Raw genomic sequence first — 230,686 nt, forward strand, 5'->3', positions numbered from 1 at the left:
ATTGTCCGTCCCACCCATACATTACCTTCGAATAGTAAAAGCTTCGTAAGTACACCTACATATGGGCGACTTTACACATTAAGGTAATCCAAAAATCTGCTCCAATGATACCCCTAGAGTGAGGGCGGCAGTGCTGCGGGCGGGGCGAGCTAGGACCTCTGTAGGTTGTCGTGGGCGCTTATTGGGATTACGAAGGGGCTTAGGGACATTGGGTCTTCGATGACTACGCTGTCGATGCCGTATATTTGCTTGACGGAATCGGTGGTGATGATTTCGTTTGGGGTGCCTTCGGCTAAAAGCTTTCCGTTTTTCATTGCAAAAATGTAGTCGGCATATTTTGAGGATAGGTTTATGTCATGGAGAACCATTACGATGGTGGTTTTCTTTGTGCGGTTAAGCTCCTTTAGGAGGTCCAGGATTTCTATTTGGTAGGCGATGTCTAGGTATGTGGTAGGTTCGTCTAGAAATAGAATGTCGGTTTGCTGGGCTAGGGCAAGGGCGATAAATACGCGTTGGCGTTGGCCACCGGATAGTTCATCTACAGTTCTGTCTGCAAGCTCTGTGATTTTCATTGCTGCCATGGCTTCGTCGATTGCTTCGTAGTCCTGGCAAGTAAGTGGCGCCATGAACTTGCGATGAGGATAGCGGCCTCTTGATACAAGTTCTGCAACCTTAATGCCTTCAGGGGCTATAAGAGACTGAGGTAGAAGACCGATGGTTTTGGCTATATCTTTGGTTTTTATGCCCAGAAGAGAGGTATCGTTTAATGTGACACTTCCACTGTTTGGTATTAAGAGTCTGCAGAAAGTCTTTAAAAGAGTTGATTTTCCGCTTCCGTTTGATCCGAGGATAACGCTTATTTTGTTTTCTGGAATATGGATGCTTACATCGTTGAGGATGTTGCCATTTCCATATCCAACCTTTATTTTGTTGGCTTTTAAAGTGTTGTGTTCCATTAAATGTTTCCTTTCTTATTCTGAGAAATAAGCAAATATATTAGATATGGTGCACCTAGAATGCCAGTGATTACACCTACGGGATATCGTGTGCTTAGCAGGTTTTGTCCTATGAAATCTCCCCCAAGTACAAGTATTGCTCCCACAAGTCCAGAGGAGATGATGTTGGATTGATTTCTGCCACATATTTTTGCAGCGATGGGACCTGATAAAAATGCAATTGATGCTATTGGTCCAGAAATAGATGTAGCAAAGGCAATTAATAGCACAGAGCAGATTATTAATGTTGTGCGCACTAAATTGATACGTACTCCAAGGATAATTGCTACCTGGTCACCTAACGCCAGTGACTGCATGCCGTGGCGAAGAGCTATTATTGATAGAAGGCAAACTACAACTACTATAAATAATAGTGGAAGAGAGTCCGTTACTATTCCGTTGAGATTTCCTGTCATCCATCTCATTGCTGTTGGTACATCGTATTCGGCAGCTTTCATTACCATCCAATTAACTATGGCTGTAAAAAAGGCCTGAAATCCAATTCCAACAAGAACAAGTCTGCTAGTTGAAAAGCTTCCTACATAAGAGATTCTGTAAATCAATATGGCCACCAATATTCCCGCAAATACTGAAATGATAGAAACGATATTTCTATTTAAATTAAGGAAAAGAATGCAGTATACTGCGGCGGCTGTGGAACCTGATGAAACTCCGATGATATCTGGGCTTGCCAATGGATTGTTTAATAGAGTTTGGAATATATTGCCTGCAACGCCAAAAGCAATTCCGCAAAGTATTGCGGTAATTGTTCTAGGTAATCTCAGTTTTGCAATAATATATGAACCTTCATCACTGAGTCCAAGGATAGTTTTTATTACCTGATCTAGAGAATAATTCTTTTCACCAATGGATAGATTACAAAAGGCTAGTACCAATGTAATGGCAAATAGAATACAAAGGATAAATATGTATTTTCTTCGTCGCTTTATCATAGACTTTGTACCTTGGCCTTTCTGATAATAAATATGAAAACGGGTGCACCGATTAATGCAGTCATAATTCCAGATTCCAGTTCTCCTGGACGACCAAGAATTCTTCCAAGCACGTCTGAAATGATGAGAACAGAACTACCGTAAATGCCACTGCATATAATAAGTGGAATATGATTACTTCCTACAATCATGCGGATAAAATGGGGAACCATTAAACCTATAAAGCTTATTGGACCTGCCAATGCTGTGGTAGTTGCACATAAAAGAACACCACAAATAGCGGCAATTGCACGGGTTCTATTAACATTTAGACCAAGGGCGATAGCCGTTTCCTCGGACAATAGTAGAGTATTTAAATTGCCGGAAAAGCATAAACTTACTATTATTGCAAGGATGGTGATAGGAAGAATAAGTTTGATGTCATCGTAATTAGTTCCACCGATACTGCCAATTTGCCAAAATCTGTATGTAGTCATTACGCTGGAATCAGGCATAACTATAAGGCTGATAATGGAAGATAATGCGATGCTTGTTGCTGAGCCTGAGATTGCAAGCTTTATAGGGGTTGGTCCACCATAGCCTACAGATGCAAGCTTGTACACTATTAGGGCTGTAAGCATTGCACCAGCAAAGGAAAGTCCAATGTAGGAAATCTTTGACTGGATGTTAAAAAATGCGATGCCTGCAACTATAAATAAAGACGCACCTGCATTTACGCCTAAAATACTAGGGTCTGCTATAGGATTTCTTGTAATAGACTGCATTAATACTCCGGAAATGCTTAAAGAAGCTCCAGCAATTATTCCAAATAGAGTTCTAGGAATTCGCGTTTGAACAATATTTACTTCGTACACATCGGTATTGCGTCCTAAAACTGCATCCCAAACATGGGATAAACCTACGGACTTTGTGCCGTAGGTTATAGAAAGTGCTATCGCAATAAATAGGATTACAATACCTAAAACAGTTATTGATATAGCTTTATTTTTATTCATTAATATTATTTGCTGCCTCACTTAATAATGAAAGATAATCGTCGATTGCATATGGTATAGAAAGAATTGATGGAGTAGTTGCTGCTGCAAGAGCACTGTTTGAATCAAGTAAAACTACAGCACCATTTTTTACTGCTGGAATCTGACTCATAAGAGCGTCAGCCTGCATTGCCTCAAGAAGACCTTCATCTCCATAAACAATCATAATATCTACATCGTTCAATAGATCGCTGTTCTCACGTGAGATAGTTACAGAAAAGTCTTCACTTGTCTCGGCAAGAGAAAGGATACTTTCAGGTGTTTCTAAGCCTAAGTCGTTAAGATATGCTGCTCTAGGATCATTTGGAAGATAAGCATAGAATGTACTCATATCATCCTGTGAAATCCAGAAGAAGCCTGCTGTTTTTCCTTCAAGCTCTGGATACTGCTCAAGCTTTTCTGAAATTAAAGCATCTGTTTCTTCAACAAGCTTTTCACCCTCAGCCTTCATGCCGATAGCTGTTGCATTTACAATAGTTTGATCTCTCCAGTTTGTTTTCCATGCAGTTTCGATGTAAGGAACTACAGGGGCAATCTCTGAAAGGAGATTATATTCTTCCTCAGTAAAGCCTGAGTAAGAAGCAATGATAATGTCTGGCTCAGCTGCTGCAATAGCTTCATAATCCCAGCCTGTTTCATCGTCAAATACATTAGGATTTGTTTCACCTAATTCAGCAAAGGCCTCATCTGTCCAAAGGTGAAGTTTGTTGTCTGTCATAAGACCATAGTTTGCTGCAGAAACACCAACTGGAACGACACCGAGAGCTAAGATTGCATCCTGATTGGCCCAAGAAAGTGTAACGACTCTTTCTGGCTTTGATTCAATAGTTGTTTCACCGAATGCATGCTCAATTGTGATTGGGAAAGCTGAATCATCCCCAGTTACTTCAGTGTTTGCTGAGTCAGCAGAACTTGTATCTGAAGTTGTAGCTGTATCAGTGCTGCCACATCCTACAAGAGCAGTGCTAAATACAGAAACAGCTGCTATAAGTGATAATAATTTTTTTCTCATAATAAAAAATCCTCCTGTTGTAAATTGAGAAAAGTTAGCAAGAACTAACTGCGTGCTACTATATCATGTACAAATTAGTTTTGTCAAACTAAAATTCGATTATGATAATATTTATCAGTACAGACTAATTTTTCACCCAATTGTATGCATAAATAGTTTGTGGTATAATTGAACACCGCAAGATTAAGATTATATACGGAGGACGAGATGAAAGAGATTCTTGGACAAATAAAAGAAGTCGTCATCGCCGGTTTTAAAGCAGCTGGTTACGATGAAAAATATGCAATGGTAACACTTTCAAACAGACCTGACCTTTGCCAGTTTCAGTGTAATGGAGCAATGGCAGCAGCAAAGGAGTACAAAAAGGCTCCTATTGCAATCGCTAACGAGGTAGTTGAAAAGTTAGCTGATAATGCAATGTTTTCTAAGTGCGAGGCATGTCCTCCAGGATTTATAAATATGAACCTTTCTGATGAGTTTATTGCTGCATTTGTTAGTGGTATGGCATCAGATACAGAGCGTTTTGGTGTTGATAAGGTAGCTACACCAAAGAAGGTTATGATTGATTACGGCGGACCAAACGTTGCTAAGCCACTTCACGTTGGTCATCTTCGTTCAGCGATCATTGGTGAGTCAATTAAGCGTACAGCTCGTTTTATGGGTGATGAAGTTTACGGTGACGTTCATCTTGGAGACTGGGGTCTTCAGATGGGACTTATCATCACAGAATTAAAACTTCGCAAGCCAGAGCTTGTATATTTTGATGAAAGCTTCGAGGGAGAGTATCCTACAGAAGCACCTTTCACTATTTCAGAGCTTGAGGAGATTTATCCATGTGCATCTGGAAAGTCAAAGGAAGATCCAGCATACAAAGAGGCTGCTATGACAGCTACATATGAGCTTCAGCATGGCAGAAGAGGATATCAGGCACTTCTTTCTCACATTCTTAATGTTTCAGTTACAGACCTTAAGAGAAACTATGAAAAGCTTGATGTTACATTTGACCTTTGGAAGGGCGAAAGTGATGCTCAGCCTTACATCCCTGATATGGTTCAGAAGATGAAGGATGATGGCTTTGCTTACATTTCAGAGGGCGCTTTAGTAGTAGACGTTAAAGAAGAAACAGATACAAAAGAAGTTCCACCATGTATGATTCTTAAATCAGATGGTGCATCTCTTTACAATACAACAGACCTTGCAACAATGGTATGGCGTATGAAGGACTACAATCCAGATTCAATCATCTATGTTGTAGATAAGCGTCAGGAGCTTTACTTCACACAGGTATTCCGTTGCGCAAAGAAGACAGGTATTGTCCCAGCAGATAAAAACCTTTATTTCGTAGGTTTTGGTACAATGAACGGCAAGGATGGCAAGCCATTCAAGACACGTCAGGGTGGTGTTATGAGACTTGAGTATCTTCTTCAGGAAGTAGAAGAGAAGATGCTTGAGAAGATTAAAGAGAATGGTACAATGGATGATGAACAGGCAGCAAAGACAGCATCAGTTGTAGCTCTTTCTGCTGTTAAATATGGTGACCTTTCAAACCAGGCTTCAAAGGATTACATCTTTGATATAGACAGATTCACATCTGCTGAGGGTAACACAGGCCCATATATCCTTTACACAATCGTTCGTTGCAAGTCTATTCTTGCTAAGGCTGGAGTAGACAGTGTTGATGGCGATATCTTGCCAGCTCACTCAGAGTCAGAGAGAGGCTTACAGCTTGAGCTTACAAAGTTCATGGCAGCCCTTACATCTGCTTACGAGGACATGGCACCACACAAGATTTGTGCATACATCTATGATTTAGCTAATGCATTCAATAGATTCTATCACGATACAAAGATTTTAGCTGAGGAGGATGCAGCTGTTAAGGCTAGCTATCTCAAGCTTCTCATGCTTACAAGAGGAGTTCTTGAGAAGTCAATCGATCTTCTTGGCTTTAAAGCACCGGAGCGTATGTAATGTCTGATCAAACATTTTTACCAATTGATTTCGTTAATCGCATGGAGCAGGACTTAGGTCCTGACTTCCATGCGTTTTTACGTTCTTATGATGAGAACAAAATATCGGCCCTTAGATTTAATCCAATAAAGGCAGACGATGCAGCAAAGGCTACCATTAGTCATATGCTGACAGGCTCAGTAGATTGGAGTCCGAATGGATACTATTATGATGAGGACCAAAGACCAGGTCTTCATCCTTATCATAGTGCTGGAGTTTACTATATTCAGGATGCTTCTGCACAGCTTCCAGTAGAGATGCTTTCGCCAAATCCAGGGGATTTCTGCCTGGATTTGTGTGCTGCGCCTGGTGGTAAATCTACCCAGATTGCAGGATATCTCGACGGACAGGGGATTCTTGTTTCCAACGAGCCTATGAAAAATCGTGCAAAGATTCTTTCAGAAAATGTTGAGCGTCTCGGCATCAAAAACTGCATTGTTACATCTGAATATCCAGACAAGCTGGCAGAGCGTTTTGTGGAATACTTCGACAAGATTATGGTGGATGCACCTTGTTCCGGAGAGGGCATGTTTAGAAAGAATCATGATGCTTGTAGCGAATGGTCGCTGGAGTCTGTTGAAATGTGTGCTGCAAGACAGGCAGAGATTCTAGATAGAGCGTACGAGATGCTTATTCTTGGTGGAAGAATGTGCTATAGCACATGTACTTTTGCCAGATTAGAGGATGAAGAAGCTGTTGCGGCTTTCATTTCAAGACATCCAGACATGAAGCTAATCAAGGAACAGCGTTTATGGCCACATCAGGTAAAGGGAGAGGGGCATTATGCAGCCTTACTTGAAAAGGCAGATGCTGATAATCGATATGAAGAATGTAAAGATAATAGAGAAACCTATTCCTTAAAGAAAATTAATGATAAAATATTAAATGACTATTTAATATTCATTAAAGAGACTATGACAAATCCAAAGGAGTGGAGAGGCAACCTGCTATTACTTAACGATTTGCTTTATATGTTGCCAGAGGACTGTCCGGATTTTGATGGTCTTCATGTATTAAGAGGAGGCTTGTTCTTAGGTACATTAAAAAAGAACCGCTTTGAGCCAAGCCATGCTCTGGCTTTGGCACTTAAGCCATCAGAGGTGACTAACAGTCATAACTTATCATCAGATAGTGCCGAAATCGATGCATATCTTACAGGTCAATCTATCAGATGCGATGTAAAGGATGGATGGACTCTTATTACAGTTGATGGATATTCAATTGGGTGGGGAAAGGCTGTAAAAGGCCAAATCAAAAATCATTATCCGAAAGGACTTCGTAGGTATGATACATAAAATATACATGCACAAACAGGATATTTATGAGTATGTAATGTTTACAATAGCAGCTGCTGTTATGGTTATTGGAATTTACTTTTTTAAATTCCCAAATCATTTTTCATTTGGTGGTGTCAGCGGTATTTCTATTGTGCTGGCTGCACTATTGCCACATACTCCAGGAAATATCAACCTGGTTATTAATATCTTTTTGTTAGTGCTTGGATTCTTTGTTTTCGGAAAAGAATTTGGAATCAAAACAACATACATCACTTTGCTTGTTTCTATAGGACCAAGCCTTCTTGAAAAGATTCATCCAATGGATGGCCCACTTACTGACGAGCCAGTATTGGAGCTTATGTTTGCAATTGCTTTGCCTGCCTTTGCATCTGCAATTTTCTTTAATTTAGGTGCATCTTCTGGTGGAACAGATATAGTTGCAATGATTCTTAAAAAATATACAAGCATAAATATTGGAACGGCATTGTTCTTATCAGATGTATTTATTGTTATTTGTGCTTGTTTCGTATTTAATATTCAAACAGGTTTATTTTCATGTGTAGGCTTATTAGCTAAGTCTTTAGTTGTTGATGAGACAATCGAAAATATTAACCTGGTAAAATACTTTACAATCATTTGTTCAAATCCAGAACCAATTGTAAAATATATTACAGAGGAGCTAGGAAAGGGCGCTACCATCTACAAGGCAGAGGGCGCTTATGGTCATCAGGAAAAGACTATCATTCTAACTATTCTTAAAAGACAGCAGGCTGTAGATCTTAAGAACTACATTAGAAGAAATCATCCTGGTGCATTTATTGCAATTACAAATAGTAGCGAGATTATAGGTAAAGGCTTTAGAGGGTATAACTAATGAATACAACATGGGGAATACTTGCACATGTTGATGCAGGTAAGACAACATTATCGGAGGCGGTTCTTTACAACGCAGGAGTTTTGGCGTCCACCGGTCGAGTAGACAAGGGGGACGCCTTTTTAGATACTGATCAGCAGGAGAAGAATAGAGGGATAACTATCTTTTCGAAGCCTGCTGTTTTTGACGTGGAAGGGGGAAGTATTACACTTCTTGATACTCCAGGTCACGTGGATTTTGCAACTGAAACTGAGCGTGCTATTTGGGCGCTGGATTTTGCAATTCTTCTTGTAAGCGGCACCGATGGTGTTCAGGCACATACAAAGACTCTCTTTGATTTACTTTCTAAAAACAAAGTTCCAACGATTATTTTTATTAACAAGGTGGATATGCCTTCTGTGGAGGCAGATTCTCTACTTCCTAATCTCAAAGAAAAGCTTAGTGGCAACTGCGTTCTTCTTTCAAATCACGAGGATATTGCTGCAGAAGATGAAGGGGCAATGGAAGAGTTTTTTGAGACAGGTGAGCTTTCTGATTATCGTATTTACGATATGATTATATCAAGGAAAATCTTCCCTGTTTTAACTGGTTCAGCCCTTAAGGATTCAGGCGTAAAAGAGCTTCTGGATTTTATGAAAAAGCTAAGTGAGTATTCAGGAGAGAAAAAGGAAAAGGGAACTGAATTTGGTGCAAGAATATATAAAATCGAAAGTCTCGCACGAGATACAAGACTTACCTTTGCCAAGATTACTTCTGGAAGCTTAAAGGTTAAGAACACACTTCCAAATGGTGAGAAGGTTGACCAGATAAGGCTTTATTCCGGGGCTAAGTACACTCAGATAGATGAGGCAAAGGCCGGTGATGTGGTTGCATTAATCGGCCCTAAGGCTACATTTGCCGGCGAAGGAATGGGAGTGGAGGATAATAGGCCGGAGCTGACCTTAAATCCAGTATTGAAATATACACTTAATTTCACAGATGATACTGTGCCTCGTCTTGCATATCCAAAGCTTAGTGCATTTAACGATGAGGACCCATCTCTTAATGTTAGCTGGAATGATAAGCTGGAGGAGATAACCTTCAATTTGATGGGGGAAGTTCAAACAGAAATCATTCTCACTAGAATAGAAAATGAGCTTGGCATCAAGGGCGAGTTTGTTGAATCAGGCGTGTTATACAAGGAGACTGTTGCAGATAAAGTGGAAGGTGTAGGACATTTTGAGCCACTTCGTCATTATGCAGAGGCCCATATTTTGATGGAACCTTTAGAGCCAGGCAGTGGTATTCAGGTGGATGCAGATGTTTCTACTGATGATCTAGCGCTCAATTGGCAAAGACTTATAACTACCCATATTCTTGAAAAGGATCATTTGGGTGTATCAATTGGGGCGCCGCTTACAGATGTAAAGTTTACAGTTGTTGGCGGCAGAGCCCATATCAAACATACCGAAGGTGGAGACTTTAGAGAGGCTACCTATCGAGCTATTAGACAGGGCCTTATGGAGGTTGGAACAACTATCCTGGAGCCATATTTTAATTTTGAAATCAGTGTTCCGTCAGAACAAATCGGAAGAGTAATGACCGATGTGGAAAATATGAAGGGCTCTTTTGAGGTGCCAGAGGATAATGGTGGCCTTAGCATTATCAGAGGAAATGCACCAGCATCTCAGATTAGAAACTATCAGTCTGTTCTTGTGACATTTACAAAAGGACAAGGCCACATCAACCTTACATTTGCCGGATATTCAGAATGCAAAAATCCAGATGAGGTAATGGAAGCCTACGGATATGATCCAGAAGCAGATATAGATAATCCGGCTTCTTCTGTATTTTGCTCCCACGGGGCAGCTGAAGTTGTTCCATGGTATGAGGTGAAGGATAGATGCCATGTACCTTGCAGACAGGAAAAAAACAACTCAGCCCAGGATGATGAAATTCCTATTAATTCTAAGCGAATGAATCACAGCGAAGACGAATGGCTTGATCCAGATGAAATAGACAAAATACTTCAGCTCGCTACCCACAGTAATCAGGGTAAAAATCCTAAAAAGGGGTGGCATTATGGAGAAAGCACAAGACCAAGAAGAGTTGATTCAGATTACGTATACAAAGCGCCAAAGGAGATAAAGGCCAGGGACAAGTATCTGCTTGTAGATGGATACAATCTTATCTACGCTTGGCCGGAATTAAAGGAAGTGCTTGATGTCAATTTGGACGGAGCACGAGGAAAGCTACTTGATATCCTTAGCAATTACAAAGCGATGACAGACTACAATGTAATTGCAGTTTTTGATGCCTACAGAGTGAAAGGACATGAGGTGACAGCATCTGATTATTTGAACATTCATCAGGTGTTTACAGCAGAGGCTCAGACCGCCGATGCATACATAGAGAGATTCACCCATGAGCATGGTAAAAAATACGATATCACAGTTGTAACCTCTGATGGCTTAGAGCAGGTAATTATCAGAGGCGCAGGGGCAAGGTTGATATCTTCTCGAGAGTTTATAGAAGAGGTGGAAAGAAAGGCCAGAGAGCTTCGAGAAAACTACGACATAAAATAATAGTTTACAAGAGGAATAAGTATCATTTTTAACAATTAATTCATAATCTTTATTTATAATCGTTGTATTGATGAGGCATAAGTATCTAGACTATCAGTTGAAGGGGGTAAAAATGACTAGATATCAGTTTCAGGATAGAGAGAGAAAGGCACTTGAGAAACTTAATATTCCTCTTGTAATCTACCAGCTTATAGATAAAAGAGTTGTGACAATCCTTGTAACAGATGGAATGTGTAAGCTTATGGGAGATTCCCGAGAAAATATTACCAAGTTATTCGACGAAGATATGTATCGGGATACACATCCAGATGATAAGGCAAGGGTTGCAGATGCCGCATTGAAATTTGCTTTAGGCGGAGATAAATTCGATTGTGTTTACAGAACACTTTCACATATCATTAATGACTATGTAATTATACATTCTCATGGTGAACATTTCTTTACAGAGGATGGGACTATGCTTTCCAGTACCATATATATGGTGGAAGGCATGGGCGAAGATTTTGAAAATCCCCTTACAGAAAAACTGGCTTCTAATTTCAGAGACATGATGTCAAAGGAAAGTCTGATAAGAGATAATTTTTATGATACTCTTACAGGCTTACCAAACATGTCATATTTTCTTGCTTTGGCAGATGCAGGCAAGCAGGCAATAATAGATGAGGGCAAAACTCCTGGTATAGTTTTCTTTGACTTTACCGGTATGAAATATTTCAACGAGAAGTTTGGACTCAAGGAGGGGGACAACCTACTAAGTGCATTTGGTGATATTTTAAGAAAGTATTTCTCAAATGAAAATTGTGGAAGAATGGGTTCTGACCATTTTGCTGTGTTTACACAGATGGAAGAAATTGAAGCTACACTTCAGAACATTTTCAAAGATATGAAGCGGGCAAATGATGGCAAAACTTTGCCAGTACATGTAGGTATTTACTCCATGGCATTTGAGGATGTTCCAGCAAGCAGCGCTTGTGACAGAGCAAAGATTGTTAGTGATAAGGAAAAAGGGGCTTACCTTTCAAAGTACGCTTTTTACGATGAGAACACACATGTTGTTGCTTCTCACTATGAATATGTAATTAATACCTTTGAAAAGGCTATAAGAGAAGGATGGATTCAGCCTTATTATCAGCAGATTATGAGATCTGTAAATGGCAGAGTTTGTGACGAGGAAGCGTTGGCGCGCTGGATTGATCCAGCTAGAGGAATTATTCCACCTAATCATTTTATTTATGTTCTGGAAGATGCAAAGCTTATTCATAAACTTGATTTATACATATTGGAATGTGTATTAAGAGATTTGGAAGATGTTGTTAAGAAGGGCTTCCAGATAGTTCCTGTTTCTATCAATCTCTCTAAGTATGATTTTGAATTATGCGATATTGTAGATGAAATAAAAAAGAGAGTAGAAGCTTCAACTATTTCATCAGAGATGATTACCATAGAAATTACAGAGAGCGTCTCTACATTGGACGAGGAATTCGTTTCTGATCAGATTAGAAGATTCCACGATGCAGGTTTCAAGGTTTGGATGGATGATTTCGGTAGCGGATATTCATCCTTAAATATGTTGCAAAAATTTGATTTTGATTTAATCAAGCTAGATATGCGTTTTATGCGTGAGTTTGGTATGTCCAAGAAAAATCATGTCATAGTAAAAGAGCTTATCCAAATGATTACAAAGCTTGGTATCGATACAATTGTAGAAGGTGTCGAGACAATAGAGCAGGTTAAATTTTTGCGAGAAGTGGGATGCAGCAAGATGCAGGGATTTTACTTTGCAAAGCCAATTCCGCTTGATGAATGGTATACGATTTATGGCGCCAGAGTGGGCAATGTCATAGAAGTATTTGAGGAAAGCGATTACTATGCAACAGTTGGTAAAGTCAATATTATAGAACCAGTTGTCAATGACGATTACAACTGGGATAGTAATGAGTTTTTTGGTCAGATTCCTACCGGTGTAGTAGAAATAAGAGAGGATAGCACTTATATTCTTAGATACAACCGCAACTTTGCAAAGTTCCTTATGAAGACAGGATATCTTGATGAAGTGGATTTAGGAAATGCTATGATTCAGCAGAAAAAGGAACCAACAAAGGATTTTATGGATGCAGTTAAAAAGTGTAATAATGTAGATAAATGGGTGCATGTAGAAAATATGCAGGATGAGGATTATTACTCTAGCTTCTTTATCAGAAAAATAGCAGTCAACCCAATACACGGTTATAAGGCTTATGAAGTGGCTATTTTATCAATCGCAAAGGACTGATGGAGGTTTGACACTCCAATATAAATGTGGTATTTTCTTTAAGAAATTTATATCGTTCATAGGATTTAGGTGCCCATAGTATTTAGGTACGTATGGGTGAAAAGGGAATCTGGTGAGAATCCAGAGCGAAGCCGTCACTGTGTTAGGGAGTTCGCTTTCATATCACTGAGTATTCTTGGGAAGAGAAAGCGTGCGATGATCGAAGTCAGGAGACCTGCCTATTTCTTGTAATTATGATTTGCGGGACTCGAATCATTATTCGCATGAATCCGAGAGGCTAATTGCCTCATGTTTTTGTGTTTTGATTGATTAGAGACTGCCGTTGGCAGTCTTTTTATTTTCGTGAGTTTCCTTGCAGGTTATTAATTGGAACGGTTTTATAGGAGGAAATCATGAAAAAGAGAAGTTTACAGATTTTAGCACTTTTCATGTCAGCAGCATTTGTATTTGCAGCTTGTGGTAAGACTGCTGATGTAGCTGAAACTACAGAAGAAAGTGCAGAGACAGAGGAGGTTGATGATCAGGCTGCAGCAGATAACGTAGCAGCACTTATTGACGCAATCTATGTCCAGGAAAGAACAGATGAGACAGATGCACAGTGTGCAGCTGCAAAGGAAGCTTGGGATGCTCTTACAGATGCTCAGAAGGAGCTTGTAGAGGGTGAGTATGCAGACCCTGATTACTTCGGAAGAGATACAGGTGATGCTTCTAAGGATGATCCTTTAAATCAGGATGATATTGGTGAGAATGAAATTCTTGTTGTAAGCTTTGGTACTTCATTTAATGATAGCCGTGTTGCTGATATTGGTGGAGTTGAAAAGGCTATCGCAGCAGCATATCCTGACTGGTCAGTAAGACGTGCATTTACAGCACAGATCATTATCAACCACATTCAGGCTCGCGATAATGAAAAGATAGATAATGTAGAGCAGGCTCTTGAAAGAGCAGTTGCAAATGGTGTTAAGAACCTTGTTGTTCAACCAACACATTTGATGCACGGCGCTGAGTATGATGAATTAACAGCAGCAGTTGAAGAATATGCTGATAAGTTTGAATCTGTAAAGATTGCTGAGCCACTTCTTGGTGAAGTAGGAGCAGATGCTACAGAAGTAAATGCAGATAAGGAAACAGTTGCAAAGGCTATTACAGCTGAGGCAGTTGCTGATGGTGGTTTCGAAAGCAGAGAAGCAGCAGCTGAAGATGGTGTTGCATTTGTATTCATGGGACACGGTACAAGCCACACTGCAAAGGTTACATACAGCCAGATGCAGACACAGATGGACAAGCTTGGCTATGAAAACGTATTTATCGGTACTGTAGAGGGTGAGCCAGAAGAGACTTCTTGCGAGAACATTATTGCTGCAGTTAAGGAAGCTGGTTACACAAAGGTTGTTCTTCGTCCACTTATGGTTGTTGCTGGTGATCATGCAAACAACGATATGGCTGGTGACGATGAGGATTCATGGAAGTCAATGTTTGAGGCAGATGGTTCATTTGAATCTGTAGAGTGCCAGATTGCAGGCCTTGGCGAAATTGCAGATGTTCAGGCTATCTACGTTCAGCACACATCTGATGCAACAGGTGTTGAGCCAGTAGAGTCTGCACATACAGATGAGCTTAAGGAAGGCGAGACATATCTTGCTGACTTTACAACAGACAGCAGCATGTTTCATGTAAATGAAGCAGAAAATGGTAAGGGTGAGCTTACAGTTAAGAATGGTAAGATGTCTATCCATATTTCATTAGTTTCAAAGAAGATTGTTAACCTTTATCTTGGTACAGCTGCAGATGCAGAAAATGATGAAGCTAACTGGCTTCAGCCAACAGAGGATGAGGTAACATATTCAGATGGAACAACAGAGACTGTTTACGGTTTCGATATTCCTGTAGAAGCATTAGATAAGGAATTTGATTTAGCTATTTTAGGAGAAAAGGGAACATGGTATGACCACAAGGTTTCAGTTTCAAACCCTGAATTAGCAGAATAATAATTTATGAAAAAGAAATTCATTTTTGCTGCAGTGCTGGCTATTAATTTAACAGCCTGCAGCTTTTTTAATAGTAACGAAATAGAAAATACAACAAATGAGATTACAGATGGTGAGTATAGCTGTAATGTTACTCTTACCGGCGGAAGCGGAAAAGCTACTGTAGAATCTCCTGCCACAGTTTTAGTGGAGGGAGAGGAAAAGACTGTTCAGCTTGTATGGTCAAGCTCTCACTATGACTACATGCTGGTTGATGATGTCAAATACGATAATGAAGCAGCAGTAGATGAGAATTCCGTATTTACGATACCATTTTCGGAGTTTGATGAGCCTTTTATTGTAATCGGTGACACTACAGCTATGAGCACTCCTCATGAGATAGAGTATGAACTGACCGTTTATGCTCCTGGTGAAGAGGTGGAAAGTGGAACAAAAGAATCTACAGCTACAAAAGCAGATTTGGATGATTCCTACAGCTTAGGCAATCTTAAATTTAAAGAATCACTTGAGCTGGATTACGCTAAGGATTTTACTGTTGATTATTATACCGACGACAGCAATGGAGAGTACGCATTTATAACAATAACAGGTGCAAGTGTTAATCAGTATTTCTTGAGACCATTACAGGATTCTGATGCAGAGATTTATGGATTATCAGATAACATCCATGTCCTTTCAAATATTGATAAAACATATCTTGTTTCCACATCAGTAATGGATTTGATAGTTAATACAGACAGCCTTGATAGCATTAAGTTTTCTGGCACTGATTCAAAGGATTGGTACATAGATGAGGCTGCGTCTGCTATTAAAGCAGGTGATATTTTATATGCAGGAAAGTATTCTGCTCCTGATTATGAGTTACTTGTATCAGATGGTTGCAATTTTGCTATAGAAAACACCATGATATACCACAATCCAGAAGTGAAGGAAAAGCTTGAAAGTCTGGGAATCCCAGTGATGGTCGAGACTTCAAGCTACGAGACATCACCTTTAGGAAGACTTGAGTGGATAAAGCTTTATGGAGTGTTGTATGGCAAGCTTGATGCTGCAACAGAGGTATTCGATGCTCAGGTTGCCCGTACAAAGGCTGTTATGGATATGGAGGAGACTGGACTTACAGTTGCATTCTTTTCTGTAAATTCCAATGGTCAGATTACAGTTAGAAAAAATGGTGACTATATTTCTTCCATGATAGATATGGCAGGTGGCACCTATGTGCCAGAGAATCTTTCTAATTCTGAAGATGCTCTATCAACTATGAAGATATCAATGGAGGATTTTTATATTGGGGCAGTAGATGCTGATATTCTTATTTATAACAGCACAATAGAGGGAGAGCTTGAAAGTGTAGATGATTTAATTGCATCTGCACCATCCTTAGCAGATTTTAAAGCCGTTAAGAATAAAAATGTTTACTGTTTAAGGGAAGGCTATTTCCAAAAGACCACAAGTGTGGCAGAATTTATAGAGGAGCTGCATTTAATACTTACAGATTCCTACAAATCGGGAGAATGTTTTTACAAACTGAAGGAGTAGCTATGAACTCAGAAAAAAAGAGATTCACATGCCTTTTTATTTCAATGGCATTACTATTATTAATTTGCTTTATTTTTAGTCTTGGAGTTGGCAGTGCGGATATTACCGTTAGTGAGATTATCAAATCCCTGATATCTCCAGGCGATGTTCAGTTTGGAAAAATTATCATATCAATAAGACTTCCTAGAATTATTGCTGCAGTAATTCTAGGGGGTGCACTTTCAGTATCTGGATATTTACTTCAGATTTTCTTTGGCAATCCTATTGCCGGTCCATATGTACTTGGAATTTCATCAGGAGCAAAGTTATTTGTTGCCATTTGCATGGTTGTTTTGGTTGGACAGGGAGTTTATATAAGCTCCCTTATTATGGTGGTTGCTGCATTCGTAGGCTCTATCATTGCAATGGGAATAGTAATGCTGTTGGCAGGCAAGGTTAGAAACATGTCACTGTTAGTGGTATGTGGAGTAATGATTGGATATATTTGCTCTGCGGTAACAGAGTTTATTATTACATTTGCAAATGATTCAAATATCGTCAATCTGCATAACTGGTCACTTGGTAGCTTTTCAGGTATAAGCTGGGAGCATGTAATTATATCTGCAATCATTGTTACAGTGACTTTAGTGCTTTCATTTGTTATGTCAAAGCCAATTGGGGCATATCAGCTTGGTGAAGCCTACGCCAGAAATATGGGCGTTAATATCAAATACCTTAGAGTTGTATTGATTTTACTTTCTAGTATTTTATCGGCAACCGTAACAGCATTTGCTGGACCAATTTCATTTGTTGGTATTGCAGTACCTCATATTATGAGAGGTGCAATGAAGACAGCAAAGCCTTTAATTATGATTCCTGCATGCTTTATGGGAGGAGCCATAATTACTTTACTTTGCGATTGTATAGCACGTACTGCATTTGCACCTACTGAGGTAAGTATCAGTGCAGTGACTGCTGTATTTCTTGCTCCAGTTGTTATTTATATGTTGGTTGCTAGGAGGGCTCTAAGCCGTGGATAAAAAACTTAGTACGATAGCCCTTGATGTGGGATATAAAAAAGGACAGCCTGTTGTAAAGCAGGTTTCTTTTGATGTAAAGGCTGGGGAGATAATAGCGGTAGTTGGAGCAAACGGAGCAGGCAAATCAACAATATTAAAAACAATTACAAGACAGCTTAATAAGCTTGATGGAAATATTCGCATTTGCGATATGGATGATTCTGAGATTAACGAGGAAGCTATGGCAAAAAAGGTTTCTATGGTTACTACAGAACGAATTCATCCAGAGCTTATGTCCTGCTACGATGTGGTGGCCACTGGCCGTTATCCATATACAGGTAGACTGGGAATTCTCAGTGATGATGACAGAGAAGCTATCGCATATGCCATAAAGCTAGTTGGCGCAGAAGCCATAGTAAATGTAGATTTTTCCAAAGTCAGTGATGGCCAACGACAGCGAGTAATGCTTGCGAGAGCAATATGTCAGGATACGGATATTATGATTTTGGACGAGCCTACTTCCTTTTTGGATATTCAGTTTAAGCTAGATATTCTATCTATTATTAGAAGGCTTGCCAAGGAGCAGAACAAAGCAGTGGTAATGTCCATCCATGAACTGGAATTTGTACCGGCAATAGCAGATGCGGTAATTGGTATATACGATAATAGTGTTTATAAAATAGGTTCGCCTAAGGAGATTCTCACGGGAGAAAATCTTGAAGTTATGTATGGCATGGCACCAGGCGAAGGAAAGATTATGGCAGACGGCTTGTGGCAGTATGCCCAGGCTCTTGAGAGGTTGATATGTCAAAAGTAATAATGGTCCAGGGGACTATGTCAAATGTAGGTAAAAGCTTGCTTGTAGGGGGACTATGTAGAGTCTTTGCACAGGACGGATTAAAAGTTGCACCTTTTAAATCTCAGAACATGGCTCTAAACTCTTTTGTTACAGCTGATGGGTTGGAGCTTGGCAGAGCCCAGGCTATGCAGGCAGAATGTGCAGGGGTTGCTCCTAGCGTATATATGAACCCTATACTGCTCAAACCAACAAATGATGTAGGCTCACAGGTCATCGTAAATGGTGAGGTAGTTGGCAACATGAGTGCCAGAGACTACTTTGCATACAAAAAGCAGTTAGTGCCAGATATTATGACTGCCTACAATAAGCTTCAAGAGTGGGCAGATGTAATTGTAATAGAAGGGGCAGGCAGCCCAGCAGAAATCAATCTGAAATCAGATGATATTGTGAATATGGGCATGGCAAAGCTTGTGGATGCACCAGTTATCCTTGTTGGCGATATAGATAGAGGTGGTGTATTTGCGCAGCTCCTTGGCACACTAGAGCTTTTGGAAAAGGATGAAAGGGCCAGAGTAAAGGGCCTTGTAATAAATAAGTTTAGAGGGGACAAGAGCTTACTAGATTCAGGAATCACTATGATAGAGGATATGGGAAAGGTGCCGGTAGTAGGTACAGTTCCATATGTTCATCTTATGATAGATGATGAGGATAGCCTTAGCGAGAGGCTTGATAATAAATGGGATAGCAGCTCGGAGTCTTTAATAGATATAGCGGTTATTCGACTTCCTAGAATTTCAAATTTCACAGATGTTGCTCCATTTGAAAGCATTAATGGAGTAAAGGTTAGGTTTGTAAATAATCCTAGAGAGATAGAAGGGGCGGATTTAGTTATTATCCCTGGTAGCAAGAATACCATTTCTGATATGAAGTGGATGAGAGAATCGGGAATGGAAGCTGCAATTAATCGTTTCTCTGTAAATGGTCCAGTTGTTGGAATATGCGGTGGCTTCCAAATGATGGGAAATACCATATTGGATCCAGATGGTGTGGAGAATGAATCAGAGGATGGGCTTGCATTATCTTCAATCAGAGGCTTAGGATTGCTTCCTCTAATAACCACATTACAGTCAGCTAAGCATCGCTCTCAGACAGAAGATTGCTTTGATGACCTTACAGGTATCTATGAATCATTATCAGGTGAAGAGTTCATAGGCTATGAGATTCACAATGGTATAACAAACATAGATTATGATGCTATAGAAGATACTTTTTCTAAGGAAGAGTCTCCTGATTTGGTAGAGCGAGATGATGAGGGGAATATCATCCTTGTACAAAATGGCAACATCCTTGGAACCTACGTACATGGTATTTTCGATAATGGAGATTTGGCATACAGGCTGGTAGAGGCGCTTGCGTCAAAAAAAGGAGTTGTGCTCCAGGCTCAGGATTATGATTTTAATGCAATAAAGGAAGCTGAGTACGATAAGCTTGCAGATGTTGTAAGAAATAATTTGGACATGGATTTTATATATAGTCTTATTAAGTAAAGCAGGTAAATATATGGAGATAGAATACGTTTTACCAACGGAAATAGAAAAACGCAGTTTTGAAATAATAGGTAAAGAGTTACAGGATATGGGTATCACTTTAGATAAGGAGCAGGAACCTATCACAAAAAGAGTGATACATACTAGTGCAGACTTTGATTATGCCAACACTATGCGCTACTCAGATGGTGCAATAGAAAAAGCAAAAGAGCTAATACGAAATGGTGCTCATATAGTTACAGACACCAATATGGCTTTGTCAGGTATTAATAAAAAACGTCTAGCAGAATATGGCGGGCTGGTTCATTGCTTTATGGCAGATGAGGATGTGGCTAAGGAAGCAAAGGAACGTCAGGTTACCCGTGCCACTGTATCTATGGAACGAGCTGCCAGTTTAAATGTACCGGTAATATTTGCAATAGGCAATGCACCTACAGCATTAATATCCTTGTATGAGCAAATGACAGAAGGCAAATTCACTCCAGAGTTTGTAATAGGAGTGCCAGTAGGGTTCGTTAATGTGGTTGCAGCCAAAGAACTATTCTTAAATTCAGATGTGCCATACATTATTAACGAAGGCAGAAAGGGCGGCAGTAACATAGCGGCGGCTATCGTAAATGCCATACTGTATAATATAGATAAATAATAAATTGAGGTGAAGAATGAAAAAAGGCTTTACCACAGGAAGCTGTGCAGCTGCAGCAGCAAAGGCAGCTACATATATGCTTTTAACAGGAACTAAAAAAGAAAAAATAAGTATAGAGACTCCTGCAAAGATAATGTTTGATGCAGATATAGTAGACATTGCTTTAAATGAGAATCAGGTGAGCTGCAGTGTTGTAAAGGATGGTGGAGATGATCCAGATGTTACAACAGGTAGTCATGTGGTTGCAGCAGTATCTATTGAGGATAAGGGAACGGAATGCAGTACTGATTCCAGCCTCTCTATCATTATTGATGGAGGCGTGGGGGTAGGAAGAGTTACCTTGCCAGGGCTGGACCAACCGGTAGGCAATGCAGCAATCAACCATGTCCCAAGGGAAATGATAATAAAAGAAGTATCAGAGGTATGTAAGCTTCTAGACTTCAATGGATGTTTAAAGATAATAATATCGGTGCCAGAAGGAGAAGAGCTGGCAAACAAGACCTTCAACCCAAGGCTTGGTATTGTTGGAGGAATATCCATACTTGGTACAACAGGAATAGTAGAGCCTATGAGTTCAAAGGCATTGATAGATACTATTAAGGTAGAGCTCAATCAAAAGAAGGCTCTTGGTATGAAAGATGCAATTGTAACCCCAGGCAACTATGGTCTAAAGTTTATGGCCGATAATTATGGGTATGATCTTGATAAAAGTGTAAAGTGTTCCAATTTTATTGGTGAGACTGTTGATATGGTTTGTGACCTGGGATTTGAAACAATGCTTATTACAGGACACATAGGTAAGCTTGTAAAGGTTGCCGGCGGAATAATGAATACCCATTCACATGAGGCAGATTCACGAATGGAGATTCTTGCCAGCTGTGCTATACGAGCAGGCGCGGATGCAGCAGTAGCTATCAAGATATTAGATTGCCTTAATACAGAAGAGGCATTACACGTAATAGAGAATGCAGGTCTTTTGAAGGAGACCATGGATATTGTACTTGAGAAGATTTTGTTCTATCTGAACTTTAGAGCACAAGGTCGTATAAAAATCCAATGTATTTTATATTCAAATGAGTTTGGCTTATTGGCAGAATCAGAAAGGGCCAAAGCTATATTAGAGGAGATTAGATGATTTATTTTGTTGGAGCAGGATGCGGTGCAGCAGACTTAATTACTGTAAGAGGTATGAATCTTTTAAAGAGTGCTGATGTTATCGTATATGCGGGATCACTTGTTAATCCACAGTTACTGGATTACGCTAGTGAGGACTGCCAAATATTTAATAGTGCCACCATGACATTGGATGAAGTTATGGATGTGATGGTAAAGGCCACAGAGGAAGGTAAAAACGTAGTTCGACTTCACACTGGAGAGCCAAGCATCTATGGTGCCGTTCAGGAGCAGATGCATGTGCTGGATGAAAAGGGGCTTTCCTATGAAAGCTGCCCAGGTGTTAGTGCATGCTTTGGTGCAGCAGCTAGTTTGAATCTTGAATATACACTTCCAGAGATTAGTCAGTCTCTTATTATTACAAGAATGGAAGGTAGGACTCCAGTTCCTAAAAAGGAATCAATCGAAAGCTTTGCGGCACATGGCGCATCAATGGCCATATATCTTAGCAGTGGAATGATGGATGAGCTTTCAAAGCGTCTTATTGAGGGAGGGTACTCAAAGGATACACCTGCTGCCATAGTGTACAAGGCATCTTGGCCAGATGAAAAGAAATTCATTTGTACAGTAGGTACTTTAGCTGAAACAGCAGATGCAAATGGTATCAAAAATTTAGCAGTAGTTTTAGTAGGGGATGTTATTTCTAAATCCGGATATGCGTTATCAAAATTGTATTCAGCAGACTTCGAGACAGGGTTTAGAAAAGCAAGGAGTTAGGATGAGTATTAAGCTTATTGTTGGGGTTACCTATTTTACAAAAAACGGAAAATGTACTTTTGAAAAGCTTAAGGCTGGCTGCAAGGATTTAATCATTGAAGAAAAGCCTGAAGATATGGATTTGTCCATATGGACAAGAGAAGCCTTTGAAGGGCATATTCCGCTTGTTTTTATATGCGCAACAGGCATAGCAGTTAGAACAATTGCTCCATATGTTACAAACAAGCTTTCCGACAGTCCGGTAATTGTTATTGATGAGCTTGGAAGAAATGTTATTCCTATTTTGTCGGGCCATTTTGGCATGGCAAATGATTTAGCAGCTACCATTGCAGCAGCACTTGATGCTGGGCTTATTATTACAACGGCTACAGATATCAACAATCTGTTTGCAGTAGATGTATTTGCTAGAGACAATGGATTAAAGATAATAAATAAAGATGGAATAAAGGATATCTCCAAAAAGGTTTTAAACGGTGGAAAGATATCAATCAAAACAAAGATAGACAACAATATTGTAGGCCAGGTTCCTAAAGAGGTGGAGTTGGTAGAAAAGGGAAAGGCTGATGTGGTTATCTCAGATGAGGCAACTGCTGGCTTTACACTGATACCAAAGCGATTAGTACTTGGCATGGGATGCAAAAAGGGAAAGAGCTTTAAAGAGCTTCTGACATATGTTACCTGCGAGTATTCCATCGAATATCTCAGGAAAAATCTCTACGCAATTGCCACCATCGATGTAAAGGAAAATGAAATCGGTTTGATAAAGCTTGCTCAGTTTTTTGGAGCTAAGTTTTTAACATACACATCAAAGGAGCTTGAACAGATAAATGGAGATTTCCCAGACTCAGAATTTGTAAAAGATACTGTTGGGGTTTCAAATGTTTGTGAGCGTGCAGCAGTGCTTGGGGCAGGACTGACAAGTAGAGACTTAGTACTTGAAAAGAAATCTGACAATGGTATTACTCTTGCAGCAGCAACTAGAAAGACAATAGACTTAAAGTTTTAATCAGGAGGATTAATGACAGGACATATTTATATCATTGGCATGGGGCCAGGATACAAAGAAATGATGACAGACGAAGCATATCAGGCTATGAAAAATGCTGATGTGATTGTTGGATATACAGTATATATTGATTTGGTAAAGGAACATTTCCCTGATAAGGAGTTTTTCACTACACCTATGAGACAGGAAGTTGAAAGATGTAAAGCCTGCTATGATTTTGCAAAGGACGGGAAGATAGTTGCTTTTATTTGCAGTGGAGATGCAGGAGTCTACGGTATGGCGGCGCCAATGTACGAGCTATTACCTGAATATGAGTCTCAGAATATCACTGCAGATGACATTACTGTTATTCCTGGAGTGACAGCTGCAATCTCAGGTGCAGCCCAGCTTGGGGCACCAATTAATCATGATTTTTGCGTAATTAGTCTCAGCGATTTACTTACACCATGGGAGACCATTGAACGCAGACTTATAGCTGCAATTCAGGGGGATTTTGCAATTGCAATTTATAATCCTTCAAGCAAAAAGCGACATGACTATTTAGAAAAGGCATGTCAAATCATGCTGGATGCGGGAGCAGATAAAAACAGAGCCTGTGGCTATGTTGAAAATATTGGTAGAGATGGCACAAAAACTGTTGTCTGCACTCTTGAGGAGCTTAAGAATGCTCAGGTGAATATGTTCACTACTGTGTTTGTTGGAAACAGTAAAAGTGAAATTATTCAGGGGAAGTTAGTTACAAAAAGAGGGTATGAAATCTAATGAAAAAGGTAATCATTTTTGGTGGAACAACAGAGGGAAGAATTCTTGCTGAATCATTAGCTCATGAGCAAATTGGTTCGGTTTATTGCGTTGCCACTGAATATGGCAAGCAACAGCTTGAGTCTTCTGAATACATCCAGGTTAGATGCGGAAGAATGGATTTCAAGGAAATGGCAAAGCTGTTTTCTGAGGTAAATCCTGATGCCATTATAGATGCCACACATCCCTTTGCAGAGGTAGTCAAGCAGGAAATCGAATCGGCGATTTTCGCATACAAGGATGTACCTTTTTTCAGAGTTGTTAGGGATGAAGAAAATGTAGATTACAGCAACTGCACATTTTTTGATACCACAGAAGAATGCGCCGCTGCTTTAGAAAAAATAAATGGAAAAATTTTCCTTACAACAGGTAGCAAGGAGCTGGCTGTATTTTGCAAAAATGAATCAATAAGAGAACGAATCATAGCAAGAGTGATTCCTAGTGAAGAGAGTATTCGCATCTGCAGTGAAAATGGGCTGAAGGGAAGTCAGATCATTGCAATGCAGGGGCCATTTTCGGCAGGAATGAATCTTTCATTTCTGCGTGAAAGCGAAGCAAAAGTACTTGTAATGAAAGAGGGGGGGAAGGCAAGCGGAGAGGCTGCTCGTATTGTTGCTGCAAACAAAGCTCAGATTCCTACCTACATCATCAGAAGGCCAGAAGAAAAGGTGAAAGGGTATTCACTTTTTGAGACGAGAGATAAAGTACTTCAGCTTTTTGGAATCAAATCAACTGAATATGGCGTAGTAGAGGGAGTTGATACCAAAATCTATGTTACCTTAGCAGGCTTTGGCATGGGATTTGGTTCAATTACAGCAGAAGTAGAACAGGCTATCCTTGAAGCAGATTATATTTTTGGCGCTCCAAGAATGCTTGTAGGTATAGAAACCGATAGCAAGAAATTCCCATATTATCTAGCCAAAGATATTGTACCTAAGTTAAGTGAGCTAGCTGCTGATATAAAGTTTGGTACGAAGAAAGCAGTTGTATTATTTTCAGGAGACACAGGCTTCTATAGCGGAGCTAAAAAGCTAAAGGAGGCACTTGATAAAGAGCCACTTCTCAAAGCAAACATTCGACCTGGAATATCATCAATTAGTGCCTTGGCTGCCAGAATTGGTGAGTCGTGGCAGGATGCAAAGCTTCTAAGCACCCATGGTGTTGAAGAAGAATTGTGGATGCCTTTACTTACTGAGCAAATAAAACACAATGAAAAAGTGTTTGTCATAACATCAGGCAGTAAGGATGTTAGGGCAATAGGTGAAATCCTAAAGAATCTGGATACAGCTGGAACCCCAAGATTTTCAATACTTGTTGGAACAAACCTTTATGCTGATGAAAAGGTTCAAAGACTTTCAATAGACAAGTGTGGCAACTTCAATGAAGATGGACTTTCCACTGTATTTATTAAAAATAACAAACCAGAAGCAAAGGTCCTTACTCCAGGACTTTTGGATGTAGCTTTTGATAGAGATAAAGTTCCTATGTCCAAGGAAGAGATTAGAGCTCTTTCAATTTGCAAATTGCAGATTACAAAAAATGCTGTTTGCTACGACATTGGAAGTGGAAGCGGTTCTGTTGCTGTTGAAATGGGATTATTAGATCCATCGGTTCAGGTTTACGCAGTAGAATTCAAGCCAGAAGCATGCCAGCTTATACAAAAGAATATTGATAAGTTCGGTTTGAAAAATGTTCATTTGATTTCTGGTATCGCACCAGATTCACTTCATGATTTGCCAGCACCAACCCATGTTTTTATTGGCGGAAGTGGAGGCAGACTTGAGGATATTTTGCAGGTATTGATGAAGTATGAAAAGCCAATTAAGGTAGTCATCAATTCCGTTACAATCGAGACTATTGCAGAGATTAATTCTGTGATTAAGAAGTATAATTTTAATGATGTTGATGTAGTACAGATTGCAGTAAGTAAAGCTAAAAAAGCAGGAGACTACAACATATTACAGGGACAGAATCCTGTTTACATTGCTACATTTACACTATAGATATTGGAGACGAAATGACAATTCCAAGAATAATGATTGCTGCGCCAAATAGCGGGTCCGGCAAAACTACAATTACATGTGGATTGCTACAAGCTCTGAAAAATGCAGGGAAGAATCCCTGCTCATTTAAGTGCGGTCCTGACTACATTGATCCTATGTATCACAGGCAGGTACTTGGCATTTCGGCTGGCAATTTAGACACCTTCTTTACGGATAAGCATAAGACGGTTTCTATTTTTGCTGAGGAGGCCGAAGGCGACATCGCTGTTATTGAAGGAGTAATGGGGTTATTCGACGGAGTTGGTGGCATACAGGAAATGGGCTCTAGCTACGATGTTGCTCATGCCCTGGAATGTCCAATTGTTCTTGTGGTTGATGCCCGAGGAGCAGGCAGGTCAGTGCTGGCTCAGATAAAGGGTTTTTTAGATTACGATAAATATAGTCTTATAAAGGCAGTAATCCTGAATAAAACATCGCTAGGTTTTGGAAATATTTTAAAGCCTCTCATAGAGGAGGAGCTTGGAATAATATGTCTTGGAGTGATGCCTAATGACAGTCAGATTCTTGTTTCAAGCAGGCATTTAGGATTAGTTCTTCCAGAAGAAATTCCAGGCTTAAAAGAACAGCAAAACAAAGTGGCTGAGCTTTTGGCGGAAAACATTTCTATGGATGAGCTTTTGAAAATAGCTGGTGATGCTATTGAATTGGTTGAAAAGGGCAGCCATGGTGAAATAGAATATAACGTAAATACGAATCCTATTAGACTGGCTGTGGCAAGAGATGAAGCTTTTTGTTTTTACTACAGAGAAAACCTCAGGATGCTTCAAAAAAATGGCGTTGAATTGGTAGAGTTTTCACCTTTAAAAGACAAGTCTCTTCCAGAGAATATATCAGGCTTGTTGCTAGGAGGCGGATATCCGGAAAACTATCTCGAACAGCTTTCGGCAAATGCTCAAATGAAGGCTGCTATTAAAGAAGCCCTGGAATCTGGAATACCTACACTGGCAGAGTGCGGCGGATTCATGTATTTGTTAGATGAAATACAGGATAAGGAAGGCGCAAGCTTTCAAATGGTTGGCGCATTAAAGGGGAAGGCTTATTGGACTGGCAGGCTGGTTCGATTTGGCTATGTTACAATTGATGATAATAGTGGTATGGAAATAAAGGGGCATGAATTTCACTATTATGATACAGATAATAATGGTGAGGATTGCGTTGCTACAAAGCCTACCGGAAGCAGGTCTTGGGCATGCATTCATCATAAAAATGGAAGTTACATGGGCTTTGCTCATTTGTACTATCCATCAAATCCTAAGTTCGTATCAAATTTTGTGGAGGCTATGAAAAATTATGGGAGAAACTAGATTTTTAATTGACGACATTCTTGAAAACAAAATTAAGCTAGAACCAGTCAACAAAGATGCTTTTGCAAAAATGAAAAAGGAATGGGACAGAGTTTCAAAGCCAATTGATAGCTTTGGAGCTTTTGAAAATATCCATTCAAAAATTGCTGCAATTCAAGGTTTTGAAAGTCCAGATTTATATCATATGCGTCTTGTGGTGTTCTGCGGAGATCATGGTGTTGTTGAGGAAGGCGTTAGCCAGACAAGCCAGGATGTTACACGTATCTGTGCCACTAATATAGGCAAAGGTCTTACAACTGCTGGCACAATGGCAAAATCTCTTGGTATAGATGTTGTATCTGTTGATGTGGGAATAAATAGTCCAAAGGAAGTTCCCTACACATTAAACAGACGAGTAAAATATGGAACATGTAATTTCCTGAAGCATCCAGCTATGTCAGTGGAAGAATTCTGCAGAGCTGTTCAGGTTGGTATGGACCTTGCCAAGGAAAGCAAGGAACAAGGATTCACATGTCTTCTTGTGGGAGAAATGGGGATTGGCAATACCACATCGGCTGCTGTAATGGCAGGGTATTTGCTTGATTTAAATGCAGAGGCTGTTACCGGTCGCGGGGCTGGTCTTGATGATGAAGCCTTCAGTAAGAAGCGCGCAGTAGTTTCTATGGCGCTTTCAATGTACAGTGGATTATCACCAGTAGAAATCTGCAGTAACTTCGGCGGATTGGAGCTGGCTGCAATGACAGGTATGATTTTAGGCGGTGCCCTCTACAAAATCCCGGTTATTTTGGATGGAATGCTTAGCATGGTTTCTGCTTTAGTGGCAGACAGACTTCTTGATAACACAAAGGATTACATGATTCCTTCTCATATCAGCAAAGAGCCAGTGGCAATGAAGCTTGCATCTAAGCTTTCTTTGGAGCCAGTCATCGATGCAAAGATGGCAGTTGGCGAAGGGGCAGGTGCAGTGATGGTAGTACCAAGTCTTCGTCTAGCAGATGTAGCTTTTCATGATGCACTTAAATTCGGTGATTCCGGAGTTGATCAATACGAAAACTTTTCAGAGGCAAAATGATTACATTAGTTTATGGTGGAAGCAGTAGTGGTAAATCTGAATATGCAGAGAACCTTGTTTGCTCCACAGGATATAAAAATAAATATTACCTTGCGACTATGAAGCACAGTGATGATGCTAAGGATAGAATCATGCGTCACAGAAATCTCAGGCAAGGCAAAGGCTTTGTAACTTTAGAGCATGATGTGGATATCGTAAATGCCATATCTGAAATCGAAAATATAGACTCAGGAGATTTCTCTACAAACAAGGCTGACTTAGATGGAGAAATAGTTCTACTGGAATGTATGTCTAATCTGGTGGCCAATGAAATGTTTAGAGATGGCGAGATTAATTCAGCAGATGCTTGCGTCGCCAAGATTCTTTCGGATGTGAAGGAGCTTGAAGAATGCGTTTCTTCTCTTGTGATTGTTACAAACAATGTATTTGAAGATGGCATATCCTATGACGTTGGTACAAAAGAGTACTTAAGAGCGTTAGGTGCTATCAATCGAAAGCTTGCTGCAGTTGCAGAAGAAGTATACGAAGTAGTTGTAGGAATAGGAATAAGATTATGAAAATTATAAAAGCATTTATTGTGGCTTTTTCCATGTATTCGAGAATACCAATGCCAAAGTTCAATTGGGAATCAGAGGATATGAAATATCATCTGATATTTTTCCCATGGGTAGGAGCTGTAATTGGTGGGCTTGAATATTTACTATATATTTTCTGTGAATCACATCAGATTCCAAGCCTTGTGATGGCATTGCTTGCAATCGCCATTCCGTTGGGGGTAACAGGTGGCTTTCATCTGGACGGATTCATGGATATGGAAGATGCCATGAGTTCATGGCAAACCAAGGAGAAGCGATTAGAGATTTTAAAGGACCCACATATTGGAGCTTTTTCTGTAATTAACGTAATTACGGTAGGGATACTTTTTTTGGCAATGATTTTATTGATGTCAAAAGAAGCATTTACAATTTGGTGTTTTAGTTTTTTTGTTTCAAGAGCATTAAGTGGCATCTGTGTTGTTCGCTGCAAAAAGGCAAAGGAAGATGGATTGCTACATACAGAAGCAAAAACTGCAAGTGATAAGGTTGTTTTTGTAGCATTACTTATCCAGCTTATCTTAGTTATTTTGTTTAGCATATATTTAAATCCTTTATATGGCATTTTTATGGCAATAATGGGAATTGAAATAGCAATTATAGATATGAGAAAAGCTAAAAGACTGCTAGGCGGCATAACCGGAGATGTCATGGGATGGTTTGTTGTAAATGCAGAAGTGTTAATAGCTGTTATTCTTGGCATAACAAGTGTTAATTGGTGATTATATGGTTTTAATAGTAGGCGGAAGCTATCAAGGGAAAACAGAATATGCCACATCTAATTTTGCTGGTTATAAATTCTTCAATCAGCTTCATCTTTTTATAAAAAAAAGAATGGATGAAGGCATGGGACAGGAAGCTATTTTAAAAGAAATCCATGAAGCCATTTCAGAAGGCGACTGGGTTCTTATAGCAGATGAACTGGGAAACGGCGTTGTTCCAATGGATGAAAAGGATAATGAATGGCGCGAGGTTTCCGGACGCATTCTAATCGAGCTTGCAAAGGAAGCCGAGGAAGTCCACAGGGTAGTGCTTGGTATTGGTCAAAGGATTAAATGATGGATAGAACAATTACTCTTATAAGACATGGCAAAACATCAGGAAATCGTGAGAAAAGATATGTGGGTATTACTGATGAGGCTCTTAGTTCAGAAGGGGAACTTGAAATAAAAACAAGAGCTTATCCCAGGGCAGATATTGTTTTCTCAAGCCCTATGATTCGATGCATCCAAACAGCAAGGATTATTTATCCAGATATGGAACCAGTCGTAATTCCGGATCTTAGAGAAACGGATTTTGGCAGATTTGAGGGAAAGAACTATCAGGAGCTTTCAGGAGATAAGGAATATCAATCCTGGATTGAATCTAATGGAGAAGCTCCTTTTCCTGGTGGAGAAAGTAGAAGCCAGGCTTCACTTAGAGCTATGAAGGGCTTTGAAAAGCTTTTGGAACAAAGCCAGGATTATGCAAACATTTCGGTTGTTGCTCATGGTGGCACAATCATGGCCATTTTAAGCAATATATTTGGGGGAGATTATTATTCATATCACGTAGAAAACGGCGAGGGATACACATTTGATTTATCACATGACGGCCTTTATAGTGGGCTTTGTACTAGACCTTTTAATAGGTGATCCTTATTGCTTGCCACATCCTGTAAGATGGATTGGAAAGCTGATTGATTACCTTACAAACAAACTCCTTAAGCAGGAGTACACATCTAAAAAGAAAAATAGAAATGGTTTGATTCTGGTTATTCTTGTAATTCTTGCTACGGTATTGATATCAGCTGCTATTTTAGTGGTTTCTTACACGATTAATTCATATTTTGGAATTATAATAGAATCTGTAATGAGCTATCAGTGTCTTGCTTCCCAGAGCCTCTATACTGAGAGTATGAAAGTATATCATGCTTTAAAGGAGAGAGGGCTTGAAGCTGGAAGAGAGGCAGTGTCTATGATAGTCGGACGCGATACAGCTTCTTTGGATGAAACTGGTGTGACAAAGGCTGCAGTGGAAACTGTGGCAGAGAACACATCAGATGGTGTGATTGCTCCGATGGTTTATTTAGCTATTGGTGGACCTGTTTTGGGTATGGCTTACAAAGCTATCAACACCATGGATTCCATGATAGGCTACAAAAATGACAGATTCTACGACTTTGGAAAATACGCTGCAAAGCTGGATGACATTGTAAATTATATTCCTGCTAGAATCAGTGCACTTTTGATGATTTTATCCTGCCTGTTTTTGGGGCCAGACTATAGCATGTCAAATGCATTTAGGATTTTCAAAAGGGACAGATATAATCATGCCAGTCCAAATTCCGCACAAACTGAAAGTGCTTGTGCAGGAGCTCTTGGGATTAAGCTAGCTGGCCCAGCAAGCTATTTTGGAAAAATTGTAGAGAAGCCATTTATTGGAGATGGACTCAGAGCTGTAGAGCTTGAAGATATTAAAAGAGCGAATAAGCTGATGCTTGCTACATCGGTGGTTTGCGAATTATTATGTGTTTTTATTTTAGTTTTATTGTTGTAAGGAGATTTTGACATGCATGGAGGAGACATCTACAGAAACAACATACACTTCGACTTTTCAGTTAATATAAACCCTCTTGGAGTTCCTTCGGAGGTGCAATGGGTATTAACTGAAGCGGCATTACATGCTAATAAATACCCTGATATTTATCACGAGCAGTTAGCAAGGGATACAGCTGCTATATTTGATTTATTAGAAACCGAAGTTGTTTTTGGAAATGGTGCATCCGAATTGATAATGGCTATATGCCATACATTTACACCTAAAAAGGCTATGTTTTTAGCACCTAGCTTTTCAGGATACGAACATTGTATTACAGGAGCAGCACCGGATTGTAATATTATTTATCATTACCTCAGAGAAGAGGATGATTTTGCATTAAAGGAAGATTTACTAGATAAAATCAAGGATGAAAAGCCAAACATCCTATTTCTGACCACACCGAATAATCCTAATGGCTTGCTTATAGAAAAGACATTGCTGGATGAAATCATTTCCCTATGTGAAAAGCAGGGGACAGTAGTTGTAGTGGATGAATGTTTCTTGACACTTACAGGAAAAGAAAAGGAATTGTCATTGGCTTACAATATACGAAATTATAAAAATGTTATTGTGCTTAGAGCCTTCACAAAAACCTTTGCTATCCCAGGTGTAAGAATAGGATATGCAATTTGCAGACAATCATTAGCTGATGCTATTAAGATGCATTTGCCTGAGTGGAATTTATCTATATTCGCCCAGATGGCTGGGGCCGAGTGTTTGAAGCATCAGGATTACATTTCAGAATCAGTTAGAATTATTAATGATGGAAGAACGTATTTATCTGCAGGACTAAGGGATTTAGGATTTAAAGTTTATCCATCAGATTCCAATTACATTCTATTTAAGTGTGATATATCAGATTTAAAAGAAAAGCTTTTAGAATTCAATATTTTGATCAGAGATTGCTCTGATTTTAAGGGACTTACTAAGGGCTTTTACAGAGTTGCTATAAAGCAGCACAACGAAAACGAAGGGCTGCTTTCAGCAATAGAAAGTATAGTTAAGGGTTAACTATCAAGTTCCTTAATGTATTTTCTCATAGTGTTCATTACAAGCTTCTTATTGCCACTCCAAAGGGGTGCGATAAGGAGCTTTTTTGGTCCATCTCCAGTGAGTCTGTGAATAACTGTCTCCTTTGGAAGAACCTTGAGACATTCACCTACAACCTGGCAGTACTCCTCAAGTGTGAAAACATGAAAAGGATTCTCATTATAGATATCAGCAAGCTTGGTTCCAGTCAAAATATGAAGAAGCTGTAGCTTTATTCCAAATAAAGCAGGAGAGAGCTGGCTCAAGTATTTTACAGATTCAATCATGTCATTTGTGGATTCTCCTGGAAGGCCCAAAATCACATGGACTACAACTTTAAGTCCTGCATCAGTAAGTCGTTTGTATGCATCTTCGAATACATTTAACTGGTAGCCTCTGTTAATGAATCTAGCCGTATCTTCGTGGATAGTCTGTAATCCCAGCTCTACCCAAACTTCCTTTTTCTGATTTAGCTTACCTAAAAAGGCTATCATTTCATCAGAAAGACAGTCGGGACGAGTTCCAATAGATATGCCAACGATATATGGAAAGCTGATTGTTTCTTCAAAAAGCTTCATTAAGCGTTTTTCATCACCATAAGTATTAGTGAAGGATTGAAAATAGGCTATATATTTTCGCTCAGACTCTGGGATTTTATTTGATATTTTTTGATCTACCCTGGATTTGGCTTGGATAATCTGTTGCTCTATGTCAGTATTATAAGAGCTGGCAAAATCACCTGAGCCTCCTTCAGAACAGAAGATACATCCACCGGTGCTTATTTTTCCGTCTCTGTTAGGGCAGGAGCAGCCAGATGAAAGTGACAGCTTGTAGACCTTTGTATTGTATTTTTCCTTTAGATAATCAGATAAACTTGTATATTCCATACTCTGATTTTATAAAGTTAAGTGGATTCTTTCAATAAAAATAGACAAGTAAGCGAAAAAATAGGAACTTAAACGTTTACGAAACTTTTACGAAACTATTGACAGCGAATCAATTGCATGCTATCTTACTGTCTTGTAGTGTGTAACTTGTAACCAATCAAGGCACGAACTATGCATAAACTTATTGTATTTATGTGGGTTCGTGCCTTTTTCTATGCCCATAAATCCTCAAATGTTGCCAAAATGGTGATTTGAGATTCATTAAAAGGCTCATTCACATAGATACGGGAAAATGTATAGTGAAAAGGAGTACTTTAAATGAAAGACAAAATTTTTGCAGTATTGCAGCGTGTTGGTAGATCATTCATGTTGCCAATCGCAATCCTTCCAGTAGCAGGTTTGTTACTTGGAATCGGTGGTTCATTCACAAACGAGACAATGCTTGAGACTTACCACCTTACAAAGGCATTAGGCCCTGGAACAGTTGGAAACGCTATTCTTACAGTTATGTCTGATGCAGGTAATATCGTATTTGCTAACTTACCAATCATCTTTGCTATCGGTGTTGCAATCGGTATGGCAAAGAAGGAGAAGGAAGTAGCAGCTTTAGCAGCAGCAATTGCATTCCTTATCATGCATGCTTCAATCGGCGCTATGATTACAATTCACGGTGGCCCAGAGGCACTTCTTGAGGGTGCAACAACTTCAGTTTGTGGTATCACTTCATTACAGATGGGTGTATTCGGTGGTATGATCGTAGGACTTGGTGTTGCTTCACTTCACAACAAGTACTATAAGATTCAGCTTCCACAGGTATTATCATTCTTCGGTGGTACAAGATTCGTACCTATCGTTTCAGGTTTGGTATACACATTAGTTGGTATCGTAATGTTCTTCGTATGGCCATTCGTACAGCAGGGTATCTACGCAGTAGGCGCTGTTGTTCTTGATTCAGGTTATTTTGGAACATGGGTATACGGTCTCATGGAGAGACTTCTCATCCCATTTGGTCTTCACCACGTATTCTACCTTCCATTCTGGCAGACAGCTGTTGGTGGAACATTAGAAGTTGGTGGACAGGTAATTGAAGGTGCACAGAACATCTTCTTTGCGCAGCTTGCTGATCCTACAGTTGATCACTTCGCAGTATCTGCAACAAGATTTATGTCAGGAAAGTTCCCACTTATGATTTTTGGTCTTCCTGGAGCAGCTCTTGCTATGTATCGTACAGCTCTTCCAGAGAAGAGAAAGGAAGTTGGTGGACTTCTTCTTTCAGCAGCACTTACATCTATGCTTACAGGTATCACTGAGCCAATCGAGTTTACATTCTTATTTGTAGCTCCAGCTCTTTACGGTATCCACTGTGTATTTGCAGGTGCAGCATACATGCTTATGCATATGTGCGGTGTTGGTGTTGGTATGACATTCTCAGGTGGTCTTATCGACTTAACACTTTTCGGTATTCTTCCAGGCAATGCTAGAACAAGCTGGATTTGGGTACCTATTGTCGGAGTAGGTTATTTTGTAGTATATTATTTCTTATTTAGCTTCCTTATTAAGAAGTTTGATCTTAAGACACCAGGTAGAGACGCAGAAGAGGAAGTTAAGCTTTACAGACGTAGTGATTACAATGCAAAGAAAGAGTCAGTTTCTGATGAGACTTCTGCAAAGATCACAAACGGTCTCGGCGGCAAGAAGAACATCTCTGATGTTGACTGCTGCGCTACAAGACTTCGTTGTACAGTTTTCAAGCCAGAGCTTGTAAACGATGCTTTACTTAAGAGCACAGGTGCTTCAGGTGTAGTTCACAAGGGTAACGGCGTTCAGATTATTTATGGACCACACGTTACAGTTATCAAGTCAAATCTTGAAGATTATCTTGAGACTGCTCCAAATGAAGAATATAATGGGGCTAACGAGGCAGTAGCTGAAGAGGCTAAGGCAGAAGAGACAGCTGAGCCAACAGGAAAGCTTGTTAAGACAGTAGTTCTTGGCAGCCCACTTACTGGTACAGCAGCTGATTTATCGGAGACTCCAGATGAGGTTTTTGCACAGAAGATGATGGGTGATGGCGCTGTTATCACACCAGCAGATGGAAAGGTTTACGCTCCAGCTGATGGTACAGTTGTATTCGTATTCGATACAAATCACGCAATCGGATTCAAGACAGATGATGATGTAGCTATGCTACTTCACTTTGGTATTGATACAGTTAAGCTTAAGGGCGAAGGCTTTAACGTACTTGTTAAGGCTGGACAGCAGGTTAAGAAGGGTGATGTATTGATGGAAGCTGATTTAGATTTCATCTCAAAGAACGCACCTTCAATCGCTACTCCAGTTCTTTGCACAGAGCTTAAGAGTAATCAGAAGCTTCGTCGTATCGGCGATGGTTCAATTAAAGCAGGAGAGGATTTACTCGCAGTAGACTTTTATGAGTAAATGTATTTAGGAGATCAGATGTATAGAGTTGAAAAAGTTCTAAATCACAATGCGCTGATTGGCATCTTGGATAATACGACCCAAGAGTACCTTATTATGGGCAAGGGAATTGGCTTCGGCAAGCATGTTAGTGAAACGATAGAAGTATCAGAAGAACATAAAGTTTATTCCTTGAAAGAATCTACCGAACGTGGTGGAAAAAAGGAATTAGCAACTAGTATTGACCCTGTATATCTTGAAATCGCAAATGAGATTCTGGACAGAGCAGAGGCAGCATTTAAGACAATCGACAGAGACGTTATGTTGCCTTTGGCTGACCACATTGAATTTGCCGTTAAACGTAGCAAAAACAATGAGCAACTTAGAAACCCCTTAACGGACGACATTAGAGTTTTGTTCCACGCTGAATTTAAAGTGGCAGAAAACGCTAAAGGTCTTTTGAAGGAGCGTCTTGACGTAGAGCTTACCGACGACGAAATCGGCTATATAGCTTTGCATATACATTCATCTATTATGGATCAGGCAGTTTCATCTGCTATGCAAATGGCGGAGGCTGTCCGTGAATGTGTCACCATGGTAGAGAAAGAAACGGGAAAAAAGATAGACACAACTTCATTGTCCTATAATAGGTTGTTGAATCATATAAGATACATGATTGCCCGAACTATGAATGGCGAGGTGATTAAACTTGATATGAACGATTATATCAACGCCTCTGCTGCTAATTCATTTAAGATGTCTCAGAAGATATGTAAAGAGCTAGGAAAGAGCTTGGGAAAAGAAATTCACCAGGCGGAAATTGGGTACTTAGCAATGCATATCGAAAGAGTCGCTCTTGATGAAATGAACTAGATACTTTAGGTTGCCTAGAAATAGGCAACCTTTTTTTTGTATCCATTTTCCAAAGAATATATAAATAATTGCACACAATTAATACAATGATAACTATAGAACTTTTCACAATTCTGTGCTATCATATTTCGTTAGTGGGTTTATAATATATTCTTTGGAAAAGAGAGGTTTTTAATATGACAAAGATTGATATAATTTCAGGATTTTTAGGTGCAGGAAAGACTACTTACATCAAGAAAATGCTTGAAGAGGCATACAAGGGTGAGAAAGTAGTTCTTATTGAAAATGAGTTTGGTGAGGTAGGTATCGATGGTGGCTTCCTTAAGGATGCTGGTATCACTATTTCAGAGATGAACTCAGGATGTATTTGCTGTTCATTGGTTGGTGACTTTGATAAGAACTTACACGAGGTTCTTGAGAAGTTCTCTCCAGACAGAATCCTTATCGAGCCATCAGGCGTAGGTAAGCTTTCAGATGTTATGACATCTGTTATCAAGCTTGAGGAGACAGCAGACGTTAAGCTTACAGGTCTTGTTACAGTTGTTAACGCTCTCAAGGCTTCAAAGCAGATGAAGGCTTTTGGTGAGTTCTTCAACAATCAGATTGAGTTCGCTACAACAGTTGTACTTTCACGTTCACAGACAGCTACAGAAGATCAGCTTGAGTTCTGTGTAAAACAGATTCAGAAGCTTAATTCAAAGGCTGCTATCATTACAACTCCATGGGATGAAATCTCAGGAGAAAAGCTTCTTTCAGTTATGGAAGGACAGGACAATCTTGCTTCAGAGATGAAGCATCTTGCAGAGGAAGCTCACGAGCATGATGAGGAAGAGCATGAGCACGAGCATCATCACGATCACGACCATGATCACGAGGAGCACGAGCATCATCACGACCATGACCATGATCACGAGGAGCATGAGCATCACCATCATCATGAGCATGATGAGAACTGCACATGCGGTTGCCACGATCACGATCACCATCATCACCATGCTGATGAAGTATTCGATACATGGGGAATTGAGACTCCTCACAAGTTCGAAAAGTCTACAATCGAAAAGGCTATGAAGGCATTTGCTGAGACAACAGACTACGGTACAATCATCCGTTCAAAGGGTATGGTTGAGGATGTTAACGGTGGTTGGATTTACTTCGACTTCGTTGACGGTGAATACGAGCTTAGAGCTGGCGAGCCAGACTACACAGGACGTCTTGTTGTTATCGGTGCAGATGTTGATGAGCACAAGGTTGAGGAGCTTTTCGGTCTTTAATCAGTAGTTCGTTAGATTTAGTTAATAGAGGTTAATATGGCAAAAGATATACCAGTTTATGTCTTTACTGGATTTATGGATAGTGGAAAAACTACCCTTATCCAGGAGACATTGTTTGAAAATGACTTCACTCAAGGTGGAGACGATAAAATCCTCATTTTGTCTTGTGAGGATGGCGATGTTGAATACGACATCGAAAAGCTTAAGACTATCAATGCAAAGGTTGCTACAATCGAGTCAGAGGATGAGTTCAATCTTGAAAATCTTACAAAGATTTCAAAGGAATATGATCCAGATGTAGTTTTCCTTGAGTACAACGGTACATGGGGCGTGGATCACATTTATGATGAGCCACTTCCAGAAGGATGGGTACCAGCGCAGTCACTTGCTACTGTAGATGCAACTACATTTGAAAACTACCTTAATAACATGCGTACCATGATGATGGAGCAGCTTTTTAAGGCAGAAGTAGTTATCTTCAACAGATGTACTGATGCTACACCAAAGTCTAAGTTCCGTGGTCAGATCAAATCAATGAACAGACCAGCACAAATCGTTTATGAGCGTGCAGATGGATCAATTGATGATTCACCAGAGGAGCTTCCATTTGATTTAAATGCAGATGTAATCGAGATTTCAGATGCTGATTATGCTTTGTGGTTTATGGATTGTATGGATGCGCCAAAGAAATACGATGGCAAGACAATCCACTTCACTGGTTTAGTTTACAATCCAAATGATGGCAAGCTTAGAAGAGATGTATTTATTCCAGGTAGATTTGCAATGACATGCTGTGTTGAGGATATTCAGTTCCTTGGCATGAAGTGTAAGTGGGATAAGGCATCTACTTTAGGCCACAGAAGCTGGATTGATATTACAGCTACAATCAAAGTAGAATTCGCAAAAGAATACAAAGGAAAAGGCCCTGTTCTCTATCCAGTATCGGTAGAGCCTACAGAAAAGCCAGAAGACGAATTGGTTTATTTTAGTTAAATAAAGTTACAGTCAATGTAACCCCACACAACATTCATAATAAAGGCAATTATCAATGATGTGTGGGGTAAACTTTTGCATAATAATAATTTTAAATATTTAAACTTTTATAAACGTAAATTTGCTTTAGCACTTTACAAAGCTAAAGAAATGATATACATTATATAGAAATGTGAAAAGGGAAGGAGTCTATTTTATGTATCAAATCTTAAAGAAGGAAATGCTTTCAGATAAGATTTACCTTATGGTAGTAAAAGCCCCTAGAGTTGCTTCAGGATGTCTACCAGGTCAGTTTATCATTGTTAAAATTGATGAAGAAGGAGAAAGAATTCCTCTTACAATATGTGATTACGATAGAAACGAAGGCACAGTTACTATTGTATTCCAGACAGTTGGTGCTTCAACTGAGCGCATGGCTTTACTTAACGAAGGAGATGCATTTGATGATTTCGTTGGTCCTTTAGGTCAGCCTTCAGAGCTTTGCATCGAGGCAAACCTTGAAGAGACAAAAAAGAAGAAAATTGTATTCATCGCAGGTGGTGTTGGAACTGCACCAGTATATCCACAGGTTAAGTGGCTCAAGGAGCACGGTGTTGATTCAACAGTTATTATCGGCGCTCGTACAAAGGATATCCTTTTCTACGAGGATGAGATGAGAGCAGTAGCTACAGAGCTTTATCTTGCTACAGATGATGGAAGCTATGGATTCCACGGCAATGGTTGCCAGCAGCTTCAGGCTCTTGTTGATGCAGGTAAGAGCTTCGACCACTGTGTTGCAATCGGTCCTATGATTATGATGAAATTTGTTTGCCTCCTTACAAAGGAGCTTGGCATCCCTACAGTTGTATCTATGAACCCAATCATGGTTGATGGTACAGGTATGTGTGGTGCTTGTCGACTTGTAGTTGGTGATGAAGTTAAGTTTGCATGTGTAGACGGTCCTGAGTTTGATGGTCATTTAGTTGATTTTGATCAGGCTATGGCTCGTGCTAAGCAGTACAAGACTGAAGAAGGAAGAGCTCTTCTTAAGCTTCAGGAAGGCGACACTCATCACGGTGGATGTGGAAATTGCGGAGGTGACAAATAATGGCAGATATGATGGTTAGAGTACCTATTTCTGAGCAGGATCCTAAGGTTCGTGCTACAAACTTTGATGAGGTATGTCTTGGATATACAGAGGAAGAGGCAGTTGCTGAAGCAAGCCGTTGCTTAAACTGCAAGAATCCTAAATGCGTAGGCGGATGTCCTGTTTCTATCAATATTCCTGCATTTATCGAGCAGGTTAAGAATCGTAACTTTGAGAGAGCATACGAAATTATTTCTGAGTCTTCAGCACTTCCTGCAGTATGTGGCCGTGTATGTCCTCAGGAATCACAGTGCGAAGGTCAGTGTGTTCGCGGAATCAAGGGTGAAGCCGTAGCAATCGGTAAGCTTGAGCGTTTCGTTGCTGACTGGGCTAGAGAAAACGGCATCAAGCCAAAGAACACATCTACTCCAAATGGTCACAAGGTTGCAGTTATTGGTTCAGGCCCTTCAGGTCTTACAGCAGCTGGCGATCTTGCAAAGGCTGGATACGATGTTACTGTATTTGAAGCACTTCACGAAATGGGTGGTGTATTAGTATACGGTATTCCTGAGTTCCGTCTTCCAAAGGACAAGGTTGTTAAAGCTGAAGTTGAGAACGTAAAGGCTCTCGGCGTTAAATTCGAAAAGAACGTAATCATTGGTCGTTCTATTACAATTGATGAGCTTATTGAACAGGAAGGCTTTGAAGCTGTATTTATCGGTTCAGGAGCAGGTCTTCCAATGTTTATGCATATTCCTGGCGAGCAGGCAAACGGAGTATTCTCTGCAAACGAATTCCTTACAAGAAACAATCTTATGAAGGCATTCAAGGAAGGATACGACACACCAATCGCTCGCGGAAAGAAAGTAGTAGTTGTTGGTGGTGGTAACGTAGCAATGGATGCAGCTCGTACAGCACTTCGTCTTGGAGCTGAGGTACACGTTGTATACCGTCGTAGCGAAGCAGAGCTTCCAGCAAGAGCAGAAGAAGTACATCATGCAAAGGAAGAAGGTGTAATCTTTGATCTTCTTCAGAATCCTGTAGAAATCCTTGTTAACGAGGAAGGTGCAGTTCGCGGATGTAAGATTATCAAGATGGAACTTGGTGAGCCAGACGCTTCAGGTCGTCGTAGACCAGTAGAAATCCCTGGCAGTGAGTACGAAATCGAATGTGACACAGTTATCATGTCACTTGGTACTTCACCAAACCCACTTATCTCCAGCACAACAGCTGGACTCGACACAAACAAGAAAGGGTGCTTAATTGCAACAGAAGATGGCGCAACCACAAAGACTGGCGTTTACGCCGGTGGTGATGCCGTAACTGGTGCCGCAACCGTAATCCTTGCTATGGGAGCCGGCAAAACAGCCGCAGCTGCCATCGACAAGTACTTCCAGTCAAAATAAACTCAAATTCCCATGCCCCTGGTAACCCCAGGGGCATTTTTGCACCCCGCCATAGTATATTTATCACCAGCCCCGGCCCCTAAGGCGGTCCCTACCACCAAATCCCTGCACATTGCATTCAGATTATGATTTTCTAAGTGGGCAGTGTCGCTTTCTTTATATGCAGGTGTTCTTTCAATTCTTTGCACTGCTAACGCCGATGTATGTAGCTAGGCAGACACTCTCTATTTTTAGAATTTATCTCCACAACAAACTTAGGAATAATTGCAGCGGCATTTGAAGTGAGCCTAGAAAATTAGAAAGGGATATTTTGAGATGATTATGCGCGAGGCGCCATGGACGGCGCCGAAAGCCCGACAACGAAATGGACTGAGTTAAAGGGCGGCGCATAAACATCCAAAATCCCCTTTCTAAATTTTCTTGGCAAACGGAGTATGAGCGCAATTATCCTAAATTTGTGTGGAGATAATAATAAGCCCAAAGGTGTCTGCCCTCTACATACATTGGCTTCGCATTGCAAAACCAATGAAAGGACACCTGCTAAAAGCTCCCTTTGCCCACTAAGAAAATCAATAATCTTCGCAAAATCGTGCAGGGATTTCGGTGGCAGGTACCTTCTTAGGGGCCGGGGCTGGCGTAGTTTTTTGGTGGCGGGGTGCAAAATGCCCGGAAGATGAGCGAGGGGCATGGGAGTTTTGGGCAGACAATAAGAAAGGGACTCCCGATTGGGAGTCCCTGTTGTTTTTGTAGTGAAAACAGTTCTTAGTCGAACTGTCCAAAGGCGTACTTGAAAAATGAAACTGGTTCAACGCCTTCCTGCTTCTTTCTTGCGCAGTATTTTTCGTAATCAGCATACACGCTGTACATTTGGAATGATACTTCTTCGAACATTCTAATTTCCTCCTAAAATCTCTCTTTATCTTTGTTACAGCAGATATATTAAACCCATATTTGTCATTTGTCAACAAAAACAATTTGAAGATATTGTGAAAATTGTATAAACGGAATTGTATTGAGATAGTTTCCAGACTTTAGTATAATTTAGCTATAGGAAACTGAATATATAAATTATAGTTTTTGGGAGTTTATGATGAACGAACGAATATTAGAGGGAGCCTTAAAGGTTTTCAGAGAAAAAGGTCCGAAATTCACAATGGATGATATTGCTTCAGAAATGAAAATGAGCAAGAAAACCATTTATACGATTTTCACAGATAAGAATGAGCTTATGTGTGAGATGATGAATTTTGCTTTTGACCTTATTAAAGAATCAGAGGATAAGATTTATTACGACAATAGTCTTACTAGAATAGAGAAGATTCGTAGCATTTTGTCTGTTTTGCCTGAGTCGTATTATGGCTTCGAGTATACAGCGATGCATCAGCTGGCTACAAAGTATCCTAAGGCATATGAGATTATGCAGGAGAGACTGGATAGCGGCTGGGACAAGACACTGGATCTTTTGAGGGGCGGCATTGCTGAAGGCGAAATTAGAGAAATCGACTTAAATATCTTCAAGCTTATGTATGAAGCCTGTGTAGAGCAGCTTTTAATGGGGGATTTCCTTCAGGGAAGTACAAAAGATTATCCAACAGCTTTGGCAGAAGTTGTTGATGTAATGGTAGACGGTATAATTGTAAAGGGATAATAATAAATGGCACAAAGAGTTTATTTAGACAGAAAGTGGAGATTTAATGAAAAATTTGATGAGGAAATGATAAGCCAGCCTATGAAGGAAAGCACACTTATCAATATTCCTCATACTGTAAAAGAGACACCTTTTTCATATTTTGATGAAGGTATCTATCAAATGGTTTCAGCTTACCAAAAGAGCATTTTTGCTCCTGCTCAGTGGGCTGACAAACTTCTTATTCTTACATTTGAAGCAGTTGGACATTGCTGTGACGTCTATATCAATGGCCGTCATATGAAGCATCATGAGTGCGGCTATACAGCATTTTCAATTGATGTATCAGATGTTCTTAATTTTGGTGAAGAGAACCTTATCACAGTAAAGGTCGATTCCAGAGAAAGTCTTAACCAGCCTCCATTTGGTTATGTAGTTGATTATATGACTTATGGCGGCATCTATAGAGATGTTTATTTCGAAGTCAAAGAACAAACCCATTTTAAGAGCCTGTTTGTTCAGCCTTCATTGTTAGAGCGAGTTTCTACAAGCAAGAGAACTCCAAAGCAAATCAAAATGATGAAGGTTCAGGGTATACTTAAAACTGAATGTATTCTTTCTGAAAACATTTACGAGCTTGCTGTTGATGAGCATGTTTTTATTAGGCAGTATTTAGACGAGGATTTGTTGATATCTCAGCCTGTTGGTGGCCTTGAAAAAGTAGAGGATGGATATCTACTGAATCTTACAACAGCGCCTACCACTGTTAAGCTTTGGGATGTTGAAAGCCCACATCTATATCAGATTAAGACACAGCTTGTTATTGATGACAATGTTGTAGATGAGCATGTTGAAACTATCGGTTTCAGAAGCTCAGAATTCAGAAAGAATGGCTATTACCTAAACGGTAGAAAGCTAAAGCTTAGAGGATTAAACAGACATCAGTCATATCCTTATGTTGGATATGCAATGCCAGAGTCTATGCAGCGTTTGGATGCCAAGATTCTAAAAGAAGAATTGGCACTTAATGCTGTTCGTACTTCACATTATCCTCAGTCACATTATTTTATTGATGAATGTGACAAATTAGGATTGCTTGTATTTACAGAGATTCCTGGATGGCAGCACATTGGTGATGCTGATTGGAAAAACATCGCTGTAGAAAATACAAAGGATATGGTTATTCAGTATCGCCATCATCCTTCAATCATCCTTTGGGGTGTACGTATAAACGAATCTCAGGATGATGATGAGTTCTACACTAGAACAAACGAGGTGGCTCACAAATATGACCCTACACGCCCTACAGGCGGCGTTAGAGCCCATGCAAAGAGCTCGTTGCTAGAAGATGTCTATACATACAATGATTTCGTTCATTCAGGCGCTAACAAGGGCTGCTCGAAGAAATCAGATATCACATCCAACGATGAAAAACCTTATTTGGTTAGTGAGTACAATGGTCATATGTACCCAACAAAGACTTTCGATGCTGAGGAGCACAGACAGGAACATGCAATGAGACATGCAAATGTTCTTGATGCCATTGCTGGAGAGCCTGATATAGCAGGTTCATTTGGATGGTGCATGTTTGACTACAACACACATAAGGACTTCGGTTCCGGCGATAGAATCTGTTATCACGGCGTAATGGATATGTTTAGAAATCCAAAGCTTGCAGCTTCAGTCTATTCTGCTTTTTCAGAGATGGACACTGTGCTTGATATCACTACAAGCTTTGATATCGGTGAGCATCCAGCCTGCAACAGAGGAAAGTCATACATCATTACAAATGCAGATTCTGTAAAGATGTACAAGAACGATGTGCTTATTAAAGAATACTTCCCATCAGATAGCAAATACGAAAACCTCAAGCATGGTCCAATTCTCATTGATGACTTTGTTGGTGATGCAGTAGAGCAGGATGGAGAATTCACAAAGGGTCAGGCCAAGCTTATTAAAAAGGCTTTAAATGATGTTACACTTGGGGGATTCAAGATTACACCATCACTTGCTTGGACAGCATTTAGACTAGTTGTTTTCCATCATGTGAGCCCAAGCAAAGCGGTTCCAATTTACAACAAGTTTATTGGTGACTGGGGTGGAGAATCTAGAGAATACAAATTCGAAGCTATCAAGGATGGTAAGGTAGTTAAGACTGTTAAAAAGGCAGCTGTTACAAAGGCTCATATCAATGCCAAAATCAGCCATACACTTTTGACAGAGCTTCACACATATGATGTGGCTCAGGTTCGCATCACAATAGCTGATCAAAATGACAATCAGCTGTATTTCTTTGGTCAGCCGGTTTCTTTTGAGGTTGAGGGGCCTTTTGAAATTATCGGACCAAAGGTGGTATCACCAATGGGTGGTTCCACAGGAGTATATATCAAATCTATAGGTGAAGATGGAGACGGAAAGCTTACAATTTCATGTGATGGATTGGAACCAGTTGAAATCGGTATATCTGCAGAATGTTTAATTAATTAAGGGGTAAAAAGATGCAAGACAAAAGTAAAGTAATTTTTGGAAACGTAATCTCAGATAAGGATTACAAAAAAGCATGTAAAACAAAAGAAAAGAACATCAAGAAATATGGTGATGATTCAAACGTGGATTACAATATCGTAATTGCGAAGAATGATCACATTGGAGATTCTCTTGGCGTATATGACGTTCTCTTAAAGGACGGCGAATCAAAGGAAGCTTTTGATACTGAGAAGGGTGTTATCGTTGGTAATATCCGTATGGGATTTGGTCATTATCGTATTTCCATGGCTATGGCATCAGCTGCAAAGTCTATGGGCTACACACCATATTGGATGGATTTAAATGGCTATCCACAGACTACCTGCACAAAGGTTATCAGCGCTCAGAATGATTTGTATTCACTTGGTTCAAGACTTTCAAAGAACAAGCTTTTCAACAAGTTTATTTGGGAGCCAGCAAACTATGAGTGGTTTAGAAAGCTTTCTTACAACTCTTCAGACCAGAAGAATGCTGAGCTTATGGCTACAGTTTACAAGAATGTTCCAAAGGAGATTCCTGTTATCGGAACACATGCATGGCCAGCTCAGGCTGCTGTACATGCAGGGATGAAGTATGTTGTAAATGCTATTCCAGACAACTGGCCAATGGCTCTTCATTTTGCTGAGGGCGCAGTTCATGCTATTCAGTGTAAGAATGCATATATGGGATACAGAATCTGCAACGGTATGGCAGGAGATGCAGTTTGCAAGCCAATGCCAAATGATTCTTTAGTATACACAGGTCACTACATTGACCACGAGCTTGTTTCAAATATCGAAACAGATTGCCAGGCTCGTCTTGATAGAAAGAAGAATGGCAAGCCAATGCGTTTCCTTCTTACAATCGGTGGCGCTGGTGCACAGAAAGAAATCTTTGCTGCAATCATCAAGTATTTATTGCCAGAGATTAAATCACATCGTGCAGCTTTATATGTAAATGTTGGCGATTACAAGAATGTATGGGATGATTTGATGGCAGAAATCCCTCAGATGAAGGATGTAGTTACAGAGCACTTCAATGAGTTTGATGCTACAACAAAGTTCGCTGAGGAAGCTTTGACAGGTGATGTTGAGGGCATCCACGGATTCTATCACGAAAACATTTTTGAAGCAGTTTACTGCACAAACTTACTTATGCGTAGCTGCGATGTACTTGTTACAAAGCCATCAGAGCTTGCGTTCTATCCAGTGCCTAAGCTTTTCATTAAGCGAGTTGGAAAGCACGAGATGTGGGGCGCTATTCACTCAGCAGAAATGGGTGATGGAACACTTGAGTGTAGAGACATTCCTCATACACTTCAGATGATAGATTTATTTATGCAGGACGACAGACTTCTTACAGATATGTGTGAGAGCATCAAAGTTAATAAGACTATTGGGGTTTATGATGGTGCTTATAAGGTTGTTGAGCTTGCCATGGGGCTTAAGAATAAGAACTAGTTAGGAGGAGAGTATAATGGCAGAAAAAAGAAGTTTATCGGGAGTTGAAAAATTTGCCTATGGTATAGGAGCTGTTGGAAAAGACATGGTTTACATGCTTTCAGCTTCATACGTACTTTACTATTTCCAGGACATCATGGGAGTCAATGCAATTGCGATGGGTATTATCCTTTTGGTTGCCCGTGTATTCGATGCATTCAATGATCCAATCATGGGTGTAATTGTTGCAAAGACAAAGACTCGTTGGGGAAAGTTCCGTCCTTGGCTTTTAATTGGAACTATTACAAATACAGTTCTTTTGATTTTAATGTTTTCTGCACCACCAGCAGCTACAGCTAAGGGGCTTGTTGCTTACGCAGCTGTTACTTACATCATGTGGGGCGTTACATACACTATGATGGATATCCCTTACTGGTCAATGGTTCCAGCATTTACAGATAGCGGTAAGGAGCGTGAGGGCTTATCAGCACTTGCTCGTTCATGCGCTGGTGTTGGTTCTGCACTTGTTACAATTGTTACAGTTATGGCTGTTGCAGCTCTTGGTTCAAAAGCAGCAGCAAACAGCACAGATAATATTTTAAAGACATTTGATTCTAGCAATACTAACTTCAGTGTGTATGTTGTAGAGCGTGATGCAGACGGAAATCCTACATCAAACACAAGCACAGTTATGGGAAATGATATTGTTCTTAATGTAACAGGTATCCAGAAGGTATTTGACGGTGTTGTAGATGAAGAAAACGGCTACAATGGCGTTGTATCTTTCAATGGAGACAACACAAACTACAGCTTTACATATGGTGATACTACTTATGTAGAGGGAGATGATTGTGATATTAACGTAGCTATGGATAGCGTCGACTCAGGAGCTGTTGCAGTTGCAATTTATGTTCCTAGTGATGCATTCAACCAGCTTATGAATGGTGAAGTTGATCTTAGCAAAATGACAATTGATATGACTTCTACAATGGAAGTTGAGCGTCTTGGTTTCAAGTATTTCTCAATCATCATCGGTGCATTATTTATTCTCTTTATTGGCATCACATGTGCATGCATAAAGGAAAAGTCTACAGTAGATATGCAGACAGCATCAATTGGTCAGATGTTTAAGGCTCTTATCCAGAATGATCAGGCTATGACAATTGTTATAACAATCGTTCTTGTAAACACTGCACTTTACATTACATCAAACCTTTTGATTTACTTCTTCAAATACGATTTAGCAGGAAGCAATTGGCAGGGAAATTACACATTATTCAACACATTTGCAGGTGGTATGCAGATTCTTGCAATGATGATTTTATTCCCTCTTCTTAGAAAAGCCTTTACAACACTTCGTATTTTCTATATTTGCGTAGCAGCAGAAATAGTAGGATACATCGTTCTTCTTGTAATGGCACTTAGCGGAGTTACAAACGTATTTATTTTCTTCTTACCAGGCTTCCTTATCATGTCTGGCGCAGGAATTCTTAACGTTGTAGTCACAGTATTCCTTGCAAATACAGTAGATTACGGTGAGCTTAAGAACTATCGTAGAGACGAATCAGTTATTTTCTCTATGCAGACATTCGTTGTTAAGCTTGCATCTGGTATTGCAGCTCTTGTTGCATCAGTTTGTCTTGCTATTTTCAATATCCAGAAGGATAGTGCAGCAACACTTGATGTGGCTGGTCTTCAGGCAAAGGTTGCAAACAGTGGACTTCTTGAGTCTATTGATGCAAATTCAGTAATCGGACTTAGAATGATTATGACAGTCGGACCAACAATCGTTCTTGTTATTGCATTCTTGTTCTTTAGAGCAAAATACATTTTGACTGATGAAAAGCTTGCTGAGATTTCAGACGAATTAAAAGCTCGTAAATAAAATATATGTTAAGATTAATCTTGTAATTTTTACAGGAGTTGGAGGTTTTTAGATGATTAAAGCTGATGGAAAGGTATTTTTCTTAAATACCAAGTCAACAACATACGCATTTCGCGTAATGGAAACAGGTCAGCTGGAACATATGTATTACGGAAGGCTCATCAATTGCGATGAGCCATCTGTGCTTAAAGAAAAGCGTGCATTTGCTCCAGGCAATACTATTACATACGATGATGCACACCAGGATTTAACATTAGAGGATGTTAGACTTGAGCTTTCTGCAATTGGTAAGGGCGATTTAAGAGAGCCTATGCTAGAAGTAGTTTGTGCTGACGGAAGCACATCATTGGACTTCGTTTATGATTCATATGAGGTTATTTCAGGAAAGCCTGAGTTCAAGACTTTGCCAAGCTCATACGACGAATCAGGCAAGGTAGAAACTCTCAACATTACAATGAAGGATAAGAATCACGGATTCACATTGATTCTTTCATATTCAGTGTTTGAAGAGTGCGATGTGATTACTCGCTCTGCCAAGTTTATAAATACTTCAGATGAAAGCGTTCGCCTTACACGTATGCTTTCAATGCTTATGGATTACGATCATCCAGGCATGAAAATCACATCATTCCACGGTGGCTGGACACGTGAGATGAACAAGAGTGATATTGTTCTTCCAGCTGGTAAGTTTGTTAATGCATCATTTACAGGCACTAGCTCAAACAGATGCAATCCTTTATTTATGATTTCTGAGCCAGATTCCGGGGAGGAGTCTGGAGATGTTTGGGGATTTAACTTACTTTACTCTGGTAATCATTACTCAGCTACAGAAGTTTCTTCATTTAAGAAGACAAGAGTTGTATATGGAATCAATCCTCAGAACTTTGCATGGGATTTAGCAGCAGGAGAGGAATTTGAGGCACCGGAAGCAGTTCTTACATATTCAGCAGCTGGTTTCAGACAGATGAGCCTTAATATGCATGATTTCGTTCGTGAGCATATTACACGTGGCCCATGGAAAAAGAAGGAACGCCCAGTCCTTATCAATAGCTGGGAGGCTTCTTATTTCGATTTCACTGAGGGGTCACTTCTTAAGCTTGCAAAGACAGCTAAGAATGCTGGCGCAGAATTGTTCGTTATGGATGATGGCTGGTTCGGCGATAGAAACGACGATCACAGAGCCCTTGGCGATTGGGATATTGTTAATAAAAAGAAGCTTCCAGGTGGCTTGGAAGGTCTTTCAAAGAAGGTAAATGACCTTGGTCTTATGTTTGGTCTTTGGGTTGAGCCAGAGATGATTAACGTTGATAGTGAGCTTTACAGAAAGCATCCAGATTGGGCTATCGATATTCCAAACATGGATCATTCAGAGGGACGTTTCCAGCGATTGCTTGACCTTTGCAACCCAGAGGTTGTAGATTACATGATTGACAGAATGAGCGAAGTATTCTCTACACCTGGTCTTTCATACATCAAGTGGGATATGAATAGAAACTTCTCGGATTACTATTCAAAGTATCTCCCAGCTGATAAGCAGCTTGAGGTTAGCCATAGGTATGTTCTTGGCTTCTACAGACTGTTAAAGACATTGGCTGAACGCTTCCCAGAGATTCTGATGGAAGGCTGCGCTTCAGGTGGAAACAGATTCGACCTTGGTGTACTTTGCTACTATCCACAGATTTGGGCAAGTGATAATACAGATGCTGTCAGCAGACTTGCAATCCAGGACGGATACTCATATGGATATCCACAGTCTACATACACAGCACATGTTTCTGCATGTCCAAACCATCAGACACTTCGTGTTACACCACTCGAATCACGCTTTGCCGTAGCAAGCTTTGGTGTACTTGGATATGAGCTCAATCTTAACGATATGAAGTCGGAAGATATAGCAGCTGTTAAGGCACAAATCGAGCTTTACAAGCAGTATCGTAAGACATTGCAGTTTGGCGATTTCTATCGCCACAGAGCGGACAACATTTATCAGTGGAGCATCGTTGATAAGGACAAATCTACATCTGTTTCAATGCTTATGCAGCGAGAAATCGTAGCAGGAGACCAGTACTTGAAGCTTGAGATGGCTGGCCTTGATCCACAGACAAAGTACCACTTCTTTGGACGCAAGCTTGAATATAACGTAAAGGGATTTGGAGATTTGGTAAATACAGTTTCTCCAATTCATATTAAGCAGGATTCACTTGTACATAATTTTGTTGCAAAGTTTGTAAAGATGCCTGGTGAAATAGAAGATTACGTGGCTTATGGAAACACACTTAATTCTAACGGAGTTAAGCTTGTACAAAGCTTCGTAGGTACCGGCTTCAATGAAGAAGTTCGCTACTTCCCAGACTTCGGGGCTCGCCTCTACTTCGTGGAGAAAGCAGAATAGCTATATATAAAAAGAACCAGTAACTATCAAGCTCTATATGTTACTCAAGGAGAACTTTCCATGTTCGACGGAGTAATATATAGGCTTGAGAGTGTAACTGGTTCTTTTTAATTTTACTCTGTTACAGTACTTTCGATACTGAAGTAGTTCATCTTATCGTTTAGGCTTACGGCAAGGTCCTTGAGCTCGGCTGCGGCCTCATTTATCATAGCGAATGTTGTGTTGAGCTCTTCCATAGAAGCAGTTGTCTCCTGTGAAGATGCTGCATTCTGTTGAGAAATAGCAGAGAGCTCTGAAATAATATCATTGAAGCTTGCCTTAAGGTTGTTAAGAAGTTCAACCTTATCAGCAATTGTCTTTGTACTAATATCAACGCTGTTTACGTTGCTAACAACACCGTCCATATCTGTCTTTGTGCTGTTAAGCTGAGCGTTTTGCTTGTTGAATGCTACGTTAAGCTTTTCAATTGTATCAACACTCATCTGTGATTCTTCTACAAGCTTATCTACGATTCCATTAATTGAAACAGCTGCATCCTTTGACTGGATAGCCAGGGAACCAATTTCAGAAGCAACAACGGCAAATCCTCTACCGTATTCTCCAGCTCTAGCAGCCTCGATAGAAGCGTTAAGAGAGAGAAGATTAGTCTGCTCTGAAATAGATGTGATAGCACTTGAAGCATCAGCGATATTTTTAACAGCATCGTTTGTAGCCTGAATCTGGCTGTGAATCTCTGTCATGGCTACCATAACCTGTTCGTTCTGAAGCATAAGCTCGTTGATTGCATCAACAGTGTGGTTTGCATCTTCAAGCATTTCTGTTGCAGCCTTTGAAAGCTCCTTAACACTTGAAGTGATATCATCAATGCTTTCGCCCATTTCTGTAGTGTTTGATAATGAGTTTTCAACGTTTTCAGCCTGAGCAACGGCGCCCTTGCTGATATCTTCTACAGCGTTAGCAACCTGATCTGCTACATGAAGAGCAGTATCAGCTGATGTTGCAAGGTTTTCTCCAGACTTTGTAACTTCTTCTGAAAGATCAAGAGTTGTCTGGATGACATCTGTAAGCTTATCACGAAGCTCAGCAGAACTTTCTGCGATTACACCAATTTCATCAGTTCTGTCAAATGTCTGGTTATCTATGTAGAATGAAAGCTCACCGTCTTCAAGCTTCTTTAAACCATCAACGATATCCTGGATAGCCTTTGTAGATCTATGAACTAACCATTTTCCAATTGAAAGGTTAAGGAAGAAGAAGAAGACATAAACTCCCATGATGATTAAGCGAGCATGCCACAAAGCAGCTTCTACTGAAGTTGTATCTCTACCTGCAAATACCATACCTACAATTGAACCGTCGGAATTAGTAAGAGGTATGTAGTATGCGTACCATTTTCCTTCGATGCCATCTATAGAAAAGTTTGTTGCAAGATATTCTTCTCCGTTTGTGAGAACTTTTTCCACTACAACATCTGAGGCTTTTGTTCCTTCCATACGCTCACCAGTCTCAGAATCAACAAGAGAAGTGATGTAACGGGTATCTCCGTAGAAGACTGTAAAATCCATTCCGGTCTTCTCGTGCAAGCTATCAAGCTGTGCCTGGAAATCATCGTGTACAGCAAAATTTGCTTTAAGAATAGTTCCATTTGAAGCAACTGACCAATCACCGTTCCATTCGTGGTCCATTGCATCCATAAGGAATACTGCAGATGCATGAAGCTCTTCCTCGAAAGAGTCATAATATGCTTTCTTGACGAAAGTGATACCAATAATGGCGATTGTTGTGGCCATAAGTAATGCTAACGCAGAAGCTAATAATAATATCTGGCGCACTAATTTCTTGTTCTTTTTCATGTTAAACCTTTCCGATTGCAATACAATCAAACTCGACAATAAAATAAGCATGGGACATATAATATGACACCATGCTTAGAATTCGAGTGTATATTTTAAGTAGTTGCAACTGGCTGACATTTTAAAGTCCCTATAGTTTTGCGTCGCAAGCTTTCGCTTGTTTTGCCCATATAAAGTGTTTGTTCACAAATATTTCACAATTTGCTTGAAAACAGTCACAATTATATATGCTGATTTTTAGATTGGCAACTACTTTTGTTAATTGTTTATCATTTTTGACAGTTTTGCATAATTGAATTGGTTTATAGAATAATTTTATTGTACATGCTTATCAATATAATTGCTTCTGTACTTGCTGTATACAATCTTCTGAGATTTGTAAAGGCCTGTATAGCCTGATACCCAATAGCTGAATGCTACGGCCAATAAGAAGTAAGGCATTGGCTCGTAACCAAAGAGCTCGAAGCAAATCAAAAGGCTGGAGATAGGGCAGTTGGTAACACCACAAAACAGAGCGCCCATTCCTACAGCAGCCATTAGAGCTGGAGGGAATCCTATTAAACCACCGATTGCTGCTCCAAGTGTAGCACCGATGAAAAGAGTAGGAACAATTTCACCACCTTTATAGCCACAAGACAATGTGAGAGTGGTAAACACCATTTTTAGAAGGAATGCACCTAGTCCAATTGATGCACCTGTGAAGCAGGACATTATTATAGAAGAACCTGTGCTGTTGTAGGTTTGATTTCCAACCAATAATGTAAGAACCAAAACTGAAGTACCACCGACAACAGCTTTAATATAAGGATTAATGATTTTGCCGCTAAGGAATTCTTCGTATTTGTGGAGCATAGTGCAGAATAATATAGAAGCAAATCCACATATTATTGCAAATATACAGATGATAATAGCTGTTTTTATTGTAAACTTTGGAATAACCTCAATTGGGTAAATTTCAGCGCCAAGTCCAAAGTATGCAGCAATGTATCTTGCTACAAGGGAAGAAATAACGCATGGAACAAGTGCAGCGTAGTGCATGATTCCAACTGAAATAACCTCCATGGAGAAAATAGCAGCTGCCATTGGTGTGCCGAATAAAGCAGAAAATGCTGCGCTCATGCCGCACATAATCATTGTCTTTTTGTTGGTATCACTAAGGTGAAGGACACGTCCAATACCATTTCCGATGGCACCGCCCATCTGTAAAGCGGCTCCCTCACGACCTGCAGAACCACCTACCAAGTGAGTAATTAATGTAGCTATAAAAATAAGTGGAGCAAGTCTAAATGGAAGACGCTCATCTGACTGAATAGCAGCAATAACAGTGTTTGTTCCGCTGTCTTTTACCTTAAGAATCTTCTTATATATAAATGTGATTATAACTGCGCCAACTGGCAAAAAATATATAAGCCATGGATTGGATTCACGGACAGATATGACTTTTCGCATGCTAAGTCCAAAGGCGGTAGCAAATAATCCTACTAGAACACCTATTACGATGGATGCGATTGTCCAGCTGAAAACAGACATTGCTCGATGACCATTGTGATCGATTTTGTGAAATAACGTTTCTTTAAATTCTCTATTATCCATATTTTCCCTCTTTGAATTTTATATATTGTATGCTAACACAAATACATTGACTTTGCCTGATAAAATATACAAAATTATTGTAGAAACATTATTTGGGAGACAATATGGAAAACGTATTTATTGTAAACAAAGCGAGTAGAACAGGAAAAGCTGAAGGTGTTTGGAATAAGATAGAAGAATATCTTATAAGTGAAGGCGTAGATTACGAGGTTCACTTTACAGCCAAGGCTTATGATGCAACTGAATTTGCAAAGAATGCTACATCTTCAGGAGAGGATGTTCATTTATTTGTTATGGGTGGAGATGGCACTTTAAATGAAGCTCTTAATGGAATAGTAGATTTTGAACATACCTTATATACACCGCTACCATCAGGCTCTGCCAATGATTTTGTTAAGGGCATCGGATTGGAAGGAAGCACCCTTGATATTTTAAAACGAGCCCTTAAGGATGATGGTTTCAAAAGCATTGATATAGGAAAGGTTACTTATAATAAAGATGGAGAAGAGCAAAGCAGACTCTTTGGGGTTAGCTCTGGTATAGGGGTAGATGCCTATGTTTGTTTGCAGGCGCTCACTAGTAAGCTTAAGACTTTCTTAAACAAATTTGGCCTTGGCTCAGCTACATACGGCCTTCTTACTGTTGGTGACATTTTTACAATGCCATTTTCAGATGCAGTTGTTACTACCTATTTTGATGGAGAAAAAGAGGAGCGAAATATTAAAAGTACCATCTTTGCGGCAGCTATGAATTGCCCGGCGGAGGGCGGTGGCATTCCTATGGCTCCAAAGGCCACAGTTGACTCCGGATATCTTACAGCTTTTATTGCTCATGACATAAGCAGAATAAAATGCTTCGGTTTGCTACCATTTTTGGTTGCAGGTAAGCATGAGGGGAAGAAGGGATTTGATTTATTAAAATTTAATAAATTGGAGATATCTATGAATGACCAAATGTGTGTACACGCAGATGGAGAACATGTTGGATTTTATAAAAAAATCACCTTTGAATGTTTGCCCTCAAAGTTGAAAATTAGGGGTTTTTAAGGAATACAAATTCTTAAAAATGTATTAAATTTTTATTAAGTAAATCATTGTTATTTTCTTGACGACCAAGTATAATAGAAACCGAGGGAAAGAGAAGAAGTTTCTCTTTTAATTTCTAATAATTATTAAGGAGGATGGATATGTTTTTCCAAATCACTAATCTTTGGCAGATCCTTGGCTGGTGCCTTGTATTTGCAGGATTAATTCTCATGAACGAACTCGGCCGTCGTACAAAGGTCGGCGGAATGATTATCTTTGTAATCATCCCATGTATTCTTACAGTATATTTCATTCTTGCACACGTTGGTTTATTCGGCGGTGCAGCAAACCCAACTGTTGCTTATATGGATGGTTGGTTCCACTACTTCAAGCTCTACGCAGCAGATATCGGATGCGTCGGCTTCATGATGATTAAGTATAAGTGGGGCATTGGTAAAGAAAAATGGTTTGCTTGGTGGCCATGGTTCATCGTAGCAGCAAACATCATGATTGCTAATGTTTCAGATATGGAGTCTGCTCTTGCAGCATACTCAATCACAGGTGACCTTTCAGGTGCTTGGTGGTGCTCAAACGAAGGTGTATTCATCTACGGTGGATGGTGGAACGTTGTTAACGCTCTCGCAGGTATGATCAACATCTTCTGTATGACAGGTTGTGTAAAGCTTTACACATCAAACGACAAGAATCAGGCAGATATGATTTGGCCAGATATGACAATCTGGTTCATCATCGCATATGATGTATGGAACTTTGAGTACACATATCTTAACCTTCCTACACATACATGGTACTGTGGTGTTGCACTTCTTCTTGCTCCTACATTTGCTAACGCACTTTGGAACAAGGGTGCATGGATCCAGAACCGTGCTAACACACTTGCAATCTGGTGTATGTGGGCTCAGGTAGTACCTCTCTTCCAGTTAAAGGGTACATTCGCAGCTGTACTTCCACGTGTATACGGTGGCGCTACAGAAGCTGGTGTTACAACAATGGATCTTTATGAGAAGGCTATCGCTCTTTACAACGCAGGCCAGGGCAAGACAGCAGCAGCAAACGAAGCTATCGCAGCAATGGGTATCACAGCTGATCCTTCAATGCAGGGATTCGTAGCTATGATGGCACTTGCAATTAACGTTGTATGTATCTCTGTTATCATCAGAAACGCAATCAGAATCGGTGGAAACCCATATTCAAACTGCGTATTCGAAGGGACAAAGGACTTCGACGAGGCTATGGCTCGTGCAGCAAAATAATTCATGAGACTTTAAGGCATCCGCTTAGGCGGGTGCCTTTTTTGTGTTCATCAATATTTAGTGAATGGTATTTTAAATTCATCTAAATATAGGTATAATATTCACAAGAATATGAAAGACTGCGAGTGAGCAGCCTGTTGGGAGAGAATAATGTATAAAGTTTACTATATAATGCATAGCAGCTTCTTGGTGGAGCTTGATGATAGATATTTGTTATTTGATTATTTTGATAAGTCGGTGGTGGCAGATACTGTTCAGTTTCATGGTTGCCTGCCTGAGCTTAATCCTAATAAATATCTCTATGTTTTTGCGAGTCATAGTCATAAGGATCATTGGTGGCTTGAAAATCTTCGTCTTGCTGATTCAAGAGATAATATCAAGTTTATTTTGTCGAAGGACATTAGATTAGGCCGCAACTATCTTATTAGAAATGGCTTTGATTTATCCATAAAAGATAAGATTCAGTTTGTAACATCTATGAAGAAGTATCAGGTGGATGATATGACCATAGAAACCCTTCGTTCTACAGATGCGGGAGTGGCATTCGTAATCAGCGTAAAGGGCATGAACATTTACCATGCAGGGGATTTAAACTGGTGGAATGCTGAAGGTCGAGGGGAGCTATACGGAGAAGTATACGGTCGCGAGTACAAGCGTGCTTTGAAATCTATTTTAAACAAGCATTTTGATATAGGATTTGTCCCATTGGATTCTCGAATGGGTGAGGATGGATATTTCCTTGGCTTGGATTACTTCATCAAAAACATCGATTGCGACAACATCTTCCCTATGCATATGTGGGGAGATTACAAATGGATTGAAAGATTTAAAAGTCGTCCAGATATTGCAAATCTTAGGGAGAGAGTTGTGGATATAGACAGAGAAAATATGATTTTTGAGATAGAGGACTAGAATGGTTTTTAGCAAGAGTCTTACAGCGGAAGAATTTAATCCAGAGATTATCATGAATTCTGGCCAGGTTTTTAGAATGAAGAAAGAGACTGCCGGTGCTGATGGCATGCCTGATACCTACAGTGCCTGTTCAGGAGACAATGATGTTTACTTTTATTTAAATAAAGAGAAGGACACATGGGATTTTGCCTGCGAAGAAAGCCAGTGGGATTTCTGGTGCAGATATTTTGATTTCGACACAGATTACACTTCTTACAACAATATCATCCGCAAAAGCGATGATAAGTTTTTAAAGGATTCATTGAAGGATGCTTTCGGAATGCGTATCCTCAGGCAGGATTTGTGGGAGGTTTTCATATCTTATGTGATTTCTCAGAATAACAACATTCCTAAGATAAAGAAATCCATCCAGATTCTGTGTGATAGATATTCAGATGGAATTCATTTTCCAAAGGCTGATGTGCTGGCGTTTATTCCAGAAGCGGAGCTGATGGATGGCACAGCCCTGGGCTATCGCGCAGATTACATAAAAGGAATATCGGAAAGAGTAGCAGCGGGAATGCTTGATATTGAAGCTATTAGCAAGCTACCTTACCAGGAGGCTATGGATGCCCTGCTTAAAATCAAGGGCGTAGGGCCTAAGGTGGCAAATTGCATTATGCTTTACGGATTCCATTTTATGGAAAGCTATCCAATTGATACATGGATGAAGAAGATTATCTCGGAAGATTACAGTGATTACACAAAAGATGCTTATCTTGATTATATAAATAAAGAGTATCCTGGCTTTCAGGGGTATGTTCAACAATTACAGTTTTATCATAAGAGAAAAGGCTGAGTAATGTTTAAATATCATATTATTGCACTTTTATTAGGAACCATATTGGATTATGTATTTGGAAATATATATTGTATGTGGAATCCTTTCGACACAATTAAAGATTGGGTAAAGTTTTTGGATAGAGCCTTGCTGGGTGATGAGATTATCCTTCTGGAGAAGTCAAAGCAGCGCAGCCTTGGGGCTTGGTTGATTATTCTTGTTGTATTTCCAGTATTTGCCGGCATTACCTTTTTTACAATGCTTACATATGAAATTCACCCATGGTTTGGTGTGCTTTTTGAGGCTTTGGCCACCTACTATTGCTTGAATTTCAATAGATTATACTATGGTGGACTTGGCGTAGTTGCAGATTATTATGGAAACGGTGCAGCTGCAATGAAGCACACTGCTAGCCTTTTGATTGGACGCCAGGTGGAAGTTGATACAGAAGAAGGCATAACATCCGATACTATCACCTACATTGCAAACGAAGCGTCGGATAGTGTGCTGTCACCATTGTTTGTAATGTTTTTGTTTGGCCCTGTTGGCGGATTTATCTACAGAGCCCTTGATATTATAGAAGGGCAGATTGGCACCTTCGAAACAGGCACATACAATGCTAGATACGATTATTTCGGTCAGCCTATTGTAAAGCTTAATTCAATAATTGATTATTTGCCATCAAGATTTAGCGGTGCTCTTGTAGTGTTTTGCGCAAGACATACTTTCGGCGGATTCAACGGCAAAAACGCCAGATTCATTCATCTGCGAGATAGAAAAAAAGCTATTTCTGCATTTGCAGGAGCCTTGGAAATCGGGTTGGATGATGGCAAGATAGGAGATTTTGATAAGCCAATTCAGGCATCAGATATAAATAAAGCAGTAAATCTACTGAAAAATAGTTTTATGGTATGCCAGGCATTTTTCGTGATTTTATTGTTATTTTTCTGAATTACGGGTGGAATTTAAAAATACTTTGGATTATAATTTAACCAAGTATGTAATATAGGTTTAATTGGCTATAAATATTGTGATTAGGAGGAATTGCTATGTCTGCATTTTTATCTAGTTTTGCAAGTTATCTGATTAAAATGATCATACTAGTTGCTATAGGTGTTTGTGGCGGTTTTATTGGAATTAAGCTCCGCCAGTCTAGCGACAGGAAGAAGGGTGTTTCTGAGCAAGTAACAGAGGCTTCTTCCGAAGAATAATATTTGGAGGACTATTGTTTTGAATACCGGTGTTAATGATTTACGACGCGCCTACTTGGAGTTTTTTGAGAGCAAGGGTCACCTTTGCCTCAATAGTTTTTCTCTTGTACCACATAATGATAACAGCTTATTGCTTATCAATGCTGGTATGGCACCACTTAAGCCATACTTTACTGGACAGGAGATTCCACCTCGTAGACGCGTTACAACATGTCAGAAATGTGTTAGAACAGGAGACATTGACAATGTAGGTAAGACGGCTCGCCATCTTACTTTTTTTGAGATGCTTGGTAATTTCTCATTTGGTGATTATTTCAAGCATGAGGCAATTGCCTGGTCATGGGAATTCCTTACAGAGGTTCTCAAACTAGACAAAGACAGACTTTATCCTTCTATCTACGGAGAGGATGAAGAAGCCTTCGAAATCTGGACAAAGGAAATCGGTGTAGCTCCAGAGCGCATCACTCGTTTCTATCGTGATCCAGAGACAGGCGAATGCGACAATTTCTGGGAGCATGGTGCTGGCCCTTGCGGTCCTTGCTCAGAGATTTACTATGATCGTGGAGAAAAATACGGATGCGGCAAGCCAGATTGTAAGGTTGGTTGCGATTGCGACCGCTACATGGAGGTATGGAACAACGTATTTACTCAGTTTAATGGCGATGGCCATGGCGGCTACGAAGAATTGGAGCAGAAGAACATCGATACAGGTATGGGTCTTGAGAGACTTGCTGTAGTTATGCAGGATGTTGATTCTGTTTTCGATATCGATACTATGAAGGCAATCCGTGACAAGATTTGCGAGATGTCAGGAAAGAAGTATCAGGTAGATGCTCTTGACGATGTTTCAATCCGTCTTATCACAGATCATATCCGTTCATCTACATTCCTTGTATCTGATGGTGTTACACCTTCAAACGAGGGTAGAGGATACGTACTTCGTCGTCTTATCCGTCGTGCAGCAAAGCATGGTCGTGCACTTGGAATCCAGGGCACATTCATGGCTAAGCTTGCAGAGACAGTTATCAATGAATGTAAGGATGGTTATCCAGAGCTTTGGGAGAAGAGAGAGTACATCTTCAAGACTCTTACAGCTGAGGAAGACCAGTTCAATAAAACTATCGACAAGGGTCTTGAGATTCTTGCTGGTATGGAAGAGAAGCTTGTTGCTTCTGGTTCAAAGGAGCTTTCAGGAGAGGATACATTCAAGCTTTACGATACTTACGGATTCCCTGTAGATCTTACAGCAGAAATCCTTGAGGAAAAGGGATTCAGCTACGATGCTGCTGGATTCGAAGCTTGCATGGAAGAGCAGAGACAGAAGGCTCGTGCTGCTCGTAAAGAGACAAACTACATGGGTGCTGACGCATCTGTTTACGATGATATCGATTTAAATGTTACTTCTGAGTTTGTAGGCTACGACAAGACTACATCAGAATCTACAGTTACTGTTCTTACAACAGAGACAGAAATCGTTGATACTATCGCAGAAGGAACTGTTGGAACAATTATCGTTCCAGAGACACCATTCTACGCTACAATGGGTGGTCAGATTGGTGATACAGGTATCATCAGCACACCAAACGGTGAGTTTGAAGTAAAGGATACTATCAAGCTTAAGGGTGGCAAGATCGGCCACGTAGGTCAGATGGTTTCTGGTATGATCAAGGTTGGCAATAAGGTTACTCTTAAGGTAGACGATGCTCGCCGTGCTCGTATTTGCAAGAACCACTCAGCTACTCACCTTCTTCAGAAGGCACTTCGTGAGGTACTTGGTACACACGTAGAGCAGAAGGGTTCTTACCAGGATGCTGACAGAACACGTTTCGATTTCTCTCACTTCTCAGCAATGACAGATGAGGAAATTGCAAAGGTTGAAAAGATGGTAAATGACAAGATTGCTGAAGGACTTGAAGTTACAACAGCTATCATGTCAATTGACGAAGCAAAGAAGAGCGGTGCTATGGCTCTCTTTGGTGAGAAATATGGCGACGAAGTTCGCGTAGTAAAGATGGGAGATTTCTCTACAGAGCTTTGCGGTGGTACACACGTTGCAAACACATCAGAAATCTCAGCATTCAAGATTCTTTCAGAGTCAGGTGTTGCTTCAGGTACACGTCGTATCGAGGCTATCACAGGTGCTGCTGTATTCGAATACTATGCAGATATCGAAGCTAAGCTTAACGCTGCAGCTGCTGCTCTCAAGTGTCAGCCAGCAGATGTTGAGGAAAAGATTGCACATCTTCAGAAGCAGCTCAAGGAGGCAAACTCAGAGCTTGAGTCCATGAAGGCAAAGGCTGCACAGGCTGCTGTTGGTGATGTTATGGATTCAGTTGAAGAGGTTAATGGAGTTAAGCTTCTTGCTACTTCAGTTGCTGGAGTAGATATGAACGGACTTCGCGACCTTGGCGACGACCTTAAGACAAAGCTTGGCGAGGGCGTTATCGTTCTTGCATCTGATTGCGATGGCAAGGTAAACCTTGTTGTTATGGCTACAGATGAAGCTCAGTCAAAGGGCGCACACGCTGGAAACCTTGTAAAGGCTATTGCACCTAAGGTTGGCGGTGGCGGCGGTGGTCGTCCAAACATGGCTCAGGCTGGTGGAAAGAACCCAGCAGGCATTCCAGATGCCCTTGCCGAAGCCAAAGCCGTATTAGCAAGTATGGTCTAAGAGTTGTATAAATTGCGTCTTCAAAATCTAGGCAAGCGCGAGGAGGAAGGCTCCATATGAGCTAGGAAGGAACCCCGAAGGGGGAGGTTGCCTAGCGAAGTATGGAAGGTGGCCTCCGGGAGCATGTAAGAGTAGGTTGACGCAATAATATAAAAATATAGTTGACAAATACTTGATTTATGCTAAAATGCTTGTTAGTGCTTTAGAGTATTAAGTACAAGTCCCCAGATGGAGGGAGGTTAGGAATAGACTATGTCATATGTTACAGTTAAAGAAAACGAATCATTAGACAGCGCTCTTCGTAGATTTAAGAGAAACTGTGCTAAGGCTGGTATCCAGCAGGAGATTCGTAAGCGTGAGCACTATGAGAAGCCTTCAGTAAAGCGTAAGAAGAAGTCTGAGGCTGCTAGAAAGCGTAAATTTTAATTAAAATTTATGTTTAAGAATTTATGAAATCATGGCCTGTACCAGTTTTGGGTACAGGCTATTTTTCGGTTTACGTAAAGTATATTATTTTGGAGGTTATATGGCACGTTCAGTTGAAGAAGAGATTAAGAGACGTCGTACTTTTGCAATTATTTCCCATCCCGATGCAGGTAAGACTACCCTTACAGAAAAATTCCTTCTATACGGAGGACAGATTAATTTAGCTGGTTCAGTAAAGGGAAAAGCTACAGCAAGACATGCAGTATCTGACTGGATGGAAATCGAGAAGGAGAGAGGTATTTCCGTTACTTCTTCTGTTTTGCAGTTCGAGTACGATGGCTATTGCATAAATATCCTTGATACACCTGGACACCAGGATTTCTCCGAGGATACATATAGAACACTTATGGCTGCTGATTCTGCAGTCATGGTTATCGATGCATCAAAGGGTGTTGAGGCACAGACTAGAAAGCTTTTCAAGGTTTGTGTTATGAGACATATCCCTATTTTCACATTCATCAACAAGATGGACCGTGATGCAAACGATACTTTCGAGCTTCTTGACGATATTGAAAATGAGCTTGGAATCGCCACAGTTCCTGTTAACTGGCCAATCGGCTCAGGTAAGGGATTCAAGGGTGTATATGATAGAAACGAGCGCACTGTGCGTATGTTCTCTGATACACAAAAGGGTACAAAGCAGGGTGAGGAGCGTATTCTTTCTATAGATGATCCTGCTCTCAAGGATGAAATCGGACAGGAAAAATACGATCAGCTTATGGAAGAGCTTGAGCTTATCGATGGAGCTGGTGCTGAGTTTGATCAGGAGCTTGTTACAAAGGGTGAGCTTTCACCAGTATTCTTTGGATCTGCTCTTACAAACTTTGGTGTTGAGACATTCCTTGAGCACTTCCTTCAGATGACATACAGCCCACTTCCTAGAAAGAGTGATGCTGGTGAGATTAGCCCATTCTCTGAGGATTTCTCAGCTTTCGTATTTAAGATTCAGGCTAATATGAACAAGGCTCATCGTGATAGAGTAGCATTCCTTCGTGTTTGCTCAGGTACATTCGATGCCACAAAGGAATATCTCCATGTGCAGGGTGGTAGAAAGGCTAAGCTTTCTGCACCTCAGCAGATGATGGCTGATGAGCGTAAAATCGTTGATAAGGCATATGCTGGCGATATTATTGGTGTGTTCGATCCAGGTCTTTACAGCATTGGTGATACATTCACATCTGCTAAAAAGCCATTTAAGTTCGAGGGTATTCCTACTTTCGCTCCAGAGCATTTTGCCCGCGTACGTCAGATTGATACAATGAAGCGTAAGCAGTTCATGAAGGGAATCACACAGATTGCCCAGGAAGGTGCAATCCAGATTTTCCAGGAGTTTAATACAGGTATGGAGGAAATCATCGTAGGTGTAGTTGGTGTTCTTCAGTTTGATGTATTAAAATATAGATTGAACAACGAATACAACGTTGAGATTGCTCTTGAAAACTTACCTTATGAGCATATAAGATGGATTGAAGGAGACTACGATTTAGATAAGATTTCTGGTACATCTGATATGAAGAAAATCAAGGACTTAAAGGAGAGACCACTTCTTTTATTTGTAAATTCTTGGTCTGTTGGAATGGTTCAGGATAGAAATGAAGGATTAGTTTTATCTGAATTCGGTACAAATTAATGACTATAAACGAAGCTGCTATTGATAGAAAAAATAACCTTAACATAATTCGACTTATTGCCAGTCTTATGGTTGTGTATATGCATGCCTTTGCGATTTGCATTGCTGATCAGTCAAAGGATGTGTTTTACACACTTACCAACCACAAGGCTTTGGCTGGTGGAATTGCGGTGTACATTTTTTTCATCATTAGTGGCTTTTTAATTTGCAGAAGTTTCGACAGAACGAAGAGCGTAGTGAAGTATTTCAAGGCTCGTTTTCTTCGTATTTGGCCACTACTTTTTGTGGTTGTGATGATTATGGCTTTTGTGCTTGGGCCAATTCTATCGGAATATAGCTTTGAGCAGTATATGCAGGGTGATATTCTTGGCTTCCTAAAGAACATTTTCTTTATTCACGACACCACCACTTTGCCAGGTGTATACAATTACCACTATAATCACAGCTTAAACGGCTCTTTATGGACTTTGATGTATGAAGTTATGTGGTATGTCATTGTGGCCGTCATTTCGCCTCTATGGAAGCGATTCAAGGCATCTGGAATACTTATGGTTGTGGCTTTAGGTGGTATCTATATTCTTTACACATACAACAGCCCTGGGGACATCGGTCCACTTACAGCAAGCTTCATGCTGAATTTTTCTAAGCTTGGTATGTTCTTTGCAATGGGAATGTGCTACTACCTGTTCGGGGATTATATCAAGATTTCCTGGAAGATAGCACTGATTGCTATTGCAGGGCTTGTTCTTGGAATTTTCTTTGCAGATTTCATTATCACATTTTGCATTTTTGGATCTTACATTATTTTTTATCTTGCATTCCAAAAGCGTTTTGTGGCCACCTGGTACGATAAAGTAGGAGATTTATCCTACGGAATATACATCATGGCGTTCCCAATCCAGCAGACATTAGTGGAGTGCATCGGCACACCTACCGAGATATATAACACCATGTCTATGGATCCTTATTTAAATATGTTGTACACACTATTAATCGTTATACCGCTGGCTTGGATAAGCTGGCATTGCATCGAAAAGCCTTGTTTGAGGCTAAAATAAAGCTTGACGATGCTTTTCATACCGTGTATATTATTGGGCAGTGACTTATGTCACTGTCTTTTATTTTTTCGAATTTTTTTATCCCATTTTTTGTTGACATTTATAAACAGGTTCACTATTATTATATTAAAGAAACGAACAGTTGTTCCGAACGGAGGTTTTATAAAATGGCAAACGAAGATAAGCTTAAAGCATTAGATGCTGCGATTTCGCAGATAGAAAAGCAATACGGAAAGGGCTCAGTTATGAAGCTGGGTGAGGGAGCTAACATCCAGGTAGAAACAGTTCCTACTGGCTCAGTCAGCCTTGATATTGCACTTGGACAGGGTGGTTTTCCTAAGGGACGTATCATCGAAATCTACGGTCCAGAATCATCTGGTAAGACTACACTTGCACTTCACGCAGTTGCTGAGGTTCAGAAGCAGGGTGGTATCGCAGGCTTCATCGATGCAGAGCATGCTCTCGATCCTAAATACGCAAAAGCAATCGGTGTAAACATCGATGATTTATATATTTCACAGCCTGATAACGGTGAGCAGGCACTTGAAATCACAGAGACTATGGTTCGTTCAGGAGCTATGGACATTATCGTTGTGGATTCAGTTGCAGCCCTTGTACCAAAGGCAGAAATCGACGGAGATATGGGTGATTCTCACGTAGGTCTTCACGCACGTCTTATGTCACAGGCTATGAGAAAGCTCACAGGTATTGTTGCAAAGACAAACTGTGTAGTTATCTTTATCAACCAGCTTCGTGAAAAGGTTGGTGTTATGTTCGGTAACCCAGAGACTACTACTGGTGGTCGTGCTCTTAAGTTCTATGCATCAGTTCGTATTGATGTACGTCGTATCGAAGCATTAAAGCAGAACGGCGAGGTAATCGGAAACAGAACACGTGCCAAAATCGTTAAGAACAAGGTAGCACCTCCATTCCGTGAGGCAGAGTTCGATATCATGTTTGGCGAGGGAATCTCTCGCGAGGGTGATATCCTTGATGTTGGTACAAACCTTGACATCATCCAGAAGTCTGGTGCTTGGTATGCATACCTTGGCGAAAAGATTGGCCAGGGCCGTGAGAATGCCAAGATGTACTTAAAGCAGAATCCAGAGGTTCGCGAGGAGATTGCAGAGGCAATTCGCGAGCACTATGCAGAAACTGACGAGAGCGAAGTTGGTCTTGTTGGTGGTGAAAAAGAATCTGATATTCCTACAGAGGTTATTGAATAATCATGGAAGTTTTATCTCTTGTTAAATTAACAAAGGGAAGAGCAAAAATCTGTCTCGCTGGCGGGGCAGATTTTGTTCTATATAAAAAAGAATACGAAAGCTACGGTATCGAAGAAGGGGCTGATTTACCGGAGGATAAATACCAGGAAATCATTACCGAAATCATCATTCCTCGTTGCAAGAAGCGTGCCCTTCACCTTCTGGAAAAGCAGGACCGCTCCGAGAAAAATCTCAGGGATAAGCTTCGTGAAGGTGGATACTCTTCGGATGTAATTGATATCGCTATCGACTACATCAACGAATACGGCTATCTGGACGACGCCAGGATGGCAGCTAGCCACATTCGTTTCTATCAGGATTCCCGCAGCAAGCAAAGGCTCAAGCAGGACTTAATTGGCAAGGGGATATCTAGCGATGTTATCGACAGAGTTTTGGAAGAGGAGTACACCGGGGATGAGTCAGCTCTTATAGAGCGTCTCCTTGAGAAAAAGCATTATGATAAGGAAAATGCCACCTACGAAGACAGGGCCAAAATCTATCGCTTTTTAATGGGCAGAGGCTTCTCGTCAGATGCTATCAACAGGGTACTAAAATAGTCCCTAGGCTCCACTATATATGGTATACACATGCTTGACATAGACCATTTATACAGTTAAACTAAATGTGTTGATGTTTATAAATGAGGGCATTATAGCTTTTATTTTATATTCCAATTAGAAAATTAAATAAGGAGGTGCTCCTGTGAACGCAGTAACGATGATTATTGTTGCACTTGTCGTTGCCGTTGTTGCAGTTGTTATCACTCTTGCTGTTTCAAACAAGATTCATGAGACACAGGGCAGAAACAAGATTGGTTCTGCAGAGGAGAAGGCTCGTGAAATCATTGATGAGGCAGTTAAGAATGCGGAGGCTAAAAAGAGAGAGGCTATGCTCGAGGCAAAGGAAGATGCCATGAGACAGAAGAACGATCTCGACAAAGAAATCCGTGAGCGCCGAGCAGAAATTCAGAGAAGTGAGCACAGATTATCTCAGAAAGAAGATAACCTTGATAAAAAGCTCGATGCAGTTGAAAAACGTGAGGCTGAATTCGCTCGTCAGGAACAACAGCTTAACAAGCAGCGTGAGGAAGTTGCAAAGCTTAATCAGCAGCGTGTGCAGGAACTAGAGAGAATCTCAGGACTTACCTCCGAACAAGCAAAAGAACAACTTTTAAAATCTGTAGAAGAAGATGTCAAATTAGACGCAGCAAAACTTATTAAGGAAAGCTTAGCTCAGGCAAAGGATGAGGCTGATAAAAAGGCACGTGAGATAGTAGTTAGTGCTATTCAGAAGTGCTCAGCAGATCATGTTGCAGAGACTACTATTTCAGTAGTACAGCTTCCTAATGATGAGATGAAGGGAAGAATCATTGGTAGAGAGGGTCGTAACATTCGTACTCTTGAAACTATGACTGGCGTAGAATTAATTATTGATGATACACCAGAAGCAGTTATCTTATCTGCATTTGATCCAGTAAGACGTGAGATTGCACGTATTGCTTTGGAGAAGCTCATTGTAGACGGACGTATTCATCCAGCTAGAATTGAGGAGACAGTAGAAAAGGCTAAGAAAGAAGTAGAACAGCAAATCCGTGAGGAAGGCGATGCAGCTGCACTTGAGGTTGGTGTTCAGGGTATTCACCCAGAGCTTCTTAGACTTCTTGGAAAGATGAAATTTAGAACCAGCTACGGTCAGAATGTATTAAAGCATTCAATTGAGGTTGCTCAGTTATCAGGATTACTTGCTGCAGAGCTTGGTCTTGATGTTAGAGTAGCAAAGCGTGCAGGTTTGTTGCATGATATTGGAAAGGCAGTAGATAGAGAGCAGGAGGGTACTCACGTACAGCTCGGTGCAGATCTTTGCCGCAAGTACAAAGAGTCTCAGACAGTTATCAATGCTGTTGAGGCACATCATGGCGATGTAGAGCCAGAAACTCTTATAGCTTGTATTGTACAGGCAGCTGATACAATTAGTGCAGCTCGTCCAGGTGCAAGACGCGAGGCTATGGAGACATACACAAACAGATTAAAAGAACTTGAAGAAATTTCTAACAGCTTTAAGGGTGTAGAAAAGTCTTTTGCTATTCAAGCAGGTAGAGAGATTCGTATCATGGTGGTTCCTGAACAGGTTACAGATGCCGATATGGTCATCATGGCGAGGGATATTTCAAAGCAGATTGAATCACAGCTCGAATATCCTGGACAGATTAAGGTTAACGTAATTCGTGAATCACGAGTTACAGACTACGCAAAGTAAAAAACTTAGCGGGTGGATATCCACCCGCTTTTTTTGAACCCATTTTTAGGAAAAAATATTAAATTAGGGGTTGATTTAATTAATATAAAGTATTAGAATACTACCATAATGAAAAGCAACAGGGAGAATATGAATGAGTACTAGATGGTGAATCACACACTAGGTTTGAAGAATATGATTAATATTAGAATATAAGGAGAATGATTATGGAGAAAATTGAAAGAGTAAAGAGAGAGCTAGTACATAAGGGGGCAATCCTGGATATTTACGAGGATACTGTTAGGCTTCCTAATGGAAAGGAAGAAAAGTGGGATTTTGTCAGCCACAGAATGGGAGCAGCTTGCGTATTGGCTGTTCATCCTAGCGGCAAAATCATCATGGTGCGTCAGTACAGAAACGCACTTGATAGATTCACACTTGAGGTGCCAGCTGGAAAGCGTGATTCAGTAGATGAAGATACCAGCATTTGCGCAGCCAGAGAGCTTGAGGAGGAGACGGGATTCAGAGCAGGAAAGCTAGAAAAGCTTTTATCACTTAAATCTACAGTAGCATTCTGCGACGAATTTATTGATGTTTATTTGGCTACAGATTTGAAAGAAATCGGTGAGCAGCATTTGGATGAAGCAGAAGATATTGAAATAGAGCTTTATGATTTGGAAGACCTTCTTGTTATGTGCTATTCAGGCAAGCTCCAGGATGCCAAAACAGTTGCAGCTATCATGGCCTACGCAGCAAAAATGAACTAGATATCTTCTTTAAGGAAGCGCTTTTGCTTCCTTAAGTTTTAATATGGGAGAAACTATATGGATGAAAGAGATGAGAATAAAGCTGGAGTTCACCGAGTTTTTATATTTTTAGTAGGATTGCTTGGAGTGGGAATTGTTTTATTCGGAGCTTACAATACTGTGCTGACTTATTTATATCTAAAATGGGGGCTTTGGAATAACAATTACTTCGCATTTACGATAGGCATTTATAGCGTAATATCAGTCATAGGATTGATCACAATATGGAGTGCAGTCAAGCTTCGTCATAAGCTACTTCCTAATGAAATTGATATTGAAAGAAATTTGGAAAAATCAGAAAAGATTGCAGACATTAGAGAAGCTAGGGAGAAAAAAGCAGCGGCAAAGCAAGCAGAAATCGATGCCAAGAATCGTGAGAAAAGAGCAATTCTTGCAGAAGAACGTGCTGCTAAGTATCAGGAAAATCTTCGCAAGGAAGCAGAAATCGAAAAGAAGAATGCTGAGCGTGGCAAGAAGCCTGAGTTTACAAATTATGTGGCTCGTCACTACTGCGATAAGATGGAGCTGATCTCTACAAGTAAAATGTATCTTTGGTATTATCTTAGGATTGTTGTTGGATTGGCGCTTATGGTTGGAACAGTGGTGTTTGGTGTTAAATACACCAGCTCTGTTGGCTCAACATACAATTGCATGTTCTACTTTATGCTATTTCTAATGGTTGTTTTCTTTTGGACAGGGCTTCTTATGTTTTTTGGAGCAATAGGAACTTTGTCTCGTCTAAAGACTAGTTATATTGTTAGCTATAAGGACAAGCTTTATGTCTTTAGATTGAAGTGGATCAGAATAGAAGAGGCTGCGTCAATTGAAGGCGTACTTGCTCATTCTGTGTTTGGAAAGATTATAAATTCATTTGCAGTTTATGCAGCTATAGGCGAATACAGCAATAAGTTTAGACAAGTTATCGATTCAGAAGATATTAATGATAAGGTGATGGGCATGATGGGCGGCTATGAGTTTGATAGCTTGGTAGAGCTGCTACCAATTAACAGTAAGGCCATGCCTGTAAGTGTAAGAAAGCTTTATTATAAAGCATATGTGAAAGCTGTAGGATAGCTTCTTAGGGGAGATGCTTATATAAAAAAACTGGCGCATACCTAAGTGGGCAAGCAAATAGGTATACGCCATTTTCATTTCTGAAGTGGGCAAGCAAATCAGAATATGAAAAAATGGTGCCAAAATAGAATCCCCGCTTAGGGACTCTATTCTGACACCATTGTCTGAAAAAATATTACTATATCAGATAATTAAATGCAAGAATAAAATGCCTATACACTTTGTAGAGATGACATCATGAATATAGGTTGAAAAATAGTGAAATAATTTTAGATATCTTATATAATTGGGTAATATGGCAATAAAGTGTTGCAATTGGGGCACAAATAGACTGTGGAGTTTGTAAATATGAGAAATAAAACAATAATAGTATCTTTGATAAGCATAATAATGTTAACCTCCTGTGGAAAACTAGAGAGTGTTCATAAAGAGGCAGAAGATAATAATTTTAAAGAGAACGTAGTAACAGAAAATAATCAGCAAGAAGACGTTCAGGAAGAAGTTGTAGAGGATAATGCTACAAAGTCATTTAAGGATTATTTTTATGCAGATGAGGATAATGAGTACACATATAAAGTTATAGAATTCTTAGATGAGGATGTTTCCGAGGTTTCAGTTGAAGTTAAGAAATTAGATGAATATGACAATGGAAATGTATACGCAGTAAATATTGAGTATGTTGACTGTCCAGGCAGATATTATTGGGGAACAAGCGATAGATTTAATATTGGTACTTTTTATGTAACAGATGAGAGTATCTATGTGTTGTTTGATAGAACAGATACACCAACTGAAGAGGATTTTATTGAAAGTGGAAATATTATCTGTTCACAAGATATGGAACAAAACGTAGATGGTCAGTTAACAAGAATTACAAATGATGGTGATACATGTACGTGCTTATTAAGTAATACATTAACCGAAAGCGGATTTTATTCTGAATATGAATGGACCAAGGGAAAAGGTTTGACATATTTCAGGTCAGGATATGGTGCAGAGGGTGAACCGATTGAGATTAAGATGCAAAATGAATAAAAACCAAAAAACAATTTAAATTTATAAAGAAGGAGCAAAATGGAAGATTTACAAAGAATTCAGGAACTGGAGGACAGAGTCCAGAGGCTTGAAGCTGAAGTGAAGGAGCTGAAGAGTGCTCAACCTCAGCCAATCATGCGGGACAGCCACCCGGGACAGTACTACAATCAGTACATTCCACCAGTGCAGCCAGCGCCACAGCCAACACAGCAGTACTATCAGCCACAGCCGGCCCCACAGCCAGCGCAGCAGTACTATCAGCCACAGCCGGCAAGGACACAGGCCAGCAAGCAGAGCATGGAGTCATTTATTGGAAAATATGGCATGGCCATTGGCGCATCGCTGCTTATATTCATAGCCATAGTTATGTTTGCTGTTTGGATTATTCCAGTGCTGGGAGATGCTGTAAAAATCGCGGCAATGTTTATTTTCAGCGGAGCCTTTATTGTAGCGGGAGAGCTGAATGCTAAAAAGAAGGGCATAAACAAGTGGAATACATCACTGACAGGATGTGGAACAGGTGCTGTTTTCGTTTCGCTGTTTGTGACCTATGGTTACTTTGAAGCAATCAACATAATTGCACTTTACGTACTGCTTGTATTATGGGCGGCAGCGTTGTGTTTCCTAGGCAGAAAGAAGTCATTCGTTTTTACCATAATCGGCCAGACAGGAATATTTGTAGCTGCAGTATTTAGTGCTATTCAAATGCATACCTTGGATGAATGCCTGGTAGTGCTAGTGATGCTTGTTCTTGCGGAGGTATCATTTTTTATAAATGACCTGTTGGTAAAGAACTACTGGAGTTCATTCTCTACATGGTGCGGAACGATTATCGCATTTACGTTAGTTACAATTAAATACCTGGCAGGTGTCTATGGATTTGGTGGCAATGAAGTAAATCCAGTGGACATAATAATACTAGTCTTCACACTTGTGGTAATCATGTATTCATCACTGGTGCAGATTTTATTTTTGGAAAACGAAAAGCATACCATTACCTTTGTAGTTCAGACAATCCTAACACTATTTCCAATGGAATTTTTGCTGATTTATTCATTGAATGGATATATTGGAAATCTGGAATCAGAGAGAATAGGAGATTTGCTAATACTTACAATTGCACTAATCGATTTCTTTGTTGTTGAAAGATTCGTTAAGCTTGAAGCTGCAAAGATTGCTGCATACACAGCGGAAATTATTTTTGCATTATTTATTTTCATTGCAAACTTTAATCTCGTAGTTGCGGATCAGGAATACTTAGCAATTGCAGGCGGAATTCTTGCGGTATTGATAGAGATAGGAGCATGTGTATATTCAAGATTCAAGCGCAATTTGGTTGCCAGATTCTACAGCCTAACAATGATTATATTGATTATTGCAGCTGATTTTGATAATTCGATATTTGGACTGATATTGGTTGTTACCATGCTTGCGTTTGCAGTAGCAGAGAGAATTACCGAGAAAGAAGAGCATGTCAATGTGGTCTATGATAATGTGTTTTACTTGTGGATTATAGGAATGTTTGCATATACAGTTCATTTAATTAATGAAATCCATAGAATTTCTGGATCATTTGAATTGTTCTGTATTATCATGGCAGCGTTGCAGATATTTGCTTACAAAAAGAAATTTGCAGCTATTAAAGTGTCATATGAAAAGACTTGCAATATCATGTTCTATATTGTTAACGTCTTCCTGGTTTTATTATACACAACCGAAATGATGATATTTACAAAATCGCCATTTGCAATTCTTTACGGACTATTGATTGCTGCGCTCATATCAATCAATGTTAAAGATTTGCTGGAAAAATATTCATGGGCAGGAGCATATGTTGCAGCTAAGTACACCTATGTATGCCTGATGTTCTTGTTAGCATATGAATCATATGGCATCATGCTAAGCGTGGCATTCCTTGTGATAGCGCTGGCATCGATTATCCTGGGATTCATGATGAAGTACAAGTCTATGAGACTGTACGGCCTTGTGCTTTCCATTGCAAGTATTGTGAAGCTGATATTGATAGATGTTAACTATGAGGATTTGCTGCTTAGAGCAGTAGGATTCTTGATTTGCGGATTCCTTTGCTTCGGAATCAGTTATATTTACAACAGACTTGATAAACAGGAGATTCAATAAAGAAAATCTCAAGTCGGAGATAATCTGACTTGAGATTTTTTATTTTAGTTTCGTTCTGCAATTGTATAAAGAAGATGACGTGTGTCTTCCCAACCAAGGCATGGGTCTGTGATGGACTGGCCGTATGTCTGGTGGTCGGAGATAGGCTGGCATCCTTCGATAAGGTAGCTTTCTATCATGACACCCTTAACAAGATTCTTGATATCTTCTGAATGATTTCGATTGTGCATTACTTCCTTCACGATACGAATTTGCTCTTTGTACTGCTTGTTTGAGTTTGAGTGGTTGGCATCGATGATGCAAGCAGGATTAACAAGATCCATTTTTTCGTACATGTTGTGAAGTCTGATTAGGTCTTCGTAGTGGTAGTTTTGCACGCTGTTGCCGTGCTTTGATACGGCACCTCGCAGGATTGTGTGGGCCAAAGGATTTCCTGTGGTGGTCACTTCGTATCCTGAGAATGTGAAGTGATGTGGATGCTGGGCCGCATATACGGAATTAAGCATTACAGAGAAATCGCCAGATGTAGGATTCTTCATACCTGATGCTACGTCGAAGCCTGAAACAGTGAGACGATGATGCTGGTCCTCAACTGAGCGGGCGCCGATTGCTACGTAGGAAAGAAGATCATCAACGTATCCCCAGTTTTCAGGGTAGAGCATCTCATCAGCTGGAGTAAGCTCTGATTCTGTCATGGCACGGATGTGCATCTTTCTCATGGCGATAAGGCCGGCCACCATATCAGGAGCTTCGTTTGGATCTGGCTGGGAAGCGATTCCCTTGTAGCCACTGCCGGTGGTACGTGGCTTGTTGGTGTAGATTCTAGGAACTACCAAAACTCTGTCTTTTATATCCTCAGCAACTCGTGCAAGCTTTTCGATGTATTCGCAAACTGCGTCCTCGTTATCAGCAGAGCATGGACCAATTATGCAAAGAAAACGGTCGTCTTTTCCAGTGATGATGTCGGCCACTTCTTTGTCACGCTGCTTCTTGATTTCCTGAACCTTTGGTGGAACAGGAAGCATCTCCTTGATTTCCTCTGGAGTAGGCATTTTCTTAAGATAATTGAAACTCATTATATTCCCTCACTTCTATTGATTTTAGTCAAAACATGTCTCTTTAATTAAGTCGATTGGCATATCCTTGCCAGTCCAAAGCTTAAAGGCAGCAGCCCCTTGATATAGAAGCATGTATTTGCCGTTCATTGTCTTGCAGCCGCAGGCTTTTGCATCCTTTAAAAGTCTGGTTTCAGCAGGATGATAAATAACATCGCAAACTGTAAGGCCAGGATGTAAAAATTCCTTTGGAACAAGGGAACGGTCGTCATCGCCCATACCAACATTTGTACTATTAATAAGGATATCACTTTCTTGAAGAGAAAAATTCAGAATATCCATGTCTTCCATGTCGTAAACAAAAAGATCACAGTTGGTAGATTTTGTAAGTCGGTCTGCAAAATCTACAACCTTCTGGAAGGATCCGTTCCTTCTTTTGAAGATATTAATTTTTTCAACGCCTTCAATGGCAGCCTGTGTGATGATAGAAGATGCGGCGCCACCAGCACCGAGAATAGTGATAGTAGTACCAGCGTATTTGATTCCGCAGTCCTTCATAGATTGAAGAAAGCCTATGCCGTCTGTAGTGTAGCCCACCAATTTGCCATCCTGACAAACGCAGGTGTTTACTGATTGAGCAAGCTCGGCTGCTTCATCGATTTCATCCAGAAGTGGGATTATAGCGGTTTTTAAAGGCATTGTCAGATTGAAATTACAGCAGTTGATTTTTTTCAAACCCTCAACAGCTGTAGGCAAATCTTCCTTACTTACATCAAAGGCCATATATGAAAAATCAAGCCCTAAAGCATCAAAGGCTGTATTATGCATCGCCGGTGAGATGCTGTGTGAAACTGGACTGCCGAGTAAACAAATTAAATTAGTTGAACCTGTAGGATTCATATACAGTTACCTCCTTGTGTAAGATTTTTCATATACTTTATCACTTTTATCAACTAAAGTACATAAATTTTTGACGAAAGGTGTATTTAGTTTGTAAGTTGTGTTAAAATAAATCGGCAAGTAAATACGTAGGCGTAGCGTAGCTGGATAACGCATCGGACTCCGACTCCGAAGACCGCCGGTTCGAATCCGGCCGTCTACAGTTGTTCGGCAAACTATTTGCAGCATGGAGGGCACATGAACTTACAAGATTTAAAAACAAAACTTAAAAATATAATCGAGATTTCAAAGGATTTTATCATTAATTATAAAAGATACTTTTTAGCAGGTGGAATTTTCATCGTGATGGCGCTGGTTCTTTTCCTTGGAACAAGCAACAGCGGTGGCGATAGTAAGTCCACATCAGGAGTTTACAAGAGCTTCAAAAAGAATAACAATTCAGAGCTGACTACTCTTATCAATAACTACTACACAGCTTATGCAGAGGGCGATACAGACACAATCGCCACTCTTGCAACACCTATTAGTGATCAGGAAATCAGCTACATTGCTTTCTACAGCCAGTACATCGAGAGCTTCAACGATGTTCAGATTTACACAAAGCCAGGCCTCACAGATAATTCTTATCTTGTAACTACAGAGGTTGAGCTTAAGTATAACGATATCGATACAGCAGCTCCTGGCCTCGATTTCTTCTATGTTGAAACAAACGAAGATGGAAATCTTTACATCAACAACATTTACGGTTCATTCAACCAGAACAACAACATCTACGAGATGGATACAGAAATCTCTGATCTTATCGCTGTTTACATTCGTCAGCAGGATTTGCTTGATTTAAAGGCAGAGGTTGACGAGGCATACGAGTCAGCACTTGAAAGTGATGCAAATCTTTCAGCACTTATGTCAGATACATTGCCAGCAGCTATCATTCAGTGGAACACAGATTACACTGCTGAGGTAGAGGCAGCAGCTGAGGAAGCTGCAAAGGCTGAGGAAGAAGCGGCAGCAGCGGCAGAGGCTGAGGCACAGGCAGCAGCAGATGCCGAGGAGGAAGCAAACTCTTACACAGGCACTACAAATGCAAAGGCAAATGTTCGCTCAGCAGCAGATGCTAGCAGCGACAAGCTTGGTTCTCTTGAAAGTGGCACTGAAATCACTATCTACGGTGAAGAGGGAGACTTCTACAAGTTTGATTACAACGGAACAAAGGCATACATCACAAAGGATGCAGTTAATGTAGGTGACACTGAGGAAGAGACTACAGAAGACACAGAAGAGGAAGAGACAACTACAACAGCTGCAGCACTTACAGCTGGTGATAAAATCACACTTACATCTACAGTAAATATTCGTTCAGCAATGGATTCATCTGCATCAAAGGTTGCAGTTGCTTACGCAGGCGAAGAGGTAGAGGTAGTTATGAGCTATGCCGAGGGCTGGACAAAGGTCAAGTACGGCAAGAAGGAAGGCTACATCAGAACAGACCTTTTGCAAGAGTAATTTAGATTAACGATTAATGATTAATTTTAATGGAGACCAAGTTTTTTTGGTCTCCATTGTATTATGGAGGCATACTTGGAAGAGAGTATTAGATTAAATAAATATTTAAGCGATGCCGGAGTTTGTAGCAGGCGAGCGGCGGACAAGGCTATAGAGGAGGGGCGAGTTCTTGTAAATGGCAAGCCAGCAGAAATGGGCATGCGAATAAGCTCAGCGGATGAGGTGCTTTTTGATGGCAAGCCTGTTTCAAACGCAGATAAAAAGCCGGTGCTTATCGCATACAACAAGCCTGTTGGAATTGTTTGCACTGCGGAAAAGCGTGAAAAGAACAATATCATCGACCATATCAATTATCCAGAGCGCATTTATCCTATTGGTCGCTTGGACAAGGATAGCAATGGCCTGATTCTTCTTACAAATCAGGGGGATTTGGTTAACAAAATCATGCGTGCTGCAAATGCTCACGAAAAAGAATACATTGTCACTGTTGATAAGGATATTGATAGTGATTTTATAAAGCAAATGTCTGCTGGCGTATATTTGGATGAGCTGGAAGTGACCACCAGAAAGTGTCAGGTTGAAAAGCTTTCCAAAAGGACATTTAAAATCATTCTGACTCAGGGATTGAATCGACAGATTCGTCGCATGTGTCAGATGCTTGGCTACAGGGTTCGCAGCCTAAAGCGTGTGCGTATTATGAATATCCAGCTAAATGACCTGCAGGAGGACACCTACAGGGATGTGACTGAAGGGGAGCTGGCCACTCTCTATAAAATGCTTGAGGGCTCAAGAAACTAGGTAAAAGGGGTAGAATAATGGAACTTAATGAATACAAGAAGCTAATCGATGAAATCGATTATCACATGGATAGATACTACAATCAAAACGAGCCGGAAATCAGCGACTATGAGTACGATCAGCTGATGCAAAAGCTAAAGGCGGCAGAAGCAGAGCATCCAGAATGGGTGACACCTGATTCTCCTTCTCAGAAGATTGGTGGCGTTGCCATGCGTGAGGCAGGCGTAAAGGTTACTCACGACGTGCCAATGCTTTCTATCGAGGATGTGTTTGATAAGGCTGATGTTACTGCCTGGATTGCAAAGGTAAAGGCGGTTCATCCTGATGCTATGTTTAGTGTTGAGGCCAAAATCGATGGTCTTAGCATGACACTTCGCTATGAAAAGGATTCAAAGGGCAAGCTAAAGCTTAAGATGGGAGAGACTCGTGGTGATGGACTTATCGGCGAGGATGTTACCGCAAATGCGTTAGTTATTCCAGATGTTAATCAGTACCTTGATTTGCCATACGACAGCCTCCAGCTTCGCGGCGAGGTGTATATGTCACACGAGGATTTCGACAGATACAATGAGACTCAGGAGCTTAACGGCGGGAAGCTTGCAGCTAACCCACGTAACCTGGCTGCCGGTACACTTCGTCAGCTGGATGCCAACATCACCAAAGAACGTGGATTAAAGATGTTTGTATTCAACGTACAGCAGGGCCCAGAGGAGCTTACAAAGAGCCACTGCGACGGCATGGATATGCTTGAAAAGGCAGGGGTTGCCACTGTATTCCACAAGAAGTGCGAAACAGCTGAGGAGGTCCTTGCAGTTATCGATGAAATCGGTGATTTAAGAGGACAGTTCCCATTTGATATTGATGGCGCAGTTGTAAAGATTGATCAGGTTTCTTACCGCAACGATTTCTCTACCAGCGCTAAATACACAAACGGCCACATCGCCTACAAGTACCCACCAGAGGAAAAGGAGACAAAGCTTCTTGATGTGGAGCTTTCTGTTGGTAGAACAGGCCGTGTTAATCCTACAGCTATCTTTGAACCAATTCGTTTATGCGGTACTACAGTTAGCCGTGCCACACTTCACAATCAGGACTTTATCGATGATTTGGATATCGGTATCGGAGATACGATAGTAGTTTACAAATCTGGTGAAATCATTCCAAAGATCAAAGAGGTGGTTCACGCAAAGCGTCCAGAAGGCACAGTCACATACAAGATTCCAAATGTGTGCCCTGTATGTGGTGGCCCTGTTTCCAGGGATGCGGACACAGCAGATATGAAGTGCCTGAACCCAAGCTGTCCAGCACAGTTGGTTCGTCACATCATCAATTTCGTATCAAGAGATGCCATGGATATTAAGGGCTTCGGCGAGGTTTATATTGAGGACCTTGTGAGCCAAGAATATATAAAGGATATTGCGGATGTATTTGCTCTCAAGGACAAGAGAGATGAGCTTATTGAAAAGGGAATCATCGGCAAGGAAAAGAACACAGACAAGCTTCTTGGAGCGATTGAGGCTGCAAAGCAAAACGATGCCTACAGATTGTTTACAGGCTTTGGTATTCCGAATGTTGGAAAGGCAGCTGCAAAGGCTCTTCTTTCCCAGTTTAAGGACATTGAAAAGATTATGAGCCTTACTGTAGAGGAGCTTATCCAGGTCAACGATATCGGCGAAATTAGCGCCAATTCCATCTATGATTATCTTCACGACGAGGTGAATATCGATATTATCAATCGTCTGAAGGCAGCTGGCGTAAACATGGTAGAAGAGGAAAAGGAAGGTGCAAGTGATAAGTTTGCAGGACTTACATTTGTTATAACCGGTACTTTGCCTACTATGGGTAGAAAAGAAGCTCAGGAGCTTATCGAGCTCAACGGCGGTAAGTGCTCTGGTTCTGTTTCTAAAAAGACTAATTATGTATTGGCAGGCGAGGCCGCAGGCAGCAAGCTTGATAAAGCCAATGCTTTGGGGGTAAATGTTATAAGTGAGGAAGAATTACTTTCCATGTTAAATAGTTAAATGGTAACCATTTTTCTATAAATTAAACACATATGGATATTATAATGTGTGTATGTTTGATTTATCCCGTATTAATGATTTGAAAAAATACCTGGTGCTTCCACTGCTAATAGCATTCGTAACAGTAGTGCTTTTAGTATTTGGAAGCTCTAGATTCACAGTGAATTCAGAATCCAAGATCAGTCCTATCGATGAAGGCTGGTCTGTTTTTCGTGGGGTTGAAGTTCAGCGTGATATAAACTTAGGCGATTACTTTATAGGCGAAAGCAAGCGAGGAGAGACTATTATCACTGAAAATGAAATTTCAGTGGAGAAACAAGGCGCAACCCTTATGTTTCTCAGCAAGCTCAACACAGTGGATGTGTATTTGGATGACGATCTGATTTATACATACGGCAGAGAGTATTTGAAAACAGGAAGCTTTGTGCCAAAGAAATATAATATTGTGACTCTTAATACAAGGCCAGGAGTTCATAAGCTTATTATGGTGTATACCTTTACAGAGAACAATTCTATAAGAAGGTTTATGCCTGTTTTTTACGGCCAAAAGAGCGATTTAATAAAAACATTTTACAGTCACCACAGAATATCTATTTTCATTGGGGCCTTTCTTGTGATGTATTCCTGCATTATTTTTGCATTGTGGGTTTATTTGTTGCTCACAAGATTTAATGATATTGAAATTCTGGTGGGAGCAATTTTTGCAAATCTGCTAGGAGTATATATATTTGCCAGAAATGACATCTTTTGTTTCATAGGCAATCGAGAGATGTTCTTCTCAATGGTAGAGTATACTTCTTTCTACTTGATTCCATTGGGATTCAGTATGCTAATCTATTCTATTCATAGTAATAATATTCAAAATAAGATACGTGTAATTGCTGCTGTTAATATAATTTTCCCTATTGTTATATGGATTTTGCACATTTTTAACATTGTACATGTAAACCATTTTTTAAATGCTGTGGGTGTACTTGATATTATCGAAATGTTTATAATTCTGCCATCTCTTATTAAAAACCTGGTAGTTTACAGAAGAGAACATGCGGATAGTGATGTAATCGTAGGAATGGACGCTGAAATATACCTGTTTATCGGTTTCATAATAATGATGGTAATGTCACTTCTAGAAATTGGAACCAAGCCTAGCGTTAAGGCTAATGAAAGTGTGAATATTTCCCATACAGGACTATTTACTACTATTAATTTCCTTGAGCTTGGCATGCTGTTTTTCATCATGTGTCACTTTATTTACTACTTCATGAACAGCGTTAATCACATCAGTGCAAATCGCATCAAGGAACAATTGGAAGGTTTGGCCTATACAGATGCTTTGACAGAGCTTAAAAACAGAGCGGCTCTCAGCCAGTTCTTTGGGTCACTAAGAGGAAACTTTGGAATTGTCAGTATCGATTTGGACCGACTAAAGTACGTTAATGATAATATGGGCCATGTGGCTGGTGATAGGATGCTTGTCATATTTGCTCATATTTTGAAAAAGGCATTTGGACCTGCTGATATTATTGCAAGAACAGGTGGAGATGAATTCATCGTAGTTTTTCAGAATTCAAATGAGCTGCTTTGCAAGAAATGCGTTGATGAAATGTCCAAGGAAATGGCCAAGTATAATGAAATGAATGACGAATTCACGCTTTCAGCATCAGTAGGCTTTGCTTTTAATCATGAGGTTAAGGGCGGCAGATATCAGGATGTATTTTATCTTGCTGACCAGCGCATGTATAAGATGAAGGAGGCTCACCATGGGTAAAAAGATTTTATGTCTAAGCATAGCCATGGCAACATTTTTGATGTTGATGACGGTGGGCCATTTCTTCTTGAAGCCTCATAATTACGACAGCGTTGTTGTGTTAGATGAGGGGTGGAGAGTTTACTACAATGACACCGTATATGAAAATGTGGCATTGTCAGATTTAAGAAAAATACTTGGTGACGGGGCCCACGAAGGGGATGTGATACATATGGTGCATCCTGGCGTGGAAGTGAACAAATTTGTGACACCTACCATTATGTTTGAGTCCCGATTTAGCGCGTGGATTTTGTACTGTAGTACAAAAGAAGTACAAAGTGGATTCCTGGATTCATATAAGGCTGGAAAGTTTATAGGATGTGAGAATAATTTCGTAAATCTTCCAAACACAGATAGGCCAGTGGATATTTGTATTTCACTTATTGTGACAGAGGATGGTGCCTACAATTACTTTGAAGCGCCAGCGTTGGCTGGTTATTATACATTGCTTTTATATAGCATTCATAATAATATGTTTATTTTTTTGTCGGCGGCATTTCTTGTCATATTTGGACTTATGTTTTTTGCTGTAGGTTTGGGATTCAGAAGTGATATGCCTGAGATAAACATGCAGATGTATTCATCACTTGTGTTTATTGCCCTGGGAATATGGCTTTTGACTCAGTTCAGACTTTTAGATTTGTTTGTGGAGACAAATGGTCATCAGACAGAGATAGAATACATTTCTTTGTACATGATTGTACCGCTGATGTATTTGGTAATGGGGTCTATGAGAAATTATCTTCATAAGACTTTGTTCCAGTTCTTCCTAACAATCGGAGCAATCATTCCTTTGGTTTTGATAGGATTGCATTTTGCAGGTATTGCTCATATTAATCATTATCTGTTTATTTATCAGATAGACGCCATGGTCCTGATTGTATTCATGTTTGTAATGATTCTAGTTAAGGATGCAGGCTCAAATCTGATAACACAGCCACAGTACATACAGATTATGGGACAGGCTATGCTGGCCATATCCTTTATCTTTAATATTTTCTTCTACTACATGGAAGTGCTGGGATATTCAAAGCAGATAATGCTTTCGAAAAAGGCTGTGCCTCTCGGGGCAATCAGCATGGTATTTGCAACTCTGGTGAACTACAATATCTTCATTTCAGAGTCAATCGCTAGAAAGAAAGAGTACGAATCTCTGGCGCATTTGGCATATGCAGATGAGCTTACAGGCATAGCAAATAGATCAAAGTATGAGAAGTACATTAAATCTTTATCAGAAAAAGAGGATGATTATTGTATCGTCAGCATAGATTTAAATGGTCTGAAGGAAGTAAACGACAATCAGGGACATTTGATGGGGGACAAGTACCTATTCGAATTTGGCGGTGAGCTGGAAAATTGCTTTGGCAAAGAAGGCTTCATCGCCAGAATAGGTGGAGATGAGTTTGTGGTAATCCTTACCGGAGAGAGTATGTCGCAGGTGGATTATCTGATAGATAGAATGAAGCATGCACTTGCAACGCTCAACGAAAAGGACCCAATCATCAATCGAAGTGCAGCTATCGGATATGCGTATCGCCACGAATGCGAGGGCAAGGATGCCAATTCGGTATATCTGCTTGCAGATGAAAGAATGTACAAGAATAAACAATTGATGCATGGCGCAAGAAGGTAGGTTGTGTTATTATTAGAAATTATAAATTGAGAAGGATTTTTTAATAATAACAGAGGAGAATAATAGGTATGCCAATCAGAACACAAAACGATCTACCTGCAAAGGCAATACTTGAGCATGAGAATATTTTCGTCATGGACGAAAATCGTTCTACACACCAGGACATCAGACCTATCAGTATTGGGATTCTTAATCTGATGCCATTAAAAGAAGCCACAGAGCTTCAGTTGTTACGTTCTCTTTCAAATACACCTTTGCAGGTGGATGTGACTTTCCTGACTGTGGGAAGCCACGAAAGCAAGAACACGAGCAAGACTCATCTGAACAACTTCTATGAAAAGATAGAAGATGTCTATGACAGATATTTCGATGGACTTATCATCACAGGTGCACCACTTGAGCAGATGCCTTTTGAAGAGGTGGAATACTGGGATGAGATGTGCAAAATCTTTGAGTGGACAAAGACACATGTGACTTCCACACTGCATCTGTGCTGGGGATGCCAGGCGGGGCTTTACTACAGATACGGTATCGATAAATACGATTTGGATGAAAAGAAATTTGGCGTGTTCCCACACCGAGTTTTGAATCGCAAGATACCACTTGTGCGTGGCTTTGACGATGTTTTCTATGCACCACACAGCCGCCACACTGGCGTGCGCACCGAGGATATCGAAGCCTGCGAGGATTTGGTAGTGTGTGCAAAGGGAGAGGAAGCCGGAGTATTCCTGTGCATGTCTAAGGACGGCAGCAACATCTTCGTGATGGGCCACCCTGAGTACGACCGCTACACACTGGACAGCGAATACAAGCGCGACTTAGGCAAAGGCCTTGAAATCGCCATGCCTGAGAACTACTACCCAGACGACGACCCAGAGCAGAAGCCACTGCTTCAGTGGCGAAGCCACGGGAATATCTTGTATTCGAACTGGCTCAACTACTATGTGTACCAGAACACACCTTATGAGTGGAATAAGATTAGTGAAAAATAAAGATTGAGTTGATTTAAGTGCTGGTGCCTTTTGGCGTCGGCACTTTTGTTTTATCACAAGAAGCCAGTCAGCCCGCTATCTTTCGTTGGGTTGTGATAAAAAATGCTAAATAATGCACGATTAGGTTCGTAATTGCGGTATAATTAATCTGCTTTAAGAGAGGGACATTATATGATTGAAGATTTATTTTTAGAGATTAAGAAACTAAATATTACGGACTATCAATCTCTGTTATTTAATATTTATGAGGATGAAGCTAGCTATACTATTGAAGCTAGTTTTGACGATGACGAATTTGTTATTGGTCGAGATAATCCTTATGAAATATGCAGTGCCGACATGGGCTGGAAAGATGTAGAAAAAGAGGTTGGCATAAAGCTTAAAGAGTTAATAAAAGCTGATAGTAAGTTCTTTAAGCCATTAAAAGAGATTACTTTTGGATTTGTTGATGGTGATCTTCACTATATAAAGAAGAGCCGAAAGAAAAAGCAGCAAGTTGTTTTTACAGCAGATGATTTTTTAGATTTTGATCCAGTAAGACTTAATGCGTGGCTTACTGTATATCTTACAGAAGAAGCAGAAGAAATATATGGTACAAAAAGATTTATGACAGATTTCTCAGAATTAACAGATGAAGAAAATCTTTATTGGAGGAAAATTCTAGCGGAGAATTTCGATTACAAAAAATATAATAGCTAACCAAGCCTACTAGGCCAGTACCCTGGGGACGCCCAGTACTGGTCTATTATTATGTCCAAAATCAGGCGTAAGATTTTTGGCATGAGAGGAACTAGAAACAATATTTTAGGAAAGGAAAATCCGGAGGCTGACTGCATCCGGATGAAGGTACGAGGATGATGGTGAGAGTTCGGACAAGGTACACAAATGGATTTTATTACTGAGGGAACAAGGGTGTTAAGTGAGGTCGTCATGTAGTTTCTGGAGGTATAAAACTTGTTGAGGTTTATGTTTGTGAATGACAGCCGTGAAGCTAAGCATTATGGAATGAAGTATGTTTATGGTTAAGTGCTAATATAATTGACACAAATTGAGGTGCAGATGTGGTAAGATATTGTTGTGTAGAAATGACTTAAATTAGTGCTTACTATGTACTTTTTAAAGCACTTTATATGTACTTGAAAATGAGAATATATTTGTTATAATTATGTTAACAGAGTTGCCAGGTGCGAATAACACTTGGGACCAAGCCGAGCGTTGAGCTTGGCTTTTTTACTTTTAGGAGAGAGTGTTATGGATTTGAAGAAACCATATTCTATTGATGAACAACTTCAAAAATTTCAGGAACATGGTGTGATTGTAGAAGATGATACATTTGCAAGAAATGTTCTTCAAAGAATTAGTTATTATAGATTGACTGGTTATACATTACAATATCGTATTAATGCCAATAGTAGTGAACTAAAACCAGGAATAAAGTTCGAAGACATATATAATATTTATCAGTTTGATGAAGAAGTTCGTTGTTTGATGCGTCTATATATTGAAAAGGCAGAATTCTTTTATAAGAATTTAATCGGTAATGGATTTGCAGATATAAAATGTGTTAAGCCACCATATAATCAACATTATGACGTGAATAATTACTTTGATAAAGATGGTATAGCTAAAACACTTCAAAATTTTTCAAAAGAAAAAATGTATTATAGGGATAGCGCGATTGTAAAACACCATCAGAAGAAATATCAGGATAAAATGCCTATATGGGTTATGATGGAATTAATGACTTGTTCAAGTGTTTCAATGTTTTATCATGCTTTATATATTTCAGATAAGGAAAAGATTGCAGATAAGATTGGAATAAGTGCTGCAACTTTGGAAAATCATCTTCATGCATTATCTGTTCTTAGAAATAAATGCTCACATGGTGTTAGATTATATAATTCAGTATTTAATCCGCCTATAAGATTTAACAAGAGCTTTTTGCGCGCACACCCAGAGGTTAAAAATAATACATTGTTTGCATATATATTAATGCTGATTAAACGTTTGCCCACGGACGAAGATAGAAAGCAATTTAGAGATAAACTTAATCGCATAATAAAGAAATATGGTAATTCAATAGATATGGAATTGATTGGATTTCCAAAAAACTATCGTGAAATGCTATATATTAGAAATATAAAGAGCATTGATTAATTGGTGTCAAACCATAAAAAGTTGCACTATAAAAATGGTGTCAAAATGGTGTCAAAACAAAATGGAGTGCCTGAAACGTTGATTTTACGGGCTTTTTAAAAGGCACGGCAGTGTTATTACGTTTACCAGAATACCCCTTATGAGTGGAATAAGATTAGTGAGAAATAAAGATGGAGTTGATTTAAGTGCCGCGGCCTTTTGGTCTTGGCACTTTTTTCTTTGAAGGTATAATCTTGGGCTGATATGGGAGGTAGTTATACCCTTTTATTATTTATGAGGGACTAATATGAAGTCAAAAAGGTATAACCGGCTTAGGAATTTATGGAGGGTTATACCTTATAGTGGGCAATGAGACATTGTATTGAAGTCAAAAAGGTATAACTAGAGTGGGAATTTATGTGAGGTTATACCTTTTTGTCCAGCAGGTAAGCTTCAATGGTTCTTTTAATAATATCTTCGGTAAGTGGTGAATTAATAGTTTCAAAGGTACATATCAGATTATGGCCTGGAACATAGCCTTGATTGATATAACTATTAAGTTTGTTCATTGCATTGAATCGATATTCAGTATTGTCCATCATTCCAAAGTGTTCCCAGATTAATTCAATGTCTTCAGAAGCTTTATATATAGTAAAATCTGGGAAATATATAGTTCCATTAATCTCGAGCCCACATTCATATTTAAATGGAATACTATAATCTGATAATCCACGAACTATAAGCGTTTCTGATTTAGATCTTACGGTAATTCCAGCAGATGTTTTAAATCGAAGTGTTTCCTGGTGTTTGTCATTATGTATATAAGGTTGAGATAGCCATTTCTGTTGTTTTATGTAATTGGGATTTAGCAAGGCCTGAAGAAGATTACTATAGCCTGGAATGTTATAGAGTAGATCTGTTGAAGAGATTTTTGGAGTTCTATCTAATTTTAGTTTAATTGATGCTATCTCATTTTCAATTTCTTTTTTGCGAACCTTGTTATATCGCTTCTTGGCAAGGGCAGTTGCTAATGCAATCTTTTCTTTTTTGATGTAGGTTCTTTTTACAGTTCCATGGTTCTTTTCTATTTGAAAATATTTGAAACCATTTGAAGTTTTAACCGCATTAAGTGACCCATTAGGGGCTTTTGAAAGTTCCTTGGTAATTTTAGCTAGCTCAGATTTTAAATCGTCAATTCTTTGCTCTTGTGATGAAGTTTTGTTCATTAATATCCTTTCTAAATTAATAGTAAAATCAGGGAGTTATCACTCGAATGAGCATTTGAAAAACAACAAAAATATATAACAAGATTTATGCTTAATCAAGAACCAAATTATGATATATGTAGATTATTATAGTTACTTTACATATTGCTGCAGAGGTCTCATCGCAGGCTGCAAATGCCCCATCATTGTTTATTTCATAAATATTTAATAAAATAAATTCAGGAGGATGGAGGGTAGATAATGATGATACTGAGAGATTTTAAAAAAGAAGATGCTCAGATAATAACCGGCTGGCTCAGATCGGAGGAGGAATTATACAAATGGTCTGCTGACAGATTTAATAAGTATCCGCTTTCAGGCGAAGATATTAATGATAATTATGCTTCTCAACTTGAAACGGGGAGATTCATTCCTCTCACTGCAGTGGATGATAATGAGGATATTATTGGACATTTCATCATAAGGTATCCGAGAGATGACGATGACAGTTCTGTTCGATTTGGTTTTGTAATTGTGAGTCCTGAGTTTCGGGGAAAGGGATACGGAAAAGAGCTGCTCAAGCTTGGAATAGAGTATGTAAAGGAAAATATGTGCGCCACAAGAATTGACCTGGGCGTATTCGAGAATAATGAGAGCGCAAGGCATTGTTATGAAGCGACAGGGTTTACGGAGTATGCAAGAAGAGAGTGCAAGATGCCAATCGGCATCTGGAATTGTGTGGATATGGAGTTGTTTATAAAAAGGACGTGAGATGGGAAAATGCATGAATACTGAGATTGTGGGGACCGTGCCCCCACAATCTGATAGTACCACCGCAAAAAGTGAACTCAGTGAGTACACAATCTATAATTTTTATTGCAAAGTAAAATTGTATGTGCAATAATGTCCCTAGAACTTATAAAAATAAAAAAAGAAAGCGAGGTATTCATTGATGAGTGTATTAAAGAATATGGATTTAATTGAATATAGTATGAAGACCTCGGTTTTTGGAATTATTAAATAAAATGATTTTTAACCGTGGCTTTTGTCACGGTTTTCTTTTGTCTATTATCAGGCGTTTCCAATAATAACAGGTCTCATACATAATTGTAATAACTAACAATAGTAGGAGACAAAGAAATGAATAATTTAAATAATAATCAGATAGGACGAATTTCTGAGGTACAAAAGAACAGCTTCACAATAAAGTATCAGGGGCAGGATATTCCTGCAAAACTTAAGGGATATTTTTATGAAGAAAGTGCTGACAAATTGCCAGTTGTTGGAGATTATGTAAGATTTACCTATAACACATCTGGGGACTCACTTATTCTGTCTGTGGAAAAAAGAAAAAGTTTTTTGCAAAGACCAGACCAGGCAAAGACAGGTGTAATGCAGTATATGGTTGCCAATGTTGACTATGTTTTCATTGTTACATCTTTAAATGAAGATTATAGCTACAACAGAATTGCCAGATATGTCAGCGTTGTATTGCAGGGCAAGGCGATACCAGTAGTTATTCTTACTAAGTCTGATTTATGTAATAATGTTGGCCGTTACCTGTGTGAAGTAGAAAACATTGCTGAAGGAGTTAGGGCTCATGCAATCTCAGCGTTATATCAAATTGGAATGGATGAGCTGGAAGAATATCTGCAACCAGGAAAAACTATATGTTTGATGGGGTCTTCAGGTGCAGGAAAATCAACGCTTTTAAATGCCATATGCGGTGAGGAAATTATGAAGACGTCTGCTATACGTGAGTCTGATGACACAGGTCGTCATACCACCACTTACCGTCAACTCATAGAGCTTCAAAATGGGAGTTTTATTATTGATACACCAGGAATGCGTGAAATTGGAATGGCCATGGTTGATGAAGGTATTGATAATACATTCTCAGATATAGTGGAATTGGAAAATCGATGTAAATATAGCAATTGCAGGCATGATACAGAGCCGGGTTGTGCTGTAAAACTTGCCATTGAAAGTGGAGAATTATCAATGGAGAGATTTATGCTTTATCAAAGTCTTGGACAGGAGAATACAAATAATTATGCCAAGAAAAAGGAAATCTCAAAATGGGTAAAGGCATACAAAAAGATGAAATAAAATATCTTTGATTTTCCGATATATGGGGGATTATTTTGCTGAAAAAGTATTTATACGTAATCAAAACTCAAATAATTAGAAGCATGGCATACGAGTTTAATGTTTATGGCAATATTATTATGCAGACCATAATCATGATTACCTCGGCTTACTTTTGGCGCGCACTATACAAGGGACAGACTATGGTTGGAGATGTGAATGTTGATAGTATGCTTACCTATGTCATTATGTCTTCGATTTTGTCGGTGCTTTTTATTACGAATGTTGAGAGAAGAATTCAAAATAGTGTTGAAAAAGGCTCGGTTGCTACGGACTTGATTAAGCCGATAAATGTTTTTGGTGTTTATTTTGCTGAAGACATTGGAAATATCATCGCGCTAGTTTTTCAAAATATGCTTCCAATTTTTATTATTGGCTCACTTATGATTAAGCTTCCAGCGATGGCGAATCCAAAGGATATTCCACTATTTGTTATTTCTGTTATCGAATCGTTTCTGATTAACTGGCTGGTGGCAGCGTTGTTTGGAATGATTGCTTTTACCGCTGTAAATATTGATGCGCTTATTCAGGTGAAGAAACATTTGTTAAGGCTGCTTTCAGGAAGCATTATTCCAATTTGGTTTTTCCCGGTGGGAGTGCAAAAGGTTTTAGAAGGACTTCCATTTGTGTATATATACCAGTTGCCACTTAGCATTTATATTGGCAAAGGCAGCAGTGTAGAATATTTATCGCAAATGCGAATTCAGTTTATCTGGCTCGTGGTTCTTTCAGTCGTTTTCTTTCTTGTGCAAAACAAGGTGATAAGAAAGGTAATGGTTCAAGGGGGATAGAGTGTTGAGATTTTTTAAAGAGCTGTGTCATTATCTAGATGTGATGGTTCATGTAATAAAAATGGCATTCATGACCATCATAGAGTATCCATCCAACATTGCGGGATGGCTGATTTCAAATCCACTGCAGTTTATCATGGGATTTGCCATTATAAAATTTGTGGTTGAATCCTTTGGACAAATTAATGGATGGACATACGGCCAGTTGGCGTTTTTATATGGACTATCAGTCATTTCTCATGCACTTTCAATGATCTTTTTTGTGCAGGGATGGTTCATGGGGTATTTTGTTATTGAGGGGGAATTTGATCGATATCTGACGAGACCACTCGGGGTTTTGTATCAGTTCTTTTTTACCAACATTAACATCTTTGGTATAACCGATTTAATTCCTGGAATTTTAGTTTTTATATATGGATGCGTGAAGTGCCATGTAGTAGTCAGTCCACTGTTTGTAATTCAAGTAATTACCATACTGGTTGGCGCCACATTTATTAGAGGAGGCATATATATCCTGCTTGGAAGCACTAGCTTTTACACAAGAAGTGCCGTAGATTTCGGCCAGTATACTCAGGAAATCATGGATAAGACTACGATGTATCCAATTTCCATGTACCCAGAGAGCATGCAGTTTATCCTGACGTATCTTATTCCAATCGGCTGGGTAAGTTTTTATCCGGTGTCATCATTGCTTGGAGTGGAGGCAAAATTCAGTGGATTAGCTATTCCATTTGTAACATTGGCAGTTGGTTTTATTGTGATGCTGATTGCTGGAGTATATTTTAATATTGGACTACGTAAATACGAAAGTGCAGGTAATTAAAATGATAGATGTAGAAAATCTTTGTAAAGATTATGTGCTAAAAAGTAGAGAGCCTGGCCTTAAGGGGGCAATGAAGGGGCTGGTTAAGCCTAATCATAAGATAATCCATGCAGTAAAGGATTTGTCATTTCATATTGATACAGGTGAGATCGTAGGATTTATAGGTCCTAATGGCGCGGGAAAAAGTACCACAATAAAGATGATGTCAGGAATCCTTACGCCAACGCAGGGACAGGTGTTGATTGACGGCCGTAATATTTCGAAGCACAGGAAAGAAGTGGTAAAGGATATAGGCGTTGTCTTTGGACAGAGGTCTCAGTTGAATTGGGATCTTCGTCTTGGAGAAAGCTTTGAGCTTTTGAAGCATATTTATCAAATTAACCAGAAGGAATATGATAAAACTCTTGATGAGCTAGACCAGATTCTTGGCATAAAGGAGCTTTTAGATAAGCCTGTTAGACAGATGTCTTTGGGCCAAAGAGTGAAAGGCGATTTAGTTGCGTCTATGATTCATTCACCTAAAGTTTTATTCCTTGATGAGCCTACCATTGGATTGGATGTTTCGGCAAAATATGCTTTGAGAAAATTCATTAAAGAGATTAACAAAGTGAGACACACAACAGTTATTCTAACCACCCATGATCTAGGTGACATTCAGGAACTATGTGAGCGACTTATAGTAATCAATAGCGGAGTGCTGATGGAGGATGGTAATTTGTCGGAAATCGTTGATAGAATAGCTCCTTACAAGACGCTTGTTGTGGAGTATTATGATGAGGCTGCGCCGGAGCATACCCGCTGTAAATTGATAGCGCAAGATGGTAATGTTGCTAAATATCGCTTCATGAAAAATGATGTTACCGCAGCGGAAATCATTGCTGATCTTTCAAAGGAAAAAAAGATAAAGGATGTTTCAATTGAGGAAACAGGAATTGATGATATTATCAAGATTGTTTACGGGGCGTAGAAAGGGCTCTTTTTCTGTGAAGGTATAATCTTGGGCTGATATGGGAGGTAGTTATACCCTTTTATTATTTATGAGGGACTAATATGAAGTCAAAAAGGTATAACCGGCTTAGGAATTTATGGAGGGTTATACCTTATAGTGGGCAATGAGACATTGTATTGAAGTCAAAAAGGTATAACTAGAGTGGAAATTTATGCGAGGTTATACCTTATAGTGGGCAATGAGACATTGTATTGAAGATAATAGAGGTGGAGAAGATTAGAATTAAGTGTATAATGCATTTATAAATTTTTTAAAAAGGAGGACATACTATGATTAAGATATACGGAATGCACACATGCCCTTACTGTGACTTTTTGCAGCCACAGATTCAGGGAAAGGAAAATCAGTATAAATATATAGATATAGGTCAGCATGTTCAAAATATGCATGAGTTTATGGATATGAGAGATAACAGACCTGAGTTTGACCATTCAAAGGAAATAGGAGATATAGGAATTCCATGTTTTGTATTTGAGGATGGAAGAATCAGCCTTGATCCAGCAGATGCTGGACTTGTTGAATATGATGGTACATCATCTTGTTCTATCGAGGATCATAAAGCAGGCAAAAAGGGCTGTTAGTTAAATGGCAGAATAATACGTGGCATTAAGGTCTCTTCGTAAATACGATATAATTGTGAAGGGAAAAGTACTTTTGAGAGATAGAATCATAAAGAGGTAGTGATTATGAAAAACAGAATACAGCGTATAATTCAAGGTTTACTGTGGGTTATCACAATTGTCCCAGCGGCCTATGTAATGAAGCATTGCATAATTGCATTTTTTAATGGAACATATCATGGATTCAATAGTGATGAAAAGAGTTATGGCTTTAATGCATTTGTAGATGTACTACTCAGTTTTATAGCATTTGAATTTATATTTTTTGTTATATGGTTTATATGTCTTGTTATTACTATCGTATATACGATTAGGATACATAAGCGTTTTGAACAATTACACGTCTGATTTGAATCTTGATGTAGCAGAGGACTCTGAGTAATCAGAGTCCTTTTTTATTTATAATTAATCAGTATGAATTATTTCGATTTCTTCAGGGGTACAGCCGTAATCATCAATTAACATTTGTCTTATATTTTCAACTGTTTCTTTACGATCATCCCAATTAATATAAAATAATTGTTTTTCATAGCTGATATCCATTGAATCATCAACGTTTACATCATATATATAAACCCGTGATAAAGAACCGCCTCCCGCAGAGCCATAAGTTAATACAACCACAGCCTTTCCTGGCTTTAGCGCTCTTAGTTTTACACCACTTATTTCATTTAGAGAAAGCCCGAAAGAAAAATGTTCTATTTCCTCTAAAACCAAGTCATCTTGAGAAATGAAATAATCGTAATATTGCCCTCCAGACATAGAGGCTTTAAATGATAATGTTACTTCATCACCGGAAACATGCTCTCGATAAGGGATTTTTGTAACTATATCCTTGGCAATATAGAATCCGCTAAATCCAATGCCTAATAAAAATATAAGAAAACAAGGCCAAAATATTATTCGCTTGACCCATAAGAAGAATTTTAACTCTGTAAATTTCCATGTAAAATGAAGAATCCCAGTTATTATTAATACTGGTATAAAGTAAAATATTGAATAAGCGAAAATTATTCCCATCGGATTCATAATATAATCCCCCCCACTAGATATATACTCATAATATTAAAAATGTCCAAATAAGGCAAATATTAAATTTTATCATATCAGTCTATGTTATACTCACTATAGTTAATTATGTAGAGGAGGGCCTATGAATTCCAGAGAAGAAATCAAAGCAATTGTTGAATCACAACGTGCTTTCTTTAAAACCAATACAACTTTAGATTTAAGCTATCGCATTGATGCTCTTAAAAAGCTAAAGGCGATGGTTATTTCTCATGAAAAGGAAATGGAAGAGGCCCTTGAAAAGGATTTGGGGCGCCACTATGTGGAGGCTTATTTCTGCAATATCGGCAGTATCATTTTAGAGATAAATGAAACTATTGCAGGCTTAAAGAAATGGGCAAGGCCTGAAACTCATTTTAGTGGATTGGCATGTTTCCCAAGTATTATCACAAATGTTTATAAAATGCCTTACGGAAATACGTTAATCATCAGCCCTTTCAATTTTCCATTCTTACTATCGCTGGGCGTTTTAATCCCAGCTATAGCAGGCGGAAATACTGCTGTCATCAAGGCCAGCTCAAAGAGTGTCCATTGCACAGCCTTGCTTAAAAAGATGGTGGACGAAACCTTCCCATCTAACTACATTACAGTTATTGACGGCGGCCATGATGTAGCTGACTTCTGCTTGGAAGAGCGCTTTGATAAAATCTTTTACACTGGTTCTCCAAAGGTAGCGGTGAAAGATTGCATTCTTCAAAGCTCTTAACAGCGGCCAAATTTGCATCAACATCAATCAGGTTGCCGTTGCAAAAGAAATTGCTGATGATTTTATAAAAGAGCTGAGAGCAGCCTTTAATAAAAGCTTGGGGAATGACCCTTTAACAAATCCAGAGTATCCAAAGCTGATTACAGCAGGAGCTTATGATAAATGCGAAGCAGAGGCAAAAGAATATGAAGATAGAATTCTTTTTGGTGGAAAGGGTAATCGCGAGACCCAAAAATTTGAGCCAACCATCATCTACCCAGTGACCACCAACGAAAAGATTGTTAATCACGAATTATTCAATCCACTGCTTCCAATCGTCCCATACGAGGATGACAAGATTGATGAGTTGATTGAAGAAATCTCAAGAAGAGAGCATGGACTTTCACTATACATTTTCACACGAAATAAAAGATGGGCTAAGCGCATGTTTGCGACCATGCAATATGGCGGTGGATGTCTAAACGAAGTGTGTGTTCACTTGATGGTAAAGGGTGTACCATTTAATGGCGTGGGCCATTCGGGAATGGGAGCGTACCACGGCCATGCTGGATTTAGAGAGTTCACTCATTCATCCACCGTTTTATACGGAAAAACAAAAGGCAACTTATCACTGCGAGAGCATCCTTATTCAAAGGGAGCCGAGGGCAAGATGAGATTGCTAGAGCTATTTGAAAGATAATTAAGAAATATGATTTTGAATGGAAGAAATACAATTTAACGTTTTAATCACAGGCTGGTGCTATCATACATCCATGGAGGGGTGAGCTATGGATGCTATGGTACAGGTAAAAGATGATCAAGAAGCTGCAAATGAATATTTCGAATTATATATGTCACTGCGAGCTGCGCTGAGAGAGGGCAAGATTGAAACCACTGATGTGGAAGAATATTTGGCATATAAAGAACGAATGCTTCCAAAGAAGGCTAGGGAAATTGCGCAGGAGATGATTTTAAGTATTAATGATTGATATTTATGGTTTTGTTGAAAGACTGTCGGGATGACAGTCTTTTTCTTTGCTCTAAAAGAAAAATATATAAACGGTTAAGCATTAGTACCTAGATGTATTTGCTGTACTTGATGGTGATATATGCATCTTGCAAATTTGTGGTGTAAGACCATTTTTGTCGGACAAATATGATGTTACCGAGCATCCACTTTATCAAGAGACTGAAGAATATGATTTTAGGAATAACTTGGATAGTGAGAAGTTTCTTAGGGGGGGATTAAAGGTTAAAAGTGGAGAAATATTTGATGTGATAAAAATGTAATTAATTAATTAATCCCTTCTTTGGATGAATGGATTATAATAATATTAAAAAAGAAGGGGTTAATTAAAAAATGAATAGAGAAGAGTTGAGTGCTTTTTTGAAAGGTGGTTTAAGAAATGGTTTAGGAGCACTAAGAGAAGGAATTGCCGAGGCGCATTTCGAAAGAGTAGATGAGGCATATTTTGAAGCTATAGAAATAGGTGTTTCAAATACGATTTCAGCCCTTCATGATGCTAATGTAAAAGATGATGAAATTATAAGGGTGATGAATAAATATTGGGGGATTCCTTTTGCAGAAGCCGAAGATCGTCTCTTGATTGAAAAAAGCGAATCTGTAAAAGCGTCACTTTGTCATTATCTTAAACTGCAAGGGTATAGCGAACAAGAAATTAGAAGATTTATGATTCATAATAATGTAGGAAGCAAGATTTCTAATAATAAGGAATTGTGGAAATTAAAAAATAATCCAGAGAAACTTATGAAGGCTGTAGAGGAGAACAAATAATGGAATTAGATTCAAATTTATATTTACATGAGTCAGATAAGGCAGCTATGAAAGCGCTTAAAGCTATCCCAGGGTTTCATCAGGTTATGAAAGCCTTTATGATGATTTGGAACGAACAACAGTTTAAACTTGTTAATATGTCTACTAATTTAAGATTAAGTGAGACTCAAATGGCAAAGTACTATCATATGTTGCCACCGATATGCGAAAAACTTGGTATAGAAGTTCCAGAAATTTATGTGGAATTGGATGTTTATCCAAATGCATATACCTATGGTGATACTAAACCATTTATAGTGTTAACTTCAGGCTTATTTGAAACTGTTCCTGAAGAATTGATTCCAACTGTAATTGCACATGAATGTGGACATATAGCATGTCATCATACGTTATATAGAACAATGGGTACATTGTTATTAAATGGAGCATCTTATTTTACTACAGGGTTAGGCAATATAGCTTTATATCCTATACAGCTTGCATTTGCATATTGGATGAGATGTAGTGAGTTTTCAGCTGATAGAGCTGCGATGATTTATGATGGTTCTGCTGATAAAGTGATGGAAATGTGCATGCGTTTTGCTGGTTTCGATAAAGATATTAAAGCAGAGGCAAGTGTTGAAAGCTTTATGAAACAAGCTGAAGAATATAAGGCAATGGTAGATGAATCTACATTTAACAAAACACTTGAGTTTATTCTTTTCCAAAACAATGATCATCCATTAAATGCAGTTAGAGCATATGAAGCTCGTGAATGGGAGAAAACAGAAAGATTTGAGAATATCCAAACTTATCTCAATAGTAATGATGATAATAGAAATCTAAGTCTACCAGTAGAAATTACTCCAGATAAGTATATAGGGAAAGATATCTCAGATATTTCAACTATGCTTCTTAGTAAAGGTTTTGTTAATGTTGAGCAAGTGCGAATTACAGATTATGAAAAGAAAGCTAAGGAAGGGGAAATACTTTCATTTTCCATTAATGGAAATAATAACCTGAAAAAAGATTTTTATAAAAAAGATTCTAATATTATTATAGATTATTATGAATCAAAATCGGCAGAAGAGATCGCTGCTGAACATCCAGGAGAAATACAACCTTTGGAAGGTTATAAATATTTCCAAGGTAAGGCAACTGATATAGTAACAACTATGTTGGAAGGGGCAGGTTTTACGACTATCGAAGTAAAGGAAATGGCTATTCCGAAGTTTGGATTGCTTGTTAAAGAAGATACAGTAGCTAAAGTCATTATCGGAGATAATGAAAAATTTGATGGTGAGGATTGGTTTGAGCCAGAAACTGTAGTTACTATTTATTCGTACGTATCGGTAAAATGATTTTTGAGATAATAGATATATAGGAGGGGAAATGGAAAAAGAATTTTATCAACGCAAGATAAATGACATAATTACAAAATGTCCTATCGAGGCAGGTGTAGAGATACTTGTTTATAGGCTGTTGGATGAATGCATTGATGATACCAAGTTATCGTTAGTTGATATCAACAGAATTTGGAAAAATCAAGATGAACGATTAATAACTGACGGTGGGGTTCCTGATATAGCTGTATTATCAAATGATTTCGTGTTTAAAGATACTGATAAAGGAAAATGTTATGGTTTTGTAGAGGTGAAGTCTACTGAAATATCTTTAAGAGAAACAGAAAAATTTCTTGGTGAATCAAAGAATGTAGAACATTTTATATATACCAATGGCTTGGTTTGGAAATATTATAAAGGCAATGAGTTAAAAAAAGAGTACAATCTTATAAAAGGAAAAAAGCTACCATATTCTGTTGCACCTGTCGAAATAGATGAAGACGAGTTTTATGAACTACAATCATTTATTAGGACTATTAAATGGAATGACTAGCAAAATTTTACATAGGCCATAGACTTTGGGAAGCCCAGATTCTTTGGCCTATTATTATGCCAGTATTGGGTGATGAGTTATAAGACATATAAGATAGATTACGTCATAAGTTTGTTGTACTAGATGTAAGTCCTTTTTTGTCGGACAAATATGGTGTCACCCAGCATCCGCTTTACCAGGAGGCTGGGGAGTATGATGATAGGAATAAGTTGGATATTGAGAAGTATCTGAAGCAGGGAATGAAGTTTTAGAAAGGCGAAGTTTTGGATGTTGTAAAAATATAAATTGTTACACCTCTTTTACGTAAATGCGATATAATAAATAATTAGAGGAGGTGTAAATTGCCTTTGATAGAAAAGAAAATAAGGAGGGTGGCTAAATGCCATTTACAACAGAGACAAAAGAGGAAATACTAGATTACTGTGAAAATCATTTACCTGAAGATGATTGGTATGAAGAACAATTTGATTTTATTTTAGATGAAGATTTACGTGAGAGAATTATTCAGGAATTTAAAGCAATTAGATTTGCATATAAATTATATGAAGGAATCACAGCAGAGGAAGAGAATCTAGTTTTTGAAGTCCGTAATCAAATTCTTGCATATGCATCTATCTATGAAGCTGTGATAGAAAATGTTATAGAGACCTATTATCGAGATACAGAGGAATATGACAAGTTGACGCATGAAATGGTGTTGAAACCATATTCATTGCCACAAATTAAATTAGACAAATTAAAGAATGAACTTGACCATGATGGGAAACAGATTATTCCAGCATTTTATGCTAGATCTAAAAAAGATAGTCCCAAGGTAAGATTTGCTGATAAATGCAATACAGCAGAAGAATTAGGTTTAATTCATTCATTTATAGGTAAAGATGGGGAAATAGTAAATTTACCTACTGAAATAAAAAATATCTATAGTTACAGGAATTGTATTCATCTTTTGGCGGAAAAAAGAAAAGATATAACTTATGAGCTTGATTTGAGTAAAAAAGCATATAGAAGGATGAGACCTTTTATAGACCAAATTAAAGAAAAACTTAGAGAAGATGAAAAAATAAGCTAAATAATATTGCGAACATAGACCAGCGACTCTGGGGACGCCCAGATTCTCTGGTCTATTATTATTTCCTAAAAAAGTAAATAGGAATAAGTAAGATAGCCCAGTGGCACAGAACTAATGGGCTATTGCTATTAAATGCGATTTTTACAACATTTTTTGTATTTTAATCCGCTACCGCATGGGCAAGGATCATTAGGATATATTTTGGTTTTTGTTATACCCATCATTTTTTTTGTAAGAGCCGGGTTTCCAATGAATGATGGAGCAATACCTTCATTGATTGTTAGTAATAGTAATTCAATGTGATGAATTAATTCATTGAAAAGTGCTAAGCAGTTATACATACACCAAATGTTATAACAGATTTTAATGAGTGATAACTCAATATCTTCATCAGAAGAATATTCATTAATAAATCGTATTGCTTGATTATGTGAACCTGATATTTCTTCTGAATGATAGCTAAAGTGACCAATACTATTTCTAACCTCTGCATCCAGGCATGTGCATAATAAAGATTGTAAAGGTTCATTAGTATTTATGAGTCTTATGATATTGCCTTTTTTCCTCATTTCTGAGACGTCTTTAAGTGTCTTGACTGATTGCAAATCTTCTACAGTATTATTAATCTTGGTATAATCACCTCGAATAAGAATATTGTCTAAACCTAGAGGTACTACAAGTAAGCTTGCTATTAGTTCGTAAAAGTCAACATATAATTGTTTAATGTCTTCAAAAGAAGTAGTTGTAATGGCATAGTCATTACTATCAAGAATAGATTTATCATAATAGTAATCAATACTAATAGCTGGCATTAATAGATCTACCTTTTGATAAAACTGACCACAAACGGTATTGATTCGATGCTTCCATTCTTTGATTCGATTTAACGAAGAGAGGAATCTAATATATTTATTAACTTCATCTGGGTGCTCTCTATTTGCTTGCACAAATAAATCAGTTGTTTTTTGTGTGATATTACTGCAGCCAAGAAATTGGAATTGATTAATCATCGTTATGGCTCGAAGAATATCAGCTTTGTTGTTAAGTGGAAATTTTATTCCTTGGGGATCAAAGTATTCCTTAATTTTTTCTTTTAACAATGATTCGTTATTTGCTTCATGTAATTCGTTGATTATACGAATTCTTGGATATTTTATATCTCTGTTAGCTAAGATTGTATGAAAAGCCTTAGTATATTTTTCGTAATCCATCTGAGCGATTGCAGTAATAAAGGTGGTTGGCTTAAAAGAGTCTTCCATAGAAGAAATTTCATATGAAGATGGCGTTAAGAATTCTCCAGAAACGTTTACAACGAATTGTGCGTTTGTATTATCGGTTTTTGTCGCGTTTTCAAATTTTATCCCATTCTCTTCTGAGTATTCACCAGAAATAGTAACACCACATTTGCATTTATATCGTATAGGGTGTTTTTTTGAAAAACCATATTGATATTTTAAATCACATATGGAATTGCAGACATTGCACTGATAGTAAAGATTTGCTTGCATTTAATAACCCTCCAAGTAATAGTTAACTGTCTTTTTTATTATAGAACTATAAGGGTCCGTATACTAGAAAAAAATGTCTTTTGGATTAATACATATTCATAATAATGACACTTATTACTTGATTGAATAGGGTATAATTAGCTTATTACTACTGGTATTTAGAGGAGGTATACAAAATGGGGTTATTAAATGAGCGTCTTGATATTGAAAACAAAGTTAATACAATACAAGCAAGCGCAGCTGAGAGACCAATGCTGATAATACCGTATATAGCTGAAATAAATGATAGAGGATTGTATAAGGATGCTGGATATACAAGTTTTTATAAATATTGCGCTGAACGATTAGGGGTAGGAGAGACTCAGGTTAAAAATTCAAATAAAGTTTTTAGGTTTTATGGCAAGATGTCTGAAATCGGCGAGTATTATATTCCAGAAGAATACATACCTTTCGGTATTGAAAAACTGAATGAGATAACTAAGATTCCTGATTTTAATCATGATAATCCTATGGATACTATTATGCAGTATGGATTAACTCCGGAAACAACTATGCCAGAGGTAAAGAGAATTGTTGCCGAGGCAAAAGGAAAAAATATAAAACCGGATTTAAAAGGAATCCCAGCAATCTGTGAAAAACTAGAAATAATGGATAATACGTTAAGGCTTATTGGCATTTGGGGCCGTAATGAACGGATATCGGATAAGGAGTTTAGAAGAAAAGCTATAGAAACAATAGAGGCAATAAGAAATTTGTAGTTTTATATAAAGAAGCGCGGAGAATGTGTGAGGTGGCGCCATGTCAAAAGAGTATTTTTATGAAGATGAAGATGGAATCATGAAAGATAATACTAGGAGTTCTTCAGGAGGATTAAGAACTTTAGCAACTATTTCGATTGTAGAAGGATTCAACAGTTGAGTTGCCATGGAAGGCTTGAGGTAAATCCAGAAAGGCAATACTATGGCAATTAATCTTCAAACGTATCTAGACAGAATTTCATCGCTTGGAATGATTCAACTTCCAACACAATCAGATTTAACCCAAAATCTTAATACGGACACAAGTGTATCTGATAAAGATTCCTACATCCCTAATGTAAACAATGCTGAGGCTGCTATTCCTAGTTCAAATTATGGGGCAGATGGAATGATGGTAGAGGAAGGCGGAGCTTCTGGCTCATCTAATTCGGAGGATGAAACTACTGTTGAAGTTGTAGTGATTAATGGCATCAGGTATTTGGAGACAACAAGGGTTGAAAATGGTGTTGAGATAAAAACAAGAAAAGTGCTTGATGTAGCAGAGGACTCTGAGTAATCAGAGTCCTTTTTTATTTCAATAAGCAATCTGTTATATTGTTATATAGAAGAATGGTAATTTTAAGGAGAGGATAATTATGTTTGAAAAACTAGATGAGTTTATTGATGAAAACTCAGATGAAATGCTTGTTACAGGTGGTTGGGGTGATGATAAGACTGCAGAATTAGAAAACTCGCTAGGGCTGAGTTTTAGAGAAGAATTTAAGGAGTTTATCCGTAAATACGGTATGCTGATGGGATACGGTGTAGAGATTGCAGCTTGTGGAAAAAGCGGGAACTCTCGTGTCGTAGAGAATACATTACGATTTAGGGAGATGGGTTTGGAAGATAAGTACCTATTTCTGGATGGTGATGGAGAATTGGGATTTTGCTTAGACAATGAAACAGGCAAGATTGTTAACTGGGGTTCTGATAACTGTGAAGTTTATCCTGAGGCAGATGATTTAGAGACTTTTATCATGGCACAGCTTGAGGCTGGGAAAGAGAATTGGTAAATATTTGTAAAGAACGAATGCTTCCTAGGAAAGCAAGGGAAGTAGCAAAGGAAATGTTTTTATGCAGAAAATAATTAAAAATTATATCAAATGTAATGTTTGAAGGAATTAATACATGAAGGGGACATCTGAGGGATAACAGGGAACTGATGAAGTTTTTAAATTTGGAGGGTAGCAAATGAGTAGATTAAAGACGCTTCGTGAATTCGTAGATAATGAATTAAGCCTATTAGCAGATGATAAGAGAACAAGTGCTACTGCACACTTATATGGAGTATCTCTTGCTGCAACTATTCTTGCTAAAAAACGAGGTCTGGATGAGGAGCTTGCAGCTATGGCAGCTATGCTTCATGATATGCATGCTTATAAGAGTGGCTCTTATGATGACCATGCTCATTTAGGTGCTGAGTTAGCTAGAAAGATACTGGAAGAACTTGCTATAACATCAGCAGAGGAGACGGATATTATCTGCTTTGCAATATATCATCATGATGACAAGCTTGTGATAGATTCACCTATGGATGAACTTTTGAAGGATGCAGATGTTATAGACCATTGTTTTAAGGATTCTTCCAAACCTGTTAAGGAGAAGGAGCAGAAAAGGTATGAAGCACTGTGCGGTGAGTTAGGGATGCATTTAACGGTTTAATCACAGGCTGGTGCTATCATAAATCCATGGAGGGGTGAGCTATGGATGCTATGGTACCAGTTAAAGATGATCAAGAATCTGCAAATGAATACTTTGAAGTATATATGTCACTACGAGCAGCACTGAGAGAGGGCAAGATTGAAACCACTGATGTGGAAGAATATCTGGCATATAAGAAACGAATGCTTCCAAAGAAAGCTAGGGAAATTGCGCAGGAGATGATTTTAAAGATAGATTACTGAGATATATGCTGTTACTTAAAAGACCGCCGACGGGCGGTCTTTTGGTTTGTATAGGGAAACAATGGGCTGCCCATGTAATTTGTTATGGGAAGGTTTGTAGATAATTAATTCTATTATTTATTATGACTTAGTATAACTGAAAACATGATATAATAATTAATATTACAAATAATGTTATGGGAGAATAGTAAGTAATGAGACGAAATATTTATGATATTTTACAAAAAGCTAATATAGACTTGAGCAAGGAGTATTCTCGTATATACGATTTGTTTTATAATACTTATTTTTATGATGGAATTGATGAGGTTACATTATACGGTGCTATAAATGATTATTTTTTTTCTTTCGACAAAAAACTAATAAAAAGATGCTTAACATTGGATGATTTTGATGAGGAATTCGGATTTTGTTTTGATGAACAACCCAATGATTTTAGTATTGATTATCTTGTTTCATTTTCTGAGTATGTGGTTAACTTCGTGTTTGCTTTAATTAATTCACAAGAAAGTGATATCGATGATGAAGAATTGCATAAGGTTATAGAGCATGTAGACAGTTGTATGGAAGATTTTGGTTATACTAAGGTATCTAAAGAGAGTATTTATATTTATGTCGAAAAAGATTCTTGTGCACTGGCTGTTGCTGAAATGGTAGATGAATCGTTAGCTTACTCGGTTCTGCAATACAACCATTATAGACTTAAAGGAGATTTGGAAAGCAAATTGGGAATTTTGAGAGCAATGGCTCATGAAATTGAGAATAAGAGAAATGAATTAAAAAGCATTAATAGTAATTTCACATCAGATTTGTTTCAACTTATTAACAAGTTCATAAGACATAACAATGATGATAATGCTTATATTGCTTTGCTCACAAATCTTGAACTGGAAGAGATATATGATGATATTTATCAAATGTGGTTGTATGCGAATATGATGTTGAGGCAAAACGAGAAAAAAGATAGAATTGCTGAATTAATAAATAATATAAATTGATTTTATTAAATTATTTGGTCGAAAAAGCATCAGTCGCTGTGAGGAGATGGAGATTGATGCTTTTTTTATATAATATTGGATTGAGTACAATAAAAAGCCACATTGTTTGATATCTTTATAATATATAATTAGAATTAGAGCAATAAGGGGAAAGTACGATGTCATTTAGAATAATCAGAAACGATATTACAAAAGTTAAAGCAGATGCAATAGTTAATACAGCTAGTCCTCATGTCAGAATTGGTTCAGGAGTGGATACTGCCATATATAATGCGGCAGGTAGAGATGAGTTATTTGCGGCCAGAGAAAAGATTGGGGAAATTGAAAGAGGAGATGCTGTAATCTCTCCAGCATTTAATTTAGATGCTAAGTATATTATCCATGCTGTAGGAACATGGTGGAATGGTGGTCCTGAAAGCGAGATTGAGCTATTAAAGAATTGCTATGATAATACTTTACTACTTGCATATAAGTATGGGTGTGAGTCAATTGCTTTTCCTTTATTGTCTACTGGCAATTATGGATTTCCTCGAAAGTTAGGAATGGAAATTGCAGTAGATGCCTTTACTAGATTTCTTGAAGAACACGAGATGGAAATCATCTTAGTTGTCTTTGAAGAAGATACGCTAAAGATTTCTGGAGAGCTAGGAGAGGCAGTACAAAGCTTTATAGATAACGACTACGTTGAGGCTAGAAATGAAGATGAGTATGGCTTGGAAAGAGAGGCTGATACCCCAAATGCACGAAAGTCAATAAAAGTTGATTTAAATAATTCTCTTGATAATGTTATTCAGGATATCTACAAAGAAACTTTTGCCAGTCGTTTGCGTGAACTGATAGCAAAGAAAGGCTTAAAGAATTCCGAGGTTTATGCTGCGGCTAATATTAGAAAGCAATACTTTTCTAAACTATTGAATGATCAAGTCAAGCCTTCTAAAGAAAAAGTATTAGCGTTAGCTGTTGGATTGAAACTAAACATTAATGAGGCAGAGGAATTACTACAGTTCGCTGGATATGCTTTTTCTCCAATTTCTCAAACTGATCAGGTTGTAAAGTATTTCATTGAGCATGAGGATTACAATGTTTTAAAAATTGATATTGTATTATTTGATTATGGATTGGATCCGCTTTCAAATTAATTTGTTAAGGTCGCCTTTGAGGCGACCTTTTTTCTATATGTAGGAAGTATTATGTAAATGAATCAAGGGAAACTTGATTTAACGTAGATACATACAGCAAACAAAAGACGATTTACGTTTCGCTCGATTAGCTGAGCACCTGGTTTCGTGCCAGGAAGGTAGCCGGATTAGCGCCCGGTAGCGATTATCAATGTATCTAGATAATTTAATCTGAAACTCAGAAAGATGCTAACAGCAATTTAACAAAAGATTGGATATACAATTGGATTCCTTTGAGAATCACCTGGCTTATACCCAGGCTGCATCTTGGAGCAGATAAGACGCGAACAGCAATTAGTTATCTCCTACCAAACTTCGAAGAGAAGCACTGGGAAGCTACGAAATAATCGTGGCTGAGAGGCGTCTAGATTATCTAGCTAAAAAAGGAGGAACAGATTATGTTAAAGGAATTAAAAAAAGAATCCAACAAAACTTTTACTGAGAATGGCGCAGCGACATATTCATCATCAATGAGTAATTGTCTTGATCTATTTGCAACCTGTGGAGCATTAAGAGGCGCGAAGGAGCAAGAAATCATTGATAAATTTATAAGGGCCTATGCTGAAAATCCTGATATTGCAATGAAGATTTTATTCTATGCTCGTGATATTAGAGGCGGTCTTGGTGAAAGAAAATTCTTCAGAGTAATTTTAAAATATCTTTGTGTGAATCACCCAGAGTCAGTAAAAAAGAATATTGAATGGATTGCAAACTACGGAAGATTTGATGATCTTCTTGAAATGATGGATACACCATGTGAGGCAGCAGCAGTTAAATACTTGAAAAATCAATTGTTATCTGATTTGGAAAAAGCTCATAATGATGAGCCAATATCCCTTTGTGCAAAGTGGTTGCCATCAATTAATACAAGTAATCATGAAAAAGTTCGCTTAGGAAGGAGACTTGCTAAGAAATTTGGCATGCATGAAAAGGATTATCGTAAGAGTCTTTCTATGCTTAGAAAGCGAATTGAAATTGTTGAGAACTTCTTGCGTGAAGAGGACTATTCATTTGATTATGAAAAGGTACCAAGTAAAGCTGCACTTAAATATCGTAATGCCTTCTTCTCTCATGATAGTGAAAGATATGGTGATTATTTAAGTAAGGTTAATTCTGGAGAAAAGAAAATGAATACTAGTACGTTGATGCCTTATGAAGTGGTATCACCTTTCTATGGCTATGATAGATGGTTCCAACCTGTGTCAGAAGAGGAAGCATTCTCTTTAAATACAACCTGGAATGCCTTGCCTGATTATACTGATGATACAAACGCTCTTGTTGTTATTGATACATCAGGTTCTATGTTATGGAATACACCAGGAAATCCACTTCCTATGACAGTAGCTACTTCATTAGGATTATATTTTGCTGAACGTACAAAAGGCGAGTTTAGAAATTATTTTATTTTGTTTTCAACGACACCAAAATTGATAGAAATTAAGGGAAGTACATTACAAGAAAAACTTCAATTTATAGCAACTTATAATGAAGTTGCAGATACTAATATGGAAGCAGTTTTTGATTTGATATTAGATACGGCTGTAAAAAACAGAGTGCCTGCCGAGGAATTGCCAAGTAGAATCTTTATAGTTTCAGATATGGAGTTTAATGAAGGTGTAGAAAATGCGGATTTACCTATATTTGAAAGTGCAAAATTGAAATATAAAAATGCTGGTTATGAGCTTCCAAAAATTATATTTTGGAATGTCGCAAGTAGAAAACAACAGTTACCAGTCACAATGAATGAACAAGGAGTAACACTTGTTAGTGGATGTAATGCTAGACTATTCGAGCAGGTTATGTGTGATAGTGTTGATCCATATGATTATATGCTTGAAATTGTAAATTCAGAAAGATATCAAGCTATTGTGGCTTAGAAATAACCAAAAGAGTTGGCGATGCTGCCAGGTCCATTACCTATTGGTGACAGAGACCAACGTGGCGCGGCCAACTTTTTTATTTAGAGAGTTTTATAGTACAGCTTAGAAATTATGCTTATCATATATAAATTATCAAATCAAATTCATAAGAGTGAGATTAGGAGGAAACGATTTGAACAATGGATTAAGAACAATAAATGTAAATGAAATGGTCAAGATGCTTTCAAATGTATACACATCATTAATTTTGGGGAGAATTCCATTTAAAGAATTTCCATCAGTGATGCTTTGGGGACCACCTGGAGTTGGTAAATCCCAAGGTGTAAGAGAAATTGCTAGAGAGATAGAACGAAAGACTGAAAAGGAAGTAAGGATAACAGATGTAAGATTGTTGTTATTTAATCCTGTTGATTTAAGAGGAATTCCAACGGCTAATGAAGATAAAACATTGGCGGTATGGTTAAAGCCACAGATATTTCAAATGGATACTTCCGATGAGGTAGTGAATATCTTATTTTTAGATGAAATAACTGCTGCGCCTACGTCAGTTCAAGCTGCGGCTTATCAAATTACTCTTGATAGAACTATTGGTGAACATAAACTCCCAGAAAATTGTATTGTTATAGCAGCTGGAAATAGAGTTACAGACAGATCAGTTGCCTATAATATGCCTAAGGCACTAGCCAATAGATTGTGCCATTTGGAAATAAAAGAAGATATCAATGCGTGGCATGATTGGGCTGTTAAGAATGCAATTCATCCATATGTTGCAGGATATATTGAATATAACAGTACAGCCTTATCTGGATTTGAAAATGATGAGATTGCTTTTGCAACGCCAAGATCGTGGGAAATGGTTAGTAATATTTTGAGATATGTTTGCGAAGACGTAAATCAAGTATTTCCTATGATTGTAGGATGTATAGGTGAAAACTCTGCTAATAATTTTAGAACGTGGACTGAGATATTTACAGGAATTCCATTGATTGAACAAATCTTTCGAGAAGGAACTGGGGATTTGCCAAAAGAAAAAGAATTACAAATTGCATTGAAGTCAATGATGGTTGATTATGCAAGAAAATGTCCAGAAAAGGATTTGGTGGATAATTCAATCGATTATTCATGTAAAATGCCTTGGTCATTTAGAGGAAGATTACTACAGGATTACTATAGAATTCCCGAATTAAGAGAAATTGTAAAAGATAATAGTGTCTTTCAAACTGCAGTGAGGGATGGATTAAAATGCTAGAACGTAGAGTTCGTAGATTAAAGCGTCAATTACAAGAATGTAGATATAGATTGAATCATATGTATGATGATTTTGCTATTGGAATGTATAGCATGTCTTATTATGCGACAAAGGATATTTGGCGTATTTCGACAAATGGTGATTGTATTATCTTTAACCCTGATTGGTTAGAAAAACTAGGGCCTAAAGAATTAGATTTTATTATGTGCCATCAACTGATGCACATTCAATTAGGGCATATATTCAGACCGGATTATTACTTGGGCGATAGATATCATTTGGCTGCGGATATAGTTGCTAATGGGCACTTAAATCAGATGGGGTGGAATTATGAGAAACTTTCAAACATTGGCAAAATACGGTATGAAACGTTTATTCCTACGGTAAAAGGGTATGATATTTCTTCTATAGAAGCTATTAAATGCGTCCCATTTGACCCGTCAACAATGTCTCCTGGTAAAAGGCGGCAATTCATGATTGATTCTGATACATATTGGGACAAAAAACCTATTGATATAACTAACTGTACTTTAATATTAAGTCCATTAGATAAGGATCCCGATGATTTAAGATATGATGGTCCAACATTTGGTGGTGATTTTAATTTTACTAAAGAGGAATTCTCCAAAAAGAAGAAAGGCGCTGACGTAAAAGTAGCGGTTAAAGTAGAGGAACAAAAGACATCTGATAGAAGACGCAATAGTTCAAAAGCGACAGCAGCAATTAACAATTTACGTCAAAGTTTAAAAGAAATGCAGCTTATGATTGAGGACGATTCTATGGATAGAAAATGGACTAGAATGCGAGCTGAGAATCTTGATTGGAAGAGTTTGCTTGATGCTTTTATTCAAGAAGAGGTTTTTGATTATTCATTTACTCCACCAGATCGAAGGGTACAAAATGATTTTTTCTTACCTGATTATAATGTTAATCGAGAGGCTGTTAGAAATATACTTTTTATGGTTGATACATCTGGTTCGATTTCGGATGAAATAGTGGGAATGGCTTATGACGAAATATGTCAGGCCGTAGAGCAATTTGATGGTATTTTAGAAGGTGAAGTGGCATTTTTCGATACGACAGTTTATCGATCTAAAAAGCTTAGTGTTGTTGATGATATTACAAAACTAAAACCTTATGGAGGAGGGGGAACTAATTACGAGTGTATCTTTAATTATATTTTTGAAAACAGATATGAATCTATACCTAATAGCATAGTAATAATTACTGATGGCGAAGGTTTATATCCAAAGGAGTCAATAGCTAGAGGTATACCAGTACTTTGGCTTTTAACAGGTGATGAAGTTGCGCCATGGGGAAAGAATGTAATGATAAAGTGATTGATGTCGCTTTTGAAGCTCTAAATGAATATTATGAGCAAATAGATGAGGATGAACAATCGATTGACGTCGAAAGCCCCAGGTCCAACCTATTAGGTGGGAGTCTCCCCGCTATTAACATATTTCATGCTACTTGAATATTATTTACCGTATGGTAATATAATTGTGATCTGGGCGAAAGCTCTTTGGATCACAGTAGGCGGGAAGAATTTCCCGCCATTTTTTTTGGAGAAAGATTTATGAAAGAATTAAGTGTTTTATTGATGAATCAGGAGATTTTGGTGAAACAAGAGATGTAAGAGATTATTATCTTGTTACATTTGTTTTTCATGATCAATCAAAGGATATAACTGAAGATACAAAAAAATTAGAGCAGAGCATGAAAGATTCAGGATGGAATATTGAGTATATCCATACTGGACCAGTGATTAGAAGAGAGAATGGATTTACAGAATATTCTATTGATGAAAGAAGAAGCTTAATATATAAAATGTTCAATTTTGTTATTAAGTGCCCTATTAATTTTTGTACTGTTGCAATTAAAAGAAAAGAAGCAACAAACAAAGTTCAATTATCTGGAAAACTTGGTAAGGCTATTAATCAGATGTTAACTGATCACATGGACTATACTTTTATAAGCCAAATGAGTTAAAGAAAACTTTTATTAAAGGAATTGATAAAAAAGAATATAAGATTATATAGACTAGCGACTCTGGTGACGCCCAGAGTCCTTTTCTTTGCCCTAAAAGAAAAATTATATGATATAATTATTTTAGTTTGCGGGTTATATTACCCAGGGAGAATAATAGTGGGAAAGTTAGTAAGGGATAAGATTCCACAGATAATCCAGGCTGATGGAAAGAGTCCAATAATTAGGACTTTGTCAGAAGAGGATTACTTGCAGGAATTGGACAAAAAACTAAATGAAGAAGTGGCAGAATATCAGGCTGACAAATCCATAGAGGAAATGGCTGATGTGCTGGAAGTGCTTTATGCAATATGTGAAGCTAGAGGACACTCTTTGGAGGAGCTTGAGCAAGTACGCAAGGAGAAGTCTGATAAGCGCGGAGCTTTTAAAGAACGTATTTATTGGGAGGGGAACCGCTGATGAATCTGCCATATTCTGATGAACTTCATATCGAATATCTGAGCCGACTTTTTGATAACACTAGCGAGTGTTATAAGTTCTTTTGGTTTAAGGCTATTCTTGAAAAAGTGGTTGCTGGCCATACAGAAATAGCTTTTGAAGAATTGGTGGATGACATGATTGCTAGTGCTTGGTATATGGTTACAGAGTATCATCTGAACCTTGGACCCAAGGACACGTTGGAAAGTCTGGTCAATCTCATAAAAGATAAGAATCCAAGCTTTACATCAAATATCAAAAAGCCTGAGCTTATCGCATATTTATCTGAGACGCAGGATAAAGAAATAAATTCAAAGAAGCGAACATTGATATTAAATGTTCCTTATCGTTTACAAGCGCCTTTTGTTCCTGGAATAAAGGGGAAAGCTTGGGATGTTCCAAAAGATACACTTATTGAAAATATTAATAATCACAGCGGCATCATCTATTATTTCCTAGGGTTAAATGGCCTGTCATCCAAAATCATTGTGAAGGATGAATGGGTAAATTACTTTGTGAAGAATCAGGAGATTATTCGAGGCTGGCTTGAGTACAACATGATTCTTTATTTACAAAGAAGAAATCCAAATGTGCCAGGTATTGCTGACAAGCTGTACCCACCACAGGAACGTAAATTGGATGACGTGAAGAAATACTGGAAGCTGATTTTGACAGTTTCTCCAGAACCAGTGGAGGAGATATACGGGAAGACTATACTGACTCCAAACGACATATCCATAGATCACTTTGTGCCTTGGTCATATGTGGCGCATGATGAAATGTGGAATTTGCATCCTACTACTAGGAGTATTAATAGTACTAAAAGTAATAATCTACCAGATTGGGATACGTATTTTGATGCGCTAGTTCAAATGGAATATAAGTCATATATCGTGATGCGTAAATACGATAGAGTACGCAAGGAATTTGAAAAATGTGCAAACAAACATTTTAATGATGAGAATGTTAGATATCGTATATACGATACAGAAATTAAGTATGGTCAATTTAAAGAGGAACTTGAAAAATTGATACTTCCGGTATATAAATCGGCGCAGAATTGTGGATTTATGGAGTGGAAGTATGCTGCTCAGTAGTAAAGCGTGAGGATTAACAATATGGCAAAAGGATTAGATTTGTATAAAGCATTTATTGACGGTTTAGTCGAAAGAAAAGATGGTGTTTTAAGAAAGTGGATTTTGGAAAAAGGATATCCCAATACTGATGAAAATAAGAAAATAAATGAATTACTAACAGTGCTATCAGAAGAGCAAAAGAATGTAGTTGTAAAGATGGTCCTGGATGCACGAGTTGGAGGAATCCACGACACACTTGCTTATATTAACGAGAAGATGGATTGCGATGATTTGGTCATGATTCAAGAGGGAGAGACATTTCCATATGACTATTTTTCAAGTATGAATTATGACTTTATTGCGAGATGTGAAGGGGATGAGTGGCCTGAGTAGGCAGAGTATATTAATAGGTTGTCAGAAGTAAGGTTCTGGCACTATTAAGCGTGGTATTAAAGAGAGTGACGAATGAATATATTATCTACTAAAGAAATAGCTACTGGACTTTGGTTACTAGTGTTATTAATTTTTATATTACTAAACAAAAAAATAAGAAATAGTTTTATACATTTTATAAAAATGATCTTCAGAAGAAAAATAATATTGCTTTGGCTACCATTTTTTCTTTATATTGGGATTATTACATTTTTTATTTCCAGGTTTCCTTTTTGGAAGTCAACATATTTGAAAGATATTATTATATGGTCAATTACCTCGGGGGTTATTGCGTGTTTAAATTCTGCAGATAAGGACGCTGATGATGACTATATAGTTAAGACATTGAAGGAGAATATAAAACCAGTTATTATTATTGGATTTATTAGGAGCATATTTACTTTTAACATAATCATAGAGATACTTATTGTTCCTGTAATTACAATACTAACAATAATGCCTGCCTACACGAAAAAAAGGGCTCCTCAACAAGTAAAGTTTTGGAATAATTTATTGAGTATTGTGGGGTGGTGGATTATATGTGGAACTATTAATGTGGCCATAGATGAAGTTGGACGACTAAATTACCTGGATACATTAATTAGTTTTTTAATTCCATTTGTGTTTTTGATTGCAATTATTCCAATGATGGTATTTTGGTTGTATGTAAGTAAATATGAGCTTTTATTTATTAGAATGGCACAATATGAAAATAATATAGCTATTACAAAAAAAATAAAAAATAGAATAGATGTCTTTAATGTATGTGGATTATCATGTAAACGAATCTTAAGATTCATGAGGGGATTTACATATCTTTCTTGTGTATGTATGACGGAAAAAGAATTTTCGGAAATATTAAATACATATAGAAATGACAGTGAAAATGACTCTTGGTATATGACAAATACTGCTTATTAAAAGATTCTGTAATGGGTAAGGCATATGGTATTTGAAAGTAGAGGACTCTGAGAAATCAGAGCCCTTTTTGTTTATAAGGAGAAGAATAACGTTTGTGAGGTGTGCTTTTTAAAGTACATCTCTTTTTTTATTATAGAATCAGAAAAAGTAATCACAAAAGGGTAGACCTTTTAGGAACAATACCAAACAAGATTGTTAATGAACGATATTTCACAGGAGGAGATTATTATGAAGCACGTAGTTGTAGATTTAGAGATGAATAATGTAGCACAGAATTCTGAGGCACGTTATATTTGCTCGTCAGAGACAATAGAAATTGGCGCAGTAATGCTTGATGATAATCTCACGGAAATATCTTCATTTCGTACTTATGTAAAACCAGAGCATAATGTTCGCATTATGAATAAGATAACAAAGCTCACAGGTATAACCACAGAGATGGTAGAAAATGCACCTGTATTTAACGAAGCTTTAAAAATGTTTATGAATTGGTGTCTTGGAACTGGTGATGAGGTGACAATTTACGCATGGAGCGATAGCGATTTTAACCAGATTTCAAAAGAAATCATTTTAAAGGGATATGAGATTTCTGATGATGAAAAGGATTTACTTGAAAATCCATGGTCTGATTTTCAGCAGGAATTTGATACTAACTTAGGCTTTGAAAGACAAATTTCTTTAAAAATGGCTCTTGATATGGCAGGGGTTGATTTTAGCGGAAGACAGCATGATGCGCTTGATGATGCTAGAAATACTGCAGAGCTTCTTCATATTTTTAAAGATAGCGATTTATTTGAGACTACTCTTAGAAAGATAAATGATATTATGCAACCAAAAGAATTAGGATGCGCACTTGGTGATATGTTCGATTTTTCAGTATTTGCGGTAGCATAAAAGTCAATTTAATTATTAAGATAAAGCCATTAATCAAGGATTTATGATAGAATTAATTTGCGTGTTAAAAATAGTTTACACATAAGCTAAAGGGGGTTAAATAAAATTGGTTATTGAAGGAAGAGGTTCCGCTGAATACGAAAATAATAGGTTTATGATTAATCCTAATATGAGTATTTTAGGAAACATGCTTTTTATCACAGATCAATATATTTCTAGAAAACTGGTAGGCGGGTTTAAGCTTACAGAAATGGCAAATCAGCTTATGAATGAGGGGCGTATTGACGATGAGCTGCTTTATCCATTTGAGGATGTAACCTGGGATACAGTTTTTGGAAATCTTAAATGTTTAGAATTCTATAATTATGGTTCGGATCCGGAATCTGCACGAGGGGTTGAGAACTATATAAATTTCTTAGACTATATTCACAATACAGATACTACTAATTTCATAGATGAAACAAAAACAGACACCTCACAGATGCTTGGATTAATGATGGCTGATGTCTGGGCTAAAGTTAAACAAGGAATACTAGAGCTTCTTGAAAATGATAGTTTTGATAGAAACGAATTAATAGAAAGAGCATTGAAAATTATGATGGATTCTTTCTATAAAACTATTGATGAGTATTTCTCTTCGTCATACTTAAATGAAGCTGAAGGCGAGCATTTATTTATGAATGTTTTTGCTGGAATGCAGGATGTCATTAATGATATGGCCTTTGATGAAAATACTTTGGTTAAGACAACTTATGCTTCTCTAGTTAAGGGTGCAGAAGTACTTATTTGTAATCCAGAATACCTACCATTTGGTGAAAGATTAGCATCTGCATCACGTTATTTTATGGCGGGAAGTAGTTTGCTAGTTAGTGAGAAATTCATGACATCAATGGGTGATTCCTTGGATAAGTTAAGAGAGAAGTATGGGGATAAAATAGTTACTTTATTACCAGCTTTGATTAGCTCAACAATTTGCTGTGCTTGCATTGTTTCGTTGGATCGCAATCCAATGATTCAAGAACTTATTGCTAGGTTCAATGAAGTGCCTACACTTACCTATGAGATCAGGCAGTTAAAAGAATCTGCAGAGCAATTTGAGAGAATTGCGGCAGAACTAGGAAGTTATGATTATGACAAACTAAAGATAGAAATTGATGCCTATAGTGCTATGGCTGAAGATATTTCGGTCATTGATTCGCCTGAGGCACTTAATGATTATCTTATGAAATATTATGAAAAAACGGGAAAGCCAATTCCTTGGGGAAATAGAACAATTGAGGAACATTGGGCTGATCCAAATAGTAGATTAGTATTTGAGTAGGGAGGATATTTGAAATGCCATTACCAGTGATAATGTTAATGGGAGCTGCCGCTGCTGGTACAGCAGGAGCAGCTAATGGAGTTAAGGGTGCGCAAAAAATGTATGAGTCCAATAAGGATAAAAAGATGATTGAGGCTCAGCATGCTGTTAACACTCAGTTTTATGAGAAGACATTTGAAGTTGCAACAAAAGCAATGGACGAACTTGGTGAATTTGAAATTATGATCATGTCAGAATTTCAAGATTTTTCTGATGTCATTGAAAAGATTGAGAACAGACCAAAGTTCGGTGAAATCAAAGACAAGGATTTTAAACTTCCAGAATATAGTGCTGATGAAATCCAAAAAGCTGCAGTAGGGGCTATAGCCTTAGCAAGCGGGATCGGTGGAGCTGCATTAGGAACTTTTGGTGGTTTTGCCGCAGCTGGTGCTACAACAGCTGCTGTTGCTGCTGTTGGAACAGCTTCTACAGGAACAGCTATAGCATCATTGTCAGGTGCTGCAGCGACAAATGCAACATTGGCAGCATTAGGCGGAGGTTCGCTGGCTGCGGGAGGCGGCGGAATAGCTTTAGGCACGACTGTACTTGGGGCAGCTACTCTAGGCGTTGGACTAATGATAGGTGGTGTTATTTTCAATATTTCTGGTAATACTTTGAAGCAGAAGATGGAAGAAGCCAAAGAAAATATTGAAAAAGAAACAACAGAGGTTGATGAGGTATGTTTATATCTTCAGGAGTTATATAGAGCTGCAGAAAACTATAAGAATGCTCTTGCTGTAGTTAAAACAATATATGACAAGCACTTTGCTAGATTACAATATACAGTAGAAGTCGAAGGGACAGTGGATTATCGCAAATTCTCTGACACTGACAAATTGGCATATAAGAATACTGTTCTTTTAGTTGGTATTCTTTATGACATGTTAAAAGCTAAGCTTGTTGAGAAGAAAGATGAGAATTATAACCAGGTAAATCAAGTGTTGCTTAATGATAAACTAGGTGCTGCTCATGATTTCCTTTCATCAGATAAGCTTATCAAAAAAGATATGCTTGGAGTTTTAGAGCATCATGTAGAAGATCAGCTGGTTAATGAGAAGCTTCCAGAAAAAGAAATAGCTGTAGTAGAGGAAAATGAACTTACTAAGAATGTAAGAGACTTATCTGATAAGGTTGGAAAAGGTGTTTCTGAAACGGCAAGCAAAGTGTCAAAACTAATTAAGCCAGGCACTTGTCCTAACTGTGGTTCCAAGTTAGAAAAGGGCGCTAAGTTTTGTAACCACTGTGGAGTGGCAGTTAACAGTTAATAATATATAATATGCAGATTAAAGTCTGCTCTTTTTTCCAGTGCATTAATTAATAAGTAATGAATAAGCATTTGACTGCACTATAGGCGCAGATTTAGGATTTTGTGTATAATGATTTATATGGAAAAATAAATAATGAGAGGATGAAATATGAATAATCAATTCGGGGGAATAGATTGGTGGTGCGATAAATGTGGATCACCATTGAATATTCAAGAGGGGTTTTCAACCACACATAAAAAATGGAAATGTTCAGAGTGTGGACATGTAAATACTATAAGTGAAAAGAATATATATAAAAGCAAAGCAGATTATCATAAGCATATGGGAATCAAAAAGTTAATCAGATTTGTAATTTTTGTATTTATCCTAGTAGCTTTAGTTTATGCCGGGATTTATTATTTCCCAATATTATTGAAACAATCCACAGAACAAACAGCTGAAGTGGTTGAGGAAACTATTATTGGAGAAGAAGGTAAGGTTACAACTATTTCAGAAAATAACCTAACTGATGTAATAAAAACTAGCAAATTGTATACTGCAGCATATCCATACAATGGCTATTGTGCTGTATATAAGGAAGACAGTGATAAAGAAGAAGTCAAATATTATGTTTCATATGAAGGAACAGTAAAAGCTGGAATTGATGTTTCTAAAATAGAAGTTGAGTTGGATGAAGACACAAATACAATTACTATCAAATTACCAGAAGTAACTGTAGAGAAACCAACTATAGATGCTGGTACGATGGAATATATATTTGTAAAAAAGAAATATAATACAGAGACTGTAGCACAAGAGGCATATAAGAAAGCGCTCGAGGACTTAGAGCAGAAAGTTAATAATGATGACAATATTATTATTTCAGCAACAGAATCTGCCAAAGCTGCTGAAAAAGCCCTTGTTGAACCATGGGTTAATCAAGTAAGTAGTGAAGAACAATATACTGTGAAGGTGGTGGGTTATGGTGAAGAATAGGATATTGCATTGCTTTGTAATAATGATGTTAATAACGTTGCAGTTTACAGGATGTGCATTTCAATTTAATACAAATGAAAATAGTGATGAAGCTAGTGTGGTAACAGAAAGTGACATAGCCGATGAACAAGTGGAAGCAGAAAAGCAAACAGATTTATCTGAAGAGCAGACAACACCACAGGTAGATCAAATAAAAAACATCTGTGAGTTAGCCACTTTAAGATGCTATTATCATAATGTTGCAAAATCACAAAAAAGTGCCGGCAAAGGTTTTTCTCATTTCGGTGAAAAAGATAGAACATTTTGGATTGAATATACTGGCGAGGTAGAAATCTCATTTGATACTTCAAAATTAGAAATATCACAAGATGGAACTAATATTACTTTGAAACTCCCGGAACCAATTATTAGTTGTTCAGTAGATGAGACATCATGGAATGAGGATTCTTATGTTATTTCTGATGACAATTTTGTTCAAAAGAATCCAATTACGGCAAGTGATCAAACAAATGCAATAAATGAAGCTCAAGAATCGATGAAACAAGATGTTATTAACAGGTCAACGTTAGTACACACTGCTGAGCTACAAGCAAAAAGTCTTATTGAAAATTATATAAATCAAATAGGCGATACTACAGGTACAGAGTATACTATTACCTGGGAATAGTAAAAAACAAAACTCCTTACTCAATGAGTAAGGAGTTTTACGTTGGAAAAAGGCCTATTAAAATCCGTGTATTATAGATGCTGCCGGAACGCAGTTCTCTTGGAAAGATTGCTAATTATGATTTCGTTGATTTTTTGTGTCTTATGTATTTATAGGTTCTACAAGATAATATGAAGTCTAGGATTGTAGAAGAATAAAACCTAGACCAATTTATCACCCTCTATGCTATACTTGACGTATATCTAATATAGCCGGAGGGGATTTTTATGTCTAAGGGTTTAAATCAAAAACTTAAGTTAAGCATGCTTTGTAAAATCATGCAGGAGGAGACGGATGATGAACATAGCCTTACACTGCAGCAAATAATCAAGAAGTTAGAGGCTTACGATATCACTGCGGAGCGAAAGAGTCTTTATGATGATTTCAAATGCATGGATGAAAATCTTGATGTTGAAGTTATCAAAGAGCAGATTGGCCGTGAGACCTTCTATCACGTTGGTTCACGTCAGTTTCAGCTTGCGGAGGTAAAGTTGCTAATAGATGCTATTCAATCTTCAAAGTTTATTTCCCAAAACAAATCAAAAGAATTAATAAAGAAGATGAAAGGCTTTGTTAGCAAATATCAGGCAGATAAGCTGCAACGCCAGGTATATGTAAATGATCGTATTAAGTCCATGAACGAAAGTACCTATTACGCAGTGGATGATATTCATACTGCCATAGCGGAGAATAAGAAAGTCACTTTTCAGTATTGTTCTTGGACAGTAGAAAAGAACCTTGAGCCTAGAAAAAATGGTGAGCTTTATAAGGTCAGTCCATGGGCACTTACCTGGGCTGATGAGAACTATTACTTGGTGGCCTATGATAGTGAGGCTGGTAAGGTTAAACATTACCGTGTGGACAAGATGCTACATCTCAACAAGATAGATGAGCTGCGTGAAGGTAAAGAGTTCTTCAATAATTTTGATATGGGTACATATGCTTTAGAAAACTTTTCCATGTTTGGTGGAGAAATCAAGCGTGTTCATATTGAGTTTCCTAATGATAAGGTAGGAATATTCATTGATCGCTTTGGTAAGGATATTGCTATTAGAGAGGCGGGACAAGACAGAAGTATGATAGCTGTAGATGTAGCTATTAGTTCTCAGTTCTTTGGCTGGATATTTGGATTAGGCAGTGATGTAAAGGTTACTGGTCCAGAAGCAGTTGTTGAAAAAATGCATGCTGAAGCGGAAGCTTTTCTTTCTAACTACTAATCATCATATACAGATTGTTCATGGATTATTAATGGTTTAAACACAACTTCATGGTACTATCTCGCGAATGGAGGTACATGAATGGATAGAATAGTATGTAGCCGAGAGGATTTATTTGCAGCTGGAAATCATTTTGCTTTGATGCAAATGGTTGCTATGGATTGTATGGAGGAATCTATTTTAGATGACTTAATATGTGTAATGATGGACAAGCTCTATGATTGTTTAACAGAAAATCAACAAGAATTGGTCGATATAATGATAGATGAACAAGAGCGTAGGATGAATGCGGGAATAGTTGATGACATTAAAAGAAATGGATTTGACTTTAAGTTTGAAGCCTAAAATATAGTTTTGATTTAAAAGCAGCGATGAGCTGCTTTTTTGTGTTTTTTACATGAGTTTATTGAGAAAAGTCAGTAAAATAGCGGGATTGAGCTGTCCGATAAACCGCGGCATGCTTTGATATAGTGATATTAGTAAGATACAAGGATTATGAGGTTTAACTATGGAGAAAAAAGATTTTGCTGAATTTATAAATAGACAAAACTGGATATTTGCAAAAACTTACGCTGATCGAGAACATATTTATTACTACTATAAAGGACATTATTACTGGACGATGGACAATCCAGTAGAGGAGACGATTATCTTGAATAGATGCAATTATAAGCTATACGAAATGTGTTATAGCGGAATAGGGGGGAAGGATGTTTATGAGAAAACTTATTTATTGGTTACAGAAAAAGAAAAGGATTGAAAAGAGAAGTTGTGGGCAGTGTTGTATGAAATGTCCCCATTTTAACGAATGCTTTTATGATGGGGATTTTTGATATATTTAGTACGATAAAACGGACAATATTAAAAAGAAAAGTGTATAATTAGAATTATTAGTAAAACGAATTGTAGTTCTTACAGAAAGGAAAGGATTATTAAATGGACCAGATGACTCTATTTGATTTTGCTCCAGAAGAGATGGAAGCAGCTGAGGACGGAAAATTAAAGATAGTTAAAGCAGAGTTTAAAGAAGTTGTCAGTCAAGATTGGAGTGAACTATTCGATGGTTTTGATGAATTATATGGCATTACTTTTTCTTCAGGAATACAGTTTATGGAAAAAGTACTAGATAAGTTTGAGTATGCAGAGATGATTTTTGGCTGCGAGAATATTTTAAGTAGCGATATGGCAGCTATTATTTCTATGCAATTGAAAACAGTTGAATTATTAGTCAAAAGTAAGATTGCCAAAAGATTGGCCGAGAGAATTGAGAGTGAGTCACTGGATATAAGAGTGTCTAGAGATACTATGTCTCATGAGAAAATATTTATTCTTAAGGCAAAAGATGGACGCACAAGAGTAATTACAGGTTCTGCGAATTTATCAGCTTCAGCTTTTTTGAATAGGCAGCGAGAGGATATAGTATGCTTTGATGACAAAGAAGCATTTGATTATTACAAGGATAGATTTGATTCGTTTAGAGATATTTGTTCTGATGAGGTAAGTGATAAAGTTATTGCTGCTGTTTTGGATGACGATGATTATGTTCGTGAAAACGTAGAAGATGTGCCTATAATCAGAACTGTGGAACAGAATCAAATGGTTATTCTTGAACCATCTTCACCAGTAGAAGAAATTGAAATTGTTGCGGATATAAAAGGTTTGGAAGCAGAGATTAAGCCATTACTTCCAAAACAAAAAGAAGAAAATGGAAAAGTGTTATTTACTGGGGAACACACTAGAGGTTTTAAGAGAAAATATAAAGATCAAGTACAGAAAAATGTAACAAAAAAGAAAATGTTACCAAAGCTCCATGTTGATTATGAATTTAAGAAACTATTGTTTAATGGTAAAGAACTAAATTTGAATCCTAGTTCAGATGCTATAAAGAGAGATATAGTTGCATTAACAAGCTATATTGGAAGTCTTTCAGATTTCTATGGCGATACTGACCTTGCAAAGCAAAACTATTTTAAGTTTCTCAATTGGTTCTTCTGTAGTCCTTTTATGCCATATTTGAGGTATATAGGTAATAAATATAACTATCCAACAACATCATTCCCAGTATTTGGAATTTTGTATGGTGACTCAAATGGCGGAAAGACGACTTTTACAAAGTTGCTTTCAAAAATGCTTTGTGGTCAGAAGATACCTGTTAATTCTAACGGTGATTTTACAGCAACGAATATTAGCGATTTGAAACGTGCTTGTGAAGGTCTGCCAATTATAATTGATGATTTATCAAAGAATCAATATGACACACATTATGAGAAAGTATTTAAGGATGATACTTGGGGGCTTAGGGAACATTTTATAAACTATCCATCAATTGTTATTTCCACAAATAAATTAGCTGCATTAAAACCGGATATATCTAAGCGTGTAGTTACTTGTAGAATAGATATTCAGATAGAAAAAGAAGCTGGTACTTACAATGGAAAGAAGATAAATGAGTCTCTTAGACAAATGAGCAATGCATTTTACTGTGAGTACGTAAGGAGAATGTTTGAAGTCATCGATGATATGGTTGCAAGCATGACAGAAGATGATGAGAACTATTTTCCTGATATTTTCCTTGAGTCATCAAAAGTTATTTCAGAGATAATTCATGAATACAATGATGAGATTCCAGAATATGTATCTGAATTGAAATATGCTGATTACTTTGGTGATCTTGCCATTGGTAGAGGTGCCATAGATAAAATTAAAACCGCATGGAATACAGAACCAAAGCAATTCAAGATTGATGAAAAAAAGAATCAATTGACATATTCATATCCTGACGGTGGAAGATACTATGAATTACAGTATATTCATCAGGAATTGCCACCTGTATTGGAGGCTAAGCTCGTATCTAAAAGTATTGTAATGAAACTAGATGCTGCGAGAGATGTTTTTGGAGAAGGCTTTAAGAAGAATATTTTTGATAAATTTATGTCATTGTCATAACGGAATTTAAAAATTCACTTTACGTTAAATTTTCACTTTACGTTATGCACGTAATCTTTATAAACTCGAAGATTTTCTCGATGTTCTAATTGTTTATTCTTTATGTTCATAGTATACTATCTTTATGTGGGTATAATACTACAAGAAGCGTATGTACATAGCGAATAGAGAGGTTGGTATATGGCTATTTCTTACAACGGATTATGGAAATTATTAATCGACAACAACATGAACAAAACAGATTTGATGAACGAAGTTAAGCTTAGCAGTGGCACTATTGCCAAAATGAGTAAAGGTGAACCAGTTTCAATGCTGGTATTAGAAAAAATCTGCGATAAGCTCGATTGTGATTTCGGTGATTTAGTTCATTACGAAAAAAAAGAAAAAGAGGATTAGAGCTTGGGAGATTATAAAGGTAATGGCGGACTGACAAGAGAACAGTTTCTTTATCATGAGACAAAAACAGTCGCAAGGTTAATGACAGATGAGTCTCTTCCTGATGAAGAGATTGTAAAACGAGTTGTCGAAGAAAACTTGTTTCAGTTCCCAACTGAGAGAACAATTAAAAATATAGTAAATGTATGTCTAAAACGATTACATGGATTAGATGATATGGCACTAGTTGAAGTCATAGCACATAGTCCAATGGAAGTATCAAAGCAGGCATGCCTTTATGCCATGATGAAGCAATACAGACTTGTTTGGGATTTCATGATTACGGTGATTGGCGCTAAGTTTAGAGAGCAGGATTTATCATATAGCAGGGTGGATTTGAATGTTTTCTTTATGCGCTTACAGGAACAGGATGACGAAGTTGCTTCGTGGAGTGATGCGACTGTAAATAAGATTAAGCAAGTGCTTAATAAGATTCTCATAGAGAATGAATACATTGATGGACCAAGAGCGACCAAGCTTAATCCAGTTATGATTTGCTCTGAAGTTGATAATGCGATAAGAGCCGATGGTAATGATGTGGCTTTGCCAGCATTCAATTGTTTTTACTAAATAAAGAGTCTAGGAGATTGATATATGAGCGATATTTTAGAACGCCTGGATAAACTAAAAACAAGAATTCAGGAAGAAGATTTTCTTAAAGGAAATGGACTAAGCAATGAGGTGAATATTCATATATTTTGCTATGATCCTGCAGATGAGATGGCAGTTAGATATTTTACAGAGCAGCTTGTAGCTGATCAAGATCTGGCGTGCCACGTAATAGAGAAAAATCTTTATAGAGCATTTTTAGAGATTTGTGATGACAAGCGTATCACAAAAGGCGCTACATCTATGGAAGAGAAGAAAGGCAAAGAGTATCTGAAAGATCAGATTCTCAGATTTGCAAATAATAAAGCTTTCGTTGAAAAGATTAAACCAGAAGAGCAGAGGGATGGAGATGTACTTCTTATTACAGGAGTCGGGGAAGTATTTCCATTCACAAGAGTTCATGCGCTTCTTGAAGCAATACAACCGGAAGTAACAAACATTCCAATCTTGGTTATGTATCCTGGTAGTTTCAATGGAAGACAGCTTAGACTTTTTGATAAGTTAGAGCCTAATGGATATTATAGAGCGTTTAATGCAATTTAACTTGGAGGGTTATATAGAATGAAGATTCAGCAGATGTTTAAGGACGACATTGATAGAAAGATTAATGGTGTCGTCAAAGTAGATCAAGATGCCAAAGAAGTATTGGTGCAGGAATTGAATGAATATGTTATCACAAAAGAATTGAAGAAGCATTTTATTTCATTCTTCAATAATTATGGTGATGCATTTAACGATAAAACAGCAGACATCGGTGTATGGATTTCTGGTTTCTTTGGAAGTGGTAAATCTCATTTCTTGAAGATTCTTTCATACATCTTAGAGAATAAAGAAGTAGATGGTATTAGAACTGTAGAGCGATTCCGCAGTAAGTTTGAAGATGATCCAGCTACATTTATGCTCATTGACCGAGCAACTAAAGGGGAAACAGATACAATCCTTTTCAATATTGATATTGAGGGGTCTATCAATAAAGATGCTACAGCAGTACTTCGAGTATTTGCAAAGATGTTTTATAACTACCTTGGATTCTATGGTGAGGATCTTAAGGTTGCTAAGCTTGAACAGTTTATTGATAAACAGGGTAAAACAGAGGAATTCAGAAGAGTATTTGAAGAAAAGAATGGACAGCCTTGGCTTGAAACAAGAGATGCATTTGCATTCTTTGAGGATGATATTGTTGAGACATTACAGCAAGTACTTGGCATGAGCGAAGAGGCAGCTCATAACTGGTTCAATGGTACAGAGACTGTTGAAATGAGTATTGCACAGTTTGTATCAGAGATAAAAGCTTATGTAAGCACTAAACCAGATAATTTCAGATTGTTATTTATGGCAGATGAGGTTGGTCAGTACACAGCTACCAATATAGATCATCTTACAAATTTACAGTCACTTGTAGAAAAAATCGGTAGTGAGTGCGAAGGAAAAGTGTGGGTTGTTTGTACTGGCCAGGAAGCACTTGATGAGATCATTAAGACTCGTCAGGATGAGTTCTCACGTATTCAGGCAAGATTTAAGACAAGACTTTCTCTTTCATCTGCATCTGCAGATGAGGTTATTCAAAAGAGAATTTTGTCTAAGACAGATGAAGCTGACAAGAGACTTACAGAAGTATTTGAATCAAGTGATTCTGTACTTAGAAACTTACTTAAGTTCAATAAGGATGATGCACTCTTAGATATCAGAGGATATGAGACAGCCCAGGATTTCTCTAAGAATTTCCCATTTGTTCCATATCAGTTTATTTTGATGCAGAAGGTATTCTCTGAGATTCGTAAGCATGGTAACGCTGGTAAGCACTTATCCGGTGGTGAGAGATCTATGCTTTCAGGATTTCAGGAAGCTGCACAGAAAATTGAAAATAAAGATGAATACAGCATTGCTCCATTCTATCTTTTCTACGACACTGTTCATACATTTTTGGACGGTGCTATTCGTCGTGTTATCGAAAGATGTCAGACAGCGGCTGATGAAGACAGAGGTATCAAACCGCAGGATGTTGATGTATTAAAACTCCTTTATTTGATTCGTTATCTGGACAATGATGTGAAGTCAACTTTGGATTCTATCGTTATCCTTATGGCTGATAATATCAACATGGATAAGATTCAGATGCGTGAGCAGGTTCGAGAATCTTTAGATAGACTTCTTAGCCAGAACTACATTGGTAGAACTGGTAATACATATAACTTCCTTACTGATGAAGAGCAGGATATCGCAAGAGAAATTAAAGATACATCAGTAGATACTGCTCAGATTATCGAAAGAATTGGTCATCTAGTATTTGGCGATATTTACGATAAGAAGAAGTATCGTTATAAGATCTATGACTTCCCATATGACCAGTATGTGGATGGTCAGGCAAATGGATCTGTTACTGGAGGAATGAAGTTACAGATTTATTCTATCGCAACAGATGATACTGAAAAGAATGAGCTTAGATTACAAACAAACTCTAAGGGACAGGCAATCGTTGTTCTTGGAGATGGTAAATATTATGAGCTTATTGAGAATGCTCTGAAGATTAGAAAGTATGTAAAGACAAGAAATGTAGCCCAGCTTCCTAAGTCTGTTCAGGATATTATTCGTAATCAGCAGGATGAGGCCACAAAGTATGAAAATGATGCTCTTGATGCAATCAAGAAGGCTATCGAGACAGCTGCATTTTATGTAGATGGCGAGCATGTTGATATCAAAAGTGGAGATGCAAAGAGTAAGTTAGATCAAGCTCTTGAGTATCTTGTTACTCATGTATATTCTGAGCTTGAACTTGTAGGAAAGAATGCAAATTCGGACGCGGATATTATTAATGTATTAACTGGTCAGGAGACTTCGTTTGCCGGATATCATGAAAATAGTGGTGCTGCACAGAAAATAGAAGAATATCTTGAAATGCAGGAGAGAAAAACTATAAAAACTAAAATGTCAGATATTCAGGAAAGATATCAAAAGCTTCCTTATGGTTGGAGAGAGATTGATATTGCCGCTGTAGTTGCGCTTCTTATTTTTGAACAAAAGGTAACTATTAAATACAGTGGAATGACAATTCAGCCTACTGATCCTAGACTTCCGGATATGCTTCGTAAGAAGAGTGAAGTAGGAAAGACAGAAATTACAAAACGTCATGTTGTAAGTCCTGCAAAGGTTAAAGAAGTAAGAGATTTCTTAAGAGACTTCCTTGATGTAATGGACGTACCTGCAGATGAAGATGGTCTTATTGCATTTATCATTACTGAGTTTGAAAAACTGGAAGATCATTACAATGAACTTAGTGCAAAATATGAAGGACATAAGTACCCTGATCATTCAGCAGTTCGAGATGCTGTAAGAGTTGTAAGAGATGTTCTTTCTCAGAAGAGTGACAACATTGCACTCATAGATAAAGTAGTAGCAAGTGAGGATACACTCTATGATATGCAGGATCACCTGAAGAATGTTGAGAGCTTCTTTAAAACCCAGGTTTCGGTATTTGATAATGCAGCAAACTTTGTAGAGAGCCTCAAGAATGATTTAGATTATATCAGTCATGATCAGGAAGCAGAGCATGCGCTTAATCAGATGAGACTTATTACGCATGTAATAGATGGAAAAGCATATGACTATAAGCGTATACCAGAACTGAATGAGTTGCAGAGTATTGTAGAAAAGTCTCATGATGCAATGCTTGATGAAAAGAGAGCAAATCTTCTTGAAATAGTTCGTTCGTGCTTAGAGGTTATTCATGAGAATGCTTTTGCAAATGAAGAAACAAAGCTCATTTCAGAAAGAGCAGATAAGTTCTTTGATCAGAAGAAAGAACAGATTGCTGCTGAAAAGAGTTTGGCGCTTCTTGATGGTATGTCAGTACCGATGTGGGCAGAAAAAGACAGAGCGACTATGGCAATTGAGTCTGCTATGAGGCCAAAGCCAGTTCCTGTAGTGAAACCGGAAGATGCTAGTGAAGAAAAGCCTCCTGTAAAGAAGGAAATCATTAAGAAGATTGCAAGACAACAGATGTTCCCTGCAAAGGTGCTTAAATCGGATGAGGATATTGACGCATATGTAGAAAATATCCGTAAGCAGATGAAACAGTACTTACAGGGAAGTGATGGAATACAAATTAATTAAGGAGAAGGTAGCATGGATAAGAATGCGATTAAGAAATATGCAGTATGGGCTAGAGAAGAGCTGATTGAAAAAGTTACAGCTCGTGCTGTTAAGTATGAAATCGTGAAGGATAAGGAACTTAATCCTTCTCTAGATAGTATAAATGGAGAAGTGCTATCTGAATCTGAGAAAAATGAGCGTAAGGCTCTTATAAAGAAGATTAATGAAGATGGATATGATCAAGTTATGGAAGAGGTTGCATACACTTGGTTTAATAGATTCATCGCTATTAGATTTATGGAGGTTAATGGTTACTTGCCTAGTCATATTAGAGTTTTTTCTAATGAAAATGGCGAGTTTAGGCCTCAAATTTTGTCCGAAGCAATTCATTTGGAAATGCCTGGACTAGATATGGAGAAGGTTCTTGCTTATAAAGAGGATTCAAATGAGGATGAACTTTTTAAGTACCTTCTTAAGGTTCAGTGTAATGCATTAAATGAAATTCTTCCTCAGATGTTTCAGAAACTTGAGGATTACACAGAATTGCTTTTGCCTGACTATTTGCTTCGCGAAGGAAGCGTTATAGAAACACTGGTTAATGATATTCCGGAAGATAATTTTGACATTAGTTCAGATAATGGACAGATAGAAATTATTGGTTGGATGTATCAGTACTATATTTCAGCAAAGCACGAAGAGGTAGTAGACCCTCTTCATGGAAAGGTTGTAAAAAAGGAAGAAGTTCCAGCTGCAACACAGCTATTTACAACAGATTGGGTTGTAAGATATCTCATTGATAATTCGGTGGGAAGATATTGGATTGAGAGAAATCCTGAAAGTCAGCTTGCAAAGGAACTGACTTATTTCGTGACTCCAAAAGATGGTCAGATTAAATATGTTGATGAGAAAATTGCTCCGCAGGATGTAACAGTATTTGATCCATGTGTAGGCTCTGGACACTTTCTAGTATACGCTTTTGAAGTGCTTATGAAGATATATGTTGAATATGGGTTTTCAGAACGTGATGCAGCAAGTGAAATTATAAAGAACAATATCTATGGACTTGATATAGATGGCAGAGCTACTCAGCTTGCATACTTCGCTGTTATGATGAAAGCTCGTCAGTATGATAGAAGATTCTTTACACGTGGAATTCAGCCACAGATATACGAGATTATGGAAAGCAACAATGCTGATAAATCTAGCATTGACTATTTTTGTGGCCATGATGCGGTTATTAAGAATGATGTAGAAGTTTTATTAGATACATTAAAAGATGCGAAAGAGTATGGATCGATTCTCCAGATGCCTGAAGTAGATTTTGAAAAAATTTATGAAAGATTTGCGCAGGTGGCTGATGAGATAAGTATGTATAATACATATCTTCTAGGTGCGTTTAAATCGATTATTAATTCAGCATATTTAATGAGTAAGAGGTATGCAGTTGTAGCTACCAATCCACCGTATTTGAATAAATATGATTCAAAACTAAAACAATATGTGACATCAAACTATAAAGACTATTCAAGCGATTTATTTAGTATTTTTATTTATAGAAATTTTGATTTCTGTAAAAAAGGCGCATATTCAGCCTTGATGACACCGTTTGTATGGATGTTCATTAAAACATATGAAAAATTAAGAAATTACATAATTACAAATAAAGATATAGTTTCACTAATACAGATGGAGTATTCTGCTTTTGAGGAAGCTACAGTGCCAATTTGTGCTTTTGTTCTGGCAAACCAGCATAAAGGTCAAAATGGTATCTATTTCAAGTTGTCTGATTTTAGAGGAGGAATGGAAGTACAAAAGGAAAAGGTGCTAGAAGCATTAAAGAGCGATAATTGCGCATATGTATATGAGGCTGATGAGAGAAATTTTACTAAGATTCCGAATTCACCATTAGCGTATTCAGTGTCAGGAAAATTGTTAGATGTTTTTTCTAATGCAAAAAGCATAGCGGATTATGGTTCTACCCGAGAAGGAATGGCAACTGGAAGCAATGACTTATTCATGCGTTATTGGTATGAAGTTTCTTTTGATAAATTTTCTTTTTTGTGTAAGAACCGTGAAGAAGCAAAAAAATCAGGAAAAAAATGGTTTCCTTATAACAAAGGGGGAGATTTTAGAAAGTGGTATGGTAATGATGAATATGTGGTGAACTGGGAAAAAGATGGTTTTGAAATTATGAATTTTAAGGATGAAAAGTCTGGTAGAATTCGCTCACATAACTATAATTTGGATTACATATTCAGAAAAGGAATTACTTGGACAGCGTTAAGTTCAGGGAATTTTGGATGTAGATACTCAGAAGAAGGAAAATTGGCTGATTCTAAAGGATCAATGTTATATTTAGCTGGAGATAAAAATGTCATGTATTTTTTAGGGCTTATGAATAGTGCTGTATCCAGTTATATTATGGGAGTTACATCTCAGACACTTGATTTTAAACCTGGAAGAGTTGCTGAAATCCCTGTACTTCAAGATAGAATTGACGAAGTGGAAGAGTTAGTTAAGACTACAGTTGAGTTATCTAAAGATGATTGGGATTCATATGAGACGTCTTGGAATTTTGAAGCACATCCTCTTGTAAGACTTATGTCATTCCCAAAAGAAGAACGTGAGTTGGATGCAAAGCACCATATAGTTGATATGAACTATATAAAAGAGGCATTTACTAATTGGAGTAATGAGTGTTATCTTCGTTTCCAAAAATTAAAGGAAAATGAAGAAAAACTAAATCGTATTTTTATTGAGATTTATGGATTACAAGAGGAGCTAACAGCAGAAGTTGAAGAAAAGAATGTCACTGTACGAAAGGCTGATTTGCAGCGAGATATACGTAGCTTTATGTCATACGCAGTAGGGTGTATGTTTGGACGTTATTCTCTTGATTTCCCAGGACTTGCTTACGCAGGAGGGGAATGGGATGCTACTAAATATACCACTTTCAAGCCTGATGAAGATGCAATAATTCCTATTTGTGATGATGAATATTTTGATGACGATATTGTTGGTAGATTTATTAAATTTGTAGAGATTGTTTACGGAAAACAGACACTAGAAGAGAACTTGCAGTTTATAGCTGATGCATTAGGTGGTAAAGGCTCGTCAAGAGAAGTAATCCGTAACTATTTTGTAAATGATTTTTATGCTGATCATGTGAAGATATATCAAAAGAAGCCGATTTATTGGCTATTCGACTCGGGTAAGAAAAATGGTTTTAAGTGTTTGATTTATATGCATCGTTATCAGTCAGACACTATTGCGCGTATTCGAACTGATTATGTTCATGAACAACAGGCACGCTACAGAACAGCTATAGAAGAGATTACTAACAGAATCGAGAGTGCGTCCGGATCTGATAAAGTTAAGCTTACTAAGAAGCTAAATACACTTAAGTCTCAGAATGATGAGATTCATGCATATGAAGAGAAAATACATCATTTGGCTGATCAGATGATTAGCATAGATCTTGATGATGGTATAAAGGTTAATTATGCAAAATTTCAAGATGTGCTTGCAAAAATAAAGTAAGGAGTTGTAGGTTTCGTATGATATGGGTATGTAGAGCAGGGAAAAATTCGCAATATATAGAAGATTTTATCGGTAATAGTCGAATTTACTTGCCATGGAGTGGATTTGAATTCGATTTAAGTCCATTCGTTGAATTGAGTGATTTTAGAATGTTAGTTTCAAGTGAAAAGCAAACTGATAATAAAACTACTATTTCTAATTTGGCTTCACAATTGAAATCTTTTGCAGTGGATATGCAGGTGGGGGATTATGTGTTAATACCTCATCGTTCGAGTAGATTTTATACTTTTGCAATAGTTGATGGGGGTTACGAGTATAATCTTCAAAATGATGTAGGGTTATTTCATTCAAGAAAAATACGTATTATGAAGAGTAAAATTTCAAATCAAGCATTTGATCAATCGATGAGGTATTCGCTAGGTGCATACAGAACTATTTTTAAGGTTAAAGATGAAGAAAAGTGCCTAGATGCGATAAAGAAATACGATGAGAAGGAGTAAGAAATGGATTTACTGACAATATCACAAGAATTGAATAAGCGTTTCGATGCTCCACTTAATGAATTTTATAAAAGACGAATTGTTGTTTGGTATGACGAAGAAGGAGAATTTCTAAATCAGATAGATGAATTAAAATTGCATAATGCGCGAGTTCTTCGACTTACAGAGACAAACAATTTCAGCATCAAAAAGATAATCGCTGTAGATGAACCAACTCAAAACTTTTTGATTTATAATCCAATGAATTATGAGAAGCCAGATGATAACTGGCTTCTTGATGTTGAGTTGTATAGTGAAGAGTTTAGAGCAGATCTTATTGCTATATGGATGGATGAAATGGGCATACCATCATCTGTTGCTCTTCGCAATCAGGTTAAGAAGTATAGGAAATTCTTGAATGCGAAATCGAGAAGAGATGATGTAGTAAAGTTGGCAGATTCATTGGATTCTCCTACTAAATTGCAGCTTGCAGTTATGGCTTCAATTGGAGAGTCGCAGAGAACAGATCCTATATCAATCATTAAATCTGTTCTGAAGGCAGGATTGAATTCTGCTGATAACTATTTATATCAGGAATTTGTAAAGTATGAAGCATCTGATTTGTTCTGGGGTATGGTTTCTCAGATTACTGGATACAATGATGTGGATCACAGTCTAGGAAAGTTGGCTGCTCATATTATTTTAACAGCTGGAAGTAGAACACTCCCAGATAGTGTTTTCGATGGACTTTCTGATTTTATGACAGAAAATCCTCAACTACAGGCATATTGCAGTGACTTGATTTCTGATTGGATTCATAGTGATGATGCAGATTCTTATGTTTCTATTGCAGAATCAGTAGAAAATGAAATGCATCTTGAAAAGAGAGTAGCAAAGCAGACTGCAGATGCATTAGCAGATACAGAGATATTACCTTGTATAAATAGAATTATACTGTCAAAGCTTATGACTGATATTTCAAATGAAATTGTAAGCTCTGAAAGTATTTTTGCAATTGCAGAGAAACGTCGAGCTATGGTGTGGTTTGATGAGTATAAGGATTATTATACTGGTATTGTTGCTCTTGCAAAGATGAATGAATTCTATAAAGAGAATGCCGCAGGGTTCCATATTGTGGGAGCTAAGAAGATTTGGGATGCTTACACTAAGGAATACTATAAGATGGATACTTACTATCGTGAGTTCCATATGAGCTATGAGAACAGTAAGAAAACTTATGGTGGTAATCTTCAGGATCTTTTTACTGCAGTATGCGATAAGGTTGAGAGACTTTATACCAACTGGTATTTGGATGGACTTGGACATAACTGGTCTGAGGAAGTTGCAGCTGATTTAGAGAAGCAAGGTTTTATTGAAGGAATTGAAAGACAGGAAAACTTCTATGATCGCAAGATTAAGAATGCGGATAATAGAGTTTATGTCATTATTTCTGATGCAATGAGATATGAAGTTGCGGTTTCCCTTTCAGAAGAAATAAGCCGTGATATGCAGGGGAAGGTTAATCTTTCTAGTATGCAGGGTATTTTCCCTACAATTACAAAGTTTGGTATGGCTGCGTTACTTCCGCACAGAGAGATAAATGTTGAACTAAAGAATGATCAGCTAAAGGTATTAAATGATGGTCAGTCCACAGATAGTACATACCGCGAGAAATTATTACAGCAGGTTAATTCTGAGAGTATTGTGCTTAAAGCAACAGATCTTGTTGCAATGAAGAGAAGCGAACGCTCTGACTTGGTGAGGGGAAAAGAGGTAGTTTATATCTATCACGATACGATTGATGAGACAAGTCATACGTCAGAAGAGAAGGTCTTTAAAGCATGTACAGAGACTATTGATGAGATTAAGAATCTTGTAAAAATCATTGTTAATGACTTTAGCGGTGTAAATATCATGATTACTTCTGATCACGGATTCTTATATACATATAGTCCGCTTACAGAGGAATCAAAGACAGATAAGTCTGATTTTGCTCATAGAATTATAGAGTATGGTAGACGTTTTGCTATTTTGACAAAGGGAGAAGATCCTGATTTCTTACTTCCGGTAAATCTTTTATCTGGACGAACAGATTATGCAGGATATGCGCCTAGAGGCAGCATAAGAATCAAGACAAGTGCAGGTTCAGGAATGAATTTTGTACATGGTGGTATCAGCTTGCAGGAAATGTGTGTACCTCTTATTGAGTACAAACATCTTCGTAATAGCTCAAAGGAGTACCAGAGAAATAAGGATAAATATGATACAAAGCCTGTAGAAGTAAATCTTCTTTCTGCAAACCATAAAATTAGCAATATGATTTTCTCACTTAACTTCTATCAGAAGGAAGCAGTTGGCTTAAATAGGGAGAAGTGTATTTATAATGCATACTTTGTGGATGCTACTGGCAAGAAGATTTCTGATGTACAGAAGATTATTGCTGATAAGACTACTGAAGATGTTCAGGCACGTACATTTAGATGTAACTTTAGTCTTAAATCACAGGCTTATGATAGTAAAGAACTTTACTATCTGATTATAGAAAAGGAAGATAGTACAGATCTTCCGGAAAGAATTGAATTCCAAATTGATATTGCATTCGCTGCAGATGATTTTGGATTCTTTGCATAAGGAGAGATATTAAAATGGGTTTTATGGACGCATTTAGTAGGAAAGCTGATGATGTAGCTTCGGAGGAAACTAAGATTGATACTGAAGCTTCTCAAGGTAGCAACAGAGAAGAATTAAATAAAAAGCTGAGACAGACTTTCGATGGGAAAATCGTCCGTAAAGATCTGACAAAGCATATTAAGGAGGGCGCAAATGTTCCAATTTATGTATTGGAATACTTGCTTGGTCAGTACTGTAATTCTGACGATGAAGCAATTATAAATCGTGGAGTTGAGACAGTAAAAAGAATTTTGTCAAACAACTATGTGCGTCCGGATGAGGCACAGAAGGTTCTTTCCTTGCTTCGTCAAAAGGGGGCTCATACAGTAATTGATATGATTACAGTTGAGCTTAATATGAAGCTAGATATGTATGAGGCCTCATTCTCCAATTTAGGTCTTACAAGGATTCCTATTTCAGAAGAATATCCTGAGCAGTACGACAGACTTCTTTGCGGAGGTATCTGGTGTATCGTTCAGCTTGAATATGGTGCTGATGGCTCGGATGACTTCGGAATTGTAGATATGGATGGCGCTGAGCTTAGATCAAAGAAATCTAAGCAGAAGGATTTGTCTCCGGTATCTATTACAAAGCTTACTCCAATTCAGATGCCAAACGTTGATATGGATCAGCTGAAAGCAGGAAGAAAAGAATTTACCAAGGATGAGTGGCTTGATATCTTGCTTCGTTCTACTGGAATGGAGCCTGATGAGCTTTCTTACAGAGAGAAGTGGTTGCTACTTACTAGAATGCTTCCATTGGTAGAGAACAACTTTAACTTATGTGAACTTGGACCTCGTAGTACTGGTAAATCACATCTTTATAAAGAGATTTCTCCAAACAGTATATTGGTTTCTGGCGGACAGACTACAGTTGCGAACCTATTTTATAACATGGGACGAAAAACCATGGGATTGGTTGGCCTTTGGGATGTTGTTGCTTTTGATGAGGTTGCAGGAATCAATTTCAAAGACAAAGATGGCATTCAAATCATGAAAGATTATATGGCGTCTGGTTCTTTTGCAAGGGGCAAGGAAGAGAAGGCTGCATCTGCATCAATGGTATTCGTAGGAAACATCAATCAGAGTGTAGATGTGCTTCTGAAGACATCCAGCTTGTTTGATCCATTTCCACCTGAAATGGGAACAGATACAGCATTTCTCGATAGAATGCATTGTTATAATCCAGGTTGGGAGATTCCGAAGTTTAGACCGGAACATTTTACAGATGATTATGGCTTTATCACTGATTATCTTGCTGGCTTTATTCGCGAGCTTAGAAAAGAGCAGTTTGGTGATGCTATAGATAAGTACTTTAGACTTGGAAAGAATCTTAATCAGCGAGATACCATTGCTGTTCGTAGAATGGTTGATGGTTATTTGAAGCTTCTTTATCCAGATGGAAACTTCACAAAAGAAGATGTAACTGAGGTATTAGAGATTGCATTAGAAATGAGAAGACGTGTTAAAGAGCAGCTTAAAAAGCTTGGTGGCATGGAGTTCTATGATGTCAATTTCTCTTATATAGATATGGATGATATGTCTGAACATTATGTTTCTGTGCCAGAGCAGGGCGGTGGAAAGCTTATTCCAGAGGGAATGTGCAATCCAGGTCAGGTTTATACGGTATCTCATGGAAAGTCAGATATGATTGGTGTATTCAGACTTGAATCTCAGATGCTTCCAGGTAACGGCAAATTTACTGGAACTGGACTAGGTAGTGACAAAGAGTGTAAAGAAGAAGCTAATGCTGCCTACAGTTATTTAAAAGCCTATGGAAACAGAATAAGTGGCGCAATTAGTACGTCAAATAATGATTATATAGTTAATTATCAGGACTTACAGGGACTTGGTATGACCAAAAACTTGGCCTTACCTACCTTAATTGCATTATGCTCTATTGCCATTAAGCGACCAGTTCAAAGTTCGCTTGTTGTACTTGGGGATATTAGTATCAGCGGTACATTGATGAAGGTAGAAAATCTTGCGAGCACATTGCAGGTGTGTGCTGATTCAGGAGCAAAGAAGGTTCTCATTCCAGCTGTATCAATGGTGGATTATGGAACTATACCTGCAGATTTGATGACTGCATTCCAGATTATTCCGTATAGCAGTGCTGAGGATGCAGTGTTTAAAGCATTAGGGGTGGAATAAATTGAAACAGAATGATGTAGATTTTTTTTATAATCAGGCATGGAACTACATGAAATCAAGTGCCAGAGAAGTTTTGGATTTGGATGATAAAGTATATCGAAATCTAATTTCTGCTGTTTATGTAAATATAAGGGATAACAAGCTATATTGTGATGACATAATGTTTAATTGTGTTGACCGTTATCTTTCATATGATTCTAAATGTGATGGTATTGAGCCAGATAGAGGTTCACAATTAATCGAGAATATTATACAGACATTAGAGTTAAATAAAAAAAGACATTATTTACTCATACCTTTTAATGGCGGTAGATTAGAGGAAGATATAAGTTTTGGAAATTATAATTTCATAATTGGGGATGAAGAAGTTAAACTCAGTAAAATTGTAGGAATAACAGGATATAATGAGTTTGATATCAAAATGTTTATAGAACATACAAAGAAAAGTCGCTCGAAAGACTTTATGAAGTATCCAATGCTAGTAATGAAAGTTGAGAATATTCATGATAATGTTTACTTAAATGCAGCATATATATCAAAACTAATTTTTAAAATTCTAAAACTAATAGTCTATTATGATGAGACAGATAAAGATATTTTTGAGATGACCACCAATTGGTATAAGGATAATTATCATGTAGCTATTATTGGTGAAGAGAGTTGGCAATATGGGCACGGTAATTGGCGGAATTTAATTAATTTTAAGTATTCATTGGACTTTTTAAAGGATAATAATTTACAGGTCCTTTTTGAAAAGTTAGTTGATGTGTTTATCTGGGATAAGAATTATGATGAGTTGCACAATAAGTTTGTAAATGCTTTGGAGCTTTTTGAAAAATCACTGGAACAAGAAGAGAATTATAAAGATACAACATTGTCATATATGCTTTTATTCTCTGCAGCAGAATCACTGCTGACTGAAGGAAGAAACGAAAAGAAGTTAAGATTATCTATTATTTGGCCAAGATTGGTTGAAATATCTGGAATTTCACAAAAAGATCTGGGTGTGATGATAAGAGATAAATACGAATTGCGAAACGACTTTGTCCATGCCGGAAACATTTTTCAATCTGAAGAACGCGATGATTTAAGAACATTACATCAAATGTTGGCTAAATTAATAATGAAATATGTTTATTCAGAGTCATGGGCGGAGGAAAAGTCAATAAGGGAATGGAAAGCATACGTAGAGCATACTTTTGATGATGCAGTCTATTCATAATAGGAAGGTATTTGGATGAGTGGGGATTATCCGATAATTACATTATGTGGAAGCACACGTTTTAAAGATGAATTTATGAAAGTACAGAAACAGCTTACTTTAGAGGGCAACATTGTTATCAGTGTTGGCCTCTTTGGGCATTCTGGAGATTCTGAAGTTTGGGAGAATATGGATGAAGGAACCCTTACCAAAACTAAGGAAATGCTTGATGATATGCATAAGCGTAAGATTGATATGGCTGATTGCATCTTTGTAATCAATGTTGGTGGTTATATTGGGGATAGTACACGCTCAGAGATAGAATATGCAAAAGCACATGGTAAAGACATTATGTACTTGGAGGAATTATAATGATAGAAATAGTGACTGATGAACATCTAGACACTATAAGTTTACTTTTTAAGAATGCGAAAGAAGAAATTAAGATAATAAGTCCTTATTTATCGATAAAAACAGCTGAGTTATTGTGCGAAGCAGCCAACAATGGAATAAACTGCTCATTTATTACAAGATTTTATTTGCAAGATTTTCTTGATGGTTCTAATAGCCTTAACGGTTTACAAAACATGTTAAATGCAGGAGTTAAGCTATATGCATTGGTAGGCCTTCATACAAAATTATATTTATTTGATTATGAGGATGCGATTGTCGGAAGCGCAAATTTTACAGAAAGTGGCTTAGCTCATAATATCGAATTATCGATTCATTTTAAGAAAGAACCGGCAGTTGATAATCTGCTTGAGTATTATGAAGATATAGTAACAAAAGTTTCAGATGCCGAGGAAGGTATTATAACTCAAGAAATGATTGATGATTATAAGATTCGATATCAAGAGAAAAAAGCTTCTAAATCTAAATTAGATGGAGACACGCTTATCACAGGAATTGTTAGAGGTGCAACTCTTAATAAAAAGACTGAAAGAATTAGAAACGATTTAAATGTTGCTTTTAAAGAGATACAGAATAGCGTATTAGAGAGGCAATCAGATCCAGTTTATTCAGCGTTAGGTGGAGATACATCTGTAATATCTTACAAGGGGTTGAGAAATATAATATTAAAATTCTCAGCATCTTCTAAAAATAGAGCTGATGGCAACAAACCTATGGACATGGAAGCCTTTTATGATGAAGGGAAGCTGATATATATTTCTAATTTTTCCGAAGCAAGTTTAAAAAGTGCTAAAACCGTTGAAGAAGGTGATGAAACTTTCTTTTGCGTACATACTTATGATAAGAACGGCAAAGGATGTCCTATAATAGTAGGAAAAGGCTTCTTTAGAGCGTTTAAGTCTAGTAATGATGCAAGAAAAAAGGAGTGGATTAATCAAAATCAATGGCTAAAAGATTATCCAATCTATTGTGTTATATCAGAAGCTAAGATTATAAATGCACCTGTGAACTGCGGAATTCCTCTTCGTGAGGTAGTAAATGCTCTAGGATATAAGACATACATGCATACAAGGGAAAATCCAGATAAATACCCACTTGAAAGAGTAGCAAAATCACATGGACAAAGGGCTATGCTGTTTTTATCTCCAGAAGCTAAGGATTATATTGATGAAAGATTGAATATTCTTGGGGAAAAATATGGTTGGATATCATATAAATCAGAATAGAATGCTGTGTACTTTGCGTTGTAGGGAAAGAGTATAAATAATGGGTTATTTTGATAATAATGTAAATAAATCTATAAGAGTATCTATAGAAGGTAATGCTGGTAAGTATTCAGATGTTAATTCTTATACTGGCTCAGCAGTAGGGGACAATACATACAAAAAATTTGGGGTAAAAGAGATAGATGAATACACATCTGACTTATGGAAGGAAGTAGCATTTCTGAAGCGAGCTGGGGGAAGAAAATATCGTGCTACAAATGGTAAGTTTATAGCCAACAAAAATGAAATTTATACCTACAGTTTTGACGTTGAATATGAGCTTCATCTACCCGATGATTCTCCATTAACATTGATAGTAGGAACTAATAAATACACTGGAAGTGTTCTTTTGTGTGAAGGCTTCCAGATAATGATAAATATTGATAAGAACATTGGCGCAAGTATAGGACAGGCTTTTATAAGTGTAGATCCATGGAAATTACTAAGTGCTCTTAATACAAAGATTTTTACGCTATCACCTCAAAAGCATCAATTAGCAATGAAATTGCTTGTAGAAGGGCCGAAAATTTCTACCGAAGAACCGCTTTCAACAGTTCCAAGAGGACAGGATGAAGCCGTAGAGCATGTCATCAATAATGATATTACTGTTCTTTGGGGACCACCTGGTACTGGTAAAACTTATACAATGGCGCAAATTGCTATTCATGCTATTTTGAATAACAAACGTGTACTGGTAGTATCCCATAGTAATGTTTCTGTAGATGGAATTGTTAAGCAGACTGCTTCTATAATGAGAGACATTCATTTGGATGAAAAACTTGCTGAAGGCAAAGTTTTAAGATACGGATATGTACGTGACGAGATTCTCTCTAAAGATGAGTATACTGTTGCATACAATTATGCAATGATGCATCATCCTGATTTAAAAGCACAGGAGTTTAAGCTTAGAAAAGAAAAGGACTTACTTGATAGTAGAGAAGGCAATAATGCATATAAACGTGTCGAAATTGAGAGAAAACTAAAATATATAAGAAATCAAATTCGTGATTCAGAAAAGCTATATACAGAAAAAGCACAAATAGTTGCCACTACAATATCTAAGGTTTCGATAGATAAGCTATTTGATGATATAAGATTTGACTATGTATTGTTTGATGAGGTAAGTATGGCTTATGTTCCTCAAGTGATTTGTGCTGCTATGTTTGCAACCGAAAAAGTAATACTTGTAGGAGACTTTAGACAACTTTCTCCGATAGTTCAATCTAGTTCAGAAAGCTCTTTGAACAAAGATATTTTTGCTCATTTGAAGATCAATAAGGCTGGAAAAAACTATGCACATCCTTGGATGGTTATGCTTTACGAGCAAAGAAGAATGCATTCGTCTATTTCGGCTTTTTCCAATAAATATGTATACAGTAATTTACTGGCGGACCACGAAAGTGTTAAAGCAAAACAGGCAATAGCCGATAAAGCTCCGTTTAAAGGTGAAGCTATAAATATGCTGGATTTGACAGGCTCATATTGCGCTGCAATGAAAAATAGTGATAACTCCAGGTTCAATATAGTAAGTGCTATTATCACTTATTTAACAGCTGTATACGGTAAAGAATCTGGTCAAGATTCAATAGGTATTATTACACCTTATTCTGCACAAAGTCGCTTGATAAGAGCAATGATTCAGGACCAAATAGAGCTTGAAAAGAAGAAAATTAAAGCTATATCAGAACTTGATAAACGAGATAAGCTTAGAGAAATAGATGATAAGTACGAAATTGCATGTTCTACAGTTCACCAGTTCCAAGGTTCGGAAAGAGATGTAATTATTTTTGATGCTGTAGAGAGCTATCCATCTCCTAAAATTGGTTTTTTAATGGGTAAGGATATGGATTCTGTTCTTCGTCTTGTTAACGTAGCAGTTACAAGAGCTAAAGGAAAACTTATTGTTGTAGGCAATTCTCGATTCTGGAATAAGAAGATTAATAACATAAATCACATTGTTACTAAGCTTATATCTTATGTAAGTACTCAAGGAAATGTGGTATCCACAAAGAACCATACTCTTCAGGATTATATAGAGAAGCTACCTAGTACAAAAAACATAGTAAACTATCAAGATTATGATGAAGCTATTGCTATTTTTTCAAAAGATTTAGAAAGAGCTAAACATAGAGTTCTAATATCAATACCTGATGGAGTACTTGATGAATCTACAGAATCAGATTTTATCACTCTTATTAAATCGAAAACAAAGGCTAATCGTATTCAAATTGTATGCAAAACTGCTGATTATAAAAGTTTGCCTTCTAAGTGGAAGGAAATCTCTGTATTATCAGAAAATGCAGTATTTCCGCTCATTATGATTGATGATAAAGAAATCTGGTATGGCTTGCCTATATCACGCGGAAGGTTTACTGATGGAAATTCAGGGTTTATAACAGTTTGTAGTACTATTTACAGAATAAGAGGAGAACATACTATTGGCTTAATTAGTATGTTTGCAGACCTTGATATAGTTGAAGTAGATGGTCGTAAACGGCCTTTAGGTACTAAAGGTGATACTGGTAAAAACATTGATGATAGCGATGGCACAGAAGCTTATGGATTAGATAAGTATATACGTGAAACCAAACGCTGTCCAAAATGTAGAAAACCGATGATGGTGGTAAGAGGTAGAAGCGGCAAATGCTTTTTACGATGTACGTCTGATACTTGCAAGGAGACAGCTTTATTGCAAAAAGATGAGGTGGAAGCATATATTAATCATTATGGCATTACTTGTCCAGAGCATAGGACTAATATTTATCCAGGAGTAAGTCAATATGGTTTGTATATTCGCTGTGAGTGTGGTCATTATTTAAAGCCTGATGAAATATAGTTAATGATATAAATTAGCATATATAAACAATTGTATTTGTGGAGGATTTTTTATGCAGGTAGCTCTTAATGACAATGGACAGCGCATTTATGCTGATTCACCAATTAGATATACAAAATGCTTTTGCCAGGTATGTGGAGAACCATTGAGTCATAAGATGGGAAAAATCAAAAAGCCCCATTTTTCCCATAGACCAGATTCTGAATGTACATATGGAACAGATAAAGATAGTAAATGTCCTTGGCACATACATATGCAATCGCTTTTTCCAAAAGAAACAAGAGAAGTTCGTTTTAATGATGAAAATGGGAAAGTAAAATATATTGCAGATATTTATCTGCCTTCATGCAATACTATAATTGAATTTCAGCATAGCCCTATAAGCAAAGAAGACTTTAGCGGACGTACAATGTTTCATACACAGGCTGGAAGACGTATTGTATGGATTTTTGATGAGAGTAAAAAGGACAAGGAATACGGAAAACTAAAGAAAATACCTATTGCCAATGAAATGGATCCACTTAAAGACTATCGGTTTAGATGGAATGATCGTAAAGTTTTAAATCTTGTGACTCCATGTATAAAAAGAATTGATACACTTGCTGATTATAGTGTGTGTATTGATTACGGAGAAGATGATATAGTACATAGAATTGTAGAAAAAGATATTGAGTTTCAAAACATCAAATTATCGGTTCATCCAATTAAATTGGACGAAAATATGAATGTAAATGAATTCTTTATTTCAGAGGATTACTGGCTTAAAGAATCACCTTGGAAAGAATTGCTAGGTGAAGACTATCATCTTGAAAATACAATGGCTATTCCCAAAGTAACTTATAAGCAAAAGCAACTCGCTGTTCGTATGCCGATTGTTACTAGGCGCTCTAGAAGACGTAGATTTTAATCAATAATAATAAGAGATAAATAAAAAATATATATGAGGCTTTAGTAATAGAGGATAGAAATTTTTCTAAAAAGATGATTTTAATGCTTATTTTGTGCATAGAGCAATTTCAATGACTTACAGTATTTGAAATTGCAATGGGAAAGGGTGTCTCTGTTTGAAAGTGTGGTGAGGATGCTATTATGGCATCCTCTTTTCTATTTATTAAAAGATTAGTCACATTAGTTTGTTATCATTTGCTATGAGAATTATTTGGATGATATGTAATTGAGGTGAATATATGGCTTGGGGATATGAAAAAGGGTTTTCTATTGAGCATTTACCTAAAGAAAAAAAGAAGTTAAGCTGCAGCGATTGTGATTTCTATGATGTGGCGGATAAGTCATGTGGAAAGTCTCCTAGATATTTACCAGTAGACGGTTATGATTCTTGGAAATACTGTGGTGAATTTTTGCTCAATACAAAAGTATCTTATTGTGAAGAAAAGGAAAGGCAATATAATGCTTGGATTAGAAAAAAGGCTGCCAGAGATAGTTCTACTGATGGTAAATCTCAAAAAAATAATACTAAAAAATCCCTTATTATCAATGAAAATAAAAAGGTAACAAGTCAATATCAGCGAATAAAGACTGATTATGCAAACTATGCTCATGAGACTCATGTAGATATTATATACATATCTAAGGATAGCATTGTTAGTCGTAAAACAAAGCATCCTATCATTACAAAGGAAGAACGTGATACATTAAAATTAGTCGAATGCAATACTAAATCAGAACTTCCTAAATCAAGAATAAAAAAAGCATTGGTTATTAGGTATTCGAGTGGTGAAGAAAGAATTTTAATGGTTTATATTTGTGGACAGTATGCCTATTACATTAATAAAAATTATGATCCTAATTATGTAAAAGATATTAGAGGTGCATTTAAGCATTTAGAGAATTGATATTTGTTTTGTTTTATAAATTAGGGCAAGTATAAATCAGGTAATATAATGAAAGATATGGTAATCATTAAGGAGGTCGATTATGGGATTACTTGATAGACCAATACGTGGCGGTTCGGACAGAATGTTTGATTTTAATCGTGACGGAGTTTTAGACCCTAATGAACTTGATGCGCAGGAATGTTTTCTTCATGATGTTGATACTTTCGATGAAATATTCGACGAAGATGAAGACTGGGATGAAGAAGATGAAGACAACGATGATTGGGACGACGATGAAGACGATGACGAAGACGAGGATTGGGATGAGGAAGACGATGACGATTATGACGATGAGGTAGAGGATAGTTCTGCCTTTATAAATCAGGTTGTAGGAACTGGAATTGTACAGTATGGAAGGTATGCTGTTGACGAAAGTAAGCTGGAAAAAGAATACTATCCTGATAGATATTATATAAACCGTGAAAAGAAGATTATTCCTAAGCCAATGAATTGGCATTTTTTCTATGATCATTATACTCATTTGGATGAAAATACATACCCAAAATACGCACGCGAAATGGTGAGATTTGAACATCCTGATGAGATAATAGAATTTGCTGAAATTAGTTGGTACAAAGAAGCAGGAAAAATAATCTTAGAGAGATCTTCTGTGTCAGGTATCATTTTTACTTTAAAACAAATTGCATCTTTAGCAGGAATATATGATGATGAGTTAATTCTGGCACTCACTAAAAAGACATTAGCACATGGTGGTGATTTACATTTTAAGGATTTTGAATACTTCTATGGAGAGGTGGACGAAAAATTTATTGATAAGATTGCCATAGAATGGATAAATCTGAATCTGCCTATTACGAAAGAAGATTTATATTCATTTGAAGGAGAGTCATCGGAAGCAGTATTTTGCAAAGTTAGTAAGTACGCATTGGATAACCATTTAGATTTTGGTGTGGACGAACTAATGGAATTCATGTCCTATTATTCAGAGTCACTTGCATCTGAATTTGCTGAGGGACTATTAAAAAGGGGGTATGTTTTTTCAACAGATGAGATGTTTGCCTTGGATGGATACGTAACAGAAAAGACGTTGTCTAAATCACTAAAATCATACTTGGAATCAGGTAAAACTCTGACTATAAGTGAAATATATGATTTTGATGGAAGTGTGTCAAAAGCAGTTCTATCTGAGGCTGTAAGGACTTGTAAAGAAATATTTACTCTTTCAGATTTTAATGAATTGGAAGATTCAGTTTCTAGAGCAGCTTTACTTGATGTTGCTAAACGGCAGGGTGGTCTTATTAAATATGATGAGTATGAAGGCTTTTATCTTAAGGATTAAAATCAAGACTCCGAGCTGTCCGATAAACCGCCACAGGATTTGATATTCTATACTTACAAAGAAACAACCAATTGTGTAAGGAGTATTTCCTGGAGGTAGTATCATGAAGAAAACAATGATTAGATAGTTTAGAGGTGTTTATGAGATATAAAATTAGACAGGTTGAGGTTGTTGAATATGTACTTGAGGCTGATAATGTGGATGAAGTAAATGAGTTTATACAATGTCACACTTCAAGGGAATTGCGCGCTGTATACCCAGATCTAGATACAATATATTCTGCTGAAATACTTGAGAAAACGGTTATGCCAGCCAATTTTAGATACTCGGATAATATTCCGATGATTCCTGATGAGTGGCCTGATTACTATCAAAAGAGCTATTTGCCTGATGAGGATGATCCTGATATACCATTTAATTAAAGTATATATTGATTAAGAGTTTAATACAATAAAAGAGGATGTGTGAGATTGAAGAATTGAAAAATTTTCAATCTCTTTTTTTATCGCATATACGGATTGATGAGTTTGTCTTTCTTATAGTAAAATATAATAGTTATTTTATGAATAAGAAAAAATAGTAATCGAAAAAAGTGAGTTAACAATCGATATAATAAAATTAGTATGGGAGGTTTTTAATAAAAAGAAATTATGGATAATATTAATGTATATGAAGCGTATCGTAAATTAAAAGGAAGTGTTTATTATGATAATTCACTAGCTTTTGTACGTACAAAAATTGCTGAATATGAAGGTAAAAATTTAGAAAAAAAATTGGAAGATATTGCAGAAGTAATTCAAGATGGTCAGGAATTTGATGAATTAAACAAAAGAATATTAGATTCTATAGAGGTGTTAACCTTTCCTAAACAAGTTAAATATAAAGATAGCGAGAATGATGAAGGGTTTCCTTGTGTTTTCTCTAACATTCATAGTTCTTCTTGTACCATAGATAGTTACAATACTTTTATAAACATGAGTATTGAGGGATACTTAATTGGCGTTCTTTGGTGTATGTATATAGGGACTAATTTAGATAAAAACTTAGGAAAATCCATATATGGGAATAGAATAGAAGATGGTACTAATTCCGATATAAATGTTTTTAAGTTTTATAAGAATCAATACAACGCATGGTCTGATGATGCGATAAGAAAAGCTAATGAAATTATAAATAAAGGAAATGATGTTATTATCACAAAGTTAGATTTAAAAAGATTTTATTATAATATCGAATTAGATATAAATAAGTATTTAATGCTAACGCATAATGAAGGCTTGAGTATGTCTGCTAAGCGTATTAATAGGATTGTATATAACATTATTGATATGTATAGCAGTAAATGTAAATATGGTCGTCTTATTTTACCATTAGGTTTTTATCCATCTGAAGTATTAGCTAATGTATATTTAATGGATTTAGACAATAGAATATGTAATATATCTGGAACAGAATACTATGGAAGATATGTTGATGATATTTTTTGGGTAAAAAAAGTTGATAATGACTCTATTAAAGATGCAATAAAGAATAAAGGAACAGATATTATTTCAAAATTTGTACTTAAGGAGTTGAACGATAATAATGTAATAGAACTAGATGATAAAGACATATATATTTATGGCGAAAAACATCTACAGTTTCAACGAGATAAATTTTTAGTATATTATTTTGATCACAATAGGGGAGAAGAATACCTGGAAAAATTTAAAAGAGATATGATATTTATTTCAGGTGATTATATTCAAAATGACTATAATGATGAGTTAGAAGCTTACATTACGAAAGACAGTTTAGGGGAATACCATAAATGTAATAATAACCCTATTTTTGGTAAATCGAAAATAGATTATAAAATAATCAACAAACAGATAAACGAACAAATAGAAATGTCTCCGTTTTATGATGAAACTGAGGTTGGAAATTTTGTTGAGGAATTAGAAAAAATATTTGATAGTAAAGTTTTAATAGAAAATTATAAATTGTGGGAACGTGTGCTTGATTATTATATTATTAACGAGCAGTTTGAAGATGTAGTAACGTTTACAAATAATATAAATGATACACTTAACCAAATGGATGAATTTTCTAATAAGGTTAAGGTATATGAATATTTAAATGGGGATTCTATTTTCGATGTGGATCATACTTTGCGATATTATTATATATCATGTGTCATTAGAAGCTTTTCTTTGGTATGGGGACAAGAAATAAAGATAATTCTCAAAAGAATCATTGATATTATTAGAGGAGATAGTACATTACCGTTTTCATCTGATTATGCTATAGAATTGAGATATAAGTATATTCAATCAAAAATGAACGATAAGGATTTACTTCCGATAAATATGAGATTAATAACGAGAATTGTTAATTTCGAAGATTCTCCACAAACTATAAATATCACAGATTTAGATATGTTGAAGAGTGAAAAAATAAAAAAACAACCATATACTTATAATTATTGGCCATATCACTTTTCGGCATTTGAAATAGGGTTTTCTATATTAATAGAGCAATTGTATTTTGCCAATATGTTTTGGGATTCACTAATTGATACACCACAATATCTTGAAAGACTCATTGATGAATACAGATTGAATTCTTCAAATATATATGGTGATGAGTTAAGCGAATATATTAAGAGAGAGGATGATAGTATAATTTTTAATAGTCTTAATACATTTGATGATTATAATCCAAATGACATTGGTGGCTTTGAAGAACATAATAATCGTAATCATGTCAGAATAGCGGTAGCTAACGTTAGAATGAATGAAAATGATATTAACAGTATTATTGATGGAAAAAGTGGCGCTGGAAATGATAGAGTTGAGGAAATTAAGTATTTAACAGAGTCGGCTGTAAAGAATAAAGCTGATGTACTTGTCTTACCAGAAGCTTATGTTCCACTACGGGGACTATTTAAGTTATACAAATATTCAAATAGCAATAATATGATGATTATTTGTGGTGTTGAACATATTAAACAAGCAAAGAATATATGGAATTTAACATGTGCACTTGTACCAATTAGAATAGGAGGGGCAACACAAGTAATTCCTCTTTTTAGGCAAAAAAAATATTATTCTCCAGACGAAGAGAAAACTATTAATAAGCATCATTTAAATATACCACCAGCCAATAAGAATTATATGTATAATTGGAAAAACTTTAATTTTGCTATTTATTGCTGTTATGAATTGACAAATATAAATTATCGATCAGAATTTATTAAAAACTTAGAAGTACTTTTTGGTATTGAGTGGAACAAAGATATTACATATTTCAGTAACATAATGGAATCTCTTAGCAGAGATATGTATTGTTATTGTGTACAGGCAAACATGTCAAAGTATGGAGATAGTAGAATTGTAGTACCAGCACACAAGTATAATAGAGATATTATAAGAGTAAAAGGTGGAGAAAATGCTACTATTCTTGTAGGAGAAATAGATATAGATTTACTGAGAGAGGCAAAGAAGAATCCAAAAATTAGAAAGGATAATTCATGGGCCGAATTACCAGCAGGTTATTAAATTTATAAAAAAACTAGTTGAAAGGGAGAATTAATAATGAAAAGTAGTAATATAAAAGGATATCGTAAAGCCGAATTGACATATTATGTTATCGCAAATGTACTAGTGATGATATTTATAAAACTATATGAATATAAAAAAATAGCATTTTTGAAAGATTTTAATTTATGGGAAAATATAGATAAGATATGTTATGCTTCACTCATTTCTTTTGTTGTTTATATTTTTATTTATGTTTTGGATTCAGCTATTCCAAGTCAATTAAAATGGAAAATCTGCTTTCCTTTTAAAACGAAAAAACCTTCAGCAATTATATTTAGCAGACTGAAAGAAAAGGATGATGATGATCGTTTTAAATATAGCGATGTAGAAGAGATATGTGGAGATATTCTGAAAAAACTTAATGAGTGTCCTACAGAAGAAGAAAGAAATAGAATATCTAGAATTGAATGGTTCAGAATATTTTCATTATATGATTGTGAAACAAAAATACTTATATCAAAAAAGGATTATGTAATTAGTAGAGATTTGTTAATAACTACATGGTTTTTATTATTGGGAACTATTATTTTTAATGCTACGTCTATTTATAGAAATTGGTGGACGTGCGTATATGTTCTATTTGAACTAGTGGTCTTATATTTTGCTGTTTGGGCGAAAGGTATGCGTTTATGTAAAAATGTCATAGCTTTTCATATTACAAAAGAGATAAATAAGAAAAATGGCCTATTATAGAGTTCCATCGGCGAAGCCGATTACAATCCTTCCTTGCTCGCGCAGCGAGTGGTCTGTGGAGCTCGGGCAGACCTGGCCCTGGAAGGGCCTGCTAGGAATGGTACAATAATAAAAACTAGGACGGATAATATTTTTATGAACATACAAATCTTTGGCACTAAGAAGTGCAACGATACAAAGAAAGCAGAGCGCTTTTTCAAAGAGCGTGGCATCAAGTATCAGTTTATCGATATGCGTGAGAAGGGCATGAGCAAGGGGGAGCTTACATCTGTTGCTTCTGCTAATGGTGGTATCGCAAATATGGTTAACGTAAATGCGAAGGACCAGGATGCTGTTGCTTTGTTTCAGCATATTGCAGATGAGGACAAGCTGGAGAAGCTACTAGAGTCTCAGCAGATTATCAAGACTCCAGTTGTAAGAAATGGAAAGCAGTCTACACTTGGCTATCAGCCTGATGTGTGGAAGAAGTGGGAGTAGAACTACTATAAATGTAGTGAAAAAATAGAGACTTAAAATGTCATGAGTAGGGGGAATATAAAATGTGGGAGATGGATTACGATGCGGCAGCATCACATTGGGAAAAGAAGGATGCGGACTCTGTTCATATGGAGCCAGTAGCATTAAAAGAAAAGATTGAAGCTTTTATCGGTGCTTATAATACATGTGCGCTGGCTACGGCTTCTAGGGATTGTGTGCGCAACACACCTATTGAATATAACTATGTGGATGGAAACTTTTACTTTTTCTCTGAGGGCGGCTTGAAGTTCAGAGGGCTGAAGGAGAATAAGAATGTGGGCATTGCCATTTTTGAACCTTACGGTGGTTTTGGCCAGTTGAAAAGTTTGCAGGTGCAGGGAGTTGCGTCTATGGTGGAGCCTTTTTCGGATGAGTATCTGAAGCTGATGGAGCACAAGAAGATTCCTGTGGAGGTTATGAAGAAATTGCCCCAGCCTATGAATTTGATTAAGGTTGAGCCATCTTCATTTGACTATCTGGATTCTGAGTTGAAAAAGGATGGGTTTGGGAGTAGGCAGCATTTGGATGTATAGAAGAGTCCAGAATTCATTTAAATTTCACATTATTTCCAATATATAAACGCAATTGGAGATTAATATAACAACCATCGCAAGAGCGATCATAAATAACTTTTTTATATCATTTCTCCCTACAATGGCTGCCGAAAAGGCAGCTATTTTTATAGAGTTCCATCGGCGCAGCCGATCTTTATCATTCCTTGCTCGCGATAGCGAGTGGTCTGTGGAGCTCGGGCAGACCTGGCCCTGGAAGGGCCTGCTAGGAATGGTATGAATGAAATAGAAGCAAGATCTGAGGGGAATGTAATAGACTTGAAAAATAGGTGAGATGATTGTATTATAAACTTGAAAAGAAATATTTCAAATATGTGAGGTGGTATTATGATATATGATTACATACTTGAAAATTACAAAACAGGAGATCCTATTTTCCTTGATGAACTACCAGCAAATTCAAAGGATTACCTTCGACAAGAGATGAAAAAGTTGGTAGATGAGGGGAAGCTTGAACGTCTTTACAATGGCGTTTATTATCGTTCCTACGTTACAATTCTGGGGACTAAAGGTAAGATATCTGTCGATAAATTCATTGAAAAGAAATATCTAAGTAGTAAGGGGAGTGTTTCTGGATATATCACAGGGTTGCAATTAGCTAATAAATATGGTTTTACAACACAGAATGCAGCTGTTATTGAAGTTTGTAGTAATGATGCAACAACAAAGCAACGTAAGATAGATATAGATGGAAATAAAGTTGTTATCTATAAGCCTGTTGCGGAGATAGATGAGACAAATAAGGCAGCGTTGCAGTTTCTTGATTTGATGACGTTTATTGACAAATATAGTGAAATTTCTGGAGAGGAATATAGAAAAAAGCTTCTTAAATTTGTTAAGAGTATTAACTTGGATTTTGATCAAGTAAAAAAATATATTTCATACTATCCGGATAAGGTATATAAAAATATTTACAACGGAGGCTTAATGGGTGAGCTGGTATAAAGACTACAAAGAAGAATGGCGAGAGATAATCGAGACAGTTGCCAGGGAAACAAATAGAACATCACAAATGGTTGAGAAAGATACAATACAATATACCCCAAAATGCTTCAGGATATTATAACTACCCGTTTCTATGAGAGAGATTATAATGATATTACCAAGAAACTTTTGTACGAAGATGTGTCATACGATGAGGTTATTGATAAAGGGATAAAGATTGTTGCAGATTGGAATCTTTTTGAATATAAATATTGAAAGATAAAGTCATGACTCATTCTTGAGTTATGGCTTTTTTAATCGTATTTCTTTTTCATGAAAAACTGTCGGTTCCACAGGCCATATGTGTTATTCTTATTGTAGTTGGAATTGCAGGCCTTAAACTTTTGGCAAAGGAATGATAAATATTTTATATATCCATCGGCGAAGCCGATTACAATCCTTCCTTACTCGCGTAGCGAGTGGTCTGTGGAGCTCGGGCAGACCTGGCCCTGGAAGGGCCTGCTAGGAATGGTACAATAATACATGAGGGGGATTTTTTCATGAAAACACTTATTATTTATTATTCCCATGAGGGAAATACAGATTTTGTTGCTAAAAAAATTGCGGATAAGACAGGTGCTGATACATTAAGATTAGTTCCTGTTAAAAAGTATCCAGAAAAAGGATTTGCAAAATTCTTCTGGGGTGGGAAGAGTGCTGTTATGGCAGAAACTCCTGATTTGGAACCATATTCTATAGATTTAGCTTCTTATGAGCAGATAGTATTTGGTTTTCCGGTTTGGGCTAGCAATATTACTCCACCACTTAGAACATTTATAAAAGAGAACCCTGGGATTAAAGAAAAGAGAATTGCAGCATTCGCATGTCAAAGTGGAGCTGGTGCAGAGAAAGCTTTTGGAAAATTGAAGGAGAGCATTGGGATAGATTCGCTCGCTGCTACACTTATTCTTATTGATCCAAAGGACAAGCCTAGTGATGATAATGATAAAAAAATAGAAGATTTTTGTAAGGAAATCTTTTAAGGTGAAAAATGTAGAAAAGCAGTAGAAGGTGAATAGTCTTATGAGCAGTTTAAAATTGATAAATGGATCATGTGCAGACCAAAAGGTTGATGCAGTTGTTAATGCTGCCAATAGATATTTAGCTGCCGGTGGCGGTATATGTGGTGTTATCTTTAGCAAAGCTGGAATGAGGGAACTATCAGATGCTTGTGATAAATGCAATCCACCTTTAAATGATGGTGAAGCAGCTATTACTCCAGCTTTTAACATGACTAATTGTAAATATATAATTCATGCAGTAGGTCCAAATTTTGGAGCTACTCCAAAAGCATTTAAGGAATTATTTGAAGCTTATTACAATTCGCTGGTTGTTCTTAAGGATAATGGTCTTCATAGTATTTCATTCCCTTTAATAAGTTCAGGAATATTTGGCGGTAGTTTAGCAGATGCTCCTGGAGAGTCAGCTAAACAATGCAAGAGAGCATACGAGAGCTTCACTAAGGATTATCCAGATTATGCCGTGGATGTATTACTTTGTGCTTTTACAAGTAGTGAAATGAAATCAGCTGAGGCGCAAATATAGGAAATACTGTAAATTTGGAAGAAGTGGGAGTTGTTAATATGGGAAAAAAATTTGGCGAATTTTGTATGTTTTTACTGCTAGCTTTTTTGGAATTTGCCATTTTGACAGTAGTATACGCACTCATAGAAGATTACGTTACATACCGAAGAACCGACGATTTATTTGATAGAATTGTTGTACTGGCAGTTGTAATTGTAGTAGGGATTGTGATTCCCGCGTACGTGGTTTGCTGGAATATTTATACAAGTAAGGCATCTAATTGGGAATATACACATGCTACACTTACAGGACATGAAGAAACGTACCAAGAATATGTGGTTCCCGGTTCTCATCCTAGAACAGCAACAAAATACAGGAAATACAAGGACATTCAGATTAAATATACTGTTAACAACAGGGAATATATCAAATATATTTCTGATCATGAAGCTAACAATCGAAGACATGGCAGGGTGAGAATTAAGTATCTGAAGAAACGTCCATCATATTTTAGAATTGTTCGGGGGAATTAGTGTAATAGGAACGTCTAAGTAGAGGATTAATAGTATGAAAAGATTGGTTATTATCACATTATGTATTGCTTCAATTAGTTTAATGGCATGTAAAGAGGCTGAGCAAGATGAAATAAATGAACCAATTTATACTCCAACTGAAGAGATAGAGGTTGAGGTACCAGAGCCAGAAGAGCCAGTTCAGGAATATAGCATGTCTTCTTTGATAGTAATGGTTGAAGAAGGAACCACTGAAGAGCAAATCCAAGAGCTTTGTAATGCTTATAACCTTGAGGTTATGTATAAGTACGATGTGATATCTGGATATGCATTGTCTATAAAAGATACAATTAATGACCAGCAGTTAGATTACCTCATTGAATCAATAGAAAGCTATAGCTTTGTTACTGCTGTAGAGAAAGATTCGATTATTCAGCTAGATGATGTGGAGGAATAATTTAGAAACGCAATTAATTTATAGGGGATAAATAATGCAAAACGCAGAATTTGAAAAGAGTCGCCGGTTTTATGAGAATCATGTGGCTCCTATGATACATGAAAAGTTTCCTAAATATGAATCAAGAATAGCGGTAGGCATAGTTGGCGAAGGTTCAGATTGTTTTGGTTATGATGATTATATGTCTCGTGATCATGATTTTGGTACTGGCGTATGCCTATGGCTTACCGACGAGGACTTTGATGAAATAGGATGCCTTTTATCTATAGCATATAATGAGCTTGCTATGCAGTATGGTGGTGAAAAGCTTACAGAACGACTTCAAGAGCGAAGAGGGGTTATGACTATAAGGTCATTTTACTCAAACATTCTTTATATTGATTGCAACACTAAAGACTGTATTCTAACGGAAAATGATTGGCTTATTCTAGAACATAGTTGTCTTGCTACAGCAACAAATGGAGAGGTCTTTAGAGATGATTTGGGTGAATTTACAAGATTCAGGAATCTTCTTTTAAGCTACTACCCAGATAGCATTTGGAGAAGAAGAATAGTAAATGAGCTTCATCAGTTTTCAGCAGCTCTTCAGGTAAATTATGCTAGATGCATGACTAGAAATGATATAGTGGCAGCGGAGCTTTGTAGAGCCAAAGGCCTTGAGGCAGCTATGGAGCTTTACTTTTTGCTTAATAGAAAATTTGCGCCATATTATAAATGGACTTACAGAGCTTTATCTGAACTAGATAATGAGGGCGAGTATGCAATGCTTGTCAAAAAGCTTGCTTCTACTGTAAGCGATGATGCAGCATGGAGGTTTAATACATATAATCCTAGAAGTATCAATATGAAAGATAAGGTAATAGCTACTGCTGAAGAAATAGCAAAAGCCATAGTTGAGCTTCTTAAGGAAAACGAGTTGATAGAAGGTAGTGATTCCTACTTGGAAATATATATTGATGAAATATTGAAGATTTATAAGGGGAAATAAACAATGTGGGAGATGGATTATATGAATTATTATGCCAGTGTGGCATAACTTTTTGATTGATTTTCAAATCCTACGGGCGGACTGTCAAATAAATTATTTTGAACCGTAGGAATTGGGGAGATTTAATGTAATCAGGGCTGAGGTCTTGTTAATTAATATACACATTCTATAAAAAGTCTAATAATTTGTCTGTAATTTATAGAAATTCATTGAGATAATACACACTAGGGGTCATTTTTCTCATTTTCCTACGGGTGAAATGTCCTATTTGAAATTTGAACCGTAGGATTTCAATTTTCTTCCTTATTTTAGGTTTAGCGGCAACAGCGAGACTTATTTCCTTATTCGAGATAGTATAGAGTCATGATTCATTAAAGTGGAGGATAATTATGGCATTTATTGGAATTGTATTAGTAACATTATTGATGATGGCAGCATTCTTTGCTGTTGTTGGAGTGGTATTGTTTCTCATTGGCCTAGCTATCACAGCTATTATCAGCAGTGCTGTCCTTGCCAACACCGGCAAGCCTCTTAGTGAATCTAAGAGAAAGAAAACCTTAGTTATAGTACTTCTTATAGCTGCTGTACTGGCGCTGATTCCATCAGGCTTTGTAATCTATCAGTTTGTAGCTATGTTTTTGATGTAGGTGGCTGCCTTAGGGCTTTTTTGATGGGTTAGAATGGGGGATATTAAAATAATGCCTAATGAAAATGGTACATGGGTAATGTATGGAGTGGAATGGGATGATCCAGAATGTTTACATACAGTTGATGAAGCAATTGAATATATAAATGAAATCGGATTTCTGCCTCTATTTAAGAATGAAATTCCCGGATTTTCACTAGAAGAGCGCACATTTCCTGAATATTGGTGGAGTGGCAATCCAACACTTGATCCATGGGAATGGAGAGGAATAATAGCACGTCGTGGTGACATTGCCTATGGTAAGTTTTTCAATAAGAAAGCTGGATTTATTTCAAAGGAATGGTTTCCATATTTTGCTAACTACAGGCGTGATGGCTATGATTTTGATGCTTTATGGGATGATGAAAAAGCTTCAAGACGCCAAAAGAAAGTTATGGATGTTTTAGAAAACTGTGATGAAATATATTCTAATGAATTGAAACAAAAAGCAGGATTTGGCAAAGGCGGCGAAAAAGGCTTTGATGGTACAATCACTGACCTTCAGATGATGACATATCTTACAGTACGTGATTTTAGGCAACGCAAGAACAAAATAGGCGAAGCTTATGGCTGGCCTATCGCCATATATACTAAGCCTGAAAACATCTATGGGCGTGACCATGTGGCATCTTTATATAGTATGAATCCGGCAGAATCTGGAAAAGCTATAGCTGAGCATATTATGGAAGTATATCCTATAGCAACTGAAAAACAGATTAGAAAGATTTTACGGGGAGTGATAAGAGTATGATTTTATTTATTAACGCATGTGTAAGAGAAGAATCGCGAACAGAAGTGTTAGCAAAGGCTTTGCTTTCTAAGCTAGGAGATTATGAAGAAGTAAAGCTTGAGGATATCGATTTTCCAAAGACAGATGAGGCTTTCTTAAAGAAAAGAGATTCGCTAATTGCTGCTGGTACGTTTGATGATCCAATGTTTACGCTGGCCCTTCAGTTTGCAAAGGCAGAGACAATTGTTATCGCAGCACCTTATTGGGATTTATCATTTCCAGCTGTGCTTAAGCAGTATATTGAGCACATAAATGTCCTTGGGATTACTTTCGAGTATACTCCAGAAGGCATCCCAAAAGGACTATGCAAAGCAAGTAAGCTGTATTATGTAATGACAGCAGGTGGTACCTATGTTCCGGAAGAATTCGGATTTGGATATATAAAATCCCTAGCAGAAAATTTTTATGGAATAAAGGATATAGAATTGATTAAAGCAACTGGGCTGGATATCTACGGAGCTGATGAAAAGGCAATTTTAAAAGAAGCTGTGGACAGGTTGTAGAGTATATAAAGAAGGCGAGGCTTTGGCCTCGCCTGTTGGCCTTAAATTTATCTAACCTTTACAACTTGCCCTTTTGTAATCCCAACTTCATTAAACGAATCAACCCTAGCGTATACAGATTGTCCTTTTACAAGTGCTGCTATATTCTGACTGTTTTTGCCAAATACCATATAACTGTGATACAGCTTATCTTCAGCATATCCCCACAGAATATTATGTCCTAGTGCGGAATCATTATCCCAGCTTACCATCATATCCATTCCGGTTTCATTATTGTAATCATATTTTACTCCGGATGCAGGCTGTGGTGCATTTCCGTTGCCTTTACCGAATATACGAATTCCAGAGACTTTTATTTTCTGATTGAATGGGACTTCCAATACAGTCAATTTAATATATCTAAGGGATTTAAATTCTTTTAAATCAATAAAATCGTTTGCAAGGTCTATATCGGATTTTGATTTATCACAAAGAATTTCATAGTTAATGCCGTCAATTGAGCCTTCTAAAATCCATTTTGTAGCACGAGGTTTCTCGTCAATATATCTGATTTCATGAGCGATTAGTCTATCTGCATCTGCCGGTATTTCATCAATAATATCCTGATCAGCAAAATTAAGCTGAATCATGCGAACATTCATAACTTCGCCTAGATCTACCTGTGCCCATTCATTATTTGATGTATCAGCAATCCACCAGTCCCTAATACATTCATTTGTTAAATTTTCCTTGCTTGTACCAGATGACACTGTGACATTCTTTTTATAGGAAAGAAGCATAAAATCTGGATCAGCAAAAGCAGGTGCATCAACATTTATTGGCCAATCTCCATACATCTGGTCACAATATAAATCATTGTCTTTATCAAAACCTGCTTTCCAAAGTCCCAAACGTCTTTCCATATCGTTATTTACTGAAATTGATATTGATGCAGTGTGCCAATATTTTCCATCTGAGCCAGCTACTGTAGATCCATGTCCGGCTCCATTAGCAAATCCACCGGGCTTATATGAGAATGGATTATTAGCAGCATATTTAAAAGGTCCCAAAGGATTATCGCTTACAAGTACTCCGTCATTGTAGACATTAACTTGGGTAGCAGGGCATGCATATTGCAAATAGTATTTTCCATTATGCTTAGTCATATAAGCTCCCTCAATGTAAGGATCGTCACCAGCAAATCCTCTAGCGAGACGTCTAACATCATCTTCTGTGATAAGTCCTTCATTATGACGATTTTCTTCTGGCATCTTCATTAAATCTGCAAAAATAGCCTCTGTAGCTGCAGCTATACCTTCAGGTGTTTTACCACTGACGTGATCCATTCCACTTCGCTCATAGCCGCGGTTCTTATTATCCATATTAAACATAACCTGTTTTTCGCCTATAGGTTTCATGGTCTTTGAATCAAGTTCGACACCCCAAATCGGAGTGATATTAGAGCAACCCCAATATAAATATATTCTTCCGTCATCATCGCAGAAAAGATTAGGATCCCAAAATGCAAATGAACCCTTTATTTCTTCAAATGGCTCATTAATTGGGTCCTTTGATCTATAGAAATTACAAATGCCAGAACGCTTTGATGCGCAAAAATACAAATAATCGCCAATCGCTCTAACATCAGGGGCGTAGTCAAATATAGGAATAGGTTTATCCAAACTATGATATTCCCAATCTATCAGATTTTCGCTAACAAAGAATCCTGCTGTCATAGAAGGAAATAAGTAATACTTTCCCTTAAAAAATTCCATAATAGGATCTGCAGCTTCTCTGTATATTGCTAGCTTTGCATCACCTAGCCCAGGCATATTAGGCTTTTGATAATTATATTTGTATGGCAAATTCATTGGATTGCAAAAATACTTACTCATTGTCCATTACCTCCAATTTTATTATCATTAATTTTATATTATAATCTTATAAAAATGATTGACATTTCTTATACAGAATACGTCTTTTTTTCTTAAATTCGAAAGGGAAGAGTAATGCGAAAATTAAGATTAGTTTATGCACTTTTAGCCATTCTTTCAGCAATGCGATGAATCTGGTGGAGGTATCAGCTGATATGAAAATCGACATCGTCACAAACAATTTCCATGTGTTCAGAGGAGTGATGATTGCAAAGCGCTACACTGATGCTGATGTGATGGGCATTGCTGCGTTCACAGAATACCAGTATCTTCCGAACAATATGGTGAGGGAGACTTTTGGGATTTTGAAGGATATTTTCTAGAAGATAGTATATAATCGTTATATTATTAATTTAAAGAAGGAATAGTTTATTATGAATTTATCTATGATACATCATGTGGCTATAATTGTTTCTGATTATGAAAAGTCCAAGGATTTCTATGTTAATAAGCTAGGATTTGAAATCATCAGAGAAAATTTTAGGCCTCAGAAGAACGATTGGAAGCTAGATTTGAGGATAAATGAGTCAACTGAACTGGAGATTTTTGCGCCTCAAAATCCGCCTAAAAGACCATCATATCCAGAAGCTTGTGGCCTTAGGCATTTAGCGTTTGCAGTTGATGATATCGTAAATACGGTAAATGAATTGAATGCCATTGGAATCGAATGCGAGCCCATCAGGACTGATGAATTTACAAATAAAAAAATGACATTCTTTTTTGATCCAGATGGATTACCACTAGAATTACATGAATAGATAGAGAGGTTAGTTTTATGTATTATGTTCCAGACGGCACAGAATTAGCAGGCTTTTATGAATGCTCAGAATGTGCTAACAGATTTTTATCAGTTCAGGTTGGCCCAAGTTTGGTTTGTCCTTACTGTGGCAAAGAGCCAGATATGGAAATTGGACCAGATGAAGAAATGCCAGTGGCCAAGGAAACAGCAAAGCTTTTGCAGGTTGTTAGAGGTGAAGAAGAGGTTGAGCGTATGGACGCATTGCTCTCATTAGCTGTTACCGGTGGCGATTATAATTGGATGTAGAAAGAATGGAGATATAAATATTTATGGGATTTTTTTCAGAGATAGATGGAGATCTTAAGCCATCGGATGAATATTTAGCTACTCATAAGCTGGAGGGCTATGAAGAGGGAGACATGGAGCATGACGACTATGAAGTAGAGGATGACGAAGTGGCCATGTCTCTTATGAGGAAATGCAAGGATTGTGGCAAAGCCTTTACTTTGGCTGGCGCCATTAAGGAATTTGATTCCTATTTTGATGGTGAGTTTTTCTACATGGAAGAGTTCGTCGGCCAGGTTTGTGGCAAATGCGCTATTGCTGATGTAGAACAGGATTTTGATTAGGCGAGGCTGAGGCCTCGCCTTTTTTGCAATCACATCATCCGAATAGATGATGGCAAGGTGGTTTCTTCAGATTTCTGTAATTGCGCCATGGATTTACGCATTGATAAGGACTATAATCTAGGTAATAGATTAGAGGAGGATAATGAAAATGCAGTTTGAAACATTACAAAAAGACATGGTTGCAGCAATGAAGGCAAGAGATAAGGCAAGAAAAGATGCTATTTCTTCATTGGTTTCTGATGTAAAGAAGGCCGCTATCGACGCTGGCACTAGAGATAACATTGCAGATGATTTGGTAGATCAGGTTATTCTCAAGTCATTAAAGACAGCAAAGGAGCAGCTCGACACTTGCCCAGCTGAGAGAACAGACTTAAAGGAAGAGTACCAGTTCAGATATGACGTAATCAAAGAGTATGCTCCTGCAATGATGAGCGAGGACGAGATTCGCGCATTCCTTCAGGCAAACTTCGCAGAGGTGCTTGCTTCTAAGAACAAGGGCGCAATCATGAAGGAAGTTATGCCAGCACTTAAGGGCAAGGCAGACGGAAAAGCCATCAATATGATTGTTGCTGAGCTTTGCAAATAATTGCGCACTATAAAAAGAGGATAATTACTTATGGAGTTTAATACAAACATTTTTGAGCAGTATGATAAAAAGTGGGCATTGCTTACTGTAGGGGATAAGGACAAATTTAATACAATGACAATTAGCTGGGGCGGCCTTGGAACTCTTTGGAACAAGCCTGTTGCAACAGTTTATGTTAGAACATCACGCTACACAAATGAGTTTATGAAAGACAACGATTATTTCACTGTTAGCTTTTATCCGGAAGAATGCAAAAAGACTTTGGGCGTCCTTGGCTCAAAATCCGGCCGTGATATGGACAAGGTTCATGAATCTGGCCTTACTTCTAAGGAAGTAGAAAATGGAATCACATTTGAGGAAGCTGAAGTAACTCTTGTTTGCAGAAAGCTTATTTGCCAGAGACTTGAGCCAGAAAACATGATTCCTGAAATTGCAAAGCAGTTTTACGAGAATGAGGCCCAGCATGACATGTATGTTGGAGAAGTTGTTTTTATTGAGAAAAATGCTCAATAACGTGAGCTAAATATCCTTGAATATGATAAGGAGTTCTGTTAATCTACTTGTAGTTAGTAAGGGCTAACTATGTGTAAATCATTGCGGAACTCCTTTTTGTATTGTTAAGTGCAGCTGCTACCTGCCTTAACAATATGGAGTTCTAAAAAACAAATTCATGTGAAAGGATGGATAGTTATGGATTACTTAGAAATTGAAAAGGTTATTGGTAGAGAAATCCTCGACTCAAGAGGAAATCCTACTGTTGAATGCGAGGTCACACTTGTTGATGGAACAGTTGGACGCGGAATGGCTCCTTCTGGTGCATCTACAGGAGAGTTCGAGGCACTTGAGCTTCGTGACGGCGATAAAGGCAGATACTTAGGAAAAGGTGTTACAAAGGCAGTTGCAAATATCAACGGACCTATCGCAGATGCAATTTGCGGTATGGATGCCTCTGATATCTATGCAATCGACGCAGCTATGATTAAGGCAGATGGCACAAAGGATAAGTCAAATCTTGGTGCAAACGCAATCCTTGCAACATCAATTGCTTGTTGTAGAGCAGCAGCTACATCACTTGATATTCCTCTTTATAGATTCCTTGGTGGTATTCAGGGCACTAAGCTTCCAGTTCCAATGATGAACATTTTGAATGGTGGTGCTCACGCTGATAGCGCTGTTGATACACAGGAGTTCATGATTATGCCTGTTGGCGCTCCTTCATTTAGCGAATGCTTACGCTGGTGTGCAGAGGTTTTCCACGCACTTAAGGCAATCCTTAAGGAGATGGGAGATGTTACAGCTGTAGGTGATGAGGGTGGTTTCGCTCCAAATTCACTTAAGAATGATGATGAAGCTATCGAAGTTATCTTGAAGGCTATCAAGGCTGCAGGCTTTGAGCCAGGCAAGGACTTCATGATTGCTATGGATGCTGCATCTAGCGAGTGGAAGTCAGAAAAAGGCAAGGGCTTCTATCATCAGCCAAAGTCAGGCAAGGACTTCACAACAGATGAGCTTATCGATCACTGGGCAGCACTTGTAGACAAGTACCCAATTATCTCTATCGAAGATGGTCTTGATGAGGAGGATTGGGAAGGCTGGAAGAAGATGACAGCCAAGATTGGTGATAAGGTTCAGCTTGTTGGCGATGATCTTTTCGTAACAAACACAGATCGTCTTTCAAAGGGTATCGAGAACGGATGCGGTAACTCAATCCTTATTAAGCTCAACCAGATTGGTTCAGTTTCAGAGACACTTGAGGCTATCAAGATGGCTCACAAGGCTGGTTATACAGCAATTTCTTCACATCGTTCAGGTGAGACAGAAGATACAACAATTGCTGACTTAGCTGTAGCTTTGAACACATGCCAGATTAAGACAGGTGCTCCTTCTAGAACAGAGCGTGTTGCTAAATACAACCAACTTCTTAGAATTGAAGAGCAGCTCGGTGGCGCAGCAGTTTACCCAGGAATCAAGGCATTCAATGTAAAATAATTCCTATTTGCATTAAAAAAGCAGGTTTCTCACTTTCGAGTAAACCTGCTTTTTATTATTCTTTATTGGATTTCTCGCAGATGTAATTCCATCCGCAGTCGCCACAAATCTCAGCTCTAAGACCAGTATCAATTATCTTTGTTTTTACAGTTGAAATGAAGTCCTGGTATTTTATCTCGGTGCCATTGGAAATTCCGCATGCCTTTAAAACTTCATTATCGTATTTACGAACCTTATCTTGTGAAGTGCATATGCCAGATTCGTTATTAGGACAGTTCTTGCAGACGATATCAGTTTCAACCTTCAGTGTTATCAGCTGAGCTGGATCTTCCTCCATCTCATAAATGATGCGCCCCATATGATCAGTGAAATCCTTGCTATATCCCTTTCCCTCATAGAATTGAAAGCACATTCCGTGGTGTGGTCTAAGTATTTTGCTCATGATGCCTCCTCCCTTTGAGTTTTTAGTATAGCACATTGTAAAAAGCTTTGGCAGAATTGCCTTTTTTGTTCTTTCAACCTGCTAGATACAGCATATCAGTCTACGGCCCAGCATCAAGAGCAAGGCCTTCTGCGCTTCGCCTCTTGACCCTGTTCCTTTGACTGATATGAGGTAGTCAAGCAGGTTTGAAAGTGGGACTGTGGCAAAGCCACCAGCACCGGGGGAAGGCCTGGAGACACGAAGAACAGGAGATAGGTTGAATTTTCGTGTCTTAAATAGAGGCGATAGACACGTAGATTTGGGAAAACCAGGGATTTTCGTGTCTTAAATAGAGGCGATAGACACGTAGATTCGGGAAAACCAGGGATTTTCGTGTCTGAAATAGAACTGCTAGACACGTAGATTCGGAGAAGTCAGCGATTTTCGTGTCATTTTCTTGAGTGAAAGACACGAAGAAATGGATGAAGCTTTAATCTTCGTGCCTATGAAAGACAAAAAAGGCACGAAGATTTAGCAAATGTTGGAATTTTCGTGTCGGAAGAGGAGATTTTCGACACGAAGAATAAGTGAATTGTAGCATTTACGTGTCGGGGCAAGAAAATACAGACACGCAGAATTGAAGATTTGTAGAATCTGCGTGTCGAAGCAAGGGACCAGCGACACGCTAAAGTAGGAAAAGTGAAAATCTGCGTGTCTTCTAGAAGGGTGAAAAGCACGCGGAAAAGTGAAAATGATGAAAACGCGTGTCTAACAGAAGAGAGAAAAACACGCGGAAATAGAAAAGTATGAATCGGCGTGTCTGATAGAAGGAGAAACGACACGCCAAAAGAGAGAAAATGTAAAACGGCGTGTTTGGGAAGTGGAAACTTGATACGCGGAATTAAAGTTATAGCATAAGCGCGTGTCTTTGGCCTCCAAAACAGACACGCCGTATTACAGAAAGCTACAATCCGCGTGTCGCCACCCACTCATAGACTTGTGGCTTCGCCACAGTCCCAGTTTCAAGCCTGCTTGACTAACATGTATCTGACAAAAGTTATTTCAGTCAAGGGAGCGAAGCTCCAAAGGCTTGCCCTTGACTGAAATAACTTGACAGATATGATGTGTCTAGCAGGTTGAAACAATAACAGAATCACAGCTTGAAAAGAATTAAATCAACACATATCATATTTTTAATAATAATGATTTGAAATCATTACACACTACAGGAGTAACACATGAACAAAAGCCAAGCGCGTAAAATCCTGGGGCTGGATGGCAGCGAGGATAAGCGCGAAATAAAAAAGAAATATAGAAAGCTGATGCATGAGCATCATCCGGATAATAGCGATTCTGATGATAGTAAGCTGGCGGCGAAGATTAATACAGCCTATGAGCTGATTATGAAGGATTATGCCGACAGCGCAAGCAATTCTGGCAACCAAAGCAACAAATCGAATCGCAGCGCCACAAAAAGAACATCTCGCCCTAAGCACAGGCCTTGGTCGGCAAAGGAAAACAAGAATGCCTTTTGTGCAAGGCCAATCCTGCATGAGGTGGAAGATTTTGAAGGGAACAACTTAGGCACGATTGAGATTGCAAGGGGCAAGTACATATGGACAAAGGATGAAGAGTTTTCCATGTTTTTGAAAAGCCTGTATGAAACAAGCAAGGAGCTACTTGATAATGCCAGACCTTCACTGTTTTTCGAATTGCCTGAAATAATAAAGCAGAAATACCTGGCGGATATCACTTACCTTTTGACAGGTCAATTCATCGATAGCACGCTTACCTTAAATGAACTGGCACTTGTGGAAGCAGATTCTTATAAAGTGAATGCAATGGTAGAGCTGGAATCCGGTGCAACTCCACCAAAGCCAGGCAGTATGCTTTATCCTGCGGGCGTTTCTAATCACAGGCTGTTTCTTAGAAATAAGGTAGGAGAGATTATAGGCTACCTAAGCTTTAAGGATGACAGACTTTACTATGTAGTCATCCCGCTTTTTGAGCAGAAGAAGGCACAGGTGAAAATGGTAGTGGCAGATGATATTCAGAAAACACGTAGAGGCAATAAGTACGTTGATTTAGATTTGTGGATCAGGATTCTACCAACTGAAACATCGGCTTTAGAAAGTACCAACAATCAAATACAAGCATTATTAGATAAGTATGCTCACGAAGGTTTCTAATATATCGTAAATGCGTTAACTAAAATCGAAATATATCAGAAAGTATGAATTAATAGTGAATTTTTAAATATACCCCTAGTATGAGATTTTTGTTGTGCTATTATGTTAGAAGCAGATGTACACAAAGCTAATTAAATGAGGAGAAACAAAATGAAAAATAAGGTATTTTCAATACTAATTTGCTCTATGTTGTTACTTTCAGCTTGTGGAGCGAACAACGCTGATAACAGTGTTAATAATGAGACTGCAGGGGAGGCGGAATCATCAGAGACACAAACAACAGAGAATAATTCCATAGCAGCTGAGACAGGAGAGGTTCTTTCAAATTCACTGTTTTCAATCACAATGCCTGCTGACCTTGAAGGCGTATATGAGGCAGAGGTTGAGGATCAGCAGATTACTCTTTATCACAAAGAATCTAAAGATGCTGGTTACAATGGTATGGCATATACGATATGGGCAAGAGAGATGCCACCAGAGTTCTACGGCGGCCCTTATGTTAAAAAGGGTGAACTTACTGATGCAGATGGAAAGCAATACGAGGTTGTATTAGGATATGCAACTGAAGTTCAATGGGATTTTGAAACATACACAGAGATGCCAGAGGACTTCGAAAAGCTTTACAATACAGCAGAGGATGTTATTGCTAACATGACCGGTGTTAATGGTGCAACATTTGAATATTTGGCCGGCACCAAGGGCGAAGACCTTTATGGTGATATCGTTGCAAAATATCAGACTGCACTTGATGAAGGATGGGATGCATCTAAGCTTGAAGAGAATGGCATGAGCCCAGAATTCTATAGCATTTCACAGACAGATGGCGCTTCAGGTATAGGTATTGCTTACTACGATACTGATAAAGATGGCGTCGACGAATTGTTCGTAGGCACACTTGTTGATGACGAGCTGAGAGGTTCTATCTACGATATCTACACAATGGTAGATGGCGAACCAGCACTCGTTGCTTCTGGAACAGCCCGCAATCGATTCTATGTTTACAGCGAAGGTATGATTGTAAACGAATATTCAAGTGGCGCACTTGAAAATGGCAAGCTTGTATATTGCATGGAGCCAAACTCTTCTGAACTGATGTATCAGTGGGGAACAAAAATCGATGCTTATACAAATGAGGATCAGCCTTGGTTCATAAGCTACATGGAAGATGAATGGGAAAATGTTACCGAGGATGAATTAAAGGATAGAGAAGCTTCACCTGAAGATTATACAGATTTAGATTTCAAAGCATTGTCTGACTTTTAAATAGCTATTTTAATAAATCCACTAATAAAACTATATGTCAAAGTATAGTTATATTAGTGGATTGTAACTCTTTGAGGTATTACCACAGATTTAGTTCCATTAAAACAGGGGCCTATCTGTCTATGCTTACAAAGAGTTTTTTTATTGCTTTAATATAGACAGATAACGGAACAGACAGATGCTTGTAATAAAGAAAATAAATAATAATGCCTCTAATTGAGATTATTAAATGTTTCAGGAAATAGATATTGATTTAGACAAAGGTTATACAATGCCAAAAAAGTAATTTATATTTTAAAAACGTAGATAAAAATTTACAAATTATTTAAGAAACAAAATACTAAATTATAAGAGAAAAAATGTACAACGCTAATTGATAATGAGGATTTAAAATGATAAAATTAGTTAAAGTTTGTAAATTACCAAGGAGATGACAAAATGGCTATTATTGATGTAGTACGCTTTGATGGTTTAAAAAGTCGTGATTGGTTAATTTACAAGTATCCTTCAGAGGAATTGGTATTAGGTACGCAACTTATTGTCCAGGAAGGACAAGTTGCGCTGTTTGTAAGGGGTGGAGTTGTAGCTGATGTATTTTATCCAGGCACATACACTTTAGCAACGGAGAATCTTCCAATTCTTAAGAGTCTTGTAAATTTACCATTTGGCGATAGAACTCCATTTAGCGCAGAAGTGTATTTTATTAACACTACAGTACGATTGGATATTAATTGGGGAACTACTGATCCTATTCAACTTATTGATCCAAAGTATTATGTAAAGTTAAGAATACGTGCATTTGGTCAAATGGGACTAAAAGTTCTAGATGTAACTACTTTATTTAAAGAAGTTATTGGCGGAATGCAGAAAACTGATATTGTAAAGTTTGATAAGGTAAAAGAGTATTATCGTGGAATTCTTGTTATCAAGGCAAAGTCGGCAATTGCAGATTCAATTATTAATAATGGAATATCTGCTTTAGAAATTTCAACAAAGTTAGAAGCTTTATCGGAAAAGGTTAAAGAACAGGTTTCTCCAGAGTTTGAAAAGTATGGCTTCTCTGTTGCAAATTTCTTTATTCAATCTATTAATTTCCCAGATGAAGATTTTGAGAAGATTAATAAAATTCTTGAGGACAAAGCAGCATTTGAAATTATGGGCGATGGTAGATATGCTACAAAGCGTTCATTTGATGTATATGAAGGAGCTGCAAATAATCAAAGTGGGGTAGCAGGTGCATTTGCTGCTGGCGGAATAGGACTCGGAGCTGCAATGGGAATGGGTGCATCTATGAACCAGACAGTAGGCAACCCAATACATAAAGAAGATACAAAAGAATGTGTATCGTGTCATGCTAAAATTCCGGTTGGTTCTAAGTTTTGTCCAGAATGCGGATTTAATAATAGTGAAAAAGTATGTGAATGTGGAAACAAGCTAGCTCCTGGCACTAAATTCTGTCCAGAATGTGGAAAGAAGGTGTAGTGTATGAAAAAAGTGTTATCATGTTTTTTATGGGTGTTTTATGTAGCAATTATACTTTATGTGTTATTCGCAGTATTAAACATTGACACATTGGAAAATTTTGTTTCAGCATTAGTATTTGAGAGTATAGGTTTTATTTCATTAGCATATTTTATATTTTGTAATATGTTTTCTAAACCTATTAAGGTTGGATATTTTGTTCCATTATTAATGGCAACAATTATTTATACGATAGTATTAGATGTTGTTAACATTGCTTGCGTAGCAACCGTTGGTAGTGTATTTTTTACACTAATCAATTTAGTGCTATTATTTGTTTATTGTTTAGTATCTATCCCTATGTATTTAATGGGCAGAAGATAAATTTAAGGAGGATAATATAATTATGGCAGACAATGTATGTCCACAGTGTGGAGCTCCAATTGATCCAGGAGCATCAGAGTGTAAGTTTTGTGGGGAGAAGTTAGCAGTTCAGCAGGCTGCTCAGCAGGTTCAGCAACCTCAGGGGCAGACAGTTTATGTTCAGCAACCACAACCACAAGTAGTAATTCAGCAGGCAGCACCTCAGCCTGTTTATATGACAGCGATTAATCCAGCATGGCCAATTAAGAGCAAGGTTGCAGCTGGTGTTTTAGCTATTTTGTTAGGTGGACTTGGTATTCACAAGTTTTATTTAGGGAAAATTGGAATGGGAATTTTATATCTTGCATTCTGTTGGACAGGAATTCCCGCAATCGTTGGATTCATTGAAGGTATTATCTACCTTTGCTCTAATGATGAGAACTTCCAGTTAAAGCATCACGTAAGGATTGGATAAAAAATCACTTAAGCACTTTAGAACAATCTAAGGTGCTTTTTTTATGCACAAAATATATTATAGTAGAACAAAACATAATTAAATCTACAGAAATCACAATATCAAATGTATTAGATCAAATTCTTAGGAATAAAAGAAATAAGTTAATATACATGTTACTATTGACATGCAGCTATTGGCGTTACGTTGTATTGTATTAAAAAAGGTACGTACATAATTGTACGTACCTTTTTTATTAGTTAAGAATTCTAATTTCGCCCAGGATTGGTACTGGTTTTTCTTCGTCATTGCAAGCTGCTACTAAACCTAAAACCCATAAGATTATCATAAAAATCCACCAAATTCGTCCAATAACTGGAATAGCACATGCTAAGAAAAAAAGGTTGATTACTAATGCCTGGTTTATATGGAATTTAGCACCTTCACGATCTCCAAGGAGAAGAGCAATAAGGAATCCAATCCATGTAAGGTAAGCAACGATGCCTGTTGTGTGTGCATCCATGCTTGCTGTAGAGTTTGTTGTAATAGGAGTTGGATTGAGAAGGTCATCTTTCTTCTGCTCAAATTCTTCCTCTGTGATTATGCCTTGATCAAGTAAGTCTTTGTATTTCTTGATTTCTTCAGCTGCTGTATAGTTATTCATAATATTCCTCCCTATATTAACTATATAGAACTTATTCTATCATTCTTTAAAAAATGAGTCATTATTTGTTCAATAATTTTTGCAAAGAAATATTAGGAATATTCAATTACTTAAACGTTTACGAAAATCCCTCCTTTTATTAGAATATAACTAGTTTAATAACATATAAGGAGAAGGATATTATGAAAACATTTGAAGGTTATATCCATGGAATCAACCTGGGAGGCTGGCTATCTCAGTGCGTCCACACAAAGGAACACTATGATTCATTTATTCATGAGGAAGATATTGAGACAATCAAGAAATGGGGTATGGACCATTTCAGAGTTCCAGTGGATTACGAGCTTGTAGAACGCGGCGCAGGAGACTATAAAGAAGATGGCTTCCAGTATCTTCAAAACGCAATCGACTGGGCTGGCAAAAATGGCTTGAACATGGTTCTTGATTTACACAAAACAGCAGGATTTAGTTTTGATGAGGGAGAGGCAGAGACTGGCTTCTTTGAAAATGAAGAATATCAGGAGCGTTTCTATCTTCTTTGGGAAGAGTTTGCAAAGAGATTTGGAAAGTATTCTGACCGTCTCAGCTTTGAGCTTTTAAATGAAGTAACAAAAAAAGAATACTGCGATACATGGAATAGAATTTCTCGCACATGTGTGGAGCGTATCAGAAAGTATGCACCAGACATCAAGATTCTCATCGGCGGATATTACAATAATGCAATCGAATCTTTGAAGGACATTGCGCCACCTTACGATGAAAATATCGTTTACAATTTCCATTGCTATGAGCCACTGATTTTCACACATCAGGGAGCACATTGGATTCCAACAATGGACAATAATTTCAGAATGCCATTTGATGTTACATATAAGGAGTACAAGCAGAATACTCGAAACAATCTTGAAGGCTTCACTATTAACTTTGATTCTTACAACGAGAATGATAAAATTGGAATAGAGTTCTTTAGAGACTTAGTGAAGGAAGCCGTTCGTGTGGCAGATGAAAGAAACGTGGCTCTTTATTGTGGAGAGTTTGGCGTAATCAATCTTGCATCTCCAGAGGACAGTAAGAAATGGTACGAAATGATTTGCAAGTGCTTTGATGAGTATGGCATCGGCCGTGCAGCATGGAGCTTCAGACAGATGGATTTCGGTATCGAAGATGAACACATGGCTTCCGTTAGAGACGATATTTTGAAAATGATTTAATAGGAGGCTTAATGAAGACAGCACTTATTACAGGCGCAACATCAGGCATCGGCCTTGAGTTTGCCAAAAGACTTGCAGACAGAGGCTACAGACTGATTGTCACAGGACGAAGAGTAGACAGACTTAATGAACTTGCAGAGCAGGTAAATGTTCCTGTGGAAATAATCTCAGGCGACCTTAGCAAGAAAAAGGAATGCTTTGCCCTTCTTGATAAGCTGAAGGAGGAGCGCATCGATGTATTTATCAATAATGCAGGATTTGGTGTGGCTGGATCATTCCTTGAAACAGATATTGATAGAGAAGTTTCTATGATAAAGGTCAATGATGTTGCTATGCACATCCTCTTTAAAGGAATTCTTCAAAAGATGGATGCAGATGGTGCTGGTCAGATTTTAAATGTAGCTTCATCAGCAGGGCTTCTTCCAGGAGGTCCATACATGGCTGGCTACTACGCAAGCAAGGCATATGTCACAAGCCTTACTCGCGCTGTTGCAGTAGAGCTCAAGGAAAAAGGCTCAAAGGTAAAGGTTTCAGCTCTTTGCCCAGGGCCGGTAGATACAGAGTTCAATGACAGAGCAGATGTAGTTTTTGCATTGAAGGGAATCAGCCCAGAAAAATGCGTAGCAGAAGCGCTGAAGGGAATGGATAGAGGCAAAACAATTATCGTGCCAGGCTTTGGTATGAGACTTGCCATGGCTTTCCAGCATTTGCTTCCAATTCCAATCCTCGTCAAGCTCACGGGCCATCAGCAGAAAAAGAAACTTGGCTAAAGGGTTGCATTTTTTCAAGTATGGGTTTATCATACAGAGGCTTTAATAATTAAATAGGACAGTTCGTTTGTACCATCCTGTCCCTAAACAAAACCAGGACTAATTTTTTCTTTATGAAATCAATTAGGCTGTAGGTGCGCATCTACAGCCTTTTCTTTTTGAGAAAATCAGGTCCTGTTTCCGGAGGAAATCAATGTATTATTTAACTGCAGAAGCATCATTTGACGGCGCTCATTTTTTAACTGGCTACGAAGGCAAGTGTTCTAATCTTCATGGTCATCGCTGGAGAGTGATTCTTAAAATAAAGGCTAACGAGCTTCAGGCTGAAGGTCAGCAGCGTGGCATGGTTGTAGATTTTGGTGATGTAAAAAATGCTCTTAAGAAGGAGACAGATTTCTTTGATCACACATTTATATATGAAGAAGGATCACTAAAGGAGACAACTGTTGCAGCTCTCAAGGACGAGGACTTCCTTATGAGAGTGGTTCCTTTCAGACCTACAGCAGAAAACTTTTCAAAGTATTTTTATGAGAAGTTTGAAGAATATGGCTTTGAGGTTGCTGAAGTGACTGTATACGAAACTCCAAACAACTGCGCAAGCTATAGCAAGTAGGAGGAGTTATGTCGGTATTTAATGTAGTAGAAAAATTCGTAAGTATAAATGGCGAAGGCCAGCACGCTGGAGAGCTTGCAGTGTTTATCAGACTTCGTGGCTGCAATCTTAGCTGCAGCTATTGTGACACCAGATGGGCGTGTACAGCAGATGCTCCTGCAGAGGAAATGACAGAAACACAGATTGTGGACTACGTCATCTCTACTGGAGTGAAGCGTGTTACTCTTACAGGCGGTGAGCCACTTCTTTCGCCGCATGTGATAGATTTGCTGAAGGCATTTGCTGCCAACCCTGATATTTTTGTTGAGATAGAAACAAATGGAAGTGTTGATATACATCCATTTGCCGCTATAGATAATCCGCCAGCATTCACTCTTGATTACAAGCTGGCAGGTTCGGGAATGGAAGATAAAATGCTACTTTCAAACTTTGATGTTCTTACTGCAAAGGACACAGTCAAGTTTGTTTGCTCTGATGTAAGTGAGCTTGATAAGGTTTGCAAGATTGTTGATGATTATCGTATTTCCGATAAATGTACTTGCTTGATTAGTCCTGTGTTTGGACGAATTGAGCCAGCAGATATGGTTGATTACTTAATTGACCACAAAAGAAATGATATAAGATTGCAGTTACAGCTTCACAAATTTATTTGGGATCCAAATAAACGAGGCGTTTAAGAGAGGAAAGTCATGGCTATAAATAAAGAGCTTATTAAAGAAAGCATTAGAAATATTATTATTGCCCTTGGTGATGACCCTGAAAGAGCAGGTCTTAAGGAAACTCCTGATAGAGTTGCCCGCATGTACGAAGAAGTTTTTGAGGGCATGAATTACACCAATGAACAGATTGCAGAGATGTTCAACAAGACCTTTGATGAGGATTACTACGATGAAACTAATCAGGATCTTGTTTTTGTAAAGGACATCGAAGTTTTCTCATATTGCGAGCATCATCTTGCGCTTATGTATGATATGAAAGTCAGCGTTGCCTATATTCCAAATGGCAAGGTCATCGGCCTTTCAAAAATCGCACGTATCGCTGATATGGCTGCAAAGCGTCTTCAGCTTCAGGAACGTATCGGCAACGATATTGCAGAAATCATCCAGATGGTTACAGGTTCTGAGGATGTGGCTGTATTTATCGAAGCAAGCCACAGCTGCATGACAGCACGTGGAATCAAAAATGCCAGTGCAAAGACTCATACACAGACATTAAGAGGTCGTTTCAAGACTGATAGAGATTTACTTCAGAGATTATTATAAGGAGAATTGAAATGAAAGCTTTAGTACTTGTTAGCGGAGGCTTGGACAGCACAACTTGTCTTGCCTTGGCAGTAAAAGAATATGGACATGAAAACGTGGTGGGACTTTCTATTTTCTATGGTCAGCGTCACGATAAAGAAATTAAGGCTGCAGATGCAGTTTGTGAATACTACAAAGTGGAGCATATCACACTTGATTTATCTACAATGTTCCAGTTTAGTGATTGCACATTGCTTCAGCATTCTGATGGTGAGATTCCTGAGGAGTCATATGACAAACAGCTTGAAAAGACAGATGGTAAGCCAGTAAGCACCTATGTGCCTTTTAGAAATGGATTATTCCTTTCTAGCGCAGCAGCAATTGCACTTTCTAAGGGATGCTCAAAAATCTATTATGGTGCTCATGCTGATGATGCCGCTGGTAACGCATATCCGGATTGCTCTAGCGATTTCAACAATGCAATGAATACAGCAATTTACGAAGGAAGTGGAAAGCAGCTTACAATCGAGGCTCCATTTATCAATAAGAATAAGGCCGGTGTTGTAAAGCTTGGCATGGAGCTTGGAGTTCCTTATGAGCTTACATGGTCATGCTACGAAGGCCACGATAAGGCATGCGGCAAGTGCGGTACATGTATCGACAGAATTGCAGCATTTGAATTAAACGGAATCAAAGATCCAATCGAGTATGAGAATTAATTAGGAGGTCTACTATGACAGATAGCAGAAAAGAAGAAGGAACACTTACACTTTTAGGAAATAAAAACAACGTTTACCCAGACAACTACGCACCAGAGATGCTTCAGACATTCCTTAATAAGCATCCTGAGAATGACTATTTTGTAAAGTTCAACTGCCCAGAGTTTACATCACTTTGCCCAATCACTGGCCAGCCAGATTTTGCAAACATCATCATTTCTTATGTACCAGGTGAAAAGATGGTAGAGAGTAAGTCATTAAAGCTTTACTTATTCAGCTTCAGAAACCACGGTGATTTCCATGAGGATTGCGTAAACATCATCATGAAGGATTTGATCAAGCTTATGGATCCTAAGTACATCGAAGTTTGGGGCAAGTTCACTCCAAGAGGAGGAATCTCTATCGACCCATATTGTAACTACGGTAAGCCAGGAACTAAGTGGGAAAAGGTTGCTGAGGACAGACTTTTCAATCACGATATGTATCCAGAAAAAGTAGATAACAGATAATAAATATGATAAATTTAAAGGCAGACAGATAGTCTGTCTTTATTTTATTTTTGGGAGATTTTTATGAGAATACTAATTACAAATGATGATGGTATAAATTCAGATGGAATTATTCGTTTAGCCAGAGCAGCTAAGGAGTTTGGTGAGGTTTGGGTGGTTGCACCTGAAAGTCAAAGAAGTGCAGCAAGCCACAGTATTTCCCTTCATAATTCCATTGATGTTTACCCATGTGAGGAATTTCCTGTAGAGGGTGTTTTTGCATATTCTTGCAGTGGCACACCTGGAGATTGTGTTCGAGTTGGCGGCTTAAGCGTTATGCCAGAGCGCCCGGATGTGGTCCTTTCAGGAATTAATTTTGGATACAATTGCGCTTCGGATATTCAATATTCAGCTACCTGCGGAGCAGCCTTTGAGGGAGCGTTCCAAGGGTATCACGCAATAGCCCTTTCGGAAGGGGCTTGTGATTGCCATCAGGTAACTGACAAATATATAAAGCAAGTTTTAAAGAAGCTTTTGGCGGAACCACTTGCACCTGGAATGATTCATAATGTCAACTTCCCAGGATGCGAATTATCAGATTGTGGGGGTATTTTATACGACAGAAAAGTTTCCCGAGGAATGTTTTATAAAGATAGCTACGATGTGGTGGAAAACCTTGATGATGGCGGCGTCAGATACATGGTAAATGGCTGCTATACACCGGTTGCAGAGGAGGGCACAGACTTTGATGCAATCCTTAATAACTATGTGTCTGTCGGGGTTGTAAATAATGTAGGTTATTGATATAATTACGATAGTTTTTCTATGATTTTTAGGAGGCAGATATGGCAGAGAACAAGAATTTTGTTATAAATATTAATGGCGATGGCGGTGTAAACATCTCTGAAGAGGTTGTTGGAATTATCGCTGGCCTTGGTGCAGTTGAGGTTGATGGTGTTGAGTCACTTGCAGGCAACCTTACATCTGAAACCATTTCAAAGGCTGGTCAGGGAAAGCTTGCAAAGGCTATCAGAGTAGTAGATAGCGAGCCAGGCAAAATCTCAGTACACATGGCTATCAATATGAAGTATGGCTACGAAATCCCAAAGGTTTCAGGCATGGTTCAGGAAAAGGTTAAATCAGCAGTTGAGACAATGACAGGTCTTGAGGTTACAGCTGTTGATATCCGCATCGCAACTGTTAGCGTAGCAGGAAACAATTAATCAGGATTTATTTATTTTTTATGCATATTAATGTATAATTATGGGGTGCTATTTTAAGTAGCACCCTATATTAGTCTAAACTATTAGATTTTCAGGAGTTTTTATTTATGAATAGACATGAAATTAGAAAAGAAGTATTTAAGGCTGTATTTATGAACGAGTTTCATGATGCAGAGGATATGGATAGCGTAATCAGCACATTCCTTGGCGGCCGTGATAATGCAGAGGCAGAGGACCTTGCTAAAAACAACAAGACAGCTGAGGATGAAGAGTATATCAAGACAAAGTCTGAGGATATCATTGCTAAGCTTCCAGAAATCGATGAGCTTATTAACAAGTCTGTTGATGGTTGGAAGACTACACGTATGGCAAAGGTTGATTTAACACTTATCAGACTTGCTTTATACGAAATCAAATTCGAGAATCTTCCTGTTGGTGTTGCTATCAATGAGGCAGTTTCACTTGCTGATGAATTCGGTACAGATTCTTCTGCTGGATTCGTTAATGGAGCACTTGCTAAATTAGTATAATGAATAAAAATGTATATAGTGTATCTCAGATAAATACATATATTGAGCGTATGTTTTCTGATGATTTTATGCTTGGAAACCTTTCCTTATCAGGGGAGGTTTCTAATTGCAAGTACAATCATACAGGACACATATATTTTACTTTGAAGGATGATAAATCATCTATTTCTTGTGTAATGTTTGCTGGCAAACGAGCAAAAGGGTTGAAGTTCAACATGAAGGACGGAGACCAAATCGTGGTCACTGGATATGTTGGAATCTATGCGGCTGCCGGCAGATATCAAGTGTATGCAAACGAGATAGAGTTGGCGGGAGTTGGTGATTTATATCAGCGTTTTGAGGCGTTAAAGCAGGAGCTTGAAGAAAGCGGTATGTTTGATGCCATGTATAAAAAGCCTCTTCCAAGCCACGCTATGAGAATCGGTATTATCACTGCTCCTACAGGAGCGGCTGTTCACGATATCATCCGAGTATCTAAGACACGAAATCCTTTTGTAGAATTGATTCTTTATCCAGCTCAGGTTCAGGGTGAGGGGGCAGTGCCTTCCATCATTTCCGGAATCAATTGTCTGGATGAGTTGAATCTGGATGTTATCATTCTAGGTCGTGGTGGTGGTTCCATCGAAGACCTTTGGGCTTTCAACGAGGAGCCGGTAGCACGAGCTATTTTCAAGGCCAACACACCAATCATATCTGCCGTTGGCCACGAAACAGATTTCACAATTGCGGATTTTGTGGCAGATAAAAGGGCGGCAACGCCTTCTCAGGCTGCAGAGCTTGCAAATTTTGTTTACGATGATTTTGCCAGAACAGTAGAGCGATACTCCGATAGGCTCAACAGCACATTGGATTACAAGCTTTCATCAATCACTTCTCAGCTTGAGAACTACAAACTACGATTACAATCTCTAAGGCCAGAGAACAAAATAAAAGCAAACCAGGACAAGCTGAATCATCTCTACGACAGACTCAACAGCTTGATGAACGCCAAAATAGAGCGCTACGAAAGTCGTTTGATTGCAGCTTCCGGCCGTTTGGATGGCCTTTCACCAGCCAAGCGATTGGCTTCTGGTTTCGGTTATGTTACTGGTCCTGATGGAAAAAAGGTTGATAGCGTATCAAATCTTTCCGTTGGAGATAGTCTTAGTATCAGAGTAAAGGATGGTATGCTGGAGAGCCAAATCACCAGCATTTCAAAGGATAAATAGGAGCACGTATGGCAGAAAAAGAAACAAAAGAGACAACAATCGAAGAAAGCTTTCAGGCTCTCGATGAGATAATCACAAAGATGGAATCATCAGATGTCACTTTGGATGAATCCTTTGCATTGTACAAAAGCGGAATGGAAGAGCTTCAAAAAGCTAATTCAAAAATAGAACAGACTAAAAAAGCTGTCATGGCAATCAGCAAAGAAGGCGGCTTTGAGGTGTTTGAAGGGGTCGAGTAAAATGGATATTAAAAACGAACTTAGCGTAAGAGCAGAGTCTGCACAGGATGTTGTTTGCAGATTTTTGCCGGATGTAGAGGGATTACAGGGCATCATATTTGATGCAATGGAATACGGGGTTACAGCAGGCGGTAAACGTCTTCGTCCAATCCTCATGAACGAGACATTTCAGCTTTTCGGTGGCACAGGCGATGTGATCGAGCCATTTATGGCTGCCATCGAAATGATTCACACATATTCGTTGATTCACGACGATTTACCAGCAATGGACAATGACGCACTTCGCCGTGGCAAGCCTACTGTGCATGTAGCATACGGTGAGGCAATGGGCGTACTTGCAGGAGATGCTCTTTTAAACTATGCTTTCGAGACTGCATTAAATGCATACGATGCAGATGTAGATGTAGTTAGAGTTACAGAGGCAATGCGCATTCTGGCCAGAAAAGCCGGTGTATTCGGCATGATTGGTGGCCAGGTTGTAGATGTGGAGGCTGAAAAGAAGCAGCTAGACATGACAGAGGATAGGCTTCATTTCATCTACGAGCTAAAGACTGGTGCGCTGATTGAAGCATCTATGATGATAGGTGCTGTTTTGGCTGGCGCCAGTGAAGAACAGGTTTCTCTCGTTGAGAGCGTGGCAGGCAAAATCGGCATGGCCTTCCAGATTCAGGATGATATCCTTGATATCGAAGGAGATGAAGCAAAGCTTGGCAAGCCAATTGGCTCAGACGAGAAAAACGAAAAATGTACCTACGTTACATTTGCCGGTATAGAAAAATCCAAGGAAGAGGTAAAGCGTCTTACAGACGAGGCAGTTGAAGAACTTAATAGCTTAGATAATCACAACGAGTTTTTAAATGAGCTACTTAAATACCTTGTCTACAGAGACAATTAAAATCGATTATGGTTCTTGAAAAAATAAAGCAACCTAATGATATAAAGAATTTAACAGAGGAAGAAGTTTTAGCTCTTCCTGCAGAAATACGAAGCTTTCTTATTGAGCATCTATCAAAGACTGGTGGTCATTTGGCTTCCAATCTTGGAACAGTTGAGCTTACAATTGCTCTTCATATGCTTCTTGATTTCCCAAAGGACAAGCTTGTTTGGGATGTAGGTCATCAGGCATACACTCACAAGATTCTTACTGGTAGAGCAAATGAATTCGACCATCTTCGTCAGTACGATGGAATCAGCGGCTTCCCTAAAAGAGTAGAGAGCCCTTGCGACAGTTTTGATACAGGTCACAGCTCTACATCTTTGTCTGCAGCTTTAGGCTATTGCATGGCAAGGGATTTAGCAGGAGATGACTATAAGGTTTGCGCAGTTATTGGTGATGGAGCACTTACTGGAGGCCTTGCTTACGAGGCATTGAACAATGCATCTCGTTTAAAGAAGTCTAATTTCCTTATCGTACTTAATGATAATGAAATGTCCATCTCTAAAAACGTAGGTGGTATGTCTACCAATCTTGAGCGTCTTCGTACCAGCTCAAAATACGTTGGCTTAAAAAACAACGTGTTATCATCTTTGGAAAGCTGGCCTAATGGTGAGCGTATCATTAGAAAGATTCGTAGCACTAAAAATGGTATTAAGTCTCTTATGGTTCCTAATATGGTTTTTGAGGATTTAGGAATTATGTATCTTGGCCCGGTTGATGGCCACGATATCAAAGCCATGATGGAGACATTCAATATGGCCATGGGTATCAATGGACCTGTGCTTGTTCACGTCATTACTAAAAAGGGTAATGGATACGAGCCAGCAGAGCGTCATCCATCCAGATTCCACGGTACAGATATTTTCGAAATCGAGACAGGACTTCCAATGCGCAATCCAAACCCTGGATACACAGATGTTTTCTCAACTGTAATGCGTAAGATGGGAGATCGTAACCCAGAGGTTGTTGCTATTACAGCAGCTATGGCAGAGGGCGCTGGATTAAAGCGTTTCAGAAATATGTTCCCAGACAGATTCTTCGATGTTGGAATCGCTGAGGAGCATGCCGTTACATTTGCTGCCGGATTGGCACTGGGCGGTCGCATTCCTGTTTTTGCCGTATATTCATCATTCTTACAGCGTGCATACGACCAAATCCTTGAGGATGTTTGCTTACAAAATCTTCATGTGATTTTTGCAATTGATAGAGCAGGTCTTGTTGGCGCAGATGGAAGCACACATCAGGGTATATTCGATGTTTCCTTCCTTACATCTATGCCAAATATGACAGTGATGGCTCCAAAGAATAAATGGGAGCTTTCAGATATGATGAAATTTGCAGTGGCTTACGATGGCCCAATCGCCATTAGATACCCTAGAGGCGAGGCATACTGCGGATTAAAGGAGCATAGAGCTGAAATCGTCCTTGGCAAATCCGAGGAGATAAAGGTTGGTTCAAAGGTAATGCTGTTTGCTCTTGGTTCCATGGTAAAGAAGGCTGAGGAAGTGGAAGAGCTTCTTAAGGCCCAGGGAATCGATGCAGGTATCTGCAACGCTAGATTTGCAAAGCCACTTGATCAGGCATATCTGGATAAAATCAAAAATGAATACGATTTAATCGTTACATTAGAGGAAAATGTTATTACCGGAGGTTTTGGCCAGCAGGTTCAGGCTTATCTTGATGACAATGGCTATAATGGTCAGGTCCTTAAAATAGCAGTTCCAGATGAGTTTGTTAGACATGGAAGTGTTACACTTCTGTTTAAAGAGCTTGGCATGGATGCAGAGTCCATTACACAGCGTATATTAGAAAAATTAGGAAAGTAATATGAAAGAAAGACTTGATATAGTATTAGTAGATAGAGGGTTTGCTCCTTCTCGTGAAAAAGCCAAGACCATGATTATGGAAGGCAATGTTTTCGTTAAGGGAAACAGAGAGGACAAAGCAGGCACTAAAATAGATGTAGATGCAGATATCGAAATCCACGGACAGCAGCTGAAATACGTTAGCCGTGGTGGTCTTAAGCTTGAAAAGGCTATGACTCACTTTGATATTTCCTTAGATGGAAAGGTATGCATGGATATCGGCGCATCTACTGGTGGTTTTACCGATTGTATGCTTCAGAATGGAGCTACAAAGGTATTCTCTGTAGATGTAGGATATGGACAGTTTGCTTGGAAGCTTCGTCAGGATCCTAGAGTTGTCTGCATGGAAAAGACAAACATCAGATATGTTACTGTAGAGGACATCGGCGAGCAGCTTGATTTCGCTTCAGTTGATGTATCATTTATCAGTCTTACAAAGGTACTTGGCCCAGCAAAGGCACTTCTTAAGGATGATGCTGAAATGGTTTGCCTCATCAAGCCACAGTTTGAAGCTGGACGTGAAAAGGTTGGAAAGAAGGGTGTTGTCCGTGATCCAGCTGTTCACGAAGAAGTTATTAATACAATTATTGATTTTGTAAAAGAAATTGGTTTTTATGTACTTCATCTGGAATATTCCCCAATTAAGGGACCAGAAGGAAACATAGAATACCTCATTCATATATCAACACAGGAAAAACAGGGGGATGCTATTGATGTTGCTGCAACAGTAGCAGCTGCACATGGTAGCTTAGACAAATAATGAAGAATTTCTTAATTGTTGCAAGATCTTTTAGTGATTTACATGAAAAATATATCAACATTATTCGTGATTATATTTCGGCACATGGCGGAATGTGCATTCTCGATTTAGACACTTGTCCGGATAGCTCCGAAACACAGGTAACAGTTGATGACAATATTGAGTGCATCATTACTGTTGGTGGTGATGGAACTGTTGTTAGGGTTGCTCAGAATGTTACAAATCGCAAGGTGCCTATCGTTGGTCTTAACTGCGGTCACCTGGGCTATCTTTGCGATATGACAGTTGATAATGTTGAGCACTGCTTAGATCAATTACTTAGCGACAATTATAAGATAGATGAGAGAATGATGCTTGAAGGAGATTGTTCTAGCGATGCTGACAATCGTTTTAGAGCTCTTAATGATATTGTAGTTGCATCTGATGCTGCTGGGCTTTTTGTTTTAAACCTGACAGTCAAGGTCAACGGAATTCAGCTGTATTCCCACAATTGTGATGGACTGATTGTTTCCACACCTACAGGTTCAACTGCTTACAATCTTTCTGCTAACGGTCCTATTGTTAGCCCTCATGCAGATTGCATTGTTTTGACACCTATCAACCCTCATACACTTAATTCCCGTAGCATTATTTTGGCCTCAAATGATGAGGTTGAAGTTAGTATAGAGGCTCGTCACGAAGAGGACGATCCAAAAGCAAACATTATTTACGATGGAACACTTAGACAAATCCTCAAAAAGGGTGAAGTTTTAAAAATTCATCGTTCAAAGATTACATCCAACATGGTTATGTTAGAAAACGTCAATTTCTTGGAACGTATTCGAGCTAGGATGCAGGAGATTTAAATGAAGATTGAAAGACAGGCAAAGATACTAGAGTTAATAGTAAAAAATGAAATAGGAACTCAGGAGGAGCTTACAGCTCGCCTTGAGGAAGCTGGATTTAACGCCACACAGGCTACAGTTTCCAGAGATATACGCGAAATGAAGCTGACAAAGGTTGCTGATGCAGCTGGCAAGCTTCGTTACGTAGCATACAAAACTACCGAGGACGATATGAATGAGAAGTACATTCGTATTTTCTTGGATGGTTTTGTTTCAATGGACAACGCCCAGAATATTTTAGTTGTCAAGACTGTTTCAGGTATGGCTATGGCTGTTGCGGCTGCCTTAGACCATATGGATTTTGCAGAAATAGTTGGCTCAATTGCTGGTGATGATACTATTATGTGCGCTGTCAGAAGCATTGATGATACTGTCGTTTTAATGGGGAAACTAAAACGAATCATCGAGAAATAAAAGGTTGGTGCAAGGATCCTTTTACACAGAAACGCGGGCATAGAAAAGGAGAATTAAATGCTAGCTAGTTTGCACGTTAAAAACTTAGCCCTTATTGATGAAGAGGAGATTATTTTTTCTAAGGGGCTTAATATCTTATCGGGAGAAACCGGAGCAGGTAAATCTATCATTTTGGGAGCACTTCATTTAAGTCTTGGAGACAAGGCATCAAAGGATTTCCTTCGTGATGCTGATTCTGAGGCATTTGTGGAAGCTGTATACCTTATCAATGATGAAAGCACAAAGGAAGCTCTGAGAGAAATGGGCGTGGAGCCATACGATGATGAGGTGATTATGTCTAGAAGAATCACTGAATCTCGCGCCGTTGGAAAGATTAATGGTGAACAGGTTCCAGCTGCAAAGATGAAAGAAGTTGGGGCGTTGTTACTCGATATCTACGGACAGAAGGAACATCAGTCACTTCTTAATACAAAGCGCCATATGGAGCTTTTAGATGAATTTGCTAAAAATGAAATTGGCGATTTAAAAGATAAAATCGCTGAATCTTACAAGAATTATAAAGCACTTACTGCAGAGCTTGAGGAAGCAAAGCAGAGTGATGTTTCAAAGGAAAGAGAAATTGTTCTTTTGGAGCATGAGATAAATGAAATCGAATCTGCTAATTTAAAAATTGGTGAGGATGAAGAGCTTGAGGATGAGTATAAGCGTCTTTCAAACTTTAGCCGCACTATGGAATATTTTGGCAGAGCTCATGAAGCTATGGCAGGAGATGGCGGTGTATCAGATGCTATTAGTTCTGCAATATCGGATATACGATATATAGAAGGAATTGATGATAGAGCATCAGAATTTCTTTCAATGCTCAATGATGCAGATAGCATTATTTCGGATTTCAACAGAGAGCTTTCAAGCTACATGTCTGATGCATCCTTTGATGCTGGAAGATTCAACGAGGTGGAGCTTCGCCTCAATGAAATCAACAGACTCAAGGACAAATACGGTACCACAATCGAGGCTGTATTAGAGGAGCTTGCTGCTCGCCAGGAAAAGAAAGCAAAGTTTGAATCCTTTGATGAATACCTGGCAGAATTAAAGCACAAGGTTGATGTTGCTACAAAGGAGCTGGATGAGCTTTGCCAGAAGCTTTCCGATATCCGTAGAAAGTGCGCAGCAGATCTTTCTAAAAAGATGCAGGAAGCCATGAGCGATTTGAACTTCCTCAATTCCGAATTCGAAATGCATCTTACAAAGCTTGATCACTACACAGCAGATGGTTTTGATAGTGGTGAGTTTATGATTTGTACAAACCCAGGTGAGCCACTTCGTCCACTTAAGGATATTGCTTCAGGCGGTGAAATGAGCCGTATCATGCTTGCAATCAAGACTGTTCTTGCTTCAGGCGGCGGAATCGATACTCTTATTTTCGATGAGATTGATGCTGGTATTTCAGGTAGAACAGCCCAGGCTGTTTCTGAGAAGCTTTCTACTGTAGCAGACAAGCATCAGGTTATTTGTATCACTCATTTGCCACAGATTGCGGCAATGGCAGATACTCATTTCCTCATTGAAAAGAATGTCGAGCAGGGCCATACCATTTCGGGTATTAAAAAGCTCTACGACAACGATACTATCGAAGAGCTTGCTAGAATGCTTGGTGGTAGCGCTATTACAGAGGCTGTGCTTACAAACGCCAGGGAAATGAAAGAGCTGGCAAACAGCTATAAAAATAAAGCTTGATTTTAAAAATGAATCTTGATATATTAGTATCCGCATGGAAACATGCGGATCATTTTTTTCTTTATATAAATCCCAATACTTTTTATATCATTTAATTATGATTACTGAAAAAATTAATATTGATCGAATTGATTTTGCCCTTATGTTTAAGGACATTGAGGAGGCTAAAACTCGTATTATATATAAGCTCATGAACAAGGAGAAGAATCAGGAGCTTTTAGAAACTGTACCGCATGTGGAATATTTGGACTTGGCTATTGTGTTTTATTATTTATTCCCAAGTGACAATGAGGAGCAGTTTAAGGGGTTCATGCTAAATAATGAGCATATGCTTATGCTTGGACTTAGCGTTACTGATTTGATGAACAATGCAAGTATTAATACTCAGCGTATTTTAGGGCTTAAATATCAGGGTATTTTTTCGACCATTGCAGAGATTACTGGAGCAGAAGATATGTATGATGCTGCCGCAATAGAGGATGGTTTCATTCCACTTCAGGTGTTATCTAATCGATTGGGGACATATGGTGCATCTGCAATTTTATATAAGGATGTGATTAAGGATATTGCTGAAAAGATGAATTCAAATATATTCATCATACCTTGTTCAGTCCATGAGGTTTTGATTTATAGAGAAATGAAAAACTGCCAGATAGGAATCGATGACCTAAAGGAAATGATTTCGATGGTTAATCAAAACGAAGTTCCTGAAGGAGATATTCTATCCGACAGTTTGTATTATTATTCTTTAGAGAACAATGCTATTTGCATAATCTAATATGCTTTAAGCTTTTTCCAAAGAGTAGTAGTGTAGTCTAATGTTTCGTCATCGTAGGCGTTGTACAAATCACAGCGAGCGAGAGTTTCCTTAGTAGGGAATACTGTTTCATCTGCAAGTGTTTCAGCGTCTTCGTTGCCGGCTACTGTGAGATTTGGGGTAGCGTACCAAACATATTCAAAGTTTTCAGTGGCTGCCTCTTCCTCACACATGAAATCTATCCATTTCATTGCTGCATCGTAATGCTTGCAGGTACGTGGAACGAACCATGAATCAATCCAAAGGTTGCCACCTTCTTTTGGAACAGTGTAAGCAAGCTTGTCATTGTATTCCATACCCATAGCAGCTTCACCAGAGTAGCATACAGCCATTGCAGCATCTTCTGAAACCATACATTCGTATGTCTCATCCATTAGATAAGCGTAAACATATTGCTTTTCGTTGCAAAGCATATCGAATGCTTCATCAAGCTCGGCCTTGTTAGAGGTGTTGATATTGTATTGAAGAAGCTTAAGTGGAACCATAAATGCATCACGCTGTGAGTTAATCATAACGATTTGATTTTTGTATTCTGGGTCCCAAAGACAATTCCAACTGCTAACTGTTTCTTCATCAACCTTTTCAGTGTTGTAAAGAATACCTACCGTACCGTAGAAGTAAGGGACAGTGTATTTGTGAGTTGGGTCGAAGGCTTCTGACGCTTCGATGATAGTTGGGTCAATGTTTTCGTAGTATTGAAGAGAGTTGTAATCGATAGGGATAAGCTCGCCTTCTTCACGAAGTGTCTCAATCATGTAGTCTGAAGTACAGATTACATCGTAATTGATTGAGCCGGCCTTGTATTTAGCGTACATATCCTCAACTGATTCGTACTCTTCGTATTTAACAGTGATGCCTGTTTCCTTCTGGAAACGCTTCAAAACATCTGCCTCAATGTATTTACCGTAATTTAAAACAACTAATGTGTCATCGCTGGCTGCATCATTGCCACAAGCTGTAAATGAAAAGCAACTTGTAAAAGTGAGACACAGGAGGCTACAGATAATAATAAGCTTTTTCTTCATCGTTTAGCTGATACCTCCTTTTTAGAACCTTTAAAGTTTGTTGCTATAAGCATAATGAATGCCAAAAGGAAGAGGAGAGTTGAAAGGGCGTAAAGCTCTGGCTGAATACCTTTTCTAAGCTCTGTGTAAAGCATAGTTGAAAGGGTGTTGACTCCGGCTCCCTTTGTGAAGTATGTGATTGTGAAATCATCAAGTGACATTGTAAATGCCATCAAAAATCCTGAAAGCACTCCAGGAAAGATTTCTGGCCATATTACTTTACAAAATGCATACCAAGGTGTGGCTCCTAAGTCCATAGCTGCTTCGTAGCAGGCATCAGACATAGATTGAAGCTTTGGCAAAACGTTGAAAATAACGTATGGAACTGAAAATGCTATATGAGCAAGTACAACTGAAAACTCTCCAAGTGATGAGAATCGTGTAAACAGAAGCATAAGTGAAATACCTGTAACGATATCTGCATTTAAAAGAGGTATGTTTGTAGCTCCAAGCATAATAGCTGCATGACGCTTTTTCATTCGGTTGATACCGATGGCTGCTGATGTACCAAGGACAGTAGCAAGGATGCTGGAAGAAAGTGTGATTCTAAGTGTAGTAAACAAAGCATCCATGATAGTGTCGTTGGAAGGAAGATTAAGGTACCATTGAATGGTAAATCCTCCCCATACTGTTCGCGACATAGAATTATTAAATGATAAAACTATGAGAACAAGTATTGGTGCATATAAGAATAAAAATATTAATGCTAAGTATAGAGTAGAGGCACCTTTTTTGATTTTTTTCATAGAAGCATACCTCCATTCTCGGAATCATCAAGCTTGTTCATGATGCTCATTGATGCAAGAACGAAAAGCATAAGGATGATTGATAATCCTGATCCTAAGTTCCAGTTTCTAGCTAGAGTGAATTCCTGCTCAATGACATTTCCGATTAATAATACCTTTCCTCCACCAAGTAAGTTGGAAACAACGAAAGATGAGAGGGCTGGTACGAATACCATAATGATTCCTGATATAATTCCGTCTCGTGAGAGAGGGACTGTGATTTTGATAAATGTGTTTAACCAGTTTGAACCAAGGTCGGCAGCTGCTTCAATAACATCATCACTGATTTTTGAAAGTGAGTTGTAAATTGGCAAAATCATGTATGGCAAGAAATCATATACCATACCAAGGATAACTGCTGCCTTTGTATAAAGGATGTGGACTGTTGGAAGCCCAAGTGCTGTAAGTATGCTGTTTAGTATTCCGTTGTTTGAAAGAATGTTTTGCCATGCAAGAATACGAAGCATGAAATTCATCCACATTGGAAGAATAAACAAAAATACGATGAATCCTTTATTAGTGATTTTCAGGTTGTGAAGTATCAAAGCTACTGGATAGGCCATAATGAGACAAATCACTGTAGTGATAAACGCAACCTGAATAGACAGACCAAGTGACTTTAAGTGGACTGGATCTGCTATAGCAGTAAGGTTATGAATTGTTAAGCCTCCATCGCCATTTGTGATGGCATAGCCAAGGATGTAAAACAAAGGAAGGATGGTGCAAATCAACACCCATATTGCATAAGGCATGGCGAGAAAGCTAGTGCGTAGCTTATTAATCATCCTCCTTAAGTACCTCCTCATCCTCAGACTCAGGCTTGTTCATGATTTGAATGTTGAATGGAATAACATTTAATGAAACATGCTGGCCAACTTCAAAGTATTTTGTAGTGTGAACTAACCATTCGTACTGGCCACACTGTACATCTAATTCGTAGTGAACGCCCTTGAAGAGACAATCTGTGATGACGCCATCCATGAATCCTTCGCCTGGCTTGCCAAGCTCAACATCCTCTGGACGGATTACAACATCGACAGGCTTCATTGTTCCGAATCCCTTATCAACGCAAGGAACCTGAACTCCAAGGAATGAAACAAGCTCATCCTTGATCATGATTCCTTCTATAATATTACTTTCTCCGATGAAGTCGGCAACGAATGCGTTTTCTGGCTCGTTGTAGATATCCTCTGGAGTACCAATCTGCTGGATGTAGCCCTGGTTCATAACAACAATTGTATCTGACATTGTAAGGGCTTCTTCCTGGTCGTGTGTTACATATATGAATGTGATACCAAGCTCCTGCTTGATCTTCATAAGCTCATACTGCATGCTTTGACGGAGTTTTAAATCGAGAGCACCAAGTGGTTCATCTAATAGAAGAACCTTTGGTTCGTTAACGATAGCTCGTGCAATGGCAATACGTTGTTGCTGACCACCAGAAAGAGAATCAATTGAACGATTTTCAAATCCATCAAGGTTAACAAGCTTTAATGCATACTTGATTTTGTCGTCGATATATTCTTTTGATTTCTTTTGGATTTTCAATCCGAAGGCAATGTTTTCCTCAATAGTCATGTGAGGGAAGAGTGCGTACTTCTGGAAAACCGTGTTGATTGGACGAAGGTTTGCTGGAAGTGCAGTGATATCATTACCATTTAAATAGATTTTGCCTGAATCAGGCTTTTCAAAACCACCTAATAGACGAAGAGTGGTTGTTTTACCGCAGCCAGATGGACCTAAAAGAGTGACGAATGAGTTCTCTTTAACATAGAGGTCTAGCTCATCAAGAACCAGCTGCTTACCGTAGCTTTTTGATACGTGATCGAATTGAATAAATTCCAATTAATCATCCTCCTTATACATTCATAACATTTACTTTACCCATAGTTGTGTAGGTAAAATAAAAGCTCCGAATCAGACTCGAACTGACGACCCCCTCATTACGAGTGAGGTGCTCTACCAACTGAGCTATCGGAGCTTATGAAAAAAGCCTATATAGCCTTAATCCATGCGAGATTAAGTGTAATATATCGATTGGAAAAAATCAATTAAAAACTCAATTAAAATGTTGAGAAAATCAATATGTTTTATTATAATGACACATGTACCAAAATTTATTATTAGTGGGGATTTAAAATGGAAACTAAAAAGAAAAATTTACCTGCATTTAACATTAAGGAGTTCTTCTCAAAAGAAAATCTTCCTTTAATTACACTTATAGCCCTTGGAATTTTCGCAATTGTTGCTATCGTAGTTTCAATCGTTGCTTTCAAAATCAACGTGGTAGTAGCTTGCGTGATGGTTATTTTGGAGGCTGCTCTTGCTGCTTGCCTCAATAAAATTCCTATTTGGATTCATGGACTTGTCATCATTGCTCAGATTGTCTGCGGCATCATGGCATCTCAGGTACCTTTCATGATCCTTATGGCATGTGTTTATATATTTGCAATTGTTTTTTTATATATTTGGTCAAGTTATGATTCGTCAAAATTATCAAAATAAGCTAGATAAATTAATAGAGAACTTAGAAAAAGAAGGCCAAGTGCCTTCTTTATTGTTACATAGCTGTTGTGGGCCTTGTAGTAGCTACTGCATTGAGTATCTTTCACAGTATTTCAATGTTACTGTCTTTTACTACAACCCAAACATTTATCCAGATGAAGAGTATTATCATCGTGTAAAGGAGCAACAGCGTTTTATCAACGAATTTCCTACTAAGCATCCAGTTGCTTTTATCGAGGGTGATTACGACAAGGACAGCTTCTACGAAATCGCCAAAGGCCTTGAAAATGAGCCGGAAAAAGGTGCTAGATGCCACAAGTGTTATGATCTTCGTTTGAGACGTACTGCAATGGTTGCAAAAGAAAAAGGCTTTGACTTTTTCACAACAACGCTTACAATATCACCAATGAAAGATTCCCAGGTGCTTAATGAAATCGGCATGAAAATTGCCGAAGAGCTTGAGATACCTTGGCTTCCAAGTGATTTTAAAAAGAGGGAAGGGTATAAGCGAAGCACTGAGCTTTCAAAGGAATACGACATGTATAGGCAGGATTACTGCGGATGCGTCTATTCCTATAGAGACAGACAGTTACAGAAACAACAGGCAAGTATGGAGGATTAGTTATGGCGCAGTTATGGGGTGGAAGATTCACCAAGGCTACAGATCAAATTGTTTACGATTTCAATGCTTCTATCAATTTTGATAAAAAGCTTTTCGAGCAGGATGTAAGAGGCAGCAGAGCACATGTTACTATGTTGGCATCTGTTGGTGTTATCACAGATGATGAGAAAAATCAGATTCTTGCTGGTCTTGATGGAATCGAAGCTGATGTTAAGTCTGGTGCACTTCAGATAACATCTGAGTACGAGGACGTACACAGTTTTGTTGAAGCAAATCTGATTGATAGAATCGGAGATGCTGGAAAGAAGCTCCATACTGGACGTTCCAGAAATGACCAAGTTGCTCTTGATATGAAGCTCTACACAAGAGAGCAGGTCAACTCTACAGCCAAAGCGTTGGAACACCTTTTAAATACAATTCTTGGCATCATGGATGAAAACATCGACACTATCATGCCAGGCTTTACACATCTTCAAAAGGCTCAGCCAATCACTGTTGCCCATCATATGGGAGCCTACTTCGAGATGTTTAAAAGAGATGTTATGCGCTTAGCTTTCATCAACTCATCAATGTACACTTGTCCATTGGGCTCTGGCGCCTTGGCTGGCACCACATATCCTCTTGATAGAGATATGACAGCAAAGCTCCTTGGTTTTGAAATACCTACACTTAATTCGATGGACGGTGTTTCTGACAGAGATTATCTTATCGAGTTCTTATCAGCACTTTGTACTATCCAGATGCATCTTTCTCGTTTTTCAGAGGAAATCATTATCTGGAATAGTAATGAATATCGATTCATAGAGATCGATGATGCCTTCTCTACAGGAAGCTCTATCATGCCTCAGAAGAAGAACCCTGATATTGCTGAGCTTGTACGTGGAAAGACAGGTCGTGTTTATGGCGCTTTGATGTCCCTTCTTACTACAATGAAGGGCATACCTCTTGCTTACAACAAGGACATGCAGGAGGACAAGGAAATGTCCTTCGACGCTATGAAGACAGTTCAGGATTGCATAATACTTTTTGATGGTATGCTTTCTACAATCAAGTTCAATAAGGACGTGATGGCGAATAGCGCTAGAAACGGCTTTACAAATGCCACAGATGCGGCAGATTACCTTGTAAATAAGGGCGTACCTTTCAGAGATGCCCACGGCATAATCGGTCAAATCGTTTTGGCTTGCATCGACAAAGGGATTGCCATTGATGATATGTCTTTGGAGGAGCTTAGAAGCTATTCTGAAGCTTTCGATGAAGATATTTTCGATGCGATTTCTATGGAGACTTGCGTAAACAAGCGCCTTACAGTTGGTGCTCCAGGTCACGATGTTATGTTGGATGAAATCCAGTTATGTAAGGATTTTATGAAGAATATTCCAGAACATTTTAGTTTTGAGTAATAATTATGCAAGGAGTTGTTAAATTTGTTTAATTTCTCCTTGCATTTATTATATAGTTTGATTATAATCTAGTCTAATGACGGACATTTGTCCGCGACACAAATACAAAAGTAAGGAGAAGTTTGAAATGAGCGAGAAATTAAGAGTCGGAATTCTTGGTGGTACTGGTATGGTTGGTCAGAGATTTATTTCTCTACTTGAGAACCATCCATGGTTCGAGGTTACAACTATTGCAGCTTCACCACGTTCTGCGGGACAGCGTTATGAGGATGCAGTAGGTGGCAGATGGAAGATGGATACTCCAATGCCTGCAGCTGTAAAGGACATCATTGTAAAGAACGTTAATGAGGTTGAAGAAGTAGCTAAAGAAGTAGACTTCGTATTCTCTGCAGTTGATATGTCTAAGGATGAAATCAAGGCAATCGAAGAAGCTTACGCTAAAACTGAGACTCCAGTAGTTTCAAACAACTCAGCACATAGATGGACTCCAGATGTACCTATGGTTGTTCCAGAAATCAATCCTCAGCACATGGATGTTATCAAGTATCAGAAGGAAAGACTTGGTACAACTAGAGGATTCGTTGCAGTTAAGCCTAACTGCTCAATTCAGTCATATGCTCCAGTTCTTACAGCTTGGAAGGAATTCGAGCCATATGAGGTAGTTGTTACAACATATCAGGCTATTTCTGGTGCAGGTAAGACTTTCAAGGATTGGCCTGAGATGGAGCACAACATCATCCCATTTATCTCAGGAGAGGAAGAGAAGTCTGAGAAGGAGCCACTTAGAATTTGGGGCGAAATCAAGGACGGTGTTATCGTTCCAGCTGACGATGTAAAGATTACTAGCCAGTGCATCCGTGTTCCAGTTCTTAACGGACATACAGCAGCTGTATTTGTTAAGTTCAAAAAGCAGCCTACTAAGCAGCAGCTTATCGATGCAATCAACAACTTCTCTGGTGTACCACAGGAGCTTAAGCTTCCATCAGCACCAAAGCAGTTCATCCGTTACATGGAAGAGGACAACAGACCTCAGGTAGCACTTGATGTAGATTACGAAAATGGTATGGGCATCAATGTTGGCCGTCTTCGTGAGGATAGCATCTATGATTGGAAGTTCGTTGGATTGTCACACAATACAGTACGTGGTGCTGCAGGTGGTGCAGTTCTTTGTGCAGAGCTTCTTAAGGCACAGGGTTATATCACAGCTAAATAGTATAAAATCTGATTTTAAGGCAGGCACAGTTGTTAGTGCTTGCCTTTTTTATTGGATATAAATATATTTTATAAATTAAATTCAAATAAAATACTTTTTTAGTGTAGTCTGCTAAAGTGAATTGTGTTATTATAGTACTCGTACTTAGTGAATTGACGTTTTATTGGGAGAATAACATGACACGAAGCAACGAACTTAAGAAGCTAGAAACTATTTACCAAGAGAATAAAAGCAACCTTGTGCTTTTATATGGCAGACGTGGCTGCGGCTGTGAGTCCGTTTTAGATGAATTCACAACTGGCAAAGATTATTTATATTACCGTAGCCGTCAATGCTCAGATAACAAGCAGCTAAAGTATCTTAATGATCAGATGGCATCTGCGTACGATAAAAAGATGGAATCTGAATCTTTTGACGAGTGTTTCAAGAATTTCAAATCTAAAGATGGCTCTAAGCTTGTGTTTATTATTGATGAAGCTCAGTTTGCTATCAAGAAGAATAACGATTTGCTTTCAAGCCTTGTTTCTTTAAAGAATAGAAAGCTTTATCCTGGCAAGATCATGATTATTATTGCTAGTTCTTCGATAGTATGGTCTGAAAACACGTTTGTAGAATTCGCTGGAAATACCATTAATGAAATCGATGAGACTATCAAGCTTGAGAATCATTCATTCCTTGATATTGTCAGAGCTTTTCCAAATTACACTGTTGCTCAGTGCGTTAGCACATACGGTATCATCGGTGGTGTTTCTGATTACCTTGACAGATGGAATGGTAAAAAGAGCATTAAGGCAAATGTCTGTGAAAATATATTATCTCCAACAGGATTTCTTTACTCGGAGGCTGAGGGATATATTTCTTCAGAGCTTAGAGAATTATCTTGTTACAACACAATCTTAGGTTCAATTGCAGCTGGCAATGAAAAGCTTAATGATTTGTTTGAGGATACAGGATATTCAAGAGCTAAGATTTCTGTATATATGAAAAACTTGGCAGCATTTGATGTTATAGATAAAGTTGTTTCCTTTGAGACAGGCGGATGGGACAATACAAAAAAAGGTATTTACAGAATTGTTGAGCCTTACACAAATTTCTGGTTCACATTTGTATATCCTCATTTATCAGAGTTGATTTCACACACACCAGAAGCTTTCTATGACAAGTTTATTGCTCCAAGCTTGGATGAATACTTACAGAATTACTTCGTGGATGTATGTAGAGAATATTTACATCTATTAAATATGGTAGGGCAGCTACCAATCAAGCTAGTAAAAATTGGTACATGGCTTGGTAAAGAAGGAACAATTGATGTAATCGGTCAGAGTACAAACAGAGAAAATGTGGTTGGTATTTGCAACTGGACAGAGAAGACTATGGGATACGAAACATACGAAAAGCTTCTCGATTCTATGAAGCAAGCTCGTATCACTGCAAACACCATATTCCTTTTCTCAGCTACTAAGTTTGACAACAAATTAGTTGAGCTTTCAAAAGAAAATAAATCTGTTGTGTTGGTGGACATGACGGAGCTATAAAGTTATAATATTTAGAGCCCCTTGCCTTTGGCTAGGGGCTCTAAATATTATTAAAACTAAAATTAATTTTTACAAGGGAGTAATAAGTTTGGGCAAAAAATTGATTATCACTGAGAAACCGTCTGTTGCAAGAGACTTTGCAAGAGTGCTGAAGGTTTCCGGAAATCAAAACGGATTTATTGAGAATAATGAATATGTCATTAGCTGGTGCTATGGCCATTTGGTTCAGATGGTTTATCCAGAGGAGTATGACATTAAATATAAAAACTGGAATCTTGAGGATTTGCCATTTTTGCCTACTGAGTACAAGTATGGTGTTGTTGAATCTGCAAAGGATCAATACAAAGTAGTTAATGGCCTTTTGCACAGAGAGGATATTGATACTGTATATTGGGCAGGTGACTCGGGAAAAGAAGGACAGACAATTGAGGAAAACATCCGTAATTATGGTGGAGTTCGTGATGGCATGACAGAGCTTCGTGTTTGGATTGATTCACAGACTGATGATGAAATCCTGCGCGGTATTAATGAAGCAAAGCCAATGAGCGATTACGCAAAGCTTGGAGCTTCTGGTATTATGCGTACCATCGAGGATTACAGTCTTGGTATTAATTTTTCCCGTGCTTTATCTGTTAAATACGGCCGTTTGATAAACGATGCGGCAGCTACCACAAGCTATGCAGCAATTGCTATTGGTCGAGTTATGACTTGTGTGCTTGGTATGGTAGTTGAGAGAGAAAGAGAGATTCGTAATTTCAACGAGGATCCTTTCTTCAAAGTAGTTGGTAAGTTCTCAGACGTTAATTTCCCGGCTGAGTGGAAAGCTGTTGACGGATCCAAGTATTTTGAATCTCCTTTGTTGTATGGCGACAAGGGTAATGGCTTTAAAACAAAGGATAGTGCTCAAAAGTTAATAGACGATTTAACAAATGCAGAAGCCCAGGTTTCAGATAAGGAAACAGGTATTTCAAAGAAAAAAGCACCTTTGCTTTTCAACCTGGCTGAGCTTCAATCGGAGTGCTCTAAGCGCTTCAAGATTTCTCCGGCTCAAACCCTTGATATTATTCAGGAGCTTTACGAGAAAAAGTACACCACATATCCTCGTACAGACGCCAGAGTTCTTACAACAGCAGTTGCAAAGGAAATCAATAAAAACCTTAACAAGCTTCAGTCTTACGGACCTACTGCAAAGTATGTTCATGAGATTCTTGCAGATAGAAAATACATCGGCATTGAAAAGACCAGCTATACAGACGATAGCAAGGTTACTGATCACTATGCGATTATTCCTACCGGTCAGTGCAATGGAATAGAAAACCTTTCCCCTCTTAGTCAAAAGGTTTACGAGCTTATTGTTCGTCGTTTCCTTTCTATTTTCTATCCACCTGCAGAATACAAAAATGTAAAAATCACAGTTAAGATAGATTCTGAATGCTTCTTTGCTGGAGCAAAGCTGTTAGTAAAGCCAGGATACCTTGAAATTGCCGGCATCCCTAAGAATAAAAAGGATGATGCAGGGGAATCTGATGATGAGAACGAAGAGGCAGAGGACGATTTCTCTAAAGAGAAGTTTGCTGCCTTTGTAGAGCAGGTTAATATCGGAGATTCCATCAATGTAAATGGCTTCGAGTTAAAGGAAGGAAAGACTTCTCCACCTAAGAGATATACATCTGGTTCCTTGATTCTTGCAATGGAAAATGCAGGAAAGCTGATTGAGGACGAGGAGCTTCGAGAGCAGATTAAGACTACTGGTATTGGAACATCTGCTACACGAGGCGAAATACTTGAAAAGCTTGTTCGAATCGGATATCTCAATCAAAACAATAAGACTCAGGTCATCACACCTGAACGCTTGGGCGAGATGATTTACGAGGTAGTTCTTTTGACTACACCATCTCTTTTAAAGCCAGAGCAGACAGCTAACTGGGAAAAGGGATTGGAAGGAATTATTAATGGTTCTGTAGAGTTCGATGATTATCGTAAAGAGCTTGAGGACTATATCCGTACTGAAACAAAGAGTATGATAGATTCCGACCTGACTCAGACTATTGCTCTTAATATTAATCAGTTCACTGGTAAGGATTCTAAGGGCCTTGCTACAAGAAAGCCTCTTGGAATTAATTGTCCAGCATGTGGTGGCGAGCTTACCACTACATCATTTGGATATGGCTGCAGTAACTACACTAACGATGAAATTAAATGTAGATTTAGTATCGGTCAGATTGCTGGAGTTGACTTGCCTGAGGAGCAGTTTAGAAAGCTCATCCTTGAGGGTAAGACAGATTTAATAGAAGGATTTAAGAGTAAATCCAACAAGCCTTTCAAATCTGTGCTAAAGCTAGGCAAAAACGAAGACGGAGAATTCAACGTTAGCTTCGATTTCTCTGAAACACCTACTGAGTATGTTGAGGATTTGAAATGTCCTGTTTGTGGTGGAAGAATTGCAAAGACTGGTTACGGCTTCGCATGTGAACATCGTTTCCAGGAGGAGAACCAGTGCTATTTCTCTGTTGGTGAAATTGCTGGCAGAAAGATTTCACTGGAAGAACTTACAACTCTTCTTAATAATGGAATTACTGATGTGCTTACTGGTTTCAAGTCAAAGACTAATCAGAAGTTCAGCGCTAAGATTCAATTAAAAGAAAACGAAGAGGGCAAGAAGGTACTTAGCTTTAACTTTGATGGAATTGAGGCTGAAAAGCTTCCAGATGTTAAATGTCCTGATTGCGGCGGAGATATTCTTGTTCGTCCTAGCGGATATGGCTGTGCAAATTTTAATGCCCAGGATGAAAACTCATGTAAGTTCTATATAGGAAAGACAATTGCAGGAAAGAATATCAGCTCGCAGGTTGTTACCGAGATTCTTAAAGAAGGAAAGTCAGATACACTTAGAGGCTTTAAGGGCAAGACTGGAAAGAAGTTTGACGCAAGGCTTGTTCTTAAAAAGAATGAGGAGACAGGCCGTACAGAGCTAGTATTTGATTTCGATGATGTGGCTCCTAACTATTTGGCAGATGTGGTTTGTCCTGATTGCGGCAATAAAATCATAAAGACAAACTTCGGTTTTGCTTGTGAAAAGTACTTTGATAAAGAGAATAAATGTAATTTTGTCATAGGAGAGATTGCTTCTAAAAAGATTGGCGATGGTGATGTGAAAGAGCTTCTTACAGAAGGACACACCAAAACTATTCGTGGCTTCAAAGGCAAATCAGGTAAGAAGTTTGATGCCTGCCTTGTCCTTAAGAAAAACGAAGAAGGCAAATCTGAGGTAACCTTTGATTTTGACAATGTAGAAGCAAAGGATATTAAGGATGTAGTTTGTCCTGTATGTGGAGGCAAAGTGGTTGTTACTCCGTTTGGTTACGGATGCAGCAATTACAAAAAGGACGATCCTGAGAATTCATGCGGCTTTAATATTGGACAGATTGCTGGCGTTAAGCTTAAAGAAGCTCAGGTAAAGGAGCTTTTAAAGGATGGCATCACATCTACAATATCTGGATTCAAGTCTAAGAAGGGAACAAAGTTTGATGCGAAGCTTGCTTTAAATAAAGATGAAACTGGTAAAGTATCTGGCATCAAGTTTGTATTCGAAGACGAAGAAAAGGTAATGGAAGGTTTGAAATGTCCTAAATGTGGGGAGCCTATTTTAAAGAATCACTTTGGCTACAGATGTAAGAATAACATCAGGGACAACGTAGACAGCTGTCAGTTTTATGTAGGCAAGGTCGCCGGCGTAGATATCCCAGAAGACCAATTCAAAAAGCTTATCCTGGAAAAGAAAACTGATGTTATATCTGGCTTTTTGAGTAAAAAAGGTTTATTCTTTGATGCGAGACTTAAGCTCAATGACGAATGTAGAACAGAGTTTGAGTTTGATAATTATTCAGATGCAAAGTAATTTACATACAAGAAAGGGAACATTATGGAACAGACAAAAATTAAATCTATGTATAATTTAGATGAAACTATCGCTAAAAACTTGTTTGATGGAAAGGAATATCCATGGGAGGTTCTTCCAGAGATTTCTGAGTTCATCAAAAAGCTTGGCCCAACTCTTGATCCTGAGAAGTTCGAGAAAAGAGGAGAGGATGTTTGGGTAGCTAAGTCAGCTAAGGTTTTTGATTCTGCATATCTAAACGGACCTCTTATCATTGATGAGGATGCTGAGGTTCGTCAGTGCGCTTTTATTAGAGGTTCAGCTATCGTTGGAAAGAACTGCGTAGTTGGTAACTCTACAGAGCTTAAAAACGTTGTTCTTTTTAACAACGTACAGGTACCTCATTACAACTATGTTGGTGATTCAGTTCTTGGTTACAAGTCTCATATGGGGGCTGGTTCAATCACATCAAATGTAAAGCAGGATAAGACTCTTGTTGTTGTAAAATCACGCGATGGAGAGAAAATTGAAACAGGATTAAAGAAATTTGGAGCCATGCTTGGAGACAATGTAGAGGTTGGATGTAACTCAGTTCTTAACCCTGGTACAGTAGTTTGCCCTCGTTCAAATGTTTACCCACTTTCTTCTGTAAGAGGAGTTGTTGAGGCAGACAGTATTTTCAAGAGCCAGGACAACATCGTTAAGAAAAACTAAAAAAATGAAATTTTTTAAGACCCGTTCTTTAAAGAATGGGTCTTTTTTGTTAAACTAATAAAAGATTATTTTTTTAGGGAGGATTTATAAAAAATGGGACTTATTCAAGCAGTAAAAGGCTCAGTGTCTGGTGAGCTTGCAAATCAGTGGAAAGAATTATTCGTATCTGATTCAATGTCATCAGATGTACTTGTTAAAAGAGCTGTTCACAAGATGACAGGCCGCGGTACAAATACTCAGGGAGATGTTGATGTTGTTTCACATGGCTCTGCAATCATTGTAAACGAAGGTCAGTGTGCTCTTTTAGTTGATAGCGGAAGAATTATCGATGTTGCTGCAGAGGCAGGTGCATATGAATGGGAGGATAATGGTTCTGCTTCTATTTTTGCAGGTGACTTTATCGATGTATTTAAGGAATTCGGACGTAGATTTACATTTGCCGGCGAGAAGCCAGTTCAGCAGAGAGTGTATTTTGTTAATACAAAGGATATTGTTGGTTTGAAGTTCGGTACACCATCACCAATTCCTTTCAGAATTCTTGATAACAACATTGGATTAGATTTAGATACAACACTTAAGCTTAACGGTAACTACAGCATGAGAGTATCTGATCCTACTCAGCTTTATGTTAACCTTGCAGGTAACGTAAAGAACGAATACACAGTTGACGATATTCAGGATCAGCTTCGTGCTACATTTATCCAGGCTCTTCAGCCAGCACTTGGCAAGCTTACAGCGCTTGGCGTTAGACCTTCAGGTATTCCTGCTTATACAAAGGAAATATCTGAGGCTATGAGTGATGAGCTTGATCAGGAATGGACAGATAAGTACGGTCTTGCAATTACATCTGTTCAGATTCTTACAACAGTTATTCCTGACAAGGACGCTGATTTACTTAGAGAACTTCAGAAGTCTGGTGCACTTCGTTCACAGGCTATGGCAGGTGCAACACTTGTACAGGCTCAGGCAGAGGCAATGAAGACAGCAGCTGGCAATGCAAACGGTGCAGCTATGGGATTCTTTGGTATGAACATGGCTATGCAGGCAGGTGGTGCAAATGCAGCTGATTTATTAAATGCAGGTGCTGCAGGCCAGCCTCAGGCTGCTCCAGTTCAGGACGCAGCTGCAGCACAGCCAGGTAGATGGTTCTGTCCAAATTGTGGCAATGAAAACTACGGCAATTTCTGCGTAAATTGCGGAACTAAGAGACCATAGGAAGGAAGTTGAAAAATGGCTACAATGTTCCCTTGCCCATGTTGTGGAGGGCAACTGAAGTTTTCGCCAGAACGTATGCAAATGCTTTGTAGCTCTTGCGGTCAGTATACAGATCCAAGAGCATACAAAGGTAATGATATTGAAAATGAGGCAGGTATAAATACTACAATTTATACCTGTCCTAATTGTGCTGGGGAAATTCAGGTAATAGATAACGATGGTATGGAGTTTTGTCCATACTGCGGTACTCAGACTACCATGCAGGAGCACTTTTCTAAAAGTGGTGTTCCTAAATATATTCTTCCTTTTAATCTCACAAAAAAGGAAGCTCGTGAAAAATATCTAGAGGAAGTTAAACATATTCATTTTGTCCCTGATGGATTAAATATCGATGACAATATTGATAAGCTTGTTGGACTTTATACTCCATATTATCTCTATGATTATTCGTCAGATGGTGATGTTTCATTTGTTGGTAAAAAAACATCTACTAGTGGAGATTATGAGGTTACAAAAGAAACCCAGTTTAATGTTAGGGTTGACGTGGATGATATGAAGGTTCCATTTGATGCATCACAGACATTCGACGACAATGTTTCTGGCTCAATCAATCCATTTCCACTTAATGAATTGGAAAAGTTTAATCCAAACTTTTTAGCAGGATTTTTCGTTGAAAATTCTACTGTTGATAAGGAAATCTATGTTGAGGACGCATTAGAGGAAGCTAAGAACTCACTTTGTAACAAAGTTAAAGCTAAAGCAGATGGATATGATTTGACTAGCAGAGAAGATGAAAGAATTCATAATGATGTTGCTTCGAAGCTACAGTATAAGGGATGTGAAGGAGCATATCTTCCTGTATATTTCATGACTACACGTAATTACGATAGAGTTTCATATTCTGTAATCAATGGAGCTTCAGGTGCTGTTTATTCTGATATGCCTATCGATAAAAGAAAGATGTATGCTGCAGCTATAGGCGCATCATTTGCTATTTTTGCTGTTCTTTTTGTACTCAGTTTAACCTTTAGTTTCACTTATCGCATAAAGAATCTTTGCGGGTTTGCTGCGCTTGTTTCTTCATTTATAGCATACTATGGTGCAAAGATTGCAGATGGTGTCTATAGACGTGACAATCATCTTGATGATAAGGGTTATTTTGCCAGCAAGGATGTTGTTACTAGCAATAATATAAAGCCAATTAAAAAGAAAGCGAAAAAGAAGATTACTAAATCATCAACAAAGGCAGCACTTTCCGGTGCTGGAGCCGTTGTTTTATTTTTGATTTTAAAGGGCGGATATGCATTTATTATAGCAGGCATACTTTATGTTATTGAGAATGGTAGAGTTGTTTCAAATGTTCTTAATGTTATTCTGATGTTAGCTATGTATATTTCTAGTTTTGTATTCATTATTAAAGGCTTTAATGCAGTTAAAAAGGGACAGAAGACAGTTCTTATGCTAGGCACATTTGGATGGATTGCTGCAATTCTTATAAGAATAATCAACCTTCCAAACGACATAATCTATTACATAGCTTTAGCTATCGTGTTCGCAATTATCGTCTTTACGATTGACTGTACTGTTAAAGAGTACAACAGACTTGCAACGCGTCCATCACCACAGTTTTTGAAGAAGGGAGGTAAGCTTGAAAATGCGAAAGGCTAAATATTTCATTTTCTTATTTTTAGTATGCTTGCTACTTCCTATTCGTGCTGAAGCTAAATCAAATGTAACTATTATCGATGATGCATATTTGCTTAGCGATGATGAATATGATGAGCTTGAAGAATATCTGGATTCTTTGGATAGCAGCTACAATTATGTGGTTGCTACTACGGATGAGTCTAATTATGGGCAAGATGAAGATTCTATTCTTTTTGATTTCTATACTGAAAATTACAACTCAAGAGAGGATGGAGTCGCTTTCTTGATTGATATGTACCATCGAGAGTTATATTTATCAGGATATGGAAAGGCTCAATACGAGATAAAAAGTGCAGATGCATATGATATTACAGATAATGTTTATAGATATGCGTCAAATGAAGAGTACTATGAATGCATTTATTCTGTTTTTGAGCAGTGCAATACATTGATTAATGATGGAATGATTCTTAGACCAATGAGACTTATAGTTACAGCACTAGTTTCTATAATTCTTGGATTCTTACTTGTATTCTTAAAAGCAGTAAGAGAGAGAGCAAGGGTTCAGACATTTACTCCTGCAGAATTGCTTCTAATTGGAGCTTCCATTGCAGGAACATCTACTGTACTAAATACAACTCGTAGAAAAATTGCATCAGCTGGAAGCTCATACCACGGTGGTGGCGGTGGATTTTCTGGCGGTGGCGGCGGTTTTTCCGGCGGTGGTGGCGGTGGCCATTCAGGTGGAGGCCACAGCTTCTAAATATTTAGATAATATTTTAACGAAAATACAAAAGAATACTTTACTAAAGCCACAGAAAGTGAGAAAATGTAATCAATAACGCGTTTCTATGCGTTTATATAATTAGGTCATTAATGTAGGTAGCAGTATATTAATGGAATTATAGAAAGGAGTTCTACAATGATTTACACAAAAGAAGTAGAAAACATGTGTCCTGTAGCAAAGGGCGCAAAGCATGAACCAGCTCCTATCCCTGAAGAGGGAAAATGGGTACACGCTAAGCAGATTTCTGATATTAGCGGTTTCACACACGGTGTTGGCTGGTGTGCTCCACAGCAGGGTGCCTGCAAATTATCTTTAAATGTTAAGAATGGTGTTATCGAGGAAGCACTTGTTGAGACAATTGGTTGCTCAGGTATGACACATTCAGCAGCTATGGCTGCAGAGATTCTTCAGGGAAAGACAATCCTTGAGGCTCTTAATACAGACCTTGTTTGCGATGCTATCAACACAGCTATGAGAGAGCTTTTCCTTCAGATCGTTTACGGACGTACACAGTCTGCATTCTCTGATGACGGACTTGCAATCGGTGCTGGTCTTGAGGATCTTGGAAAGGGTCTTCGTTCACAGGTTGGTACAATGTACGCAACAAAGGAAAAGGGTGTTCGTTACCTTGAAATGGCTGAAGGCTATGTAACAGGTATCGCACTTGATGATGATAACGAAGTTATCGGATATCAGTTTGTTTCTCTTGGAAAGATGACAGACTTCATTAAGAAGGGTGATGATCCTAACACAGCATGGGAAAAGGCAAAGGGCCAGTACGGTCGTGTTGACGATGCTGCTAAGATTATCGATCCACGTCAGGAATAATATAGGAAAGGAGAAACAAAAATGGCTTTATTTGAATCATATGAGAGAAGAATTGATCAGATTAACGCAGTTCTTAATAAGTATGGTATCAGCTCTATCGAAGAAGCTGAGAAGATTACTAAGGACGCAGGTCTTGATGTATACGAGCAGGTAAAGAAGATTCAGCCTATCTGCTTCGAGAACGCTTGCTGGGCTTACACTGTAGGTGCTGCAATCGCTATTAAGAAGAATTGCCGCAAGGCTGCTGATGCAGCTGCAGCAATCGGAGAGGGACTTCAGTCTTTCTGTATTCCAGGTTCTGTTGCTGATCACCGTAAGGTAGGTCTTGGACATGGTAACCTTGGAAAGATGCTCCTTGAGGAGGAGACAGAGTGCTTCTGTTTCTTAGCAGGTCACGAGTCATTCGCTGCTGCTGAAGGTGCTATCGGTATCGCTGAGAAGGCTAACAAGGTTCGTCAGAAGCCTCTTAGAGTAATCCTTAACGGTCTTGGAAAGGATGCTGCTCAGATTATTTCTCGTATCAATGGTTTCACATTTGTTGAGACAAAGTACGATTACAAGGAAGCTAAGCTTAACATCGTATCAGAGAAGGCATACTCAAACGGTCTTCGTGCTACAGTTAAGTGCTACGGCGCTGATGATGTTCAGGAAGGTGTTGCTATCATGCATCATGAGAACGTAGGTGTATCTATCACAGGTAACTCTACAAACCCAACACGTTTCCAGCATCCAGTAGCTGGTACATACAAGAAGGAGTGCGTAGACCTCGGCAAGAAGTACTTCTCAGTTGCTTCAGGCGGTGGTACAGGACGTACACTTCACCCAGATAACATGGCAGCAGGTCCTGCTTCATACGGTATGACAGATACTCTTGGACGTATGCACTCAGATGCTCAGTTCGCTGGTTCATCTTCAGTTCCTGCACACGTTGAGATGATGGGTCTTATCGGTATGGGTAACAACCCAATGGTAGGCGCAACAGTTGCTGTTGCTGTTTCTGTAGAGGAAGCTGCTACTGCTGGAAAATTTTAATTAAGTCCTTGTTAATTTAAGAGTTCTTGGCTCGTCCAAGAGCTCTTTTTTTTATGTAAATTATGGCTCTAATCAGTTCCATAATGCCTAGTAATAGTGTAAAATTAAATAGCTGTGCAAAATATTTATTACTACAAGATTGGGGGCAATAATGGAAACCAAAAGCAAGTTTATTCATTCTATTAAGTTTCAAAATATTATCATGAGTGTTTTGATACTTTCTGCTTTAATTGCGGAGACTTTTATCGGGGGATATATAGTTATGACGATTGGTATTTTGCTTATTGCTGCCTCATTCATACTTACTCAGGTTAGAGTTAGTAAGAAAATCGTTAATATGTCCCAGGATATACAGGTGATTATTGACGATATTAATCAGGGAAAGGGAGATTTAACTACTAGAGTTGATTCGAAAAGCAAGACAGAGTTAGTTCTTATCGAAGATAAGGTCAATCATTTTTTATCTACCCTTCAAAATGTTATTAAGGATGTTAAGGTTGGAACTGATGTACTTCAGTCATCATCTGAGAGCATGGTTGGCAAGATTCAGAGCGCCAGCAACAACGTTACTAACACATCTGCAGCTATGCAGGAGCTTGTTGCATCTATGGAGACAATCACATTCTCTACTGTTGAGTTAGAAGACAAGCTTCGAGTTGCTAAAAAGGCTACAGCAGCAATTAGCGAAGAGTCAGTAAACGGTTCAAATAAGGCTAACGAAATCAAAGTTCAGGCCGATGAAATTAAGCGAGAAGCTAACAGCAAGAAAGCCAACACAGGTTCTAGAATCGAGGAGCTTTCATGTGTGCTTGAGGAATCTGTTAAAGAATCAGAGCAGGTTAATCAGATTAGCGATTTAACAAACGATATTCTTGATATTGCAAGCCAGACAAACTTACTTGCACTTAACGCTTCAATTGAGGCTGCCCGTGCTGGTGAAGCAGGTAGAGGCTTTGCAGTAGTAGCTGATGAAATCAGCAAGCTTGCTGCAAATTCTAGAGATACAGCTGGTAATATCCAGGATATTTCAGAAAAGGTTACTACAGCAGTTCAGGCTTTATCTGACAATGCAGTTCAGGTAATCCAGTTTATCAATGAAAATGTATTATGTGATTACGATGCATTTGTTGAGACAGGAGATAAGTTCGAGAATATAGCTACTGTAATTGAAGACTTACTTGGAGCATTCTCTGAAAAGACTAACAATCTTAATACCATTATGGACGAGATGTCAGCAAAGATTCTTACTATTGGTGACTCAATTCAGGAAAGTTCAATGGCTATCAATACTTCTGCAACAGCCACAACAGATATTGTTGGGGAAATCCAGGGAATTAATGCTGCTATGGATCAAAGCAATATTGTTACAAAGCAGCTTAATGAAAGCACAATGCAGTTTGAAGTAGTATAAATTTACAGCCTATTGTAGTGATAATCTGCAATAGGCTTGTTTTTTTATGAAGATACGTTTATAATTTACTTTAACACTTTTAATCACTAAAGTAACTGGAGGATGGACAGATGAAAAAGGAAATTTCAAAGCTTTTAGAAGTAAGGGAAAGCGTACGAGTAGTGGATGCTACACTTCGCGATGGAGGTTTGGTAAATGATTTTTATTTTACAGATGAATTTGCTAAAGCTCTTTATCTTACAAACGTAAAGGCTGGAGTTGACTATATGGAAATGGGCTATCGTGCTGATAAAGAGCAGTTCGATGAGAATTCTTTTGGCCCATGGAAGTTTTCATCTGATGAGTATATTAGAAAGATTGTTGGGGATAACAATACTGATTTGAAGCTTGCAATCATGGCAGATGTTGGCCGTTGCAATTACAAGGAGGATATTCATCCAAAGGCAGAAAGCCCTGTGGATCTTATTCGTGTTGCGACATATCTTCATCAGCTCCCAGGTGCGGTTCAGATGATTGAGGACGCATATAAGAAAGGCTATGAGACTACATGTAATATTATGGCTATTTCAACAGCGTCTATGGAGGATATTAAGTCTGCACTTGATATTGTATGTCAGACACCAATTTCATGTATTTATATTGTTGATAGCTATGGTTCATTATATCCAGAGCAAACAGAGCGAATTGCTGATATGTACTATGAAATTGCGTCTAAGTACGGCAAAAAGGTTGGAATGCATGCTCACGACAACCAGAAGCTTGCATTCGCAAATACGATAGAAGCTGTCGGTGACAATGTAGATTTCTTGGATGCCACATACTGCAGCATGGGACGTGGCGCGGGAAATTGCGCTATGGAGCTTCTTCTTGGATTCCTGAAGAACCCAAAATACAAGGAGAGATATGCTATCAAGTTTGTAGAGGACTATATGCTGCCATTAAAGGAGCAGGGCGTTGTTTGGGGATACGATATGCAGTATCTTACAACAGGTCTATTAAATCAACATCCTAGAACAGCTATCCAATTTACAAAAGAAGGTAGAAAGGATTACTTCGCTTTCTACCAGGAAATGCTTAATTTAGATTAAAGATTATTTAAAATTAATTTTGCAATATTAGCCCAGGTGTGATTCGCATTTGCGATATTAAATCCGCCTTGGGCTATTTTTTTCAGCTCATCTGGCTTGTCCAAATGACTATCTACCATAGAGGGAATTTCATCCATATGATTCAAATCATAGAATAGTATATTTTTGTCATGCTGATATTCTGAAAGCAGCAAAGTAGTAGGGTCGGTGAGAGAAACAGCGCCGTTTAGCTGACCTGAGAATACTCGGTCGTGACTGCCTGCTTTAAAATTTGGCATGATATTTACTGATATTTTAGCCTTTGAAAAAACAGTAAATGTAAGATTGAATGGAATCTCACGATGGAGAATGGCATGCTTTAAATCTAATTCTTCCCAAAGTGCACCAAAAATATGGAAGTTGTGACTGCATTTATCCAGCTCTAATACAAGATTCTTTCTGTTTATGCAGCGCACATAAGCATCTGCCAGATAGAAAGACTGAGTGTGTAAAGGAAGGTCGGAATTAATGTAGTCGTAGATTTCGTTTTTTGCCAAAGTTTCAACAGCGTCCTCTATTGTAAGGGTACTGTCTGCAAGCATCATATCAATCAATTCATATACGTTTTGTGCAAGGAAATCTGGAATCTTATGGATGGCAGCTTCAAGCCTGGTAGGGTCTGTATAAGTGCCAGATAAAAGAATATCGTATGGGCGCTCATTATAACCATCCCAGTTGATTGCTTCATTTCCGAAGGCTAATTCGCCAGTCATTGGTGTGACTGTAACTGATTTGATATGAGGATAGTATTTTAGAATGTAGTCTCGGTGCTTTGCATCTAGGCAGACTACATTGAAATTGCTAAGCTTATGCTTCAATGAATCGTGATGATATAGAGGGTGGTCTAGAATAACATCAAAAAAAGGCGCTTCTACATGATCTAGAAAATATGAATTGTCATCCATAAGTGCACGAGGCAAATCGGAATTGAAATCGATAAGTGCATCGTATTTTGTTCCTACATAGTTTTCTAAATCGTCTAAGGCGTCTTCGTCTACTTTAAAATATTCTACTGTATGTCCCATATCGGTGAGTGCTTTGCCTAAAGCGTCCCCGAAGTAAAGATAGGAATTATAGCATACAGTTTTCATCTCAAAAATTAAGAATTTCATATAGCCCCCTATAAGAATAGTTCACAAATATTTTATCATATTTAATTTCCACTATGTTATACTTTATGTAAACGTTAAAGGGGGAGAATATGATTAAAGCAGCAGCATATAATTGTGAGCCATTACAAAATCCGTTCATATTTGATGAAGTGTACAGCATGATCAGTCCCCAAAGACGAGAGCATGTTGACGAGGCTAAGACCTTAAAGGGCAAATGTGAGAGATTAGGCGCTGCCCATCTTTTAGAAAAACTTCTATGGGAAAATCACATTGAAAGACCATATGTCTATTCATCAACTTCTCAAGGAAAACCCATTTTTATACAGCCGAAAAACGTAGATTTTAGTATTTCGCATTCTAATTTTTTTGCAGTAGCGGCAATTTCAGATAAGCCTGTTGGAATTGATGTTGAGCGAATCCGTCCATACGATAGAGATTTAGTTGAACGCTTTTTTACAAAGGCTGATTTAGAGTACCTGGAATCATTAAAGAAAACCGAGGTAAACAAAAAATTTACTGAGGTTTGGACCTTTAAAGAAGCCACCTGCAAGATGATGGATAGACCGCTTATGCAGGTTCTTCAGTGGATTGATTTTAGTGAGTACTGTGATTTTGAAAAGGGAAATACTTACTGGACAAAGCAGGGATTTGAGTTCAGAGATTATTATATAACTTTATGTTATGAAGATAAGAGACAACCAATTCAAATGGGACTCTATAACCCATATGATGGAAAGTATTACTAAATTTACTAAATTCTGAAATCTTTTTGGTTGACATATAAATTGTTTGTGATAGAATTTGTAATAGTTTCGTACTTCAAAGCATTAAAGTGCAAACGAGATTATATTTTTAGGAGAGCATTATGGAGTCTAAAAAAGTTCTTTCTATTTTAGTAGAAAACACACCAGGTCTTACAAGCCGCATTTCAGGCTTATTTTCAAGAAGAGGATACAATATCGACAGTTTCTCAGCGGGCGTTACTGCAGATCCTAGATACACTCGAGTGACTATTGTTACACACGGTGATGAAATGATATTGGAACAGATTGAAAAGCAGGTGTCAAAACTTACAGAGGTTGTTGACCTCAAGGTTTTGGAGCATGGTAGCTCAGTAAAAAGAGAGCTTATGCTTGTTAAGATTTCTGTTAGAAATGACGAGAGACAGGATGTTCTCACAATCGTTGAGATTTTCAAGGGAAAGGTTGTAGATGTTACTCATGATTCAATGATTCTTGAGCTTACAGGCAACCAGGACAAATTGGAAGCATTTTTAGATATGCTTGGAGACTACGACATCTTAGAGCTCGCTCGTACCGGTCTTACTGGTCTTAGCCGTGGCTCAGAGGATGTAGTTATATTATAAGGAGGATAAAAGAATGTCACAGGAAGCAAAGATTTATTACCAAGAAGATTGTAATCTCTCATTATTGAAGGGTAAGACAATAGCTATTATTGGTTATGGTAGCCAGGGTCACGCACACGCTCTTAACCTTAAGGAAAGCGGATGCGACGTCATTATTGGTCTTTACGAAGGTTCAAAGTCTTGGGCAAAGGCTGAGAAGCAGGGCCTTACAGTATATACAGCAGCAGAGGCTGCAAAGAAAGCTGATATCATTATGATTCTTATCAACGATGAGAAGCAGGCTGATATGTACAAGGCTGATATCGAGCCAAACCTTGAGGCTGGCAACATGCTTATGTTTGCTCATGGTTTCAACATTCACTTTGGTTGCATCAAGCCACCAGCAGATGTTGATGTTACTATGATTGCACCTAAGGCTCCAGGTCACACAGTACGTTCTGAGTACCAGGCAGGTAAGGGAACTCCTTGTCTTGTTGCTGTATATCAGGATGCTACAGGAAAGGCTCTTGATCTTGCACTTGCTTATGGTGCTGGTATCGGTGGAGCTCGTGCTGGTATTCTTGAGACAACATTCAGAACAGAGACAGAGACAGACCTCTTTGGTGAGCAGGCAGTACTTTGTGGTGGTGTTTGTGCTCTTATGCAGGCTGGTTTCGAGACTCTTGTTGAGGCTGGATACGATCCAAGAAATGCATACTTCGAGTGTGTACACGAAATGAAGCTTATCGTTGATCTTATCTACCAGTCAGGCTTTGCTGGAATGAGATATTCTATTTCAAATACAGCTGAGTATGGTGATTACATCACTGGACCAAAGATTGTTACAGAAGATACAAAGAAGGCAATGAAGCAGATCCTTTCTGATATTCAGGATGGTACATTTGCTAAGGAATTCCTTCTTGATATGTCACCAGCTGGTCGCCAGGTTCACTTCCAGGCAATGAGAAAGCTTGCTGCTGAGCATCCAGCAGAAAAAGTTGGTGAGCAGATTCGTAGCCTTTACTCATGGAACAATGAGGAAGACAAGTTCATCAACAACTAATATAAAAAATAAACCGCGAGGCCTAAGCCTCGCGGAAGTTTTTATTATGAAAGAATTTATACAGATGAGATGATATCTTGATTTCGGTGTAGATGTCGGCATATTCACGAGGGGAATATTCAGATATAAAGTTGGTAGGAAAAGCTTTTTTCATACCGCGGGCTTTGCATAAATCTACAGCCTTGTTGTAGGCTATAGCAGCTTTTGCTTCGCTATTATAACGGCCGACTATAAAATCACCATTAAGATGAATCTTAGCTGCATAGATTACCTTTCCAGCCTTTTCCTCACGGTATACGCCGTGATATTTATTTACAACTATAATGTTTGAATATCTGAAATCAGTTTCGTCGCCATTGGCGAAGAGAAAGTCCTTACCTTTTACGCTGTAAGGTTTGATGCCATAACGGCCAAGAATGTTGTACTGCATTCCGTAATCACTGACAAACATGTGGCCTCCGCGATACTGAATCTTATGACTTGAATAGTAGAAGAGGTCATCATTGTCGAATTTCAAGATAGTTGTTTTATCTAAATAATATAGAAAATAATTTCTCTGAAGATATATTGGAGTTTTAATATAAATATGGTTGTCTCTAAAATTTATTAGAGTGATGCACTTATCAAATGGAAGCTCTTTGATTTTGTTTTGCAAATTTAAGATAGTGATATCTTCATTTTTGATAATGCTCCAAGCCTCATTGTAAGCTTTGTTGCATTTAGCTTCTGTAGAAAAGCTGCCGATGCTGATGTGTTTTCCATTGTAAGTGATATTGCCACGATAATAGACTGTTCCGTCTTTTTTAGTGGCCTGATATACGCCAGGTTTCATATAGAATCCTCCTATGCATATTATTTTACACTTTTGAGAAGAAAAATGTTTAAAAAATTGGTGAAATAAAGGGATAAAATGAATTTGAAAAAAACTAATTCTAATTTAACAGTTTTTAGAGAAGGAGTAAGAGATGGGGTTCCTATTGGATTAGGATATTTTGCTGTTGCATTTTCTCTTGGAATTCTGGCTAGAACAGCACATTTTACTCCATTGCAGGGGTTTATTAATTCCTTTTTAAATCGAGCTAGCGCAGGTGAATATGCCGTATATACGGTAGTGGCTGCTGGAGCTGGTTTTGTGGAAATGGCTATTATGACCTTGGTTGTCAATGCCAGATATCTACTGATGTCTACGGCTTTAAGTCAAAAGTTTGACCCTAAAACCCCTTTGATTCATAGAATGCTAGTGGGATTTAGTGTTACTGATGAAATATTTGCCATAACCATTAACAGACCTGGCTTCATCAATCCAATTTATAATTATGGGGCTTGTGCTATAGCTGTTCCTTGTTGGGCTCTTGGTACTTCATGTGGGATTGTGGCAGGAGAGCTGATGCCTCTTAGAGTTGTGAGCGCATTTTCTGTTGCTTTGTATGGAATGTTTTTAGCTTGCATTATGCCGGAAGCCAGAAAGCACAGAATAGTGGCAGTGTTAATTATAATAAGCTTTGTTCTCAGCTATTTAGCATCTAGATTAGAAGTTTTTGCATCAATATCAGCTGGAACAAAAACTATTATTCTTACTGTTGTAATTGCTGCTATAGCTGCAATACTATTTCCACATCCTATGGAGGAAGACGATGACTAGAACTTATATTTATATATTGGTGGCAGCATTTGTCAGTACGTTTATACGTATTTTGCCGGTCACTGTTTTTAGAAAGCAGATTAAGAATCGATTTATTCGTTCGTTTTTATATTACGTTCCATATGTAACTCTTGCAGTTATGACATTTCCTGCTATCATCGATGCAACACAGGTGAAGCTCGCTGGAATAATTGCATTGATTGTGGGAGTTGTAGCGGCTTGGTTTAATCAAAGCCTATTTAAAGTAGCAGCACTTTGTTGCGCGGTTGTATTCGTATGTGAATTGGTATTAGCTTAAAATAAAGAATTTGTATTATAAGAAAACAAGCCTTAGTGCTTGTTTTTCTTATTTTGTACAATTTGTAGTGTAGAATTTCAAAGGTTATAAATAGAATTTTCTATTTTAAACAAAAAAAGTTACTGTTAATATCTATTTATAGTTAAAAACGACAACAAAGTTGTCAAGAAAACACAGGAGGAGAAGGTAAAATGAAAAAACGTGTTCTAGGTTTAATGATGACAGCCGCTCTTGCAATGGGGTTATTTGCAGGATGTGGCCCTGCAGACACAGGCGCTGATCCAGCTGCTACAACTGACACAGCAACAGAATCTTCTGATTCTTCAACACCTGCAGCTTCAAACGGAAAGAGAGTTGCAGTTGCAATGCCTACTCAGTCTTCAGAGAGATGGATTAACGATGGTAGCAACATGAAAGAGAAGCTTGAGGCTCTCGGATATGAAGTTGATCTTCAGTATGCTGAGGATGACGTTCAGGCTCAGGTATCTCAGATTGAGAACATGATCGCTGCTGGCGCTGATTGTTTAGTAATCGCTGCAGTTGACTCATCAGCTCTTGTAAACGTAGAAGAGCAGGCTAAGGAAGCAGGTATTCCTATCATCGCTTATGACCGTCTTCTTATGGACACAGACGCTGTAAGCTACTATGCAACATTCGATAACAAGGGTGTTGGTACAGCAATTGGTAAGTACATCGAAGAGTCAAAGGATTTGGCTAACACAGATGAGACTTATACAATCGAGTTCTTCATGGGATCTCCAGATGATAACAACGCTGTAATGCTTTACAACGGACTTATGGAAGTTCTTCAGCCATACCTTGATGACGGTACATTAGTATGTAAGTCAGGTAGAACATCATTTGATGATACATGTATCCTCAGATGGTCTCAGGAAACAGCACAGCAGAACTGTGAAAACTACTTAACAGGTTTCTATGCTGATGAAAAGCTTGATATCTGTGCAACAGCTTTTGATGGTTTTGCATATGGATGTAAGGCAGCTCTTGAAGGAGCAGGCTACACAGTTGGTGAAGATTGGCCACTTATCACAGGTCAGGATGCTGAGCTTATGGCTACAAAGAACATCATCGCTGGATCACAGACAATGTCAATCTACAAAGACACACGTCTTCTTGCTGACAAGTGCGTAACAATGGTTCAGGCAGTTCTTGAAGGCTCAGAGCCAGAAATCAACGACACAGAGCAGTACAACAATGGAAAGATTACAGTTCCTTCATACCTTTGCACACCAGTTGCAGTAGATAAGGACAACTACAAAGAAATCATTGTTGACGGTGGCTACTACACAGAGGAGCAGTTAGCTGAATAGTAATTAATGTATTAATTGTAGTGGCGGCTTAGTCTTAAGTCGCCATTACTTTTAAGAAGGAGAAGAATATGTCAGATTACATCTTGGAAATGAAGCATATTGTAAAAGAGTTTTCTGGAGTTAAAGCCCTTGATGATGTTAATCTGCAGGTTAAAAAGGGAGAGATTCATGCTCTTTGTGGGGAAAATGGTGCTGGAAAATCTACTCTGATGAATGTTTTATCAGGAGTTTATCCATACGGCTCATATGAGGGAGATGTTGAATATCACGGCGAAATCTGCAAATTCCATAACTTAAGAGATTCAGAGGCGAAAGGAATCGTTATTATCCATCAGGAGCTTGCTCTTAGCCCACTTCTTTCAATTGCTGAAAATGTTTTTCTAGGTAACGAACAGCTTAAAATGAAGGGCGTAATTGATTGGACAAAGACAAGACAAAAAGCCCAGGAAATGTTAGCTAGAGTTGGTCTTGAAAATGAAAATGTCAATGCCCCAGTAAATTCACTTGGTGTTGGTAAACAGCAGCTTATTGAAATTGCAAAGGCAATGGCAAAAAAGGTTGAGCTTCTTATTTTGGATGAGCCTACAGCGGCTTTGAATGATGAGGAGTCAAAGAAGCTTCTTGATATCATGTTTGAATTAAAGAAGCAGGGTATTACATGTATTATTATTTCTCATAAATTGAACGAGATTAGCTATGTTGCTGATGCCGTTACAATTATCAGAGATGGTAAGACAATCGAAACACTTGTTAAGGGTGTAGATGATTTCTCTGAGGATAGAGTTATTAAGGCTATGGTTGGTCGTGAAATGACTAATCGTTATCCTGAAAGAGAAGGTGTCACTATTGGTGATACAATCTTTGAGGTTAAGAATTGGAATGTATATCATCCTGATGATCCAGAACGTCAGGTACTTAAAGACATTAATATCGAAGTTAAAGCTGGTGAGGTTGTTGGCCTGGCCGGTCTGATGGGAGCAGGCCGTACCGAATTTGCCATGAGTGTATTCGGTCATAGCTATGGTCAGAAAATCTCAGGAACTGTAAAAATAAATGGAAAGGAAGTTCATTTAAATACAGTCAAGGATGCTATTGATAACAAGCTTGCGTATGTAACTGAGGATAGAAAGACAAATGGTCTTATTCTTATTGGCGATGTCAAAGAGAATATGACAATTGCGGCTCGTCCTAAGTTCTTCTCAAAGCATGGTGTTATTAATGGGAACGAGGAAATCCTTGCGGCTGAAGAATATAAAAAGAAAATTAACGTAAAATCGAATTCCATCAATCAGGTTGTTGGATCACTTTCAGGTGGTAACCAGCAGAAGGTTGTTCTTGCTAAATGGATGCTTACACAACCGGATGTATTGATTTTGGATGAGCCAACTCGTGGTATCGATGTTGGTGCTAAATACGAAATTTACTGTATTATCAACGATTTAGCAAAGGCTGGAAAAGCAGTCATTGTTATTTCTTCTGAAATGCCTGAAATTATTGGTACCTGTGACCGTATTTACGTTATCAATGAGGGCGAGATTGCGGGAGAGCTTTCTAGTGCAGAAGTATCTCAAGAAAAAATCATGCAGTGTGTAATGGCACATAATAGAAAGGATGATGGAAATGAAAAATAAAAAAGCTAGTCTTGATATGAAACAATACGGCATGTTCATTGCCCTTATTGTTATTTATTTGATATTTGCCCTTCTTACTGGTGGCAAAAACCTTACACCAATGAACATCAACAACCTGGTTATGCAAAATGGTTACGTTGTTATCCTTGCAATCGGTATGTTGCTTTGCGTATTAACTGGTAACGTTGACCTTGGTGTTGGTTCTGTAGTTGCATTGTGTGGTGCCACAGCCGGTATCATGATGATGGATTATAAGATGAATATGTGGGTCGCAATTATTGCAGCACTTGCTATCGGTCTTTTAGTTGGTATGTTTGCTGGATTCTTCATTGCATATTTGAGCATCCCACCATTTGTAGTTACCCTTGCTACAATGCTTATGGGTAGAGGATTAACATACACACTTTTACAGGCTCAGACAAAAGGTCCTCTTCCTTCAAATTACAACTTCATCGGTGCAGGCTTCCTTCCTACATATAAAATATTCTTTGGTGATGGTATTCTTGATTTGGTTTCAATTGCTGTTGCACTTATTGCATCTGTAGCTCTTATTTGGAACGAAATCAGAGGAATCAAGACAAAGAAGAAATATAACTTTGTTCTTACTCCTACATGGCAGACAGTTACAAAGCTTGTAATCGAGCTGTTTATCATTTGGTTCTTCTTCTATAAGCTTGCTCGTTACAACGGACTTCCATTCGTACTTCTTATCATGGTTGTACTTATCGGAATATACGCATTTGTTACAACAAAGACTGTTGCAGGTCGCCAGATTTATGCATTAGGTGGCAACAGAAAAGCAGCAAACCTTTCAGGTATCGATACAAATAAGGTATTCTTCTGGGTATACACAAACATGGGCGTTCTTGCAGCTATCGCAGGTATCGTTCTTTCAGCTAGAAACGGATCATCAACTCCAAAGGCTGGTGATGGTTTCGAGATGGATGCTATTGCATCTTGCTACATCGGTGGTGCTGCCGTAGCTGGTGGTTCTGGTTCTATCCTTGGTGCAGTTGTTGGTGCCTTTGTTATGGGTGTTCTTAACAACGGTATGTCACTTTTTGGATGGTCAACAGATATCCAGAAAATCGTAAAGGGTGCTGTACTTCTTGGCGCTGTTACTGTAGACGTTCTTTCTAAGCGTAAAAAGAACTAAACTCTAAATATAAGCTACAAAAGGGATGCCCTAGGGCATCCTTTTTTGTTATAATCATAGATAACGATGGGGGTCGTTATTTATAGGGAGAGGTTTTTATGTATAATGTTATGTTAGTTGATGATGAGGAGGAAGTCCGCATCGCCATCGAAAAAAAGATTAATTGGCAGGATTTGGGGTTTAATGTGGTTGCCACAGCTGAAAATGGTCAGGATGCTTTGGAGAGAGCACTTGAGGCGCAGCCGGATGTGGTTATGACTGATATTAATATGCCTTTCATGAATGGCCTTGAGTTTTCAAAGCAGTTAAAGGCTGAGCTTCCTGCAACAAAATTCGTTATTTTCTCTGGCTATGATGAGTTTGAGTACGCCAAGGAAGCAATCGAGCTTTCAGCAGAGGAATATATTTTAAAGCCTATTGATGCAGATGAGCTGCATTCTATTTTTACTCGTCTTAAACACACCTTGGACGAGGAGTTTGACAAGAGGCGCAATCTTCAAAATCTTGAAAAATACTATCAGGAGAGCTTCCCATTATTTAGGGAGCAGTTTCTTATTGGCCTTATTGAGGGGCATATTGAGGTCGATAGGATAGCTGAGATAGCGTCTGATTACGGAGAAGATATTAAGGGGAATTTCTATGCCGTCGGCATAATCAAATTATCCTTTGAAAACAGTGAACAATTTAATACAACCGATAGAAAGCTTTTTTCTGTTTCTTTGAATCAGCTTGCAAAGGAAACATTAAAGGATTATGGAAATTATCATTGCTTAAATTACCTGGGCAATGTTATTGTGCTGGGCTGCTTTGAGAAAGAAGATGAGTACGAGGAGTTTGTATCTAATCTGGATATGATTTGTAAGCTATCAGCCAAGCTTATAGAGGTGCCTACTACTGCAGGTGTAGGAACAATGGTTAACGATTTAAAGGATTTGTTTAGTTCATTCAAATCAGCCAGGGAGGCTACTGCCTATAGAAAGCTTTTCGATGAAAACCAGGCATTTTCAATTATGGATGTGGAACCAGACAAGACAGAAATCAATCTGTTTGAAAATGATAACGTAAATACGATACTTAAGCTTATCAAGATTGGCTCTACTGATGAATTGAACGGAGCTATTCATGAATTCTTTTCTAACTTTAGTGAAAAAGGAATTGGCTTGTACCAGATGAAGATTTCTATTTTGGAGGCTTATTTTGAGGTCCTTAAGCTTGCAAAGAACTATGATATTTCAGGCTCATCAATTGATGGTAATGACGGAGATATTTTTGAGTTTTTGGACAACATCGATTCAATACAGGAAGTAGAAAAGTGGTTTTTAGATAAGTGCTTCTTCATCCAAAAGGAAATCAAAAAGAGTCGAATGGACTCCACGGAAGTGCTTGTAGATAAAGCGAAGGAATATATCAAGGAGCATTTTAAGGATTCAGATTTGTCGGTAGATAAAGTTTGCTCAAACCTTAATGTAAGCGCTAATTATTTTTCTGCTGTATTTAAGAAAAACACAGGGGAAAGCTTTGTATCATATTTAACTGATATTAGGTTGAAAAAGGCAGTGGAGTTGCTTGAAACTACAGATGAAAAGGCCTATGTAATTGCTGGTCTTGTAGGCTACGATGAGCCAAATTATTTCAGCTATGTATTTAAAAAGGCTTATGGCATATCACCATCAAAGTATAGACAGCAAAGGGAAAGCTAATGAAACTTTTTGATTTTCAAAATCAATTTCATAGATTGCGTCGTGCTTCCAAGCGAAGAAGCATTCAGCTTGTTATTTCTATTTCCTTCACGCTGGTTGCCATAATCAGTATGAGCTTTATGGCCATGGCCTTTTATACAAACTATATCAATACATCCAGACAGAATGCTATTGATAACGATGAGAAGATAGTAGAGCAGATAAGCTGGAATCTTAATTCGTATTTACGTAATATGATGGGCGTTTCAAATAGTATGTACTACAGCGTAATCAAAAATCTGGATTTGACTAGCGATAGTATGACTAAAGAAATGGATATCCTGTACGAGGCGAATAAGGATGATCTTATCAGCATCGCCTGCATTTCTCAGGATGGAGCATTGATTTCTGCAGCGCCAATCGCCACCAGAAAAACTGGGGTGGATTTTACGGAGCAGTCCTGGTTTAGCGATACTGAAGAAGAGAAAGTGGAGAATTTTCATTTTTCTGCGCCACATGTACAAAACATGTTTGAAAGCGATAATTATCGATATTATTGGGTAGTTTCTCTTACCCGTAGCATCGATTTAAATTACATGGGTTACATCAGGCGAGGAATCCTTTTGGTAGACATGAACTATTCTGCAATAGAGCAGATGTTTATGATGGCCAATGAGTCTGGTGAGGGCTATGTCTATCTGATAGATTCAAATGGAGAGATTATCTATCATCCTGCTCAAAAGGCATTATACTCAGGTCTTGCTAAGGAAAACAATATTGTGGCAGCTGGCTATGATGATGGAAACTATATCGAGACATTTGAAGGAAATGAAAGAGCGGTTATCGTAAAAACGGTAGGCTATACAGGTTGGAAAATAGTATCAGTAACACCTGTTAAGGAGCTGATCGGTGAAAGCTTCCAGCTGCGTGTATTCATGCTTATCATACTTACAATAACTATTTTTATGATTCTTTTTGGAAACCTTTTTATTGCAAGAGTGGTTACTGATCCAATAAAGAAGCTTGAAGATTCCATTGGCGTTATTGATGCAGGTATGCTTGATGAAGATGTGATTTTTATCGGTGGTACTCATGAAATCAGGCATTTGGGCCGCACCATAAAATCTTTGGTAGTACAGATGAGGACAATGATGGAAGAAAGCGTTGCGGAGCAAAAAGAAAAACGTAAATCCGAATTGAATGCTCTACAGGCTCAGATAAATCCACATTTCCTTTATAATACCTTGGATTCTGTTGTTTGGATGATTGAATCGGAGAAATATCCAGAGGCTATTTCTATGATTACAAGCCTGGCATCCCTGTTTAGAATCAGTCTTAGCAAGGGCAACAACATAATTACAATCAGAGATGAGATTACCCATGCAAAGAATTATTTAGCCATCCAGAAGGTGCGCTATAAAAACAAATTTGAAGCCAATATCGACGTTGATCCTGGGATAGAGGATTGCATTACTATCAAGCTTATTATTCAGCCTCTTATCGAAAATGCCATTTATCATGCTGTAGGGGATTTGTATGATGAAGGCGTAATCGATATAAAAGGCTATGAAAAAGACGGAGATATTTATATCGAGGTTAAGGATAATGGAATGGGAATTCCTCCTGAGAAACTAAAGGATTTGCTTAAGGAAAAGGGTAAATCTCAAGGCAAAGGCTCTGGTATCGGATTGTGGAATATCAATCAGCGTATCAACCTGTATTTTAAGGAGGACTATGGACTGAAAATCGAAAGCGAATTGGATGTAGGAACTACTGCCATAATTCATTTGCCAAAGATTTCCTACCAGGAATATATGGGAGGTGATGGAAATGAGAAGAAATAGATTCTTTATCGGCATGTTCCTTGTGCTTATCCTATTGATTATTGTTGAGTTTTATGTTTACGCCAACTCTAGCGTATTTGAGGGGGAGGATGAGCGTATTTCATTTGTTGTTACAGGAGACAATCTGGATGACTGGGAAACATTAAAATCTGGTGCTGAAACTGCTGCGCTGGACAACAAGTGTCAGGTTACTTTTTTGAATAGCCCTGCATCTGCTGGAGTGGAAGGAGAAATTGAGCTAATCAATAGACAGATATACGAGGGGGCTGAATATGTTTATGTTGCCTCAGGCTTTTATGATGAGTTGTACACTTATATCAAAGAACAAGGTCTGAAAAGCAAAGTTAGATTTGTAAAGAATGGAAATTGTGATGATGACAAATATTCTATCATAGCTGATGACTATTCTATGGGAAAAGATTACGGTAAATATATAATCGACGATGGTTTTTCAGGTTCCTTGTATGTTATGTATAACTCTGATTCTGTAAATAACATTAATTTTATCAAAGGACTGGAGGAATCATTAGAGGGCTCAGATGTCTATTTGAAAAGGGAACTTGTTACTATGGATGACAGTTCTCTGATAAACCATATTTACAACATTTACAGATCTGGATTGTATAGCGGAATGATTTTGTTGGACGCCAATGTGCTTGATTGTGCAATGTCATTGGGGATTGATCAAAAATCTGGCTTTGCAATTTATGGAGTTGATGACAGACAGGCTGCAGTTTATTACCTTGATAGCGGTTCTATTCAGGCACTTGCTTGTAAGGACGATTATACAATGGGGTATTTGGCAGTTAAGGCTGTACTTGATAATGGAGATAAGGTTTCAGATGAAGGCGTTCCTCTTTATTACATAATTAATAAAGAGCAGATTTATTCAGAGGAGTATGAAAAAATTCTATTTCCATTTGTTAAATAAGAGGATGTAATGAATAAGAGAAGGTTGTTTGTATTTGGAATAGCAATTGCTGTGGCTGCATGTTTATTCGGCGGCTACCATATGGTTCAATCCAAGGAAAGTACTGAACCTCGGGTGATCAGGGTTGGGATTACTATGTACAATCAGTATGATCCTTTTACAGAAGAAATCAGGCATAATATCGAGGATTATCTTGCAGTGTATGGGGATGAAAAGGATATTGAAATTGAAAGTACCGTTGTATATTCCGGCAAGAATCAATTGGTGCAGAATGACCAGGTTATTGATTTTATTGACAAAAACTATGACGTCATATGTGTGAACCTGGTTGATAGAACAGACCCTTCTGTAATTATTGAGGCTGCTAAATCAGCCGATGTTCCAATTATTTTCTTTAACCGTGAGCTTGTAGAAGACGATTTGAAACGATTTAACAAGCTTTATTATGTTGGCGCCAGACCAGAGGACAGTGGCCAGATCCAGGGGCAGATTGTTATTGATGCATTGGATGAGCGCTTCGATGAGATTGATGTTAATGATGATGGCATTATTCAGTATGTATTATTAGAGGGAGAGGCTGGACATCAGGATGCTATTCTTAGAAGCCGCGTTTCTGTGGAAACGATAAAAGATGCGGGATACGAGATGGAAATGCTGGGAGACGAAATAGCAAACTGGGATAGGAAACAGGCACAGACAAAAATGACATCTTTGCTTGCGGGATATCCTCGGCAAATTGAGCTGGTCCTTGCAAATGATGACAATATGGCTCTTGGAGCTTTAGATGCATTGACTGAATTTGGAGTGCAAAATGAACCTTTGATTGTTGGGGTTAATGGTCAGGAAGAGGTTCTTGCAGACATTGCTGAGGGCAAAATTGAAGGTACCGCTTTGAATAACGCCCAGGAAAAAGGAAGAATTATAGCTGAATTAGCTGTAGGGATTGCAATGGATGGAAGACCTCCGGAAGATATCCAGATGGAGGATGGTAAATATTATTATGTTTCTTATGAACGTATAGATAATACTAATGTTTCGGAGTATACTGATTCCCAGTGATATTACTATTAATTCTAAAAATCTAGTTGATAACATAGGCTTTAAAGAGGTATAATCTTTAAAGTCTATATTTATGTCGTTTTTTACTTGGAGGTTTTACTTTGTTAGACAAATTAGAGAAGAAATTTGGCCGATATGCCATTAATAATTTAATAGTATATTTGCTTGGCGGATATGCCATCGGATACTTATTATCCTTTGGCCAGAGATTTACCGGGGTGCCTTATCTGAATTATCTTACCTTGGAGCCATATTACATTCTCCATGGACAAATCTGGAGAATTATTTCATGGGTTATTATTCCACCTGATACTAGCATTATATGGGCAATTATCATGTTTATGCTTTATTATCAATTGGGACAGACACTTGAGCGTACTTGGGGTGCTTTTCGTTTTAACGTATATATTTTTGGCGGTATGATTTTCACTCTTCTTGGAGCGTTCATTACATACTTTATTTATGGCGGAGCATTACCTGTAGGATATATTGGACAGATTACCAGCACTTACTACATTAATCTTTCAATTTTTCTTGCATTTTCTACATGTTTCCCAGATATGCAGGTGCTTTTGTATTTTATCATTCCAATCAAGATGAAATGGATGTCCATATTCTACCTTGTTATTATTGGATATGAAGTATTTAGATACTGTATGGCCGGTGCATTTTTTGCTGCCGTACCAGTGATTGCATCACTCCTTAATTTCTTCATCTTTTTCCTGATGACTAGAAATATGGCTAGATTCAATCCAAAGGATATCCATAGACGAAACGAGTTTAAACGACAGGCGACACCACCACGTACTCAGTACCGTGATGGCACACCTATCGCGAGACATAAATGTGCTGTGTGCGGGCGCACAGAGCTTACAAACCCAGGTTTGGAGTTCAGATTCTGCAGTAAATGTAATGGTAATTATGAATATTGCAGTGATCATTTGTTTACACACAATCACATTAGATAAATCTAAAATATAATTATTGAAGGGACAATAAATAGATAATGAGTGAAGAAGTAGTTAGCAAAAATTTTATCGAGCTTGAAATTGACAAGGATTTAAAGGAGGGCGTTTACGACCATGTTTGTACACGTTTCCCACCTGAGCCAAATGGTTACTTACACATTGGCCATGCAAAGTCAATCATTTTAAACTATGGTCTCGCTGAGAAGTACAACGGTGAGTTCCACATGAGATTCGACGACACAAACCCTACAAAGGAAAAGGTAGAGTTCGTTGATTCAATTAAGGCAGATATTCAGTGGTTAGGAGCTGATTGGGGAGAGCATCTCTATTTCGCTTCAAACTACTTCGATAGAATGTATGAAGTAGCAGTTGACCTTATCAAAAAGGGTCTTGCTTATGTTTCTGATCTTACAGCTGATGAGATGAGAGAGTACCGTGGTGACTTCGAGCATCCAGGTAAGGAAGATCCAAATAGAAACCGTTCTATCGAGGAAAACCTTGCTATGTTCGAAGACATGAAGGCTGGCAAGTATGAGGATGGTAGCCATACACTTAGAGCTAAAATCGATATGGCTTCACCTAACATCAATATGAGAGATCCAATTCTCTACAGAGTTGCTCACATGACACATCACAACACAGGTGATAAGTGGTGCATCTATCCAATGTACGATTTCGCTCATCCACTTGAGGATGCATTTGAAGGTATCACACATTCAATCTGTACATTAGAGTTTGAGGACCACAGACCTCTTTATGATTGGGTTGTTAAGTCAGCAGGATTCCCAAATCCACCACGTCAGATTGAGTTTGCAAAGATGTATCTTACAAACGTTGTTACAGGAAAGAGATATATCAAGAAACTTGTTGAGGATGGAATTGTAGACGGTTGGGATGATCCACGTCTTGTATCAATTGCAGCTCTTAGACGTCGTGGCTTCACACCTTCATCAATCAAAAAATTTGTTGAGCTTTCTGGTGTTTCAAAGGCTAATTCGTCATCTGATTATGCAATGCTTGAGTACTGCATCAGAGAGGACTTAAAGACTAGCCGTGGCCGTGTTATGGCTGTTCTTGACCCTGTTAAGCTTGTTATTGATAATTACGATAGCGATGATGTTGAATGGCTTGATGCTCCAAACAACCTAGAAAATCCTGAGCTTGGAAGCAGACAGGTTCCATTTGGCAAGGAATTATACATCGATAGAGAGGACTTCATGATTGAGCCTCCTAAGAAGTATTTTAGACTTTACCCAGGCAACGAAGTACGTTTAATGAATGCATACTTTGTTACATGCACAAGCTATGAAACAGATGAAAACGGCAAGGTTACTTGCATTCACTGTACATACGACCCAGCTACAAAGGGTGGAGATGCACCTGATGGACGTAAGGTTAAGGGAACAATACACTGGGTAGCTGCTAAGACAGCTCTTAAGGCAGAGGTTCGTCTCTATGAAAACATTGTAGATGAAGAAAAAGGAGTGTATAATGAGGATGGTAGTTTAAATCTTAATCCAAACTCACTTACAGTTCTTAAAGATTGTCTTGTTGAGCCATCCCTTAAGGATGCCAAGGCTTATGATAGTTTCCAATTTGTTAGACAAGGCTTCTTCTGCGTTGATTCTAAGGACTCAAAGCCAGATGCATTAGTGTTTAATAGAATTGTTTCTTTAAAGAGCTCATTTAAATTGCCTACAAATAACTAAGTTATAGATTTAGTAATCTATTTAGAAAAGGATTGCAAAATGAATTTATTATCTGGAATGGAAAAATTTGGCTTCTCTATGGACGGAGAGCTTGATATTTTGGCGGATGACAAGCCAAAGAAGGATGCTGCGCAAAAGACAGCAGCAGCGCCTGTCGTTAAAACTGAGAAGGATTTTATCATTGATAAAAAGGTTAGATGTCCAGTTTGCGATAAGGATTTTCCTATCAAGGCTGTACTTGCTACAAAGCTTAAGAGATTAGAGCCTGATTTCGATTTAAGACCTAATTACGAGCATGTTGACAAATGCAAATACGACTTTATGTCATGCCCAAACTGTGGTTATTCTGCTCTTGATACTACATTTGCTAAGATTGACACAGCTCGTGTTAAGCTTATCAGAGCTGAATTCTGCCCAAGCTTTAAGCCACAGAAGGAGACAGCACTTCCTGAGACATATTCATATGAATATTCAATCGAAAAGTTTAAGCTTGCATTGATTTGTACAATGAAAAAGCGTGCAAAGATGTCTGAGAAAGCTTACGTTTGCCTTAAGATAGCTTGGCTTCGTAGAGCACAGCTTAAAGAGCTTGAGGGAAACAAGGATGCTGATCCAAAGATTGTAGATATGATTCAAAAAGAATACGAAGGTTTCTACTCACAGGCATATGAAGGCTTTATGAAGGCTGTTTCATCAGAAACTCCTCCATATTGCGGAATGGCATCAGAGGCAGTAGAATATATGCTTGCTAATATGTCAGTTCACTATAAAAAATACGATGCAGCTATGAAGCTTATCGCAAGACTTATTCAGTCACCTAGTACTTCCAGAAAGCTTAAGGATAAGTGCTTAGAGCTTAAGGAAGATATTGTTGCAAAACAAGGAGCAAAGTAGAATTGACACATATCAGATTATTCTGATATGTGTTTTTTTGAGGTAATTATGAATTGGATTAAATATTCTATAAATACAACAACAGAGGCAGAGGATTTTGTTAGCGCAATGCTGATGGAACTAGATATTGTCTCTATTGAAATTGAAAATAATGTACCAGTTTCTGGAGAAAAGCAGGGCGGAGAATTCAAAGAGCTTCAGCCTGATTTACCAGATGATGATGGTACATCTCGAGTATGCTTTTATTTAGGAGAGGATGAGGATCATGAGTCAAAGCTTTCCGAGGTAAAGGCTGGCTTAGCAGAGCTTAAGGATATGATGGATATCGGTGAAGGAACAATCGATACATCTATTACAAAGCAGGAAGATTGGGTTAACAATTGGAAGGAATTCTTCAAGGCCTTCTATATAGAAGATATTCTTATTAAGCCTACATGGGAGGAAATTCCAACAGATGCAAAGGACAATCTGGTTGTTGAAATTGATCCCGGCGTTTCTTTTGGGACAGGAAAGCACGAGACTACTCAGCTTTGCATCAGACAGCTTAAGAAATACCTTAAGGAAGGCGACGAGATTCTTGATATAGGATGCGGTAGCGGTATTCTTTCTATCATTGCTAATAAGCTTTTAGATGGAAAGTGTCATATCGTTGGTACAGATATCGATGAGGATTGTATCGAGTCTACCTATGAGAATTTCGAGGTAAATCATATTTCCAAGGACGCAGGCGATTTCTTTGTTGGAAATCTTACTGAGGACAAGGATTTACAGGATAAAGTGGGCTATGAAAAATATGATGTAGTTGTTGCTAATATTTTGGCAGACATAATTATTGGTATGGCTCCAGCCATTTATCCAACATTAAAGAAGGGAGCTTACTTTATTTCTTCTGGAATTATCAATTTCAAGGAAAATGAAGTAAAAGAGGCTCTTGAGGCAGTTGGACTTACTATAGTAGAGATTAATTATCAGGGTGAGTGGGTAAATATTACCGCTCGTAAATAAAAATATGCAGCAAATATTTGTTAATGAAGAGCCAATAGAAGGAAGATTTACTGTCACAGGTGATGATATGCATCATCTGGTGCGTGTTGTACGCATTAAAAAGGGCGAAATCATCCGAGTTTCTACTGCAGCTGGCAATAATTACCTTTGTGCAGTTAGCGACATTTTGGATAAAGAGCTTTTAGTCGATGTCAATGAGCAGGTCAACTCTACTGAACTTTCAAACAAGATTTATCTTTTCCAGGCCATTCCTAAAGGGGATAAAATGGAAACTATCATTGAAAAGACAGTAGAGCTTGGAGTATACGAAATCATTCCTGTTCAGATGAAAAACTGTATAGTAAAGCTTGATGATAAAAAGAAAAAGAATAAGCTTTCACGATATCAGACTGTTGCCCTTACAGCAGCCAAACAATCAAAACGTTCAATTGTGCCTGCTATTCATGATGTCCTTTCTTTCAAGGAAGCTATGGAATACGCAGCAAATCTTGATTTGCTTTTGCTTCCTTACGAAAGCAAAAATGGCATGAAAGATACTTATGACGTTATAAATGGATTGCAAAAGGGGCAGAGTGTTGGTATATTTATTGGGCCTGAAGGTGGATTTGATGAATCCGAAATTGAGCTTGTAAAAGACAAATGCAAGCTTATATCTTTAGGTAGAAGAATACTTAGAACTGAAACTGCAGCGATTTGTTCACTCAGTATGTTAATGCTAAAAAGCGAGGAATTAGAACTACAATGATATACTTTGATAATTCAGCCACCACTAGATGTTCTGATGGTGCGCTTAAAATAATGCAGGAAGCATTGCAGGTAAACTTTGGAAATCCTTCATCTTTGCACAACATGGGTTACAAAGGAAAGGATTACCTCAAAACATCCAGAGAGATTATTGCCGGTATTTTAAAGTGCCAGCCTAAGGAAATCTATTTTACCTCAGGTGGTACAGAAGGAAATAATCTTGCTATTAAAGGTGGCGTAGAGGCAAGAAAGCGTCTTGGTAATCATATCATTACTACAAAGATTGAGCACGCAAGTGTTTTGAATCCTGTTAAAGCCCTTGAAAAGCAAGGCTTTGATGTTACTTATCTTGGTACTGACGAATATGGTGTTATCGATTTAGAGGAGCTTAAGGCTGCAATCAGACCAGATACAATTTTTGTATCTATCATGATGGTTAATAATGAAATTGGTAGTCTTCAGCCAATAGAAGAAGCTGCTAAAATTATCAAGGTTGCCAATCCAGAAATTATTTTCCATGTGGATGCCATTCAGGCATTCGGCAAAATGAATATTATTCCAAAGAAGATGGGAATGGATATTCTTACAGTTAGCGGTCATAAGATTCATGGACCAAAGGGTTCTGGATTTATATATATTAAAGATAAAGTACGAGTTGTTCCTCAGATTCTTGGTGGAGGACACGAAAACGGCATGCGATCAGGTACAGAAAATGTTCCGGCTATTGCTGCACTTGGTGTTGCTGCAAAGGAAGCATATGACAATCTTGAAGCTTCTAGAAAGCACATGTATGAAATGAAGTTCAGACTGATAGAAGGCCTTACTGCAATAGACGGTGTTACAGTTAATGGACATCACGATGAAAACAGTGCGCCTCAGATTGTTAGCGTCTCTATAAAGGGGAATCGTACAAGAGCGCAGGTTATGCTTAATGCTCTTCAGGATACTTATGGCATTTATGTTTCTGCTGGTTCAGCATGTTCATCTAATAAGCCTGCAATCAGTGAGACATTAAAATCTATTGGCTTGGAAAAGGATTTACTGGAGCGTACTATTCGTTTTAGTTTTTGTCCTGAAAACACAATGGAA

At 38.1% G+C, this 230,686-nt stretch carries 212 protein-coding genes, 2 tRNA genes, 1 pseudogene and 2 riboswitches (1 of these 217 cut by a window edge); of the genes and pseudogenes, 192 read left to right on the forward strand and 23 right to left on the reverse strand.

Features of this window, described 5'->3' with window-relative positions; translation table 11 throughout:
- Nucleotides 1–149: 149 nt before the first annotated feature.
- The 4 genes from BMY66_RS00005 to BMY66_RS00020 are packed head-to-tail and all read right to left on the reverse strand — an operon-like array spanning nucleotide 150 to nucleotide 3,994.
- Entirely contained in the window at nucleotides 150–956 is an 807-nt protein-coding gene (locus BMY66_RS00005; protein WP_090393710.1) for an ABC transporter ATP-binding protein, read from the reverse strand.
- A complete protein-coding gene (locus tag BMY66_RS00010; protein WP_090393711.1) occupies nucleotides 956–1,948 on the reverse strand; it encodes a FecCD family ABC transporter permease in 993 nt (330 codons plus the stop codon). Before BMY66_RS00010 ends, BMY66_RS00005 begins: the two co-directional genes overlap by 1 nt.
- Nucleotides 1,945–2,943, reverse strand: coding sequence for a FecCD family ABC transporter permease (locus BMY66_RS00015; protein WP_090393712.1), 999 nt, complete (start codon nucleotides 2,941–2,943; stop codon nucleotides 1,945–1,947). The genes BMY66_RS00010 and BMY66_RS00015 overlap by 4 nt, the downstream gene beginning before the upstream one ends.
- Nucleotides 2,936–3,994 (reverse strand): iron-siderophore ABC transporter substrate-binding protein, encoded by a 1,059-nt coding sequence (locus BMY66_RS00020; RefSeq protein WP_090393713.1) that lies wholly within the window; start codon nucleotides 3,992–3,994, stop codon nucleotides 2,936–2,938. Before BMY66_RS00020 ends, BMY66_RS00015 begins: the two co-directional genes overlap by 8 nt.
- A 207-nt stretch (nucleotides 3,995–4,201) precedes the next feature.
- Between BMY66_RS00020 and argS the strand changes: the two genes are divergently transcribed.
- The 24 genes from argS to BMY66_RS00140 all read left to right on the forward strand — a co-directional run bounded on the left by argS (nucleotide 4,202) and on the right by BMY66_RS00140 (nucleotide 32,825).
- A complete protein-coding gene (argS, locus tag BMY66_RS00025; RefSeq protein WP_044937660.1) occupies nucleotides 4,202–5,962 on the forward strand; it encodes an arginine--tRNA ligase in 1,761 nt (586 codons plus the stop codon).
- Nucleotides 5,962–7,296 carry an RsmF rRNA methyltransferase first C-terminal domain-containing protein gene (locus BMY66_RS00030; protein WP_090393714.1) on the forward strand — a complete coding sequence of 445 codons (1,335 nt, stop codon included), beginning with the start codon at nucleotides 5,962–5,964 and terminating at the stop codon, nucleotides 7,294–7,296. The genes argS and BMY66_RS00030 overlap by 1 nt, the downstream gene beginning before the upstream one ends.
- The gene (locus BMY66_RS00035) at nucleotides 7,286–8,152 is read left to right on the forward strand and encodes a YitT family protein (protein ID WP_090393715.1); all 867 of its coding nucleotides are present in this window, start codon (nucleotides 7,286–7,288) and stop codon (nucleotides 8,150–8,152) included. The genes BMY66_RS00030 and BMY66_RS00035 overlap by 11 nt, the downstream gene beginning before the upstream one ends.
- Nucleotides 8,152–10,716 (forward strand): translation factor GTPase family protein, encoded by a 2,565-nt coding sequence (locus BMY66_RS00040; RefSeq protein WP_090393716.1) that lies wholly within the window; start codon nucleotides 8,152–8,154, stop codon nucleotides 10,714–10,716. The genes BMY66_RS00035 and BMY66_RS00040 overlap by 1 nt, the downstream gene beginning before the upstream one ends.
- A gap of 112 nt (nucleotides 10,717–10,828) precedes the next feature.
- The gene (locus BMY66_RS00045; RefSeq protein WP_177175541.1) at nucleotides 10,829–12,988 is read left to right on the forward strand and encodes an EAL domain-containing protein; all 2,160 of its coding nucleotides are present in this window, start codon (nucleotides 10,829–10,831) and stop codon (nucleotides 12,986–12,988) included.
- A gap of 50 nt (nucleotides 12,989–13,038) precedes the next feature.
- A riboswitch (cobalamin riboswitch) is annotated at nucleotides 13,039–13,224 on the forward strand.
- A gap of 156 nt (nucleotides 13,225–13,380) precedes the next feature.
- Entirely contained in the window at nucleotides 13,381–14,976 is a 1,596-nt protein-coding gene (locus tag BMY66_RS00050) for a sirohydrochlorin cobaltochelatase (RefSeq protein ID WP_090393718.1), read from the forward strand.
- Between the two features lie 6 nt (nucleotides 14,977–14,982).
- A complete protein-coding gene (locus BMY66_RS00055; RefSeq protein WP_090393719.1) occupies nucleotides 14,983–16,515 on the forward strand; it encodes an ABC transporter substrate-binding protein in 1,533 nt (510 codons plus the stop codon).
- A 2-nt stretch (nucleotides 16,516–16,517) separates the two neighbouring features.
- Nucleotides 16,518–17,534, forward strand: coding sequence for a FecCD family ABC transporter permease (locus BMY66_RS00060; protein WP_090393720.1), 1,017 nt, complete (start codon nucleotides 16,518–16,520; stop codon nucleotides 17,532–17,534).
- Entirely contained in the window at nucleotides 17,527–18,330 is an 804-nt protein-coding gene (locus BMY66_RS00065) for an ABC transporter ATP-binding protein (RefSeq protein WP_090393721.1), read from the forward strand. The genes BMY66_RS00060 and BMY66_RS00065 overlap by 8 nt, the downstream gene beginning before the upstream one ends.
- Nucleotides 18,318–19,859 (forward strand): cobyric acid synthase, encoded by a 1,542-nt coding sequence (locus BMY66_RS00070; protein ID WP_090393722.1) that lies wholly within the window; start codon nucleotides 18,318–18,320, stop codon nucleotides 19,857–19,859. The genes BMY66_RS00065 and BMY66_RS00070 overlap by 13 nt, the downstream gene beginning before the upstream one ends.
- 13 nt (nucleotides 19,860–19,872) lie before the next feature.
- Nucleotides 19,873–20,505 (forward strand): precorrin-8X methylmutase, encoded by a 633-nt coding sequence (locus tag BMY66_RS00075; RefSeq protein WP_090393723.1) that lies wholly within the window; start codon nucleotides 19,873–19,875, stop codon nucleotides 20,503–20,505.
- Nucleotides 20,506–20,521: 16 nt separating this feature from the next.
- Nucleotides 20,522–21,640 (forward strand): cobalt-precorrin-5B (C(1))-methyltransferase CbiD, encoded by a 1,119-nt coding sequence (cbiD, locus tag BMY66_RS00080; protein ID WP_090393724.1) that lies wholly within the window; start codon nucleotides 20,522–20,524, stop codon nucleotides 21,638–21,640.
- The gene (gene cobM / locus BMY66_RS00085) at nucleotides 21,637–22,395 is read left to right on the forward strand and encodes a precorrin-4 C(11)-methyltransferase (RefSeq protein ID WP_044937678.1); all 759 of its coding nucleotides are present in this window, start codon (nucleotides 21,637–21,639) and stop codon (nucleotides 22,393–22,395) included. The genes cbiD and cobM overlap by 4 nt, the downstream gene beginning before the upstream one ends.
- Before the next feature lies 1 nt (nucleotide 22,396).
- Nucleotides 22,397–23,401, forward strand: coding sequence for a cobalt-precorrin 5A hydrolase (locus BMY66_RS00090; RefSeq protein ID WP_177175542.1), 1,005 nt, complete (start codon nucleotides 22,397–22,399; stop codon nucleotides 23,399–23,401).
- Between the two features lie 12 nt (nucleotides 23,402–23,413).
- Nucleotides 23,414–24,163: a precorrin-3B C(17)-methyltransferase gene (gene cobJ, locus BMY66_RS00095; protein ID WP_090393726.1), complete on the forward strand. Its 750-nt coding sequence runs from the start codon at nucleotides 23,414–23,416 to the stop codon at nucleotides 24,161–24,163.
- The gene (gene cobK / locus BMY66_RS00100) at nucleotides 24,163–26,205 is read left to right on the forward strand and encodes a precorrin-6A reductase (RefSeq protein WP_090393727.1); all 2,043 of its coding nucleotides are present in this window, start codon (nucleotides 24,163–24,165) and stop codon (nucleotides 26,203–26,205) included. Before cobJ ends, cobK begins: the two co-directional genes overlap by 1 nt.
- Before the next feature lie 14 nt (nucleotides 26,206–26,219).
- Nucleotides 26,220–27,569: a cobyrinate a,c-diamide synthase gene (locus tag BMY66_RS00105; protein ID WP_090393728.1), complete on the forward strand. Its 1,350-nt coding sequence runs from the start codon at nucleotides 26,220–26,222 to the stop codon at nucleotides 27,567–27,569.
- Nucleotides 27,556–28,641: a nicotinate-nucleotide--dimethylbenzimidazole phosphoribosyltransferase gene (locus tag BMY66_RS00110; RefSeq protein ID WP_044937688.1), complete on the forward strand. Its 1,086-nt coding sequence runs from the start codon at nucleotides 27,556–27,558 to the stop codon at nucleotides 28,639–28,641. Before BMY66_RS00105 ends, BMY66_RS00110 begins: the two co-directional genes overlap by 14 nt.
- The gene (locus tag BMY66_RS00115) at nucleotides 28,638–29,198 is read left to right on the forward strand and encodes a bifunctional adenosylcobinamide kinase/adenosylcobinamide-phosphate guanylyltransferase (RefSeq protein ID WP_090393729.1); all 561 of its coding nucleotides are present in this window, start codon (nucleotides 28,638–28,640) and stop codon (nucleotides 29,196–29,198) included. The genes BMY66_RS00110 and BMY66_RS00115 overlap by 4 nt, the downstream gene beginning before the upstream one ends.
- Complete coding sequence (locus tag BMY66_RS00120; RefSeq protein WP_090393730.1) at nucleotides 29,195–29,956, forward strand: adenosylcobinamide-GDP ribazoletransferase; 762 nt, start codon at nucleotides 29,195–29,197, stop codon at nucleotides 29,954–29,956. The genes BMY66_RS00115 and BMY66_RS00120 overlap by 4 nt, the downstream gene beginning before the upstream one ends.
- Before the next feature lie 4 nt (nucleotides 29,957–29,960).
- Nucleotides 29,961–30,293, forward strand: coding sequence for a bifunctional adenosylcobinamide kinase/adenosylcobinamide-phosphate guanylyltransferase (locus BMY66_RS00125; RefSeq protein ID WP_033154361.1), 333 nt, complete (start codon nucleotides 29,961–29,963; stop codon nucleotides 30,291–30,293).
- The gene (locus BMY66_RS00130) at nucleotides 30,293–30,868 is read left to right on the forward strand and encodes a histidine phosphatase family protein (RefSeq protein WP_090393731.1); all 576 of its coding nucleotides are present in this window, start codon (nucleotides 30,293–30,295) and stop codon (nucleotides 30,866–30,868) included. Before BMY66_RS00125 ends, BMY66_RS00130 begins: the two co-directional genes overlap by 1 nt.
- On the forward strand, nucleotides 30,810–31,772 hold the full coding sequence (gene cbiB, locus BMY66_RS00135; RefSeq protein WP_090393732.1) for an adenosylcobinamide-phosphate synthase CbiB: 963 nt from the start codon (nucleotides 30,810–30,812) through the stop codon (nucleotides 31,770–31,772). Before BMY66_RS00130 ends, cbiB begins: the two co-directional genes overlap by 59 nt.
- A 12-nt stretch (nucleotides 31,773–31,784) precedes the next feature.
- A complete protein-coding gene (locus tag BMY66_RS00140) occupies nucleotides 31,785–32,825 on the forward strand; it encodes a pyridoxal phosphate-dependent aminotransferase (RefSeq protein ID WP_090393733.1) in 1,041 nt (346 codons plus the stop codon).
- Here BMY66_RS00140 and BMY66_RS00145 read toward each other — a convergent pair.
- A complete protein-coding gene (locus BMY66_RS00145; protein WP_090393734.1) occupies nucleotides 32,822–33,730 on the reverse strand; it encodes a tRNA modification radical SAM protein MnmL/YtqA in 909 nt (302 codons plus the stop codon). The two genes, BMY66_RS00140 and BMY66_RS00145, sit on opposite strands and share 4 nt — an antisense overlap.
- 318 nt (nucleotides 33,731–34,048) lie before the next feature.
- Here BMY66_RS00145 and BMY66_RS00150 point away from each other — a divergent pair, with 318 nt between their 5' ends.
- The 6 genes from BMY66_RS00150 to gltA all read left to right on the forward strand — a co-directional run bounded on the left by BMY66_RS00150 (nucleotide 34,049) and on the right by gltA (nucleotide 41,760).
- Entirely contained in the window at nucleotides 34,049–36,169 is a 2,121-nt protein-coding gene (locus BMY66_RS00150; RefSeq protein ID WP_033154356.1) for a PTS sugar transporter subunit IIABC, read from the forward strand.
- Between the two features lie 18 nt (nucleotides 36,170–36,187).
- Nucleotides 36,188–37,021 (forward strand): PRD domain-containing protein, encoded by an 834-nt coding sequence (locus BMY66_RS00155; protein ID WP_044937940.1) that lies wholly within the window; start codon nucleotides 36,188–36,190, stop codon nucleotides 37,019–37,021.
- A gap of 176 nt (nucleotides 37,022–37,197) precedes the next feature.
- Nucleotides 37,198–38,295 (forward strand): CobW family GTP-binding protein, encoded by a 1,098-nt coding sequence (locus BMY66_RS00160; protein WP_090393735.1) that lies wholly within the window; start codon nucleotides 37,198–37,200, stop codon nucleotides 38,293–38,295.
- 36 nt (nucleotides 38,296–38,331) lie between these two features.
- Nucleotides 38,332–39,288: a TIGR03943 family putative permease subunit gene (locus tag BMY66_RS00165; protein WP_090393736.1), complete on the forward strand. Its 957-nt coding sequence runs from the start codon at nucleotides 38,332–38,334 to the stop codon at nucleotides 39,286–39,288.
- 196 nt (nucleotides 39,289–39,484) lie between these two features.
- Entirely contained in the window at nucleotides 39,485–40,375 is an 891-nt protein-coding gene (locus BMY66_RS00170; protein ID WP_090393737.1) for a sulfide/dihydroorotate dehydrogenase-like FAD/NAD-binding protein, read from the forward strand.
- Entirely contained in the window at nucleotides 40,375–41,760 is a 1,386-nt protein-coding gene (gene gltA / locus BMY66_RS00175) for an NADPH-dependent glutamate synthase (RefSeq protein WP_044937705.1), read from the forward strand. Before BMY66_RS00170 ends, gltA begins: the two co-directional genes overlap by 1 nt.
- 762 nt (nucleotides 41,761–42,522) lie before the next feature.
- Here gltA and BMY66_RS13925 read toward each other — a convergent pair.
- Nucleotides 42,523–42,651: a hypothetical protein gene (locus BMY66_RS13925; RefSeq protein ID WP_256377539.1), complete on the reverse strand. Its 129-nt coding sequence runs from the start codon at nucleotides 42,649–42,651 to the stop codon at nucleotides 42,523–42,525.
- A 199-nt stretch (nucleotides 42,652–42,850) separates the two neighbouring features.
- Between BMY66_RS13925 and BMY66_RS00185 the strand changes: the two genes are divergently transcribed.
- The 6 genes and pseudogenes from BMY66_RS00185 to BMY66_RS00210 all read left to right on the forward strand — a co-directional run bounded on the left by BMY66_RS00185 (nucleotide 42,851) and on the right by BMY66_RS00210 (nucleotide 51,608).
- A complete protein-coding gene (locus BMY66_RS00185; RefSeq protein WP_177175543.1) occupies nucleotides 42,851–43,408 on the forward strand; it encodes a TetR/AcrR family transcriptional regulator in 558 nt (185 codons plus the stop codon).
- Between the two features lie 6 nt (nucleotides 43,409–43,414).
- On the forward strand, nucleotides 43,415–45,874 hold the full coding sequence (locus tag BMY66_RS00190; protein ID WP_090393740.1) for a glycoside hydrolase family 2 protein: 2,460 nt from the start codon (nucleotides 43,415–43,417) through the stop codon (nucleotides 45,872–45,874).
- Between the two features lie 11 nt (nucleotides 45,875–45,885).
- Nucleotides 45,886–47,352: a DUF6937 domain-containing protein gene (locus BMY66_RS00195; RefSeq protein WP_090393741.1), complete on the forward strand. Its 1,467-nt coding sequence runs from the start codon at nucleotides 45,886–45,888 to the stop codon at nucleotides 47,350–47,352.
- Between the two features lie 16 nt (nucleotides 47,353–47,368).
- Nucleotides 47,369–47,896, forward strand: a pseudogene (locus BMY66_RS13970) (MFS transporter); the annotation flags it as partial.
- A complete protein-coding gene (locus tag BMY66_RS13960) occupies nucleotides 47,876–49,216 on the forward strand; it encodes an MFS transporter (protein ID WP_143064497.1) in 1,341 nt (446 codons plus the stop codon). The pseudogene BMY66_RS13970 and the gene BMY66_RS13960, both read left to right, overlap by 21 nt.
- A gap of 52 nt (nucleotides 49,217–49,268) precedes the next feature.
- Complete coding sequence (locus tag BMY66_RS00210; RefSeq protein WP_090393742.1) at nucleotides 49,269–51,608, forward strand: alpha-galactosidase; 2,340 nt, start codon at nucleotides 49,269–49,271, stop codon at nucleotides 51,606–51,608.
- A 113-nt stretch (nucleotides 51,609–51,721) separates the two neighbouring features.
- Here the strand turns inward: BMY66_RS00210 and BMY66_RS00215 are convergent, their stop codons facing one another.
- Complete coding sequence (locus BMY66_RS00215) at nucleotides 51,722–53,461, reverse strand: methyl-accepting chemotaxis protein (RefSeq protein ID WP_090393743.1); 1,740 nt, start codon at nucleotides 53,459–53,461, stop codon at nucleotides 51,722–51,724.
- Nucleotides 53,462–53,562: 101 nt separating this feature from the next.
- Nucleotides 53,563–53,638: riboswitch (cyclic di-GMP riboswitch) on the reverse strand.
- Nucleotides 53,639–53,776: 138 nt separating this feature from the next.
- Nucleotides 53,777–55,054 carry a chloride channel protein gene (locus BMY66_RS00220; protein WP_242942661.1) on the reverse strand — a complete coding sequence of 426 codons (1,278 nt, stop codon included), beginning with the start codon at nucleotides 55,052–55,054 and terminating at the stop codon, nucleotides 53,777–53,779.
- A 104-nt stretch (nucleotides 55,055–55,158) separates the two neighbouring features.
- Here BMY66_RS00220 and BMY66_RS00225 point away from each other — a divergent pair, with 104 nt between their 5' ends.
- The 17 genes from BMY66_RS00225 to BMY66_RS00300 all read left to right on the forward strand — a co-directional run bounded on the left by BMY66_RS00225 (nucleotide 55,159) and on the right by BMY66_RS00300 (nucleotide 74,695).
- Nucleotides 55,159–56,100: a diacylglycerol/lipid kinase family protein gene (locus BMY66_RS00225; protein ID WP_090393744.1), complete on the forward strand. Its 942-nt coding sequence runs from the start codon at nucleotides 55,159–55,161 to the stop codon at nucleotides 56,098–56,100.
- Between the two features lie 140 nt (nucleotides 56,101–56,240).
- Nucleotides 56,241–57,353, forward strand: coding sequence for a DUF5692 family protein (locus BMY66_RS00230; RefSeq protein WP_090393745.1), 1,113 nt, complete (start codon nucleotides 56,241–56,243; stop codon nucleotides 57,351–57,353).
- A gap of 150 nt (nucleotides 57,354–57,503) precedes the next feature.
- Nucleotides 57,504–58,265, forward strand: a complete 762-nt coding sequence (locus BMY66_RS00235; RefSeq protein WP_090393746.1) for an MBL fold metallo-hydrolase — start codon at nucleotides 57,504–57,506, stop codon at nucleotides 58,263–58,265.
- 1 nt (nucleotide 58,266) lies between these two features.
- Nucleotides 58,267–59,103: a DNA-3-methyladenine glycosylase 2 gene (locus BMY66_RS00240; protein WP_090393747.1), complete on the forward strand. Its 837-nt coding sequence runs from the start codon at nucleotides 58,267–58,269 to the stop codon at nucleotides 59,101–59,103.
- Nucleotides 59,104–59,106: 3 nt separating this feature from the next.
- Entirely contained in the window at nucleotides 59,107–60,036 is a 930-nt protein-coding gene (locus tag BMY66_RS00245; RefSeq protein WP_090393748.1) for a cobalamin biosynthesis protein CobD/CbiB, read from the forward strand.
- A 98-nt stretch (nucleotides 60,037–60,134) separates the two neighbouring features.
- Nucleotides 60,135–60,296 carry a hypothetical protein gene (locus BMY66_RS13655; RefSeq protein WP_177175544.1) on the forward strand — a complete coding sequence of 54 codons (162 nt, stop codon included), beginning with the start codon at nucleotides 60,135–60,137 and terminating at the stop codon, nucleotides 60,294–60,296.
- A gap of 19 nt (nucleotides 60,297–60,315) precedes the next feature.
- Complete coding sequence (gene alaS / locus BMY66_RS00250; RefSeq protein WP_330387034.1) at nucleotides 60,316–62,967, forward strand: alanine--tRNA ligase; 2,652 nt, start codon at nucleotides 60,316–60,318, stop codon at nucleotides 62,965–62,967.
- Between the two features lie 252 nt (nucleotides 62,968–63,219).
- Nucleotides 63,220–63,393, forward strand: coding sequence for a 30S ribosomal protein S21 (gene rpsU / locus BMY66_RS00255; protein WP_028236498.1), 174 nt, complete (start codon nucleotides 63,220–63,222; stop codon nucleotides 63,391–63,393).
- A 100-nt stretch (nucleotides 63,394–63,493) separates the two neighbouring features.
- Nucleotides 63,494–65,083 carry a peptide chain release factor 3 gene (locus BMY66_RS00260; RefSeq protein ID WP_090393750.1) on the forward strand — a complete coding sequence of 530 codons (1,590 nt, stop codon included), beginning with the start codon at nucleotides 63,494–63,496 and terminating at the stop codon, nucleotides 65,081–65,083.
- On the forward strand, nucleotides 65,083–66,141 hold the full coding sequence (locus tag BMY66_RS00265) for an acyltransferase family protein (RefSeq protein WP_090393751.1): 1,059 nt from the start codon (nucleotides 65,083–65,085) through the stop codon (nucleotides 66,139–66,141). The genes BMY66_RS00260 and BMY66_RS00265 overlap by 1 nt, the downstream gene beginning before the upstream one ends.
- 167 nt (nucleotides 66,142–66,308) lie before the next feature.
- On the forward strand, nucleotides 66,309–67,367 hold the full coding sequence (gene recA, locus BMY66_RS00270; RefSeq protein ID WP_044937726.1) for a recombinase RecA: 1,059 nt from the start codon (nucleotides 66,309–66,311) through the stop codon (nucleotides 67,365–67,367).
- Between the two features lie 2 nt (nucleotides 67,368–67,369).
- Entirely contained in the window at nucleotides 67,370–67,963 is a 594-nt protein-coding gene (locus BMY66_RS00275) for a regulatory protein RecX (RefSeq protein ID WP_044937727.1), read from the forward strand.
- Between the two features lie 160 nt (nucleotides 67,964–68,123).
- The gene (gene rny / locus BMY66_RS00280; protein WP_044937730.1) at nucleotides 68,124–69,662 is read left to right on the forward strand and encodes a ribonuclease Y; all 1,539 of its coding nucleotides are present in this window, start codon (nucleotides 68,124–68,126) and stop codon (nucleotides 69,660–69,662) included.
- Between the two features lie 206 nt (nucleotides 69,663–69,868).
- Nucleotides 69,869–70,408, forward strand: coding sequence for an NUDIX hydrolase (locus BMY66_RS00285; RefSeq protein WP_090393752.1), 540 nt, complete (start codon nucleotides 69,869–69,871; stop codon nucleotides 70,406–70,408).
- 57 nt (nucleotides 70,409–70,465) lie between these two features.
- Nucleotides 70,466–71,521 (forward strand): cell envelope integrity TolA family protein, encoded by a 1,056-nt coding sequence (locus BMY66_RS00290; RefSeq protein WP_090393753.1) that lies wholly within the window; start codon nucleotides 70,466–70,468, stop codon nucleotides 71,519–71,521.
- Between the two features lie 348 nt (nucleotides 71,522–71,869).
- Nucleotides 71,870–72,556, forward strand: a complete 687-nt coding sequence (locus tag BMY66_RS00295) for a hypothetical protein (RefSeq protein ID WP_090393754.1) — start codon at nucleotides 71,870–71,872, stop codon at nucleotides 72,554–72,556.
- 39 nt (nucleotides 72,557–72,595) lie between these two features.
- Nucleotides 72,596–74,695, forward strand: a complete 2,100-nt coding sequence (locus BMY66_RS00300; protein ID WP_090393755.1) for a bZIP transcription factor — start codon at nucleotides 72,596–72,598, stop codon at nucleotides 74,693–74,695.
- 44 nt (nucleotides 74,696–74,739) lie between these two features.
- Here BMY66_RS00300 and BMY66_RS00305 read toward each other — a convergent pair whose 3' ends face one another.
- A complete protein-coding gene (locus BMY66_RS00305; protein ID WP_044937738.1) occupies nucleotides 74,740–75,771 on the reverse strand; it encodes a 3-deoxy-7-phosphoheptulonate synthase in 1,032 nt (343 codons plus the stop codon).
- A gap of 24 nt (nucleotides 75,772–75,795) precedes the next feature.
- Nucleotides 75,796–76,650 (reverse strand): shikimate dehydrogenase, encoded by an 855-nt coding sequence (locus BMY66_RS00310; RefSeq protein ID WP_090393756.1) that lies wholly within the window; start codon nucleotides 76,648–76,650, stop codon nucleotides 75,796–75,798.
- A 128-nt stretch (nucleotides 76,651–76,778) separates the two neighbouring features.
- Here BMY66_RS00310 and BMY66_RS00315 point away from each other — a divergent pair.
- The 9 genes from BMY66_RS00315 (at nucleotide 76,779) to BMY66_RS00355 (ending at nucleotide 87,561) form a co-directional block, all read left to right on the forward strand.
- A tRNA-Arg gene (locus BMY66_RS00315) sits at nucleotides 76,779–76,852 on the forward strand.
- Nucleotides 76,853–76,887: 35 nt separating this feature from the next.
- Nucleotides 76,888–78,153 carry an SH3 domain-containing protein gene (locus tag BMY66_RS00320; protein ID WP_090393757.1) on the forward strand — a complete coding sequence of 422 codons (1,266 nt, stop codon included), beginning with the start codon at nucleotides 76,888–76,890 and terminating at the stop codon, nucleotides 78,151–78,153.
- A 75-nt stretch (nucleotides 78,154–78,228) separates the two neighbouring features.
- On the forward strand, nucleotides 78,229–78,951 hold the full coding sequence (locus BMY66_RS00325) for a pseudouridine synthase (RefSeq protein ID WP_330387035.1): 723 nt from the start codon (nucleotides 78,229–78,231) through the stop codon (nucleotides 78,949–78,951).
- Nucleotides 78,952–78,968: 17 nt separating this feature from the next.
- Entirely contained in the window at nucleotides 78,969–80,972 is a 2,004-nt protein-coding gene (ligA, locus tag BMY66_RS00330) for an NAD-dependent DNA ligase LigA (protein ID WP_090393759.1), read from the forward strand.
- A 52-nt stretch (nucleotides 80,973–81,024) separates the two neighbouring features.
- Complete coding sequence (locus tag BMY66_RS00335) at nucleotides 81,025–82,740, forward strand: GGDEF domain-containing protein (protein WP_090393760.1); 1,716 nt, start codon at nucleotides 81,025–81,027, stop codon at nucleotides 82,738–82,740.
- Entirely contained in the window at nucleotides 82,733–84,412 is a 1,680-nt protein-coding gene (locus BMY66_RS00340; RefSeq protein WP_090393761.1) for a GGDEF domain-containing protein, read from the forward strand. Before BMY66_RS00335 ends, BMY66_RS00340 begins: the two co-directional genes overlap by 8 nt.
- 68 nt (nucleotides 84,413–84,480) lie before the next feature.
- Nucleotides 84,481–85,404 carry a homoserine O-acetyltransferase MetA gene (gene metA, locus BMY66_RS00345; protein ID WP_044937751.1) on the forward strand — a complete coding sequence of 308 codons (924 nt, stop codon included), beginning with the start codon at nucleotides 84,481–84,483 and terminating at the stop codon, nucleotides 85,402–85,404.
- Between the two features lie 171 nt (nucleotides 85,405–85,575).
- Entirely contained in the window at nucleotides 85,576–86,103 is a 528-nt protein-coding gene (locus BMY66_RS00350) for a hypothetical protein (protein ID WP_090393762.1), read from the forward strand.
- Nucleotides 86,104–86,655: 552 nt separating this feature from the next.
- Nucleotides 86,656–87,561 carry an Abi family protein gene (locus tag BMY66_RS00355; RefSeq protein WP_090393763.1) on the forward strand — a complete coding sequence of 302 codons (906 nt, stop codon included), beginning with the start codon at nucleotides 86,656–86,658 and terminating at the stop codon, nucleotides 87,559–87,561.
- 404 nt (nucleotides 87,562–87,965) lie between these two features.
- On the opposite strand, the gene BMY66_RS00360 is transcribed toward BMY66_RS00355, so the two are convergent.
- Entirely contained in the window at nucleotides 87,966–88,766 is an 801-nt protein-coding gene (locus tag BMY66_RS00360) for a hypothetical protein (protein WP_090393764.1), read from the reverse strand.
- 240 nt (nucleotides 88,767–89,006) lie between these two features.
- Between BMY66_RS00360 and BMY66_RS00365 the strand changes: the two genes are divergently transcribed.
- The 6 genes from BMY66_RS00365 to BMY66_RS00390 all read left to right on the forward strand — a co-directional run bounded on the left by BMY66_RS00365 (nucleotide 89,007) and on the right by BMY66_RS00390 (nucleotide 94,097).
- Nucleotides 89,007–89,516: a GNAT family N-acetyltransferase gene (locus BMY66_RS00365; protein WP_090393765.1), complete on the forward strand. Its 510-nt coding sequence runs from the start codon at nucleotides 89,007–89,009 to the stop codon at nucleotides 89,514–89,516.
- A gap of 369 nt (nucleotides 89,517–89,885) precedes the next feature.
- Nucleotides 89,886–90,854, forward strand: coding sequence for a ribosome small subunit-dependent GTPase A (gene rsgA / locus BMY66_RS00370; RefSeq protein ID WP_090393766.1), 969 nt, complete (start codon nucleotides 89,886–89,888; stop codon nucleotides 90,852–90,854).
- 83 nt (nucleotides 90,855–90,937) lie between these two features.
- Complete coding sequence (locus BMY66_RS00375; protein ID WP_143064484.1) at nucleotides 90,938–91,684, forward strand: ABC transporter permease; 747 nt, start codon at nucleotides 90,938–90,940, stop codon at nucleotides 91,682–91,684.
- A 4-nt stretch (nucleotides 91,685–91,688) separates the two neighbouring features.
- Nucleotides 91,689–92,507, forward strand: a complete 819-nt coding sequence (locus BMY66_RS00380) for an ABC transporter permease (RefSeq protein ID WP_143064485.1) — start codon at nucleotides 91,689–91,691, stop codon at nucleotides 92,505–92,507.
- Between the two features lies 1 nt (nucleotide 92,508).
- On the forward strand, nucleotides 92,509–93,474 hold the full coding sequence (locus BMY66_RS00385; RefSeq protein WP_242942662.1) for an ABC transporter ATP-binding protein: 966 nt from the start codon (nucleotides 92,509–92,511) through the stop codon (nucleotides 93,472–93,474).
- Between the two features lie 311 nt (nucleotides 93,475–93,785).
- Nucleotides 93,786–94,097, forward strand: coding sequence for a glutaredoxin-related protein (locus BMY66_RS00390; RefSeq protein ID WP_090393769.1), 312 nt, complete (start codon nucleotides 93,786–93,788; stop codon nucleotides 94,095–94,097).
- Nucleotides 94,098–94,541: 444 nt separating this feature from the next.
- Here the strand turns inward: BMY66_RS00390 and BMY66_RS00400 are convergent, their stop codons facing one another.
- The gene (locus BMY66_RS00400) at nucleotides 94,542–95,165 is read right to left on the reverse strand and encodes a hypothetical protein (protein ID WP_090393771.1); all 624 of its coding nucleotides are present in this window, start codon (nucleotides 95,163–95,165) and stop codon (nucleotides 94,542–94,544) included.
- Nucleotides 95,166–95,289: 124 nt separating this feature from the next.
- On the opposite strand from BMY66_RS00400, the gene BMY66_RS13930 reads away from it, so the two are divergent.
- The 7 genes from BMY66_RS13930 (at nucleotide 95,290) to BMY66_RS00435 (ending at nucleotide 100,631) form a co-directional block, all read left to right on the forward strand.
- Nucleotides 95,290–95,910 carry an aldehyde dehydrogenase family protein gene (locus tag BMY66_RS13930; protein ID WP_278335573.1) on the forward strand — a complete coding sequence of 207 codons (621 nt, stop codon included), beginning with the start codon at nucleotides 95,290–95,292 and terminating at the stop codon, nucleotides 95,908–95,910.
- 22 nt (nucleotides 95,911–95,932) lie between these two features.
- A complete protein-coding gene (locus BMY66_RS13935) occupies nucleotides 95,933–96,589 on the forward strand; it encodes an aldehyde dehydrogenase family protein (RefSeq protein WP_330387043.1) in 657 nt (218 codons plus the stop codon).
- A gap of 88 nt (nucleotides 96,590–96,677) precedes the next feature.
- Nucleotides 96,678–96,878, forward strand: a complete 201-nt coding sequence (locus BMY66_RS00410) for a hypothetical protein (protein WP_090393772.1) — start codon at nucleotides 96,678–96,680, stop codon at nucleotides 96,876–96,878.
- A 371-nt stretch (nucleotides 96,879–97,249) separates the two neighbouring features.
- Nucleotides 97,250–97,684, forward strand: a complete 435-nt coding sequence (locus tag BMY66_RS00420; RefSeq protein ID WP_090393774.1) for a hypothetical protein — start codon at nucleotides 97,250–97,252, stop codon at nucleotides 97,682–97,684.
- Nucleotides 97,684–99,024 carry a M48 family metallopeptidase gene (locus BMY66_RS00425; protein WP_090393775.1) on the forward strand — a complete coding sequence of 447 codons (1,341 nt, stop codon included), beginning with the start codon at nucleotides 97,684–97,686 and terminating at the stop codon, nucleotides 99,022–99,024. The genes BMY66_RS00420 and BMY66_RS00425 overlap by 1 nt, the downstream gene beginning before the upstream one ends.
- A gap of 31 nt (nucleotides 99,025–99,055) precedes the next feature.
- Nucleotides 99,056–99,559, forward strand: coding sequence for a hypothetical protein (locus BMY66_RS00430; RefSeq protein WP_090393776.1), 504 nt, complete (start codon nucleotides 99,056–99,058; stop codon nucleotides 99,557–99,559).
- A 379-nt stretch (nucleotides 99,560–99,938) separates the two neighbouring features.
- Nucleotides 99,939–100,631: a hypothetical protein gene (locus BMY66_RS00435; RefSeq protein WP_090393777.1), complete on the forward strand. Its 693-nt coding sequence runs from the start codon at nucleotides 99,939–99,941 to the stop codon at nucleotides 100,629–100,631.
- Between the two features lie 128 nt (nucleotides 100,632–100,759).
- Here the strand turns inward: BMY66_RS00435 and BMY66_RS13900 are convergent, their stop codons facing one another.
- Nucleotides 100,760–102,139, reverse strand: a complete 1,380-nt coding sequence (locus BMY66_RS13900) for a YecA family protein (RefSeq protein WP_090393778.1) — start codon at nucleotides 102,137–102,139, stop codon at nucleotides 100,760–100,762.
- 176 nt (nucleotides 102,140–102,315) lie between these two features.
- Between BMY66_RS13900 and BMY66_RS00445 the strand changes: the two genes are divergently transcribed.
- The 54 genes from BMY66_RS00445 to BMY66_RS00710 all read left to right on the forward strand — a co-directional run bounded on the left by BMY66_RS00445 (nucleotide 102,316) and on the right by BMY66_RS00710 (nucleotide 159,094).
- Nucleotides 102,316–102,897 (forward strand): hypothetical protein, encoded by a 582-nt coding sequence (locus tag BMY66_RS00445; RefSeq protein ID WP_090393779.1) that lies wholly within the window; start codon nucleotides 102,316–102,318, stop codon nucleotides 102,895–102,897.
- A 202-nt stretch (nucleotides 102,898–103,099) separates the two neighbouring features.
- On the forward strand, nucleotides 103,100–103,453 hold the full coding sequence (locus BMY66_RS00450) for a hypothetical protein (protein WP_090393780.1): 354 nt from the start codon (nucleotides 103,100–103,102) through the stop codon (nucleotides 103,451–103,453).
- Nucleotides 103,454–103,532: 79 nt separating this feature from the next.
- Nucleotides 103,533–103,949, forward strand: a complete 417-nt coding sequence (locus BMY66_RS00455; RefSeq protein ID WP_090393781.1) for an SMI1/KNR4 family protein — start codon at nucleotides 103,533–103,535, stop codon at nucleotides 103,947–103,949.
- 178 nt (nucleotides 103,950–104,127) lie between these two features.
- Nucleotides 104,128–104,598: an HD domain-containing protein gene (locus BMY66_RS00460; RefSeq protein ID WP_090393782.1), complete on the forward strand. Its 471-nt coding sequence runs from the start codon at nucleotides 104,128–104,130 to the stop codon at nucleotides 104,596–104,598.
- Between the two features lie 41 nt (nucleotides 104,599–104,639).
- Nucleotides 104,640–104,840, forward strand: a complete 201-nt coding sequence (locus BMY66_RS00465) for a hypothetical protein (RefSeq protein WP_090393783.1) — start codon at nucleotides 104,640–104,642, stop codon at nucleotides 104,838–104,840.
- A gap of 194 nt (nucleotides 104,841–105,034) precedes the next feature.
- The gene (locus BMY66_RS00470; RefSeq protein ID WP_090393784.1) at nucleotides 105,035–105,838 is read left to right on the forward strand and encodes a hypothetical protein; all 804 of its coding nucleotides are present in this window, start codon (nucleotides 105,035–105,037) and stop codon (nucleotides 105,836–105,838) included.
- A 158-nt stretch (nucleotides 105,839–105,996) separates the two neighbouring features.
- Nucleotides 105,997–106,977, forward strand: coding sequence for a macro domain-containing protein (locus BMY66_RS00475; RefSeq protein WP_090393785.1), 981 nt, complete (start codon nucleotides 105,997–105,999; stop codon nucleotides 106,975–106,977).
- A 437-nt stretch (nucleotides 106,978–107,414) separates the two neighbouring features.
- Complete coding sequence (locus BMY66_RS00480; RefSeq protein ID WP_090393786.1) at nucleotides 107,415–108,893, forward strand: DUF2828 family protein; 1,479 nt, start codon at nucleotides 107,415–107,417, stop codon at nucleotides 108,891–108,893.
- A gap of 175 nt (nucleotides 108,894–109,068) precedes the next feature.
- Complete coding sequence (locus BMY66_RS00485; protein WP_090393787.1) at nucleotides 109,069–110,145, forward strand: ATP-binding protein; 1,077 nt, start codon at nucleotides 109,069–109,071, stop codon at nucleotides 110,143–110,145.
- Complete coding sequence (locus BMY66_RS00490; protein WP_090393788.1) at nucleotides 110,139–111,485, forward strand: DUF2201 family putative metallopeptidase; 1,347 nt, start codon at nucleotides 110,139–110,141, stop codon at nucleotides 111,483–111,485. The genes BMY66_RS00485 and BMY66_RS00490 overlap by 7 nt, the downstream gene beginning before the upstream one ends.
- A 379-nt stretch (nucleotides 111,486–111,864) precedes the next feature.
- A complete protein-coding gene (locus BMY66_RS00495; RefSeq protein WP_090393789.1) occupies nucleotides 111,865–112,137 on the forward strand; it encodes a hypothetical protein in 273 nt (90 codons plus the stop codon).
- Nucleotides 112,138–112,293: 156 nt separating this feature from the next.
- Nucleotides 112,294–112,593, forward strand: a complete 300-nt coding sequence (locus tag BMY66_RS00500) for a nucleoside triphosphate pyrophosphohydrolase (protein WP_330372028.1) — start codon at nucleotides 112,294–112,296, stop codon at nucleotides 112,591–112,593.
- On the forward strand, nucleotides 112,593–113,708 hold the full coding sequence (locus BMY66_RS00505) for an HNH endonuclease domain-containing protein (protein ID WP_090393790.1): 1,116 nt from the start codon (nucleotides 112,593–112,595) through the stop codon (nucleotides 113,706–113,708). The genes BMY66_RS00500 and BMY66_RS00505 overlap by 1 nt, the downstream gene beginning before the upstream one ends.
- A gap of 21 nt (nucleotides 113,709–113,729) precedes the next feature.
- Nucleotides 113,730–114,080, forward strand: coding sequence for a DUF6547 family protein (locus tag BMY66_RS00510; RefSeq protein WP_090393791.1), 351 nt, complete (start codon nucleotides 113,730–113,732; stop codon nucleotides 114,078–114,080).
- A 72-nt stretch (nucleotides 114,081–114,152) separates the two neighbouring features.
- The gene (locus BMY66_RS00515) at nucleotides 114,153–115,040 is read left to right on the forward strand and encodes a hypothetical protein (protein WP_090393792.1); all 888 of its coding nucleotides are present in this window, start codon (nucleotides 114,153–114,155) and stop codon (nucleotides 115,038–115,040) included.
- A gap of 228 nt (nucleotides 115,041–115,268) precedes the next feature.
- Nucleotides 115,269–115,934, forward strand: coding sequence for a 3'-5' exonuclease (locus BMY66_RS00520; protein ID WP_090393793.1), 666 nt, complete (start codon nucleotides 115,269–115,271; stop codon nucleotides 115,932–115,934).
- A gap of 106 nt (nucleotides 115,935–116,040) precedes the next feature.
- Nucleotides 116,041–117,255: a hypothetical protein gene (locus tag BMY66_RS00525; RefSeq protein WP_090393794.1), complete on the forward strand. Its 1,215-nt coding sequence runs from the start codon at nucleotides 116,041–116,043 to the stop codon at nucleotides 117,253–117,255.
- Between the two features lie 14 nt (nucleotides 117,256–117,269).
- Complete coding sequence (locus BMY66_RS00530) at nucleotides 117,270–118,559, forward strand: zinc ribbon domain-containing protein (RefSeq protein WP_177175545.1); 1,290 nt, start codon at nucleotides 117,270–117,272, stop codon at nucleotides 118,557–118,559.
- 150 nt (nucleotides 118,560–118,709) lie between these two features.
- Nucleotides 118,710–119,537 carry a DUF4230 domain-containing protein gene (locus BMY66_RS00535; RefSeq protein WP_090393795.1) on the forward strand — a complete coding sequence of 276 codons (828 nt, stop codon included), beginning with the start codon at nucleotides 118,710–118,712 and terminating at the stop codon, nucleotides 119,535–119,537.
- Complete coding sequence (locus BMY66_RS00540) at nucleotides 119,524–120,204, forward strand: DUF4230 domain-containing protein (RefSeq protein ID WP_143064486.1); 681 nt, start codon at nucleotides 119,524–119,526, stop codon at nucleotides 120,202–120,204. The genes BMY66_RS00535 and BMY66_RS00540 overlap by 14 nt, the downstream gene beginning before the upstream one ends.
- 266 nt (nucleotides 120,205–120,470) lie before the next feature.
- Complete coding sequence (locus BMY66_RS00545; protein WP_090393796.1) at nucleotides 120,471–121,460, forward strand: helix-turn-helix transcriptional regulator; 990 nt, start codon at nucleotides 120,471–120,473, stop codon at nucleotides 121,458–121,460.
- A gap of 81 nt (nucleotides 121,461–121,541) precedes the next feature.
- On the forward strand, nucleotides 121,542–121,805 hold the full coding sequence (locus tag BMY66_RS00550) for a hypothetical protein (RefSeq protein ID WP_090393797.1): 264 nt from the start codon (nucleotides 121,542–121,544) through the stop codon (nucleotides 121,803–121,805).
- A 163-nt stretch (nucleotides 121,806–121,968) separates the two neighbouring features.
- On the forward strand, nucleotides 121,969–122,220 hold the full coding sequence (locus tag BMY66_RS00555; protein ID WP_090393798.1) for a hypothetical protein: 252 nt from the start codon (nucleotides 121,969–121,971) through the stop codon (nucleotides 122,218–122,220).
- Nucleotides 122,221–122,396: 176 nt separating this feature from the next.
- Nucleotides 122,397–124,406 carry a phospholipase D family protein gene (locus tag BMY66_RS00560; protein WP_090393799.1) on the forward strand — a complete coding sequence of 670 codons (2,010 nt, stop codon included), beginning with the start codon at nucleotides 122,397–122,399 and terminating at the stop codon, nucleotides 124,404–124,406.
- A 180-nt stretch (nucleotides 124,407–124,586) separates the two neighbouring features.
- Nucleotides 124,587–124,802: a helix-turn-helix domain-containing protein gene (locus BMY66_RS00565; protein WP_004604392.1), complete on the forward strand. Its 216-nt coding sequence runs from the start codon at nucleotides 124,587–124,589 to the stop codon at nucleotides 124,800–124,802.
- Nucleotides 124,803–124,805: 3 nt separating this feature from the next.
- Nucleotides 124,806–125,411 (forward strand): DUF1819 family protein, encoded by a 606-nt coding sequence (locus BMY66_RS00570; protein WP_090393800.1) that lies wholly within the window; start codon nucleotides 124,806–124,808, stop codon nucleotides 125,409–125,411.
- Between the two features lie 24 nt (nucleotides 125,412–125,435).
- Nucleotides 125,436–125,993: a DUF1788 domain-containing protein gene (locus BMY66_RS00575; RefSeq protein WP_090393801.1), complete on the forward strand. Its 558-nt coding sequence runs from the start codon at nucleotides 125,436–125,438 to the stop codon at nucleotides 125,991–125,993.
- 18 nt (nucleotides 125,994–126,011) lie between these two features.
- Nucleotides 126,012–129,560: a BREX system P-loop protein BrxC gene (gene brxC / locus BMY66_RS00580; protein WP_090393802.1), complete on the forward strand. Its 3,549-nt coding sequence runs from the start codon at nucleotides 126,012–126,014 to the stop codon at nucleotides 129,558–129,560.
- Nucleotides 129,561–129,572: 12 nt separating this feature from the next.
- Nucleotides 129,573–133,079, forward strand: coding sequence for a BREX-1 system adenine-specific DNA-methyltransferase PglX (gene pglX, locus BMY66_RS00585; protein ID WP_090393803.1), 3,507 nt, complete (start codon nucleotides 129,573–129,575; stop codon nucleotides 133,077–133,079).
- 17 nt (nucleotides 133,080–133,096) lie between these two features.
- Nucleotides 133,097–133,579, forward strand: a complete 483-nt coding sequence (locus BMY66_RS00590) for a hypothetical protein (protein ID WP_090393804.1) — start codon at nucleotides 133,097–133,099, stop codon at nucleotides 133,577–133,579.
- A gap of 3 nt (nucleotides 133,580–133,582) precedes the next feature.
- The gene (gene pglZ / locus BMY66_RS00595; RefSeq protein ID WP_090393805.1) at nucleotides 133,583–136,189 is read left to right on the forward strand and encodes a BREX-1 system phosphatase PglZ type A; all 2,607 of its coding nucleotides are present in this window, start codon (nucleotides 133,583–133,585) and stop codon (nucleotides 136,187–136,189) included.
- 14 nt (nucleotides 136,190–136,203) lie between these two features.
- The gene (brxL, locus tag BMY66_RS00600; protein ID WP_242942663.1) at nucleotides 136,204–138,381 is read left to right on the forward strand and encodes a protease Lon-related BREX system protein BrxL; all 2,178 of its coding nucleotides are present in this window, start codon (nucleotides 136,204–136,206) and stop codon (nucleotides 138,379–138,381) included.
- 1 nt (nucleotide 138,382) lies between these two features.
- Nucleotides 138,383–139,603, forward strand: coding sequence for a HEPN domain-containing protein (locus BMY66_RS00605; protein WP_090393806.1), 1,221 nt, complete (start codon nucleotides 138,383–138,385; stop codon nucleotides 139,601–139,603).
- A 75-nt stretch (nucleotides 139,604–139,678) separates the two neighbouring features.
- On the forward strand, nucleotides 139,679–139,954 hold the full coding sequence (locus tag BMY66_RS00610; protein WP_330387036.1) for a hypothetical protein: 276 nt from the start codon (nucleotides 139,679–139,681) through the stop codon (nucleotides 139,952–139,954).
- Entirely contained in the window at nucleotides 139,954–141,219 is a 1,266-nt protein-coding gene (locus tag BMY66_RS00615) for a phospholipase D family protein (RefSeq protein WP_090393808.1), read from the forward strand. The genes BMY66_RS00610 and BMY66_RS00615 overlap by 1 nt, the downstream gene beginning before the upstream one ends.
- Nucleotides 141,220–141,259: 40 nt before the next feature.
- A complete protein-coding gene (locus BMY66_RS00620; protein WP_090393809.1) occupies nucleotides 141,260–144,094 on the forward strand; it encodes an AAA domain-containing protein in 2,835 nt (944 codons plus the stop codon).
- A 52-nt stretch (nucleotides 144,095–144,146) separates the two neighbouring features.
- The gene (locus tag BMY66_RS00625; protein ID WP_090393810.1) at nucleotides 144,147–145,001 is read left to right on the forward strand and encodes a competence protein CoiA; all 855 of its coding nucleotides are present in this window, start codon (nucleotides 144,147–144,149) and stop codon (nucleotides 144,999–145,001) included.
- Nucleotides 145,002–145,281: 280 nt separating this feature from the next.
- Entirely contained in the window at nucleotides 145,282–145,947 is a 666-nt protein-coding gene (locus BMY66_RS00630) for a hypothetical protein (protein WP_090393811.1), read from the forward strand.
- Nucleotides 145,948–146,029: 82 nt separating this feature from the next.
- A complete protein-coding gene (locus BMY66_RS13660; protein ID WP_090393812.1) occupies nucleotides 146,030–147,289 on the forward strand; it encodes a hypothetical protein in 1,260 nt (419 codons plus the stop codon).
- A 140-nt stretch (nucleotides 147,290–147,429) separates the two neighbouring features.
- Entirely contained in the window at nucleotides 147,430–147,711 is a 282-nt protein-coding gene (locus BMY66_RS00640) for a hypothetical protein (protein WP_090393813.1), read from the forward strand.
- A 228-nt stretch (nucleotides 147,712–147,939) separates the two neighbouring features.
- A complete protein-coding gene (locus BMY66_RS00645; RefSeq protein ID WP_090393814.1) occupies nucleotides 147,940–150,828 on the forward strand; it encodes an RNA-dependent RNA polymerase family protein in 2,889 nt (962 codons plus the stop codon).
- A gap of 36 nt (nucleotides 150,829–150,864) precedes the next feature.
- A complete protein-coding gene (locus BMY66_RS00650) occupies nucleotides 150,865–151,563 on the forward strand; it encodes a hypothetical protein (RefSeq protein ID WP_090393815.1) in 699 nt (232 codons plus the stop codon).
- Nucleotides 151,564–151,698: 135 nt separating this feature from the next.
- On the forward strand, nucleotides 151,699–152,040 hold the full coding sequence (locus BMY66_RS00655) for an arsenate reductase family protein (RefSeq protein WP_090393816.1): 342 nt from the start codon (nucleotides 151,699–151,701) through the stop codon (nucleotides 152,038–152,040).
- Nucleotides 152,041–152,102: 62 nt separating this feature from the next.
- Nucleotides 152,103–152,612 carry a pyridoxamine 5'-phosphate oxidase family protein gene (locus BMY66_RS00660; protein WP_090393817.1) on the forward strand — a complete coding sequence of 170 codons (510 nt, stop codon included), beginning with the start codon at nucleotides 152,103–152,105 and terminating at the stop codon, nucleotides 152,610–152,612.
- 366 nt (nucleotides 152,613–152,978) lie between these two features.
- Nucleotides 152,979–153,596: a hypothetical protein gene (locus BMY66_RS00665; RefSeq protein WP_090393818.1), complete on the forward strand. Its 618-nt coding sequence runs from the start codon at nucleotides 152,979–152,981 to the stop codon at nucleotides 153,594–153,596.
- A 102-nt stretch (nucleotides 153,597–153,698) separates the two neighbouring features.
- Nucleotides 153,699–153,851: a hypothetical protein gene (locus BMY66_RS13665; protein ID WP_177175546.1), complete on the forward strand. Its 153-nt coding sequence runs from the start codon at nucleotides 153,699–153,701 to the stop codon at nucleotides 153,849–153,851.
- A gap of 284 nt (nucleotides 153,852–154,135) precedes the next feature.
- The gene (locus BMY66_RS00675; RefSeq protein ID WP_090393819.1) at nucleotides 154,136–154,618 is read left to right on the forward strand and encodes a flavodoxin family protein; all 483 of its coding nucleotides are present in this window, start codon (nucleotides 154,136–154,138) and stop codon (nucleotides 154,616–154,618) included.
- Nucleotides 154,619–154,658: 40 nt separating this feature from the next.
- Nucleotides 154,659–155,180, forward strand: coding sequence for a macro domain-containing protein (locus BMY66_RS00680; RefSeq protein WP_090393820.1), 522 nt, complete (start codon nucleotides 154,659–154,661; stop codon nucleotides 155,178–155,180).
- A gap of 38 nt (nucleotides 155,181–155,218) precedes the next feature.
- On the forward strand, nucleotides 155,219–155,692 hold the full coding sequence (locus BMY66_RS00685) for a hypothetical protein (RefSeq protein WP_090393821.1): 474 nt from the start codon (nucleotides 155,219–155,221) through the stop codon (nucleotides 155,690–155,692).
- Between the two features lie 34 nt (nucleotides 155,693–155,726).
- Nucleotides 155,727–156,128: a hypothetical protein gene (locus BMY66_RS00690; RefSeq protein ID WP_090393822.1), complete on the forward strand. Its 402-nt coding sequence runs from the start codon at nucleotides 155,727–155,729 to the stop codon at nucleotides 156,126–156,128.
- A 34-nt stretch (nucleotides 156,129–156,162) separates the two neighbouring features.
- On the forward strand, nucleotides 156,163–157,116 hold the full coding sequence (locus tag BMY66_RS00695; RefSeq protein ID WP_090393823.1) for a DUF4037 domain-containing protein: 954 nt from the start codon (nucleotides 156,163–156,165) through the stop codon (nucleotides 157,114–157,116).
- A gap of 389 nt (nucleotides 157,117–157,505) precedes the next feature.
- Nucleotides 157,506–157,763 (forward strand): hypothetical protein, encoded by a 258-nt coding sequence (locus BMY66_RS00700; protein WP_044937885.1) that lies wholly within the window; start codon nucleotides 157,506–157,508, stop codon nucleotides 157,761–157,763.
- A gap of 51 nt (nucleotides 157,764–157,814) precedes the next feature.
- On the forward strand, nucleotides 157,815–158,552 hold the full coding sequence (locus BMY66_RS00705) for an AlkZ-related protein (protein WP_090393824.1): 738 nt from the start codon (nucleotides 157,815–157,817) through the stop codon (nucleotides 158,550–158,552).
- The gene (locus BMY66_RS00710) at nucleotides 158,549–159,094 is read left to right on the forward strand and encodes an NAD(P)H-dependent oxidoreductase (RefSeq protein ID WP_044937890.1); all 546 of its coding nucleotides are present in this window, start codon (nucleotides 158,549–158,551) and stop codon (nucleotides 159,092–159,094) included. The genes BMY66_RS00705 and BMY66_RS00710 overlap by 4 nt, the downstream gene beginning before the upstream one ends.
- Nucleotides 159,095–159,141: 47 nt before the next feature.
- Here the strand turns inward: BMY66_RS00710 and BMY66_RS00715 are convergent, their stop codons facing one another.
- A complete protein-coding gene (locus tag BMY66_RS00715) occupies nucleotides 159,142–160,968 on the reverse strand; it encodes a family 43 glycosylhydrolase (protein ID WP_090393825.1) in 1,827 nt (608 codons plus the stop codon).
- A 167-nt stretch (nucleotides 160,969–161,135) separates the two neighbouring features.
- On the opposite strand from BMY66_RS00715, the gene BMY66_RS13610 reads away from it, so the two are divergent.
- From BMY66_RS13610 to eno, 7 genes are all read left to right on the forward strand, one after another.
- Nucleotides 161,136–161,330: a YdcF family protein gene (locus BMY66_RS13610; RefSeq protein ID WP_177175547.1), complete on the forward strand. Its 195-nt coding sequence runs from the start codon at nucleotides 161,136–161,138 to the stop codon at nucleotides 161,328–161,330.
- A gap of 51 nt (nucleotides 161,331–161,381) precedes the next feature.
- Nucleotides 161,382–161,765 (forward strand): SMU1112c/YaeR family gloxylase I-like metalloprotein, encoded by a 384-nt coding sequence (gloA2, locus tag BMY66_RS00720; RefSeq protein WP_074789054.1) that lies wholly within the window; start codon nucleotides 161,382–161,384, stop codon nucleotides 161,763–161,765.
- Between the two features lie 17 nt (nucleotides 161,766–161,782).
- Entirely contained in the window at nucleotides 161,783–162,052 is a 270-nt protein-coding gene (locus tag BMY66_RS00725; protein ID WP_090393826.1) for a hypothetical protein, read from the forward strand.
- A 23-nt stretch (nucleotides 162,053–162,075) separates the two neighbouring features.
- Nucleotides 162,076–162,375 carry a hypothetical protein gene (locus BMY66_RS00730; RefSeq protein ID WP_090393827.1) on the forward strand — a complete coding sequence of 100 codons (300 nt, stop codon included), beginning with the start codon at nucleotides 162,076–162,078 and terminating at the stop codon, nucleotides 162,373–162,375.
- 148 nt (nucleotides 162,376–162,523) lie between these two features.
- Nucleotides 162,524–162,961: a GatB/YqeY domain-containing protein gene (locus BMY66_RS00735; protein ID WP_090393828.1), complete on the forward strand. Its 438-nt coding sequence runs from the start codon at nucleotides 162,524–162,526 to the stop codon at nucleotides 162,959–162,961.
- A 30-nt stretch (nucleotides 162,962–162,991) separates the two neighbouring features.
- A complete protein-coding gene (locus tag BMY66_RS00740) occupies nucleotides 162,992–163,474 on the forward strand; it encodes a flavin reductase (RefSeq protein WP_090393829.1) in 483 nt (160 codons plus the stop codon).
- A 177-nt stretch (nucleotides 163,475–163,651) separates the two neighbouring features.
- A complete protein-coding gene (eno, locus tag BMY66_RS00745) occupies nucleotides 163,652–164,950 on the forward strand; it encodes a phosphopyruvate hydratase (RefSeq protein ID WP_090393830.1) in 1,299 nt (432 codons plus the stop codon).
- Nucleotides 164,951–165,005: 55 nt separating this feature from the next.
- Here eno and BMY66_RS00750 read toward each other — a convergent pair whose 3' ends face one another.
- On the reverse strand, nucleotides 165,006–165,392 hold the full coding sequence (locus tag BMY66_RS00750; RefSeq protein WP_177175548.1) for a DUF1284 domain-containing protein: 387 nt from the start codon (nucleotides 165,390–165,392) through the stop codon (nucleotides 165,006–165,008).
- Between the two features lie 1,217 nt (nucleotides 165,393–166,609).
- On the opposite strand from BMY66_RS00750, the gene BMY66_RS00755 reads away from it, so the two are divergent.
- The 5 genes from BMY66_RS00755 (at nucleotide 166,610) to BMY66_RS00775 (ending at nucleotide 171,122) form a co-directional block, all read left to right on the forward strand.
- Nucleotides 166,610–167,560: a DnaJ domain-containing protein gene (locus tag BMY66_RS00755; protein ID WP_090393832.1), complete on the forward strand. Its 951-nt coding sequence runs from the start codon at nucleotides 166,610–166,612 to the stop codon at nucleotides 167,558–167,560.
- A gap of 150 nt (nucleotides 167,561–167,710) precedes the next feature.
- On the forward strand, nucleotides 167,711–168,823 hold the full coding sequence (locus BMY66_RS00760; RefSeq protein WP_090393833.1) for a hypothetical protein: 1,113 nt from the start codon (nucleotides 167,711–167,713) through the stop codon (nucleotides 168,821–168,823).
- A gap of 438 nt (nucleotides 168,824–169,261) precedes the next feature.
- Nucleotides 169,262–170,305: an SPFH domain-containing protein gene (locus BMY66_RS00765; protein WP_090393834.1), complete on the forward strand. Its 1,044-nt coding sequence runs from the start codon at nucleotides 169,262–169,264 to the stop codon at nucleotides 170,303–170,305.
- Between the two features lie 3 nt (nucleotides 170,306–170,308).
- Nucleotides 170,309–170,668 (forward strand): hypothetical protein, encoded by a 360-nt coding sequence (locus BMY66_RS00770; RefSeq protein WP_090393835.1) that lies wholly within the window; start codon nucleotides 170,309–170,311, stop codon nucleotides 170,666–170,668.
- Between the two features lie 22 nt (nucleotides 170,669–170,690).
- Nucleotides 170,691–171,122: an NINE protein gene (locus tag BMY66_RS00775; RefSeq protein ID WP_090393836.1), complete on the forward strand. Its 432-nt coding sequence runs from the start codon at nucleotides 170,691–170,693 to the stop codon at nucleotides 171,120–171,122.
- Nucleotides 171,123–171,357: 235 nt separating this feature from the next.
- On the opposite strand, the gene BMY66_RS00780 is transcribed toward BMY66_RS00775, so the two are convergent.
- Nucleotides 171,358–171,765, reverse strand: coding sequence for an SHOCT domain-containing protein (locus tag BMY66_RS00780; RefSeq protein ID WP_090393837.1), 408 nt, complete (start codon nucleotides 171,763–171,765; stop codon nucleotides 171,358–171,360).
- Between the two features lie 182 nt (nucleotides 171,766–171,947).
- On the opposite strand from BMY66_RS00780, the gene BMY66_RS00785 reads away from it, so the two are divergent.
- The 19 genes from BMY66_RS00785 (at nucleotide 171,948) to BMY66_RS00875 (ending at nucleotide 187,382) form a co-directional block, all read left to right on the forward strand.
- Nucleotides 171,948–172,976, forward strand: coding sequence for a glycoside hydrolase family 5 protein (locus BMY66_RS00785; protein WP_090393838.1), 1,029 nt, complete (start codon nucleotides 171,948–171,950; stop codon nucleotides 172,974–172,976).
- An 11-nt stretch (nucleotides 172,977–172,987) separates the two neighbouring features.
- Nucleotides 172,988–173,746 carry an SDR family NAD(P)-dependent oxidoreductase gene (locus BMY66_RS00790; protein WP_044934846.1) on the forward strand — a complete coding sequence of 253 codons (759 nt, stop codon included), beginning with the start codon at nucleotides 172,988–172,990 and terminating at the stop codon, nucleotides 173,744–173,746.
- A gap of 193 nt (nucleotides 173,747–173,939) precedes the next feature.
- Complete coding sequence (locus tag BMY66_RS00795; RefSeq protein WP_090393839.1) at nucleotides 173,940–174,359, forward strand: 6-pyruvoyl trahydropterin synthase family protein; 420 nt, start codon at nucleotides 173,940–173,942, stop codon at nucleotides 174,357–174,359.
- 8 nt (nucleotides 174,360–174,367) lie between these two features.
- Nucleotides 174,368–175,036 carry a putative 7-carboxy-7-deazaguanine synthase QueE gene (queE, locus tag BMY66_RS00800; RefSeq protein WP_090393840.1) on the forward strand — a complete coding sequence of 223 codons (669 nt, stop codon included), beginning with the start codon at nucleotides 174,368–174,370 and terminating at the stop codon, nucleotides 175,034–175,036.
- Nucleotides 175,037–175,048: 12 nt separating this feature from the next.
- Nucleotides 175,049–175,621 carry a GTP cyclohydrolase I FolE gene (gene folE / locus BMY66_RS00805; protein ID WP_044934840.1) on the forward strand — a complete coding sequence of 191 codons (573 nt, stop codon included), beginning with the start codon at nucleotides 175,049–175,051 and terminating at the stop codon, nucleotides 175,619–175,621.
- An 11-nt stretch (nucleotides 175,622–175,632) separates the two neighbouring features.
- A complete protein-coding gene (queC, locus tag BMY66_RS00810; RefSeq protein WP_090393841.1) occupies nucleotides 175,633–176,319 on the forward strand; it encodes a 7-cyano-7-deazaguanine synthase QueC in 687 nt (228 codons plus the stop codon).
- Nucleotides 176,320–176,333: 14 nt separating this feature from the next.
- Nucleotides 176,334–176,828 carry a preQ(1) synthase gene (queF, locus tag BMY66_RS00815; protein WP_044934834.1) on the forward strand — a complete coding sequence of 165 codons (495 nt, stop codon included), beginning with the start codon at nucleotides 176,334–176,336 and terminating at the stop codon, nucleotides 176,826–176,828.
- A gap of 63 nt (nucleotides 176,829–176,891) precedes the next feature.
- Complete coding sequence (surE, locus tag BMY66_RS00820; RefSeq protein WP_090393842.1) at nucleotides 176,892–177,611, forward strand: 5'/3'-nucleotidase SurE; 720 nt, start codon at nucleotides 176,892–176,894, stop codon at nucleotides 177,609–177,611.
- A 41-nt stretch (nucleotides 177,612–177,652) separates the two neighbouring features.
- Nucleotides 177,653–178,030 (forward strand): Asp23/Gls24 family envelope stress response protein, encoded by a 378-nt coding sequence (locus BMY66_RS00825; RefSeq protein WP_044934828.1) that lies wholly within the window; start codon nucleotides 177,653–177,655, stop codon nucleotides 178,028–178,030.
- A 107-nt stretch (nucleotides 178,031–178,137) separates the two neighbouring features.
- Nucleotides 178,138–178,560: a transcription antitermination factor NusB gene (gene nusB / locus BMY66_RS00830; RefSeq protein WP_044934825.1), complete on the forward strand. Its 423-nt coding sequence runs from the start codon at nucleotides 178,138–178,140 to the stop codon at nucleotides 178,558–178,560.
- On the forward strand, nucleotides 178,560–179,768 hold the full coding sequence (gene xseA, locus BMY66_RS00835) for an exodeoxyribonuclease VII large subunit (protein ID WP_090393843.1): 1,209 nt from the start codon (nucleotides 178,560–178,562) through the stop codon (nucleotides 179,766–179,768). Before nusB ends, xseA begins: the two co-directional genes overlap by 1 nt.
- Nucleotides 179,769–179,776: 8 nt before the next feature.
- Entirely contained in the window at nucleotides 179,777–180,007 is a 231-nt protein-coding gene (gene xseB, locus BMY66_RS00840; protein WP_090393844.1) for an exodeoxyribonuclease VII small subunit, read from the forward strand.
- Between the two features lies 1 nt (nucleotide 180,008).
- Nucleotides 180,009–180,902 carry a polyprenyl synthetase family protein gene (locus tag BMY66_RS00845; RefSeq protein ID WP_044934816.1) on the forward strand — a complete coding sequence of 298 codons (894 nt, stop codon included), beginning with the start codon at nucleotides 180,009–180,011 and terminating at the stop codon, nucleotides 180,900–180,902.
- A gap of 8 nt (nucleotides 180,903–180,910) precedes the next feature.
- A complete protein-coding gene (gene dxs / locus BMY66_RS00850) occupies nucleotides 180,911–182,770 on the forward strand; it encodes a 1-deoxy-D-xylulose-5-phosphate synthase (RefSeq protein WP_090393845.1) in 1,860 nt (619 codons plus the stop codon).
- A gap of 1 nt (nucleotide 182,771) precedes the next feature.
- Nucleotides 182,772–183,569, forward strand: coding sequence for a TlyA family RNA methyltransferase (locus tag BMY66_RS00855; protein ID WP_033154266.1), 798 nt, complete (start codon nucleotides 182,772–182,774; stop codon nucleotides 183,567–183,569).
- Nucleotides 183,569–184,414: an NAD(+)/NADH kinase gene (locus BMY66_RS00860; protein WP_074789032.1), complete on the forward strand. Its 846-nt coding sequence runs from the start codon at nucleotides 183,569–183,571 to the stop codon at nucleotides 184,412–184,414. The genes BMY66_RS00855 and BMY66_RS00860 overlap by 1 nt, the downstream gene beginning before the upstream one ends.
- Nucleotides 184,415–184,867, forward strand: coding sequence for an arginine repressor (argR, locus tag BMY66_RS00865; protein WP_044934804.1), 453 nt, complete (start codon nucleotides 184,415–184,417; stop codon nucleotides 184,865–184,867).
- 57 nt (nucleotides 184,868–184,924) lie between these two features.
- Nucleotides 184,925–186,604 (forward strand): DNA repair protein RecN, encoded by a 1,680-nt coding sequence (gene recN / locus BMY66_RS00870; protein WP_090393846.1) that lies wholly within the window; start codon nucleotides 184,925–184,927, stop codon nucleotides 186,602–186,604.
- A gap of 97 nt (nucleotides 186,605–186,701) precedes the next feature.
- Complete coding sequence (locus BMY66_RS00875) at nucleotides 186,702–187,382, forward strand: DUF5688 family protein (RefSeq protein WP_143064488.1); 681 nt, start codon at nucleotides 186,702–186,704, stop codon at nucleotides 187,380–187,382.
- Here the strand turns inward: BMY66_RS00875 and BMY66_RS00880 are convergent.
- The 5 genes from BMY66_RS00880 to BMY66_RS00900 all read right to left on the reverse strand — a co-directional run bounded on the left by BMY66_RS00880 (nucleotide 187,379) and on the right by BMY66_RS00900 (nucleotide 191,251).
- Nucleotides 187,379–188,446, reverse strand: a complete 1,068-nt coding sequence (locus BMY66_RS00880) for an ABC transporter substrate-binding protein (protein WP_090393848.1) — start codon at nucleotides 188,444–188,446, stop codon at nucleotides 187,379–187,381. The genes BMY66_RS00875 and BMY66_RS00880 overlap by 4 nt on opposite strands.
- Nucleotides 188,443–189,231 carry an ABC transporter permease gene (locus BMY66_RS00885; protein ID WP_044934793.1) on the reverse strand — a complete coding sequence of 263 codons (789 nt, stop codon included), beginning with the start codon at nucleotides 189,229–189,231 and terminating at the stop codon, nucleotides 188,443–188,445. The genes BMY66_RS00880 and BMY66_RS00885 overlap by 4 nt, the downstream gene beginning before the upstream one ends.
- Nucleotides 189,228–190,055: an ABC transporter permease gene (locus BMY66_RS00890; protein WP_044934788.1), complete on the reverse strand. Its 828-nt coding sequence runs from the start codon at nucleotides 190,053–190,055 to the stop codon at nucleotides 189,228–189,230. Before BMY66_RS00890 ends, BMY66_RS00885 begins: the two co-directional genes overlap by 4 nt.
- The gene (locus BMY66_RS00895) at nucleotides 190,048–191,115 is read right to left on the reverse strand and encodes an ABC transporter ATP-binding protein (RefSeq protein WP_090393849.1); all 1,068 of its coding nucleotides are present in this window, start codon (nucleotides 191,113–191,115) and stop codon (nucleotides 190,048–190,050) included. The genes BMY66_RS00890 and BMY66_RS00895 overlap by 8 nt, the downstream gene beginning before the upstream one ends.
- Before the next feature lie 63 nt (nucleotides 191,116–191,178).
- Nucleotides 191,179–191,251 (reverse strand) — tRNA-Thr (locus BMY66_RS00900).
- 158 nt (nucleotides 191,252–191,409) lie between these two features.
- On the opposite strand from BMY66_RS00900, the gene BMY66_RS00905 reads away from it, so the two are divergent.
- The 14 genes from BMY66_RS00905 (at nucleotide 191,410) to BMY66_RS00970 (ending at nucleotide 209,147) form a co-directional block, all read left to right on the forward strand.
- Complete coding sequence (locus tag BMY66_RS00905) at nucleotides 191,410–191,775, forward strand: hypothetical protein (RefSeq protein ID WP_090393850.1); 366 nt, start codon at nucleotides 191,410–191,412, stop codon at nucleotides 191,773–191,775.
- A complete protein-coding gene (locus tag BMY66_RS00910; protein ID WP_044934782.1) occupies nucleotides 191,750–192,397 on the forward strand; it encodes an epoxyqueuosine reductase QueH in 648 nt (215 codons plus the stop codon). The genes BMY66_RS00905 and BMY66_RS00910 overlap by 26 nt, the downstream gene beginning before the upstream one ends.
- 2 nt (nucleotides 192,398–192,399) lie before the next feature.
- Complete coding sequence (argH, locus tag BMY66_RS00915; protein ID WP_090393851.1) at nucleotides 192,400–193,800, forward strand: argininosuccinate lyase; 1,401 nt, start codon at nucleotides 192,400–192,402, stop codon at nucleotides 193,798–193,800.
- A gap of 127 nt (nucleotides 193,801–193,927) precedes the next feature.
- Nucleotides 193,928–195,013: an aspartate-semialdehyde dehydrogenase gene (gene asd, locus BMY66_RS00920; RefSeq protein WP_044934777.1), complete on the forward strand. Its 1,086-nt coding sequence runs from the start codon at nucleotides 193,928–193,930 to the stop codon at nucleotides 195,011–195,013.
- A gap of 176 nt (nucleotides 195,014–195,189) precedes the next feature.
- On the forward strand, nucleotides 195,190–196,548 hold the full coding sequence (locus tag BMY66_RS00925) for an ATP-binding protein (RefSeq protein ID WP_090393852.1): 1,359 nt from the start codon (nucleotides 195,190–195,192) through the stop codon (nucleotides 196,546–196,548).
- Between the two features lie 88 nt (nucleotides 196,549–196,636).
- Nucleotides 196,637–200,446 (forward strand): DNA topoisomerase III, encoded by a 3,810-nt coding sequence (locus tag BMY66_RS00930; protein ID WP_177175549.1) that lies wholly within the window; start codon nucleotides 196,637–196,639, stop codon nucleotides 200,444–200,446.
- A 24-nt stretch (nucleotides 200,447–200,470) separates the two neighbouring features.
- Complete coding sequence (locus BMY66_RS00935) at nucleotides 200,471–201,139, forward strand: acyltransferase (RefSeq protein ID WP_090393853.1); 669 nt, start codon at nucleotides 200,471–200,473, stop codon at nucleotides 201,137–201,139.
- 93 nt (nucleotides 201,140–201,232) lie between these two features.
- Nucleotides 201,233–202,354 (forward strand): SPFH domain-containing protein, encoded by a 1,122-nt coding sequence (locus BMY66_RS00940; RefSeq protein ID WP_090393854.1) that lies wholly within the window; start codon nucleotides 201,233–201,235, stop codon nucleotides 202,352–202,354.
- Between the two features lie 15 nt (nucleotides 202,355–202,369).
- Nucleotides 202,370–204,022, forward strand: a complete 1,653-nt coding sequence (locus BMY66_RS00945) for a hypothetical protein (RefSeq protein ID WP_143064489.1) — start codon at nucleotides 202,370–202,372, stop codon at nucleotides 204,020–204,022.
- Nucleotides 204,009–204,764: a TPM domain-containing protein gene (locus BMY66_RS13670; RefSeq protein WP_090393856.1), complete on the forward strand. Its 756-nt coding sequence runs from the start codon at nucleotides 204,009–204,011 to the stop codon at nucleotides 204,762–204,764. The genes BMY66_RS00945 and BMY66_RS13670 overlap by 14 nt, the downstream gene beginning before the upstream one ends.
- Before the next feature lie 159 nt (nucleotides 204,765–204,923).
- Nucleotides 204,924–205,616 (forward strand): iron-sulfur cluster assembly scaffold protein, encoded by a 693-nt coding sequence (locus BMY66_RS00955; protein ID WP_033154250.1) that lies wholly within the window; start codon nucleotides 204,924–204,926, stop codon nucleotides 205,614–205,616.
- A gap of 21 nt (nucleotides 205,617–205,637) precedes the next feature.
- Nucleotides 205,638–206,648, forward strand: a complete 1,011-nt coding sequence (locus BMY66_RS00960) for a GGGtGRT protein (RefSeq protein ID WP_074789019.1) — start codon at nucleotides 205,638–205,640, stop codon at nucleotides 206,646–206,648.
- 151 nt (nucleotides 206,649–206,799) lie between these two features.
- Entirely contained in the window at nucleotides 206,800–208,059 is a 1,260-nt protein-coding gene (locus tag BMY66_RS00965) for a methyl-accepting chemotaxis protein (protein ID WP_090393857.1), read from the forward strand.
- A 110-nt stretch (nucleotides 208,060–208,169) separates the two neighbouring features.
- Nucleotides 208,170–209,147, forward strand: coding sequence for an aldolase catalytic domain-containing protein (locus tag BMY66_RS00970; RefSeq protein WP_074789017.1), 978 nt, complete (start codon nucleotides 208,170–208,172; stop codon nucleotides 209,145–209,147).
- Here the strand turns inward: BMY66_RS00970 and BMY66_RS00975 are convergent.
- Nucleotides 209,144–210,298: a glycosyltransferase gene (locus BMY66_RS00975; RefSeq protein ID WP_090393858.1), complete on the reverse strand. Its 1,155-nt coding sequence runs from the start codon at nucleotides 210,296–210,298 to the stop codon at nucleotides 209,144–209,146. The genes BMY66_RS00970 and BMY66_RS00975 overlap by 4 nt on opposite strands.
- 89 nt (nucleotides 210,299–210,387) lie before the next feature.
- Here BMY66_RS00975 and BMY66_RS00980 point away from each other — a divergent pair, with 89 nt between their 5' ends.
- The 3 genes from BMY66_RS00980 to ilvC all read left to right on the forward strand — a co-directional run bounded on the left by BMY66_RS00980 (nucleotide 210,388) and on the right by ilvC (nucleotide 212,706).
- Nucleotides 210,388–211,044 (forward strand): 4'-phosphopantetheinyl transferase family protein, encoded by a 657-nt coding sequence (locus BMY66_RS00980; protein ID WP_090393859.1) that lies wholly within the window; start codon nucleotides 210,388–210,390, stop codon nucleotides 211,042–211,044.
- Nucleotides 211,045–211,163: 119 nt separating this feature from the next.
- Entirely contained in the window at nucleotides 211,164–211,664 is a 501-nt protein-coding gene (ilvN, locus tag BMY66_RS00985) for an acetolactate synthase small subunit (protein ID WP_044934754.1), read from the forward strand.
- Nucleotides 211,665–211,677: 13 nt separating this feature from the next.
- Nucleotides 211,678–212,706 carry a ketol-acid reductoisomerase gene (gene ilvC / locus BMY66_RS00990; protein ID WP_028236037.1) on the forward strand — a complete coding sequence of 343 codons (1,029 nt, stop codon included), beginning with the start codon at nucleotides 211,678–211,680 and terminating at the stop codon, nucleotides 212,704–212,706.
- 22 nt (nucleotides 212,707–212,728) lie between these two features.
- On the opposite strand, the gene BMY66_RS00995 is transcribed toward ilvC, so the two are convergent.
- Nucleotides 212,729–213,538 (reverse strand): hypothetical protein, encoded by an 810-nt coding sequence (locus tag BMY66_RS00995; protein ID WP_044934752.1) that lies wholly within the window; start codon nucleotides 213,536–213,538, stop codon nucleotides 212,729–212,731.
- 78 nt (nucleotides 213,539–213,616) lie between these two features.
- Between BMY66_RS00995 and BMY66_RS01000 the strand changes: the two genes are divergently transcribed.
- From BMY66_RS01000 to BMY66_RS01070, 15 genes are all read left to right on the forward strand, one after another.
- Nucleotides 213,617–214,348, forward strand: a complete 732-nt coding sequence (locus BMY66_RS01000; protein WP_090393860.1) for an AzlC family ABC transporter permease — start codon at nucleotides 213,617–213,619, stop codon at nucleotides 214,346–214,348.
- Complete coding sequence (locus BMY66_RS01005; RefSeq protein ID WP_090393861.1) at nucleotides 214,341–214,646, forward strand: AzlD domain-containing protein; 306 nt, start codon at nucleotides 214,341–214,343, stop codon at nucleotides 214,644–214,646. Before BMY66_RS01000 ends, BMY66_RS01005 begins: the two co-directional genes overlap by 8 nt.
- A gap of 191 nt (nucleotides 214,647–214,837) precedes the next feature.
- Nucleotides 214,838–215,977 carry a multiple monosaccharide ABC transporter substrate-binding protein gene (chvE, locus tag BMY66_RS01010; protein ID WP_090393862.1) on the forward strand — a complete coding sequence of 380 codons (1,140 nt, stop codon included), beginning with the start codon at nucleotides 214,838–214,840 and terminating at the stop codon, nucleotides 215,975–215,977.
- Nucleotides 215,978–216,045: 68 nt separating this feature from the next.
- The gene (gene mmsA, locus BMY66_RS01015) at nucleotides 216,046–217,608 is read left to right on the forward strand and encodes a multiple monosaccharide ABC transporter ATP-binding protein (protein ID WP_090393863.1); all 1,563 of its coding nucleotides are present in this window, start codon (nucleotides 216,046–216,048) and stop codon (nucleotides 217,606–217,608) included.
- A complete protein-coding gene (mmsB, locus tag BMY66_RS01020; RefSeq protein ID WP_090393864.1) occupies nucleotides 217,598–218,764 on the forward strand; it encodes a multiple monosaccharide ABC transporter permease in 1,167 nt (388 codons plus the stop codon). The genes mmsA and mmsB overlap by 11 nt, the downstream gene beginning before the upstream one ends.
- Before the next feature lie 98 nt (nucleotides 218,765–218,862).
- Entirely contained in the window at nucleotides 218,863–220,464 is a 1,602-nt protein-coding gene (locus BMY66_RS01025) for a response regulator (protein ID WP_090393865.1), read from the forward strand.
- Complete coding sequence (locus BMY66_RS01030; RefSeq protein ID WP_090393866.1) at nucleotides 220,464–222,287, forward strand: sensor histidine kinase; 1,824 nt, start codon at nucleotides 220,464–220,466, stop codon at nucleotides 222,285–222,287. The genes BMY66_RS01025 and BMY66_RS01030 overlap by 1 nt, the downstream gene beginning before the upstream one ends.
- A complete protein-coding gene (locus BMY66_RS01035; RefSeq protein ID WP_177175550.1) occupies nucleotides 222,274–223,218 on the forward strand; it encodes a substrate-binding domain-containing protein in 945 nt (314 codons plus the stop codon). The genes BMY66_RS01030 and BMY66_RS01035 overlap by 14 nt, the downstream gene beginning before the upstream one ends.
- Nucleotides 223,219–223,227: 9 nt before the next feature.
- Nucleotides 223,228–224,277, forward strand: coding sequence for a galactose ABC transporter substrate-binding protein (locus BMY66_RS01040; RefSeq protein ID WP_090393868.1), 1,050 nt, complete (start codon nucleotides 223,228–223,230; stop codon nucleotides 224,275–224,277).
- A gap of 101 nt (nucleotides 224,278–224,378) precedes the next feature.
- Nucleotides 224,379–225,245, forward strand: coding sequence for a hypothetical protein (locus BMY66_RS01045; RefSeq protein ID WP_044934730.1), 867 nt, complete (start codon nucleotides 224,379–224,381; stop codon nucleotides 225,243–225,245).
- A gap of 38 nt (nucleotides 225,246–225,283) precedes the next feature.
- The gene (locus tag BMY66_RS01050; RefSeq protein ID WP_090393869.1) at nucleotides 225,284–226,954 is read left to right on the forward strand and encodes a glutamine--tRNA ligase/YqeY domain fusion protein; all 1,671 of its coding nucleotides are present in this window, start codon (nucleotides 225,284–225,286) and stop codon (nucleotides 226,952–226,954) included.
- Nucleotides 226,955–226,993: 39 nt separating this feature from the next.
- Nucleotides 226,994–227,848 carry a DUF2225 domain-containing protein gene (locus BMY66_RS01055; protein ID WP_044934725.1) on the forward strand — a complete coding sequence of 285 codons (855 nt, stop codon included), beginning with the start codon at nucleotides 226,994–226,996 and terminating at the stop codon, nucleotides 227,846–227,848.
- Between the two features lie 48 nt (nucleotides 227,849–227,896).
- Entirely contained in the window at nucleotides 227,897–228,853 is a 957-nt protein-coding gene (gene prmA, locus BMY66_RS01060; protein ID WP_090393870.1) for a 50S ribosomal protein L11 methyltransferase, read from the forward strand.
- 4 nt (nucleotides 228,854–228,857) lie between these two features.
- Nucleotides 228,858–229,598, forward strand: a complete 741-nt coding sequence (locus BMY66_RS01065; protein WP_090393871.1) for an RsmE family RNA methyltransferase — start codon at nucleotides 228,858–228,860, stop codon at nucleotides 229,596–229,598.
- Nucleotides 229,595–230,686, forward strand: partial view of a cysteine desulfurase family protein gene (locus BMY66_RS01070; protein WP_090393872.1) — the 5' portion only. Its footprint extends 57 nt past the window's final position; the window shows 1,092 of its 1,149 coding nt (coding positions 1–1,092); the start codon lies at nucleotides 229,595–229,597; its stop codon lies off the right edge, out of view. The genes BMY66_RS01065 and BMY66_RS01070 overlap by 4 nt, the downstream gene beginning before the upstream one ends.

Origin of the sequence: Pseudobutyrivibrio sp. C4 (assembly GCF_900111635.1) — a bacterium.
In the GTDB taxonomy this organism is placed as follows: domain Bacteria; phylum Bacillota; class Clostridia; order Lachnospirales; family Lachnospiraceae; genus Pseudobutyrivibrio; species Pseudobutyrivibrio ruminis.

What these genes read in the sequence shown, in the direction of transcription:
- BMY66_RS13610 (WP_177175547.1), top strand. Translation starts at nt 161,136, where the DNA reads ATGAATCTGGTGGAGGTATCAGCTGATATGAAAATCGACATCGTCACA.
- BMY66_RS00970 (WP_074789017.1), top strand. Translation starts at nt 208,170, where the DNA reads ATGAAAAAGGAAATTTCAAAGCTTTTAGAAGTAAGGGAAAGCGTACGA.
- BMY66_RS00960 (WP_074789019.1), top strand. Translation starts at nt 205,638, where the DNA reads ATGGCTTTATTTGAATCATATGAGAGAAGAATTGATCAGATTAACGCA.
- BMY66_RS01005 (WP_090393861.1), top strand. Translation starts at nt 214,341, where the DNA reads ATGACTAGAACTTATATTTATATATTGGTGGCAGCATTTGTCAGTACG.
- BMY66_RS00705 (WP_090393824.1), top strand. Translation starts at nt 157,815, where the DNA reads ATGCCTAATGAAAATGGTACATGGGTAATGTATGGAGTGGAATGGGAT.
- BMY66_RS13655 (WP_177175544.1), top strand. Translation starts at nt 60,135, where the DNA reads ATGTCTGCATTTTTATCTAGTTTTGCAAGTTATCTGATTAAAATGATC.
- BMY66_RS00130 (WP_090393731.1), top strand. Translation starts at nt 30,293, where the DNA reads ATGGATAGAACAATTACTCTTATAAGACATGGCAAAACATCAGGAAAT.
- BMY66_RS00975 (WP_090393858.1), bottom strand. Translation starts at nt 210,298, where the DNA reads ATGAAATTCTTAATTTTTGAGATGAAAACTGTATGCTATAATTCCTAT.
- BMY66_RS00520 (WP_090393793.1), top strand. Translation starts at nt 115,269, where the DNA reads ATGAAGCACGTAGTTGTAGATTTAGAGATGAATAATGTAGCACAGAAT.
- BMY66_RS00375 (WP_143064484.1), top strand. Translation starts at nt 90,938, where the DNA reads ATGGCATACGAGTTTAATGTTTATGGCAATATTATTATGCAGACCATA.
- BMY66_RS00190 (WP_090393740.1), top strand. Translation starts at nt 43,415, where the DNA reads ATGGCACAAAGAGTTTATTTAGACAGAAAGTGGAGATTTAATGAAAAA.
- BMY66_RS01055 (WP_044934725.1), top strand. Translation starts at nt 226,994, where the DNA reads ATGAATTTATTATCTGGAATGGAAAAATTTGGCTTCTCTATGGACGGA.
- BMY66_RS00115 (WP_090393729.1), top strand. Translation starts at nt 28,638, where the DNA reads ATGATTACATTAGTTTATGGTGGAAGCAGTAGTGGTAAATCTGAATAT.
- BMY66_RS00630 (WP_090393811.1), top strand. Translation starts at nt 145,282, where the DNA reads ATGGCTTGGGGATATGAAAAAGGGTTTTCTATTGAGCATTTACCTAAA.
- BMY66_RS00620 (WP_090393809.1), top strand. Translation starts at nt 141,260, where the DNA reads ATGGGTTATTTTGATAATAATGTAAATAAATCTATAAGAGTATCTATA.
- BMY66_RS00910 (WP_044934782.1), top strand. Translation starts at nt 191,750, where the DNA reads ATGATTCGTCAAAATTATCAAAATAAGCTAGATAAATTAATAGAGAAC.
- BMY66_RS13930 (WP_278335573.1), top strand. Translation starts at nt 95,290, where the DNA reads ATGAATTCCAGAGAAGAAATCAAAGCAATTGTTGAATCACAACGTGCT.
- BMY66_RS00305 (WP_044937738.1), bottom strand. Translation starts at nt 75,771, where the DNA reads ATGAGTTTCAATTATCTTAAGAAAATGCCTACTCCAGAGGAAATCAAG.
- BMY66_RS00015 (WP_090393712.1), bottom strand. Translation starts at nt 2,943, where the DNA reads ATGAATAAAAATAAAGCTATATCAATAACTGTTTTAGGTATTGTAATC.
- BMY66_RS00560 (WP_090393799.1), top strand. Translation starts at nt 122,397, where the DNA reads ATGGACCAGATGACTCTATTTGATTTTGCTCCAGAAGAGATGGAAGCA.
- BMY66_RS00445 (WP_090393779.1), top strand. Translation starts at nt 102,316, where the DNA reads ATGGGGTTATTAAATGAGCGTCTTGATATTGAAAACAAAGTTAATACA.
- BMY66_RS00340 (WP_090393761.1), top strand. Translation starts at nt 82,733, where the DNA reads ATGGGTAAAAAGATTTTATGTCTAAGCATAGCCATGGCAACATTTTTG.
- xseB (WP_090393844.1), top strand. Translation starts at nt 179,777, where the DNA reads ATGGCAGAAAAAGAAACAAAAGAGACAACAATCGAAGAAAGCTTTCAG.
- cbiD (WP_090393724.1), top strand. Translation starts at nt 20,522, where the DNA reads ATGAAAAAAGGCTTTACCACAGGAAGCTGTGCAGCTGCAGCAGCAAAG.
- BMY66_RS00195 (WP_090393741.1), top strand. Translation starts at nt 45,886, where the DNA reads ATGCAAGACAAAAGTAAAGTAATTTTTGGAAACGTAATCTCAGATAAG.
- BMY66_RS00030 (WP_090393714.1), top strand. Translation starts at nt 5,962, where the DNA reads ATGTCTGATCAAACATTTTTACCAATTGATTTCGTTAATCGCATGGAG.
- BMY66_RS00790 (WP_044934846.1), top strand. Translation starts at nt 172,988, where the DNA reads ATGAAGACAGCACTTATTACAGGCGCAACATCAGGCATCGGCCTTGAG.
- BMY66_RS00495 (WP_090393789.1), top strand. Translation starts at nt 111,865, where the DNA reads ATGAAAGATTCAGGATGGAATATTGAGTATATCCATACTGGACCAGTG.
- argR (WP_044934804.1), top strand. Translation starts at nt 184,415, where the DNA reads ATGAAGATTGAAAGACAGGCAAAGATACTAGAGTTAATAGTAAAAAAT.
- BMY66_RS00740 (WP_090393829.1), top strand. Translation starts at nt 162,992, where the DNA reads ATGGAGTTTAATACAAACATTTTTGAGCAGTATGATAAAAAGTGGGCA.
- ilvN (WP_044934754.1), top strand. Translation starts at nt 211,164, where the DNA reads ATGGAGTCTAAAAAAGTTCTTTCTATTTTAGTAGAAAACACACCAGGT.
- BMY66_RS00725 (WP_090393826.1), top strand. Translation starts at nt 161,783, where the DNA reads ATGTATTATGTTCCAGACGGCACAGAATTAGCAGGCTTTTATGAATGC.
- recA (WP_044937726.1), top strand. Translation starts at nt 66,309, where the DNA reads ATGGCAAACGAAGATAAGCTTAAAGCATTAGATGCTGCGATTTCGCAG.
- BMY66_RS00660 (WP_090393817.1), top strand. Translation starts at nt 152,103, where the DNA reads ATGTGGGAGATGGATTACGATGCGGCAGCATCACATTGGGAAAAGAAG.
- BMY66_RS00760 (WP_090393833.1), top strand. Translation starts at nt 167,711, where the DNA reads ATGAAAAATAAGGTATTTTCAATACTAATTTGCTCTATGTTGTTACTT.
- BMY66_RS00845 (WP_044934816.1), top strand. Translation starts at nt 180,009, where the DNA reads ATGGATATTAAAAACGAACTTAGCGTAAGAGCAGAGTCTGCACAGGAT.
- gloA2 (WP_074789054.1), top strand. Translation starts at nt 161,382, where the DNA reads ATGAATTTATCTATGATACATCATGTGGCTATAATTGTTTCTGATTAT.
- BMY66_RS00710 (WP_044937890.1), top strand. Translation starts at nt 158,549, where the DNA reads ATGATTTTATTTATTAACGCATGTGTAAGAGAAGAATCGCGAACAGAA.
- BMY66_RS00020 (WP_090393713.1), bottom strand. Translation starts at nt 3,994, where the DNA reads ATGAGAAAAAAATTATTATCACTTATAGCAGCTGTTTCTGTATTTAGC.
- BMY66_RS00335 (WP_090393760.1), top strand. Translation starts at nt 81,025, where the DNA reads ATGTTTGATTTATCCCGTATTAATGATTTGAAAAAATACCTGGTGCTT.
- brxL (WP_242942663.1), top strand. Translation starts at nt 136,204, where the DNA reads ATGGGTTTTATGGACGCATTTAGTAGGAAAGCTGATGATGTAGCTTCG.
- BMY66_RS13900 (WP_090393778.1), bottom strand. Translation starts at nt 102,139, where the DNA reads ATGCAAGCAAATCTTTACTATCAGTGCAATGTCTGCAATTCCATATGT.
- BMY66_RS00470 (WP_090393784.1), top strand. Translation starts at nt 105,035, where the DNA reads ATGAGACGAAATATTTATGATATTTTACAAAAAGCTAATATAGACTTG.
- BMY66_RS01065 (WP_090393871.1), top strand. Translation starts at nt 228,858, where the DNA reads ATGCAGCAAATATTTGTTAATGAAGAGCCAATAGAAGGAAGATTTACT.
- BMY66_RS00385 (WP_242942662.1), top strand. Translation starts at nt 92,509, where the DNA reads ATGATAGATGTAGAAAATCTTTGTAAAGATTATGTGCTAAAAAGTAGA.
- BMY66_RS00715 (WP_090393825.1), bottom strand. Translation starts at nt 160,968, where the DNA reads ATGAGTAAGTATTTTTGCAATCCAATGAATTTGCCATACAAATATAAT.
- BMY66_RS00300 (WP_090393755.1), top strand. Translation starts at nt 72,596, where the DNA reads ATGGAAGATTTACAAAGAATTCAGGAACTGGAGGACAGAGTCCAGAGG.
- BMY66_RS00770 (WP_090393835.1), top strand. Translation starts at nt 170,309, where the DNA reads ATGAAAAAAGTGTTATCATGTTTTTTATGGGTGTTTTATGTAGCAATT.
- BMY66_RS00295 (WP_090393754.1), top strand. Translation starts at nt 71,870, where the DNA reads ATGAGAAATAAAACAATAATAGTATCTTTGATAAGCATAATAATGTTA.
- BMY66_RS00700 (WP_044937885.1), top strand. Translation starts at nt 157,506, where the DNA reads ATGGCATTTATTGGAATTGTATTAGTAACATTATTGATGATGGCAGCA.
- BMY66_RS00235 (WP_090393746.1), top strand. Translation starts at nt 57,504, where the DNA reads ATGTATAAAGTTTACTATATAATGCATAGCAGCTTCTTGGTGGAGCTT.
- BMY66_RS00860 (WP_074789032.1), top strand. Translation starts at nt 183,569, where the DNA reads ATGAAGAATTTCTTAATTGTTGCAAGATCTTTTAGTGATTTACATGAA.
- BMY66_RS00165 (WP_090393736.1), top strand. Translation starts at nt 38,332, where the DNA reads ATGGCAAAAGATATACCAGTTTATGTCTTTACTGGATTTATGGATAGT.
- BMY66_RS00885 (WP_044934793.1), bottom strand. Translation starts at nt 189,231, where the DNA reads ATGAAAAAAATCAAAAAAGGTGCCTCTACTCTATACTTAGCATTAATA.
- BMY66_RS00455 (WP_090393781.1), top strand. Translation starts at nt 103,533, where the DNA reads ATGTTTGAAAAACTAGATGAGTTTATTGATGAAAACTCAGATGAAATG.
- BMY66_RS00880 (WP_090393848.1), bottom strand. Translation starts at nt 188,446, where the DNA reads ATGAAGAAAAAGCTTATTATTATCTGTAGCCTCCTGTGTCTCACTTTT.
- BMY66_RS00925 (WP_090393852.1), top strand. Translation starts at nt 195,190, where the DNA reads ATGACACGAAGCAACGAACTTAAGAAGCTAGAAACTATTTACCAAGAG.
- BMY66_RS00425 (WP_090393775.1), top strand. Translation starts at nt 97,684, where the DNA reads ATGGAATTAGATTCAAATTTATATTTACATGAGTCAGATAAGGCAGCT.
- BMY66_RS00755 (WP_090393832.1), top strand. Translation starts at nt 166,610, where the DNA reads ATGAACAAAAGCCAAGCGCGTAAAATCCTGGGGCTGGATGGCAGCGAG.
- BMY66_RS00640 (WP_090393813.1), top strand. Translation starts at nt 147,430, where the DNA reads ATGAGATATAAAATTAGACAGGTTGAGGTTGTTGAATATGTACTTGAG.
- BMY66_RS00610 (WP_330387036.1), top strand. Translation starts at nt 139,679, where the DNA reads ATGAAAGTACAGAAACAGCTTACTTTAGAGGGCAACATTGTTATCAGT.
- BMY66_RS00690 (WP_090393822.1), top strand. Translation starts at nt 155,727, where the DNA reads ATGAAAAGATTGGTTATTATCACATTATGTATTGCTTCAATTAGTTTA.
- BMY66_RS00935 (WP_090393853.1), top strand. Translation starts at nt 200,471, where the DNA reads ATGGAACAGACAAAAATTAAATCTATGTATAATTTAGATGAAACTATC.
- BMY66_RS00940 (WP_090393854.1), top strand. Translation starts at nt 201,233, where the DNA reads ATGGGACTTATTCAAGCAGTAAAAGGCTCAGTGTCTGGTGAGCTTGCA.
- BMY66_RS00355 (WP_090393763.1), top strand. Translation starts at nt 86,656, where the DNA reads ATGGATTTGAAGAAACCATATTCTATTGATGAACAACTTCAAAAATTT.
- queE (WP_090393840.1), top strand. Translation starts at nt 174,368, where the DNA reads ATGTCGGTATTTAATGTAGTAGAAAAATTCGTAAGTATAAATGGCGAA.
- BMY66_RS00890 (WP_044934788.1), bottom strand. Translation starts at nt 190,055, where the DNA reads ATGATTAATAAGCTACGCACTAGCTTTCTCGCCATGCCTTATGCAATA.
- BMY66_RS00765 (WP_090393834.1), top strand. Translation starts at nt 169,262, where the DNA reads ATGGCTATTATTGATGTAGTACGCTTTGATGGTTTAAAAAGTCGTGAT.
- BMY66_RS00855 (WP_033154266.1), top strand. Translation starts at nt 182,772, where the DNA reads ATGAAAGAAAGACTTGATATAGTATTAGTAGATAGAGGGTTTGCTCCT.
- nusB (WP_044934825.1), top strand. Translation starts at nt 178,138, where the DNA reads ATGAATAGACATGAAATTAGAAAAGAAGTATTTAAGGCTGTATTTATG.
- mmsB (WP_090393864.1), top strand. Translation starts at nt 217,598, where the DNA reads ATGAAAAATAAAAAAGCTAGTCTTGATATGAAACAATACGGCATGTTC.
- BMY66_RS00695 (WP_090393823.1), top strand. Translation starts at nt 156,163, where the DNA reads ATGCAAAACGCAGAATTTGAAAAGAGTCGCCGGTTTTATGAGAATCAT.
- BMY66_RS00665 (WP_090393818.1), top strand. Translation starts at nt 152,979, where the DNA reads ATGATATATGATTACATACTTGAAAATTACAAAACAGGAGATCCTATT.
- BMY66_RS00430 (WP_090393776.1), top strand. Translation starts at nt 99,056, where the DNA reads ATGGAAAAAGAATTTTATCAACGCAAGATAAATGACATAATTACAAAA.
- BMY66_RS00510 (WP_090393791.1), top strand. Translation starts at nt 113,730, where the DNA reads ATGGCAAAAGGATTAGATTTGTATAAAGCATTTATTGACGGTTTAGTC.
- BMY66_RS13960 (WP_143064497.1), top strand. Translation starts at nt 47,876, where the DNA reads ATGGCTGTTGCAGCTCTTGGTTCAAAAGCAGCAGCAAACAGCACAGAT.
- BMY66_RS13925 (WP_256377539.1), bottom strand. Translation starts at nt 42,651, where the DNA reads ATGTTCGAAGAAGTATCATTCCAAATGTACAGCGTGTATGCTGATTAC.
- rny (WP_044937730.1), top strand. Translation starts at nt 68,124, where the DNA reads ATGATTATTGTTGCACTTGTCGTTGCCGTTGTTGCAGTTGTTATCACT.
- chvE (WP_090393862.1), top strand. Translation starts at nt 214,838, where the DNA reads ATGAAAAAACGTGTTCTAGGTTTAATGATGACAGCCGCTCTTGCAATG.
- BMY66_RS00565 (WP_004604392.1), top strand. Translation starts at nt 124,587, where the DNA reads ATGGCTATTTCTTACAACGGATTATGGAAATTATTAATCGACAACAAC.
- BMY66_RS00185 (WP_177175543.1), top strand. Translation starts at nt 42,851, where the DNA reads ATGAACGAACGAATATTAGAGGGAGCCTTAAAGGTTTTCAGAGAAAAA.
- BMY66_RS00905 (WP_090393850.1), top strand. Translation starts at nt 191,410, where the DNA reads ATGGAAACTAAAAAGAAAAATTTACCTGCATTTAACATTAAGGAGTTC.
- argS (WP_044937660.1), top strand. Translation starts at nt 4,202, where the DNA reads ATGAAAGAGATTCTTGGACAAATAAAAGAAGTCGTCATCGCCGGTTTT.
- BMY66_RS00260 (WP_090393750.1), top strand. Translation starts at nt 63,494, where the DNA reads ATGGCACGTTCAGTTGAAGAAGAGATTAAGAGACGTCGTACTTTTGCA.
- BMY66_RS00060 (WP_090393720.1), top strand. Translation starts at nt 16,518, where the DNA reads ATGAACTCAGAAAAAAAGAGATTCACATGCCTTTTTATTTCAATGGCA.
- BMY66_RS00035 (WP_090393715.1), top strand. Translation starts at nt 7,286, where the DNA reads ATGATACATAAAATATACATGCACAAACAGGATATTTATGAGTATGTA.
- BMY66_RS00735 (WP_090393828.1), top strand. Translation starts at nt 162,524, where the DNA reads ATGCAGTTTGAAACATTACAAAAAGACATGGTTGCAGCAATGAAGGCA.
- BMY66_RS00535 (WP_090393795.1), top strand. Translation starts at nt 118,710, where the DNA reads ATGAATAATCAATTCGGGGGAATAGATTGGTGGTGCGATAAATGTGGA.
- BMY66_RS00120 (WP_090393730.1), top strand. Translation starts at nt 29,195, where the DNA reads ATGAAAATTATAAAAGCATTTATTGTGGCTTTTTCCATGTATTCGAGA.
- BMY66_RS00145 (WP_090393734.1), bottom strand. Translation starts at nt 33,730, where the DNA reads ATGGAATATACAAGTTTATCTGATTATCTAAAGGAAAAATACAATACA.
- BMY66_RS00480 (WP_090393786.1), top strand. Translation starts at nt 107,415, where the DNA reads ATGTTAAAGGAATTAAAAAAAGAATCCAACAAAACTTTTACTGAGAAT.
- BMY66_RS00615 (WP_090393808.1), top strand. Translation starts at nt 139,954, where the DNA reads ATGATAGAAATAGTGACTGATGAACATCTAGACACTATAAGTTTACTT.
- BMY66_RS00410 (WP_090393772.1), top strand. Translation starts at nt 96,678, where the DNA reads ATGGATGCTATGGTACAGGTAAAAGATGATCAAGAAGCTGCAAATGAA.
- BMY66_RS00475 (WP_090393785.1), top strand. Translation starts at nt 105,997, where the DNA reads ATGTCATTTAGAATAATCAGAAACGATATTACAAAAGTTAAAGCAGAT.
- BMY66_RS00550 (WP_090393797.1), top strand. Translation starts at nt 121,542, where the DNA reads ATGGATAGAATAGTATGTAGCCGAGAGGATTTATTTGCAGCTGGAAAT.
- asd (WP_044934777.1), top strand. Translation starts at nt 193,928, where the DNA reads ATGAGCGAGAAATTAAGAGTCGGAATTCTTGGTGGTACTGGTATGGTT.
- BMY66_RS00545 (WP_090393796.1), top strand. Translation starts at nt 120,471, where the DNA reads ATGTCTAAGGGTTTAAATCAAAAACTTAAGTTAAGCATGCTTTGTAAA.
- rpsU (WP_028236498.1), top strand. Translation starts at nt 63,220, where the DNA reads ATGTCATATGTTACAGTTAAAGAAAACGAATCATTAGACAGCGCTCTT.
- cobK (WP_090393727.1), top strand. Translation starts at nt 24,163, where the DNA reads ATGAAAAAGGTAATCATTTTTGGTGGAACAACAGAGGGAAGAATTCTT.
- pglZ (WP_090393805.1), top strand. Translation starts at nt 133,583, where the DNA reads ATGGATTTACTGACAATATCACAAGAATTGAATAAGCGTTTCGATGCT.
- BMY66_RS00995 (WP_044934752.1), bottom strand. Translation starts at nt 213,538, where the DNA reads ATGAAACCTGGCGTATATCAGGCCACTAAAAAAGACGGAACAGTCTAT.
- BMY66_RS00505 (WP_090393790.1), top strand. Translation starts at nt 112,593, where the DNA reads ATGAATCTGCCATATTCTGATGAACTTCATATCGAATATCTGAGCCGA.
- BMY66_RS00875 (WP_143064488.1), top strand. Translation starts at nt 186,702, where the DNA reads ATGATTACTGAAAAAATTAATATTGATCGAATTGATTTTGCCCTTATG.
- BMY66_RS00780 (WP_090393837.1), bottom strand. Translation starts at nt 171,765, where the DNA reads ATGAATAACTATACAGCAGCTGAAGAAATCAAGAAATACAAAGACTTA.
- BMY66_RS00155 (WP_044937940.1), top strand. Translation starts at nt 36,188, where the DNA reads ATGTATAGAGTTGAAAAAGTTCTAAATCACAATGCGCTGATTGGCATC.
- queC (WP_090393841.1), top strand. Translation starts at nt 175,633, where the DNA reads ATGAAAGCTTTAGTACTTGTTAGCGGAGGCTTGGACAGCACAACTTGT.
- BMY66_RS00450 (WP_090393780.1), top strand. Translation starts at nt 103,100, where the DNA reads ATGGCAATTAATCTTCAAACGTATCTAGACAGAATTTCATCGCTTGGA.
- BMY66_RS00225 (WP_090393744.1), top strand. Translation starts at nt 55,159, where the DNA reads ATGGAAAACGTATTTATTGTAAACAAAGCGAGTAGAACAGGAAAAGCT.
- BMY66_RS00775 (WP_090393836.1), top strand. Translation starts at nt 170,691, where the DNA reads ATGGCAGACAATGTATGTCCACAGTGTGGAGCTCCAATTGATCCAGGA.
- BMY66_RS00460 (WP_090393782.1), top strand. Translation starts at nt 104,128, where the DNA reads ATGAGTAGATTAAAGACGCTTCGTGAATTCGTAGATAATGAATTAAGC.
- BMY66_RS00110 (WP_044937688.1), top strand. Translation starts at nt 27,556, where the DNA reads ATGGGAGAAACTAGATTTTTAATTGACGACATTCTTGAAAACAAAATT.
- BMY66_RS00625 (WP_090393810.1), top strand. Translation starts at nt 144,147, where the DNA reads ATGCAGGTAGCTCTTAATGACAATGGACAGCGCATTTATGCTGATTCA.
- BMY66_RS00650 (WP_090393815.1), top strand. Translation starts at nt 150,865, where the DNA reads ATGAAAAGTAGTAATATAAAAGGATATCGTAAAGCCGAATTGACATAT.
- BMY66_RS01025 (WP_090393865.1), top strand. Translation starts at nt 218,863, where the DNA reads ATGTATAATGTTATGTTAGTTGATGATGAGGAGGAAGTCCGCATCGCC.
- BMY66_RS01030 (WP_090393866.1), top strand. Translation starts at nt 220,464, where the DNA reads ATGAAACTTTTTGATTTTCAAAATCAATTTCATAGATTGCGTCGTGCT.
- BMY66_RS00465 (WP_090393783.1), top strand. Translation starts at nt 104,640, where the DNA reads ATGGATGCTATGGTACCAGTTAAAGATGATCAAGAATCTGCAAATGAA.
- BMY66_RS00515 (WP_090393792.1), top strand. Translation starts at nt 114,153, where the DNA reads ATGAATATATTATCTACTAAAGAAATAGCTACTGGACTTTGGTTACTA.
- BMY66_RS00215 (WP_090393743.1), bottom strand. Translation starts at nt 53,461, where the DNA reads ATGAAAAAGAACAAGAAATTAGTGCGCCAGATATTATTATTAGCTTCT.
- BMY66_RS00675 (WP_090393819.1), top strand. Translation starts at nt 154,136, where the DNA reads ATGAAAACACTTATTATTTATTATTCCCATGAGGGAAATACAGATTTT.
- BMY66_RS13670 (WP_090393856.1), top strand. Translation starts at nt 204,009, where the DNA reads ATGCGAAAGGCTAAATATTTCATTTTCTTATTTTTAGTATGCTTGCTA.
- BMY66_RS00090 (WP_177175542.1), top strand. Translation starts at nt 22,397, where the DNA reads ATGAGTATTAAGCTTATTGTTGGGGTTACCTATTTTACAAAAAACGGA.
- BMY66_RS00435 (WP_090393777.1), top strand. Translation starts at nt 99,939, where the DNA reads ATGCCATTTACAACAGAGACAAAAGAGGAAATACTAGATTACTGTGAA.
- BMY66_RS00150 (WP_033154356.1), top strand. Translation starts at nt 34,049, where the DNA reads ATGAAAGACAAAATTTTTGCAGTATTGCAGCGTGTTGGTAGATCATTC.
- BMY66_RS00160 (WP_090393735.1), top strand. Translation starts at nt 37,198, where the DNA reads ATGACAAAGATTGATATAATTTCAGGATTTTTAGGTGCAGGAAAGACT.
- BMY66_RS00955 (WP_033154250.1), top strand. Translation starts at nt 204,924, where the DNA reads ATGATTTACACAAAAGAAGTAGAAAACATGTGTCCTGTAGCAAAGGGC.
- BMY66_RS00275 (WP_044937727.1), top strand. Translation starts at nt 67,370, where the DNA reads ATGGAAGTTTTATCTCTTGTTAAATTAACAAAGGGAAGAGCAAAAATC.
- BMY66_RS00360 (WP_090393764.1), bottom strand. Translation starts at nt 88,766, where the DNA reads ATGAACAAAACTTCATCACAAGAGCAAAGAATTGACGATTTAAAATCT.
- mmsA (WP_090393863.1), top strand. Translation starts at nt 216,046, where the DNA reads ATGTCAGATTACATCTTGGAAATGAAGCATATTGTAAAAGAGTTTTCT.
- gltA (WP_044937705.1), top strand. Translation starts at nt 40,375, where the DNA reads ATGGCAGATATGATGGTTAGAGTACCTATTTCTGAGCAGGATCCTAAG.
- BMY66_RS00170 (WP_090393737.1), top strand. Translation starts at nt 39,485, where the DNA reads ATGTATCAAATCTTAAAGAAGGAAATGCTTTCAGATAAGATTTACCTT.
- BMY66_RS00965 (WP_090393857.1), top strand. Translation starts at nt 206,800, where the DNA reads ATGGAAACCAAAAGCAAGTTTATTCATTCTATTAAGTTTCAAAATATT.
- BMY66_RS00825 (WP_044934828.1), top strand. Translation starts at nt 177,653, where the DNA reads ATGGCAGAGAACAAGAATTTTGTTATAAATATTAATGGCGATGGCGGT.
- BMY66_RS00540 (WP_143064486.1), top strand. Translation starts at nt 119,524, where the DNA reads ATGGTGAAGAATAGGATATTGCATTGCTTTGTAATAATGATGTTAATA.
- BMY66_RS00040 (WP_090393716.1), top strand. Translation starts at nt 8,152, where the DNA reads ATGAATACAACATGGGGAATACTTGCACATGTTGATGCAGGTAAGACA.
- BMY66_RS00400 (WP_090393771.1), bottom strand. Translation starts at nt 95,165, where the DNA reads ATGAATCCGATGGGAATAATTTTCGCTTATTCAATATTTTACTTTATA.
- BMY66_RS00285 (WP_090393752.1), top strand. Translation starts at nt 69,869, where the DNA reads ATGGAGAAAATTGAAAGAGTAAAGAGAGAGCTAGTACATAAGGGGGCA.
- BMY66_RS01035 (WP_177175550.1), top strand. Translation starts at nt 222,274, where the DNA reads ATGAGAAGAAATAGATTCTTTATCGGCATGTTCCTTGTGCTTATCCTA.
- cobM (WP_044937678.1), top strand. Translation starts at nt 21,637, where the DNA reads ATGATTTATTTTGTTGGAGCAGGATGCGGTGCAGCAGACTTAATTACT.
- BMY66_RS00045 (WP_177175541.1), top strand. Translation starts at nt 10,829, where the DNA reads ATGACTAGATATCAGTTTCAGGATAGAGAGAGAAAGGCACTTGAGAAA.
- BMY66_RS00655 (WP_090393816.1), top strand. Translation starts at nt 151,699, where the DNA reads ATGAACATACAAATCTTTGGCACTAAGAAGTGCAACGATACAAAGAAA.
- BMY66_RS00680 (WP_090393820.1), top strand. Translation starts at nt 154,659, where the DNA reads ATGAGCAGTTTAAAATTGATAAATGGATCATGTGCAGACCAAAAGGTT.
- BMY66_RS00010 (WP_090393711.1), bottom strand. Translation starts at nt 1,948, where the DNA reads ATGATAAAGCGACGAAGAAAATACATATTTATCCTTTGTATTCTATTT.
- BMY66_RS00005 (WP_090393710.1), bottom strand. Translation starts at nt 956, where the DNA reads ATGGAACACAACACTTTAAAAGCCAACAAAATAAAGGTTGGATATGGA.
- BMY66_RS00785 (WP_090393838.1), top strand. Translation starts at nt 171,948, where the DNA reads ATGAAAACATTTGAAGGTTATATCCATGGAATCAACCTGGGAGGCTGG.
- pglX (WP_090393803.1), top strand. Translation starts at nt 129,573, where the DNA reads ATGGATAAGAATGCGATTAAGAAATATGCAGTATGGGCTAGAGAAGAG.
- BMY66_RS00245 (WP_090393748.1), top strand. Translation starts at nt 59,107, where the DNA reads ATGTTTAAATATCATATTATTGCACTTTTATTAGGAACCATATTGGAT.
- BMY66_RS00105 (WP_090393728.1), top strand. Translation starts at nt 26,220, where the DNA reads ATGACAATTCCAAGAATAATGATTGCTGCGCCAAATAGCGGGTCCGGC.
- BMY66_RS00125 (WP_033154361.1), top strand. Translation starts at nt 29,961, where the DNA reads ATGGTTTTAATAGTAGGCGGAAGCTATCAAGGGAAAACAGAATATGCC.
- BMY66_RS00980 (WP_090393859.1), top strand. Translation starts at nt 210,388, where the DNA reads ATGATTAAAGCAGCAGCATATAATTGTGAGCCATTACAAAATCCGTTC.
- BMY66_RS00365 (WP_090393765.1), top strand. Translation starts at nt 89,007, where the DNA reads ATGATGATACTGAGAGATTTTAAAAAAGAAGATGCTCAGATAATAACC.
- BMY66_RS00575 (WP_090393801.1), top strand. Translation starts at nt 125,436, where the DNA reads ATGAGCGATATTTTAGAACGCCTGGATAAACTAAAAACAAGAATTCAG.
- BMY66_RS00290 (WP_090393753.1), top strand. Translation starts at nt 70,466, where the DNA reads ATGGATGAAAGAGATGAGAATAAAGCTGGAGTTCACCGAGTTTTTATA.
- BMY66_RS00240 (WP_090393747.1), top strand. Translation starts at nt 58,267, where the DNA reads ATGGTTTTTAGCAAGAGTCTTACAGCGGAAGAATTTAATCCAGAGATT.
- BMY66_RS01050 (WP_090393869.1), top strand. Translation starts at nt 225,284, where the DNA reads ATGAGTGAAGAAGTAGTTAGCAAAAATTTTATCGAGCTTGAAATTGAC.
- argH (WP_090393851.1), top strand. Translation starts at nt 192,400, where the DNA reads ATGGCGCAGTTATGGGGTGGAAGATTCACCAAGGCTACAGATCAAATT.
- BMY66_RS00210 (WP_090393742.1), top strand. Translation starts at nt 49,269, where the DNA reads ATGATTAAAGCTGATGGAAAGGTATTTTTCTTAAATACCAAGTCAACA.
- BMY66_RS00140 (WP_090393733.1), top strand. Translation starts at nt 31,785, where the DNA reads ATGCATGGAGGAGACATCTACAGAAACAACATACACTTCGACTTTTCA.
- BMY66_RS00490 (WP_090393788.1), top strand. Translation starts at nt 110,139, where the DNA reads ATGCTAGAACGTAGAGTTCGTAGATTAAAGCGTCAATTACAAGAATGT.
- BMY66_RS00420 (WP_090393774.1), top strand. Translation starts at nt 97,250, where the DNA reads ATGAATAGAGAAGAGTTGAGTGCTTTTTTGAAAGGTGGTTTAAGAAAT.
- BMY66_RS00530 (WP_177175545.1), top strand. Translation starts at nt 117,270, where the DNA reads ATGCCATTACCAGTGATAATGTTAATGGGAGCTGCCGCTGCTGGTACA.
- BMY66_RS00730 (WP_090393827.1), top strand. Translation starts at nt 162,076, where the DNA reads ATGGGATTTTTTTCAGAGATAGATGGAGATCTTAAGCCATCGGATGAA.
- folE (WP_044934840.1), top strand. Translation starts at nt 175,049, where the DNA reads ATGGCTATAAATAAAGAGCTTATTAAAGAAAGCATTAGAAATATTATT.
- BMY66_RS00750 (WP_177175548.1), bottom strand. Translation starts at nt 165,392, where the DNA reads ATGAGCAAAATACTTAGACCACACCACGGAATGTGCTTTCAATTCTAT.
- metA (WP_044937751.1), top strand. Translation starts at nt 84,481, where the DNA reads ATGCCAATCAGAACACAAAACGATCTACCTGCAAAGGCAATACTTGAG.
- BMY66_RS00070 (WP_090393722.1), top strand. Translation starts at nt 18,318, where the DNA reads ATGTCAAAAGTAATAATGGTCCAGGGGACTATGTCAAATGTAGGTAAA.
- BMY66_RS00350 (WP_090393762.1), top strand. Translation starts at nt 85,576, where the DNA reads ATGATTGAAGATTTATTTTTAGAGATTAAGAAACTAAATATTACGGAC.
- ilvC (WP_028236037.1), top strand. Translation starts at nt 211,678, where the DNA reads ATGTCACAGGAAGCAAAGATTTATTACCAAGAAGATTGTAATCTCTCA.
- ligA (WP_090393759.1), top strand. Translation starts at nt 78,969, where the DNA reads ATGGAACTTAATGAATACAAGAAGCTAATCGATGAAATCGATTATCAC.
- BMY66_RS00230 (WP_090393745.1), top strand. Translation starts at nt 56,241, where the DNA reads ATGTTTTTCCAAATCACTAATCTTTGGCAGATCCTTGGCTGGTGCCTT.
- queF (WP_044934834.1), top strand. Translation starts at nt 176,334, where the DNA reads ATGACAGATAGCAGAAAAGAAGAAGGAACACTTACACTTTTAGGAAAT.
- BMY66_RS00795 (WP_090393839.1), top strand. Translation starts at nt 173,940, where the DNA reads ATGTATTATTTAACTGCAGAAGCATCATTTGACGGCGCTCATTTTTTA.
- BMY66_RS00555 (WP_090393798.1), top strand. Translation starts at nt 121,969, where the DNA reads ATGGAGAAAAAAGATTTTGCTGAATTTATAAATAGACAAAACTGGATA.
- BMY66_RS00320 (WP_090393757.1), top strand. Translation starts at nt 76,888, where the DNA reads ATGAACTTACAAGATTTAAAAACAAAACTTAAAAATATAATCGAGATT.
- rsgA (WP_090393766.1), top strand. Translation starts at nt 89,886, where the DNA reads ATGAATAATTTAAATAATAATCAGATAGGACGAATTTCTGAGGTACAA.
- BMY66_RS00685 (WP_090393821.1), top strand. Translation starts at nt 155,219, where the DNA reads ATGGGAAAAAAATTTGGCGAATTTTGTATGTTTTTACTGCTAGCTTTT.
- BMY66_RS01000 (WP_090393860.1), top strand. Translation starts at nt 213,617, where the DNA reads ATGAATTTGAAAAAAACTAATTCTAATTTAACAGTTTTTAGAGAAGGA.
- dxs (WP_090393845.1), top strand. Translation starts at nt 180,911, where the DNA reads ATGGTTCTTGAAAAAATAAAGCAACCTAATGATATAAAGAATTTAACA.
- xseA (WP_090393843.1), top strand. Translation starts at nt 178,560, where the DNA reads ATGAATAAAAATGTATATAGTGTATCTCAGATAAATACATATATTGAG.
- BMY66_RS13660 (WP_090393812.1), top strand. Translation starts at nt 146,030, where the DNA reads ATGGGATTACTTGATAGACCAATACGTGGCGGTTCGGACAGAATGTTT.
- BMY66_RS01040 (WP_090393868.1), top strand. Translation starts at nt 223,228, where the DNA reads ATGAATAAGAGAAGGTTGTTTGTATTTGGAATAGCAATTGCTGTGGCT.
- BMY66_RS13665 (WP_177175546.1), top strand. Translation starts at nt 153,699, where the DNA reads ATGCTTCAGGATATTATAACTACCCGTTTCTATGAGAGAGATTATAAT.
- cobJ (WP_090393726.1), top strand. Translation starts at nt 23,414, where the DNA reads ATGACAGGACATATTTATATCATTGGCATGGGGCCAGGATACAAAGAA.
- recN (WP_090393846.1), top strand. Translation starts at nt 184,925, where the DNA reads ATGCTAGCTAGTTTGCACGTTAAAAACTTAGCCCTTATTGATGAAGAG.
- prmA (WP_090393870.1), top strand. Translation starts at nt 227,897, where the DNA reads ATGAATTGGATTAAATATTCTATAAATACAACAACAGAGGCAGAGGAT.
- brxC (WP_090393802.1), top strand. Translation starts at nt 126,012, where the DNA reads ATGAAGATTCAGCAGATGTTTAAGGACGACATTGATAGAAAGATTAAT.
- eno (WP_090393830.1), top strand. Translation starts at nt 163,652, where the DNA reads ATGGATTACTTAGAAATTGAAAAGGTTATTGGTAGAGAAATCCTCGAC.
- BMY66_RS00310 (WP_090393756.1), bottom strand. Translation starts at nt 76,650, where the DNA reads ATGAATCCTACAGGTTCAACTAATTTAATTTGTTTACTCGGCAGTCCA.
- BMY66_RS00220 (WP_242942661.1), bottom strand. Translation starts at nt 55,054, where the DNA reads ATGGATAATAGAGAATTTAAAGAAACGTTATTTCACAAAATCGATCAC.
- BMY66_RS00055 (WP_090393719.1), top strand. Translation starts at nt 14,983, where the DNA reads ATGAAAAAGAAATTCATTTTTGCTGCAGTGCTGGCTATTAATTTAACA.
- BMY66_RS00075 (WP_090393723.1), top strand. Translation starts at nt 19,873, where the DNA reads ATGGAGATAGAATACGTTTTACCAACGGAAATAGAAAAACGCAGTTTT.
- BMY66_RS00050 (WP_090393718.1), top strand. Translation starts at nt 13,381, where the DNA reads ATGAAAAAGAGAAGTTTACAGATTTTAGCACTTTTCATGTCAGCAGCA.
- BMY66_RS00645 (WP_090393814.1), top strand. Translation starts at nt 147,940, where the DNA reads ATGGATAATATTAATGTATATGAAGCGTATCGTAAATTAAAAGGAAGT.
- BMY66_RS00390 (WP_090393769.1), top strand. Translation starts at nt 93,786, where the DNA reads ATGATTAAGATATACGGAATGCACACATGCCCTTACTGTGACTTTTTG.
- BMY66_RS00590 (WP_090393804.1), top strand. Translation starts at nt 133,097, where the DNA reads ATGATATGGGTATGTAGAGCAGGGAAAAATTCGCAATATATAGAAGAT.
- BMY66_RS00265 (WP_090393751.1), top strand. Translation starts at nt 65,083, where the DNA reads ATGACTATAAACGAAGCTGCTATTGATAGAAAAAATAACCTTAACATA.
- BMY66_RS00945 (WP_143064489.1), top strand. Translation starts at nt 202,370, where the DNA reads ATGGCTACAATGTTCCCTTGCCCATGTTGTGGAGGGCAACTGAAGTTT.
- surE (WP_090393842.1), top strand. Translation starts at nt 176,892, where the DNA reads ATGAGAATACTAATTACAAATGATGATGGTATAAATTCAGATGGAATT.